This is a genomic window from Streptomyces sp. NPDC111520 (assembly GCF_055635295.1).
Genome location: NZ_JBVKBW010000003.1, coordinates 111244 through 337498 on the forward strand (window position 1 = coordinate 111244; position 226255 = coordinate 337498).

Sequence of the window (226255 nt, forward strand, 5' to 3'; positions counted from 1 at the left end):
ACCCAGTCGGCGGTCAGGGCCGCGCGCGCGCCGAACAGCCGTCCGCCGAGCAGCAGCGCCCCGGCCCCCACGGTGAGCAGGGCCATCGGCGGGGCGCCGAGGAACTGCGCCAGCGCCGGGTCCGCGGCGTGCGTCCGCAGCGCCCGCTGCCGCAGGTAGCCGGCGACGAGGACGACCAGGAGCAGCGCGGCCCCCGCCCAGACCACCGTGGCGGCGTCACGCAGCCACGGTGAGCTGCGCGGCAGCGTCACCGCGGCGTTGGCGACGATCCCGGTGCCCATGACGGCGGCGAACCAGCCCGGGCCCAGATGGGGGCGCCGCGTCCCGGTCCGCGCGCCCGGCCGGGCACGTGGGGTGGCGTGCCGGGGTCCCGGGTCCCTCGGGGGCAGCAGGAGGGTCCGGGTGTCGCTGGGCTCGGGTGTCACGGCGGGGAACGCTTCTTTCCTCGGATCGGGGATCGCCGGCGGCACTCGGCGGAACGGCACCCCGGCCCGGCGGCTCACGGGCCGCGGCCGAAGCCGTCGGCTCGTCGGCGGCCCTCCGACGTTACGGTGACACCCGGCTCCCGCCGCATCACAGCGTGTGCCACGACGCCCTCACTTCGGGACGTCGGCCTCTTGCGCCGTGCCGGTGCGTTGGGTACGGGTCGGGGGGCGCCCCGGTGGGAGGTCCTGATGTGACGCCTCCCGGGCACGTCGCGCTCTCCGTGCCGGCCCCGTACCGGCCTAGCGTCGAACACGCCACACGGTCAGCGGTGCGCTGCCTCCTCCGGCACGCGGAGGGGACGCTCCCCCGCCGGGAGCGAGGCGCCGGAAGACGAGGTCCTCGGGCCGTGCCGGCCCGGGGACCACGCCTGCCATCGCTGTCCCGAACGAGGAAAGAAGGCGATCCACCCAGTGGCGTCGACATCAAGCGCCGAAGAGCCCGCACTGCGCGGTCCGGAGTTCGGCCTCAACGAATGGCTCGTGGACGAGCAGTACGAGCGCTATCTCAACGACCCCGGATCGGTCGACGCGAGCTGGCGGGACTTCTTCGTCTCCCCCGGCTCCCCGGCCGCGACGGCGGACCGGCGGGACCGCACCGGCACCGCGGCCCCGGGCGACGGCGCACGGGAGGCGGCGGTCAAGGCCGTCCGCGTGGCCGCCCTCATCCACGCCCACCGGGTGCGCGGGCATTTGGTGGCCGACACCGACCCGCTCGCCGCCGGACCGGCGCCCTGGCACCCGGAACTGGACCTCGCGGCCTTCGGGCTGGGCGACGGGGACCTGGAGTCGGAGTTCGTCGTCGACGGCTTCGCCGGACGGGCCACGATGCGCCTGCGCGAGGTGCTGGACGTCCTGCGCACCGCCTACTGCGGGACGGTGGGCAGCGAGTACATGCACATCCAGGACTTCGGGGAACGCCGCTGGGTCCAGGAACGGATCGAGGCGCCCCCGCCGCGGCTGGACCGGGCGGGCCAGTTGCAGGTCCTCTACCGGCTGGGCGCGGCGGAGGCGTTCGAGACCTTCCTGCAGACCAAGTACGTCGGCCAGAAGCGGTACTCGCTCGAGGGCGGCGAGTCGGCGGTCGTGCTGCTCGACGCCCTGCTGCTGCGCTGCATCCGCGACGGGGTGGGGGAGGCGGTCATCGGGATGGCGCACCGGGGCCGGCTCAACGTGCTGGCCAACATCGTCGGCAAGTCGTACCGGGACGTCTTCCACGAGTTCGAAGACGCCGCGGACATCCTGTCCGCCCAGGGCTCCGGCGACGTGAAGTACCACCTCGGTGCGGAGGGGACCTACCGCGCCCTGGACGGCCGATCGATCCCCGTCTCCGTCGTGGCGAACCCCTCGCACCTGGAGATCGTCGGGCCGGTGGCCGAGGGCGTCGTGCGCGCCAAGCAGGACCTGGCCGGCGGCGACCGGGCGGACGGTGACGGGGAGCCGGGCGAAGGGGCCTTCCCCGTCCTGCCGGTCGTCGTCCACGGCGACGCCGCGTTCGCCGGCCAGGGGGTCGTCGCCGAGACGCTGAACATGTCGCAACTGCCGGGCTACCGCACCGGCGGCACGGTGCACGTCGTCATCAACAACCAGCTCGGCTTCACCACCGCGCCCGCCAGCGGCCGTTCCGGCACCTACGCCACCGCCGTGGCGCGGACGGTCGAGGCCCCGGTGTTCCACGTCAACGCGGACGACCCCGAGGCGGTCGTCCGGATCGCGCGCCTGGCCTTCGACTACCGCCAGGCGTTCCACAAGGACGTCGTGATCGACCTGATCTGCTACCGCCGCCACGGGCACAGCGAGGTCGACGACCCGTCCATCACCCAGCCGGCCATGTACGACCGCATCGACGCCCGGCCCTCCGTACGCAAGCTGTACGCGCAGTCGCTGGTGGAGCGCGGGGACGTCGACGAGTCGCAGGTGGCGGCGGCCCTGCGGGACTACCGGGAGCGGCTGGAGCGGGCGTTCGCCGAGACGCGGGCCCTGCCGGCGCCCGGCTCCGGTGCGGCCGCCGGGCCCAGGGGCGTCCCCGGGGAGGACGCCGAGGCTCCCGTGCCGACCGCGATCACCGAGGCGACCGCACGCAGCGTCATCGCGTCCCAGACGGCCCAGCCCCCGGAGTTCACGGTGCACCCGCGCGTGCTGCCGCAGCTCCGCAGGCGCACCACGATGCCGGACGCCGGCACGATCGACTGGGCCACGGCCGAGACGCTGGCGATCGGCTCCCTCCTGTCGGAGGGGGTGCCGGTGCGGCTGTCCGGACAGGACTCCCGGCGCGGCACGTTCGGCCAGCGGCACGCGGTGCTCACCGACCGGCGCACCGGAGCGGAGCACACCCCGCTGAACGCCCTCGGCCCGGGCGCCGCGCGGTTCTCCCCCTACGACTCGATGCTCTCCGAGATGGCCGCCCTGGCCTTCGAGTACGGCTACTCGATGGAGCGGCCCGACGCGCTGGTGCTGTGGGAGGCCCAGTTCGGCGACTTCGCCAACGGCGCGCAGAGCGTCGTCGACGAGTACGTCGCGTCCTCCGAACAGAAGTGGGGCGAGCGCTCCGGGGTCACGCTGCTGCTGCCGCACGGCCTGGAAGGGCAGGGGCCGGACCACTCCTCGGGCCGGATCGAACGGTTCCTCCAGCTGTGCGCGCAGGGCAACATGAGCGTCGCCGTCCCCACGCTGCCCGCCAACTACTTCCACCTGCTCAGGCGTCAGGCACTCGGCGAACGGCGGCGTCCGCTGGTCGTGTTCACCCCGAAGTCGATGCTGCGGCTGAAGGAGGCGACCTCCGCGCTGGCGGACTTCACCACGGGCTCCTTCCGTCCCGTCCTGCCGGACGCGGCGGCCGACGGTGCCGGGGTCCGGCGGGTGCTGCTGTGCTCGGGGAAGGTCTTCTACGACCTGGACGCCCACCGGCGGAACACCGGCGTGCGGGACACGGCGATCGTCCGCCTGGAGCGTCCCTATCCGTTCCCGGACGGGGAACTCGGCGCGGAACTCGCCCGGTTCCCCCGTGACGCCGAGGTGCGGTGGGTGCAGGAGGAGGCCGCGAACCAGGGTGCGTGGTCCTTCGTGAGGCCGCACCTCGAGCGGCTGGCCGGGCGCCCCGTGGGCTGCGTCAGCCGGCCGCCCGCCTCGGCTCCCGCGGTGGGCTCCGCGCGGCGGCACGCGGCCGAGCAGCGGGAACTCGTGGAGTCGGCGTTCCGCTGACCCCGCGACGGGGCCCGGCCGGCCGGGCTGTGTCGTCACGTGCCCTTCCCCGGCTTTCGGCCGGGGAAGGGCGCTGCCTATGCTGTCGCACCGGGGCGGAGCCGTAGCGCGGAGGTAGTCGCGTGCCGTCCCCAGAACCGTGAGGACGCCGGTTCGATTCCGGCCGGTTCCGCCCTCCCGTCCCCTCCGCTCCTGCGCTCTCCGCTCCGGGACCGGCCGCCGGGTGTTCACGGTCGGGGTCGCGGCCCTCACCGGCCAGGAGGTCGAGGCTGTGACGGTCGCCGCGGAGGCGCCGGTACGTCACGGCGCCGGGTGCGATCAGTCCGTCAGGGCGTCGCGCCCGGTCGCCGAACCGGCCCCAGGGACCCGCAGTTTCGCGGCCGCTCCGAACCAGCACGGCCGCGATCGCCGAAACGCCCGCCGCGCCCCCGGCGAACGCGCCGGCAGCGTACGCCCGGTGGCACGCGTCGAAGGCTCCGCGGTGGCCCCGGGCCACCAGCCGGAGGAGGCGTTCCTCCGCCGGCTCGTGCAGCGCGTCGGTGCGCGATCCCGGGCCGGCCGGACGCCCGGTGTGCCGTCCAGGTCCTGAGCCGGCCGTGGCCCCCGCACCACGTCCCTGCGCGGGGAGAAGGCACCCTGCACAGCAGATACGGTCGCCGTGCCGGCCCGAGGACGTACGAGCGCCACCGGGGCCGCGGCCGGGCCCGTCCGGCTCAGCGGCAGACGGCGGGCGGACCTTCGCCGACGGGCCAGGACACGCGAACGGTGCCGGCCCCTCCCCCGGGCCCGAACCAGACCTGCCGGCAGTTAATGTGACGTCTCGTCACCGCGGTCCGGATCCGGCCGCTTCCGCTGTACCCGGGCCGGTCGTCCGGAAGCCGGCCCGGAAGGCGGCCGGGGTCACGCCCAGGTGGCGGACGAAGGCCCGGCGGAGCGACTCGGGTGAGCCGAATCCGGTGCGCCGCGCCACGACGGCCATGGGGTCGTCCGCGGTCTCCAGCACCGCCTGGGCGGCCTCCAGCCGCACCTGCTCCACGTACCGGCCGGGACTCGTGCCCACCTCGTCGTAGAAGAGCCTGGTGATGTGACGGACGCTGACGCCCGCCCTGCGGGCCATCGCCGACAGCGAGTGGTTGTCGCCGGGGTTCTCCGCGACCGAGTCCAGGACCTCGCGCAGCATCTCCTGGCGCGGCTGCGGCAGCCGCGAGCGGGCGCTGAACTGGGACTGGCCGCCGGGCCGTTGCATGAAGACGACCATGTCCTTGGCGACCGCCCGGGCGACCTCCGCCCCGTAGTGCTCCTCGACGAGGGCCAGGGACAGGTCGATCCCGGCGGTGACGCCGGCGGAGGTCATCATCTTCCCGTCGCGCACGAAGATGGCGTCCGGGTCGACGCTCACGGCCGGGTAACGCAAGCCCAGTTCACGGGTCTGCCGCCAGTGGGTCGCCGCCCGCCGGCCGTCGAGGAGGCCGGCCGCGGCCAGCAGGAAGGCGCCCGTGCAGACCGACGCCGTGCAGTGCGCCCCGTCGCTCAGTCCGCGTACCACGTCCAGCAGCGCGTCGTCCTTGACCAGGGTCTCCCACTCCGGGCCGCCGGGGACCACCAGGACGTCGCTGGGGTCGCGTACGTCGTCGACGGACAAGTCGGCGCTCAGACGCGTCCCGGCGGCGGTGACCACGTCCGCTCCGTCCTCGGAGACGACCTGCACCCGGTACGGGCCGCCCCAGTCGTTCGCCGAGGCGAAGACCTCGATGGGGCCCGTCACATCGAGCAGGCGCACCCCGGGGAAGACGAACACCCTCACCGTGAGCGGACCCGCTCCGGAGCGCTTGTGCACCATGGGACACCTCCCGGTCATGCGCCGCGCGCACCTCACCCGCCGCGGCTCGTCGCCTGAGCGGGGGGAACCCGGGGCCGCCCCGGCGGCCCGGCCGTTCCCCGGTTTCCACCCCTCATCGTGCGCCCGCCGCCCTCGTCCCGGCCACGACCTGCTTGCTCCCTGCTGGGAGGCGGAACCTCCCAGTCCTCACTCCCGCACCGCGGGCCCGGGGTCGGTCGCGGCGGCCGTCGCCGAGCCGCGGGCGCCCAGCAGCGCGAGGCAGTCCGGCCACAACGGGCCGAGTCGCGCCGCGTCGCCGTACAAGGTGGCGAACAGGACCCGGCCCTCCACCTGAGCCAGTAGGGACCGGGCCGCCTCGCGCGGGTCCGCGACGCTGACCTCGCCCCGCACCCGCGCCTCGTCGACGACCGACTCGACCATGCCGACCTGGGCTTCGCAGATCTCCCGCAGGCGTTCGCGGACGGCCGCGGTCTGTCCGCCCGCCTCCGCCGCGAAGCCGGCGAACACGCGGACCGGGACCGCTCCGCAGTCCCGTCGCGCGTCGCGCCGCCGGGCTCCCGCCGCCTCGAACAGGGCCCGCAGGCGCGGCAACGGCTCGGCGCCGGGCCCGAGGAGACGGAGCCAGGTGCGCCGTTGCGCGTTCCAGTGCTCGTCCACGACGCTGAGCGCGAGCGCCTCCTTGGAGGCGAAGAAGTAGTGGAAGCTGCCCCTGGGCACTCCGGCCGCCCTGCAGACCTCCGCCAGGCCCAGCGCCGCATAGCCGCGCTGGTCGAACAACGCGTGGGCTGCGCGCAGAATCCGCTCCCCGGCACCACCGGCATGTTCCATGCCGTCGACCATACGACCGGTCGCCTACCTCTTCGGCGGTCACGTCCACATCCGAGGGCCCGATGTCCTGCGATGCCGCGACGGGCTTCGCCCGCACGCGCGTTGCCCATCACGGACGGGACGACGGAGACGAAGGGACGGACCGCACATGGACCCGGCAGGACCACGCACGACCCCGACGCAGGACACCGACGGCTTCCGGCCGGAACTGGTCGTCATCCCCTGCGGCTCCCGCAAGCTGGGCCACCGGGCCAGGGCGGCCGACCTGTACACCGGCAGCTACCACCGGGCGTGCCGGAGGGCCGCCGAGGCGCTGCGCCCCGACCGGCTCCTGATCCTCTCCGCGCGCTACGGCCTGCTCGACCTCGACGACGAGATCGACCCGTACGACACCCCGCACGGGCATGCCGACGCGGTGACCGCCGCGCTCCTGCGCACCCAGGCGGAGGGCCTCCGGATCGCCGACGCCGACCCGGTGCTCGCCCTCGGCGGTGCCCGTCACGTCGCCCTCGCGAAGGCCGTGTGGCCGCACGCCCAGACCCCGTTGGACGGGACGCGCGGCATGGGCGAGCAGTTCGCCCGGCTCGCGGCGATGGCCCGACTGGCGGGTACGCCGTCCCCCGCCACGGCGAAGGGACGCGACGCGCGACGGGCCGCGGCGCGGCGCCGCCTCACCCCCTGACCGGGTCGCCGCGGCCCGCACGAACGCGGGGTCGCGGGGCCCGTGCTCGCAGCCGGTCCTCTTCGTGCCGGTGCGGCATCGCCCGTTCGCCGGAGGGCAGTTCGACGCGGACCACGTAGGGCGCGGGCTCGGCGGGGTTCCCCACGACGACGGCGGGACGGGCCGCCGGCGGGAACGCCGGGAAGGTCCGCCCGGTGCCCTTGCTCTGCATCGGCGTGTTGCTGTAGCCGGGGTGCGCGAGGACGCTGGTGATGGGCACCGCCGACGACTGCTCGCGCCGGGCGAGCTCCGCCCCGAAGACGGCGTTGGCCAGCTTGGACGCCGAGTAGCCGGCGAGCGGCGTGTAGGTGCGGGACCACGCGACGTCGTCCAGGTCGAGTTCGGCCTTCTCGTGCAGGTACGAGGTCACCGTGACGACCCTCGGCGCGGCCGACCGGCGCAGCGCCGGTTCCAGCAGGGCCGTCAGCGCGAAGTGGCCCAGGTGGTTCGCGGCGAGGTGCCGCTCCGCGCCCTGCGGCGTCACGGAGTGCCCGACCATGGAGATGCCCGCGTTGTTGACGAGGACGTCGACGGACTCCTCCTCGCCGATCTCCTCCGCCGCCCGGCGGATCGAGTCCGGGTCCAGCAGGTCGAGCCGGCGCACCTCCACGTCGGCGCCGGGGTACGTTCCGCGCAGCGTGGACGCCACCGCCTCTCCCCGTGCCGCGTCACGGACGGCGAGCAGTACCCGGCCGCCGTGCGCGACGAGTTCGCGCGCCGTCACCAGACCGAGGCCGCTGGTGGCCCCCGTCACGACGAAGGTGCGGCCGTCCTGTGCGGCCATCCGGTCGGCGGTCCACCCGCGACCCTTTTTGCCCGTGTTCGTTGCTGGAACCGCCGACATCTCGGATACCGCCTTCTCGTTGACACGCCCCGCCGAAGGCCCGCAGCGGCGGGCCCGGGGCCGTGCACGAAGCTAGACCTTGCCATTAATGTGAAGGTCAAGCGGTGACGGCGGGACACGCCGTCCGCAGGGAGGCCGGAGAAGGAGAGCGCTGTGAAGATCGGGGAACTGGCCGCGAAGACGGGAGTCGCGACGCGGCTGCTCCGCTACTACGAAGAGGTCGGCATCCTGCACCCGTTCCGGAGCCCGAACGGGTACCGCAGTTACGGCGAACCCGCCGTCGACCGCGTGCTGCAGATCCGCGAACTGCTCGAAGCCGGTCTCACGACCGACATGATCCGCGAGGTCCTGCCCTGCCTCGAGGCCACGAAAGACGAATCGGACATCACGGAGTGCCCGGCGGCGGCGGACCTGGACGGGCTGCGCCGGCAGCTCAGCAGCATCGAACGGCGGATCGACGTGCTGCAGCGCAACCGCGACGCGATCAAGAGGTTCCTGCGGGCCTGGGACGTCGCCCGGCCCGCAGCGGACTGACCCGCGCCGACCGTTGCGTGCGGGCCCGTACGGCGAGCGGGCCGGCACGGGACATGCGGGCGCGCGGGGGGCCGGCGGACGACGGAGGGCCCGGGCCGGTCACGGCCGCCGAGGAGGCGCGTGGCCCCGGCGGGGCCGAGGGCGGTACGCGATCGGCGTACCGCCCTCCGCACGATTACGCGCGGCTGCCGTCGCCGGGTGCGACGACGGCGGCCACGTCCGTGCTGCGGCGGTCAGCCGCGGACGATGTTCTCCGCCTGGGGGCCCTTCTGCCCCTGCGTCACGTCGAAGGTGACGTGCTCACCCTCCACGAGCTCGCGGTAGCCGTTGCCGGAGATGTTGGAGTAGTGGGCGAACACATCAGGACCGCCCCCGTCCTGTGCGATGAAGCCGAAGCCCTTCTCCGAGTTGAACCACTTCACGACGCCAGATGCCACTGTGTTCGTTCCTCACATGCTGCTGATGCGCCGCACCCCGTGGTGCGCCGCCGGACCCCGTTGCTGGGCCCTGGCCTTACTTACCGGATGAGCCGCCCCTCGCGCCACCGATTACGCGCGTGTCCAGCATCTCTCCGGCACGACCTCCGCTGCCCGGGGCCCCGGTCGGGTGGCCGGAACGGCCTCGCGGGGCGCCGTTCGCGGCATTCGTCCGGACGTATCCGAAGGCTGCCGCCGACGTCGGCCCTGTTCGTGCCCGCGTGCGCGTCACGAGGTCCCGGCGGGGTCCGGCCGGCGGCCGGCCCTCGTCATCCGGACGTGTCTCCGAGGGCCGCGGCACGCAGGGCGGCGGCGAGACGGGCGACGGGTTCGGCCGGCGGCCGGGGAAGCCGGGCCAGGACGAGGCGCCGGTGCTCCTGCGGGCCGCCGCGCACGGGCAGGACGCGCACTCCGGGCGGCGCGGCCGGGGCCAGCGCGGACGGTACGGTCGTCAGCCCGCACCCGCCGGCCACGAGGTGGAGTTTCGCCAGCCAGTCACGGGCGGTGTGGACGATCTCGGGCCGTTCGTCCAGACCCGGCCACACGCCCAGGAGCCGGTCCGAGCCGGACGACGAACCGGCGATCCACTGCTGCCCCCGCAGGTCCTCGACGTCGACGAAATCGCCCCGGGCCAGGGGGTGTCCGGCCGGCACGGCGACGCAGAGGGCACGCTCCGAGAGTGTCCGGAGCACCAGTGGGGGCGACTCGTCGTCGGGTGCGCGGAAGGGCGGGGCCGAGGACATCAGGGCCAGGTCGATGCTGCCGGCCCGCAGGGCGCGCGCCAGCGCCGCCGTCCCGCCCTCGCGGCTGATGACGCGCACACCGGGCGCCTCGCGCCGCAGGGCGGCGAGGGCCTGCGGAACCACCGTCGTACCCGTGGTGGGCACCCAGCCCAGGCGCACGGTGCCGCCCTGCGGGGGAAGGCCTGAGAGGTCGCGCGCGGCCGCGTCGATCTCGTCGAGCACGATGGTCGCACGGCGCATGACGAGCCGCCCGGCATCGGTCAACCGCACGCCGTCGGGCCGTCGTTCCAGCAGTTCCGCGCCCGCGGTCCGTTCGATCGAGGCGATCTGCCGGGAGACCGCCGACTGCGTGTACCCCAGCGCGGCCGCCGCCGCGGTGAACGTCCCCTGCTCGGCCACCGCCCGGAAGACGCGCAGGGAGGTCAGCGACACATCGGTGAAGTCCATGATGTCCACGGATACCACGTGTGCGGGACGTGCCGGCCCGGGGCGGATCGCCGGGCCCGGAGCGTCGTCCGCAGGCGGTCGGTCATGCCGTCCCGGCGTACCGCTCCCCCGCGCCGGCTTCCTCGCCGACGGCGCGCACGGCGGCGGCGCGCACGGCGGCGGCGCGCACGGCGGCGAGCGGTGGGCCACATCACGGAGGGTGCGCGCCTCGCGGAGGCCGTCGCCGCGGACGGCGTCCGGAGTGGCGGGGTGGCGTCACCTGGCGCCGGCGGGCACCGTCACGCCTGGCCGGCAACCGGCCGGGCGCGACCCTTATCGTCGTCGGCGATCCGGTTCCCGTGGAAACCGAAGGCGCCACGCGACGGGGCGAGTGCGCCCTGCCACCGGCGCGGCGGTGCCGGATCCTCGCCGCTCATCGTGCCGCCGTCCCGTCCGTGCCGTCCCGCCCCGGGCCGGCGGGCCCGAGGGGTTGTTCGGACCAGACCGTCTTCCCGCCCTTCCCGTAGCGGGCGCCCCACCGCTCGGCGAGCTGGGCGATCATGAACAGGCCGCGGCCGCCCTCGTCGGTCGTCCGGGCGTGCCGCATGTGCGGGGAGGTGCTGCTGCCGTCGAAGACCTCGCAGATGAGCGTGCGGTCGCGGATGAGCCGGAGCGTGACGGGGTCCGCGCCGTAGCGGATGGCGTTGGTGACCAGCTCGCTGACGACCAGCTCGGTGGTGAAGCTGTGCTCCTCCAGCCCCCAGGCGGCCAGTTGCCGGACCGCCTCGGACCGGGCGGACGCGACGGCCGCGGGGTCGTGGGGGATGTCCCAGGACGCGACGCGCCCCTCCCCCAGGGCGCCCGTCCGCGCCAGGAGCAGCGCGACGTCGTCCGCGGGCGTGCCGTCGGCCAGGCCCGCGACGGCGGCCTCGCACAGTTCCTCCAGAGGGGTCCAGGGCGCCGCGAGGGCGTCGACCAGGTGCCGGAGCCCGCGGTCCGTGTCGAGCGAGCGGCTGTGGATCAGGCCGTCGGTGTAGAGCGCGAGGACGCTGCCCTCCGGCAGCGGGACGCAGAGGGCCTCGAAGGGCAGGCCACCGAGCCCGAGGGGCGGGCCGCTGGGAAGGTCGAGGAGCCGGGCGTCGCCGTCCGGGGTGACGAGCACGGGCGCCGGGTGCCCGGCGCGCGCGAGCGTGCAGTGCCGGGAGACCGGGTCGTAGACGGCGTAGAGGCAGCTCGCCCCCAGGACGCCGGACGGATCGGCGGCCCCCAGGGCGATCCGGCTGACGACGTCGTCCAGGTGGGCGAGCACCTCGTCGGGGGCGAGGTCGATGTCCGCGAGGGTCTGCACGGCGGCACGCAGGCGTCCCATGGTGGCGGCGGCGTGGATGCCGTGTCCGACGACGTCGCCGACGACGAGGGCGACCCGGGCCCCGGACAGCGGCAGGACGTCGAACCAGTCGCCGCCGACGCCGGCCTCCGTGTCGGCGGGCAGGTAGCCGTAGGCCGCCTCGACGGCGTTCTGCGCCGGCAGGTCCACCGGGAGCAGGCTGCACTGCAGGGTCAGTGCCGCGGCGTGCTCGTGGGTGTAGCGGCGGGCGTTGTCGATGCAGACCGCGGCGTGCGCGGTGAGTTCCTCGGCGATGTCCAGGTCCCCGGGCCGGAAGGGACCGGAGTCCCGGGAGCGTGCGAAGGTGGCCGCTCCCAGCGTGGTGCCGCGCGAGCGGATGGGCACGGTCATCCGGGAGTGGACGCCGAGGCGGCGCTCGTGGGCGCCGCGCACCGGGTCGTCGGCGTCGCGCCGGTGGCCGCCCGGGGCCACACGGGAGACGAGCGACGGAAGGCCGCTGGACATCGCACGCGCGGTGGGCGACCGCGGGAGGTACGGGCAGGGCCCGCCCCGCGGGACGGGCGGCGGGACGTCGCTGCGGGTGGAGCGGTAGCCGGCCGAGCGCAGGCTCGCCGTGGCGGCGGCGTCGGCCGGTCCCGGCGGCGGCTCCTCACCGCGGAGCACCGCGGCGAGGAGGTCGACGGTGACGTGGTCGGCGAGCCCGGGGACGGCGGCGTCCGCCAACTCCTGCGCGGCGGCGGCGACGTCGAGCGTGTTGCCCATGCGCTTGCGGGCCTCGTTCAGCAGCGTGAGCTTCTGCTGGGCGCGGTGGTGGTCGGTGGTGGACAGGACGATGTAGCAGACGCCGAGCGCCCGCCCGTCCTCGGCCTCCAGCCGGAAGCACGAGGTGGAGTACGCCACTTGGTCCGGGTCCGCCAGGACGCGTCCGAAGTGCTTGCGGCCCGAGGAGGCGATCCCGGTCTCCAGGACCCGGCAGATCTCGGCCTGGGTGCGCGCCAGGTCCAGTCCGGGCAGGACCTCGGCCGGGCGGCGGCCGAGGAACCGCTCCCGGGGAACGCCGCACATCTCCTGCATGGCGTCGTTCACCCAGGTGAAGCGGAGTTCGGTGTCGAGTACGGCCATGCCCACCGGCGCGGTGGAGGTGATCCCCTCCAGCAGGGAGCGACTGGCGCGGGCCCACCAGGTGCGGGCGGTGTCGGCCGCGAGGATCACGCGCACGGCCGGCCCGCCCGGGGCGGGGACGGGCAGGATCTCGACCTCCAGGTCGAGGCGGCGGCCGTCCCCGCGGCGTACGACCTGCCGGCCCTGCCATCCGCGCTCCGATCCGAGCCGGCCGGCGAGACCGGGGGCTCCGGCCTCGGGCGCTCCGGTTTCGACGGCTCCGGGTTCGACGGCTCCGGGTTCGACGGCTCCGCCCTCGGGGGCTCCCGTGTCCGAGGCCGGGAGGACGTCCGCCAGGGGTCTGCCCACCGCCTCGCGGGCCGGGCAGCCGAGGAGGGCCGCGGCCCCGTCGTCCCATCCGCGGACGACCGCGGCGTCGTCGACCACGATCACGGCCGTCGCCGGACCCAGGGGGGTACCTGCCGCCGTGGAGGGACCTCTCGTAAGAGCACCCATGCCGGCCATCCCTTGCAGCTGTGTCCCGGGCCGAACGCACCGCTCCCATCCGGATACGGGGCTCTTCCCACCCTAACCGGGGCAGGTCGCCCCGAGCGGCGCCCCCACCGGCCCCGTCGCCCGGCCACGGCCGCCGCCACCTGCGCGCTTGCTTGTCCTCGGGCGAGGACTTAGCTTTGTCCTCAGCTGAGGACATCCCGTCCCCGCTGCTCACAGCGGCAGAAAGGCCGGCTTCGCCATGCCCATCCCCGTTCGCCACCTCGGTCCCGACGAACTCGCCGTCGGCGCCGTGGGTTACGGCGCCATGAGCTACGCAAACCCCTACGGGCAGTCCGGCTACGACCCCGAGCGGTCCGCCCGGGAGATCGTCGACCGCGCGCTGGACGCCGGGGTCACCCTCTTCGACACCGCCGAGGGCTACGGCGACAGCGAGGAGATCCTCGGCCGCGCGACGGCCGGGCGCCGTGACCGGCTCGTGCTCGCCACCAAGTTCGGCATCGTCTCGGGTCCCTTCGGCGGGTCCGAGGCCCGGATGGACGGCAGCCGCGGCTACATCCGCAAGGCCGTCGAGCGCTCCCTGAAGCGACTGGGCACCGACCGCATCGACCTCTACTACCAGCACCGCGTCGACCCCCGGACACCGATCGAGGAGACGGTCGGTGCGATGGCCGAACTCGTCGCTGAGGGCAAGGTCCTCCACCTGGGCCTCTCCGAGGCCGCGCCGGACACCCTGCGCCGTGCCGCCGCCGTGCACCCGATCACGGCGCTGCAGACCGAATGGTCGCTGTGGGAGCGCGGGATCGAGCCCGAGATCCTTCCGGTGTGCCGGGAACTCGGCATCAGCGTCGTCCCGTACAGCCCGCTGGGACGCGGCGCGCTCACCGGCACGATCACCTCGCGCGAGGAGCTGCCGGAGCACGACCACCGCCGCGCCCTGCCCTGGTACTCGGAGGCGAACTTCGACCGCAACATGCGGACGGTGCGGGCCGTACGGGACATCGCCGAGCAGCACCAGGCGACCCCCGGGCAGGTGGCCCTCGCCTGGCTGCTGGCCAAGGCCCCGGACGTCACCCCCATCCCGGGCACCCGCCGGGCGGCCTTCCTGGCCGAGAACGCCGCGGCGGCCGAACTCGTCCTGACCCCTGAGCAGCTCGCCGCCCTCGACGCCCTCACCGTCACGGGCGACCGGGAGCAGGCCTCAGCGATGGCCGCGACCAACTGGTTCGACGGCGTCACGCCGCCCCTGCCGGCCTGACCGACCGGCCGTCGGCGCCCGGTGCGGCCCGCGTCCTCCCGAGGACGGCCCGGACTCCCGTGGCCGACCGGGATCCCGGGAACGGCCGGGCCGGTCATGAGGCGCACGCACAGGGGCGGTGCGCGTTCCTCATTGGACGCGTCAACCACGGGAATTTACCGTGGTCACGAGGGCCCCCGTCCGGGCCGGGGGCCCCTTGCCCCTGCGAAGGAGTACGTCCATGGCCGACACCGCCACCGCCGGGGACCCGCGTGCCGCGGACGAGGTGTTCGACCACGTGATCGTGGGCGGAGGCGCCGCCGGATGCGTGCTCGCGGCACGCCTCAGCGAGGAACCGCCGGTGCGCGTGCTGCTGCTGGAAGCCGGGCCGGCGGACACCGACCCGCGCATCGCGCCGCCGCACGGCCTGTTCCAGGGGCTGCTGCGCGGGGAACTCGACTGGAGCTACGACACCGTGCCGCAGCCCGGGCTCGGCGGCCGCGGTGTCCCCCTCTCGGCGGGACGCGTCCTGGGCGGCGGCGGTTCCATCAACTACCAGGCCTGGTACCGGGGTCACCGCTCGGACTACGACGGCTGGGCCGGGCAGGGGATGAAGGGCTGGAGCTACGAGGAGGTCCTGCCCGCCTTCCGCCGCAGCGAGGACCACGAACTGGGGGCTTCGCGCCTGCACGGCGTCGGGGGCCCGATCCCGGTCACCACGCCGAAGGACGTCAGCCCGCTGTCGCCGGCGTTCGTCGCCGCCGGCGTCGAGTACGGCCTGCCGCTCAACCGGGACTTCAACGGTGCCGAACTCGACGGCGTCGGGCCGCTGTACAGCAACGTCCGGGACGGCGAACGGTACAGCTCGGCGCGCGGCCATCTGCGTCCCGCCATGGGCCGCCCCAACCTGACCGTCCGCACGGGCGCGCTCGCGCACCGCGTGCTGCTCGACGGCACGCGCGCGACCGGCGTCGAGTACACCGACGCCGCGGGCACGCACCGTGCCCGCGGCCGCTCGGTGATCCTGTCGGCGGGGGCGGTGCGCTCCCCGCAGTTGCTGATGCTGTCGGGCATCGGCCCGGCCGCCCACCTGGCCGCGTGGGACATCCCCGTGGTGCAGGACCTGCCGGGGGTGGGAGCCGGCCTCCAGGACCATCCCTCGGCACTGGTCGGCTGGCCCGTGGTGCGCGGCTCCACGTGGCTCGACGCCCACAGCGAGGAGAACCGGGCCCTGTACGCCGCCCGTCGCCGGGGACCGCTGGCCTCCATCGGCCAGGCCGGCGCCTTCCTGCGCTGCGGCGGCGGCGCCGAGGCCCCGGACATCGAGCTCACCCCGATGCTGATCGACCTGCTCGGCAACAGCGCGCCCGGGTTCTCCTGCCTGGTCACGCTGCTGGCCCCGGAGAGCCGCGGCACGGTGCGGCTCGCCTCCACCGACCCGGCGGCGGCGCCGCTCATCGACCCGCGGTACTACGCCGCGGCCGCGGAGCGGGAACTGATCGTGGCCGGGCTGCGCAGCACCCTGGAGCTGTGCGACAGCCCGATCATGCGCGCCCTCATCGGCCCCGCCTCGTACCCCACCGCCAGGGACGACGCCTCCCTGCTGCGGTCCGCCCGTGAGTCCACGGTCTCCATCAACCACCCCGCGGGCACCTGCCGGGCGGGCGACGACGAGCAGTCGGTCGTCGACCCCGGGCTGCGGGTGCACGGCATCACGGGGCTGCGCGTCGTCGACGCCTCCGTGATGCCCGCCATCCCGCACGGCAACACGTACGCGCCGTCCGTGATGGTGGGGGAACATGCGGCCGAGCTCATCCGCCGAGCGGCCTGAACCCCGCACACCCGGACCGCTGAACCCCGCACACCCCGACCGCCGCGAGCGGCACCCCTGACGCCCTTTCACGAAGGAAGAGTCCACCCATGCCCGCCATCACCACCCCCTTCGGCTTCTCGAGCACGGCCGCGGACGTCGTACGGGGCGTCGACCTCACCGGCCGCCGCGCGCTCGTGACCGGTGCGTCGTCCGGCCTCGGCGCGGAAACGGCCCGGGCGCTGGCCTCGGCCGGTGCGGAGGTCGTCCTCGCGGTCCGCGACACGGCCGCGGGCGAGCACGTCGCCCGGCGCATCGCCGAGGGCACCGGGAACTGCGGCCTGAGCGTGACCCGCCTCGACCTCGCCGACCCGGCGTCCGTCGCCGCCCTCACCGCCGCGTGGCGTGGCCCGCTGGACATCCTGGTCAACAACGCGGGCGTCATGGCGAGCCCCGAGCGCCACACCGAGCACGGCTGGGAGTGGCAGTTCGCCACCAACCACCTGGGGCACTTCGCCCTGACGACCGGTCTGCACGAGGCACTCGCCGCCGCCGGGGACGCCCGGGTCGTGACGGTCAGCTCCAGCGGCCACCAGTTGTCCCCCGTCGTCTGGGACGACGTGCACTTCGCCTTCCGCCGCTACGACCCGTGGCTCGCGTACGGACAGTCCAAAACCGCCAACGTCCTGTTCGCGGTGGAGGCCACCCGCCGCTGGGGCGACGACGGCATCACCGCGAACGCCGTGATGCCCGGCGCCATCCGCACCAATCTGCAGCGGCACATCGCGGACGCCGGCAGCAGGGTTCCCGCCGAGCTCATGAAGACCGTCGAGCAGGGCGCCGCCACGTCGGTCCTCGTCGCGGTGTCGCCGTTGCTGAAGGGCGTCGGCGGCCGCTACTTCGCCGACTGCGGCGAGGCCGCGGTCCTCGACCGCCGGGGCGCCCCGCTGCAGGGCGTCGCCCGCTACGCCGTCGACCCCGACAACGCGCGGCGTCTGTGGACGCTCTCGGAGCGGGTGATCGCGAACGCCGGCCGTTGAGGCCCCGCCGCCGACGATGGGGCCCGCTGCGCACGGGTGTCCGGCTACCCCCGGTCCGCGGACGCCCCGGGTGCGACGGCGACGGCGTCGAGGGCCCGGTGGAGCAGCGGGATCAGCTCCTCGGCCTCCGGCTGGTTGAGCTGGGTGTTGCCCAGGACCAGGCGCGTGAGCAGGACGCCGGAGCAGATCGCGACCAGGAGCGCCGCGCGGCCCGCGGTCCGTTCGCCGGGCAGCGCGTCGGCGAGCAACTGCTGGTAGTTCCGCTCGATGCTGTCCCTCATGATCTCCACCGCCCGCGGGTTCGTCGCGGACCGCAGCGTCAGCAGCAGCCCTTCCAGGGCGGACTCGTCGGATTCGAGCAGGAGCGCGCGGGCCGCGTCCGCGTTCAGCTCGGGCGTCATCATCAGCGTCTTCTGGTAGGCCAGGGCGACGACTTCCGCGAACAGCTGCTCCTTGGAGCCGAAGTAGCGGCCGATCAGCCGGGGGTCCACACCCACGGCCCCGGCGATCTCCCGTACCCCCGCGCCGTCGTAGCCGTGCTCGACGAACAGCCGCCGGGCGGACTGGAGGATCGCCGCCTTCGTGGCGGCGGCGTCCCTGCGTCGCGTGGTGGCCGGCCGGGCGCCGTCGTCGTGCTGCATGCGCACCAGGATACGGAGTGCGAGGGTGGCCGCCGTGCCCGTGCGTCCACCCGTCGCGGGCGGGCGGCGGCGTCAGCGGCTCGGACGCGGCCGTGCGCTCACGGGCTCCCCTTCGCGCCGCTGTCACAAAACCGTGGGCCGTCCGGTCTCCCCGTATGCAGGTCGTCCCGGGGCCGGAAGTCCGTGCCGGTACCCGGGCGGCCCGCACCCCGGCAAGGGGGCCCTCGGCTTCGCGTCCCCGCGGGCACGGTGGCCCTCGTCACAGCCGCCGGACGCCCGCTCCACGGCGGTGGGGCGGGCGCTCGGTCCTGGTCCCCCCGTTCCGGTGACCGCAAATCGGTTTGCCGCCGGGCGTCCGGGCCGATAGGAAGCTCGCATGCTACGAGGCAGCAAGGTCGGGCTGAGGGCCCGGCACGAGGAAGACATCCCGATCCTGCGGACCGAGCTCTACGAGGACGTGGCGGGCGCCTCGCGGGCCGAGGGCGGGCCGTGGCGGCCGGTCACCCCCGGCTCCAAGGATCCACGGCTCGTGGTGGACGACGACGATCACCGGCGCGTCCCGTTCTCCGTGGTGGAACTGGAGGGCGGCACGCTGGTCGGCACCGCGGCGCTCTGGGGCATCGACACCCACAACCGGTCCGCGCACGTCGGGCTGGGGCTGCTGCCGTCCTCGCGCGGCAAGGGTTACGGCACCGACGTCGTCGCGGTGCTGTGCGACTACGGGTTCGTCGTGCGCGGCCTGCACCGGCTGCAGATCGAGACGCTGTCGGACAACCTCCCGATGCTGCGCTCCGCCGAGCGCAACGGCTTTGTGCGCGAGGGCACGCTGCGGTCCTCCGCCTGGGTGATGGGCGAGTTCCTGGACGAAGTGCTGCTGGGCCTCCTCGCCCGGGACTGGAAGCAGGGCTCAGGAGCCTAGGTTCCGCCGGGCCGTCGGGCGCGGGCGGCCGGGCCGTCGGGCGCGGGCGGCCGGGCGTCGGTCCGGACGCGGGCAGCGCCGACGCCGGCAGCACGAGCCCCGGGGCGAGTGGCACTTGCGGGCGGGCACGAGGATCCGCCGCGGGTGCCTCCCGGTGGCTCCCGGCCATCTGTGCGAAGAGCAGGTCGACCGCCGCCTCGCCCATCTCCCGGTACGGGACGCGGACGGCCGTGACGGGCGCCCCGGCCAGCGGCGCCAGTGCGGTGGCGTCGTAGCCGACGACCGGGACGTCCAGGGGGTCCGGGGCTCCGTGCCCGGCGGCGAGGGCCCGGGCGGCGCCGACCGGCAGGCCGCCGTTGGTGCACAGGAGACCGTCCGGGCGCTCCTGCGGGGGCTGTCGAGCGATGGCCTCGGCACAGACGATCCCCGCGGTCAGGGGCGCGCCGGCCGCGCGGATGACCTCCAGGGCGACGCCCGGTGCGGCACCCAGGGCGGCCATGGCACCGCGCAGTTGGCCCCCGGCACACCCCCGCGCCGCCGTCGGCTGACGCCCCGGCGGGCCGGCCCGTCCAAGGATCCGGCCCACCGCGGCGGTGCCGGGCCTCAGGCCGGACGGCCGGTGCCGGGGAGGATCGTGAAGACCCGGTCCAGGCCGACCTGGGTGAGCGTGCGCAGCAGCGCGGCCGGGACCGCCGTCAAGGCGACGTCGGCGCCCGCCGCGAGGGCGAGGTGACGCGCCGCCAGGAGCGCCGTGATCCCGGACGAGTCGCAGAAGTCCACCCCGGACAGCTCGAACGTCAGGCACTGGCCCGGTTCGAGGACGAGGCGTTCGGCCCGCAGGCGCAGTTCCGCCGCCCGGTCGTAGTCGAGTTCGCCGGACAGGTGCAGCACGGGGCCGGTCGACGTGTGCCGATGGGTGATGGTCAGTGGTGTCATCGTGGGGTGTTCGTTGCCAAAGGGGCGGACGGATGGGTCGCCGGGACTCCGAGGGCGAGCAGGGCGGTGTCGTCGTCGACTCCCTCGCCGAAACCGTCCAACAGCCCGGTCAGGGCGGTGACGATCCCGGCGGGCGCCGCAGGTGCGCGCCCGGCGGCGAAGGCGAGCAGGGCGTCGTCGCCGAACTCGCTGTCGCGGGTCGGGCCGGTGCGGGCCTCGGTGAGTCCGTCGGTGTAGAGGAGCAGGGTGTCGCCGGGGGTCAGGGTGGTGGAGGTGGTCGTGAAGGGCGTGGTGGGGAGGACGCCGACGAGCATGCCGCCGGGGGTCGGCAGGTACTCGGCGCGGCCGTCGGCCCGCAGTACGAGGGCCGGGGGGTGCCCGCCGGAGGCCAGCCGGACCTCGACGGCGCCGCCGCGGGCGCCGAGGTGGAGGATGCCGAAGATGCAGGTGCAGTAGCGGGGGTCGCCGCCGGCGGAGTACCGCTCGTGCAGGGCGGCGTTCAGCGTGTCCAGCGCGACGACGGGTTCGGGGTCGTGCTGGGCCGCGGCGCGCAGGGTGTAGCGGGTCAGTGAGGTGACCGCGGCCGCCTGCGGCCCCTTGCCCGAGACGTCCCCGAGGAAGAAGGCCCACCGGCTGCCGTCGACGGGGAACAGGTCGTAGAAGTCGCCGCCCAGCCGGTCGGGTCCGGCCGTGCGGTAGTGGGCGGCCGTCTCCATGCCGGGCACGGACGGCAGGGCGGTGGGGACGAGCGCCTGCTGTAGCGCCGCGAGGGCCTCGGTCAGCCGCTCCCGGTCGGCCTCGGCCTGCCGGCGTGCGCCGTCCGCCTCGGCGCGGGCCCGCTCGGCCTCCTGCCGCCTGCGCAGCAGTTCCTCCTCGTAGGCACGCCGGTCGGAGGCGTCGAAGACGGTGGTGCGGATCAGCAGCGCCTCGCCCTCGCTGCCGTACTTGACGACCGAGGAGACCAGGACCGGCAACCGGCCGCCGTCCCGGGTCGTCAGTTCCAGGGCGATCCCGCGCAACTCGCCCTGCATCCGCAGCAGGGGCGCGAAGTGCGTCTCGTGGTAGAGCCGCCCGCCCACGGACAGCAGGTCCGAGAAGCGCCTGCGTCCCACGACGTCCTCGCGGACCATGCCCAGCCACCCCAGCAGGGTGGAATTGATCCTGGCGATGGTGCCGTCCATCAGCGTGGACAGGTAGCCGCAGGGCGCCGACTCGTACAGCTCGTGGACGTCGTCCTCCAGAAGTGCGCTGAAGGCCGCGTCCGTACGCGCGCCCTGCCCGGCTCCCGGCGGGTCCGGCCGGCCGCCGCTGCGGCTCGTCACGGCCGGCCCTCCAGGAAGCCGAGGATCGCCTGCGCGGTGGCCTCCGGCGCGCTCAGCTGGGGGCAGTGGCCCGTGGCGTCCAGGGTGACCAGTTGGGAGGCCGGGATCGCTGCGTGCACGTAGGCCCCGACCTCACGAGGGGCGATGGCGTCCTGTTCGCACTCCAGCACCAGGGTCGGGACGGTCACGCTCCCCAGGTCGTCCCGGCTGTCCGACAGGAAGGTGGTGCGGGCGAAGGCACGGGCGATGTCGGGGTCGGTGGCGCAGAAGCTGTTGGTCAGCTCCTGGCCCAGCTCGGGCCGCTCCGGGTTGCCCATGATGACCGGCGCCATGGCGGACGACCAGCCGAGGTAGTTCGACTCCAGGGAGCCCAGCAGCTCGTCGATGTCCGCCGCGGTGAAGCCGCCCCGGTAGCCGTCGTCGTCGATGTAGCGGGGTGACGGCGCGACCATCACCAGTGCCCCCACCCGCTCCGGGGCGGCCTGCGCCGCCAGGACGCCGACCATGGCGCTGACCGAGTGCCCGACGAGGACCGCCCGTTCGAGGTCAAGCTCCCGGCAGACGTCGACGACGTCCTGGGCGTAGCCGTGGAGGGTGGAGTACCTCTCATGGTCCCAGGCCGACAGGTCCGAACCGCCGGAGCCCACGTAGTCGAAGAGCACCACCCGGTACCGCCCGGCCAGCGCGGGCACGATCAGACGCCACATGTTCTGGTCGCACCCGAACCCGTGGGCGAGCACCACCACCGGGCCGTCGGCCGGGCCGGTGACCGTCACGTTGTTCCTCCGACGGATGTCCATGCCCGTCATCCTTCCAGCCTGCGGGAGGCGGGGCTCCGGGACCCCTGGCCTGGCGGGGCGGCGCCGCTCGCCACCGCGTGGGGAGAGGATGACGGGACGCGGTCGCCGACCGCCGCCCCGGGCCTCGCCGGTCACCGTGGGAGCGCCGCAGGGAAGGCGCGCCGTGCCTCCGCCCGGTCGCCTTGCCCCGGACAGGCCGCCGAAACCTCGGGGGAGAGCCCCGCCGTACGCCGTGCGCGGCGCATCGCACGCGGCTCCGGACGGCGCAGGTCCCGGACGCCGCCGGGCGTCCGGGACCTGCCTGCCGGGAAGGGCGCCTACACCTCGCCGCGCCAGGAGCCGCTCTCCATGCCGCGCGTCTCGATGTACTCCTTGAACCTCTTGAGATCGCCCTTGGCCTGGCGCCTGACGACGCCGAGCTTGTCGGCCACCGTGTCGACCACGCCGTGCGGCTCGTGGTCGAGCTGCAGCATGACCTTGGTGTGCCGGTCGTCCAGGCGGTGGAAGGTGACCACCCCCGCCTGGTGGACGTCCCCGCCCACCGTGGTCCAGGCGACCCTCTCGTCGGGGATCTGCTCACTGATCTGGGCGTCGAACTCGCGCTTGACGCCGTCGACCTTGGCGACCCAGTGCGTCAGGGTCGGCGTACGCTGCTCGATCCGTTCCACCCCCTCCATGAACCGGGGGAACTCCTCGAACTGCGTCCACTGGTTGTACGCCGTCGTGACCGGCACCGCGACCTCGACCGACTCCTCAACCGTCGACATGTGCCCACCTTCCTGGTCGGCATCCGCTTCGGGATGCGGCGTCTGTTTCTCTCGTGGCCCGCGCCTGCCCGGGAGGACCGGGGGCAAACACCGCCCCGCGCTCCCCCGGCACACGGACCGGCCGGCCGCGCCGCTTCCCGCGCTGGCACCGGCCGCCCGCAGGTGGGACGGTGAGGAGGGAGCGGTACGCCGCGATCCCTGTCGGTCCTGCCGCGTTCTCGGCTCCCTGGTGGACCCGACGATCCTGGAGGTCGGGCGGATGGATCCCCGGCACGCACTGGCGTTGTTCGACTTGGACGGCACGCTCGTGCGCCGGCGTACGTCGTTCAGCGACGCGGTGACGGCGCTGTGCCTGGAGCACGGCTTCGGGGTCGAGATCAGGGCCTGGATGCTCAGCGAACTGGCCGACCGTGCCAATGCCGACGACTTCGTGCGGCTGTGCCATGAGTACGTGCCGGACGGCGGGGCGCAGTTGTGGCGGGAGTTCGTCGACCGCATGGCGGACGCCGTCACCTGCGACCCCTCGGTCCTCCAGGGGCTGGAGCAGCTGCGGGCGGACGACTGGCGCATCGGCATCGTCGCCAACGGGGCCTCCGACGTGCAGCGCGCCAAGATCGGCGCGACGGGACTCGCCGGGCTCGTCGACGGTGTGGCGGTCTCGGGCGACATCGACGTCCGCAAGCCCGACACGCGTCTGTTCGCGCTCGCGGCCGCGCGCTGCCGAACGCCGCTCTCGCCCGCGGCATGGATGACGGGCAACAGCCCCACCGCGGACGTCGGTGGTGGACACCGGGCGGGCATCCACACCATCTGGGTTCGAGGACATCGGTGGCCGGACGGGTTCCCCGCTCCTTTCCGCACCGTCGACGGTGTGACCGACGCGATCTCCTACCTGCTCCGCGACGGATGCCGCCACGGGGAAGCGGGCGGTTGGGAGCCGGGGAGCCGGTGACCCACACGCCCGGCGTGCGCGCACGCGTGTGGGGCAGCCCCCGAGCGGCTGCCCCACACGCCGGACCGTCCGGATGCGGCTGCTCAGTGCCGGCCGATGTCCTTGATCTTCTCCTTGGCCTGGCGGGCGTCGCCCTTGGCCTGCTGCATGCGGCCCTCGGCCGTCAGCCGCTCGTTGCCCACGGCCTCTCCGGCGGTCTCCTTGGCCTTGCCGACGGCCTGCTCGGTCTTCGCCTTGGCCTTCTCGTCCGCGGCCATGCTGCTCACCTTCCTGACATCGGGATCATGTGCTGTGACCTCGTCTGACCGCTGTGCCCGGTCGTAAACACGGTGGTCCGAGCCGCTCGCGAGGTGCTCCCGTGAAGATCGTGACGATGTGGAATGACCTGCTCCCGGGCGGGTAGGCGGGCCCTGCGCCGAGGGCGCGGGTGCACGTACGGACGAGGAGGGTTGCCGGGATGGGGATCGCAGTGGCCGGCGAGGACGTGACGGCGACGCGGGAGACGGGCTCCGCGCGGGTGCCGACCGGGGCGGCGGGCGACATGACGCCGCTCGAGATCCGCCACGTCTCCAAGGCGATGTTCGCCCGCCTGCACACGCTCGAGGAGGGCACGCCCGAGTACCAGTACGTACGCAACACCCTGATCGAGATGAACACCTCCCTGGTCCGTTTCGCGGCCCGCCGGTTCTCCCAGCGCGCGGACCAGATGGAGGACATCCTGCAGGTGGGGACGATCGGCCTGATCAAGGCCGTGGACCGGTTCGACCCCGATTTCGGCGTGGAGTTCGTGACCTTCGCCGTCCCCACGATCGTGGGCGAGATGAAGCGCTTCTTCCGCGACACGAGCTGGTCCGTCCGCGTGCCGCGGCGTCTGCAGGAGCTGCGGCTGGAGGTGGCCAAGGTCACCGACGCGCTGGAACTCGACCTCGGGCGGGCGCCGACCGTCGCCGAGCTCGCGGCCCGGATGGGGATCGGCGAGGAGGAGGTGCTGGAGGCGATGGTGGCCGCCAACGCCTACTCCGCCTCGTCCCTCGACGCGCCGGCGACGGAGGACGAGGACGGCGGGACCGCGTGGGCGGAGCGCCTGGGCTACGACGACGGCGCGTTCGGCAGGATCGAGGACATCGAGGCGGTCAAGCCCCTCATCCGGGAACTGACCGAGCGGGAGCGGCTCATCCTGTCCCTGCGGTTCGGGGACGAGCTGACCCAGGCGGAGATCGGCGCCCGGCTGGGGATATCCCAGATGCAGGTGTCCCGGCTCCTGTCGCGGATCCTCACCCGCCTGCGCAGCCAGGCGCTGGCAGCCCGGTAGTCCGTTCGCCCCGTCAGGTGCCGGGTCCCGGCCGGCCCCCGCGGCGGGGGCCGGCCGGGGCGCGTCAGTGGCGGACCGGGTCCAGCTGGAGGTAGTCGAGGTTCCAGTTCTGGTACGCGTCCTGCGGAAGGCCTACGCGGAGGGTGTGCCGGCCCGCGGCGAGGAACTGCCGCACGCCGCTGGTCTGGAGGACCTCCTTGTTGTGGCTCGTGGTGTTCCGCACCTCGACCCGCCCGCTCTCGGCGCCGCCGTCGAAGGAGACGGTGTACGTGCCGGCGGGCGTGTACGGCGAGGACACCCGCGCGGAGAGCGCGTAGGTACCGGAGCGCGGGACGTCCACGTCGTAGGTCAGCCACTCGCCGCCGCGCATCCAGCCGACGCGGACGTTGCCGTCGGCGTCGTCGATGTCGACGTCCTCACCGGGCCGCATCTTCAGTCCGCCCGTGTTGCCGGGGTCGTTGTCGTGGTAGCCCTTGTCCCGGCCGGGCAGGAAGTCTTCCGCCTGGACGCGCACGGCGCCGCGGGGCAGGGGGTCGCCCTCGCCGGTGCGCAGCCAGGACTCGAACTTCTCGACGTCGTCCGTCTGGAAGACCGTGGTGCGGTAGCTGCGCGCCAGGGCTTCCCAGCCGCGCAGCGGGTCGGTCAGCGACGCCTCGTCGGTCATGTGGTCGGCCAGGCCGTTCCACATGGTGTTGTTCCAGACGCGGCTGCGGGCGGCCAGGGCGTCGAGGAAGGGCCTGCGGGCGACGGCGTCCTGGACGCTGTCGTAGTTGACCTCGTAGGCCACCGGCTGGTCGTCGCCGAACTCGGCCACGGCCGAGAGGTTGGCGTCGGTGATCATGTGCATGTAGAGGGCGCCGTGGTGGGCCGAGCGGAAGGCCTCGACCTCCGGCACCGGCGCGTCGCTCTTGTAGACCCCGTTGCGCACCGTGCCCGTCCGGGTCAGGACGTCCCAGACCTGCTCCCGGTACGGCCAGCCCTTGTCCAGGTTGACCAGGCCCCGGTTCCTGGCGAGTTCCATCGCCTCTTCCAGCGTCGGCACCCGGGCGTCGGTGACCGCCGCCTGGCCGCCGCCGAGTCCGGCCTTCAGACGGAGCTGCTTGATCTGGGCGAGCGTCATGCCGGCGACCGGACCGGTGCCGTTGGTGGTGCGGTCCACGGTGGTGTCGTGCAGCAAGACGGGAACGCCGTCCTGCGTCAGCTGGATGTCGGTCTCGATGATCTCGGCGCCGTCGTCGAAGGCGGCCGTGAAGGCCGCCAGCGAGTTCTCGGGGGCGTCGCGCCACTGGCCCCGGTGCGCCACGGTGAGGATCTTCGCGTTCGAACCGTGGTCGAGCAGGTCCCGATGGGCGCGGGCGGCGGCCGTACCGCCCGATCTGCCCGGACCCCCGAAGATGTACGACGTGCCGCCCGCGCTCCGGTCCGAGGCGAGGGCGACACCGGACGACGGGCGGTCGCCGGAGAACCCGGCGAAGCCGGCGACCACGGCCAGTGCGGCGGCAACTCCCGCGGTCTTGTGGATGATTGATCTCCTCATGGCCCCGGACGGTAGGAAGGCGGCGGGAAGGAACGGAGTACGCCGCACGCCTCGCCGGCGTCCGGACCCCCAACAATCCAGGACCGCCGCCCGAAACCGCCACCCCATGGCACCCCCCTTCCGTCTCCGGGCACGGATCTTCCACCCGGCCCCGCGGGAGCCCGCCCACGGGGCCTGGTGACCCGGCTGCCCGGACAACGACCAGGCACTGATCGTCGCCTGGGCTCACCGGTCGTCATCACCCGTCACGTCGGCGAACGCCCGCAGGCGCAGCCGCGTCGCCACGTTGCCGGTGAACCGGGTGGCGGGTGACCGGGGCAGCCCGCTCAGACCGCCGAGAGGGCCTGTGTCGGGGGCAGGCGCGAGGCGCGCAGTGCCGGGTAGACGCCTGCGACGGCGCCCACGACGACCGCGCCGGCCAGTCCCGTTCCGAGTGCGAGCGGCGGCAGGACGGGCGGCCACGCCTGGGAGAGCGCGTAGCCGGCCGTGCCGGCCGCGCCCAGCACGGTGCCGCTCAGCCCGCCGAGGACGGAGAGCATGACGGATTCCGTCAGGAACTGCCCCCGGATCTGCCGACGGTTCGCGCCGAGGGCGCGGCGCAGGCCGATCTCGCGGCGTCGTTCCAGGACGGAGACGAACATGGTGTTGGCCACTCCGATGCCGCCGACCAGCAGGGCGACCCCGGCGAGGCCCAGGAACAGGGCGGAGAAGGTGTGCTCGGTGGCGCGCTTGGCGGCCAGGGCGTCGGAGGGGCGGCTGACCTGGACGAGTCCGGGCAGTTCGGGGTTGACGGTGGCGGCCAGCACGGCGCGTACGGCCTCGATCTGCGGCTCCCGTGCCTTCACGTAGACGACCGTGGGGTGGCCGTCGAAGGCGAGCCGGTCGCGTGCGGCGTCCCAGCCGACCAGCACGGAACTCTCCAGGTCGGGCGTGAGCGGCATCGGCCCGAGGACGCCGATCACGGTGAACCGGTGCGTGCCGATGGTCACCAGCGGCTCCCGGCCCGGGATGACGCGGTCGATGCCCAGGCGCTCCGCCGAGCGCCGGCCGAGGACGGCGGTCGGGAAGCGTTCGGTGGCGCGGTCGAGGAACCGGCCGGATCGTACCGTGCCGCCGACCGTGGCCAGCAGGTCGGTCCTGGCGGCGAGCACGCTGAGCCCGATCGAGTCGTTGGGGTCGGCCAGGTCGGAACGCCGCACGGTGGTGTGGGTGTTGGCCACCGCGGTGGCGCTGGTGACGGGGCCGATCCGGGCCGCCATAGCGTCGGCGGCCTCGGGGAGCAGCGCCTTGTCCCCGGCGTCGGGCTGCGGCTGGGCGCGCAGCATGTTGGTGCCGAGCGCGGAGAGTTCGTCCATCAGGGCCCGCTGGCTGGAGGCGGGGATGCCGGTGACGACGACCAGGGTGGCGATGCCGATCGCGATGCCCAGGGCGGACAGCGCGGCGCGGGTCCTGCGGGTGCGCAGGCCCAGCAGGCCCAGGCGCAGGACGTCGAGGGGGGACAGTCTGATCGGCCGGTTCATGCCGGGCTCCAGGCGTCCGCGGGGGCGGGGGCGGGGGTGCCGGGAACGGCGGTGTCCGAGGCGATCCGGCCGTCGCGCAGCCTGACGCGGCGCGGGAGCCGGTCGGCGATGTCCCGGTCGTGGGTGATGACCGCGATGGTGGTGCCTTCCTGGTTCAGTCCGGTGAGCAGGTCGAGTACGGCGCGGCCGTTGGCGCTGTCGAGGGCTCCGGTCGGTTCGTCGGCGAGGACGAGCGCGGGTTCGTTGACCAGCGCGCGGGCGATGGCGACCCGTTGCCGTTCGCCGCCGGACAGCTGCTGGGGCAGGTGGCGGGTGCGGTGGGCCAGGCCGACCCGGGCCAGCGCCTCTTCGGCGCGGGGGCGCCGCAGCCGTCGTGGCACGCCCGCGTAGAGCAGGCCGGTCGCGACGTTCTCCGTGGCGTCGAGGCCGTCGGTGAGGTGGAAGTGCTGGAAGACGAAGCCCAGCAGCCGGGCGCGCAGTGCGGACAGCCGCCGGTCGGACAGTCCGGCGGCGGCGTGGCCGGCGATCTCGACCGTTCCGCTGGTCGGCCGGTCGAGGGTGCCCATGATGTGCAGCAGCGTGGACTTCCCCGAGCCGGAGGGCCCCAGGATGGCCAGGAGTTCCCCCTGCCCGACGGTGAGCGAGACCCGGTCCAGGGCGGTGACGTCGCCCGCGTAGGTCTTGGTCACCTCGTGGACGACGAGGGCGGGTGCCGGGGGTGCCGTGCTCACGAGGCGGTCACCACCGTCATGCCCTCGCGGACCCCGGCGCCGCTCACTTCCACCAGGCCGTCGGCGAACATCCCCGTCTCCACGGGAACCAGCGAGGAGTCGGGGCGCTGCAGCGCGTAGCCGCCCTCGCTGAGCGCGAGGAGCGCGGTGACCGGGACGGCCAGGACGCCCTTGCGGTCGGTGGTGCGGAAGCGGACCTGGACGGAGGCGGAGTCCAGCGCCTTCACGTCGGCGCCGTGCCTCGGCGTGACGGTGACGTCGACCGTGGGGGCTCCTGTCTGCGCGGTCGGGTCGTCGGCGGAGCCGCCCTGGACGGCGTGCGACACGGCGGTGACCGTGCCGGGGATCTCCCGGCTGTCGGGCAGGGTGATCGTGACGCTCTGCCCGGTGCGGAGCGCACCGACCTCGGCGGCGTCCACACTGACCGCGACCGACTTCGCGGTGGTGGTGTACGTCAGCACCTCGCCGTCGACCGGGTCGCCCGGGACGGCGATGACGGTGTTGACCCGCACCGGCCCCGGCAGCACCAGCGCGCGGCCCGGCAGGAGGGTGCCGGTCGCCTCCTGGCCGGTGTCGCGCTGCCAGCGCTTCAGGGCGGCGCTCAGGGAGGGGGTGAACTCCGAGCCGGGGCTCGCGAAGCGCGAGGGCGCGCCGCCGCGGGTTCCGCCCGAGCCGCTGCCGCCGGTGTCGCCGACGTCGTAGCCGAGGGCCCGCAGGTTGTCCGCGAGCACCGTGACGTCGTTGCCGCGCAGGCCCGGCTTGTCCAGCGCACGGAAGAACGGGGTGTCGCCGAGGAAGACGACGACGGGCCGGTCGTCGACCCGGTACAGGGGCTTGCCGCGGACGGCCGTGGCGCCGGGCGACGGCAGTTCGGTGAGCACTCCGGTGCCGGTGCCCTTGAGCGTCCGCAGCGGGCCGTGGCCGAGGGTGCCGGGCAGGGTCCTGTCGCTGCCCAGGTCGGTCCTGGTGACCTTGACGGTGTCGAGCCGTACCGGGTGGTCCGGCGCCGTCCGCGGACTGCCCTGCCGGGCGCTCCAGGCGGCGGTGGCGCCGCCCGCGCCGCCCGCGGTGAGCAGGACGGCCAGGGCCACGGTGAGCCGGCGCCGGCGCCGCTTGGGGAGGCGGTGCTCAGCCGTGCTTGCCACCGAAGGCCTCCATCGTGCAGCTCTTGTCGACCTTGGTCTGCTCGTCCTCGCTCAGCGCCTGCTCGCTGCTCGCGTAGGTCCAGCCGGAGTTGTCGGACAGCGAGACGACCTTGAGCCCGTGGGAGTTCAGGCACTTGATGTAGGCGCGCCAGTCGTCGTCGAAGTGCGGGTTCCTGTCGCGGTCCAGCTCGGGCGGCTGGAGGGGCAGTTCGCCGGCGCACGTCTTCTCGGCGGCCTTGGCGGTGGGGCTGTTGTCGTTCTGGTCGATCGAGTAGGGGCCGCGGGACAGGAGCATCTTGTGCCCGTGATCCTTCAGGCAGGACGCGTAGGCGTTCCAGTAGCGGTCGCGCTCGGCGTCGGAGCTGTCCAGGCGGAGCTGCGGGCGGCCCTGCTCGCCGCCGGCGGGCGTCGCCGCCGTCGAGGACCGCGGCCCCGGCGCGGCGGGGCCGGTCGCCAGGGAGGCGACGTCGTGTTCCCCGGACCGGTCGCCGGACGCCGTTCCGGTGCCCTCGCCGGAGCCGCCGCAGGCGGTGAGCAGGGCGGCGCAGACGACGGCGGCTGCCGCGCCGGCCACGCGGTGCGGGAAGTGTGGGTGGGTCATGCCGACCGATCGTGGCCGGTGAATGTGGGGAACCTGTCAGGAAGCCATCGGCATCCCGTGGTCCCTCCCGGACGGGACCCCGACGCCGCAAATACGACACTTGCCGTACTTATACTCCCGGCCATGAGCGCACACATACTGGTCGCCGAGGACGACGAGAAGCAGGCGCAGCTGCTGCGCGTGTACCTCGAGCACGAAGGGCACGCCGTCACCGTCGTCCACGACGGCCGCGCCGCCCTGGAGGAGCTGCGCCGCGACCCGCCGCACCTGCTCGTGCTGGACGTGATGATGCCGAAGGTCGACGGGCTCGACGTCTGCCGCATCCTGCGCCGCGAGTCCGACCTGCCGGTGCTGATGCTGACCGCCCGCTGCACCGAGGACGACCTGCTGCTCGGCCTGGACCTGGGCGCCGACGACTACATGTCGAAGCCGTACAGCCCGCGCGAGCTGACCGCCCGGGTGCGCACCCTGCTGCGCCGCGCCCGGCCCTCCGGCCCGCCCGCCCCGGAACCCGACCCGACGCTGACCGTCGGCGGCCTGCGCATCGACCCCACCCGGCACGAGGTCACCTGCGACGGCAACGGCGTCGAGTGCACCCCCGGGGAGTTCCGGCTGCTGGAGACGCTGGCCGCCCAGCCGGGCCGGGTCTTCACCCGCGAGCAGATCCTCGGGCAGCTGCACGGCACGGGGCGCTACTTCACCGTCCGGACGGTGGACACCCACGTGATGAACCTGCGCCGGAAGATCGAACCCGATCCCGCCCGTCCGGTGCGGCTGCTCACCGTCTACGGGGTCGGCTACGTGCTGTCCGACGCCCCGTGAGCGGCCGCTTCCACAGCAGCCTGGTGGTGCGGCTGCTCGCGCTGTCGGTGCTGGTCTCCGTGTGCTCGATCGCGGCCACCGCCTGGCTCGCGGTCCGTACGACCACCCGGGCGATCCGGCAGGAGCAGGGCCAGGTCATCTCCGACGACGCCCGGATCTACGAGGCCCTCCTGGGCCGGGCCGCCGCGCACACCGACTGGCGGGGCGTGCAGCCGCTGGTGGACCGCCTCGCCCGCGAGACCGGGCACCGGGTCGTCCTCACCACCCAGGACCGCCGGCCGATCGCCGACTCCGCCGGCGCCGCGCACCGGACCCCGCTGCCGGACCGGGCGTCGGCGACCGTGGACCCGCTCGCCGTCGACACCGCCATCGCGGGGTCCGCGGGCGGCGACCGCATCGATTCCCGTGCCGTCGGTCCCTTCCGGCTGACGCAGGCGGAACGGACGCGGCTGACCGGCCTCGCACAGCGCCGCGTCGCCTGCCTGCGGGACCTGGGCCTGCCCGCGACCACCGTCACGGCGGCGAGCGGACGGCCCCGGGTGAGCACGCCGGGCTACAGCGGCGAGCGCTGCGCCGCCGACGTCCTGGACCGGCCCACCCGCACCGAGGCACGTGCGCTCGGCCGGCTCGACGGCCTGGTCGACGCCTGCCTGGGCCGCCGGGGCAGCGGCCCCGTGGAGCTCGCGCCCGACCTCACGTGGACGCCCACGCGAAGCCGCGGACCCGTGGACCAGGGGCTGGTCTCCTCGTGCCTGGACAGCGCCCGCCGGGAGCAGCTCGCCCCCTACGTCGCGCCGCCCGCGCTGCTCTTCATCGGCTCACCGCGGGACGCGGCCGCCGCGTCCCCGTTCGACCTGTCCGCGCCGAACCGCCTCCGCATGGCCGGGGTCGTCGCCGGCGTGCTCCTGCTCACCGTCGTCGTCACCGCCGGCCTGGGCCTGCAGTTGGTCAGACCGCTGCGCGCGCTCACCGCGGCCGCCCAGCGCGTGAAGGAGGGGGACGTCGCCGCGCGCGTGCAGGTGACCGGCAAGGACGAGATCGGCCGCCTCGCCGAGGTGTTCAACGACATGTCGCGGCAGCGGACCGAACTGGAGCGGCTGCGCACCGAGATGGTGGGCGACATCGCCCACGAACTCCGCACCCCGCTGAGCAACATCCGCGGCTGGCTGGAGGCCGCCGACGACGGGGTCGTCCCGGCCGACCGCGCCCTCGTCGGCTCGCTGCTCGAAGAGGCGCTCCTGCTGCAGCACATCGTCGACGACCTCCAGGACCTGGCCGCCGCCGACGCCGGCGCGCTGCGCCTGCACAAGGTGCCGTGCGACGTCGGTGAACTCCTCCAGCAGGTCGCCACCGCGCACCGCGGACGCGCCGACCACGCGGGCGTCCTCCTCTCCGTCGACGCAGGCGCGGCGGGTGCCGGCGGCACCGGCGGCACCGGCGGCATCGGCACCGTCGTCGCCGACCCCGTACGGCTTCGCCAGGCCGTCGCGAACCTCGTCTCCAACGCCCTCCGGCACACCCCGCCCGGCGGCACCGTCACGGTCACGGCGCGCCGGGAGGGCGGCACGGTCGCCGTCGCCGTCGCCGACACGGGCGGCGGCATCCGGCCCGAGGACCTGCCCCGGGTCTTCGACCGCTTCTGGCGCGCGGAGAAGTCCCGCAACCGGGGCACGGGCGGCAGCGGCCTCGGCCTCGCCATCGTCCGCAACCTCGCGCAGGCCCACGGCGGCTCGGTGACCGCCGAGAGCACCTACGGCGAGGGGTCGCTGTTCACCCTGCGGCTGCCGGGTGACGAGCGCGGAGCGGGTCGCACGCCCTGACCTGACGCTCCGCCGACGACCTGGGGCACGGACCGGGGGCACGTCCCTCCCCCGGTCCGCGGAGGCCCTACGGTGTGATGCGCAGGGCGTCCACCATCCCCACCGACGTGCTGCGGTTGACGATACGGATGGTGTGCGTTCCCCTGGTCAGGCCGCTGCGCTGCCAGACGGTCTGCTGCACCTGCCGCGCGCCGGAGACCCGCAGGTCCACCGTCGCCTGGAGCGCGCCGTCGAGGTAGACGTCGACCGGCCCCATGTCGCCGTTGCGCTCGGAGAGGTAGGCGACTCCGGTGCCGGTGAAGGTGTACTGGGCGACGGCGTTCACCGTGGTGCTGTGGTGGGTGTCGTCGTTGTAGTCGCCGTAGCCCCGCCCACTGGTGGGGTGCCAGTTGCTGTCGTAGGTCAACTGGGTGTTGTTGACCATGGGGTTGGGCGTCTGGGCCATGCCCAGGGTGGAGGTGGTGCCGCTCAGGGTCTTCTCCCCCTGGTTCGCGGTGCCGGTGAGCCGTACGGGCGTGTAGGAGGAGAGCGGCTTGGCGGTGCGCTCCACCACGTAGACCCTTCCGGCGGCCGTGGGCAGGTCGAACTCGGCCGCGGTCGTGGTGAGCACGGTCGTACCGCCGGTGACGTCGCGGACCCTCACCTGCTGCGTCCCCCACGGGTTCACGACCCGGGTCGTGTTGCCGTACAGGCTCTTGATGCCGACGTACTTCACCTCGCCCGCCTCGCGCTCCGAACTGACGGTGAAGCCGCCCTTGGCCAGCAGGGTGAAGCGTCCGGTGAACGAGGAGTCGCCCGGCACCGCCGGGAAGACCCGGATCTTGTCGTTGTAGGACTGGAGCAGCGACTCGTTGAGGGCCGCGAGGTGCACCCCGAGGTACTCGAAGACGCCGTTGGTGTTGTCGGTCATGCCGTTGGGATAGGTCTGGTACTTGCGGAGCATCGTCTTCATGCCCTGGTACGCCTGGTCGCCGAGGCCCAGCCGGGCCGCCTGGACGGCGTCGTTGGCCCAGACGTTGCCGTACGGGAAGGGCCGGGCGTTGAAGGTGTTCACGGCCTTCTGCTGGTCCGGGAAGCCGATGCCGGTGCGGTCGTAGGGCCAGATGATCTCGGCCGCCACGTTCTCCCCGTTGCGGGTCTGCGCGAGCGGCGGGGTGTGCGGCAGGTAGACGTCCGCGGTGGACGGGTAGGCGGTCAGGTTGTCCACGATCCGCTGCCACTGCGGCCGCAGGTCGGCGTCCAGGCCCAGGGACTGGGACGCGCGGATCGCGAGGGGGAACAGGGTGCGCACCGCCGCGAGGTCGGTGATCGCGTTCGGCACGTTCCAGTACGTCTCGTGCGCGTGCGAACTCGCGACGAAGTACTTACCGGAGGCGGAGTCGAAGGACAGCTTCGCGGCGTAGAACTTCACCACGTCCCGCATGAACGGGTAGGCGGTGTTGCGCAGGTAGGCGGAGTCGTTGGTGTACGCGTACTGGAGGTACATGTTGTACGCGGCCTCGGTGCCCGTCGACCAGATGTTGTTGGTGAAGTCGCTGTTGACGGTGCCGCGGGCGTTGCCGTCCCAGCCCATGGTCTCCGGCACCCACAGCCCGTCGACGTTGTAGCGGGTCCTGGTGTACGCCTTCAGCGCCGCCGCGTTGCCGCTGTAGAGGCGGTTGAAGCCGGCCATCAGGTCGACGTGGTTGGAGGCGAGGAAGGAGTTGTAGACGTCGCGCTGGTTCCAGAACCAGTACGCGTTGCTCCACTTGGTCTGGTCACCGGTGGCCCGGAAGACGCCGTTGATGAAGTGGAACGGATTGGTCCCGTACCCTCCGGCGGCGATCATGTAGGTGCTCAGGTAGTAGACGTTCTCCAGGTAGTCCGCGTCCCCGGACAGCCCCGAGTACTGCACGAACGACTTGCCCCAGAAGTCGTGCCACCAGGACGTGTAGTCGCCGAGCGTCGCGCTGTAGCCGCGGCTCTTGGCCGCCGCGAGCGCGCGCTTGGCCTCGGCCACCGAGTCGTGCGAGGGCGCGTTGAGCCGGGTGCTGGCGGTGAACCAGATGGTGTAGCTGCGGGACGGGGTGATCGACAGGCGGACGGTCCGGCCGTCGACGACCCGTGTGCTGTAGGCCGCCCCCTCCACCGTGGCCGCCAGGGTGTAGCCGAAGTTCTGCGGGTCGGACTGGCCGCGGCTGATGCCGGCTCCGGTGGAGTCGGCGTACGTCGAGACCGTCTTCCAGGTGTTGAGGTTGGGCACGTCACCGCTGTTGCCCAGCTGGGAGACGTCCCACAGGCCCAGGTCGAGGTTGACGGCGGAGACCCCGGAGCGCGAGTCCTCCACGTGCACGCCCATGACCTCGGAGTTCGGCACGCCCATCACGGTCACGGTTCGATTGGCGTCGTAGGAGGTGGTGAGGGTGCCGTCGTAGAGCGACAGGCGCTGCTTGTAGGTGCTGTAGCCGCTCTCGAGCGCCGGGGTCGTGGAAAGGTTGAGCAGTCCCGCGCCGAACGCCGTCTGCTGCGAGGTGTCCACGCCGGAGACCTGCATGGTCAGCCCGTTGTTCTGCCAGGCCATCGCGCCCGTACGGCCGTTGCCGACGGTCAGCCCGTGCAGGGGGTTGGTGGTGGGCCGGTTGTAGACGACGTCGTGCTTGGACATGTAGGCACCGCGGTCCACGTTCAGGGCGCCGTTGGCGGAGTCGAACGCGGCGTCCGTCGGTGCCGCCACGGCCGGGGCCGAGAGGCCGACGGCGGTCGCGGTCATGATGCAGACGGCTGCGAGCGCGGCTCGCACGAGTCTGCGCAGTCTCATCGAATGCCCTCCCTACGGGTCATGGGGGTGAGGACCGGTGCGGGACAGCGCACGGCTGGAGCGCGACCGGTCGAGGTGGAAACCCGATTGATCGGATGACTCGCCCGGAACGCTTCGTCAGCGCACTCCCTTCCCCGCACCGTGCGAGGGCACGCGGAAGCGGTGCGCAGATCAGGCGCCCAAAGCGCGCACGACAAACCGGGGTACGACGCACGGGGGTACGACGTGACGTCGGCATGGCCGCGTCAAAGGAAGTGAACATCGGATGTCTTGGCCGGTCAACACTCAGCGCAAAACGTCCGGCCGATGAGGTCGGTCGGACGCGTCACCGCCGGCGGTCCGCCGTCAGGCGATGACCGTTGATCGAAGTCGGCTGTACCGTGTGCCTCCGGATCGGGGGCCGTTCATGAGCGAGGGGGCTGTGATGCAGTGGGGTTCTCGTGCCGCTGCCGTAGCAGCGGATGAGGCTGCCGCCCGACGGGGCGCGGGGCGACAGGTGTATTCGGTACTGGTCGAGCTGGAGTCCGCTCGGGCCGGGACGACGAATGACCTCTCGGAGGTGATCGAGCAGGTGGAAGCGGTGGGCTGGAGGCTGGACCACGTGGCGCCGGCGCCGCAGGCCGCGCATCCCCGTCCGATGACGCTCCTGGTGTTCCGTGTGACCGCGCTGCCGCGCACGCCCGGGGCCCACAGTGGAGAACCCCTCCCGTGACGTTCCCGCCCGCCGAGACCTGACGGGCTCTCGCCGCTCCGGCCTTCGCGGCCCTGCCGTGGGGCGCGCCCGCGACACGGTGCTGTCCCGCCACGCGGCCGCTCACCGTGCGGGGCACCCGGATGCCTTCCCGGAGCGAGGGCCGGCTGGGAGAACGTTGTCTTCCGATGTTTCGGTGGCCGGCGGGAGTACAACGGTCCCGCGTCGCCGTCAGGGGGCCAGCTCGCCCGATCCGCGGGGGATCAGCCGCGTGGAGACGATGACCCTGCGGGTCGGCCGCGACCGGTTCGCACGGCGTGCCGTGAGGAGTTCGATGGCGGTGCGGCCGATCTCCTCGTCGCCCTGGGCGACGACCGTGACACCGGGGCGCAGCAGGTCGGCGAGGCCGAAGTCGTCGAAGCCGACCAGGGCGATGCCGCCGAAGTCGGCACCGAGCGCCCGGATGACCGCGACGGTGGTGCTGAAGTTCCCGGTGACCAGGGCCGTGGCCGGGTCCGGTCGGTCGCGCAGGGCGGCCAGCGCAGCGGCCACGCGGGCCGGTTCGACAGGGCCGGGGTGCACCATGCCGTCGAGCGGCCCGCCGATCCCGGTCAGCGCGTCCCGGAACGCGGTCGCGCGCTCGCGCCCGGTGTGGATGCGCTCGTCGTCGCCGATGTAGCCGATCCGGCGGTGGCCCTGGGCCGTGAGGTGCGCGAACGCCTGGCCTATGCCGCCCCGGTTGTCGGTCAGCACGGTGTCCACGTCCAGGCCGGCCGCCGGGCGGTCGAAGGCGACCACGGGCAGGCCCGAGTCGATCTCGGGCTGGAGGTAGTGGTGGTCCTGGGCGATCGGCTCGATGATGATGCCGTCCATGCGGCGGCGGCACATGGACGTCACCGCCTCGCGTTCGCGTTCCTCGTCGTCCTCGGTCGACATGGCCACCACGGTGAGGCCGGCGGCCCTGGCGGTCTCGTCGATCGCCCGCAGCACCGGATGCGCGTCGGCGATGTGACGGACCGCCGCGCCTATCGCCCCGCTGTGGCCGCTGCGCAACTGGCGAGCGCGCTCGTCGGGTTGGTAGCCGAGCCGGTCGACGGCCGCCCTGACGCGCCCGGCGAAGTCCTCGCCCACCGTGGTGTCGCCGTTGACCACACGCGACACCGTGCGCAGCGCCACGCCGGCCTCGCGGGCCACGTCCACCATCGTGGGACGGCGCGGCCGGTGCGGACCGCTCTTTCCGACGGCGTCGGTACCGGGCACGTGGCTTCCCCTCTCGCGGTTCTCCCGTTCCCCTGCGTCCGCAGTGTCCCCGGGAGTCTGCCGGTCCCCCCTGCCGGGACCTCGCGCGCCCCCGGGTGCGTTCCGGAACCGGCCCGTGGTCCTCGGAGGACTTGACTAGCTGTCAGGGGACCTTACTGTACTGGGCGAGACAACGTTATCCCACCGTCGGGATGCGGTCGTTCGCCGGGTGCCGCGGGGCGCCGCCCGGGCCGTACGCCCTGCCTCCCGGAGGACCGGACACCTGTCTCCCGGCGACTCCACACCCGGAAAGGGACCCGCCATGCCCAGAAGAACGGCCGTCGGCAGGCGCAGCACCGCTCTCCTCGCAGCCACCGCGCTCTCCCTGCTCGCCGCCTGCTCCTCCACCGCCTCCGGCGGGGCCGACGGGAGCGCCCTCACCTATCTGACGTTCAACACCCCCACCCTGACCCCGGTGTTCTGGGAGGACTCGATCGCCAGGGCGCGGACGGCGGCACCGGGGGTGACCATCAAGCAGGTCGTCGCGCCCAGCACCGACCGCGACTCGTACGCCAAGCAGCTGCGGGCCTCGGGCCAGTTCCCGGACCTGCTGCAGTCCATCACCCCCGCGCAGTACACCGAGGCCGGCCTGCTCACCCCGTACGAGCAGACCTGGATCGACCGCAACTTCCTCCTGCCGCAGGGCAACGCCATCAAGGGCAAGGTCTACATCCCGCCGACCAACTCGCAGATCATCCCGCTGGTCTTCTACAACAAGGAACTCTTCCGGAAGGCCGGGGTGACCCCGCCGGCCACCTGGAAGCAGTTCCTCGCGGTGTCGGAGAAGCTGAAGTCGTCCGGTGTCACCCCCATCGAACTGGGCGGCAACGACCCGTTCGCCGCGGGGATGCCGCTGACCGGCGCGCTCAGCGCCGACGTGCTGGGCCGGAACCCGCAGTGGATCCGGCAACGCCACGAGGGCACGGTGAAGTTCACCGACCCCGACGTGGTGGCCGCCGCGACCAAGATGCGCACGCTGGTCGAGAAGGGCTACTTCGAGAAGGGCGCGCTCAACGTCAGCTACGCCGACTCCATCAAGGACTTCAACGCGGGCAAGGCCGCCATGTACCCCATGGGCAGCTGGTACCTCGGCTCGATCCCGAAGGACCAGTGGGACACCATCGGCGTCTTCCCCTGGCCGACCGACGACGGGTCGACCGTCGTGCCCTTCGCGGTGGGCGGCTCTATGGCGATCAGCACCAAGGCGAAGGACCCGAAGGGCGCCATGGCCTTCGCCAAGGCGTGGTCGCTCGACCCGGGCAACCTCAAGGCCCTCATCGAGGGCGACGGCGCCTTCCCCATGCTCAAGGACAAGACCCTCGACGACTACGGCGTCGACGTCAGCCCCGCCTTCACCGACTCCTACGCCTTCGTGACCGAGGACAACGGCAAGGTCAGCGCCATCGCCTGGGCCACCAACGACGACGCGCTGCCGGGCTCGCTGAACAACGAGTTCTACGCCGCCGCCCAGGCCCTGTTCAACACCGACGACGTCAAGGGCGAGATGGCCAAGCTCGACCAGGCCTGGGACTCCGCGACGAAGTGACCTGACAGCCCATCAGCCACCCAGCCACACCTCAGGAAAGGAGAAGGCGGGTGAGACCGCTGTCGACGTGGTTCCGCGACGCCTCGCGGGACCTCGGGCTCCGTCTGATCGCCGCGTTCGGCCTGCTGCTCTACACGGTGTTCATCGTCCTCCCGGTCCTCATGAGCCTGCGCAGCAGCTTCACCGACGAGAACCCCCTGAGGTCCGGGAGCGAGTGGATCGGGTTCGAGAACTACTCGGAGATGCTGCACGACCCGCAGCTGCGCGCCAGCGTCCTGTTCACCCTGGCGCTGGCCGTCGGGGTGACGGCCGTGGCGAACGTCGCCGGGCTGCTGCTCGCCATGCTGCTCGACCGGACCCGGCTCACCTACCGGGTGCTGCGCACCGTCGCGTTCCTGCCGCAGGTGGTCTCCGGGGTGATCGTCGGCTTCGTCTGGAAGGCGATCTTCACCCAGGACGGCCTGCTCAACGACACGCTCATGAAACTCCACCTGCTGGACCAGCCGGTCGACTGGCTCGGCCGGCCGCACCTCGCCCAGCTGTCGGTGGGCGTCGTGGTCGCCTGGGTGCTCTCCGGCTTCACCACCGTCGTCCACCTCGCGGCCCTGCAGAACATCCCGCGCGAGCTGTACGACGCGGCGTCCATCGACGGTGCCGGCGCGTACCAGCGGTTCCGGATGATCACGCTGCGGATGGTGGCCCCCGCCACGACCATCGGCGTGACCATCTCGCTGATCACCGTGCTCAAGCTCTACGACATCATCCAGGTCCTCACCTCCGGTGGGCCCGCCAACGCCACCCAGTCCACCGCCCAGTACATCGTGAAGACGGCGTTCACCACCGACCGGTTCGGCTACGCCTCGGCCGTCGCCATGTTCCTGCTGGCGCTGTCCGCGGTCATCGCCCTGTCCGTCACGAGCCTCCTCCGCCGCAGGGAGATCGACCTGTGACCGTCCAGCACGCCCCCGCCCGCCCCGCCACCGGACGCCCGACGCGGCCGGCGACCACGCCCGGCCGGTCCGGGCGGTACCGCGCACCGCGTTCCCCGGTCCGGCTGACCGCCGCGGTCGTCGTGGTGCTGCTCTTCGTCAGCCCCCTCTACCTGACCGTCGTCAACGCGTTCAAGACCGAGGACGCCATCGTCGCCAACCCCGCGGCGCCCCCGGTCCCCCCGACGCTCGGCAACCTCACCACGGCGCTCGGCCGCCCCGACCAGCTCATCCAGCTCGGACTGCGCAACTCGCTGATCGTCGTGCTCTGCTCGGTCCTGCTGCTGATCCCGCTCGGCTCGGCGTTCAGCTTCTGGATCTCGCGCCGGCGCACCCGGCCGCGGGCGGCGATCCTGGCGGTCCTCGCGGCCGGGCTGATGATCCCGCCGCAGGTCGTGCTGCTGCCCACCATCCGGATCCTGACCTTCCTCGGCCTGGACCACTCGTATCCCGGGCTCGTCCTGTCCAACCTCGGCGGCGGATACTTCTCCTTCGCGGTGTTCGTCTACGTCGGCTTCCTGCGGGCGGTGCCCGCCGAGGTCGTGGAGGCCGCGCGGCTGGACGGCGCCGGAGGACTGCGGATCTGGTGGACGATCGTCATGCCGCTGGTGCGGCCGGCGACCGCCACCGTCGCCATCTTCCTGTCGCTGTGGATCTGGAACGACTTCCTCAACCCGCAGTTCATCCTCGGCCCGCTGCAGGGCCAGACCATCACCACCGGGCTCTACCTCGCCGTCGGGCAGTACCAGATGGACTACGGACAGCTGTTCGGCATCATGTTCCTCGCCGGGATCACCCGGTGGCCGGGTACCTGCTGATGCAGAAGCAGTTCGCGGCCGGGCTCACCGCGGGATCGGCCAAGTGAGCGCCACGCCGCGGACGTCCGCGTCCGCCCCGGCCACGGCGGGGCCGCCCCCGCTGGACGAACTCGCCGGCGACTGGATGCCCGCCGGCCGCCTCGCGCACCTGCCCAGCCTCCGCAACCAGTGGGGGCAGGGGCATGTGAACGCCGACCTGACGTCGCTGTCCTGGCTGGCCTTCCCGCCGTACAGCGGCGGCTACCACACGGGCGTGCTGCGGATCGACGGCCGGCCGCTCGCCGCCGACCGGCTGCGCTGGTCCCCCTGGGGCGTCGAACGCGCCGCCACCCGGGGCGCGTTGACGGTGCACACCGAGGTGCGGATGGGCTACGAGCGCAGCCGGCTGCTGTGGCGGATCACGCTCGCCAACACCTCGGACGAGCCCGTGCACGCCCGCGTCGAGCAGGAACTCCTCGCGATGTTCGCGCACCACGAGACGGACTGGGGCTGGCTGTACGGCACCCCGTGGAACCACGGCCACCACCACGACTTCCACGCCACGGAGCGCCTGCGGGCCGAGGTCCTGGCCGACCGGCCGCGGCAGGTGCAGACCCTGCCGCACGGCGAGCGCCGGCTGCGGCTCGGCTCGCCGCGCGTCCCCGGCATCCAGCGCGACGAGGACGCGGCAGCCATGCTCCTCGAGTCCGAGCTGCCCGACCACTCCGCCCCGGACGCGGGCCGCGTGCGCGAACCCGGCGCCCCGTGCCTGGTGGACCGGCTGGAGGTCCGGCGGCCGGACGGCACGGTCACCGCGGTCGGCGGGGAGGGAGCGGCCTGGACCGTACGCCCCGGAACCGACCTGCGCGCCGGTACCGCGGCCCTCGGCTCAGGGGACGTCCTGGCCCTGCGTCTGCGCGTCGACCGGGCCGCCGCCCACGGCGCCGTGATCACCCACGGCAACCACCCCGACTCCGCGACGATCGGACTCGACGACGGCCGCCTGTTCCTGCGCATCGGCGGCGAACGGGTCGTCACCGCCGCGCCGTTGGCCACCGGGCGGTGGCACCGGGTCGAGCTCCGGCTCGGCGACGACGGCGCCCGCCTGGACGTCGACGGCACGGAGCGCGCCCGTACCCGGCCCTGGTGGGAGGGCCGGCGGTGGACCGCCCGCGTGGAGGACGGCGCCCTGTGCGTGGCCGACTCACGCAGCCCGGCGCGGTCCGCGTACGCCTTCGCCGAGCCGCCCGACGCCCTGACCGCGAGCGACGCCCGCGGCCTGGCGCACTGGGACGTCCGGCTCGGGCCCGGCCGGTCCCGCGTGCTCGAGTTCGTCCTCGACATCGGTTCGTCACGGGACGGGACCCGAAGCGCCGCCCTCGCGGCGGCACACGGCTTCGGAGCCGGGTTCGCGGAGGTCGCCGAGCGGTGGCGGACGACCTGGGGGCACGCCTTCACCCCCGGCAACCCGGAGTTCTCCGGCCACCTGCCCACCCTGCACACCGACGACGCGGACCTCGCCCGCACCTACTACCTGGGTGCCCTCCTCGCGGTGTACATGCGCAACACCCGGGTGTCGCGCACCGGCCCGGTCTTCCTCACCGGGGGGCCGCGGCTGGGACCCACGACGACCTTCTTCTGGGACCAGTCCGAGTTCGCCCGCACCGCCGCGATGCTGGAGCCCCGCGGGCTGCGCGCCTGGCTGCTGGCCGCTCTCGCCCAGCCCTACGAGCACTGCCACTCCTTCGACACGCGCAACCTGCTCCCGGTGGGGAACCACTACGCCGCCAACGACCACGCCCTCTTCCGGACGGTGACGGCGTACGTCACCGTCACCGGGGACACCGGCCTCCTCGCGGAACGGGCCGGGGACCGCGGCGTGCTGGACCACCTGCGCGCGATGGCCTTCCGGCCGCGCGGGAGACGTGCCCGCTACGCGGGTGGCGTCCTCGCCGACCTGGGCTCCGACGCCTGGGAGTTGCTGGAGTGCGTGCCGAACTACCGGGACGCCGTCGTCTCCTTCAACGCCGGGTACGCCGGCATGCTGCGCTCCCTCGGCGCGCTGCTGCGATCGCTGGGCAGCGACGCGGAGGCGGCGGAGGCCGAGGCGGAGGGCGCGGAGCTGGCCCGCGCGGTGCTCGGCCGGTACGCGGGCGGCGGACGCTGGCGCATCAGCCACCCGCAGGGGACGGACGACGTCATCGGGCACTGCCTGGACTTCGTGCTGGTCGCCGCCGACATGACCGCGGACCTCACTCCGGCGCACCGCGAGGAGATGGTCGGCTTCGTCTCCCGGCGGCTGCTCGACGGTGACTGGATGCGCGCCCTGGACCCGGCCGATCCCGTCGCCCCGTTCTCCGACCGCCCCGACCACGGTGCGGCCGGTGCCTTCGCCGCCTGGCCGGGGGCGACCGCGTACGGCCTGTGCCGCCTGGGCCGCCCGGACCTCGCCGCCGGCGTCCTGCGCCGGGCGCACCGCGCGACGTCCGGGGCCCTGTGGGGGCAGGCCATGGAGGTGACCGCCGACGGCGGTTACCGGGTGGCGGAACGCGGTGTCTCCAACCGGGAGAGCGTGGCCGCGGTCGCGGTCACCGAGGCGGTGCTCGCGGGCCTGTTCGGCGTCGCCGCGGAGGTGCTGAGGCCGGGCGGCGGGCCCCTGGAGAACCCGTTCGGGCGGCTCACCGGGGTCCGCGCGGCCGGCTACGACCTGCCGGGGCCCGGCGCGTGATCGGGTGCGCGGCCGGTGCGGGGCGCGCCCACACCGGGCTCCGGAGCGGACGAACGGTGATCAGGAGGCGGCCCCGCCGTAGCCGGGTCGGTGGACTCCGGCGGGGCCGCGCGTGGGCCCGCCCGGCCGGCCCCGAGCCGTTGTGTGGCCGGGCGGGCGATCGGGGGATCGGACGGCCGCGGTCTCCGCTCCGCGCGGGAGGCGGAGGCTCCGGCCGCCGCCGGGGCAGTCGTCCGGGGCGGCGGACGCGGGTCTGCTCGTCCGTCCCGGGCCTCCTCGCCGACCGAGGCCCTGAGTGGGCGGGACCCCGGTCTTCAAGGGCGCCGACCGCCGGGGGCGCGCGGCTCCGCCCGGTCGCCTTACCTCAGACCCGCCGCCGAAACCCCGGAGGGCGATCCGGCGCCGCAGGGGACCGTGAGCGGGAGCACACGATCGCGCGCCGGCATGCGCATCGCCAGGTCGCAGAATTTCCTTCCCTCGGGGTTTCAGCGCCGGGCGGGAGGCAAGGCGCCCTTCCGGAGCCCGCCCGCCCTGACGCACCCCTGGGCGGCTCTCCGAGAGCCCGTGCTCTCGGCGATCGGCGCCCTTGCAGACCGGGGCCCCCAGGGGTCCCGGCCGGCGAGGAGGACATTGTGGATCTGAAGACCCGGATGCACCGACCCGGAGAGAAAGTCCCGGTCAGCGGCATCTACGAGTGCACCTGCGGCAAAAGCCACCGCTTCACCAGCACGGACGTGCGGGGACACACCTTCCCACCCGTACCGGCGGGCTGTCCCGGCGTCCACTGGCGTCTGCTGACCCCCGCCCACGCGGAACGCAGCCCCTGACGCGTCCCGGACGCCCGCCCGGTCACGTGCGATGACGGCACACGAGGCCGGACGGGCCACCACACGGCCCCACCGACGCTCCTTGCCCGAGCCCCGGTGGGGCCCCGCCCCGGGCGCCTACGGGGTGAGCGCGACGTAGACGGATCCCTCGGTCGCGGACCACGTGAAGCCCTGGTGCACCGTGCGGGCGCCGTCGGTCAGGAGGCGGGCGGCCATGGCGGTGACCGCCTCGTCCAGGTCCGGGGTCTCGTCCGGCGCCCGCTCCCGGGCGCGGTCGGCACACAGGTAGAGGGTCCGCAGAGCGGCCTCGACGTCGTGCACCTGCTGGCCCGCGTGGGCGACGGGCTTGATCTCCCAGCGCATCTGCATGGCATCGCCCCTCCGGAAGGAAGCGGACACAGCCACAGGATGCCGCTCACCGGACCGGTACGCATGCCGGGTGGCACGCCGAACGCCGTCGACCTGCTCCTGTCCTCGACCTTCATCAGGCGTCGTACTCCCGAACGGGACGCCGCCGATCTGCTCGAGGGCCAGGTCTTCGAGGTCGCCGCGCTCAGCAGGACCGTGGGTCGCGTCGTCATGCTGGACGTCGGCAAGGGCAGGCCGATGCAGCACCTCAAGATCCGGTCACTGTTCGTCGCCCAGGGACAGCCGATGGTGTGGCGTGAGCGCCGCACGCGCCAGGAGCCGGTGCTGGGCGGCCCGTTCGCGCTCAGGCGACTCGACAAGAAGGTCCCGCTGAACGGCAGGCTCGCCTTCCACGAGCTGACCACGGCTGACGGAAGCCACGAGGTGGCGCTTCCCAAGAAGGACGCCCCGCTGGTCTCCCTCGCGACGGGCCAGGACGCGCTGGAGGCACCCACCCCCGGATGACTCCCGCCGGAGGCCGGGACTCACACCCCGCGGGCGGCCCGGGAAAGCGACGCCTGACCTTCGGGGCGCCAGCGGTGGGTCGCCGGCGAAACCCGCTCTACCCTGGCCCCAGGGCGCAGTCGCGGGGTGGGGGCCGATGATGGGGCGTACGTACGGAAAAGTCGCGGGGGCGGCCTACGTGGCGCTGGTCACGGGTCTGGCCGTAGCGGGAGCCGTCGAGGAACGAGCCGTCTTCTACCTGTCCGCCGTCGCGTTGACCCTCCCCTCGGGCGCCGTCGCCCTTCCGGCGATGTACGCCGGGTATGCGGCGATCTCGGCGATCGGCTCGATCTGGGCGCCCGTCGCCCGGCCGGACGGAACGGAGGCCGGCTGGCTGGGCCTCGGCAGCGCGACACTGAACGTGACGCTGCTGGTCTGCGCCGCGCTCGCCAATGTCGTTCTGCTGGAACGGATCGCACGCCGACGGCGCGGCGCCACGGCGGAAGGCCCCTAGGCCGTGTCGTCAAATGCCCGCCTGCCCCACGGCGCCTGGCACGGCACCTCGCTGCGTTGTCGAATCGTCCGAGTAGCCCACTACAAGGACGACTCTCCGCCTTGCGATGCACCGCACCAGACACCGTGCGGCCCGCCCTCCGGGCGGCCGGCGTTCATTTGACGACACGCCCTAGCCCCGGCCCGCTGCGGGTCCGGGCCGGCCGCCCCCTCGGCGCCCTCCGCGGTCGCCCTCAACGGCCGCCCTGCACACCGCTGTCGATAGCCTGACCGGGTGACGACCGACCTGACCCTCCTGTCCCGCGTGGCCTACCGCGGACGGGAGATCACCGCGCCCCGGCTGCGCGGGCTGCTCGCGCTCCTCGCCGGCGAACTGCGCGCCGGTTGCAGCACCGCGCGCCTGGTGGACGGGCTGTGGCGGGACGAGCTGCCGGCCAACCCGGCGAACGCGCTGCGGATCCTGGTCTCCCGGGCCCGCTCGCAGCTCGGGCCCGACGTCGTCGTCAGCACCCCGACCGGCTACCGGCTGGCCCTGGACGAGGAGCAGGTCGACAGTTCGGCGGTGCTGCGCCGCGCCGAGGCGAGCGCCCGGCACTCCCGGGCCGGGGATCACGCGGCCGCCCTGGCCGGCGCGCAGGAGGGCCTCGCCTTCTGGGACACGGCCCCGGACGCCGACGCCGCGCCGGGCGACCCCGTGGCGGAACTGCGCGCCGAGCGGGCACCGTTGTACGCCGCCCTCGCACGCTCCCGTGCGCTCGCGCTCGCCCGGGTGGGACGACGGGCCGAGGCCCTGACGCCGCTGGCCGAGGTCTTCGCCGGGACGCCGCGCGACGAGGAGGTGCTGGCCGAACTGCTGCGCGCCGAGGCCGCGACGGCCGGTCCCTCGGCGGCCCTCGCCCGCTACGACGCGTACCGGCGTGAGCTCCGCGACGACCTCGGCACCGATCCGGGCACCGCGCTCAGGGCCGTGCACCGGGAACTGCTGCAGACCCAGGCCCCCGCGGTCCGGTACGGGGTGCCGCACGACCCGAACCCGCTGCTGGGACGGGACGAGGACCTGGCGGCGGTGGACGGGCTGCTGCACTCCTCGCGACTGGTCTCGATCGTCGGTCCGGGCGGGCTCGGCAAGACACGGCTCGCGCACGCCGTCAGCCGCCGGGCGGAACAGCGGGTGGTGCACTTCGTCTCGCTGGCCGGCGTCGGTGCGGACGAGGACGTGGCCGGAGAGGTGGCGTCCGCGCTCGGCGGCGGGGAGGCGCCCCGCGGTGGCGTCGCGGCGTACGGCGGCGGGGCGGACGTGGCCGCCGGAATCGTCGCATCCCTCGGCGCCGGCCCCGCGCTGCTGGTGCTGGACAACTGCGAGCAGGTCGTCCGGGGCGCCGCCGGCCTGGTGCGGGAACTCGTGGCGCTCTCCCGTGACCTGCGGGTGCTGGTCACCAGCAGGGCACCGCTGGGGCTGAGTTCGGAGGCGGTGTACCAGCTGCCGCAGCTGAGCCTGGCGACCTCGGTCGCGCTCTTCGAGCAGCGGGCCCGGGCCGCGCGCCATCACGTCGAGCTGCCGGCCGACGCGGTCGCCGAGCTGTGCCGGCACCTGGACGGGCTGCCGCTCGCGGTGGAGTTGGCGGCGGCGCGGGTGCGGGTGCTGTCCGTTCCCGAGATCGCCCGCCGTCTCGGCGACCGCTTCACGCTGCTGCGCGGCGGGAGCCGGGACGCCCCCGAGCGGCACCGGACGCTCCTCGCGGTCGTGGAGTGGAGCTGGAACCTGCTGGAGGACGACGCGCGGGCCGCGCTGCGTGCGCTGTCGGTCTTCCCCGGTGGCTTCTCCGGCGAGGCCGCCGAACAGCTGCTGGGCGACGGGGGCGACGCGCCGTACGTGCTGGAGCAGTTGGTGGACCAGTCGCTGCTGAAGGCCGCCGACACGGCGGCCGGGATCCGCTTCCACATGCTGGAGACGGTGCGGGAGTTCAGCGCCGCCCGGCGGGCGGCCGCCGGCGAGGAGGACGGTGTCACCGACCGGTTCCTGGGCTGGGCACGGCGGTTCGGACTCGCCAACCACGATGTGCTGTTCAGCGCCGAGCCGCTCCGGCACTGGGCCCGGCTGCGCGCGGAGCAGGACAACCTCGTCCTCGCCCTGCGGATCGCCCTGGCCCGCGCGGACCACGCCACCACCGCCGCGGCCGGTGCGGTGCTGGCCTGCGTGTGGCTGACCGACTCGGCGAGCTTCCACCGCGTGCTGACCCTGGCCGCCGACACCGCGGCGCCGCTGTCGCACTACCGCCCCGACGCCCCGCACACCGAGGTCACCCGCACCCTCAGCGCCGTCTGCACCGCGGGCCCGTTCATCGGGTTCGGGCCCGTCCGGCCGCGCCACCTCGTGACCCTGCGCCGGCTGCCGTCCGCGGAGCCCGACACGCTCCTGCGCGCGCTCGCCACGGTGCTGTGCGCCGTTCCGGACATGCGCCCGCCCGGCTACGAGGCACTGCGCAAGCTGTGCGGGAGCGACGCGCCGCTGCTGGCGGGCATCGCCGAGTGCGTGGCCAGCTACCTCTGGGAGTACGAGCACGAGCCGGAACGGGCGCTGTCCTCCGCCCGGCGGATGCTCGCCATGGTCGACGCCGTGCCCAACCCGTCGCTGCGGCTCCTCGGCCACTCCCGTTGCAGCGAGTTGTGCGCGGACGCCGGCCTCGGCGAGGAGGCGTACGGGCACCTGCTGGCGGCGCTCGACACCCTGACGCACCTGAGCGACCAGTCGCCCACGACGGGCCTGCGCCGGGGCCTCGTCCTGGCCTGCCTGCAGCGCGGTGAGCCGGACGAGGCCGAGGAATGGCTGCGGCGGGTGGAGCGGAGCGGGTCCGGGGAGCAGGCCGCCGCCCACACGCCCGACCTGGCGGCCTCGGCGGAGATCGCACTGGCCCGGGGACTGACCGAACTGGGCCTGGGCCGCTGGCGGATGGCCGTGGAGCAGCAGCGCGCGGGCGACCGGCCGCCCGACCCCACCATGGACGCGTGGGCGCGGGTGATCGAGGCCCACGCGGTGGCCGCGCACGCGTACGCCGGGCGGCTGGAGCCGGTCGCCGGCCTGGTGGCCGAACTGGACGGCCGGCTGCGCGCCGCGCTCGCCGACGACTCCGGCCCGGCCGGGGAGGTACGCCGGCACGGCACCGGCGTCCTCGCCCTGGGCCTCGCGCGGCTCGCGGCGGGCGACGCGTCGGCGGTGCGCCTGCTGGCGCTGGCGGGACGACTGCACGTGTCCCAGGTGTTCCAGCCCACGATGTCCCTCGACCGTGCCCGGCGGGCCGCCGAGGAAACGGACGGGGCGGCGTACGCCGACGCGGTGTCGGAGTACGCCGCCCTCGGGCGGGAGGGGCTGCGGGAGGCAGCCCGCGCGCTCATTTCGGGTCGCGGTTGAACTGCGCGGTCGACCAGAGGTAGCCGAGCACGGTCAGGCCGGCGCACCAGGCCACCGTGATCCACCCGTTGGCGCCGATCTCCGTGCCGAGCAGCAGGCCGCGCAGCGTCTCGATGGCCGGGGTGAACGGCTGGTACTCGGCGATCGGCTGGAACCAGCCCGGCATCGTGTCGGCCGGGATGAAGGCGCTCGAGATGAGCGGGAGCAGGATCAGCGGCTGGGCGCTGTTGGCGGCCGCCTCGGCGTTCGGACTGGCCATGCCGATGCCGACCGCGATCCAGGTGAACGCCAGGGAGAACATCACGAGCAGCCCGAACGCCGCCAGCCACTCCAGGGCCGTCGCGTCCGTGGACCGGAAGCCGATGGCGACGGCGACGGCCCCGACGAGGACGACGCTGGCCACGCACTGCAGGACGCTGCCGACGACGTGCCCGATGATCACGGAGCCGCGGTGGATCGCCATGGTGCGGAAGCGGGCGATGAGGCCCTCGCTCATGTCCATGGAGATGTACACGGCGGCCCCGATCACGGTGCTGCCGATGGTCATCATCAGGATGCCCGGGACGATGTAGGCGATGTACTCGGAGCGGTCGGCGCCACCGCCGCCGATGCCCGCGCTCATCACGTCACCGAAGATGTAGACGAACAGCAGCAACAGCATGATCGGCGCGAGCAGCAGGTTCAGGGTGGTGGACGGGTAGCGCCGCGCGTGCAGCAGATTGCGGCGCAGCATGGTGCCGGAGTCGCGGACCGCGAGGGACAGGGTGCTCATCGGACGTTCTCCTTGGGCTGGTCGGGGACGCTGACGGGGCTGGTGAGGGCGAAGAAGACGTCGTCGAGGTCGGGGGTGTGCACGGTCAGCTCGTCCGCCTCGATGCCGGCCGTGTCCAGCCAGTCGAGGATCGAGCGCAGCTCGCGCTGGCTGCCGCCGCTGGGGATCTGCAGGGTCAGCGCCTCGTCGTCCCGGGTGGCCCCGCGCAGTTCGTCGGCGGCGGAGCGGTAGGCGGCGGGGTCGGTGAAGCGGAGCCGTACGTGGCCGCCGGGGATGAGCCGCTTGAGTTCCTCCGCGGTGCCCTCGGCGGCGATGGTGCCGTTGTTCAGCACCGCGATGCGGTCGGCGAGTTCGTCGGCCTCCTCCAGGTACTGGGTGGTGAGGAAGACGGTGACGCCGTCGGAGACCAGCTCGCGGATGATCTGCCACATGGTGTGGCGGCTGCGCGGGTCCAGGCCCGTGGTGGGCTCGTCGAGGAAGATGATGCGGGGGCTGCCGACCAGCGTCATGGCGATGTCGAGGCGGCGCTTCATGCCGCCGGAGTAGGTCGACGCGGGCTTCTTGGCCGCCTCCGTGAGGTCGAACCGCTCCAGCAGTCCGGCGGTCACCTGCCTGCCCTCGCTCTTGGACAGGTGGTGCAGGTCGGCCATCAGCAGCATGTTCTCCTCGCCGGTGATCAGCCCGTCCACGGCGGAGAACTGCCCGGTGACGCCGATCGCGGCGCGCACCGCCTGCGGCTCGACGGCGAGGTCGTGGCCGCCGACGCGGATGTCCCCCGCGTCGGCGGTGACGAGCGTGGAGAGGATCTTGACGGCGGTGGTCTTGCCCGCGCCGTTGGGGCCCAGGAGGGCGAAGACCGTGCCCGTGGGCACGTGCAGGTCGATGCCCTGGAGGACCGGCTTGTCCCCGAAGGACTTCCGCAGCCCCGTGGCCGCGATGGCGGATGCGTGGGTCGTTGTCATGCCCTGGAGTCTGCGCGGGGCCGCGCTCAACGACCTTTCAGCGCGGTTTCACCAACCACCGTCCACCGCCCACCCGGTGAAACGTACTGGTCGGCGCGGCGCGTACGGCACGTCCGCCGCCCGCTCGCGCGCTCCGCGGCCGGTTGCGGCTCGATCCCCCGAAGCGGTCGCGGCACGCCGCCACGCCGCCGGCGGGTACCGCGTGAAAGGGTGGCCGCACGCGCAGGTTCCCCGAACCGCCGCGACGGGCCGCGGGTGATGACGACGGGTACGGCGGACGGATCCGGCATGGAGTTGCTGTGCACGAGTTCACCTTCCTTGCGGGTGCACAGATGTCACCGCGAGGTGAGGCCGTCTTCCTGCTGCTCTTCGGCTTGGGCGCGACGTTCACGGGTCTGCTCACCGTTGCGAACGCCGACGCCATGGCCGCCCACCACGACCGGACGCAGCAGGACTTCCACGACGCCTACAAACGGGGTGATCCTCCGGACGACCGCACCCGCGAGACCCGGCGCACCCTCGCGAGGACCCTCGGCTGGGTGTTCGCGATCGTCGGCCCCGCCCTGGCGATCTCCGGCGTCGTGATGCTCGTCCGCCTGTAGCCCGGCGGGCTCCTGCGACATCGCCGCCGTACGACACCGCGGGCAACGCTCGTTGCGACCGGGCACCGAAGGCACCGCGCGCCGGGCCGCAGTGTCGGCTTCGTCACGAGTGACGGGAGCGCGCCCGAACACCCCGATCTTTCCAAGAATTGGTCAAGACAGGGTCATGTCGTCCGGAATGGGAGTCCGTTGGGGTGACCGCCATCTGTCGTTCACGCCCGTCTCACCGCTCCGGTCGACCGTGCTTCCTAGCGTCCGTGAGTGCGCGCACCGCTGACCTGCCGCAGCCCGCTGTCAGGTTCGGAGCGCTGCAGTCCGGTCGGTGTGCGACTGCAACCGACGACGTGAAAGGCCCCCGGAATGCCGGAAGAACGCAAGCAAACCCGCATCTCTCGCCGCAACGCACTCGGCCTGTTCGGCGCGACCGTGTCCGGCGCCGCCGCCGGGCCGCTGGTCCTCGGCGCCGGAACCGCCGAGGCGGCCCCGGCGACGTCGGAGGTCACCGGTCTCACCACCGGCTCGCCCACCACCCCCGTCCAGGGCCTGCACCTGACCTTCGGCGCCGACCCGCGCAGCCAGATGGTCGTGTCGTGGATCACCGACGCGGCCGTCAAGAACCCGCGGGTCGTCTACGGCACGCTGAGCGGTGGCTTCGGCTCCACCGTGCACGCGAAGACGAAGACCTACGTGGACGGCACCTCCGGGCGGACCGTCTGGGCCCATCACGCGCTGCTCAGCAAGCTCAGGGCCGACACCGACTACCTGTACGCGGCCCAGCACGACGGTGCCACCCCCGACGCCGGCACCTTCCACACGGCCCCGTCGGGCAGGGCGCCGTTCACCTTCACCAGCTTCGGCGACCAGGGTGCGCCCAGCGTGACGTGGAAGACCGGTGCGAACCCGGCCGACGCCTCGGGCCGCGACTTCGAGCCCAACGCCACGCCCGCCGCCGCCGACATCGTCACCGGCATCGAGAAGGTCGGCCCGCTGTTCAACCTCCTCAACGGCGACCTCTGCTACGCCAACACCGGGCCGGACCGCGTCCGCGTCTGGAAGGACTTCCTCGCCAACAACAGCCGCTCGGCGCGGTTCCGTCCGTGGATGCCGGCCGCGGGCAACCACGAGATCGAGCTGGCCAACGGCAAGCTCGGGCTCGACGCGTACCAGACCTACTTCGAGCTGCCCTCGACCGAGACCCAGCCCGAGCTCGACAACCTCTGGTACTCCTTCACGGTCGGCGCGGTGAAGGTGATCGTCCTGCAGAACGACGACATCGCGCTGCAGGAGGGCGGCGACATCTACATCAAGGGCTACTCCGGCGGCCGGCAGCTCGCCTGGCTGGAGAAGGAGCTCAAGGCGGCACGGGGTTCGAAGGACATCGACTGGATCGTCGTCTGCATGCACCAGGTGATGATCAGCTCGGCGACCGGCGCGAACGGCGCCGATGTCGCGCTGCGCGCGGCGTACGGCCCGCTGTTCGACAAGTACGGCGTCGACCTGGTGGTCTGCGGCCACGAGCACGACTACGAGCGCTCGTTGGCGGTGCGCGGCGTCGTCCCCGGCAGCGTCACCCTCACGCCCAACCCGAGTCAGGCCGCGCTCGACGTGATCGAGAGCGAGCACGGCACGACGCACATGGTCCTCGGCGGCGGCGGTGTGTCCGGCATCACCAACAACACCTTCACCACCGACGACGCCGACGGCCACGGGCACCACTCGGCGTACGTCCAGATGGAGCACGTCGGCAAGTACAACTCCGTCAAGGAGAAGGAGACGGCGGTCTGGATCGGCGTCCGTGACGCCGAGCACCCGTACGGCTTCGCCGAGTTCTCCGTCGACCCGGGCCGTCACGCCGGTGACATGACCCGCATCCACGTCACCTACTACAACATCATCACGCCCACCGGTGAGCTGTCGGTGTTCGAGAAGTTCACGCTGCAGCGCCGCCGTAGTGACGGCGGCAACGGCCACGGCCACGACCACCGCTGACCCCCCGCGACCAGCGACAGTGGTCGGCGGCGCCTGGGGCCGGGACGTCGTCCCGGCCCCAGGCGCTGCCGGGGTTCACGCCGCCGCGTCGTACGCCGCACGCGCGCGGACACCGCGCGCCCGACGCGTCCGAGGGGCGCGCTCCGCGAACACCGACAGCCGCAGCACGAGATAGCGGCCGATCCCGACGAGCGCGGTGGCCGACAGGTACACCGACTGCTGCAGGACGACCCCGGCGCCGGGGCGGAGCACGGACAGCGCGCCGATCGCGGCCGAGGTGACCAGCCAGCCGGCGGCGACGGTGGCCGCGCCTTTCACGTGGCCGGCCAGACCGGGCCGTCCGCAGCCGAACGTGACGCGGGCGTGCAACTCCGTTGCGGCCACCGAGGAGGCGACGGTGGTCAGCACGTTCGCCGCCATCCACGGGATCCACTGCGCGAGCAGGACCAGGGCCGCCGAGGACACCAGGGTGACTCCGCCGCCCAGCCCCGCGAAGCGCACGAAGGCCGCCAGGTGAGGGCGCATCGTTCGCAGGCCGTTCATGGGGGTCCCCTCCCGGGTCACCGGCCCTCGCGGGGCCGTCGTCGTCATGCGCAGATCGTGACCGGGCCCGCGTTCATCGCCGTTTCAGCGGGTTTTCAGGAGTGCCGGCGAGGGTGAAACCCGGGGGCGGACGAAGCGCCGGACGGTCGTAAAGAACGCGTAAAGACTGCCGGGATCCGGCAATGACCGGCTGCCGCGGCCCGTGACAGCATCGCGGTGTCTTCGGAAGGCCGGATCGGCGAACGGGCAGGGGGCGGGGACGCGATGGAGTGGTTCCTCGGGCTCGGCATCGCCGGTCTGGTGGTGCTGGCGCTGGCCCTCGTCGTCGACGGTGTCCTGGACGGGCTCCTCGACGGGCTCGGGGGCCTGGACGGCCTGCTGTCCCTGCCGGTGGTCGCCGGGTTCGTGTCGATGCTCGGCTTCGCCGGCGCGATCGTCCTCGGCACGACGGATCTCGGGACGGCGTCCGCCGCCGCCGTGGGGGTCGCCGCCGGTGGTGTCGCGGGATGGCTGACGTGGCGGTTCGGCCGGTCGCTGATGCGCGGCGGGGATTCGGCGGCGCCGCGCGGCGACGACCTCGTCGGCGCTTCCGGCACGGTGGTCACCGCGATCCCCGCGGACGGCTACGGCGAGGTGCTCGCGTACCTGGCCGGTCAGCCCGTGAAACTCGCGGCCAGGAGTACCGTCCCGCTGCCGCGGGGCTCGAGGGTGTGGGTGGAGGCGGCGCTGTCGGCCACGTCGGTGGCCGTACGCCCCGTCGACCGCTGAACCCCCGCGCCTGAACGCCCCGGCGGCTCGCACCTCGCACCCCTCCCGTAGCCCGTACCGCGTGCGCCGCGGCCGGGCCCCCGGCACCGCGCGTACGGCGCCGCGGCTTCTTCCTCGTCAGTCCTGCTCCGACCAAGGGAATCCGGCATGAACCCTGTCCTCACCGCCGCGGTGGGCATCGTCGTCCTCGTCGTCCTGCTCGCCCTCGTCGTCGTCACCCGCTACAAGGTCGCCGGTCCCAGCGAGGCGTTCATCGTCACCGGGCGGCGTGGCAAGAAGTCCACCGACCCGGAGACCGGACGCGTCTTCACCGACAACAGCGGCCAGAAGGTCGTGGTCGGCGGGGGCGTGTTCGTCGTGCCCTTCGTCCAGCAGAAGTTCACCCTCGACCTGTCGAGCCGGCACATCCCCGTCGCCGTTCGGGGCGCGGTCACGCTGCGCGGGGTCAAGGCGCACCTCGAGGGCGTCGCGATCGTCAAGGTCGGGGGGACCGAGGACTCCATCCGCGCGGCCGCCCAGCGGTTCCTGATGCAGCAGGACGGCATCGTCGGCTTCACCCAGGAGGTCCTGTCGGGCGCGCTGCGCTCCATCGTCGGGCGGATGTCGGTGGAGGACGTCATCCGCGACCGTGCGGCGTTCGCCGGCCAGGTGGCCGAGGAGGCGGAGGCCAGCCTGTCCGGGCAGGGCCTGGTCCTGGACGCCTTCCAGATCCAGGACATCACCACCGAGGGCTCCTACCTGGAGGACCTCGGACGGCCCGAGGCCGCCCGGGCCCGGCAGGAGGCGGACATCGCCGAGGCCCTGGCACGGCAGGCGTCGGAGCAGGCCCGGCTCAAGGCCGAGGAGGAGATCGCCGTCGCCCAGCGGACGTTCGCGCTCAAGCAGGCCGAGATCAAGGCCGAGACGGACGAGGCCGCGGCCCGCGCGGCCGCCGCCGGTCCGCTCGCGGAGGCCGCCCGCAACCAGGAGGTCCTCACGGAGCAGGAGAAGGTCGCCGCCCGGCAGGCCGCGCTGACCGACCGCGAACTCGACACCATGGTCCGCAAGCCGGCCGACGCCGCGCGCTACCGGGCCGAGCAGGAGGCCGAGGCCCGCCGGATCGCGCTGGTCAAGGAGGCCGAGGCGGACGCCCAGCGCTCCCGGCTCACCGGTGAGGGCGAGAAGGCGCACCGGGCGGCGCTGGCCGAGGCCGTACGCGTCGAGGGCGAGGCGCAGGCCGCGGCCATCGCGGCGAAGGGGTCGGCCGAGGCCGAGGCCATGCAGAAGAAGGCGGACGCCTTCGCCCGGTACGGCGACGCCGCCGTGCTGCAGATGCTGGTCGAGGTGCTGCCGCAGGTCGTCGCGAAGGCCTCCGAGCCGCTCGCCGCCGTGGACAGGATGACCGTGATCTCGACGGACGGAGCGAGCCAACTGTCCCGCACGGTGGCGGACAACGTGGCGCAGGGCATGGAACTGCTCAGCTCCACCACGGGAGTCGACCTCGCCGACCTGCTCAAGGGCATCACCCGGCGCGGCGCCACGGCGCCGGCCCACGCCGACACGTCCAACGGGAGGGTCGAGATCGCCGACTGACACAGGGGCCGCCGGTGTCACACCAGGGGCCGGACCCGCCCAGGACGAGGCGACGAGCCGTGCGTGACGGGATGGAACGGAGGATCTGTTCGTGGAGGTGGTCCCGGTGCGGACGAGGGCGATCAGGCGGCCCGTGTACGTATGGCTGCCCGTGGCCGGCGGTGTGGGGACCTACGCCCTGGCCGCTCTGTTCATCGGTCCGCTGCACGAGGCCCCGGGAGGGGCGGTCCTGCTCGGGGGCGTGACCCTCTTCTTCTGGGCTCTCGGGTGGGACTCGGCGATCCGCAGCGGGCCGGACCGCTTGTCCGTCACGAACCTCTTGGTGACCTCGACCGTTGCCTGGACCGATGTGGGCGAGGTGGCGATTCACGACGGCCTGACCGTCGTCCTGCGCGACGGACGCACGATCGAGTCGATCGCCTTCGGCAGTTCGCTGCTGGGGGCGTTCACCGGGTACCCGACCCATCGGAAGGCGCTCCGGAAGCTCCAGCGGGCCCACGGTGCGGCACTACGGGCCCACAGAGCCACGGACCAGGGCCCGGGCAGGAGCAGGAGCAGGGGCCGAGGCCCGGCCGGCCCGGTCCGGCTGACGACGTCCTTCGAATGGAGACGGCTCCTCTACGCCCTCGTGGCCGTCTACGGCCCGCTCCTGCTCATCGGCCTCCTTGCGCGGTGAGGGCTCCGGCGTCGGCACGGCGGGCGCCCCGGGTCGACGGCGTACCCCACGGGCGTACCTGCCCCGTACCGGGAGCGGATCACGCCGCGGCCGGGCGACGCCGCGGGAACCGGGAGCCCACCATCGCGGCGAACACGACGGCCCAGAACGCCGCGGCGACCCAGATCTCCCAGCGGCCCGTGCTCGTCATCCACGAGGTGCCGGTCGCGCGTCCCAGCTCGTGCGTGGTGACGGCGTACATGCCGACCGGGAAGACGAGGTTCCACCAGCCGAGGTCGTAGCGCAGCGGAATGCGGCGCAGCGCGTGCCGCCATACGCCGAGGGCCAGCAGGAGCGGGACGAGCCAGCTGGAGAACGACCACAGGACGACGGACGTCCCGACGAGGACCTCCCTCGACACGATGGTGCTGCCCGGGGGGAGGGCGATCAGCCGCACCGCGACGAGCACGGCGATCGCCGCCGCCCCCATGAAGATCCAGACGGACGTCATGAGGCCTTCCGGCCGGACGGGCCGGGCCAGCAGTCTGGCCAGGACGATCGCGGAGGTCAGCAGGTACTGCATCAGGCCGACGGCCCAGCACACCACCGCCAGCACGGGCAGCACGTGTCCTGTGGTCACCCGGGCCAGCGAGGCCGCCGCGAGTGCCACCGACTCCGAGCCCACCGCCCACAGGAACCAGGTGCCGTTCACCTGGTCGAACGAGGGGCCCCGCTTCAGGGTGGTGATGAGCGCGAGCGGAATGCCGTAGCCCAGTACCACCCACCCCAGTGCCCCGAACGCCAGGAACGCCGCGGCGGCTGCCGTGTGGCCGTCCGGCGCGAGGCGTGATGCCAGCACGTTGGAGGAGATGGCGAGGGTGAGGAAGGCGAAGGCGCGCGGCCCGAGGAAGTCCGCGACGAACCCTTCACGCCTCCGCAGCAGCCGCAGGCCGTACGCGGGCACGAGTACCGCGAAACCGGCCAGGGCCACCCACAGCAGCGCTGCGGAGGCCGTGCGGGCGCCGCCTACGTACAGGGCCGTGGAGACGATGCCGGTGCCCATGACGAACGCGAGCGCACCGGGGTTGAGGTCCGCCACCGCGGCGGAGAGGGTTGCGCGGAGTCCGGGCGGCCGGGGATCGGGGCCGGACGTCCGCTCACCGGTTCCGCGGCGGATGATCTTCGACATGACACGCCCTCCGGCCGCTCTCGCGGTAGCAGCATTTTACTGATGTGGGCACTTCATCACCTTTCGGGCACGGAGGCGGGCCGGGAATCGCCGGGCGACGCCGAGGCGGCGGCCTGCGCCAGCACCTGGGTGACGGCGTCCGCGACGCCCCGCGCGGTCAGACCCGCCTCCGCGAGGATCTCGGCACGGCTGGCTTGCCGGGGGAACCCGTCGGCCACGCCCAGGACCCGCACCGGGGCGCGGATGCCGGCCTCCTGCAGGGCCTGGACCACCGCGGTGCCCACTCCCCCGGTCCGCAGGCCGTCCTCGACCGTGACGACCAGGTCGTGTCCCGCGGCGAGGGCGGGCAGTTCGCCGGGGAGCGGCTTCACCCACAGCGGGTCCACCACGGTGACCCGCACGCCGTGCCCTGCGCAGAGCGCCGCCGCCTCCAGGGCGACCGGCGCCGTCGTCCCGACGGCGATCAGCAGCACGCCGCCGGTGCCGGGCCCCGCCTCACGCAGGACGTCGACCGCACCCGCGCGAGCCGCCGCCGGGATCTCCGGGCCGACCGCGCCCCGCGGGTAGCGCAGGACCGTCGGCGCGTCCGCGATCGCCACGGCCTCCCGCAACCGCTCCCGCAGCGTGCGCGCGTCGCGGGGAGCGGCGATGCGCAGTCCGGGCACGGCCTGGAGCATCGCCAGGTCCCACAGCCCGTTGTGACTGGGCCCGTCGTCGCCGGTGACCCCGGACCGGTCGAGGACGAGGGTCGCGCCGAGACGGTGCAGCGCGAGGTCCATCAGCACCTGGTCGAGCGCGCGGTTGAGGAAGGTGCCGTACAGGGCGATCACCGGGTGCAGTCCCGCCATGGCCATCCCGGCGGCCGAGGCGACCGCGTGCTGCTCGGCGATCCCGACGTCGAAGAACCGGTCCGGGTGGCGTGCGGCGAAGTCGTTCAGGCCGACGGAACCGGGCATGGCCGCGGTGATCGCCACGACGTCCGGGTGCGTGCCGGCCAACTCCACCAGTTCCCGGCCGAACGCCGCCGACCAGGTCAGACCCGCGGGCCGCAGGGGGCGGCCCGTCCGCGGGTCGATGGTGCCGACGCCGTGCAGATGGTCCTCCTCGTCCTGTTCGGCGGGCGGGTATCCGAGCCCCTTGCGGGTCATGCAGTGGACGACGACGGGTGCGCCATGGGTCCTGGCCCGCTCCAGGGCTGCCTCCAGGGCCCCGATGTCGTGGCCGTCGACAGGCCCGATGTAGTGCAGTCCCAGCTCGCGGAAGAGCGAGTGCGGCGTGACGGCCGCATCGGCGGAGCCCTCCCCGAGGCTCGCCCTCAGCCCCTCCTTGAGGCCTTCCTTGGCCGCGTGCAGGGTGCGGTGCAGCGCCCGGCCGGGTGTCCCGGCACCGTCGAGGGCCTGTTTGCCCCAGCCGGCCAGCCGCTCGTAGCCGGCGTGGCCGCGCAGGGCGGCCAGGTGCCGCGCGAGTCCGCCCACGGTCGGCGCGTACGAACGGCCGTTGTCGTTGAGGACGATCACCACGGGCCGTTCGGGTGCCTCCGCGATGTTGTTCAGGGCCTCCCAGGCCAGGCCTCCGGTGAGGGCGCCGTCGCCGACGACGGCGACGATGTGCCGGTCCGCCTCCCCCGCGAGCCGTCGCGCCTTGGCCATGCCGTCGGCGTACGACAGGGCCGCCGAGGCGTGGGAGTGCTCGATGTGGTCGTGCGCGGACTCCTCCCGGCTGGGGTAGCCGGAGAGGCCGCCGCGCTGCCGCAGACCGGTGAACTCCCCGGCCCGCCCGGTCACGATCTTGTGGACGTACGCCTGGTGGCCCACGTCCCACAACAGCCGGTCCCGCGGGGAGTCGAAGACCCGGTGCAGCGCCAGGGTCAGTTCCACGACACCGAGGTTGGGCCCCAGATGACCGCCCGTGGCCGCGACGTGCCGGACCAGGAACTCGCGGATCTCCCCGGCGAGCCGGGCCAGCTCCGGATGGCTCAGACCCCTCAGGTCCGCGGGCTGCTTGATCCGTCCCAGCAGGCTCATGCCGCTGCTCCTCCTCGATGCCGCTGTGCCGTCGGCGGACGCGCAAGGGGCGTCCGGCGCGCGGTGCACGGGTCCGTCCGCGTCCGCGGACGCGTCGCCCGTGCGCGCGGACCGAACCCCGTGCCTGCGCGTCGCGTTGACGACCGTAGGTCCGGGAGGGGCCGGGGGCCGACGGCCCGCCGTGCCACGCCGGCCTCACATCAGGACCTCGGGCGGGGCGGCCGGCCGTCCGCGAAGCCCCGCCCCCGGATCAGGGCGCGGCGCCCGCGGGCGGCCGGGTGTCCCGATCCGAGGGGTTCCTGGCCGACGGCCCGCCATCGTCCCCGGCGGCGATTCCGCTGAAGTGGGTACGGCCGCGCGCCCGCGGCCGCCGGCCCCACCCAGGGAAGAGACATGACCGAGGACCGCGATCCGGAGGACGCCGCACGCCGGCCACCACCCGTCCTGTACAGCCTGGGACTCCTGCACGGCGAACTGCGTGCGCGGCACCGTCTGTCGCTCCACGACCACCTCGTGCTCGGCGCCCTCGCCGGAGCCGAGGACCGCACGCTGCCGGTGGTCCGGCTGGCGGCGTTCCTCGGAGAACCCGCACCCCGGATGGCCCTGGTCCTGAAGGGCCTGGAGGCGGCCGGGCTGATCGAACGCCATCGCCGTGACAGGGACCGCAGGAAGGTCGAGGTGACCCTCACCGAGGCGGGCTGCGCCCGGTTCGCCGACGCGGAGCGGACCGCACGGGAACGGCTGCTCAGGTACTTCGCCCCGTGACCGGTTCGGGCTCTGGCCGTGCGCACGAGGCCGGGGCCGAGGGGGTGCCCGCGCCCCTCAGCCCCTCAGCCCGTCGCCCTGTCAGCCCGTCGGCTCAACCGGCCGTCGCCTCGGCCGGGTCCGGCCAGCGGCTCGTGATGACCTTGCCGCGCGTGTAGAAGTGCACGGCTTCGCCGCCGTACATCCGGTGGTCGCCGAAGGCCGAGTCCTTCCAGCCGCCGAAGGAGTGGTGGCCCACCGGCACCGGCATCGGCACGTTCACGCCCACCATGCCGGTCTCGACCTCGAGTTGGAACCGGCGGGCCGCGCCGCCGTCACGGGTGAAGATCGAGCTCGCGTTGCCGAACGGGGAACCGTTGACGATGCGCACGGCCTCCTCATATGTCCCGGCGCGGACGACGCACAGGACGGGGCCGAAGACCTCGTTCCGGTAGACGTCGGAACCGGTGTCCACATGGTCGAGGAGCGAGATGCCCATCCAGTGCCCGTTCTCGAGGCCCTCGACGGTGAAGTCCCTGCCGTCGAGCACCACTTCGGCCCCCTGGGCGGCCGCGCCCGCGACGTAGCCGGCGACCTCGTCGCGGTGCGCCCTGGTGACGAGCGGGCCCATCTCGGACGCCGGGTCGTCACCCGGGCCGATCCTGACCCTCGCGGCCCGCTCGGCGATCCGGGGCACCAGCGCGTCGCCCGCCGAACCGACCGCGACCACCACGGAGACCGCCATGCAGCGCTGGCCCGCGGAGCCGTAGGCGGCGGTCACGGCGGCCTCGGCGGCGGCGTCGAGGTCGGCGTCGGGCAGGACCAGCATGTGGTTCTTCGCGCCGCCGAGGGCCTGCACACGCTTGCCGTTCGCGGCGGCCCTGCGGTACACGTGCCGGGCGACCGGCGTGGAGCCCACGAAGGAGACGGCCGCCACGGCGGGGTGGTCGAGCAGCGCGTTCACCGCGGTCTCGTCGCCGTGCACGATGTTGAGCACGCCGGCGGGCACCCCTGCCTCCGCCGCCAGTTCCGCGAGGAGCACGGAAGCGGAAGGGGCCTTGCTGCTGGGCTTGTGGACGAAGGTGTTGCCGCAGGCGATCGCCATGGGGAACATCCACATGCCGATCATCGCGGGGAAGTTGAACGGCGAGACACCGACGACCACACCGAGCGGCTGGCGGACCGACGCCACGTCGGTCATGCCCGACACCTCGGTGGACGTCTCGCCCTTGAGGGCCGTGCCGAGGCCGCAGGCCAGCTCGACGATCTCCAGGCCCCGGGCCACCTCGCCCAGCGCGTCCGCGTGGACCTTGCCCTGCTCGGCGGTGATCAGCGCGGCGATGTCGTCCCGGTGTGCGTCCAGCAGTTCGCGGTAGCGGAAGAGGATCGCCGTACGCTGCGCGAGCGAGGTCCTGCGCCAGCCGACGTAGGCCACCTTCGCCGCGGCGACCGCGGCGTCGACCTCGTCGGTTCCGGCCAGCGCGACCCGGGTGGTGACCTCTCCGGTCGCCGGGTCGGTCACGGCGCCCCAGCTGCCGGTGCCTCCCTCGGCGTCCCCGAAGGGCCTGCCTCCGATCCAGTGCGTGACGGTCTTCATGGGCGCTGCTCCTCCAGGGACGACGGCGGCGACTGCAGTCGGATGCTCCGCGGCCATGGGCCCCGTGCCCGGGACGGCGGGACTGCTGACATCGAAGTTACGTCTCCGCCCCACGCCTTCCGGCCCTCCGGGGCCTCGCGGCCCGAAGTGCCCGGCTCCTGTCCGGAACTGTTGTGGGGAGGATCACGCGGGCAGCGCCCGCAGCGCCCGCAGCGCCCTCGACGACCCCGTCGCCGACGCTGCGGTGATCCGGGAGCCGGCGGGGTCCACTCAGGACGCGGAACGTGCGCCACGCGTGCGGTGCCGCCTGACCGCCTGTCCGACTGGAAGCTGTCCCACCTTCCACCCGACACCTGGCCGCTGCCGTCGGTGGCCCACTACGACCAACTCCTGAAACGGCACGGTCGCCACTTGCGAATGGGTCAAGAAAGGTGGGCCGCTCTGCCTGATAGGCGGCTCCGGCACCGGCAAGTCCCACCTGCTGATGGCCCTGGGCACCGAGGCCGCGATGCACGGCTTCCGCGTCCGCTACGTACCGGCCACCAAGCTCGTCAAAGCCGCCGACGAGAAGCAGCTGTCCAAGACCACCGCCCGCTGCGGCCGCCTCGATCTTTGACGAACTCGGCTACATGGAGCTTGACGCAGGGGCGCTGAGCGCTGTTTCAGGTCCTGACCGAGCGCGAGGAGAAGGACAGTGTCGCCATCGCCTCCAACGAGTCGTTTTCCACAGCGCACTCTGATCAGGGCAGCGCGGGCTCCTCGTCAGTGGCCAGACGGGCGTGACGTTCGACGTCATAACGCATGCCGTCGTACTCCAGTTTCTGGCGCTCGATTCCCTCCGACGCAAAGCCCGCAGCCAGAGCCACCCGGCATGAAGCCGGGTTGTTGACCCGATGCCCCAGCTCCAACCGGAAAAGTCCTACATCGTCGAAGGCCCAGCGGGCCAGCGCCTGGCAAGCCCCCGATGCGACGCCCCGGCCTCGCGCGCTCCGCGTCGTCCAGTACGACACCCAGCCCGTCGCATGGCGCCGATTCACGGCGCTCACCGCAACGTTGCCCAGCACGGTGTCCTCGCCATCGACCACCGCGAACGCGAAGGCTGCACCGCCGGCCCACTGATCAGACTGAACCGCCACCCATCTTTCAGCAGCGTCCAGCGACTCGATCGGCTCGCTGACCTGCCGCCTCATCACGGGGTCCGCGAAGGCGGTCAACACCGACCGCACGTCGCCGGCTGCCCAGCGGCGCAACCACAACCTCGAATTCACTGCTAAACGATCACGCACCCCGGGAGTGTCTCGCAGTCGGAGGCCCACGGCCAGCACTGCTCACTGGCACCCCAACGGACGTTCCGGCTCCATCGCGGCCGATCGGGCGATCCCACGACACCCGGGTGACATCAAAAGTCACTGACATTGATCACGCCCCTGCCCGCCGCACAACGACTCCCGAAGTCACGCCGAAACGACTCCCTTTGAAACCGCCACAGCCAACGTCACATGTCCCGTCCCACAGGTTGCCCGGCGCGGCCTCGTGGGTCAGCCGTACTGCGGGCGTCTCGGCGTCGGCGCAGGGGTCACGGAGGTTGTGGGGGTGGGAGGTGGCGCGGTCATGGCCGCGACGCGGGAAACCACCACTCCCCCATCCCCACCTGACAGCATCAATCAGCAAGGTTGTCGCTCAGGTTGACGCTGAACTGCGCGCCCTGCCGTGTCGCGGGCCCCGCGGGCCCGGAGGCGGGGCAGCGGTCAGGCGGTGGGTTCTTCGGTGCGGTCGGTGTCCCAGCGGGTGTGGTAGCTGCCGGGGCGGTCGGTGCGGCGGTAGGTGTGGGCGCCGAAGTAGTCGCGTTGGGCCTGGATGAGGGAGGCGGGCAGGCGCGGAGTGCGCAGGGTGTCGTAGTGGGCGAGGGTGGCGGCGAAGGCGGGTGCGGGGACGCCGTCGCGGGTGGCGTGGGCGACGACGAGGCGCCAGGGCAATTGGGCGTCGCCGACTTCGCGGGCGAAGCCCGGGTCGGCGAGCAGACCGGGCAGGGTGGGGTCGGTGGTGTAGGCGTCGCGGACGCGGTCGAGGAAGTCGGCGCGGATGATGCACCCGGCGCGCCACACCGCGGCGACGACGGCGAGGTCGGTGGTCCAGCCGTAGGTGGTGGCGGCGGCTTGGATCTGGTGGAGGCCCTGGGCGTAGGAGATGACTTTGGAGGCGTACAGGGCCTGTTCGACCTGGTCGGTGAAGCGGGCGGCGTCGCGTGCGCCGAGGACGGTCGGGGTGGGGCCGGGCAGGGCGGCGCCGGTGGCGCGCAAAGCGCTGTGGCCGGACAGGGAGCGGGCGAAGACGGCTTCGGCGATGCCGGAGACCGGGATGCCGAGGTCGAGGGCGCTCTGCACGGTCCAACGCCCGGTGCCCTTCTGTTCGGCGGCGTCGGCGATGACGTCGACGAAGGGCCGGCCGGTATCGGCGTCGTGGTGGGCGAGGACCTCGGCGGTGACCTCGATGAGGTAGGAGTTCAGGCGGCCGGTGTTCCACCGGCGGAAGACCTCGGCGATCCGCGCCGGATCCCATCCGGTGGCGTGGCGCAGCAGGTGGTAGGCCTCGGCTATGAGCTGCATGTCGGCGTACTCGATGCCGTTGTGGACCATTTTGACGAAGTGGCCGGCGCCGTCGGGGCCGAGGTGGGCCACAGCCGGGGTGCCGTCGGGGGCGGTGGCGGCGATGTCGTTCAGGACGGGAGCCAGCAACTCGTACGCTGCCCGGGAGCCGCCGGGCATGATGCTGGGGCCGTTCAGTGCCCCTTCCTCACCGCCGGAGATGCCGGTGCCCAGGAAGTGGATGCCGCGTTCGCGCAGGGCAGCCTCGCGGCGGCGGGTGTCCGCGAAGTGGGCGTTGCCGCCGTCGACGATGACATCGCCGGGTTCGAGCAGCGGGGCGTACTCGGCGATCACCTCGTCGGTGGCCCGGCCGGCCTGCACCATGACGATCAGACGCCGGGGCCGCTGCAGCGCGGCGACCATCTCCCGCGCCGTTTCCGCCGCGATGAAGGTGCCCTCGTGGCCGAACTCGTCGACCAGCGCCATGGTGCGGGTGGGGCTGCGGTTGTGGACGGCCACCGCATAGCCGTGCCGGGCCAGGTTGCGAGCCAGATTGCGGCCCATGACCGCGAGGCCGGTGACGCCGACGTGCGCGCTGGAGTGCATGGTTCATCCTTCGGTTGTCATCGAGGTCGTGCTGGTTGAACCGGGGAGACAGAGAAAGGCGGTCCGGAGTACGGGCGGATCCTCGGCGTGGCTCTGGTGGCGGCCCGTCATGACTCGGGGCGTCATGACGGGAGGTGCACCCCGCAAACGCCGCTCGGGAGGGCCACCGCCGGCGCATGGAGCGCGCCGGCGGTGGCCACGCAACGTCGGTAACACCCACGAGCGCCGGGGTCGTCGGAGCATCGCCGGGTCACGAAGCCGGGCGTTCCTTGCGCCGCCCTCAGGCGGCCTGCCGCGGCGGGAGGAAGGCTCCGGCCGTCTCCGGGTCGGGCCACGGCGTCACGGTCTCGCCGGCGACGAGCCAGCCGTAGGCGCCGCCCCGCTTCAGGCGCAGCTCGTAGAGGAACGGTGCGGCGGTGTCGCTCATGCGGCGGTAGAGGAGCGCGGTGGCGTGCTCGCCCTGGTCCTCGGCATGCAGGATCTCGTACTCGGTGGACAGCGGCGCCTCGCCCGCCTTCCCCCGGGCGGCGAACTCGGCGAAGACCTCCTCGCGGGGAGCCGCCGCGATGGATCCCTCCGCGGTGGGGAAGAGGATCGCCATGTCGTCCGTGTAGAGCTTCTCCATGGCGTTCATGCGGTAGTTGCTGCCGTCGTGGACGACGCGTGAGATGAAGTCCCGCATTTCCGTGGTGATCGTGCTCATGGCCGTTCTCCTTGTGGTTCGTTCGAAGGTGCGCCGGCGGCCGCCGGCCCGGACCGGAATCGGCCGCCCGGAATGTTGTGTCGCATGTGGTGTGCGGGCGATCCGCTGCGTGTGACGGCGCGGGGAGGGCCGCTACGAGGGCCACCCGTCCTGCCGACGGCGCTGGGCCGTGTTGGGTAAGCCGAAAACGATTGTTCGACGTACGGCGAACAACGTAACACGGCCCATTTGTCGCGCACCTCCGCAGCAAACGTGACGACGCTCTCATCACCTGGAACACACGGTGTTACCAATAAGTGGGGCATCGGCCGTGACTCATGCCACCTTCGGGGAATCCACGCAGCGCGCGGGAGCGATGTACGGTCGCAAGCGAAGTTCGACGGCTTACGAACAAGCGGGTCGCCGTGGCCGCATTCCGGCGGCCCCCGGCCCGGAGCCGTTCCTCGAGAACAGACGGTCCCCGTGTGCGGGAATTCGCGGCCGCCCCAGGTGAAACCACGCCACCCAGCGGCCTTGGAGGCGCCGGGGACCGGACACCGCACGGTTCGCGTCTCCGGACCACGCGTCGCCGGACCACGCGTCACGGCACACCGGAATCCAACGATCGGAGTGAGCAACGCATGACGAGCCAGACGAACGACCTCAGCCGGCGGCGGCTGCTGTACGCCATGGGCGCACTGGGCGCGGGGACCGCTGCGGCGGCGCTGACGTCCGGGGTCGCCGAGGCGGCCGGGTCCGTCACGGGAACGGGCGCCCCTGCCGAGGGCCTCTCCACGCCCACGGCAGGTCACGGGGCGGTCGTGCCCATGAGACTGCACGTGCCCGAGCGCATGCTGCGCGACCTTCGGCGACGGCTCGAGACAACTCGGTGGCCGGCCCAGGAGCTCGTGGACGACTGGTCGCAGGGCGCCCCGATGTGGCGGGTCAAGCGACTCGTGGACCACTGGCAGCGGCACTACGACTGGCGCAGGGTGGAGGCGCTCCTCAACGGCTTCGGCCAGTACCGGACCGTGATCGACGGCGTCGGCATCCATCTGCTGCACGCGAGGTCGCCCCATCGCGACGCGATGCCCATCATGCTCACGCACGGGTGGCCCGGGTCGGTCCTGGAGTTCCGGAAGGTGATCCGGCGCCTGACGCACCCGACGGAGTTCGGCGGCTCCGCGCGCGATGCCTTCCACGTGGTCACCCCGTCCCTGCCGGGGTTCGGCTTCTCCGATCAGCCGGACGCACTCGGCTGGGGCCGCGTACGGACGGCGAAGGCCTGGGCCAAGATCATGCCCCGCCTCGGGTACGACCACTACCTCTCCCAGGGAGGGGACTGGGGTGCGGCGGTCAACGTGCAGCTGGGGGTGCTGCGCCCCAAGGGTCTCCTGGGGATCCACCTCAACTTCCCCCAGATCGTCCCTCCCGATCTCGACATGAACCACCTGACCCCCGAGGAGCGGGTGGCGATGGGCCAGCTGGACGCCCAGCAGAAGAGCGAGATCGGGTATCAGCTCGAGATGATGACCAGGCCCCAGACCGTGTCCTATGCGCTGGCCGATTCCCCCGTCGGCCAGGCCGCCTGGATCTACGAGAAATTCGGCGTCTGGACCGACAGCGACCGGAATCCGGAGTCGGTTCTGACGCTGGACGAGATGCTGGACGACATCACCCTGTACTGGCTGACGAATACGGCGGAGTCCGCCGCACGCTTCTACTGGGAGAACTCGGACATCACCATGAACGCCGTCAAGATCGACGTTCCCATGGGCGTCACACTGTTTCCCAAGGAGTTCTACACGCCGCCTCGTGCCTGGGCCGAGAAGGCGTTCTCCCATCTCGTCTACTGGAACAAGGCGAGCAGGGGCGGCCACTTCGCCGCCTTCGAACAGCCGAAGATCTTCGCGGAGGAAATCCGCAGGTTCGGCAGACTGTTCCGCTGACGGGCCGCGGTCCCCGGGGACGGCCCGGCGCGGACGACGGCGGTGGCCGGGTGCGCCCCCCGGCGCGACCTCACCCGCCGCGCCGCCCGCGATCCCCGTCCCTCACCCCGCCGCGCCGGTAGGTGTGCCATGTCTCACCACCCGGGTCACAGCGTCCACACATGTTATGTTCGTAGTTCGTCGAACATCGATCGATATGGAGAGCAACCATGACCAGCCCTTCGAACCAGCCCTTCTCCGGCCGCGTCGCGATCGTCACGGGAGCGGGGTCCGGCATCGGCCGCGCGACCGCGCTCGCCCTGGCGAAGGCCGGGGCGCACGTACTCGGCGTCGGCCGCCGGCAGGACGCCCTCGACGAGACGGCCCGGGCGCACCCGAACATCGAGGTCCTGTCCGTGAACCTGGTCGACGACGGCGCCCCCGCCCAGGTCGTCGGCACCGCCGTCGAGCGCTGGGGACGGCTCGACCTGCTGGTGAACAACGCCGGCGGCACGGCCGTCATGCCTCTGGCCGAGGCGGACAGGAAGGTGATCGCCGACCTCTTCGACCTCAACGTGGTGGTCCCGAGCATGCTCGCCCACGAGGCCCTGCCGCACCTGCGCACGTCCTCCGGCAGCATCGTCAACGTGTCCAGCACGTATGGACACCGTCCCATGGCCGGCGGGTCCCACTACTCGGCCACCAAGGCCGCGATCGAGCAGATGACCCGCAGCTGGGCCCTCGAGCTCGCCGCGGAAGGCATCCGCGTCAACGCCGTCGCCCCCGGCCCCACCAAGACCGACGTCATGCTCGCCGCCGGCCTCACCCCCGAGGCGGTCAACGACATGTACGCCTACGAGCGGGACCGCATCCCGACCCACCGCATCGCGGACGTCGCCGACATCGCCCACTGGATCCTGCGCATGGCCGAGCCCGCCGGGCGCCAGGCCACCGGCCAGGTGATCACCGTCGACGGCGGCCTCGAACTCATCTGAGGCCGGCACCGTCGCGGCTCGCCCCGTCGGCCCGGCCGCGGAGGAATCCCGGCCGCGGAGGAATCCCGGGCGGGGACGTCGAGAACCCGCGGCCGGCTCCGTCCCCGGGGCGAGGGCGGCCACAATGGGTCGCACCGGCACCGAGGAGCCCCACGATGGCCAAGTACCTCCTGCTCAAGCACTACCGCGGCGCACCGGCCGCGGTGAACGACGTGCCCATGGACCGGTGGACGCCCCAGGAGGTCTCCGATCACATCCAGTACATGCGGGACTTCGCCGCCCGCCTGGAGAAGACCGGCGAGTTCGTCGGCGAACGGGCCCTCGCCCCCGAGGGCGCCTGGGTCCGCTACGACGGCGAGGGCCGCCCGCCCGTCACCGACGGCCCCTTCGCCGAGACCAAGGACCTCGTCGCCGGCTGGATGATCATCGACGTCGACAGCTACGAGCGCGCCGTCGAACTCGCCGGGGAGCTCTCCGCCGCCCCCGGCGCCGGCGGCCGCCCCATCCACGAGTGGCTCGAGGTCCGCCCCTTCCTCACCACCCCGCCCACCGCCGCCGGATGAGCGCCCCCATCGACGAGGCCCGGCTCCGCGGCCTCACGCCCGGTGTCCTCGCCGTCCTCGTCCGCCGCGGTGCCGACTTCGCGGCGGCCGAGGACGCCGTGCAGGACGCCCTGGTCGAGGCGGTCCGGGTCTGGCCGCAGGACCCCCCGCGGGACCCGAAGGGCTGGCTGGTCACCGTGGCCTGGCGGCGGTTCCTGGACGCGACGCGCTCCGACACCGCACGGCGTCGGCGTGAGGACGTCCTCGACCGGGAACCGGCCGCCGGGCCCGCGCCCTCGGCGGACGACACGCTCCAGTTGTACTTCCTGTGCGCCCACCCGTCGCTGACGCCCTCGTCCGCGGTCGCGCTCACGCTGCGCGCCGTGGGTGGGCTGACGACCCGGCAGATCGCCCGGGCCTACCTGGTTCCCGAAGCGACCATGGCGCAGCGCATCAGCCGGGCCAAACGCACCGTCTCCGGCGTACGGTTCGACCAGCCGGGCGACGTGGCGACCGTGCTACGCGTCCTCTACCTGGTCTTCAACGAGGGCTACTCCGGCGACGTCGACCTCGCCGCCGAGGCCATCCGCCTCACCCGTCAACTCGCCGCCGCGATCGACCACCCCGAGGTGGCGGGGCTGCTCGCGCTCATGCTGCTGCACCACGCCCGGCGCGCCGCCCGGACGGCGGCCGACGGGAGCCTGGTGCCGCTCGCCGAACAGGACCGCCGCCGGTGGGACACGGCGGCGATCGCCGAGGGCGTCGAGATCCTGCAGGCCGCGCTCGCTCGCGACCGGCTGGGCGAGTTCCAGGCCCAGGCCGCCGTCGCGGCGCTGCACGCCGACGCGCCCACCGCCGAGGAGACCGACTGGGTGCAGATCGTCGAGTGGTACGACGAACTGGCGGGCCTGACCGACAGCCCGGTCGTCCGCCTCAACCGCGCGGTCGCCGTCGGCGAGGCCGACGGGCCGCGCGCGGGCCTGGCGGCGCTGGCGGCCCTGGACGACTCGCTGCCCCGGTACACCGCGGTGGCGGCGTACCTGCACGAGCGTGACGGGGACCTGACGACGGCGGCGCGGCTGTACGCCGAGGCGGCACGGAAGGCGCCCAACCTCGCCGAGCGCGACCACCTGACCCGCCAGGCCGCGCGGCTCAACTCCCTGCGCGGCCGTTGACGGGTGCGGCCGGCCGGTCACCGCAGGGAGCGCCGCCGCGCGCCGAGTCGGGCGCCGGAGGCAACCATCTCCCCCGTACGCGGGCGACTTGACGCCGGCGGCCGGGTGCGCGCCCGTACCGCGGCCGCCGTTGGCCCCTGCGCCCGCCGGCCGGGCCGCGGGCGCGTGGTCGGGATGAAAGTCGGCCGACATGGGCGCACTCTGGAGACAGGCCTCGTTTCGCAGGTGCAGAACGGCCCCGGGACGGGGATGTGGTCGCCGGCCGCTGCCGCGCAATCGGGTCTCGGCCGGGGCCGCCCACGGGAGCTCGCAGGCCCCGGCAGACCGAGGGCCGCTGTGCCGTCTCGTTCCGGTCGCCGTCGAAGGTCTCTCCAGTACCCAGGCGCCGGTCCGGCACCGGGTTCCGTGACAGGTACCGATCATGCACGGAAGGACACGCATCATGAGTCGCAGGACACTGATCGCGGCCGTGGCCGCTGCCGCCGCTCTGGCCGGAACGGCAGGCACGGCGACGAGCGCCGTCGCCGCCGCCGACCACCCGCAGAGCACGGTCTCCGTGGTCGCCGACGACGGAGACGACGGCGGGGATGACGGCGGAGACGACGGCGGGGACGACGGCGGTGGCGGCGGAGGCGGCTACTGAGCCGGCGATGGTGACGGTGACCCCCGCAGCCGACGGCTCGGGGGGCACCGCACACGCAACGGGTCCTCTCCCGGCCGGCGGACCCACCCGCTGACCTTCGAGGTCCCGTCGCCCACCGCGGGTCCCCACCGCCCCTCCACGGCGGCGGGGACCCGTTCGCACGGCACCCGCACCGTGGGGCGGGGCGGCCGGGGCGGAGTAGGGTCTGCGCCGTACCACCGCTCGGCGTCCTCCATGGACGTCGTCACCGCCACGGAGGGCGTACCCGAGGAGATGACGGATCCCGGCCCGCACGGCACCCGGGCGCTCCCCGGTACCCCCGGGTCCGCCGGTACGCCCTGGAGCGCGTACCGGGCCCTGACCCGTGCGTACCCGCGGGCCTGGAAGCTCGGCCTCAACCTGGCCTTCTGCCGCTGCTTCGCCGTGCCGTCCGTCGCGCGCGTGCTGATGTCCACCGGCCGGATCACCGGCGATCCACTGCTGCGCGCGAAGGCCACCGGGGCCGCGCTCTTCCAGGTGCTCGACGAGGGCCCCGACAGCCCGGCCTCGCTCCGTGTCCTGGAGCACCTGCGCCGCGTCCACGCGGGACTGCCCGTCGGCGACGACACCTTCGTCTACGTGCTCGGGCTGTTCTGCGTCCACCCCCTGCGGTTCATGGCCGCCCACGGGCCGCGCCGCCCCACGGCGGCCGAGGAGGAGTCCGCGCACGCCTTCTGCACGCTGCTCGGCCGGCGGATGGGCATCGGGCCCCTCCCCGCCACGTACGGCGAGTTCGCCGCCGCCCAAGACGCCTACGAGGAACGCCACTTCGGCCGGTCACCGGAGGGCCTGGCCCTGTGGGCGGCCTCCCGCCGGGTCTTCAGGGAACGGCTGCCGGGACCGTTCTCCGCGATCGGACCGCTGCTCGCCGAGGCGCTGATGGGCACGGCCGCCCCCGCCCTGGGCATCCCCGCCCGGCCCCGCACGAGTGCGGTGGCCGGGCGGCTGCTGCGGCGCTACCTGGACCGCTGACCATCGCCGGGCCCGCCGCGGCAGCGGCTGCCGCCGGTCAGGACAGGATCTCGACGTACCCGTCGGTCCCGTGCACACGGATCCGCTGCCCGTCGCGGATCAGCCGGGTGGCCCGTTCCACGCCCACGACGGCCGGCAGGCCGTACTCCCGGGCGATCACCGCGCCATGGGTCATCAGGCCGCCCACCTCCGTCACCAGGCCCGCGATGCCGACGAACAGCGGCGACCAACTCGGGTCCGTGAAGGTGGTGACCAGGATGTCGCCGGCTTCGAGATCGGCCTCCCCGATGTCGAGGACGACGCGGGCCCGCCCCTCGACCGTCCCGGCGGACACCGGCAGACCGGTCAGGGCGCCGGCCGGCACGTCGTCGCGCCGGTACGCCCCGGTGAGGGCCTCGCCGTCCGAGGTGAGCACCCGGGGCGGTGTGAGCGCGTGGTACGAGCGGAACTCCTCCTTGCGCTGCCGGACGAGCCCGCCGTCCACCTTCCGGGAGCGCACGACCTCGTGGAACTCCTGGAACGTGAGGTGGAAGACGTCCTCCGCGTCGGCCAGCACACCCTCCCGCACGAGGCGCCCGGCCTCACCCATCAGGGCCTGCTTGTAGACGAAGTAGCGGCTGACGATGCCGTACTTCGGGTACTCCCGGTACCCGATGAAGGTGCGGACCCGGTCGATCATCCACGCCGCCTCGTCGGCCTTCCGCTCCCCGTCCGGCAGGGCCCGCAGGCGCGACAGCACGTCCCGTTCCTTCTCCTCCGCCTTCCGCCGCCCCTCCTCGAAGCGCCGCCCGGCCGCGCCCGGCGCGAAGTTCCGGACGTTGTCGAGGATCGCGGGCACGAGCGCGGTGGGGCGTTCACGCCAGCGCGGCCGCGTGATGTCGATCTCGCCGACGCAGCGCATGCCGTACCGGTCGAGGTAGTCCTCGATGGCGTCGCGCGCCTCGGCCCCGCCGGGGAACGTGGGCAGTTCGTCGAGGAAACCCTCGTCCAGGGCGCCCTGGAGGAACGCCACCACCTCCGTGTGCGGGCGGATCACGTCGGCGACGTCGAGCAGCGCCAGGCCCATCTCCGACGTGATGTTGTCGGGGGCGGACAGCGTGAGCGTGTCGGCCGCGTTCTTCTCGCCCAGCCACTCACCCAGCGTGTCGTTGAGCCACCAGGTGGCCTCCATCCCCGCCATGATCGCCTGCATGCTCAGCGGGTCACCGAGGGCGCGCTTGTGCTCCTCGAAGGCCTCCAGCAGGAAGTCGAACAGCGCCGGCCCGGTCTTCGCCCGGATGTCGCGCTCCAGGGCGGCGACGGACGCCCGGCTGCGCTCGATCAGCCCCGTGACGACCGCCGGGTCGTTCGCGATCGGGTCGGGCCGGCCGCCGACGGGCGGCCCGCCGGGGGCCGGGGCCGGCTCGGGGTCCGGGAGCAGGGGGACGAAGTCGTCGCGGTCGAGGACGGTCTCCAACGCGTCCCTGACCAGCGGGTCGCCCTTCCCCATGACGTCCAGGAGGGCGGCGCGGCTCGCGGGGGAGGCCAGGCGCCGGGTGGCGTCGACGAACAGCCGCCCACCGGCCTCGTGCATCGGCGCCATGGCCGTCAGCTGCCACATGGAGTAGCCCAGCGGCTTCATGGGGTCGGTCATCATCTGCTGGTGGCCGACGGAGACGTAGACGTGGTTCTCCTGGTCGCCGCTCTCGGGGACGGGGAAGAGCGTCGTGATCGGCCGGCTCTGCACGATCGCGAAGCCGTCGTCGTCCAGGCACCATTCGATGTCCTGCGGGCGGCCGAAGTGCGCCTCGATCCGCCGCCCCAGCGCGACGAGACGAACGGCCTGCGCGTCCGTCAGCGCCGGCTGCTCCTGCCGCCGCGCGTCGACCTCCACTTCCCGCGTGCCGCCGGCCGGCAGGGCGTGCACCGCACGCTCCTTGGCGGCGATCGTCCTGGTGACGACCTCGCCGTCCCGCACCGTGAACACGTCGGGGTTCACCAGGCCGGAGACCAGGGCCTCGCCGAGGCCGAAGCCGGCGTCCACGGTGGCGACCCTCCGGTTGCCGGTGACCGGGTCGGCCGTGAACAGGATCCCGGACGCGTGCGGGAGGACCATGCGCTGAACGACGACGGCCATGTGGACCGTGCGGTCGTCGATGCCGTTGCGCCGGCGGTAGGTGACGGCCCGCTCGGTGAACAGCGAGGCCCAGCACCGGCTGATGTGCCGGAGGACCGCCGTCGGCCCCATGACGTTCAGGTACGTGTCCTGCTGGCCGGCGAACGAGGCGGTCGGCAGGTCCTCCGCCGTCGCGCTGGACCGGACGGCACAGGCAGCGCCCTCCCCCAGCTCCGCGAGCGCGCCGACGACCTGCGCCGCGACGTCTTCCGGGACGGCGACGCCCTCGACGGCCCGGCGGATCCGCGCGCTGAGGGTGGCGATCGCCTCCCGGTCGTCCGGGTCCACGCGCGCCAGTTGATCGAGTCGGTCGTCGATCGACGGCGCCTGCGCCATGATCCGGCGGAAGGCGTCCGTCGTCACGCAGAAGCCGCCCGGCACGCGGACGCCCTCGATCCGCGACAGCCCGCCCAGGTGCGCCCCCTTGCCGCCGACGAGCGCGGTCTGCGTCCGGTCGACGTCCCGGAGATCCAGCACGTACTGCTCAGTCATTCGCGATACCTCCGAGGCGGCCGCGCTCCGTCGCACCGCGGTGGGCGATCGAAGCACCGGCGCCTCCCACTCTGTCTGCCTCTTGCCGAGTCCGTCCCCGTCCCGGGTGGCCGTCCCTCTGACGGGTCGGGCGGCCCGGTCGGACGACGATTCTGCTTGGTGACCGGGGCCTTGCGGCAAGCCCCCCAGTGCGCTATAAGTTGAGAGTGGCAAGGAGAGGTCTCCTTGCCCTTTCTGTTTTCCGCCTCCGCTCGTCATGGGATTCACCGGCACGCGGGCGCCCACCGCGGGAGCACGGGCCGGGTGAACGGAACGCGCGAGCACCGGCGCACGGTGAACCGGCTGTGGCAGGAACATCGGCGTGCCCCCTTCCGCCAGGGGCTGCGAGGTGCCGAGCCGACGGGCGTCGACATGGTGCTGCTCGACGCGACCGTCGCAGGGTGCGCTTCCACCTGGCTGGGCAACGGCGGCGATCTCGACCGCGAGCGTTCGCGCATCCCGCGCGCGTGTCTCCGGGAGCTCGACCGAATCCTCCCCCTGATCACCGACAGCGGTGGACTCCGCTGCTGCCGGCGCCTCCGGCAAGTGGCCGCGCTTGTCCCCGTTCCGCTCTCCTGGGCGGAACGGGGGCGCGAGGTGTCCGGGGCCGCGGCGACCGCGTCAACCGACCGTTCCCGGCGCGGGATCCGCCGTCCGTGACCGGCCGGGTCCCGCCCTGACCTACTCTCTCGACGTGGGCCTCTTCCACGCCGAGAGCGGCCGGGCGAGCGCGGGAACCGCAGTCGGGTCGCCGCGTCACTGGACATCAGTGGCGGCCGGCTCTACCACGACGCGATCCGGGCCTCGGGCGCCGCCGCCCTCGACCTCTCTCTGCCCACCACCACGGACCCCGGCACCTACACCACCAACCGCCACCCTCACCCTCACCGCACTCAGCTGAACCACGAGGGTGACGCAACCCCCGCCGATGGGTTCGGCGGGGGCCGCGGGGCAACGCAACCAGTCGCACGCACCACCGAGCACCGCACCATGGAGACGCCGGTGTACAGAGAACGAGACTGGATCCTCGACCGGATCCGCAAGGACCGCCGACTCCGGCCGGACACCCCTCTGCAGCAGCTCGCGATGCGTCACCGGGTCTCCCTGGCGATCGTCGCGGAAGCGCTGTCGCTACCCTCCCCCGTACGCCGGCACCCCCCGCGGACCCTGCTGCTGGAACCCGTCAGGGACGCCATCGACCGCATGCTTCGGCAGGACCTCGACGCCCCGCCCAACGCCCGCCACACCATCAGCCGCATCATCGAACGCCTGCGCACGGAGGAGGACTTCACCGGCGCCTCGTACTCCACCTTCCGCGACCACGTGCGCGCCCGCCGGATCGCCCTGGCGGCGGAGTCCGGACCTCCCGAGGGGTGACGCGGTGCGGGCTCCGGCGCCGCCGTACGGTCAGCGCCACCGGGCGGGCCGGTGGACCGACCGCGGCGTGGCCGTCACTTGGTGGCGTAGACGGCCGTGTAACCGCCGATGAGGGGGCGGGCCTCCGTCGTGGCGAAGCCGGCCTCCCGCAGCCACCGGGTCGCGTCCGCGACCGTGTACTCGGAGCCGCCTTCGGTGTCGATGAGCATGTTCAACGAGACCAGCAGACCGTAGGTGTTGTGGCGGCGGTCGTCGTCGATCATGGCGTCGTACACGATCAGGGTGCCGCCCTCGGGCAGGGCGTCGTAGGCCTTGCGGAGCAGGAACCGGCGCTGTTCGAGGTTCCAGTCGTGGAGGATCTGGCCCATGACGTAGACGTCGGACGGCGGGAGGGGGTCGGAGAAGAAGTCGCCCCCGTGGAAGGAGAGCCGCCCGGAGAGGCCGTGCGCGGCGGTGGACTCCTCGAACACGGGCCGTACCGGGGGAAGTTCGAAGACGGTGCCGGTCATCGCCGGGTGGGCGCGGAGCACCGCGTCCGGCACGGCCCCCAGCGCGCCGCCGAGGTCGGTCACGTGCCGGCGGCCGGTCCAGTCGAAGTCGGCGGCCAGCGCCCCTGCGAGGGGGGTGCTGACACCGTTCATGCCGCCCAGGAAGTTGCGCCACGCCACGGGGTCCTGGCTCAGCGTGGCGAAGAAGGGGGCTCCGGAGTGCGTGACCTCGTTCTGCTGGACGCCGCTGCGCAGGGCCTCGGTGAGGTTGTCCCAGAAGCCGAAGAGGCGGGTGTTGGCCATCTCCAGGATCCCGCCGACGTAGGAGGGCTTGGCCCGGTCCAGGAACACCTCGGCGGCGGGGCTGTTGCGGTAGACGCCCGCGTCGTCGCGGTCCAGCAGGCCCAGCGACACCAGGGCGTCGAGGAAGTCCTCCGAGGACCTGGGGTGCAGGCCCACTTCGGCGGCGAGGGACGCACGGTCCCGGCCGCCCCGCGCCAGGACGGTGAAGACCTCCAGCTCCACCGCGCTCAGCAGGGTCTTCGACGCCATGAATCCGAGGCCCAGTTGGAGGAGGGGCTCCGGTGTGATCGGTTGGTCGGCGGTCATGCGTGTCTCCATTCGCTGGACAGGGGTCTCTCGGGTCGATCGGGTGTCCGCGGTCAGAGGGTCTTGATCTGGCCGCCGTCGATGAGCACCTCGGCGCCGGTGATGTTGGCCGCCACCGGGGAGGCCAGGAAGAGGGTGAGGCCGGCGACCTCCTCCGGCTCGGTGATGCGGCCCGAGGTGATGCCCATGCTCTGGGGCACCACGACGTCCAGCGCCTCCTGGGCCGTGGTGCCGGCGGCGGCCGCGGTGGCGTCCGCGAAGGCGCCCGGGGCCGTCCAGAACGGGGTGCGGACCGGGCCGGGAGAGATCGTGTTGACCCGCACGCCCTTCGGCCCGAACTCCTCGGACAGCGACTTGCCGAGGTTGTTCAGCGCGGCCTTGGCCGCCGAGTAGTCCACGACCATGGGGAAGGGCGTACGGGCGTTGACGGAGCCGATGTTGACGATCGCCGCGCCCTCGGCCCCGACCAGGTAAGGGAGTGCGGCGCGGCTGGCGCGGACGGCGCTGAAGAAGGTCAGGTCGAAGATCCGCTGCCAGTCGGCGTCGGCGACGTCGAGGAACCCGCTGCGGGGTTCGGCGGCGCCCACGTTGTTGACGAGGATGTCGATCCGGCCGTGGCGCTCCACGGCACGGCGGACCAGCGTGTCGGCCCCCTCGGGGGTCCCGAGGTCGACGGGCACGACGGTCACGTCGTAGGCGCCGGCCAGCGCGTCGAGTTCGGGCGTGGAGGTACGGCTGCCGGCGACGACGCGGACGCCTTCACGGGCCATCGCCTCGACGACCGCGAGGCCGATGCCCTTGCTCGCCCCGGTGACGACGGCGACCTTGTCCTTGAGGTGCAGTTCCATGACGTTCCTTACTGGATTGATTGATACAGAATTACGACGGACGGAGACCATGCACGCACGGTCCGTGCCGGAGTCCGCCTACGGCCGGTCCAGGGCGCGCATCGCCACGGCGAGGGCGTCCTCGACGAAGGACCGCCCGAGCCGGGCGCCGCCCACCACCCGCAGCCCCTGGACGAACGTGGCCAGGAAGCGGGCGAGCTCGACCGGGTCCTTGCCCGGCGACAACTCGCCCCGGGCCTTGGCCCGTTGCAGGGCCCGGGCGAGCGACGACTCGACCCGGCGCGCCGCCTCGGCGGCGCGCTCGAGGGAACCCCGCGAGGGGATCGCCTGATCGGCCTCGACCGCGACGGCGAGGACGTGCCGCACCGCGGGCCGGATCTCGGTCGCGCGGTCGAGGATCTCCACGAGGTCCTCCACCCGGAGGGCGGGGGACCGCCCGAGGGTGTGGCAGAACAGGTGCGCCGCCCGGCCGACCGCGCGGTCGGCGTCGAGTTCCCCGTTCTGTCCCATGTGGGAAGCGTAGCATGATTGTGGATCGTTCAATAAAGTAATCGCGCCGTTACCTTCGATCTCTCCTCTGACCTGCGGCGATCGCGATCCCCGCAGCTAGGGCCGGGAGGGGACCGTCCGCCGTAGGGTGAGGGGCGCCGATGGAGGCCACCAGCCGAGGGAGCCACGGATGACGCGATACCTGATCTCGTTCGATGACGGCGCGATGACCTTCCCCGAGGAGGACCTGCCCGATGTGGCCAAGGCCTCCCACGAGGTGGTGCGCGCGGCTCAGGACGCCGGCGTGTGGGTCTTCGGCGGCGGGCTGCAGAGCCAGCGGGCGAGCGTCGTGGCCACCGACGGGACCGTAACGGACGGCCCGTACCCGGAGACCAAGGCCGTCCTCGGCGGGTTCTCGGTCATCGACGTGCCCTCACGTGAGGACGCGCTGGAGTGGGCCGCCAGAATCGCCGCCGCGTGCCGCTGCGCGCAGGAGGTCCGGGAGATCTTGCCCGACGAGGCCGTCTGACCGAAGATCACCCGCCGCGGCGGGTGCCGGGTCCCGTCGGCAGGTCGACCGGGGTGCCCGGCGACGTCCGGCGGGTGCGAAGGCGACCGGGGTCAGAGGGAGGCCAGCCAGGCCGCGGTCTCCCCGGGGCGGCCGAAGCGGTGGGTGTCGAGCGGCGCGAAGCGGCGGTCGCCCGTGCGCCGTTCGATCTCTAGGCGACGGCCCGCGTGTTGCGACCAGGCCCACCAGGCCGGATGCTCCCGGCTGAGCCACCCCGTCCAGGACTCCCGGTTCCCGCCGAAGAGCGGCTCGCGCGTGACGGTCCGCCGCACGGACCGCCGCAGGACGCGGGGCATCACGACGCGCCGGGGGTAGTCCAGCCACACCACCGTGTCCGCCCTCCCCCACAGCAGGTCGCGGACCTCCGGATAGCCGAGGGAGTCGACGACCCAGCGCCGCCCGGCGGCGAGCCGCGCCACGTCCTCGGAGAACGCGGCGTTCACCGCCCAGCCGGGTCCGTCGAAGTACAGGGCGTCCATCTCGTGGTAGGGCAGGCCCAGGCGACCGCTCAACGCGCGTGCGAGCGTGGACTTGCCCGCGCCCGTGACACCCACCACCAAGATCCGCTCCACGGGGGTGCACCCTACCCGGGCCACGGCGGCGTGTGCCGCGCACCGCCGGAGGGGAACCGGGCACGTCACGGCACGGCGAAGCCCCACGCCACCCCTGACCGGCCGCCGAACGACACAGGTGCCCGTTTTGTCACAGAACGGACCCCGGCCCGGTCTACACGGTGAACGGGGCGGATCACGTCCCGGCCACTCCGCACCACCCACCCCCCAGGCGAAGGCGACAGTTCGATGACTACGAAGAGCAAGGGGACCAAGACGCTCGGTAAGCAGTCGAACAGGCTCGACATACCCGACACGGCGATCGCCGTGCTCGACGAGCGGGGAACCGTCGCCGGATGGACGCAGGCCGCGGAACGCCTGGTCGGCCACCCGGCCCGGGACGTGGTGGGCAGGTCGGCCGCTCTGGTGCTGCCGCTGTTCGAGGAGGGCCTGCCCACCTCGGCCTTCGTCCAGCACTGCCGGGCCCTCAACGGCTGGCCGGGCACCACGGCGGTCCGCCACCAGGACGGCCGGGTGATCGACGTGTGCCTGCGGATCACGATGCTCCGCGGCCTCGGCGGGGCGACGTGCTGGCTCCTCTCGTTGGCCGACACCGGCACGCTGTCCGGGGACACGATGAGCGGCGTGGTGCGCGGACCGCTGCTGTCCCGCGAGCCCATCGGCGTCACGGTGCGCGACCCGCAGCTGCGGTGCGTCCTCGTCAACGACGCGATGCAGGAGCACGACGGCATCCCCTGCGTGGAACGGCTCGGCCGCCGGCTCACCGAGGTGCTCCCCGGTCCCAAGGCCGAAGCCCTCGAGGCGATGAGCCGGCAGGTGCTGCGGAGCGGCACCACCAAGGTGCACGAGTACCGGACGTGGCTGCCGGTGAGCAAGGGCCTCGAGCATCCGTTCGCGGTGTCGTTCCAGTGCCTGCAGGGCGCGGACGGCGAGTCGCTCGGGGTGTGCGTCATCAGTGCCGACGTCGTCGAGAGCCGGCTGGCGCGCGAGCGCCTCGCCGTCGTCGGAGAGGCCGGCGCGCGTCTGGGCGCAAGCCTGGACGTGATGGAGACCAGCCAGGAACTGGCCGACCTCGCCGTGCCGTTGCTGGCCGACTTCGTCGCGGTCGACCTCGGCCGGCCCTCTCCCTCCGGCGACGGCTGGCCGGTCCACGTCGGTCCGGTCGGCGAGCGCGGCCTCGCTCTGCGCCGTGCCGGGGTGGCCTCGATCCACGAAGAGGCCCCGGAATCGCCGTGCTTGCGCGGCAATCCGGTCACCGTCCCGCCGGCCTCGCCCTTCTCCACCGTCCTGCGGACGGGCAGGTCGCATCTCGAACCGGTCCTGGACAGCGCGCCGGGGGTGTGGATCGACCAGGTGCCGACCCTCGGGGAGCGGATCCGGACGCACGGGGTGCACTCGCTGATGGTCGTCCCGATCCGCGCGCAGCGTGCCCTGCTGGGCGTGGTGCTCTTCGTGCGCACGGAGGACCCCACCCCCTTCCAGGAGGCCGACCTGCTGCTGGCCGAGGAACTCGTCGCGCGCGCCGCACGAGCGCTGGACAACGCCCGCCGGTTCACCCGCGAACAGACCGCGGCCCTCACCCTGCAGCGCAACCTGCTGCCGCGCCGGTTGAGGGGCGGCACCGCGGTCGAGGCCGCCTCGCGCTACCTGCCGGCCGACATGGACCACGGCGTCGGCGGCGACTGGTTCGACGTCATCCCGCTGTCCGGCGCCCGGGTCGCGCTCGTCGTCGGCGACGTCGTCGGCCACGGGCTGCACGCCGCGGCGACCATGGGCACGCTGCGCGCCGCCGTGCGCACCCTCGCCGACATGGAACTGCCGCCCGCCGAACTGCTGGCCCGCCTCGACGACACGCTGCAGCGGCTGGCCGAGGAGGACACCGACACCGTGATGGGAACGGCGGCGGTGATGGTGGCCACGTGCCTGTACGCCGTCTACGACCCGGCCACCCGCCTGTGCGCCATGGCCAGGGCCGGGCATCCACCGCCCGCGGTCATCGACCCCGAGGGCGGGGTGAGCTTCCCCGACCTCCCCACCGGGGCCCCGCTCGGCGTCGGCCTCGGCGACCCCTTCGAGGCCGTGGAGTTCGAGCTCCCCGAGGGCAGCCTCGTGGCGCTGTACACCGACGGCCTGGTCGAGTCCCGGGAGCACGACATCGAGGACGGGATGAGGTGCCTCGCTGCCGCGCTCGCCGACCCGGACCGCGCGCTGGAGGAACTCTGCGACCGCGCCACGGAACCCTTCATGGGCCAGGCCTCGTGCGACGACGTCACCCTGCTCCTGGTCAGGACCCGCTCGCTCGGCACCAGCCGGTCCGCCTCCTGGACACTGCCCGGCGACGAGGGCGCCTCGCGCCGCGCACGGCAGCTGGTGAGCCGTCAGCTGAGCGCATGGGGCCTGGAGGAACTCGCCGACGCCACGAAGCTGATCGTCAGCGAACTGGTGACCAACGCCGTCCGCCACGCGTCGGGACCGATCGGTCTGCGCCTGAAACGGCACCAGGTCCTCACCTGCGAGGTGTCCGACAGCGAGGTCTGCGCCCCGCGGATCCGCAGCGCGGCGACCACGGACGAGAACGGCCGCGGCCTGTTCCTGGTCACCCAGCTCTCGCGCCGCTGGGGCTCCCGCTCCGCGGCCGACGGCAAGATCGTCTGGGCCGAACAGGACCTGCCTCCCGCGCCCGGCCCCGGACAACGTGTTCCTGGTGAAGACCGGTGGCCATCCAACCGTGTGACATCTGTCCGTGGCTCTTGCCTGAAAAGTGTGTGAGCGGAAGGCGATCAGCCGGAGTTGCCCGCCCGTGAAGCTCCTCGGCGTTGCACGGCGACGGCGGCCTGTACGACGACGCCCGCATCGTTCGCCGCGACCCTGGGGTGGCCCCGGCCGGGGCCGCGCTCGGTTCAGACGACCGTGCCCGGCCCGGGCGCGCTCTTCGGGGGGCGCCCGAGCCGGGCGTGGCTCGCCGACGGCAGGTCAGGCCTTCTTCGTCTCCTGGAAGATGGCGTCGATCTGGTCGATCAGGTCGAGCAGCTTCTGGCCGGTCGCCGGGTCGGTCGAGGCCTTGGCGGCGCTGCCCGCCTTCAGCGCGTCGTTGAAGAGCTGGTGCAGCTGCGGGTACTTCTCGAAGTGCGGGGCCTTGAAGTAGTCGCTCCACAGCACCGACAGGTGGTGCTTGACGAGCTCCGCGCGCTGTTCCTTGATGACGATGGCGCGGGCCCGGAAGTGCGGGTCCTCGTTGGCCTGGTACTTCTCCTGGACCGCTTTGACGGACCGCGCCTCGATGCGGGCCTGGGCCGGGTCGTAGACACCGCAGGGCAGGTCGCAGTGAGCGCTGACCTTGACCTTGGGCGCGAACAGGCGAGCGAGCATGACTGTCCTTCCTCGTGATCGTCTCCCTGTGAGGGAGATCCTTCATTGAACTTTCAGGTACCTGGGAAGACAGAGCTCCGGCGGCATCTGTGACGCCCCCTCCGCGGGCCGCCCGCCCGTGGCCTGGTCGATCGGGTGCCCGTGCAGATTCCTCGACGGCGCCACGACCGCGATGCGCCCTCCACCGGCCGTGTACGGGCAACCGAGACCGGCCTCCTGGCCGGCTCAACTGACCAGAGTTGCCACGTAGTGAGCCAACTTGGCAGGGCTGACCACCCACATGATGCGTTCGATACCGCGCGCCGACACATCGGCCGTCACAAGAGCTACCGCGGCACCACGAGAGGTCACCAGGGCAGCAGGCCTTCCGTTGGCCTCGACCCAGCGGATGTCCCTGTCCGGCCAGAACCGCGGGGAGTACGCGACAAGGGTCTTCGAGACGTGCGGTCGCCCCACGATCGGGATCCTGGACGCCCCGCGTACCCCTGCACCGTCGGCGTAGCTGACCACGTCGGCGGCGAGTAGCTCCTCGAGCCCCGCCAGATCGCCGGTTTGTGCCGCCGCGACGAACGCCTTCAGCAGCCGCTGGTGAGCGGTGGGGCTGGCGGGCTCTCTGCGCTCCGCCGTCAGACGCTTCCGGGCGCGGCTCACCAGCTGGCGCGTATGGGCTTCGTTCGTCTCCAGGATTTCCGCGATCTTCCGGTACGGGTAGGCGAAGGCTTCCCTCAGCACGTAGGCGGCCCGTTCCACTGGGTTCAGCTTCTCCAGGAGGAAGAGAACCGCCATGTCGAGCACCTCTGCCCGTTCCGCCCCCAGTTGCGGATCCGCGCTGGTGTCGATCGGCTCCGGGAGCCAGGGGCCGATGTAGGTCTCGCGCCGCATCCGGGCCGACTTGGCATGGTTGATCGACAGGCGTGTGGTGATCGTAGTGAGAAATGCCGCCGGTTCGTGGACGTCGGCATGGTCGATGGCCTGCCATCGCAGCCATGCCTCCTGGACGATGTCCTCGGCTTCCGTTGCACTGCCGAGCACGCGGTAGGCGATGCCGAAGAGCCGGGGGCGCGCTGCCACGAAATCCCTCGTCGCCTGCTCGAGGGAGTCTGCTTTTTCGCGCGTGCGCATGAGTGGCCTCCAACTCGCGATCACCATGCTATTGGCGGGCACAGTGAGGCGCGCGCCGAGGCGAGTGGGGGTCTTCTCGCTCGCGAGTGATAGGCAACCCAGGTGGCGCGTGGTGCTCGTGCCGGTGGACCTTTCCGCGGCAACGAGACCGATGGTTGTCACTCACGGGAACGGCGACCACGCGCTGAGTCAGAACCCGTTCGCCGCGGACCGGCCGCCCGATGCCGAGCGTAGTGAAGCGATGACTCTCCGGGTTATTCGCAGAAGTCCGTCACGAAACGCGGTGCCGGTTTGACATTCAACCAAAAGGGTTGAAAACAGACCTTTCCCTCCTCGGCTCTGAAGGGTGACATCTCGATGATGACGGACGGCCTGCGAAACGTGACTCTCGGTAATGAATTCGATGGGCTCGGCGTATCCGACACCGCGCTCGCCCTGCTGGACGAGTCGGGCACGGTTGTCGGATGGACGCAGGCCGCCGAACGGCTGGTCGGGTACGGTCCCGGGGACATCGTGGGCCGTTCCGTCGCCCTGGTGGTGCCGTCCTTCGAGGCAGCAGCCGGCACCCGCGCGTTCATGGAGCGCCTCCTCGCGGAGAACGGCTGGCCGGGGGCGTCGGCAGTGCGCTGCCGCGACGGCAACCTGCTCGACGTCAGTCTGCGGATCACCGCGCTGGCCGGCCAGGACGGGACCACACGCTGGCTGGCCTCACTGACCGATGCGGGGGTGTTGTCCGGGGACGTGCTGAGCGGATTGGCGCGTGGTCTCCTCGCACGCGCGTCGATCGGCGTCGTCATTCGGGATCCCGACCTGCGTTGCGTGTTCACCAACGACGTGATGGAACAGCACGACGGCATCCCCGCCGACCGGCGCCTGGGTCGACGCCTCAAAGAATCAGCGCCCGGCGCTACGGCCGAAGCCATCGAGGCGTTGATGCAGCAGGTCCTCCAAGGCGGCGCCACCAAGGTGCACGAATACCGGGCGTGGCTGCCCACCGCCCCGGGCCGGGAGTGCCCGTTCGCCGGCGCCTACCACTGCCTCCAGGGCGTGGACGGCGAAACGGTGGGGGTGTGCGTGATCAGCGCGGATGTCACCGAGAGCCGACGGATACGCGAGGACATCGCCGCCATTTCCGAGGCCGGTGCACGATTGCACGAAAGCCTGGACGTGATGCAGACCAGCCAGAGCCTGGCCGACCTCGCGGTGCCACTGCTCGCCGACTACGTCGCTGTCGACCTGGATCAGTCCGTCCCGTTCGGTCAGGGGCCGGCAGCTCACCTCGGCGCGTCGGACCATGGCGTTCCCGTACTGCGTCGGGCCGGGCAGGCGTCGATTCACCTTGGGGTCCCGGAGTCCCCGTTGGCGCACGGCGAGCCGGTCCCCGTGTCGTCCGCGTCGCCGCTCGCGGTCGTTCTGCGTACCGGGGAGCCTCACCTGGAACAGCACCTCGACGGGCCCTGGGTCGACGGTCGCCCGGCACTGGCCCGGCGGTTCCGTGAGACGGGTATGCACTCGCTGATGATCGTGCCCGTCCGTGTGCGGGGCGCGCTGCTGGGCGTGGTGCTGTTCGTCCGTACCGACAATCCGGAACCGTTCCAGGAGACCGATCTGCTACTGGCTGAAGCGCTCGTCAACCGAGCGGCGCCGTCGCTGGACAACGCGCGTCAGTACGCACGTGAGCAGACCGCCGCCCTCACGTTGCAACGCCACCTGTTGCCGCGCCGGTTGACCGGCGGCACGGCAGTTGAGACGGCGTCGCGCTATCTGCCGGCGGACATGGACCACGGGGTCGGTGGTGACTGGTTCGACGTGATCCCGTTGTCGGGCGCGCGCGTGGCCCTGGTTGTAGGTGACGTGGTGGGGCACGGCCTGCACGCCGCCGCGACCATGGGCACACTCCGCACCGCGGTGCGCACGCTGGCCGACCTGGATCTGCCCCCCGACGAAGTGCTGGCCCACCTCGACAACACTGTCCAGCGCGTGGCCGAGGCGGACGGCGACGACATGGGATCGGTCCATGGGGCGGTGGGTGCCACCTGCCTGTACGCCGTCTACGATCCCGCCACCCGCCTGTGCACCATGGCCCGTGCCGGGCATCTGCCCCCCGTCGTCGTCGACCCGCAGGGCCACGTCACCTTCCCGGACCTTCCCCCTGGGGCCCCGCTGGGGGTCGGCCTGGGCGATCCCTTCGAAACCGTGGAACTGGAACTGCCTGAAGGAAGCCTGCTCGCCCTCTACACCGACGGCCTGATCGAGACCCGCGACGGCGACATCGAGGACGCCATGAACCGTCTCGGCACCCTCCTCGCGGAACCGGACCTCCCCCTGGAAGAACTGTGTACGCGCGCCACGGACACCGTCTCCGGACAGATCTCCTGCGACGACACCACGCTGCTCCTGGTCAGGACGCTGTCCCTGAGCGCGACGCAGGTCGCCGACTGGACACTGCCCAACGACCGGACCGCTGCCCGAAGCGCCCGCCACATGACAGCCCGCCAGCTGACCGCATGGGGCCTGGACAGCCTCGGTGATTCCACCAGGCTGATCGTCAGCGAACTGGTCACCAACGCCGTGCGCCACAGCACCGGTCCAGTCCGTGTGTGCCTGAAACGACACGGAGTCCTGACCTGCGAAGTGTCCGACAGCGACAGCTGCGCCCCACGTCCGCGCCGCGCCCGCTCCACGGACGAGAACGGCCGTGGCCTCCTCCTCATTGCACAGCTGTCGCGCCGGTGGGGATCTCGACTGCTACCGGAAGGCAAGGTCGTCTGGGTCGAACAGGAGATACCTGTATCTTCCGGTACTCGGTCGTCGCCGCGTACGCAGCAGCCCAGTGCCGCATAGAGGAGACCGCGATGACGGTGGGCGATGTGGTCCGAGAGGCCGTTCCCTGTCGCCGATCCGACGTCAAGGGACGCTGGCGCCGCGTTGTCCGACAGCGGCGCCGACGAGGCCGTCCGGCTGCCGCAGCGGCGGGGGTGTCGTCAGGTGTGCGGCATGACCGTGTACCGCGAGCGGGAGTCGAGGTAAGCGGCGATCTTCACGGGGTTGAACACCCACATGACGCGGCGGATCCCTTTGTCACAAGCCGCGATGGTCAGGAACGTCGAGGGGCAGCCGTCCCGGTGGAGAAGCACCGCGCCCCGTCCGTTGGCCTGGACGAATCGCACCTCCGCGTCGCGCCAGAATCGCGGGTACGCAATGGACAGGTTCGCCACCCGGGCCCGCCCGAGCACCGGCACGCGTGCAACACCGCGCATGCCGTTGCCGTCGGACAGGCTGATGGCATTCGGGGCCAGGAGCGCCGTCAGGGAGGCGATGTCACCCTTTCGCGCCGCCGCCACGAACGCGTCCAGCAGGCGCTGGTGTTCGGCCGCATCGACACTCCCACGCTGCTCGGTGGCGAGGCGCGCCCGGGCGCGGCTGACGATCTTGCGGACGTTGACGGCGGTCAGGTGGAGCATCTCGGCTATGTCGGCGTAGGGGTAGTCGAACGCCTCGCGCAGTACGTACGCAGCCCGCTCCGTGGGGGTGAGTTTCTCCAGGATGAGCAGGAGGGCGAAGTCCAGGGCCTCAGCTCGCTGGGCGCCCACCGCGGGGTCGCTGCCGGTGTCGATGGGTTCGGGCAGCCACGGGCCGATGTAGATCTCGCGCCGTACTCGGCTGGACTGGGCGACGTTGATCGCCAGCCGGGTAGCGGTGGTGGAGAGAAAGGCCGCCGGGTTGAGGACGACCGAGCGATCCGTCTTCTGCCAGCGCAGCCACACCTCCTGGACCACGTCCTCGGCTTCGGCCGCGTTACCCAGCAAGCGGTAGGCGATCCCGAAGAGGCGTGGCCGGAATTCCACGAAGACGGACACAGCTCCTTCCAGGGCACCGTCCGCAGGGGATGTCTCGGTTCGCATGGTCCTTCTGTCTCCGTTCCTACGGGCGCCGGTGCCGTCAGGTGGCGCGATGCGCTGGCCTTCCGGTTGGCATGCTGTGACGAGAGCCGGCGGGGACATGGCGCGACGTTGCAGGGCCTGCTCCGATCCCGCCTGCCCTACTGACCAGGGAAGTCACTGTTGCGTGACGGCTTTTGATCGCCCGTGTGCATGTGGCACCAGAGACATGTTGGATGCTGAGGCTTGGAGTTGGGGTGGCCCTTTGATGGCCTCGGTCCCAGCTCCGGTGCGCGGCATCGTTCACGGCGCCTTGGGATCCGTGGGCCTCTCCGCCGGAAGAGGAATATTCCGCTCCGAATTACAGACGTGCAGGCCGTTCCCGCACTTCTCCATCTGCTCGGGGCCCCGGCGTCGCCTCTCGCCATTCCGGGGACGAGCGCCGAGCGCGAAGAGGACACCATCACTCCCGTCAGCACGAGCAGTGGCTTGTGGAGCGCGAGTGCTCCGGGCCGTAGCCTCAAGGCCGGTTGCCGGCCGCTCGCGGGCGGACGAGGTGCCCTGCCTGCTGCCGCTGGGCCGTACCTCGCCTGCGCCCTACCGACAGGGGTGCGTCTCAACTGAGCGCGATACCGCCGTTGACTTTGATGCGTTCGCCGGTGATGAAGCCGGCGTCCGGTGACGCAAGGAAGGCCACTGCGGCGGCGACGTCTTCCGGGCGGCCCATGCGCCCCAATGGCACCTCGGCCGCGTAAACGGCCAGGGACTCGGGGTCCGCTCCGGCGTGCCGTTCGACCGGGATCCAGCCAGGGGCGACGGTGTTCACGGTGATCCCGAACGGGCCGAGTGCCTGAGCCCACGACTTGGTCAGGCTGTGCTGGGCGGCCTTGGCGGCCACGTAGGCCGACATCTCGGGCACCGCACGCTCCAGCACATCGGAGCCGATCTGAATGATCCGGCCACCACCGCGCTCGCGCATGCCTGGCAGCACCGCCTGCATCAGCAGCGTGGGGCTCTTGACGAAGAACACGAGTTGGTCGAGATGGTCTTGCCAGGTCAGTGCCGCTGGATCTATGTCCGGCTGCGGGCCGGTTGCATTGACGACGAGCGTGGCGACCGGGCCGAGGGAAGCCGTCACATCCGACACGAGGTTCCTGACGGCGGCCTCGGACGTCACGTCCGCGGCGAAGGCCTCCGCGGAGCCGCCCGCGGCACGTATGTGCGCCACCATCCGTTGAGCGGCTTCGGCCCCCGACCGGTACACGACGGCGACCCGGTGTCCTTCGGCCGCGAGGCGTTGCGCGATGACGCCCCCGAGGCCACGTGAGGCCCCCGTGACCAGCGCGGTACCGGTGTTGGCCACCCCTGCAGACATGAGTGCAGCCTACATGGAGGTGTGTATGCGAACGTCTCTCCTGGGCATGATGTGACGCGGCAGACAGGACACCGACAACAGTGTGACGGACGCGCCGCATCGTGAGGCGAGTCCGCCTCCCGGGACAGGGCCGCGCTGTGCCGAGGGGTACACTGGCCTGCAAGAACGCCTGCTCCAGCCCGCGCGAACACGACGTCCACCTTTGCGAATCAGACAGTGTGATACGTTCGTTCGCCACCGAGTTTCAGGGTCGGTCAGGCCCCAGGTCCTGCGGCAAGCGGGGCCGCACCGTTCAGGGCGCGTCCCCACCAGGTCTACGGCCGGCAGTGGTGATGCGCTATTGGAGGCAACTCATGCGTGCGGGTGATGACGCAGACTCCCTCGAGGAGGCCGTGAGCGAGTTCATAGCGGTTCGTCCCCGGCTCTTCGGCATCGCCTACCGCGTGCTCGGCAGCGCCACGGAAGCCGAGGACATCGTCCAGGACGTGTGGCTGAGGTGGCAGGCCGTCGACCGTGCCGAGGTCCTGGATGCGACAGCGTTCCTCGCCACGATCACCAGCCGTCTCGCGATCAACTGCGCCACGTCGGCCAGGATGCGGCGCGAGGCGTACGTCGGGCCCTGGCTTCCGGAGCCGGTCGACACCAGGGGCGATCCGCACTTGGGAGCGGAGCGGTCGGAGGCACTCGACCTGGCCGTTCTCTTCCTGCTGGAGAAGCTGAACCCCGTGGAGCGGGCTGCCTACGTGCTGAGGGAGGCTTTCGACTATCCGTACAAGCAGGTCGCAGACATCCTGCAGACGAGCGAAGCCAATACGCGCCAGCTGGTGAGTCGCGCCAGGAAGCGCCTGGTGGCCGAACGCAGGGAGCCGGTCAGTTCGGGCGCGCACCGGCGTCTGCTGGAGGCGTTCGTCACGGCCGCGCAAACCGGCGATCTGGCGGCCCTTGAGGAACTCCTTGCCGCGGACGTCGTGAGTTACGCCGACGGGGCTGGCACGCGCGGCGCATCGAGGATCCCGGTCGTCGGCCGCGCAGACGTCTCAAGGACCCTTGTCGCTTACTCCCCGCGCTTCTGGCCCGGGACGACCATCCGCTGGGTAGAGGCGAACGGCAAGCCGGCTGCTCTTGTCTCGCGCCGTGGTGAAGCGGTGGCGTTCATGACCGTCGATGCCTCAGAACGAGGCATCGAACGCATTATGTGGGTGGTGAGCCCCGCCAAACTGACCCCCTACGTCGCATCACTGGCCTCCCTGCGTGGATAGACCATTGCGCCGCCCGTCTGGGCGGACTGCGGTAGCGGCTGGTTGTTCCCGGACCTTGCGGCCCTCCGACTCGGTACACGCGCCGAGGTCCGCCTTCGCTCCCGGACGCGTGACCGTGGTCAGCGGCCGGGAGCGAAGGCGATGTGTGAACAGTCGCTGAACCCGGCCCATAACGATCGCCGGATGGGCGATATGGCAGGGCGGGATCACGCCGGTACACGCATGGTGGACGGTGCGCTCGGCGCGGGTTTTCGGATTCGTCACGGCCGTGCCATCGGACCGGCGAACAACCCGATGCACCAATCCGGCCGGCGGAATACGCTTCTAACGCTTGATGTCGAGACGAACCACAGCGCCGATCTCCACGAGTTGGTCAGGCAGCGCAAGGTCGGAGACGCCCATGACGGTGCTGGTGGGGCGATGGTCGCCGCAGTACTCGGCGTGCAGGCCGGCGGCCGTGTCGAAGTGCTCACGCAAGCCCTTGACGAGAACAGTGGTCTCGACGATCTGGTCACGGGACGCGTCGAATTGCTGCAGTACACGATCGAGGTTTTCCAGAGTGGTACGCATCTGGAGTGCGAAGTCACCGGCCCCAACGAAGCTTCCGGAGCTGTCGTGTGACAGCTGACCCGAGATGTAGAGCGTCTCGCCGGCCTGTACGGCCTGGCTGTATCCGTAAAGAGTCTCCCACGGCATGCCGAAGTTGAACTCCTTGAACGTAGCGGTCACGGTCACTCCTCTTGGTCGAATCATCCCCGCATGGGTCGGGGACAACAATGAGGACCAGGATCTACCTGCTCTTGTGACAGGCTCCCTGGCAGCGGACCCGGTCATAGCCCCGACAGAGTTTCCGGGCCGCGCCGGCTACGCCCTTCCCGCTGTGAAATGGGATTCGGCGCGCTCATGCACACAGGCGGAGCGACGGTCAGGTCTTACGGCACCGTCACGGCTCGCCGGACATGGTCAAGCAGGACACGGAGGTACCCCCGAGCTGCTGCCACAAGCCGGATCCGTGAGCCTGATCCGCTATTGGCGACCGCAGCCCAAACTGTGGATCATGCTCTGCTGTCACACATCGGCGAGCGTCCCTGTCCCACCATGTGCACGGGCTCGCAGCGCCTGCATGCCCGCCACGGGATGACGACGCGTGCTACAGCGGTCCGTGGACCCGGTCGTCTTGAGCGGTGAGTTGCAAGGAGCAAAAGAGTACGTCGACTTTCCGGCGTGGCACTGCGGACCTGGTCCTCAGCACCGCAGTTGAGTTCCCCCCTCCGCGACACATGATGTACTCGCTCGGTGCAGTCGGTGCCCTGAGCCTTCTCGCCGGCTGCGGCAGCAGCGGTACGACGGACGCCCCGCCACACGACAAGCCCACGCGGTCGGCCCCCTCGACGTCCACCGTCAGCTTGAGCGGCCCACCGTTCCTACCTTGGGCGGGAACCCCGGCGGCACCGTTGCACCGGGGCCTTCTGACAGCGCGCCGGTTCCAGGCGGCGCTTCGAGCAGGCGCTGTACCTCGTCTCACCTGCGAGGGACACGTCGGCGCGAACGACCCTGGTGCCGGGCAGAAGAACTACCCCCTCGTCGTGACCAACTTCCCGGGAAGCACCTGCACCGTCGTCGGCTACCCGGGCGCGAAGCGGCCCCGGGACCGGAGGCGTCCGCGGCCTGCCATGCGGGATCCGCCCCGGCGCGCCGTCCGGGCCGCGGCGACCACGCACCACCGCAGCGCACTCGCGGTGCGGGCGAGCACGCACACCAGGCGACCACACAACGGAAACCGGATGGCAAGAATCTTCACAACAGTGTCATGGGCCTCCCGTGAAGGAGGTACCGCCCTCCCGATTCCTTCCGTATTGACCCCCACAAACAGGCGCATAATCAACGGCTTTCCGGTCGGCGCCGAATGAACACACCGTTCATCTTCACGATTCGGACAGTGTGATACGTTCATTCGGCATCGATTCAGCGGCGATACGACCTGGATCATGACGGGGCCTCAGGACGGTGCGGGCCGTACGCCCGCCCGCCGGCGCTTCTCTGACTCCGTTTCGTACCGCCCATCAGCGTGGACAGGTGACGAGACCTCGTCACCCCGGAATCGGGAATCAATGACCGACAACTCAGTACCGCGCCGGAGGCATGCCTCCCGGCGCCGGCCCATCGCGCTCGGCGCGGCCGCCGTGGCGGTGGCGGGGGCCATAGCCGTTCCCGTCGTGGCACAGGCCTCGGAGGACACCCCTCGCGCGGACACCGCGCTCCAGCGGGAGTTCGCCGCCGCGGCGGCGGAGTACGAGGTGCCCGAGCAGGTGCTGCTCGCGGTGGCCTACCAGCAGTCCGCCTGGGACACCCACGAGGGCCTGCACAGCGCTTCGGGCGGCTTCGGGCCCATGCACCTGACCGACGTCACGCCCGACATGCTCGCCGGCGGCGCCGCGGGCATGGCCGGCCGGGCGGAGGTCGCGGAACTCGCTTCCGGCGAGGCCCGGCACACCCTGCAGGCGGCGGCGAAGCTCACGGGCCTGCCGGCCGACGAGCTGCGTGACGACCCGGCCGCGAACATCCGCGGTGGCGCGGCGCTGCTGGCCCGGTACCAGAAGGACCTCGACGCGGAGCCGTCCGCGGACCCGGACGACTGGTACGGCGCGGTCGCCCGCTACAGCCAGTCCACGGTGCGGCAGGGCGCGACCGCCTTCGCGGACCGCGTCTTCGCCACCATCAAGAAGGGCGTCGCCCGCACGACGACCGACGGTCAGCGCGTCAGCCTCGACGCCGACACCGCGGTCGTCCCCGCCACTTCGCAGGTCGACAAGCTGCGGCTTTCCGAGGCCGTGGCGGCGGAAACCGAGTGCCCGACGACGGTGAACTGCACCTTCGTGCCGGCCAGCCCGAAGAACGGCCAGGTCTCCGACCGGCCCGCGAACGGCGTCCGGATCGACCAGATCGTCATCCATGACACCGAGTCGTCGTACGACGCAGCCATCGCCACCTTCCAGAACCCGCTGAGCAGCGTCGCGGCGCACTACGTGATGCGGGCCTCGGACGGCGCGGTGACCCAGATGGTGCCCGCCAAGGACCTGGGCTTCCAGGCGGGCAACTACTCCACCAACCTCCATTCGATCGGCATCGAGCACGAGGGCTACGCCGCGCACGGGGCCCAGTGGTACACCGAAGCCCAGTACCAGGCGACCGCCGACCTGGTGAGGTACCTGGCAGAGCGGTACGACATCCCGCTGGACCGGCAGCACATCATCGGCCACGACAACGTTGTCGCCCCTGCTGACCGGTTCGTCAACGACCAACACTGGGACCCGGGCCCGTCCTGGGACTGGGAGCACTTCATGGAGCTGCTGGGCGCACCGGTCTCCGGTCGTCACGGCGTGAGCAAGGTGGGCTCCGCAGTCACCATCGCCCCGGGCTTCGCCCGCAACAAGCAGTCGATGGAGCTGTGCCCCGAGGACGACGGCAGCGGCGCCACGCAGGAGTGCAGCACCGTGCGCCAGGCGTCGAACTTCGTGTACGTGCGCACCGAGCCGCGTGCCGACGCCCCACTCTTCGGCGAGCAGTCGATCCACCCCGGCGCACCCGGGACCGACCGGATCAGCGACTGGGGCAGCACCGCCCAGGCCGGCCAGCAGTTCGTCGTCGCCGGCAAGAAGGGCGACTGGACCGCGATCTGGTTCAGCGGCAGCAAGGTGTGGTTCCACAACCCGCGCGGTGCCAACACGGTCCCCGCGCGCGACGTGACGATCGTCAGGCCCGCGACGGCTGACCCGGTGAAGGTCTACGGCACCAGCTACCCGGACGCCGCCGAGTACCCCGCCGGCCTCTCGCCCTCCACGCAGGCTCCGCTCAGCATGTACACCGTGCCGGCCGGCCAGGCCTACGTCTCCACGGCGGCGCCGGCCCTGACAGACGACTTCTTCCCCTCCAGCGGGAAGGTCGTCTTCGGCGCCAACAAGATGTACACGATCCAGTACGGTCACAAGACCGCCCTGATCTACGCGGCCGACGTGACCGCCAAGGGGCGTCCGTCCCACGGTTCCTGACTTGCCGCCGGGTCGGCGTCCCGGCACGCCCTCGGTGGCCCGGCACACGGTGGTGTGCCGGGCCACCGGTCGTGTGCGGGGAGCCGGCGGTCCGGCGGAGCGCACGGCAGCGTCAGCCCGGCGCCGTCCGTAGCCCCTCGCGGCCGCGCCACGAGAGGTTCGAGAAGTTCAGCGGCACGCCGCTCGGAACGCTTCGGTCCGTCCGCGACGGTGCGGCCACCGCGGACGGACCGGCGTGTGCGCCGGCGGCCGGACGGGGTGCGGCGGCTCAGGTGGTTCCCGCGTCGTAGGCCTGCTGGTGGCGGCGGATCTCCGTGTGCCGCTCGGCGGACCAGGACGCCAGCCCCAGCACGGTGGACAGCAGCGAGCCGCCGAGCGTGGTCAGCGAGTACTCGACGCGCGGCGGGACCTCGGGGTAGGCGGTGCGGTCGACCAGCCCGCTGCGCTGGAGCTGCTTGAGGGTGAGGGTGAGCATCCGCTGGGAGATGCCGGGGATGGCGTGCGCGAGGTCCGAGTAGCGCACGGGCCCGTCGGAGAGCGTGCCGATGATCAGCACGCTCCACTTGTCGCCGACCAGGTCGAGGATCTCGCGGATGAAGTCCGCGTCCTCGTCGCCCCAGTGCGCGCACGGTCCTGGCACGCGCCGCACACTCGCCCTCACGTCGGTGCGTCCCCTCCGCATGTCGCCGCCGCTGCCCACGTCCGCCGCCTCCCTCTCGTGACCCACGCACATCAATGTGCCTTTTGTATCGCTTCTCACACTAATGCAGAGTGTGGCTACGAACAGAAAGTGAGTTTCAGGAGGAGTCCACCATGCAGATCGACTTCTGGTCCGACATCGTCTGCCCCTACTGCGCGTTGACCGACAACCGGCTGCGGCTGGCGCTGGAGCGGTTCGGGCACGCCGACGAGGTGCGGATCGTCCACCGCTCGTTCCAGGTCCACCCCGACCTGCCCCGTGAGGGCATCACGCAGCGCCGGCTCCTGGAGAGGCACGGGATCACCGCGTCGAGGGGCGAGCAGATCTTCGCGCCGATCGAACGCGCCGCGCGGGCCGAGGGGCTGGAGCCCTTCCACGCGCTGGAGCGCACCCTGGGGCCGACCGGCCTCGTCCACGAACTGCTCGCCCTCGCCGACGACCTGGGGCGCGGCGGCGAGGTGTGGACGGCCGCGTTCCGTGCCCACTTCGGGCAGGGGCGCGAGCTGTGGACCAGGGAGCAGGTCCTCGACTTCGCGGTCGAGGCCGGCCTCGACCGCGAGGAGGCCGCCGGGGCGTTGCGCGAGGGGCGCTACCGCGCCCGGGTGGCCGCCGACCAGCGCGAGGCGGAGCGCCTGGGGGCGCGGGGAATCCCGTTCCTCGCCCTCGACGGCGCCTTCGCCGTCCACGGAGCCGTCGGCGTGGACGAGCTCCTGGCCGCGATCACCAGGGCCTGGGACGCGGCCCACCCGGAGCCGGAGCCGCTGCCGACGCTCGCCGGGGCGGCCGACGCCTGCGGGCCGGACGGCTGCGCGGTCCCCCGGCGTCCCGGGCCCTGAGCACGCCGCCCCGCCGGGGCCTGCCCGCCGCACCCCCTTCCCATACGCACACGCACACGCACACGCACGAAACGAAAGCGCCATCACCATGTCCTACCTGCTGCGCATCGACGCCTCCGCCTCCGGCGACGCGTCCGTCTCCCGTCAGGTCGCCGACTCCTTCACCGACGCATGGGCCGGAGACGTCGTCCGCCGCGACCTCGCACTCGACCCCGTCGCCCACCTGGACGCGGCCGGAATCCTGTCCCGTACGACCCCCGCCGACGAGCACACCCCCGAGCAGAGGGCCGCCGCCTTTCTCCAGGACGAACTGGTGGCGGAGTTCCTCGGCGCCGAGGCGTACCTCTTCGCCGTGCCGCTCTACAACTACGCGATGCCGTCCGTCTTCAAGGCGTGGCTGGACCACGTCATGATCGTCGGCAGGACGATCGGGCTGCCCGGGCCGGCGCCCAGCGCCGGGCGTCCGGCCGTCGTCGTCTCCGCCCGGGGCGGCGGCTACGGCCCCGGCGCGCCCCAGCACGGCAAGGACTTCCTGATGCCGGCGCTGGAGACCATCCTCGGCGATCCGCGGCTGATGGCACTCGACGTCCGTCCCATCACGCCCGAACTCACCTACGCGCCCACGGTGCCGTCGCTCGGCCACCTGCTCCCCCAGCACCTCGCCTCGCTGGAGGACGCGCACGCGCGGGCCCGCCGTCAGGCGCTGGAGCTCTCCGGGGCGGCCGGTCATCCGGCGACCACGGGCCCCGGGGCGCCCTGAACGTCCGGGGCCGCCTGGCCCGGCGCACCCGTCGGGAGGTCTCGCGGAGGTCGGCCACGAAGGCGTCCGGAATCCCGGGGTGGCCGAAGTGACCGTCCTCCGGGTGGGTGTTGACGTCGGCCACGTCGAACCGGCCGTAGGGCGGCCCGTGCACGAGAGCGGCGACGCGCTCCCGGCCCAGGGCGGGCCGCCCGCCCCGCCGGCGCCCGCTCGCGTCCGGTCTCAGAGGCCGGCGGTGGCGCCGTGTATCGCCGGCGTATCGAAAATCGCATACGCCGCGGCAACGGCGCTCCGGCTCCAATGGGGGCATGGACCACAACCCACCCCTGTCGGCACCGCTCCGCCGCGCGAGCGCGGCCGTGCTCCGCGGCCTGGCGCTCCTCGGCGTGGTGAGCGCCCTGTTCGCCCTGCGGCGGCCGCTCATGATGTCCGCTCCGAGGTGCATGGCCGGGCAGTGGCACGGCTGCCTGGACACCTTCAACGGTGTGGTGCTCATGACCCTGGTCACGCTGCCGCTCGCCGTCCTGGTGGCCTGGGCCCTCGCGCATCGCCGCCGTACCGCCGGCGTCACGTCGGCATGGCGGCTGTCGCTGGCCGAGGTGGGCATGGTGCACGGGACGGTGCCGTTCCTGTGGATGACCATGATGCCGGGCGCCGGGGTCGGTGTCGTCCCGCCGCGGGTGAGCCTGGTGCCGCTGCGGGACCTGGTCACGATGGGGCCGGGCGGGATCGTGGGCAACCTGCTGGTCTTCGCCTCCCTGGGGTTCTTCGCCCCGATGCGGTTCACGGCGCTGACGTCCGTGCCACGCGTCCTGGCGCTCGGGGCGGGCTGCTCGGTCCTGATCGAGACCGCGCAGTACGTCCTGCGGCTGGACCGGGTGTCCTCCGTGGACGACGTACTGGTCAACGCCGCGGGCGCCGCGCTCGCCGCGCTGGCGTCCCGCCACTGGTGGCGCACCGGAGCGGCGGCTCCGTCGGACCGGCCTCGCCCCGAACCGGCACCGGCGGTCTGAACCGCGTGCCCGGCGTGCCCCCGTCCTCGCAGGCGCGCGCGATGCGTCGTGTGAGGATCACGCCCACGCGAACGGTGAGGCGCGGGTGAAGGGCCGTGGGTCCGTTGTCGGTGGCCGGTGTTACGTTCTGTGACATGACGGATCACGCGCTGCGACTCCTGCGGCAGGACCGCCGGTCGGCGGAACTGGCCGCCTTCCCCTTCGGCTTCGACCTGGGCCGCGCCGCCCACGGCCATGTCGAGGAGGTCCGCCTCGCCTCGGGCGAGCCGCTGGAGACGCTCGCCGGGGACGACACCGGCGGTACGTACTTCGTGTGCGCGGACGGCTCGGTGCTCTACGCCGACTCGGAGGGCTCCGCGGGGATCATCGGCTCCGGTGTCGACGAGGCCCTGGAGATCCTGATCGGCCTGCCCGGCTGGCGCGGCTGCGCACGGCTGTCGCCGGACGACGGCGAGCAGGAGATCCTGGCGTACGTCGCGGAGACCGAGGACGAGATCCGTGAGTACTATGGGATCGACGAGGAGCGGGCCGAGCTCCGTGCCGCACTGGGCTTCCCCGAACGCTCCCCGGTCGAGCTGGTGGGCAGGCTGCGTGCCGCGCTGCTGCGCACCGAGCCGGACTTCGTACTGCTCAACGCGGACGAGGGGTGCGCGTACGACACGTTGGGCCCGGCCGGTCCCCCGCTGTGGGAGCCGGTGCTCGCTGCGGGCCGAGCCGATCTCGCCCGGTTGAGGGAGGGCGAGCCGACCGCATGGCGTGACGTCGCCGAGGACCCGGTGCGGCGCCGGATCACCCTGCGGGCGGCGCAGTTCGACCGCGCCGAGGGCGATCCCGAGCTGCTGCGCCATCTGCTGCGGCACGAGGCCCGGTCGTCGATGACGGACGAACTGCGGCTCGCGGCGGTGCTGGTGGGGCTGCACGGCGACACCGCGGATCTGCCGCTGCTGCTCGAGGTCCGGCAGACGGACTACGACACCGCGATGGGCCTGGGCGGCATGCCCGAACCGGGCGCCGGCGCGGACGAGTTGCGGCGGTGGGCGCGGGAGCTCGACGAGTCGATGTTCGGGACGGAGCCGTCCGACGAGCCGGTGTACACCTGGACCGACCTGGCCCGGGACCAGGGGATGACGAACCTCGCACGGGTGACGCTGATCCGCGAACTCGACACCATCCTCATGGACCAGAGCAGGCTCCGCCTCCCCGGGGCGCCCGACACCCTGACCACGGCTGAACTGAGCGCGATCGCCGGGGACTTCGAGGAACTCGGCGACCTTTCCCAGGCGCTGCGCGCCCGGAGCCTGCACGCCGCCCTCCAGGAGACGCCGTACGAGCGGGCCTCCTCCCGGCACAGCCTGGCCCGCCTGGAGCGGGAGGCAGGGCTGCTGTCGCGGGCGGCGCAGAGCCTGGCCGCCGTGCGGGACGCCCTGGCCACCCCGGGCGACGGCGCACTGCGCCACTGGAAGGAGGTCAATTTCGGCCGCTTCATCGCCGAGGAGCACTACCGCCTCGCCCTCGCCCTGGCCGACGCGGGTCGTCCCGAGGAGGCCCGTGCCCTCCTCACGGCCGCCGACGCGATACGCGGCGCGCTCACGGAGAAGGCAGCGAAAGGCGTCCGCGAACTGGCCGAGCGGACCGCTGCGCGAGTGCGCGAGCTCGGCTGAGGACGGCACGGCGGTCCGCCCGGTCCGCCCAATCCGCTCGGGCCGCTCGGGCCGCTCGGGCCGCTCGGGCCGCCATGACGCCGTGGAGTCGTGAAAGCGCGAGGTTAGGCTTCGGGGATGCGCGTACTGATCGTGGAGGACGAGCCGTACCTGGCGGAGGCCGTCCGTGACGGTCTGCGGCTGGAGGCGATCGCCGCCGACATCGCCGGCGACGGCGACTCCGCCCTGGAACTGCTCAGCGTCAACTCCTACGACCTCGCGGTCCTCGACCGGGACATCCCCGGCCCGTCCGGTGACGAGGTCGCCCGGCGCATCGTCGCCTCCGGCAGCGGCATCCCGATCCTCATGCTCACCGCCGCCGACCGGATCGACGACAAGGCCTCCGGGTTCGGGCTCGGCGCCGACGACTACCTCACCAAACCCTTCGAGCTGCGGGAGCTCGTCCTGCGGCTCCGGGCACTCGACCGCAGGCGCGCGTATGCCAGGCCCCCGGTCCGCGAGATCGCTGGCCTGCGGCTCGACCCCTTCCGCCGGGAGGTCTTCCGCGACGGGCGCCACGTGGCGCTCACCCGCAAGCAGTTCGCGGTGCTCGAAGTCCTCGTCGCCGCCGAAGGCGGGGTCATCAGCGCCGAGGAGCTGCTGGAACGCGCCTGGGACGAGAACACCAACCCCCTGACCAACGCCGTGCGCATCACGGTCTCCGCACTGCGCAAGCGGCTCGGCGAACCCTGGGTCATCGCCACGGTGCCCGGCGTCGGCTACCGGATCGACATCGGCGCGGATGCCGCGGGCCGCGGCAGTGCCCCTGCGTAGACGTCCGGCGCTCAGCGCAAGGGGCGCACGACGGCCGCGGTCGGTGCGGGCAACTCATCGGGGGATGCGGAAGATCAAGCACTGCTACGGTGGCCCCCATGGCATCGGTCAAGCAGTTCCAGGTCACCTTCGACTGCGCGGAACCCCAACGCGTCGCGCGTTTCTGGTGCGAGGTGCTGGGATACGTCGCACCGGAGCCGCCCGAGGGGTTCGCCACGTGGGACGACTTCAACGGCTCGCTGCCGGCTGAGGACCGGGACGCCTGGTTCTCGTGCGCCGACCCCACGGGAGTGGGACCGCGCATGTACTTCCAGCGCGTTCCCGAGGGCAAGGTCGTCAAGAACCGGATGCACCTGTGCGTGCGGGCCGCCACCGGGCTCGTCGGCGAGGAGCGGCTGGCCACGCTGGAGGCCGAGTGCGCACGGCTGCTCGCGCTCGGCGCGGTCCGCGTACGCCTGCTGGTCGCCGACGAGGAGAACGAGTCGTGCATCGTGATGCAGGACGTCGAAGGCAACGAGTTCTGTCTCGACTGAGCCCCTCCCGAACGCCCTCCCCCGCACGGCGGTCGCCGGACGGCCCCTAACATGGGCCCATGCCCCACACACCGTCACGGGTCGAACTGAGCCCGCTCACCCTTGCCGACCAGGACGAGTTCTGCTCGCTCGTGCGGGCCAGCGTCGAACTCCATTCACCCTGGATGCGGTTGCCCAGGACGGCGGAGGAGTTCCGGACCTGGATGGACCGCTTCAGCGACGGCACCAACCTGGGCTACCTGATCCGCGTCGTCGAGACCGGTGCGGCTGCCGGCACCGTGAACATCAACTCCGTCATCCGGGGCCGTTACCAGGGCGCGTCGCTGGGCTATGCGGCGTTCGCCCCGTCCGCGGGGCGGGGCTACATGACCGAAGGCATCGCCGTCACCCTTCGGCACGCCTTCGACGACCTGCGGCTCCACCGGCTGGAAGCGAGCATCCAGCCGGCCAACAAGGCGTCCCTGGCCCTGGTCCAGCGCCTGGGATTCCGCTACGAGGGCCTGTCGCCCGCCTACCTCTACATCGACGGGGCCTGGCGCGACCACGAACGCTGGTCCATCACCGCACCGTCGCCGTGGACCCCCGACCCGTCGCTCCCCGAGGTCTAGGTACGTCCTCCGCGATCATGTTCGGTAGCATCCGGCCCATGGCGATACGGGGGTGGCGGCTGGGCGTCACGGCTGCGGTGGCGGTGCTCGCGGCGATCTGTGCCTCCGCTCCGGATCCCCTGCATCTCGTCCGCGCGGCGTCGGACCTCGGTCCCCTGCCGGCCGACCGCTACGGCTTCACGACACGGGACTACGGGCGATCGCAGCGGGCGACGGCGTTGCTGGTCCGGCAGTGCATGGCGGACAAAGGTCACCCGGACTTCCCGCTCGACCCCCGCGACCCCCGGGACATCACGGGCGCCACCGCGGTCGGCACCATGATCAGTACCGACTACGGCGTCCTCGACCCGGACGCCGCACGCCGCTGGGGCTACGGCTGGGACCCCGCGAAGGACGCGGCCGCCCGGCCGAAGGGCCGCCGCATGACCATCGCGGAGTACACGGACCTGCCGGAGTGCAGGAACGAGGCGGAGCAACGAGTGGGGCGCGGCGTCGACTTCGGGGAGGACTGGCTCTACGCGGCCAAACGCGGTCTCGAGGTCGGCACGGCGGTCGAACGCGACCCGCGCGTCCGCGCCGCCTGGGACGCCTGGTCCCGCTGCGTGGCGGCACGAGGATTCACCCGCTACTCGGACCCCGTCGCGGCGTACACGGACGACGCCTGGCGTCGGAACGCCGACGGCAACACCCGCCACACGGAACGCGAGAGGGCCACGGCCGTCGCGGACGCCACCTGCAAGCGCCGCCTCCGCACGGCCGAGATCTGGCACGCCGTGCAGGCGCGGGAGCAGACCGCGGACATCGCACGGCACCGCGAACACTACGCCGCCGCCCAGCGGGCGATGCGCAGGTACCGGGCCAACGTCGACACGGTGCTGCGCGATCTCGGGTAGGGCGACCGGTGGACCCGCGCCCCGGCCGTCGGCCCGACCGACCGCCCGGCCATGACGGACCCGTGGTTCAGGAACGGTGCCGGACGAACCGAAGGTAGGCGAAGGACTCGCCTTCGCGGGGAGCGCGGGCCCAGGAACGGGTGGTGAAGGTCGGTAGCCGCCCCTGGGTCAGCGCGAAACGCGGGAGCGACAGGCCGAGTTCGGCGTGCAGGGCCTCCAACGCGCGCCGCTCGCGATCCCGTTCGGGCTCCTCCGGACGGAACAGCCGTGCGGGCTCCAATGCCTCGGGTATCCCGCCGGAACGCTCGATCTCCGTACCCCGCACGGTGAACGCGTAGAGCTCCTCCCCTCCCTCGGCCACCGACACGTGGAACGCCGCCGGGCGGCCGCCCGGGGACCAGCTGTCCGGTTCGCGCCACACGACCACCGCGCGCCCGGACGAGGACGCCGCTGCCGCAGGGGACACGAACCGCTCCCCGAGTCGCCCGTGGGAGTGACCGTCGAAGGCGAAGGCCCATCCCTCGGCGCTGCGGCCGGTGGCCACCACGATGCGGTCCTCCCAGGGCTCCACGCCTTCCCGGTCCTGGGGATTCGGCGTCCGCCAGGGCACCATGCGCAGGTGGACGGGCGCGCTCAGTCCGGCCCCCTCCTCGCCGATCAGGCCGGGAAGGTGGGCGGGGTCCACCCCTTCGGCCCAGACGCAGCGGTATCCGTCGAACGGCTGCCCGTGCAGCGCGGGTTCCATCAGCCAGGCGAGACCCGGCGGGTCGAGGTCGGGCACGGGCTCGGGCGCGGTTCCCGTCTCCCCGGCACGCGGCGTCGCGAGGATCTCCCGTCCGCGTTCCGGGGTGACCAGCGGCCCCAGGACCGGATCGGCGAGCAGGCCGATCGGGGCGATCAGCTCGGGTCCGGGCGCCTCCCACAGCGGGAGCGCGTCCCGCAGGATCCGCCACGCGGCGTCGGTCGCGCCCCAGCGGGCCGACTCCCGGGCCTCGGCGACGGCCCGGCCCCACGGGCCGGGGGGCGCGTAGCGGTGGGTACCGTCCCGCATCGCGTCCAGTACGGCCCTGGCGGCCTCCCGGCCGGCTCCGCCGGCGGTCATCGTCACGAGCCGGCGTTCGTCGTCGCCCGCCCGCCGTCCGCCGCGTGCCGGCTCCATGGCGTCCAGCGGCAGGACCTCGGACAGGTAGCGCGGATCGGGCAGCAGCTGGCCGTAGTGCCGGGACTCGCGCGGGGACAGCAGGTGGCGGATCTGCTGCAGCAGGACGGCGCTGCGCGGCCGGGCGAAGGACCGTGCCTCCTCGAGCAGGGGCACGGCCTCCTCGTATCGTCCGCGAAGGGCCAGCAGGCGCGCCTCCTCCACGTAGGCGTCTTGGGCGCGCGTGGTCGCGTTCACGAAGTCCGGCCTGTCGGACCGGCTCCCGTGGAAGCCGCGGTACCCGGCCTCCATGTAGGCCCGGAACGAGGGGTGGCGGACCGGGTATTCACCGCTCCATCCCTTGAACACCCAGAGCGCCCACTCACCGTCCTCGTCGAGGTCGCCGGGGTCCAGCAACGCGTGCGACATGTCGGACTCCGTCTCCAGCCGCAGCGCCCGGCGCCACATGCCGGCCCTCAGGACCTCCGCCTCGCTCGGGTCGTCGCCCAGTTCCTGCTCGTACAGCGGCGACATGTCCATCGGGTCACGGAACCAGTCGATCTCCGCGACACCGCCGAGCCGGTACACCCCCGCCGTCTCGTCCACGTGCCACCCGTCGCTGACGGCCAGGAACCCCCGGTACGAGGGCGGCAGCCGGCACCCCAGCCGCTCCTCGGCCGCGGCGATCACCGCCTCCCCCGCGCCGGGCCTGCCCGGGTCCGCGGCCTGCCCGCCGTCCTCGTCCCTGCCGGCGCGCGGAACCCACTCCTCGCGCCAACGCCCCAGGAACCCGTGCCAGTCGAACCCCTCGCCACCCATGACCGGATGGTCTCACCCGCCACCGACATCACGCCCCGACCACGAACGCCGTCCGCTCACGCAGGCGCACCGTCCCCGCCGGGCAGCGACCGGGCCACACCCTCGACGGAGGACCGGGACCTCGCGACCCAGGCCTCCACGTCGAGGGCCATCGAGGGGAAGCACCTCGTGATCCGGGCGGCCGAATCGACGAGTTCGTCCAGCGTCTCGACCAGAACGGTCTCGGTCAGACCCATGGCCACGGCCGCCCGGAAGGGGTCGTCCGACGCCAGCCACCGCCGGGCGACGTCGAAGATGCCCTTCCCCTCGTCCTCGACGATCCAGGAGAGGGACATCAGTTGTTCGGAGAGGTATCCGGGCGGGAGGCCGGGAGCCCTGTGGTCGACCAGGTAGGTCATCACCTGCTCGATGTCCATGTCACAGCCTCCTGCTGACGCGGGCCTCCGGGGGCCGACGGGTACGCCATCCTTCCACCCTCCGCCCGGTCCCGGTGCTCACCGCCCGGTTCGCTGCGGCTCGCCCTTGGTGTCGCCGGGGGCGGAACCGTCCTGCGCGGCGCCCGGTGGGACGACGTCCTGAGGAGGGGTGCCCCGGGCGGAGCGGGTGTCGTGCCAGGAGACGGCGAAGGTGACCGCGAGGACGGTGATGATGAAGCTGAGCGACGCCCAGACAGGGACCTTGTAGAAGTCGGTGAGCAGCAGCTTCACCCCGACGCCGGCGAGGATGACGCCCAGGCCGGTCTGCAGGTGGCGGAACCGGCGGGCGGCGCCGCTGATGAGGAAGTACGCCGCGCGCATCCCCAGCAGGGAGAAGGCGTTGGCGGCGAAGACGACGAAGGTGTTCTGGGTGACCGCGAAGATCGCCGGGATGCTGTCGACGGCGAAGACGACGTCGGTCGTCTCGATGACGACCAGTGCGGCGAGCAGCGGGGTGACCGCCCAGGCTCCGTTCACCCTGACCAGCAGCCGCTGGCCGTGCAGCCGCTCCGTCACGGGAGCCACGCGGCGCAACGCGCGCAGCACGAGGTTGCGGTCGGGGTGGACCTGGGCCGCGCCGTGCCGCAGCACCTTGACCGCGGTCAGCAGCAGGAGCGCGCCGAAGACGTAGATGGTGGCGTGGAAGGCGTCCAGCAGCGCCGCGCCGACCAGGATGAACACCGCGCGCATGGCGAGCGCGCCGATGATGCCCCACATCAGCACCCGGTGCTGGTAGCGGTCGGGGATGCCGAAGTATCCGAAGATCAGGGCGAAGACGAAGATGTTGTCGACGGACAGGCTCTTCTCGATGAGGTAGCCGGCCAGGTACTCCTCGGCCAGGACCGGGCCCTTCCAGAGCAGCAGCAATCCGCAGAAGCCGAGTCCCAGCAGCACCCAGACGACGCTCCACACGGCGGCTTCACGCAGGGAGATGACGCCGGCCCGGCGGTGGACGACGAACAGGTCCAGGACGAGCACCACCGCCAGGAAGGCGATGAGGACGATCCAGGCGGTGACCGGTATGTGCATACCGGCCGCCTTCCCGGCTTTGCCACCGCTTTAACCATTTATGGCCCATTGCGTACTATGGGAGTTCCCCGCACGAGGGGTGCCGCCGCGATGCGTCAAACCGGTGAGCAACTCCCCCGGCGCGGCCCGCCCATCGACGACCGCCGGCTCCCTCTTCGCCGGCTCACTGGCGTCACGCGTCAGCCGGCCGCGGGGCGCGGGGCGCGCAGATGGGCGCGCCGGGCCAGCTCTTCCTCCTCGACCAGGGTGAGCATCGGCTGCCCGGGCGCGCACAGCATGGTCACGACGAACTCGGTCCGCGCGTCCGTCAGGGCGTTGCCGTCCTGGTAGTGGATCACGTCGCCGCCCGGTTCCCAGAAGCTCTCCCCGGCCTTGATCACGCGTTCCGGCTCGCCCTCGAGCTCGAAGAGGACCGCGCCCTCGACGACGTAGCCGAAGGCCGGCCCCGAGTGCCGGTGCGGCGGCACACCGGGGTCACCGGGTTCCCGCCACACGACGATGGTCATCGCCGAGGCGCCTTCCGGGACGAACGGGGGCCTGACGTCCTGGAGCGTCTTCAACTGCGTCTTCCACACCTCCGAGCGCGGCTGCCCGCCCACCCGGCCTTCCGATTCCCTGTCCGACATCGCACCGCACCTCCGTAATGCCGCTGTTCACGCACGAGATGGGGCCGACTGGACGTCGGCCCCATCGGTTCCGCTACCTTCCGCCGCCACCGCCGTAACCGCCACCGCCGTAGCCACCGTCACCATGACCGCCGTGGCCGTAACCGCCGTGGCCGTGGCCGTAGCCCCAACTTCCGTCACCCCAGCCGCCGTGGCTCACGGCGGACACGGGCGCGCTGGTCGGTGCGGCGACTGCCGAAGAGGCCGCACCCCCCAGGGCGAGCCCGAGGCCGGCCATCGCGGCGAGGGACCACCTGGGAATACGCATGACACATCTCCCTTGCCAGGTCGGTTCCTGGGCCTGGAGGCGCGGGACCACTCGCGACTGTCCGCCCGAACGGCCCGGGCCTGGTTGCGGGGGATCGGAGCCCGCAGGTCAACTACTGATGCACAAATCGCCTCTTATCGCCACAATCTCACCAGAACCATGCTCTGTCCGTGATGGCGTGGAGTCAATACACCCACGCGCCACGGCCGGCACCGCGGAGCGGTCCCGCCACCCGTCATGCGCCGGCGTCGCCCGGTTGGGGCGGCGTCGTCTTGACCGGGAGGTCCAGACGGAGCCGGTAGCCACCGTCGGCGGTCGGGCCGCAGGTGAGCGTGCCGCCGAGCAGCGCCGCGCGCTGGCGCAGTCCCGTCAGGCCGTAACGGGCACTGGGCAGCGGGATGGTCGGCCGGTTCGGGGCGCCGTTGGTGACCGTGAGGTGCACGGTCTCACCGCTCCGCCAGAGGCGGATGGCCGTGGCGGCACCCGGGGCGTGCTTGCGCACGTTGGTCAGGCCCTCCTGGACGGTGCGGTAGAGGGCGCGCTGCACGGAGGGGGCGAGGTCGCCGGGAAGCTCGTCGGTCAGCCTGGCGTCGATGCCGCTGCCCGCGATGAGGCGCTCCAGGTCGGCCAGGGACGGCTGCGGGGTCAGGTCGGTGGGGCGGTCACCGGCGGCGCGCAGCACGCTGACCATGTACCGCAGCTCGTCCAGGGTCTGCACGCTGAGCCGGCGGATCGTGCCGGCGGCGTCCTTGGCCTGGGCGTCACGCGTACCGACCTGTAGGGCTCCGGCCCGCACGGCGATCAGACTGACCTGGTGGGAGACGACGTCGTGCATCTCCCGGGCGAGCTGCGACCGCTCGGCGGCCAGTGTGGTCTGGGCGATCAGCAGCCGTTCGTGCCGGCGGGCCTTGGAGATCTCCGCGATGCGCTGCGAGAGGTCCCTGCGGGCCTGCACGAGCTGCCCGAGGAAGACCGCCGCGGCCGCGGTCGCCGCGGTGTAGCTCAACGTGACCAGGTCGTCCCCCGAGACGTTGATGTCCGGCGCGAGGTCACAGAGCGTGAACGCCACCACGCCGACGGCCAGGACGACGCGCCGGCGCGACACCGAGGCGAGGGTGTACAGCGCCGCCAGCGAGGCGAAGATCGCGTCGGAGAAGAACACGGCCGGCAGGGTCACGAGGAACGTCACCAGCGGGAAGCCGTGCCGCAGCAGGAGCGCGAAGGCCCCGCCCAGCGCGCACGCCATCTGCAGGGGTTCGCCGACGTGGACATGGACCCACACGTCGAAGAGCGCCACGAGGACCAATGCGCCGTCGAGCACCGCGGACGGCGGACGCCGGAGATTCACCTGACCTCCTGGTCCCTTGACGGCCGCGCGCCGCCATTCACGACCATAACAGTCGACAACGGACGAAACCGCGCCATCGCTTGCCGGGGAGGGGCCGTTCAGGGACGGGGCGCGGCGTTCCAGCCGGCCAGGATCGGCAGGACGCGCGCGGTGGAGGAGTCGGGTTCCGCGGTGTAGACGACGAGGCGCTGGTCGGGCTCGTGGGGTGCGCAGACGATCTCGATGTCGAAGGTCAGCGGCCCCGCGCTGGGGTGCTGGACGCGCTTGGCCACCGACGTGTAGTCGCGGACGGCGTGGTCGTCCCACCAGCGGGCGACATCGGCGTCGGTGGCGCGCAACTCGTCGACGAGCGCCGTGAGGCGGGCGTCCTGCGGACGGCGGGCGGTCTCCCGGCGCATCGTGGCGACGGTGGCCGACGCGAAGTCCTGCCAGTTCACGATCCGCTCGCGGGCGACCGGGTCCTGGAACATGAAGCGGACGAACGACGTGCCCGGCTCCAGCGGACGCCCGAGGACCTCCATCAGCAGCCCGTTGCGGGCCAGCACCTCGCCGCGGTGGCCGAGCAGCAGCACCGGGACGTGGTCGAGCGTGCGCATCAACCGCAGCAGCCCGGGGTCGGGGCGCTGGGCCGCGGCGGCGTGCGCGGTGGCGGCGCGGCGCCGCGCGGTGGGTGCGGCCAGGTCCCGCAGGTGCGCGCGTTCGACCTCGTCCAGGCGCAGCGCCCGGGCCAGCGCGTCCAGGACCTCGTCGGAGATGTTGGCCTGGCGGCCCTGTTCGAGACGGCTGTAGTAGTCCGGGCTCAGGCCCGCGAGGACCGCCAGTTCCTCCCGCCGCAGGCCCGGTACGCGGCGGGCCCCGGGGAAGGCCTCGATACCCGCCTGGGCGGGGGTGAGGCGGTCCCGGCGGGAGCGGAGGAACGCCCCCAGCGCGGCGCGGTCACGTGGCATGGCTCCAGGGTAGGCGGGCCCACGCCGCCCCGGGTGGTCCTGGCATGCCCAGGTGCGTCCTGACCTGGCCCGATGCCGAGGGTCCGGCTTAGACAGGGAGCCATGAACACTTCCCTTCACACCATGGACGGCTCACCCTCCACCCCCGGCTCCCGGCTGGCCGGCCGTACCGCCGTGATCACCGGCTCGACCAGCGGCATCGGCGCGGCCACGGCCCGCACCCTGGCCGGCGAGGGCGCCCACGTCGTCGTCAGCGGCCGCCAGGGCCCCCGCGGGCCGCGACTCGTCGACGAGATCCGGCGGGCCGGCGGCCGGGCCGACTTCGTCGCGGCGGACCTGACCGGCGGCTACGAGGAACTGCGCGCCTTCGCCGCCCGGGCCACCGAGGCGCTCGGCGGACGCGTCGACATCCTCGTCAACAACGCGGGCATCTACCCCGCGACGCGGACCGAGGATCTGCCGGACGCGGATCTGGACGCGATGCTCGCGGTCAACGTCCGCGCACCCCACGTCCTGGTCGCCGCGATGGCGCCGGCCATGGCCGAGCGGGGCAGCGGTGCCGTCGTCACCATCGGCTCCTGGATGGCCCGGGTCGGCAGCCCCTACGCGGCGATGTACACCGCGACCAAGGCGGCGGACGAACAGCTGACCCGCAGCTGGGCCGCGGAGTACGGCCCGCGCGGCGTACGCGTGAACGCCGTCGCCCCCGGCGCGACGCTCACGCCGGGCAACGAGGCGGCCCGCGCGGAGCTCGACGCGCTGACCGCCACCACCCCGGCGGGCGTGGTCGTCCGGCCCGAGGACATCGCCAAGGGAGTCCTGTACGTCGTCAGCGACGACGCGGCCATGGTGCACGGCATCACGCTCTACGTGGACGGCGGGATCTCCGCCACCCGCCCGTCCTGACCGTCGCGCGCACGCGTCACCGGAGGCGCTCGGCCGGGGTGTCCCGCCGAGCGCCTCCCGCGTTCCCGGTCCGGTCGGCGGCCGCCGACCGGCCGCCGACGGCTCCCGTATGCGACTGTTCCGCCACGTATCTACGCTTTGGTTGTAAAGCGCGTCGAAGAGACCGGGAGGTGGGCCCGATGGCGAAGGTGCTCTTCATCGTCAGCGGTGCGACGTACTGGGTGCTCAAGGACGGCACCAGGTACGCGACGGGGTACTGGGCCGAGGAGTTCGCGGTGCCCTTCAAGAAGGTCACGGAAGCCGGCCACGAGGTGGTCGTGGCGACGCCGGGCGGCGTCGTCCCGAACGTCGACATGATGAGCCTGCGCCCCTCCATGGCGGGCGGCGAGGAGGGCGCCCTGGAACTCGAGGCGATCATCCGTTCCGCGGAGGCGATGCGGCGGCCGCTGGCGCTGGCGAACGTCCGTCTCGAGGACTACGACGCCGTCTACCTGCCCGGCGGCCACGGCCCGATGTCGGACCTCGCGTACGACGCCGACGTCGGCCGCCTGCTCACGGCACAACTCGCCTCGGGCAAGCCGCTCTTCATCGTGTGCCACGCCCCCGCCTCGCTGCTGGCCACCCGCATCCACGGCGAGTCGCCCTTCAAGGGCTACCGGTGCACCGGCTTCACGAACGAGGAGGAGGAAGCCGTCGGGCTGGCCCCCCGCGCGACGTGGCTGCTGGAGACGGCCCTCAAGGAGGAGGTCGGCGTCGACTACAGCCGGGGCCCGATCTGGGAGCCCTACATGGTGGAGGACCGCAACCTCGTGACCGGTCAGAACCCGCACTCCGCCGCGATCCTGGCGGACCGGCTCCTGGAGATCCTCAAGTGACGGCTCCCTGAGCGTCCTGGCGTCCCGGGCCGGTCCGCGGGCGGGACGGCGCTTCTTCGTCCGGTCACGACCCTGCCCGACTGCCCCGACACGGCGCATGATTGGCCCCCTGACACCAGACGTCGGCCAGGGGGACGCCATGCGCCGTACCATCGCCATCTGCGTGACCGCCGTCCTGTTCACGGGAGGCGCCGCCGGCTGCACCGACGAGCCGAAGGGTCCGGGCGCCGAGAAGAGGGAGAGGTTCCTCGACGCCGCGCATGCGGCGCACTTCGAGAGCTGGGCGGAGAAGGGGCCCCCTGACGACGAGCTGGCCCCCTTCCCGCGGAAGTGGTGCGACGCGCTGGCCGCGGGCCGCAGCGTCGCCGACATCCTCAACCCGAGGGTCCTGTACCCCTTCGGACCGCAGTGGGGCACGAAGGACGAGGACGCACGGGAGTTGCTGGTGCTGGGGGTGGACGTCTACTGCCCGGAGGCGAAGGCGCGGGTGGTCGAGGAGCTGCGGAGGGGCGGCGCGTCCTGACCTGACGGGGGGGCGGCGCGGTTGCCTCTCCCCCGCCCACGACCAGGGTGCCCGTCCGGGAACGCGCCCCCCGTCCTTCCGCGCGGAAGGACGGGGGGGCGCGTTCCCGGGCCCGCTCCGGGGCGTCTCATTCGCCGGCGGGGTCCTCGGTCTCCCAGCGCAGCAGGTCGCCGGGCTGGCACTCCAGGACCTCGCAGAGCGCGGCCAGCGTCGCGAAGCGCACCGCCTTGGCGCGGCCGTTCTTGAGCACCGCCAGGTTGGCGGGCGTGATCCCGACGCGGTCCGCGAGTTCGCCGACGGACATCTTCCGCCTGGCCAGCATCACGTCGATGTCGACGGAGATCGGCATCAGATCACCTCGTCCAGCTCGGCCTGCATCTGCTTCGCTTCGACGTCGCGCGCGACGGCCTGCGCGAGCAGCATCCGCAGGACGAGCACGAGCAGCGCGACCCCGAGGATGGCCACGCCGATCCCGCCCATGATGACGGTGACGCCCGGGTCCTCCCGCTGACCCGGCGCGTTGATGGCCGTGACGGTGAACCAGACGAGGGCCGCCGCCACGATCGAGCCGATCACGACGTCCACGTACCGGAAGGCGGCGTGGGAGAAGACGGTTCCGCGGCGCACCATCGTCACCAGCCGCCATACGCAGACCCCGGCGACCTGGACGGACACCATGCCCAGGATCGTGACCAGGCGCAGCGGGGTCAGCGGGAGCGACCCGTCCTCCGGGTCGTTGCCCGACACCAGGGCCCACACCATCCCCACCTGTATGAACACGGTGCCGGCGAGCACCACCACGAGCACGGCGCGCAGCGCCCCCACTGTCAGCTTTCCCACAACCCATCCTTCCATCGACTTCCGATGGAAATCTATCGAGTTTCGATAGATGAAGCAAGACGCGGGACGGCCGGGCGACGGCTTCGGCGCGGAAGCGCGGAGAGGTGGTCCGAGCGACGCGGACCGTGCCGGCAGCAAGCGGGTGCTCCACGGCACGACGGGCTCCCGGCCCACCGGCAGGCCCGCAGTTGGGGGGCTTCCGCCCCGCCTGCGCCGGCCTCACACTGTGGCGGTGAACTCGTACGAAGCCATCCCCACGGGGCACGGGCCTCTTCCGCGCAGGCCGGTCCTCCCCGACCTCGCCGCGGCGCGGGAGCGGGGTCCGGACGACCTGCTGGAGGCGAGGTGGCAGGGGCTGATCCTGAGCCGGCGGTGGATGCGCGAACGTCACGAGTCGCTCAGGCCGGGACGTCCCTACCCGGGCATCGTCCCCCTCCTGCACGCCGCGTACGCGGAACCGGGACTGCGGCGGCTCTTCCCCTTCACGAGCCACTTCGTCCTGTGCCTCAGCAGTTCCACCACGCACCCGTACGACGTGCGGGTGCCGTCCGTGGAACCGTTGCGCGACGGCCGGTTCCGCGTCCGTCAGCCCCGCGGTTCCACGGTGATCGGCCACACCGGCACCCCCGAGGAGGCCGTCGCCCTCGTCGCCGCCCACCTTCCGCCCGGGCCCGGCCCCCGGCCGTAGCCCGGGCAGGGGCTGACCCTTCCCGGACCCGGGCGCCCCGGGTGGCCGGCCCGGCCTCAGGGAACGAGCACGATCCGGCCCGGCAGGTTGCCCTCGGCCAGCCGTGCGTGGGCCTCCGCCACCGCGTGCAGGGGGTAGGTCCGCGCCACACGGGTCCGCAGCACCCCCTCGTCGGCGAGCCGGGACAGCTCGGCGAGCAGGGCACCGTCAGCCCGCACGCCCATGGCGTCGACGCGTATGCCGCGCTCGGGCCGGGGTTCCTGGCCGGGCCACAGACCGGCGTAGGCGCCTCCGTCGCGAACGGCGGCGAGCGCGTCCGGTCCCAGCCGGGCGGCGTCGAGCACGCCGTCGAAGCCGGCTGCCCGGGGGGCCTGTCCGCGGGCCAGGAAATGGTCGGCGCCGCGGGAGAGGAGGAACTCCTCGTGCACGGCGGAGTCGAGCCCGGTGACCTCCAGCCCACGCCGGTGGGCGAGTTCCACCGTGTGGACGCCGACGCCGCCTGCCGCACCGGTGACCAGCAGATTCCCGCCCGGCACCAGGGAGAGCAGGTCCAGCGCCTGGGCGGCGGTCGTCGCGTTCAGGGGAAGGGTCGCGGCGTGGACGTCGTCGAGGGTCGCGGGGGCCGGTGCGAGGGTGCCGGCGTCCAGGACGACGTAGTCGGCGTGGGTGCCGAGCGGCTTGTGATGCCCGGTGGCCAGGGCGATGACACGGTCGCCGGCCGACCAGGACGTTCCGGGCCCGACGGCGTCCACGGTTCCGGCGACGTCGAAGCCGAGGCCGATGCGCTCCCGGCCGCCGAAGACGCCGGACCGCATGGCCGCGTCCACGGGATTGAGCGCCGCCGCCCCCACCTTGATCCGGACCTGGCCCGGCCCCGGGACGGGCACCGGGTGTTCGGTGATCTCCACCGCGTCGGGGCCGCCGAAGCGGGTGACGGTCGCGGCACGCATGAGCATGGTGTTCTCCTGCCTGAGGGGGTGTGGTGACACGTCGAGCGCCGCCGGATGATGCACGGCGGGCGGGTCTCCGGGCGTGCGCACGCCTGTGACCCGGCTTCTTACGTTTGGTGCGCAACCTCATGATGAGTCAGCATGGACGGCGTCACAAAAGGCACAGGCGTGTGCGCAACCGGAAGGACATGGGCGTCATGGACGACGGCACGACGGACGAGCGGCATGCCGTACTGGCGGGTCCCTGCGCCCGCTGGCCCATGGAGAAGGGCGAGGGCATCCGGCACATCGTGGACCGGGCCGGCGACAAGTGGACCGTGCTGGTGATCGGCACACTGGAGCACGGGCCCATGCGCTACACCGACCTGCAGCGCTCCGTCCCGGGCATCTCCCAGCGCATGCTCACGCACACCCTGCGCCAGTTGCAGCGCGACGGCCTCGTCACCCGCACCGCCTACCCCGAGGTGCCGCCGCGGGTGGAGTACGCGCTGACCGACCTCGGCACCACCCTGCTCGACGCCGTGACCGTGCTGATCGACTGGGCCGGCACCCACCACGACGAGATCCGCGCCCATCGTTCCCGCTTCGACGAGGCGGCCGCGGCCACGCCCTGACTCCCCACGCACGACCGCGCGTTGCCGGACCCGACGTCGACGAACACCCGACGGCCGCGCGGGCGGCCACCGGGTCCGCGCTCGTCGCGAACCCGACACCGGGGACATGCACGCCGTGCCGGCCCTGCCCTAGGGTTGCGCGCGTGCCAAGGACCACCTCCCCCTCCCCCGCGACCGCGCCCTCGGACGCCCGGAGGACCAGGGCATGAGCCACGAAGTGCCGGCGGACCTGCTGGAGATCGCCGACGCGCTGCTGCCCGGCGCCCCGCTGGACCGGGCGCGGTTGGCCGCCGACGGCAACATCCATCACGTCGTGCTCCTCCCCGGGGTCGCGGCCGTGCGGATCGCCAGGCGTCCGTCGGCGGCGGAGGCCCTGCCACGCCGGACGGAACTGCTGCGCGCGGTCGCGGCGGCCGGCCTGCCGTTCGCCGTACCCGAACCGCTCACGCCGGTCACCGCCTTCGACGGCCGTACCGCCGTCGCCGTGTCCTGGCTCGACGGCACCGCACTGCCCGAAGGGGAAGGGGACCCGGAACAGATCGGCGAACTCCTGCGCGCCCTGCGGGAGACACCCCTCACTCCGGCGCTCCGCCGGGCCCTGGCCGGCTCCCCGGAACAGCCCCCCGCACGAGGCTGGGCCCGCGTCCTGGCCGAGGACGTCATCCCCCGGCTGCCGGCACGCTTGCGCGACGAGGGCCGGCGCCGCCTGGACGCCGCGCTCGCCCTGGGTCCCGTCCCGGACGCGCTCGTCCACGGCGACCTCGGCGGTTCCAACGTCCTCTGGGGACCGGACGGCAAGCTGACCGGCGTCCTGGACTGGGACCTCGCGCTGCCCTTCGACCCGGCCGTCGACGCCGCCTGCATGGCCTGGCACGGCTGGGACACCGTCCGCGAAGCCGTCGACCACGAGACCTACCGGCGCGCACGCGTCTGGGACCGGACCTTCGGCATCGGGCACCTCATCGCGGTCCTGCCCGGGAGAACCCTCTCGAACGTGGACGGTTACCTCGACCACATCGTGCCCTGGCTCGAACACGACGCCCGTGGGGACGGCAGCGGGGCGGCGGGCGCCGCCGGCCCCACGCGGCCGGGGCCGTGACGCCCGAAGGCCGCGTCCTCCACGGCGGTTGACCCGCCGGCGCCCACCGTGCCCGGTCCGGCGCCCACCGTGCCCGGTCCGGTGTCAGCCGGCCCTGTCCGGGCCGGAGCCGTACCGGCGTTCACGGACGGCCCCCACGACCCGGGCGACCCGGGCGTCGAAGGCGTCGAGTTCCTCCGCCTCCGCCACGTCGGGGACGAACACCCGACGGTCGCACGGGACGCCTGCCCGCCAGATCCGTTCGACGGCCCGGGTCCCGGTGACGTCGGTCAACGGGTCGCCGGACACGAGGAGGAGGTCCGCGCGCCGACCGGGCGCGACGAGCCCGCGGTCGGCGAGGGCGAACACCCGCGCCGGAGCGGCGGTCGCGGCGTCCAGCGCCTGGGCGGGCGTGAGGCCGCAGCGCGTGAGCAGTTCCAGCTCCCGGTGCAGGCTCGCCCCGAACACGGTTCCCGGGTTCGGGGCGTCGGTGCCGGCCAGGATCGTCACGCCCGCGTCGGCCAGCCGGCCGACGTTCTCCTCCGCCCGGCCGTAGGACGGCGACCGCCGTCCGCGCCGCCCCGATGGGCCGGAGGTCAGCCGCCGCAGCTGCGCGTCACCGAGTTTCGCGGCCAGTCGCGGGTCCGCGGCGACCGCGGCCCCGCCCGGTTCTCCGAGGACGTTCTCGAGGGTCGCCAGCGTCGGGCCGACCGCGATCCCGGCCTCGGCGATCCGCCCGGCCAGGGCAGCGTCCAGTTCCCCGTCCACGGGCACATGAGCGATGACGTCGACGCCCGCCGACACGACGTCCCGCACCCCGGCCACCGAATGGGCGTGCGCCACGACCACGAGTCCCCGGCGATGCGCCGCTGCGGTCAGCGCGGTGATCGTGTCCAGGCCCAAGGAAGGCGTCGCCCACGGGCCCGCCGCACCCGAGGGGGCGAAGACCTTCAGGTAGTCCGAGCCCTCTGCGACCCGGTCCGCGACGAACCGCTCGGCCTGCCCCGGGCCGGTCACGGTCGGGAACGGGTCGTACATCATCGAGGGATGGCCGCCCGGCGCGGTGGCACCGACGCCCGCGGAACGCACGTCGGCCACGTCCGGCCGGGCGGCGGCCCGCCGCTTGGCCGCCGCCATCACCTCGGCCTGGCTGAACATGTCCAGTGCGGTGGTCACACCGAAGGTGAGCCCCTGCGCCAGAGCGCCGGGCACCAGGTGGATGTGCGCGTCGATCAGCCCCGGCAGGAGGGTGCCGCCCTCGGCGTCGACCACCTCGTCGCCGTTCCGTGCGGTGGGAGCGGTGGCGCAGTCCGTGAGGACGCCGTCGGCGATCCGGACCGACGTCCAGTCCCGCAGCCGGGTGCCGTCGAAGACCCTCGCGTTGACGATCGCCGTTGCTCTGGGCACGGGGCCCCTCCCGGACGGATGTGCTCGATGCTGACCGGGCGGGACGGTAGAGGCTCACGCGACGCCAGGTCAACCGGCCGCGGCGGCCCGCGCGGGGCGATCGTGGGTTCGCCGCCGGCGGACGGAATCAAACACGGCCCCCGGACGCTGGGGAGTGGGTGAAGAAGATCGGATTCCTCTCCTTCGGCCACTGGTCGGACAGCGAGCATTCCCGGGCCAGGTCGGCCGCGGACGTCCTGCGGCAGTCGATCGACCTCGCGGTCGCCGCCGAGGAGATCGGCGTGGACGGTGCGTACTTCCGGGTGCACCACTTCGCCCGGCAGGCGGCCAGCCCGTTCCCGCTCCTCGCGGCGATAGGCGCGCGGACCTCGAAGATCGAGATCGGCACCGGCGTGATCGACATGCGCTACGAGAACCCGCTGTACATGGCCGAGGACGCGGGTGCCGCCGACCTCATATCGGGCGGACGGCTGCAACTGGGCGTCAGCCGCGGTTCACCGGAGCAAGTGATCGACGGCTGGCGCCTGTTCGGCTACGAACCGGCTCCCGGCGAGTCGGCCGCCGACATGGCCCGCCGCCACACCGAGGCGTTCCTCACGGTCCTCGGAGGCGAGGGATTCGCCGAGCCGAACCCGCGGCCCATGTTCCCCAACCCGCCGGGGCTGCTGCGGGTCGAACCGCACTCCGAGGGGCTGCGCGACCGGATCTGGTGGGGCTCCGCGTCGAACGCGACCGCCATCTGGGCCGCGGAGCTGGGGATGAACCTGCAGAGTTCGACGCTCAAGGACGACGAGACGGGCGAGCCGCTCCACGTCCAGCAGCGCAAGCAGATCGAGGCGTACCGCGAGGCCTACAGGAAGGCGGGCCACACCAGGGAACCCCGGGTGTCGGTCAGCCGCAGCATCTTCGCCCTGACCGACGACCTCGACCGGGCCTACTTCGGCCGCGACCGCAACTCCCGGGACCAGATCGGCATGATCGACGACACGACCCGGGCCGTCTTCGGGCGCTCCTACGCCGCGGAGCCGGAGGAACTGGTGAGGCTGCTGCGGGACGACGAGGCGATCCAGGCCGCGGACACCCTCCTGCTGACCATCCCGAACCAGCTCGGGGTGGACTACAACACGCATGTGCTGGAGAGCATCCTCACCCATGTGGCGCCGGAACTCGGCTGGCGCTGACCACCGGCCGACGAGCGGGGGGGCCGACGGGCCTCCCGCCCCGGCGGTGCCCCCGCCGGCGCCCGGTCCTCTACGGTCCTACCTTGGGCGCCGGTTGGACGGGCCGTCACTCACGCACGGCCGCCTCCCGGGGCGAGCCGTGCCTGACGGCGGGCGGTGCGTCCGGCCTGCGCGGGGCACGGATGACCAGGGCGGCGAGCAGCACGGCGACTGCGGTCACGGCGGCCGCCACGGTCATGGCCGCGTTGTAGCCGGCGGTCAGGGCCTGGGGCAGGGCCTCGTGGGTGAGCGAGGAGGTCACGGTCGCGGCGGCGCCGGAGATGACGGCCAGGCCGAGCGCGCCCCCCGCCTGCTGGGAGGTGGTGATCAGACCCGAGGTGACGCCCGCCCAGCGCGCCGGGACCCCGGCGGTGGCGGCGGCGTACATCGGGGCGAAGCTCATGCCGTAGCCGAGGGGCATGACCAGCAGCCCCGGCAGCACGTGCACGAGGTAACCGCCGTGCACGGGAAGGTGGCTGACCCAGAGCATCCCGGTGACGACCAGGGCCGGGCCGAGGATCAGGAACGGCCGGAAGCCGAAGCGGCGGACCAGGCCGGCCATCCTGGTGGAGGTCAGGCCCAGGACGACGGGGAAGGGCAGGAAGGCGAGCCCGGTGCGGACCGCGCTGTAGTGCTCGACGTCCTGGAGGTAGAGGGTGAGCAGGAAGAACATGCCGAGGTTACCGGCGAAGACCGCGGCCATCATGCCGTTCGCGCCCGAGACGTTGCGGATCTTGAATATCCCGAGGTCCACCAGCGGCTCCCCGGCGCGCATCTCGTTGACGGCGAAGGCGGCGAGCAGGATCGCGCAGGCGGCGAACCCGGTCAGGGTGCGCCCGTCGGTCCAGCCCCATGCGGGCGCCTGGCTGAAGGCGAGGACCCCCGCCATCAGGCCGGCGGTGGCCAGCACCGCGCCGGGCGCGTCCGGCAGGCCGCGCCGCCCGGCCCGTTCGGGCCGGTGGTCGGGGACGAGACGGGGCACGAGCGCGAGGACGGTCAGGCCGACGGGGACGTTGATGAAGAAGTTCCAGCGCCATCCCGCGTACTGGGTCAGCACGCCGCCCAGGAGCAGTCCGACCGCGGCCCCACCGGTGGCGACCATGGACCAGTAGCCCAGGGCGCGGGCGCGCCGGTGCCCGTCCGGGAAGAGCACCAGGACGGTGGACAGGGCCGCCGGGGACATGACGGCGGCGGCCAGGCCCTGCAGGCCGCGCAGCACGATGAGCAGCGGCACCGAGGAGTTCACCCCGATCAGGAACGACACCAGGGTGAAGGCCGCCATGCCGGCGATCAGGGTGCGACGGCGGCCGAGCAGGTCGGCGATCCGGCCGCCCAGCAGCAGGAAGCCGCCGAACGCGAGGACGTAGGCGGTGACCACCCACTGGATGGTGCTGTCTCCGAAGTCGAGTTCGCGTTTGATCACGGGCAGGGCGACGTTGATGATCGCGGTGTCGAGCACCACCATGAACTGCGCCGTCGCCACCAGGGCGAACACCGGCCAGGGACCGACAGCCCCGGGCATTCTTGCCGTGCGCATGACAGATTCCTCACGGTAGGGCTTCCGGCGGGGGCGCGCGGGAGCGAAGGGGAGGTGGGGAGAGCAAGTCGGGCGGTCCGCGTCTTCGCGCCGTCCGTCCGCCGGCGGTTCCGGGTGGCCGCGCCCGCGCGAGGGCGGCCCTGCCGTCAGCTCAAGCGGTGACCGAGGAGTTCGCCCTCGGACTCCAGGCGACCGGCCGCGGCGTCGTCGCCGGCCTGCACGGCGCGCCAATAGGCGACCCGGTTGTCGATGTAGCGCTTGCGGGCCGCGAGGCGCTGCATCTCCGCCTCCAGCGCCTCGCCGTGCGCGGCCAGCATCTCGATCTTCATGGCGACCGTCTCGGAGGAGTGTCCGCGCGCCGCCATCAGCGCGCGCATCTCCTCGATCCCCAGGCCCGCGGCCCGAAGGTGGGCCAACGACTCGATGCGGGTCAGGTCCCCGCGGGTGTAGGCGCGGTGGCCGCTGGAGGCGTCACGCGTGACGGGATCGATCAGCCCGATCTTCTCGTAGTACCGCAGCGTCCAGCCGCTCAGCCCGGTGATCCGGGAGACCTCCTGGACGCTCAGGACCGCCTCCGCCGCCTGCTCCGCGGTGCGCTCGCCCCGGACCGCCCGTGCTTCGTTCATGCATCGAGTATCGAGAACTTGGAGCGCTCCAAGTCAAGCGCCGGCTGCCGCCGGCCGCCGGAACGCCTGCGGGGCACCGGGGAGCGTACGGACCCACTGGCGGCACGGCGGCCACGCGCCCCTCCTCGGACGCGGGGCAGGCGCCTGCCCCGCCCGCGGGTTCGCCGGCGGGGCAGGTGGCGCCTGGGGCGGGCCCGGTGGGGTCACTCCGTGCGCAGGCCGTCCGGCCGCATCATCCGCCACAGCGGCGGCAGACTCGCCGCGGTCACCAGGAGCACGACGGTCGCACCGATGCCGGTCATCGCGCCCACCGCCGCCCAGTCGACGTGCGCCGGGTGGTTCACCATCCGCAGCAGGACCGCGCCCAGTACCAGGCCCGTGCCGCAGGCCAGGACGAGGCCCAGGACGACGGGGACCGCGGTCTGCCACAGGATCGACACGCTCAGGGTGCGGCGGCGGGCGCCGAAGGCGACCAGGGCCGCCAGGAGCTTCCTGCGTTCCCGCAGCTGTTCGAGCTGCGAGACGAAGAGGCTGGCGCCGATGAGCAGCAGGACCGCGCCGGAGCCGACCAGCAGCCCCTTCCGCACGGCGGCGAAACGGTCGTCCAGACGGACGGCGACCAGGGTCATCGGCACGAGCATCGCCTGCGCCTGGGCGGCGGCGTTGCGCACGTGCTCGACGGCGTCGGGATCGGCCGGGTCCACGGTGACGAAGGTCTGGTAGCGCAGGGCGCCCGCCGCCAGGTGCGGGAGCGCGGAGGGGGTGGCGAGGACGCCGCTCCTCGGGGAACCGCCGGGGTCCCGGCGGGGGTCCACGAGGGTCGCGTCCGCCGGCACCGTCCATCGGACCGGGTGGGTCGTGACGTCCCCGTCGTAGGTCGGTGCGACGAAGAACCGCTGTCCCGGCTTGCCCGGGGGCCCGCCGTATTCCAGCCCCTTCCCGGGCTTGATCAGGAACACGTCGCCTTCCTGGCAGGTGCTCAGCCGGGCGACCTCCCGCAGGGAAGCGCAATCGGCGACGGTGAGCGAGGTGGACGTGCGGGGTTGGCGGGCCCTGTCGCCGAGGTCCGTCGAGGCGAGGGTGGTGGCCCGCCGCACTCCACCCGCGGAGGCGATCCGTCCGGTGATCGCGGGAATGCGGGAGGCCGCGACCTGGGTGGGGACCAGTACGAGCAGTTGGGCGCGGTCGAGGTCGGCGCCGGTTGACCTGCTGTAGTCGCCCTGCACGCCGGTGAACAGCGACTGCAGGGCGATCGCGCCCGCCACCGCGACGGCGATGCCGTTGACGGGGCGGACGGCGATGCCGCTGGTCAGCTGCAGTCGTCGGACGGCGAGCTGCCAGGCGACGGAGCCGCCGCCGAGCCGGCTCACGGAGGACTCGACCAGCCAGGGCAGCAGAGCCGTGACGCCGATCAGGAGCAGCACGACGCCACCGATGACCTGCTGCTGGTCGAAGGGCTCGTCCTCGGAGTGGCCCATCAGGGGGGTGAGGAGGGCGAGACCGGCCAGTGAGGGCAGGACTCGCCACCACAGCCGACGCTGCGGTGGTCCGGCGGTGCGGACCACACCGAGCGGTTCGATGACCACGCCACGCATGGCGAAGAGGGTCACCGCGACCGAGGCGACCGGCACCGCCAGGATGACCAGCAGGCCGAGGAACGGGCTCAGGTGCACGTCGGACGCGAACAGCCCGGTGTCGAACACGCCGACGTCGTCGGCGAACCGGCGTCCGGCGAAGAAGAGGGCGAGCCCGACGGCGAGCCCGAGTACGGTGCCGCCCAGCGCCTCGCCCGCTGCGATCCTGCGGGTCGTCGCCGCGTCCGCGCCCACCAGGCGCAGCGCGGCCAGCCGCCGGTCGCGACGTTCACCGCCGAAACGGACCGCGGCGGCGATGAAGACGGCCACCGGCACCAGCAGCACGACGAGGATGATCATCGTCAGCAGCACGAGTACGGGGTCCCAGGGCTGTTCCTGCGGGGCGTTGCCGAAGCCCTTGATCTGCTGGACGAAGTCGTCGCCCGGCTTCATGGTGTCGTCACCCGCGTAGTAGACGAGGTCACGCGAGCCGAGCAGGCCCTCGTCCCCGACGGTGCCGACCCGTTCGTAGGGAAGCCGGGGTGCCAGAAGCCCGCCGTCGGCGGAGTCGAGCAACGCGGCCAGCGCAGGGGAGAGCACCATCTCGCCGGGACCGGGGAGGTGGCTCACTCCGGGCGGCAGCGGGGCGTGGTGGCCTTGGGGGCGCACCAGCCTGCCCCACACGCTCTTGTCCCGGAAGACGCTCTCGGCCTCCCCGATGAGCAGGGTGTCGTCGCCGGCCTTCTCGGCCGTGACGTAGGTGCTGCGCGCGTCCCCCCGGTGCTCGCGGGCGTCGAGGGCGTTCGGGACGGCGGTGGCGAACAGCAGCAGGGCGACGCCGAGACCGACGCCCACGGAGGTCAGCAGGGTGCGCATCCAGCCCTCCCGGCCGCCGGTGACGGAGAACCTCGCGCCCGTCAGGAGGTCCTGCGTCCAGGTGGTGCCACGGCTCATGCGGCACGCTCCGCGGTGCGGGACCGGCCGTCGCGTACGACGACCTCACGGTCGGCGTAGGCGGCGACGCGGGCCTCATGGGTGACCAGGACGACGGCGGCGCGTGCCGAACGAGCGGCGTCGGTGAGGAGCCGCATGACGCGTTCGCCGTTGACGGAGTCGAGGGCGCCGGTGGGCTCGTCGGCGAAGAGCACCTTCGGCCCGGTGACGAGCGACCGGGCGACGGCGACCCGTTGCCCCTGGCCTCCGGACACCTCCCCCGGCCGCTTGTGGCCGAGGTCGGCGACCTCGAGGCGTTCCATCCACGAGCGCGCGGTGTCCTCGGCGTCCTTGCGCCTGACCCCGTTGAGGCGCAAGGGCAGCGCGACGTTCTCGACGCAGGTCAGTTCGGGCACGAGCTGCCCGAACTGGAAGACGAAGCCGAAGTCGCCGCGGCGCAGGGCGCTTCGCGCGGCATCGCTCATCGCGGACAACTCGCGTCCGGCGTAGGTGATGGTTCCCGAGTCCGGGGTGACGATGCCGGCGAGGCAGTGGAGAAGGGTCGACTTGCCGGACCCGGAGGGGCCCATGAGCGCGACGATCTCGCCGGGACCTATGGCGAACCCCGCGCCGTCCAGGGCGGTTGTGGCGCCGTACGACTTGCGCAGGGCGACGGCGGCGAGCAGGGAATCCGCGGCGGTCATCCGCGTACCTCCTTGAGGAGGTTCCCGAGCGCGAGCCGGCACAGGCCGGCCGCGCACGGGAACAGGGCGTGTCCGCAGAGGATTCGGCCGGCGAGGACGCCGTACGGCATGCGGTGGGTCAGGGCCCGCATCAGGCTCGGGTGCCGGGCCGAGGGCAGGTCCCCAGGGGCCCGGGCGCTGCGTGGGGCGAGGGCATGCGAGCACTATACACATCACGTATACACGCGATGCATACGCCAGCGGAGGGCGGTCTGGACCCGGGTCCGGCTCCTGGAGCGCTGGGACGTCATGGGCCGGGGCGCGGCATCGGCGTTCCTCGGCGTGCGCGCGGGCCACCCCGGCTTCGCCATGATGGCGCTCGACAGCAGCGTGTTCGTCCGTGCCTCGACGGGCGAGACCGGCGTCGACGTGCTCGCGGTACGCCACCCGGACCGCTCCGCGAACGTCCGGCGGCACCTGGCGTCGATGGCTCGCAGTCCGTACGTCGACCGCGGGCTCAGGGAGCGGCTCGCGGCCTGGCTCGCGGGACGCTGAGGCCGGGGCCCCGGTCGCCCCGGCGACGCCCCGGCCCCGACCCGGCCCCGACCCGGCCGCTACTTGGCCATGCCCAGCGCCGTGTCCGTGGGCTTCGGGAGCAGGAACCCGTCGACGTAGAGGTCGACGTGCTCGTTGTAGAACGCGACCAGGCCCGCGATGCGGTTGGCGTGGATGGTCGGGAAGTCGTACCCCCAGGCGATGTCCTCGTGCGAGCCCGTGTCGCCGTCGAACGACCAGTAGCCGCTCGTCGTCCCCTTGTACGGGCAGCGCGTCACGGTGTCCGAGCGCCGCAGCCGCGCCCAGTCGACGTACATGCGCTCGATGTAGTAGCGGGTCGGGAGGCCGGTCTCGAAAAGCTTCACGCAGTTGGGCGCCTCCGCCAGCACGACCCCGTCCACCTCGACCCGGACGCCGCTCGACGAACGCAGCGCGTCCACCCGCGAGTAGGGGCTCCTGGGGTGCACGAAGACCGGCTCGTCCTCCTCGAACCAGAAGTCCACCGCGTCCCATTCGAAGCGCACGGTGCCGTGCAGGGCTTCCGGGGCGTCCTCCTCCCACACCCACGCCGCGCCCTCACGCGCCTCCGGGCCGATCCGCAGGGCGTGCCGCCGCGCGGAGCCCGCGCCGTGGTGCTCGCTGTGGTGCTCGTCGACGAGCACGCCGTCGACCAGGTCCTCGACCGGGATGCTGAACTGCGGGTAGGCCCGCCACTCCCAGACGTACAGGGCACGGCGGGTGTCGAAGACGACACGTCCCCCGACCAGCCCCCGGACCCTGCGCGGCACCGGCTCGACGTGCCCGACCGGGACGATCAGGCTCGGGTGCAGGACGCTCTCGTTCGCCATGGTGGTGACCTCGGTCCACTCGTTCCTCTTGCGGCGCCGCGCACGGCGTGTTCCGTACGGCGAACGGCCGCGGGCATCTCCCGAGGGGAGACCGACCGCAGGGCGGAACCGTGACATGCTCCGGCCTTGGGGGCTGACGGCGACGCGTGCCGGCCGGAGGCGGACGGCGGTGCCGGGTGGCCCCCGGTGTCCACAGCACCACCCCCGGCGAGGCGCGCAGGGGCATGCGTCCCCCCGCGTCGGCCGACCGCGTCAAACGCCCCAGGCCTCGGTGAACCTCAGGGGGTCGTGGAAGTACTCCCTGGACCACACGATCCTGCCGTCCTCGACGCGGAGCATCGCCATAAGGTCGAGCGCCTCCAGCACCTGGCCCTGCGCGTCGAGGATGTTGTCGGTCCTGTGCATCAGGACGACGTCCCCGTCGGCACGGACGCGGTGGACGTCGATGCCGAAGCCCTCGGCGCCGAGGACGTCCCGGGCGCGGCGCAGGTCGTCCAGCAGCGCGTCCAGGCTCTCCACCGGGTGGTCGTTGGAGGTGACCGACCGCCAGCTGACGTCGGGGTGGACGAACCGCTCACAGGCGGCGACGGCATCCTCGTAGGTGGGGCCGAAGGCGGCGCAGAAGTCACGCGCCACGTCCATCGGCGATGCGGTGCTCAATGCCTTACATCCTGTTCGTATCGGGCCGGGCGGCTGCCCAGGGCCCTTACTCCCATCCGGCGGAATCGGCTGCCCCCGGAACGGCGGTCGGCGCCCGCGGCACATCGCGCCGGGCAAGCGCGTACCGAAGGTGCTCCCAACTCGGCCTCACGGCCCGGAACCTGATGCTTCCCATGGCTCGGTAGGGCGGGCGCGCAGTTGACGCAAGGACCATACGCCATAATCGACCGGTCACCTATTCCGGTCGGCGCTCTGCTCGCATGATGAGACGCCACACCGCGCGCGGCGGACGACGGGTTCCGGCCGCACCCCTCCGCATCTGCTTGACGAATCAAGCACACCCCGGGCTCGATCGTACCGGGTCCGGGCACCAGGCCGTCCCGGTCGCCGGAATCGCGAAGGGGGCGCGCGCCGCCCCGTCGGTGTGACCGCCTGGCGATCGAACGTCTCCGCAGGAAACGGGACATGGCAGACGAATCAAGAGTCGCACAACGTCCGGTGGCCATCACGGGTGCCGGGACGGGCCTCGGCCGGCAGTTCCACGCCGACCCTTTGCGACATCACGGACGGGGCGGCGGTGGCGCGTTGGGCGAGCCGGGTCACCGCAGCCGTGGGCACCGCGGGGCTGGACGTGCTCGGGCCCGAAGAGCATGGAAGCCGGTGGGACGACCACCGAGCAGGCGGTGGCGGAGCTGACGGAGCTGATCGACACGACGCCGCTCCCGGCCCTGATCCCGGTGGGCGAGGAGGCCAGGGAGTCCTCCGCATGGTGCGGACTCCCCGCGGCGGAACTCGACGCCCTGCGCCGGGAGCCGGCCGGCCTGACCGAGGGCTGAACCGCGCCCCGCACCGGAGCGCGGCTCGCCCGAGTGCGGCTCGCCCGAGTGCGGGCGGCACCGGAACAGGCCCGGCGCGCCCCTGGGGGTGCGCCGGGCCTGCCGCGTGCCCGTTACGGGTGTTCATCGGCCTTCCCGCCGTCCTGCTCCTCCTACGCGCCTACCACCAGATGACGGCGTATCCGTCGCCGCCGTCGAGGGCCGGCTGCAGGGCGACCAGGGCACCGTTGCCACCCGTGCCCGCACCCGCCGGACTGGGTTCGACGATGCCGTTCACCGCGGGCCGGCCACCCTGGCCCACCACGCCGCTGCTCACGGGAGGCTGGCCCGCCGCGCCCGGACGGGTCGTGCCGCTCCCCGAACAGGTACCCGTTCCACCGGGACTGGGAGTGGCCGTGAGCGAGCCGGCGTGTCCGCCGGTGCCACCGGTGGCGGTCGCCAGGGGCCCGCCGGGGCCGGACAGGGTGGTGGTCGTACCGCCGACGCCGTCCGTGGCGATCGTCGAGGAACCGGCACCTCCTTGGCCGATCGTCACGGTGTAGGGCGTGCCGGGCGTCACCAGTACGGCGCACCAGGCGAAGCCGCCGGCACCCCCGCCTCCACCGAGGACGAGAGGGACGCCGATTCCACCGCCGCCGCCCCCGGCGCCCCACACCTGGACGAAGACCTTGGTGACGTCGGCGGGCGGGGTGAACGTCCCGTTGGCGGTGAAGTCCACCAGGTCGTGGGGTGCGGCGCCGGCCCCGGGCGGACCCTGCGGGCCAGGGGGACCCTGCGGACCCGTACCACCGGGGTCACCCTGCGGTCCCTGCGGGCCGGGGGGACCCTGCGGACCCGCACCACCCGGGTCACCCTGCGGGCCGGGGGGACCCTGCGGGCCCGTACCACCCGGGTCACCCTGCGGTCCCTGCGGACCGGGAGGACCCTGCGGACCCGTACCACCGGGGTCACCCTGCGGCCCCGGCGGACCCTGGGGGCCCGTGCCACCGGCAGGGCCCGCAGGACCGGCAGGACCGGCGGGACCGGCGGGACCCTGCGGCCCGGGGGGCCCGGGAGGACCGGGGTGGCCGGGATAGCCGGGGTAACCGGGCCAGCCGTGGTGACCGTTATGTCCGTAGCCGGGACGACTCGGGCAGTACCCGGGGAAGTAGGGGAAGAGGAAGCACGGGTCGGCGAGACCGCTCCGGGCGTCGGGCTTCACGGCGCCCGCCTGACCGGCGTCGGCACCTTCCGCATGGGCGGCACCTGTCACAGCACTGGACGCAAGGGCCACGCCGGCGGCCATCGTCCACATCCGCAGAAGACCTCGGCGTCGCCGTTCGGACGCCTCAGACACGGCTATTCGGGACAACACGTCACCTCCAGGAAGGGGCTCGCGGGCGCGCGGCCGAAGCCGCTACCGGGAGAGGGAACCGTCAGGGACAGCGGCGAGCCCACAGCAAGAATCGCCCTGGGTAATCAGGTGTGCACATTCAGTAGCCGAAGCGGGTGACGGGACGCCGCATTCCCCGCACGGAGCGCCCGCCGGGCAACCGGCGGCAACGGGCGGCCCCCGAGTCGCGCCAGGGGTCCTGACCCACAACGAGGCCCCGTGAGGCCGCCGTTGCCGCACCCCCTCCCCCGCACCACATATTCGTTCGCAGAACCTAGGAGCCCTAGGTTAGAGTGAAGCCTCCTAGGAAACAGGAGGGCGCATGGCACGAGCCGGACTGACGGCGGAACGGGTGACGGTCGCGGGCGCCGAACTGGCGGACGAGGTCGGCCTCGACCACGTGACCATGTCCCAGGTCGCCCGGCGGCTCGGTGTCAAGGACGCCAGCCTCTACACCCACGTCCGCAACCTCGAGGACCTGCGGGGCCGCATCGCGCTCCTGGCCGCCGACGAGAAGACCATCCTCATCGCCGAGGCCACCGCGGGCCGCGCCGGCAAGGAGGCGCTCGTCGCATACGCGAACGCCTGGCGCACGTACGCCCACCGGCACCCCGGCCGCTACACCGCGACGCAGACCCCCCTGCGGATCGACCCCGAACTGGCCGCCGCGGCCCCCGGACCACGACGCGCCGTCGAGCTGACCTACGGCATGCTCCACGCCTACAGACTCGCCGAACCCGACCTCACCGACGCCGTACGGCTCCTGCGCAGCACCTTCCACGGCTTCGTCGCCCTGGAAGCCGCGGGCGGCTTCGCCCACCGGCGCTCGCCGGAACACTCCTGGCTCCGCGCCCTCGACGCCCTGCACACCCTCCTGGAGCACTGGCCCCAGGACCAAGACGGAGAAGCAGCCCCATGACGACGACCGACCCGACCACCGGCACCCTGCGGGTGGACGGCGCCACCCTGCACTACGAGGTACGTGGCCGGGGCCCCCTCCTGCTCCTGGTCCCGGGAGGCACCGGCGGTGCCGCGACCTTCGAGGACGTCGCCGACGACCTGGCCGCCGAGCACACCGTCGCCACCTACGACCCCCGCGGCATGTCCCGCAGCACCCTCGATGACCCGGACGCCGAGCAGCACGTGGCCGAGCACGCCGACGACGCGCTCCGCCTCCTCGACCTGCTCTCGCCCCACGCGCCCGCCCACGTCTTCGGCGCCAGCTCCGGCGCGATCACCGCGCTCCACCTGCTCGCCGCCCACCCCGAACGCGTCGCAGGCCTCGTGGCGCACGAACCGCCGGTCGTGGAGCTCCTCCCCGACGCCGACGAACACCGGGCGCTCGTCGCCCGCGTCCGGGACACCTACCGCGACCAGGGCCTGATGCCGGCGATGGCGGCGTTCGCCGAGGGCATGAGGAAGGACGACGACGGCAGCGGCCCGGCACCCGCCATCGAGCTGCCCCCGCGAGCGGCGGCGCGGGTCCAGCGGACCGCGGTCAACCTCCCTCTCTTCGTCGGACGCGTCGTCCCGGCCTTCATGGCGTACGTCCCCGACACCGACCGCCTCAAGGCGCTGTCGGACCGGATCGTCCTGGCCGCGGGTGAGGACTCGCGCGGCGAACTCCCGCACCGCGCCGTCGCCTCCCTGGCCGAGCGCCTCGGCACCGGGCTGCGCCTCTTCCCGGGCGGTCACGTCGGCCTGACCACGCATCCCGCCGAGTTCGCCGCGCGCCTCCGGGACGTGCTCGGCGGCCGGTAGGCCCGGTCCGGACCCGATCGGGTGCGGTGGGGCTGCGGGGCGGCCGGGGCGGCTGTTCGATGGGCGGCAGCAGTCCCCGGCCCGCTCCGGCGCCCCGGCCCCGGCGCCCGGCGGGGCCGTTCGTACGGGCCGACGGCCGGGCAGGTGGTGCATCGTGGCACACAAGGACGCTCCCGCCGGCCTCGACACGGTCGCCGACGAGTTGTACCGGCTGCCGCCCACCCGTTTCACCGCCGCCCGCAACACCCACGCGCAGGCAGCCAGGAAGGCCGGCGACCGGCCCCTCGCCGACCGGATCGCCGCCCTGCGCAGACCCACCACCTCGGCCTGGGCCGCCAACCTTCTGGCCCGTGAACACCACGAGGAGACCGGCGCCCTCCTCGCGCTCGGCGAAGCCCTGCGCCTGGCCCACCGGAGTCTCGACGGGGAACGACTGCGCCTGCTCAACCGCCGGCAGAGGGAACTCGTACGCGCGCTGTCCCAGCAGGCCGGACGGCTCGCCGCAGATGCCGGGCACCCCCTCACCGCCCAGGCCGTGCAGGAGGTCGAGGAGACCCTGCACGCCGCGCTCGCCGACCCCGACGCCGGCGCGGCGTTCGCCGGAGGCCGCCTCACCAAGCCGTTGTCGGCGACCTTCGACATCGCGGGCAGCGCCGCGACCGCCCCCGTACGCGAGCCGGCCCGCCGCCCGCCGGACAAGGAGCCGGCGAAGAGGCAGGCGAAGAAGGCCGCGAAGGCCGTCGCCGACGAGGAGCGCGCCCGCCGCGCGGCGGAGCGCCGGCACCGGCGCGAAGAGGCCGCACAGGCCGGACGGCAGGCCCGCCAGGCCGAACGGGAGGCCCAGCACCGGGAGGCCGACGCCGCGGCCGCCCGAGCGGACCTCGACGCCGCCGAGCGCCGCCGCACCGAGGCGCAGCACCGCCTCGACGAACTGCTCGGGCAGGTCGAGGACGCGGAGCGGGCCCTCAGCGCGGCCCGCGACGACCAGGACCACGCACGTAACCGGCACCGCAACGCCGGCAAGGCCGCCCGTGACGCCCGTCGCCGGGCCGGCGAGGCCACCGCCCACGCCGAGCGGCTGGCCGGAGCGCTCGGGAACGGGTCCTGAGGGGAACGCGGGGACTCAGCCGGTGGGCCCGGGCCGGACCGGGCGACGCGCCCCGGTATCCCGGGCCCGGATCGCGAACGGCCTGATCGCGAACGGCCTGATCGCGAACGGCCTGATCGCGAACGCCCGGATCACGAGCGGCCGCCGAACTGCCAGGGGTGGACCTCGATTTCGGCGTACGCGCCGGCCGTCAGGACGGCACGCGCGGTATCCGGATCCGCCGCCCGGACGAGCGCGGCGGTGCCCAGCCATGTGCTGCCGTCGTCCGACAACAGGGGCCCGTACGCGATGAGTTCGTCCTGACCGTCCGGCACGACGAGGTCGGCGCCGCGCCCCTCACCGAGACCGAGCACCAGGTAGCGGCTGCCGCCGGTGCGGCCGCCGGGGAAGTCCCACATGGTGCGCCCCAGGAGGTTGCGCCACCGCCTCAGCAGCACGTCCCGGTAGACGCCGGCCTGGTGACCGGGCTCGTCGAAGGCGAACGCGCGGGCCGCCGTCGGGTCCGGCAGGTCGACGATGTGCACGCTGCCGGTGGGCTCCCCGTCCTCGGCGGTGAGGGTCGGGCCGCGGGCGATCATCTCGCGCTCGAAGCCGTCCATGTAGGACCAGTGCGCTTCGAGCAGTTCCTGACGCAACGTCAAAGAGTCGGCCCGGTCGCGGTGGTAGCAGAAGAACTCCATGCGCCCACCCTCCACCACGGCGCGGGGCTCCGGCGCGGCATTTACCTCCGCTACCTCCGCCCGCGGGGCGGACACCGGCTCATCCGCGGCCGGTGCCGCCGTGGCCGGGCGCCGGGGACAGCGCGGCGTCCAGGAGGATCTCGGCGGCCGCCCTCGCCGCGTCCGCCGCTTCGGGGTCGGCGTCCATGCGCGCCGAGACGGCGCATCCGTCGTAGAGGAGGTGCAGACGGCGTGCCAGGGTCTCCGGATCCGGGACGCCGGCCTGGCGGGCGAGGTCGGTGAACAGGGCGCGCACCCATGCCCGGTAGTCGCGGGAGGCCCGTTCCGTGCCGCTGCCGACCTCGGCCTCGGCGCTCGCCGCGATGAAGGCGCAGCCGCGGTGGCCCGGGCCCCTGAACGACTCCGACTGCGCGTCGAAGACGCCGAGGAGCCGGTCGCGCGGGGTCTGGCAGCGTTCGAGGAAGGCGAGGATGCGCGCGGTGGTGGCGGCGTGCCGCGACTGCAGGTAGGCGTGGACGAGTTCGTCCTTGCTGCCGAAGGTGTTGTAGAGGGAGGCCTTGGCCACTCCGGCCCGCTCGATGACGCGGTCGACGCCGACCGTCCGCACGCCCTCCGCGTAGAACAGTTCGTCGGCGGCGGTCAGCAGGCGTTCGCGCGCCGAGGGCCTGGCCCGGGTGTGCGCTCGCCGTCCGCTTGCGCTGTCGGCAGCCATCGCGACCTCCTCCTCACCGGTCACCGGTACTCGACCGTTCCCCGGGAGCACCTTAGGCAATGCCGGGTCGTGACCGGCTGCCGCGCCGTTCGGTGAGCAGTCCGGTCAGGGCCAGCAGGGCCAGGACGATGACGGCCGCGCCGTACTCCCGGGCGGTGGCCAGCAGGCCCCCGGCGTGGACGACGAGGTAGCCCGCGACCACCGCCGGCACGCCCATGCCCAGGTAGGACACGACGTACAGCAGCGACAGCACCCCGGAACGCTCGTGGGCGGCGGTCAGCGGCATGACCGTGCGGATGCCGCCCTGGAAGCCGCCGCCGAAGCCGATCCCCGCGAGGGCGGAGCCCGCGAAGAACAGGGCGGACGAGCCGTTCTGCACGGAGACCAGGGTCAGGGCGACACCGGCGACGAGGGCGCCGATGCCGGTGAACATGACGCCGCGCGCGGGTGCCGCACGCAGCACGAGGGTCGCGGCGGCGGCCACTCCGGCCAGGACGAACAGGGCCAGCCCGCCGTACACGGCCGACGTGGAGTGGGTGAGGGTCCGTACGAGCGACGGGCCCAGGGAGGCGTAGAAGCCCGTGAGGGCCCAGACCGCGAAGAGGACCGGGGCGGCGTTGAGGACCGCGCGCCGCACCGTCCTGGGGAGCCTGACGTCCGGGACCAGCGCGGCCAGGGCGCCCGGGCCGGGCGTGAGGGTCTCGCGCATCAGGACGACGCCGAGTGCCTGCACGGCCATCACGACGAGGAGCGCCAGGTACACCAGGTGCGTCGGCGCGGGCAGGTACTGGACGAGGAAGGCCGACACCAGCGAGCCGGTGGCGGTGCCGAGACCCGGGGCGAGGGAGTTGGCGACGGTCCCGCGGCGGCGGTCGATGTCCATCATCCCGGCACCGATCGCGCCCAGCGCGGCCCCTGTCGAGAGTCCCTGGACGACCCGGCCGACCATGAGTTCCGGCACGCCGTGGGCGGTGGCGAACACCACCATCGCCGCCGCCTGCGCGGTGAGGGCCGCCAGCAGGACGGGCCGGCGTCCGAGGTGGTCGGACAACCGGCCCAGGGTGAGCAGCGAGACCAGGACGGCGATCGCGTACACCCCGAACACCAGGGTCGTCGTCACGGGGCCGAACCCCCACTCCGCCTGGTACACGGCGTACAGCGGGGTGGGGGCGCTGGAGCCCGCCAGGAAGGACACCACGATCGAGGCGAGCAGGTAGAACGCCACCCGCGGCGGCAGCACCCCCTTGCGGGAGCTCCTCGACGCCGGTACGGCGGGGGCCGCCCGCGGGCCGCCGGGACGGCCCCCGGCCCGAAGGGCCCGGACGGTGCCGCCGTCCTGCGCGGTGCATTGCTCGGACATACCGCCGTCCCCTCGATCGAGTAGACAGGTCTGTTCAATTTCGCTGCACAGACCTGTCCAACGCCGTCGGGAGGCGTTTCCTTCCCCGGGTACGCCCAGTGACGGGCGGCGCCGCGGCGACCCTCCGCCGCGGCCGTGCCGCAGCCGTGCTCAGGAGCCGGCGGGTCCCTGACCGTTCACGGCGAGCGCCCGCTCCAGGAGAGCGGGGTCGCCCAGTGACATCGGGTGGGCCAGGCCGTAGAAGACGGCGCCGGTCGCCTCCGCGATGGTGGCGTCCGTCAGCGAGGCCTGCGCGAGCTGCATCATGCCCCAGCGCTGCTTCCGCACCTCCTCGGGCACCTCGGCCCCCTCGATCGCGTCGCGGAGCGCGGCGTCCGAGCCGGCCGACACGGCCCACACGGCGTCGACCGCCACGTCCTGCAGGGCGAAGAACCCGGTGGCGGGCGCGGCGAGGTCGACTGGCCCGTTGAGGTACTCGGACAGGCAGGAGGCGTGGAAGGCGGCGGACGTCATGCCCTGGGCGTAGGTGGCGTTCAGGGACGCCACCGAGTCGCCGACGCTCACCAGACGGGACGGGTAGCGCGACAGCCCCGTGAAGTCACGGCGCCGGCTGTCCGACTGGTGGAAGTTGAGGACGGCCCGGGTGACGGCACCGCCGGTCACCTCTCCGAACGGGTACGGCAGCTTCTGGCACAGCGCGCGGAACTCCTCGATCGTCCGTGGAGCGCGGCCGTCCGCGTTGGTCGTCAGCCCCACGAGCCACTGGCCGCCCTCGACGGGCTTGACCAGCGCGACGGCCAGGCCGTCGGGCCCGGGCGGCAGGGTGAAGCGCGCGCCCGTGAAGAAGGGCTCCTCCGCGTGCCGGCCGGTCCGCTCGAAGAGCGCGGTCGCGTAGTGGACGCCGGTCTGCATGCGCCGCAGCGGGGGCTTGTCGAAGCCCGCCCGCTCGACCCATTCCGGCGCCTTGCTGGACCGTCCCATCGCGTCCACCACGAGCTCGGCGGGCAGCGTGCCGGCGACGCCGTCGACGGTGTGGCGCACGCCGGTCACCCCGCCGTCGTCGTCGAACTCGAGGCCCGTCGCCTGCGCCGTCAGGGTCTCCACGTTGGGCAGGGCCAGGACCCGGCTGCGGATGCGCGACTCCAGGAACGGGCGGGTGCAGAAGAGGAACTCGGTGTCGCCGACGCGCAGTTGCTCCTGGCCGTCGACGTACATGGTCGTGCGGTCGGGCCGGAGGAGGACGCCGCCCAGTTCCCGCGCCTCCTGCGTGAAGCCCGGCAGCCAGCGCTCCACCTGCGCGAGCCCGCCGGGCTGCAGGCCGTGCACCTGGGCGTCGTGGGCGACGCCGGCGCGGGAGCGCCCGTCCACGTTCGTCGTGTCGCGCTCGACGATCACGACCTTCCGGGCGTGGTCCGCGAGGACGCGGGCGGCCAGCAGTCCGGCGACACTGCCTCCGAGCACGCACACCGTGTCGAACAGCACGGGGGGTCGTTCGGGCAGGTCCGTACGGACGATCGTGTCGAACACGGTGATGGGCGAGACAGCCACAAGTTCTCCTTGCCCCCCGATGGCGACGTGCGCCATCCCCGGGCTTCTCTCCGTGGCCGGCCACAGGCTCGGCCACTGCGGTGTGCAAGAGCATTGGTGCGGATCGGCTACCGCGCCCGGGCGGGGCCGGCGCCGCTCGGGGAGGATGCCGCCCCCGAGGCGTTCGCCGGTTTCCGCCGTCCCGGCCCGGTACGCCGGTAGGACTCCTCGCCGTACTCCTGGGTGTGCGCGGGCAGGACCGCAGCGGGGCCGGTCGGTAACGCCCGGGCGGCGTGGGGCGGGACGGCTTCGGTCGACATGGTTCGAGCTCTCCTTCCCACCCCGGCACGTACGGGGGTCGCCGCACCCGGCCGCGACCGACGCGCGACGGAGCACAGGAGGGATTTACTTGACACGGCAAGCATATACCCAACCCGCCTGCTCTCCCGCCGCGTTGAGGGGGTGTGACACACCCCCTCTCGACGCGGCGGCACACCGCCGGCGTCTGCTGCGCCGCACACCCGGCACCGCCACGGAGGAGGAGCCGGGTCGGCCATCGACACCCGGCCGGGCCGGCCCGCACCCGCCGACGACGTCGTGGGCATCGCGCCCCGACGCCACGGAGGCCGACGAAATCCGCCGCGCTCCGCCGGGAGCGCCCGCCGGGAACCACCTGGTCACGTGCCGGAGCTCACCACGAACGGCGCCGCCCCCACCGCGCCCGGGAGGGGACGGCCCGCGCCCGTCGCAGTGGCAGCGTCAGACGACCCATGTGGCCGCCCGGGAGCAGGGGCATTTGACGCATGCGGCCGCCGGGAAGCGACTGAGACAGTGGCCTGGGCCGCCGGAAGCCGCACTGATCTGCGCTTTCCTCCGTCCTGATCACCCTGCGCACTCCGTGTCACCCGGCGGCACCCCGCCCGTGCCACCGAAGGCGGTCCGCACACCGAGGGCCGCCGGCGGGTGCGCGGGGCCGTGCCCGATACGGGCCGCCTGGCATCGCGGGGGGATGCCAGGCGGCCATATAAGGAAGAGACAATGGCTCCACTCGTCGATGAACCCATGGCCGACACGCGTGACATGTACATGGCTCACACCGCGATGCGCCGGGAGTTCAGACTGCTTCCCGAGCTCATCCGGTCCGTCACGCCCGGCGACACCCGGCGCGCCGAGGTCGTCGGCGCGCACGCGGAGCTGGTGTGCCGGATCCTGCACACGCACCACGAGGGCGAGGACAAGCTGCTCTGGCCCAAGCTGGCCGAGCGGGCGGGCCTGGACGCGGAAGCCATCGTGCCGATGATGGAGCAGCAGCACCACGCCATCGAGGAACTGCACGCCGAGGTCACCGGACTGCTCAGGGGCTGGGTCCCGACCGCCCAGGGCGGCGAGCAGCTCGCCGAGGCGTTCGAGCGGCTGCTGACGGTGCTCATCCAGCACATGGCGCTGGAGGAGAAGGAGATCCTGCCGCTGGCCGCGAAGCACGTCACCGCGGCGGAGTGGCACCAGCTGGGCGAGCACGGCATGCAGAACACGCCGAAGAAGGACCTGCCCCTCGTTTTCGGGATGGCCATGTACGAGGGTGACCCCGAGGTCGTCAAGGCGGTCCTGGCGACGGCCCCGCTGCCGGTCCGGATCATCGTCCCCTTCCTGGGGCGCCGCCGGTACGCGTCCCACGCCCGGCAGGTCCACGGAACGGTCAGGCCGCCCCGCATCGGCTCCTGAGGCGTCCGGCCGGCACGCGGGCCCGGGCAAGGCCGTGTCCTCGCCGTAGGGAGCGGGAACCCGGGACCGGCACGCGGCCGCACCGCCCGGCGACCGGACCGCCTTCGCTGCCGGCCTCGGCCCGGGCGGCGGCCCCCCGGTTCGCCGGGCCTTCCGCCCACGGGGCACGCGGGCCTGCGGAGTTCCCGAAGAGACGTGCGGCCGGCTGCGGGCTTCCTGCACGTCCCGGGCAGCCGCGCGCGTTCGCCTTCTCCATCCGCCGGCCGGGCCCGGCGTCCGGAGCCCGCACGGGCGCGCCCCGGCAAGGGGACGTCGGCGCAACGGTTTTCGGGTGCGGGGTCCGACCCGGCCGAGGTGGCACGACCACCGGTCCGCGCACGGCGGCACGGCACGGCGCCCCCTTCGCCATGATGTGCATGTATTGACCAACAAATGTGAAGAATGTCGCAATCACGCCGTTTCGTGTTTGCGGGTGTCCCCCGCAATGTCTGCGGGTGCCCCGTATTCCCGGCCGTCAGGGCCGTCGACGGCCGCTGCCCGGCCTACGGTGGCCGCGATGGGGTTCCCCGTGCGGACCGCGCCTGATGCGGAAGCGCCGCCGGGCCCCGGGGAACCGGGCAACTCCGCACAGTTCGCGAGGACATCGTGATCGAAGCATTCTGCACAGACATCCAACCGCCCGCCGAGCGCGCCGAGTACTGGAGGGACGCCGTCCAGCGGGCGTTCACCCGGCTGGACATCCGCACCGCGGAGACGTCAGGGCTCCACGGGGCGATACGCCGGACCTGCCTCGCCGGCGTCCAGGCCGGCTTCCTCGAGGCGAGCCGCCAGCAGATGGCGCGCACCGCGCCGCTCATCGCCGCCGACGGCGACGGCTCGCTCATGGTGAGCCTGCAGCACAGCGGCGGCAGCGTCGCGGTCCAGGACGGCCGGGAGACGCTGCTGTCCGCCGGCGAACTCGTCATCCTCGACAGCCGGCGGCCCTACGTCCTGGACTTCACCGGCCCGGTCCGGCAGCACGTGGCCACGGTCCCGCGGCAGATGCTGGACCTCCCCGACTCCCTCCTGCGCCTGGCCACCGGCCGGGCCTATTCCCCCGGGCACGGGATCGGCGGGGTCCTCGCCTCATACGTCGACGGGCTGGTGACCACGACGGAACACTGCATCTGCGCGCAGGACGCGAGCCGCTTCCTGCGCCAGGGCATCGTCGACGTGCTGACCGCCCTGGTCGCGCTGGAGGGGACCACCGGGGAGCAGTCCGCCGCGGAGCGGGCCCTGCTCCAGCACGTCCGCGCGTACATCCGCGGCCACCTGGACGACCCCGCCCTCTCCCCGGCGTCGGTGGCGGCCGCGCACCACATCTCCGTCCGCTACCTGTACCAGCTCTTCCAGGACGAGCCACTGACCGTCGGCCGCTGGATCAGGCGCCTCAGGCTGGAGGCCTGCCGCAGGGACCTCGTCCGGCCGGAGTTCGCCGGGCGGACCGTGGCGGCGATCGCGCACCGCTGGGGCTTCGCCAGCCACGCCCACTTCAGCCGCACCTTCCGGGCGGTCTACGGCCTCTCCCCCGCGGAGTGGCGGCAGGCCGGTGGCCTGCAGGCCACGCCCCTGCAGGCCACCGCCCACGTCCCCCGGCCGACCTGACAGGTCATCAATCCTGCGTCAGCTGCCCCGTGTCCTCACGCCGGGCCTCACCGGCGGGCCGGGGCAGCGCGGCCGCGGCCGGCTCCTCCACGCGGGTCAGCGCGACCATCGCGAGATCGTCGGCCGGAAGCGCGCCGGCGTGCTCGACGAGGTCCCGGAGGATCTCCCCCAGCGCGTCCGGCAGGCGATCGTGGTGGGCCGGGCCCTGCCGCACCCACCGCCACGCCGTCGCGCGGTCCAGCAGCGGGTAGCAGTGCCCGGCGGCGTCGCGGGCCTCGACGAGCCCGTCGGTGTAGAGCAACAGGGTGTCTCCCGCGACCAGTTCGAAGCACTCCTCGACGGCGCCGCACTCCCGCAGGGCACGCAGTCCGAGCGGGGGCGAGGGACAGCCCGCCACCAGGGCGACGTTCCCCCCACGGGCCCGTACCGGCGGCGGATGCCCGTGGTTGACCAGGCGGGCGAGCCGCTCGCCGTCGCGGACCTCCAGCAGCAGCGCGGTCACGAAGCGTTCGTCGGTGTCGCGGGCGCCGTCCTCGCTCTCGGCGAGGTGGCGCAGGAAGCTCTCCTCCAGGCGCGCCGACAGCTCCGTCAGGTTCGCGGCGCGCGGCGCCCATTCGCGGAACGCCCCGAGCACGGCGGCGACGTCCTCGAAGGTGGGCAGCCCCTTGCCGCACACGTCGCCGATGATCAGACGCGTCGTCCGGCCGTTCCGTGAAACGGCGTAGAGGTCCCCGCCGACCTGTCCCCGGCCCCCGCAGGCCCGGTAGACGGAGGCGAGCCCCAGTGCGCCGATGCGCTCGGGGAGCGGCCGCAGCAGGGTGCGGCGCACGGTCTGCGCCACGGCACGCGCCCGCGCCGCCCCGTGGCGGTGGCGGTCCTTCACGCGGCCCATCACCATCGCCACCACCCCCGCGGTGACCAGGGAAGCGAGTCCGCAGGCGAGACTCGGATGCGAGTACAGCGGCAGCGTCACGCAGACCGCGCACAACGCGAGGATCCACACCACGCCCCCCGCGACGGCCAGGTGCCGCATCGGCCGCCCGTCGTCCGGCTCCTCCTCGAACTGTTCGATGTCCGGCATCGGCGTCACTTCCTCAAGGTCCGTGCGCGGGGCCGGGATCCGGCGGATCCACGAGGGTCCCGGACCCGCGCGGTGGCGTCCCGCTTGTGAGGGACACCTCCGACCGTAGGAGGACTCGCTCCGGGCACCTTGCCCCGTTGTGCACTGTCCCTTGCCCACCCGTGCAGTGGCCGCGCACCGCGCCTCGGGGGTGGTCCGCCGGCGGCGCCTAGCGCTTGGCCAGGCCCGTCAGGGCGTCGCGGAGCGCCGCGCGCGAGGTGATGCCGAGCTTGGGGAAGACCCGGCCCAGGTGGCCGCCCACGGTCCGGGGCGAGAGGTAGAGCCGCTCGGCGATCTGCTTGTTGGTCAGACCGGAGGCCGCGAGGTGGGCGATCTCGAGCTCCTGCGGGGTGAGGCCGACAGACTCGGGGCCGTCGGCGCGCTTGACCATCCAGCCGGTCGCCTGCAGGCTGCGCTTCGCCCGCTCCGCCCACGGGTGGGCGCCGAGTTGCTCGAAGGTCGCGAGCGCCGCGCCCAGCGACGCCCTGGCGTCGGTGGTCGAACGCGCCTTGCGCAGCCGCTCCCCGTAGGCGAGGGTCACGCGTGCCAGGTCGAAGGGCCACTGCTGCACGCCGGGGTGCGACAGGGCCCGTTCGAACAGCTCGATCGCCTCCTCGTCCGCCTCGGCGGCCATCGCGGCGGACGCGTCGACGTGCAGGGCCCTGCGCGGGGAGAGCGCGGCGATCCCCGCGTGCCGGGCGGCGGCCGCGTGGGCGGTGGCCTCCGCCGGGCGCTGGGTGCGTACCGCCGCCTCCACCACGTCCCCGACCACCAGCAGCGCCACGGGGGTGTACGGGGCCAGCTCCCCGGGCGGGCTGATGGCGACCGCGTGCCGGTAGGCACGCTCGAAGTCGCCCTCCGCCTGGGCGACGAGCACCCGGATGTGCTCGGCCAGGGTCACCACGTGGTGCGCGCCACGGGACGTCCCCCAGGCGGCCATCGAGTCGGCCGTCTCCTCGGCGGTGCCGGTTTCGCCGCGCGCCGCCGCGACGACGGCCTTGTAGTAGAGGAAGTACCAGGAGACGGCCTCGAAGGCGTGCTCCCTGCACAACCGCAGCCCCTCGTCAGCGAGTTCGGTCGTGTCGTCCCACCGGCCCGAGAGGAACGCGTCCGTGCACAGCAGCGGGAGGGTGGCGATCTGCCTGCGCCCCTGGGACGGTACGCGCGAGACGGCGTCGCGCACCGCGGAGAGCCGGTCGGCGGCGATGCTCGCGGTGCCGATCCGCGTGATCCGCGACGGGGCGGTCTCCTGCGGCAGGCCCGCGATGAGCTCCTCCAGGCCGGCCAGCGCGGGCAGCGCGGTGCGTGCCGGATCGCCCTGGGTGGCGACGTTCACCGCCAGCAGGCGGGGCGCGTCAGGCCCGAGCCGGTCCAGGATCTTGTGGAGGGGCGTCCACAACTCCTCCCGGCCGCCCAGGCAGCACAGCAGCAGCAACAGGTAGAGGGCCTCCTCCAGGGCCGGGTCGCAGGTCCCGTGCGGATGGTCGCCGTTTTCGATCGCGCCGAGGAGCATCTGGTGGGCGGTGTCGATGTCCCCCTCGCCGTCGAGCAGACGGTGGACGGCGACCGCCGCCGAGTACAGGGACGCGCGGTCGTCGGAACCGAAGCGACGGGCGTCCTCCAGGAGGCGGGAGGCCATGGTCAGTTCGCCGGAGGCGTCCGCGCGCAGGTAGGCGGCCGCGGCCAGGCGGCGGCCCCGGTCGGCGGCACCCGGGCTCAGGTGCGCGGCCTTGGTGAGCGCCCGTATCGCGGCGATGGCGTCGCCGCGCCGCAGGACGCGGTGGGCGGTGCCCTCCAGCAACGCGGCGACGTCCTCGTCCTGTTCGACGCTCGCCTCTCCCAGGTGCCACGCCCGCTGCTCGGGCCGGTCGTGCAGCACCTCGGCGAGTTCGCGGTGCACGCGGCGGCGCTCCGCGGAGGTCGACGCGTCCACGACCGCGGCGCGGAACAGCGGGTGCCGGAAGCTCAGGCGGTGGTGCAACTCCTCGATGAGGACGAGTCCGTCGCGCTCGGCCGCCTCGAGGTCGACCAGGTCGGCCCCGGCGCCGAGCCTTCGCGCGGCGCACTGCACGACGGCCAGGTCCCCCGTCCCCTCCAGCGCGGGCACCAGCAGCAGGCGCCGGGTCGCGGACGGCAGGTCCGCCACGCACGAACCGAAGACCTCGCGCAGACGGCGGGTGAGCGGCAGCGCGGCCGGCCGGCACTCCACCCCGGCGCGCTGCGGTCCGCTCAGGGCCGTCGGCAGTTCGACCAGGGCCAACGGATTGCCCTCGGCGGCGGTGACGACGCACTCCACGACGGGACCGGCGAGGTCCGGATGGCACGCGCCCGCCAGCAGCCGCGACGCGTCGTCGTCCAGCGGCAGGACCTCGTACTCGGTGCGCACTCCGGCCTCGGCGCACCCGCGGTGTCCCCGGCGGGCGGCGGCCAGGAACCTGACCCTGCTGCCCGCGAGCCGCCGGGCCACGAAGCCCAGCACGGCCGCACTGGCCCGGTCCACGACCTGCATGTCGTCCACGACCAGCAGGACCGGCGTCGTGGCGGCGGCGCGACGCAGTAGTACCAGGGCCGCGTTGGAGACGAGGTAGCGCTCGGGCGGCGGCCCGTCGCCGAAGCCGAGGGCCACCCGCAGGGCCTCGTGGTGCGCCCGGTCCAGGGCCTGCGGGTCCGCCTCCTCCCACAGCGGGAAGAGGAGCTGGTTGAGCGCCGCGTACGCCACGTCCCTCTCGGAACGCGTGCCCGCGGCACGCAGCACCCGGGCGCCGGCTGCCAGCGCCCGGGTGGCGAGGTGGCCGAGCAGCGCCGACTTGCCCACGCCGGGATCGCCGGACAGCAGCAGCGCACCGCCTGAATCGACCGAGCCGAGCAGCTCCTCGATGCGGTCCACGTCCGCCGCGCGGCCCACCAGCCCCTGGGGCGTGCCGTCGCCGACATCGGCCGTGTACACCGAGGATTGCATTCGAAGGTTTCTGGCTCTCTGGTTCGGCGGGGCGCGGACGCAAGCATTCTCACACGGCACGGATGGCGCACATGGGCCGGAAAGGGTGACTTCAGCCTCACGTCCACACCGGAATTCACTTTCCGTATTCCCGGTGTACGGACAGCCGATTTTCCTCATTCAAGACGCCGCGGTGCAGGTCAGCGTCGTGGAAGCCAGTGACTCAGGGCATTGATGAGCCGTTCCAGCGCGGGCACCTTGCTGGAGCGGTCCGTCACGACCGTGCGGCCGCCGAATTGCAGGGTGTACTGGAACATGTCCATTGCACCCATGTTCATCGTGAGGTCCGGGACGTCCTCCAGCGCCGGGTCGCCGAGCAGGAGCCGCAATTCCCTGAACCGGGCCGCGTCGGCCCGGCGCAGTACGGGTTCGCCCTTGTCCCTGGTGAACACGGCACCGTCGCCCCTGACCGTCACCTGCTGATGGACGCCCGCGAAGCCACCGCCGACGGTCATCACCACCAGTTTCTGTCCGGGTCCGTGAACGGGCACCGGTGTCGCGGTGCGGGTCGGCGAGGTCGGCGATGTCGGCCGGGACGGAGAGACGGAGGTGGAGGTGGAGGCCGACGCGGATGCCGGCACGGTCGGTGCGCCGGGCTCCGAGGACACGGAGGACACGGAGGAAGCGGTCGCGGTGACCGACGGACCGTCCGCGGGCGCCCCCGACGTCTCGCCGATGGTGAGGGTGCAGCCCGTGGAGCCCACCGCCCCGGCGACGAGGACCACGCCGGCCAGCAACGCCCTGCCCAGTGTCCGCACGGCTCTCTCCCCCGTCGGCCGACCGCCTCGACCCAGGCCTGGATACCACGGAATGACGTCCTCCGACCCCGGGCCGCCGCGGTCGCGTCCCCTCCGCCTGGGCCCGTCGGCCCGTCACCCGGTCGACCGCTGAGGGTGCGTCAGATGGCGCCCGGGGAGATTCTTGCGGCGGGAGCGGCGGCACGGGTCCGCCGCGGACGGACCGGAACGCCCCCGCCGGGCGAGGGCCTCAGACCCCGGCCAGTTCCGCGTTCGCGCGTTCCGTGACCAGGGTCAGCACGCGGCCGGTCACGGCGAGGTCCTCGGCCGGGATGCCGGCGTACAGCCGCGCGGAGATCGCCGCGGTCTCCGTGGTGGTGGTCCCGTACAGCCGCCGTCCGGCGTCCGTCAGCCGTATCCGGGACGCCTCCGCCGGATCCTCCTCCAGCAGCTTCGCGTCCGTCAGCTCCTCGATGACGCCGCGCACGACCGACTCGCCGGTCTTCAGCGAGCCGGTGACGTCGCGGACGAGCGCGTCCTGGCCGATGGCCCCGCCCGCGGCCACGACGGCCCGGAGCGCCACGTTCTGCTGGAACGTGACGCCGTGGCGGGTCAGCACCCCCTCCAGGAGGGCGCGCGCGGCGTAGTGCGCCAGGGCGATGACACGGCCGTCGGCCGTGGGTGCGGTGGTGGTCATGACTGCTCCTCGTCGTTCTCGGTGTACGGATCAAGAGGTGCGTCGATCAGGGTCGTCAGCTCGTGGATCAACTGCCGGGTGCGCGGGCCGTCCTGGCCCCCGAGCGGCTCCAGCAGCCGATCCAGCAGGCCCTGGACCACGTCGACGGCGCGTCGCGTGACGTCCCGCCCCTGCTCGGTGAGCGATAGCTGCATGGCGCGCGGGTCACGCGGGTCCCGGGTGCGGGTGACGAGCCCGGCCGTCTCCAGGGCCCGGGCGAGCTTGGAGACGTAGAGCGGTTCGAGTCCCGTGTGGTCGGCGAGCCGGCGCTGACTGGGACGCAGCCCGGAGCGCGACATGCCGTACAGCGAGGCCATCACCGCGTACTGGGCATGGGTCAGGCCCAGCGGCGCGACCGCCCGGTCGACGGCCACCCGCCACTTCATCGACAGGCGCCAGACCAGGAATCCCGGCGTGGCGCTCTCCGTTGCTGAACTCACGCCACATACGGTACATGGCTACTATGTACATGGCTACTATGTACATGGCCACTAAAATCTCGGGGGCTCCCGCCCGTTGAGGCACGCGGACGTCACACGCGGGCCCGCCGGGCCGAGTTCAGCCGCGCTGCGGGACGGTCCCCGGCTCCGGCGTCGTCGTCACCGGTCGCGTGCAGCCGACCTCCGGGACCTTGGCCATCCGCGTGCGGATGTGCAGCACGTCGCCGATGAACATGTCGTAGACCAGGACCCCGATGACACCGCCGATGAGGGGGCCCACGATGGGGACCCAGAAGTAGTCGCTGAAGGCACCGGGCTGCGAGCCCGGCAGGGCGAGTTCACCCCAGCCCATGGCCCAGGCGAACAGCCGCGGGCCGAAGTCGCGGGCGGGGTTGATGGCGTAGCCCGCGTTCGCGCCGTAGGACAGGCCGATCGCGGCGACGGCCAGGCCGATGACGACCGGGCCCAGGTAGACCCGCACGGCGGGGTTGCGCAGGTCGATGACGGCCATGATGAAGATGAGCATGAACGCCGCGCCGACGATCTGGTCCACGAGCGGGCCCCACAGGCTCCCTTGGAAGTACGGGGCCGGGACCGTGCCGAAGATCGAGAAGCTGGCGAGGGTGTGCCCGTCCGTCTTCGGTCCCTTCATCGCCCGGTCGAAGGCGTTGATCGCGTCGTGGTACACCACGTAGACCAGCACCGCCGCGGCGAAGGCGCCGACCAGTTGCGCGACCACGTACGGGACGACCTTGACCCACGGGAAACGGCGGCGCACCGCGAAGGCGAGCGTGACCGCGGGGTTGAGGTGGGCGCCGCTGACGCCGCCCGCGACGTACACGCCGAAGGTCACGGCCAGGCCCCAGCCGAGCACGGGCATCACCCAGTCCCCGGCGCCCACGAAGCTCGTGGTGGCTCCCGCGGTACGGCCGGAACCGGGCAGCGCCGCGACCGCCATGGCCGCCACGCCGCAGCCGAAGGAGACGAGGACGAACATCCCCAGGAACTCCGCGAGGCATTCGCCCAGCAGTCCCCCTCGGCGCCGGAGGCGCGAGGGGCTCACCAGGGGCGGGATCTCGACAGTCATGGGCCTCCCTAGGGACCGGGCGTCGGCGGACGTCTACGCGTCGGCGCCCGCGTGGTACTGGTACCGCGTGACCCAGTGCGGGAGGTCGCGCTCGAGGTCGCTGCGCTGCTGGAGTCCCGCCTCGAACAGGTGGCGTGCGACGTGCTGCTGCGCCGGACGGTTGGCCGCGGCCCAGAAGGCGTCCATCTGGTCCTTGAACTCCCCGTCGGGCCGCAGGGTGGCGACGTTGACGAAGTGCTTGATGTCCTTGATCGTCTGCAGGTCGAAGGAGGAGATCCGCGAGGCCAGTTCGTCGACGAAGCCGTCGAGCTCGGCGTCGGGGAAGGCACGGTTCAGGTAGCCGTACCTTTCGGCGAGGTCCCCGTCCATGTCGAGGCCGCCGAAGAGGATCTCGAAGGTCCGTCCGCGTCCGACCAGGGCGGGCAGACGGGTGGCGGGACCGCCCCCGGGGATGGCGCTCATGCCGATCTCGAACTGGCCGATGACGGCCTTCTCACGGCTGCCGAAGCGCATGTCCGTGGCGAGCAGGAACTCGCTGCCCGCGCCGCGCGCGATGCCCCTGACGGAGGCGATGGTCGCCATGGGGAGCTTGCTGAGCCGGGTGAGCAGCGCGGTGAAGGGGTGGACCTCCTCCGGGTGCGCCAGGACGTACTCCAGCTCCTCCTTGGCGGAGAGGTCGTAGTGCGCGATGAAGAACTCGGGGTCGGCGCTGTCGAAGACCATCACCGCGACACCCGACTGCTCCGCACGGGTGAAGACGGCGTCGAGCTCGCCCGTCATCGTCGAGTCGACGAGGTTGACGGGCGGGTTGTCGAAGGTCACGCGCCAGTAGGTGGGCGAGTGCTCGGCCAACGTGAACCGCGTCGGTGAGTCCATGGCTCCGACGCTAATCCCCGGCCGAAGAGCGGCAACCCGGCCGCGTCCGGCCGGGGTGCGCCGTGCCCCGCGGGCCCCGGCGGCGGCCGGGCCTCCGGGACCCGCGGGCGCCGGGTCACACTCTCGTGCGGACGAGGTCGATCAGCTTCGCCTCGGACTTCTTGTCGGCGTCCCGCTTGAGGGTGACGACCTGCAGGGTGCACTGCCGGCCGTCGACGGTGAACGCGGTCATCATCGACTCGGCGCCGTCGATGCCCGAACCCGCCGTGCCCGGGGAGCCGATGCTCAGTGTGACGGAGTGGTAGGTGTCGGGGTTCTCCCAGTTGCAGACGCTCTCGCCCACGCCGGAATCGGGATGACCGCCGTCGTTCTCCCCGATGACCGGCGTGACCTCCTCGGGCTTGAGCAGGGTGCAGGCGTCGATCTTCTTGCCGTCCGCCGACGAACCTCCGTCCGGGGCCGCTCCCTTCCCCTTCGCGGCGGAAGCGGTGGCCGCCGTGCCGGAGGCCGGCTTCGCGCCGGTGTCCGACGAGCCGCAGGCGGTCGCTGTGGCGGCGAGGAGCACCAGGCCGACGATTGCCAGAGGTGAACGCATCACTGTTGGGTCCTCCGATGGTGGTGCGAGGGGCGGAGCGGCACTCCGGCCTCGTGTCTCGGACCCAGAAGACGTCACCTCACGCCTGCCGAGTTGCGGCCCCCTGTCACAGGGGGGCAACCGAATGTCACCGCCCTGCGACAGGGCCGGGACTGTACCCCGGCCACCCCCTACGTGCCGGTTCCCGGGGCGGCCGTGTCCCCCGTGCCGGCGGCACGGGGGACACGGCCGCCCGATGGGGTGGTGCCGCGTCACACGGCCTCGGGCGCCTCCGCGGGGTGCGCCGGCGGGGCGATGAGGGAGGCCACGGGGTTCGTCACCGTCCGGCAGCGGGTCCACCGGGCGGCCTCGGCGTCACCCGGCGACGCGATCTCCGTCGGCTCCGTCGCCGGGGCCGCGGCGAGCAGCCCGCGGTCGCGGCAGAAGTCGTCGTCGTAGACCGTGGACAGGTAACGGTGCGGGCCGTCGGGGAAGACCGCCACGATGCGTGCCCCCGAGGAGTGGGTGCGCGCGGCCCAGCCGGCGACGAGGGCGACGGCACCGACGCTCCAGCCCCCCGACGCGTAGTGGGAGCGGGCCAGGGCGCGACAGGTGTGGACGGCTTCGGCCGGGGCGACCCAGTGCACCTCCGTGAACTGCTCGTACGCCACGTTGCGGGAGTGGATGCTGCTGCCGATGCCCCGGACGAGGCGGGGCCTGACGGGCTGGCCGAAGGTGATCGAGCCGACGGTGTCCACCCCGATGACGTGCAGGTCCGGGTTGACGGCGCGCAACGTGCGGCTGACACCCGCCGAGTGGCCGCCGGTGCCGACGCTGGTGACCAGGACGTCCACCCGGCCCAGTTGCTCGATCAGTTCCCCGGCCAGGGGCGCGTAGGCGTCCGCGTTGTCGGGGTTGTCGTACGGGTCCGCGCACCACGACCCCGGTTCGGCGGCGAGCAGTTCGGCCACGCGCCTGCGGCAGGCCTCCTGCCAGCCCCGATAGGGGTGGGCGTCGCGGACGATGTCGAGCCGGGCACCGCGCGAGCGCAGCAGGCGCTTCATGTCCGGCTCCAGGTCCGGGTCGGTCACCAGTGTGACGGGGTGGCCGAAGACCCGTCCGGCGAGCACCAGTCCGAGGCCGAAGGCGCCGCTGGTGGAGGCGACGACGGTCCCGCCGGGGAGGAGGTCGCCGCGCTCACGGGCACGGCCGACCATGTGGACGGCGGAGCGGTCCTCGATGCCGCCGGGGTTGGCGCCCTCGAGTTTCGCCCAGAAGCCGCGTCCGGGGGTGGTGAGGGGGTGGGAGATCCACAGCAGGGGCGTGTTGCCGACCGCGGAGGCGAGGTCGCGGCCGGTGGTGGTCTCGTTCATGGTGTCCGCCTTCTGGTGTCGTGGAGAGTGCCGTGCACGGCTCACCCGCCGCCCGTGTCCGCACGGGCGGGGTGAGGGACCGTCAGCCGGTCCGGGCGGGCGTCTCCTAGATGCGCCAGAGGCAGAGGACGGACGGTGCCGCCGTCGCTATGCGGGCGTCGGGGGCCGGGGCGCTGCCCGGCGTGTTGTGCGAGGCGGGCAGCCGTGCCGGCGCCCTTTCGGCGGCGCCGGTCTGCGCGGGGCCGGTGCCGTGCTCGCGCGGTCCGGTGCGCGACCCGGGCAGTTCGGAAGTGCCGGGTGAGCAGTCCTCGCCCGGGTGGTGCGGAGCGACGGGGTGGGGCCGCTCCTCGGCGTTCGCCGGATGGACGTGCGCGTGGGGTCCGTCGTGGACGTGCGCGGGCGAACCGGCCACGGTGAAGCAGAATGCGGCCAGCAGCGCGACGAGGAACGTCGGGCACGTTCCGCGGTGGCGGCCTCGCACAGGGCGCACATTACGCCATGAAGCGGCCCGGAACGGTCTCAGGCGTGCGGTGGTTCGCCCCTCAGATGGTGATCGGCGAGGTTGAGCACCTCGTCGACGAGCCTGCGCAGGTGGCCGTCGGCGAGTTCGTAGACGACCCGGCGACCCTCCTTGCGGGAGGAGACCAGGCCCGCGAGGCGGAGTTTGGCCAGGTGCTGGCTGACGGCGGGACGCGCGGCGCCGGCCCGCTCGGTCAGCGTGGAGACGTCCGCCTCTCCCTGGGTCAGCCTGTGCAGCACCGCGAGACGGGTGCGGTCGGCGAGCAGGCTCAGGATCTCGGCCCCGCGGGCGTAGTGCCCGGCGCCCGGCTCTCGCGGATGCGCACCATGCGCAGGTGACAGGTGCATGCGTGCGTTCATGTGCACATAATGACGGGAAGGCTCAGCCCGTGTCCACCGCGACTCCCCGGAAGGCGGTCCCATGAACGGCCGGCACACGCACAGCCCCGACCACGACCTCGGCGGCGGTCACGACCACGGTCACGGTCACGGGAACGCGCACGCGCACGCGCACGCGCACGGCAAGGGCCACGCCCACGTCGAGGGCCACAACCACGACCGCCCGGGCCTCCGGGGCACGGCCCGCCTGCGGCACCGGCTGGGACACCTGCTGCGCCCGCACTCCCACGAGTCCGCCGACAAGGTGGACCGGGCCCTGGAGTCCTCCGACGAGGGCATGCGGTGCCTGTGGGTCTCGCTCGCCGTCCTCGGCGTCACCGCGATCGTCCAGGCCGTGGTGGTCGTCCTGTCCGGCTCGGTCGCCCTCCTCGGCGACACCGTGCACAACGCCGCCGACGCCCTCACCGCGCTGCCGCTCGCCGTCGCCTTCGTCCTCGGGCGGCGGGCCGCGACGCGGCGCTTCACCTACGGCTACGGCCGCGCCGAGGACCTCGCCGGGATCGTCATCGTCCTCACCATCACCGCCTCGGCCGGTTTCGCCGCCTGGACCGCCGTGGACCGGCTGCTGCACCCGCGGGACGTCGCCTACCTGCCCGCCGTCGCCGTCGCGGCGGTGATCGGCTTCGTCGGCAACGAATGGGTGGCCCGCTACCGCATCCGCGTCGGGCGCGGGATCGGCTCGGCCGCGCTCGTCGCCGACGGCCTCCACGCCCGTACGGACGGCTTCACCTCGCTGGCCGTGCTGTTCGGCGCCGCGGGCTCGGCGCTGGGGTGGCGCCCGGCCGACCCGGTCGTCGGCCTCGCCATCACCGCGGCCATCCTGCTGGTGCTCCGGGACGCCGCGCGCGAGGTCTTCCGGCGCGTCATGGACGCCGTCGACCCGGCGCTGGTCGACGAGGCCGAGCGCGCCCTGCGCGCGGTGCCGGGCGTCCGGGAGGTGGCCGAGCTGCGCCTGCGCTGGATCGGGCACCGGCTGCGCGCCGAGGTGGCCGTGGTCGTCGACGGCGACCTCACCGTGCGCCGGGCCCACCAGGTCGCCGTCGCGGCCGAACACGCCCTGCTGCACGCGGTGCCCCGCCTGACCGCCGCCCTGGTGCACGCCGACCCCGCACCCGTCCCGGGCATGGCCGACCCGCACGCCGAACTGGCCCACCACGCCGCGTGAACCCCGGGGGGACACCCCGGCCCCGCGAGGGTCCGCGGCGCGGCGAGCCGCGCCGCCCGCCACGACCGGCACCGCCCCGCCACCGGACACCACGTCAGCCCCCTGACCGGGCACATCGGGGCGGTCCGGAACTGCCGCCAGTGCGCGCGCATCCGCCGGAACTTGACTGGGCATATCTTCCGATATGCACCGGATTCGACACCTTCGACTCGTTCCACCGCCCCGTGCGCCCGAGCACCCCGGCGGCTGTCACTGGGTGAGGTGGGCACGTGGGCACAGCGGGGATGACCCTGACCGTCCTGGTCCTCGTGCTCGCTGGAGCAGGGCGGCGGCTCCACCGCTACCCCGGCGGCTGGAGATTCGCGCTCTGCGGCCGTCATGACACCGAACGGAACACCCTGGACCGCGCCCGGCGGGCCGTCCGGACCCTGCGGCGCGGGGCCCGGCGCGAACTGGCCCGGGCACGGGCGCGGGTGGCCCGGGCCGACCGCGCCCACCGGCGTCGCGTCGACGACGCCGAGCGCCACCTCGCGCGGCTGCGCCGGCCGGGCAGGGGCACGTACCTCGCCACGCTCGGCAAAGTCCGCCTGCACGAGCACATGATGGTCGTTGCCGGACCGGAGACCAAGGTGCTGCCCCTGGACGGTCTCGACGTGCGGTTCGAGCACAGCTCAATCGGCAGCCACCTCTACCTCAGGCGGCCGGACGGGGTGCACCTGGAGTCGTACCCGCCCGGCGAGCAGGACGAGGACGGCGTGCGCCGCTTCAGCGTCCGCATAGAGAACGCGGTGGCCAAGGAGAAGGCGTTCCTCACGGCACTGGCCACGAAGGTCAGGAGGGCCGAGGACGACCTGAAGGCGGCGCGCGCGGACACGGGACCCGTCCGGGACGCCCGCAGGCACCTGGACCTGGTGGCCGACCGCCGGCGCCGCGACCCGGCACTCGCCGAGGCGCTCGCGGACCTCGAAGCCGCCCGGGACCGCTGGCAGGCCCTCACCGGCCGGCGCCCCCCGTGTTAGACGGCGCGGGTCGCCGCCCTCACCGGGGCGGGGGGTTCGGCCGGTCCGTCCGGGCGGACGACGTGAAGGCGTCCCAGTCGGCGCGCCCGCCGGCCCCCATGACGCCGGTGGCGGAGCCGAGTTCGGTGCCGGAACGCGCGTGCAGCTCGCGCCGGGCCATCCAGGAGACCACCGGGGGGAACAACGGTCGCAGGGGCTGGCACCAGCGCAGCCACGACGGGGCGTAGACGTGGTGGGCGCGGCGGGCGATGCCGGTGGCGAGCCGGTCGGCCACCTGGGCGGGCGCGTGGACACGGCGGGCGAACGACGGCTGGTTGCGCCGCAGGGCGTGCAGCACGGGGTGGTCGTCCAAGCCGGTGATCATGTCGGTGCCGGTCCAGTGGAGGTAGGCGATGCCGACGGTCACGCCGTCGGGCTCGACCTCGCCGCGCAGGGCCTGGGCGAAGGACTCGGCGCCGGCCTTGGAGGCGCAGTACGCGCTCATCAGCGGGGCGGAGGAGAAGGCGGCGGTCGACGCGATCTGCAGGAAGTAGCCGCGGGTCCGCGTCAGCTGCGGGAGGAAGGCCCTGGCCGTGTTCGCGGCCCCCACCAGGTTGACCTCGACGACCCGCTGCCAGAGGTCGGCGTCGGTCCGGGCGAAGGGCCCACCGGCGGCGATCCCCGCGTTGGCCACCACCACGCTGGCGGGCCCGAGTTCGGCGTCCACCCGGCGGGCGGCGGCGTCGAGCGCGGCGCGGTCGGTGACGTCCGCCTCGACGAAGATGTTCGGGTGGGTCAGCGAGGCCGCCGCCTGACGCAGGGTCGCCTCCTCGCGGCCCAGCAGCGCCACCCGCATACCGAGGTCCGACAGGTGCCGGGCGAGTGCCTCGCCCACTCCGCGGGCCGCGCCGGTGACGACGGCCACGCGCCCCTCCAGCGGGGCCGTGACCCCGCGGCCGCGTGCGCTGGTACCGGTCATCGTCACTGGCACACCGTTCGGTCGGGTACGGGAGCGTGGGCACCACCGAGTGAAGCCGAGATCCGGCCGCCGGGCCGCGTGCCGCGTCGGCGGCCGCCGGGCCGCCACTCGAACGGGGGCCCGGCACCGGGGGTCAGTCGCGCGCGGCCGGGGACCGGTCGCGGGTGGCGTCCGCGCCCCAGCTCGCCAGCAGGCGCAGCGCCTCCTCCGAGGCCGAACCCGGCTCGGCGTGGTAGGTCGACAGCGACTGCTCCGGGTCGCCGGGGAGCGCGAGGGTCTCGTAGCGCAGGGTGAGCGCGCCCACCAGTGGGTGCTGCAACCGCACGGTGCCGTGGGACTTCCGCTTGACGTCGTGGGCCGCCCACAGCGTCCGGAACTCCTCGCTCTTCAGGGAGAGCTCGCCGATCAGCGCCGCGAGCAGCGGGGCGTCGACGTGCCGGCCGGCGTCCATCCTCAACTGGCCGACCACGTCGGTGGCCTTGGACTCCCAGTCGGCGAAGAGCCGCCGTGCCGCGGGGTCGAGGAAGGTGATCCGGGCCCAGTTGCGTTCCTCCGGCGTGCGCTCGGCCCAGTCGCCGAACAGCGCGGACGCCGTGCGGTTCCAGGCCAGCACGTCGCTGCGGCGGCCCCACACGTACGCGGGCACGCCCTCCAGCGCCGACAGCAGTTCGCACACCGCGGGCCGCACCCGACGGCTCCGGTCGGCCGCGGGCCGGCGCTTGCGGGGCCTGGGCCCGGCCAGGTGCAGCAGGTGGGCGTGCTCCGCTTCCGAGAGCCGCAGCGCCCGGGATATCGCGTCCAGCACCTCCCCGGACACGTTGGGGCCGTTGCCCTGCTCCAGGCGCGTGTAGTACGCCACGGACACCCCGGCAAGCTGCGCAAGCTCCTCGCGCCTGAGACCCGGCACCCGGCGCCGGCCGTACTCGGGGAGCCCCACGTCCGCGGGCTTCAGCCGGGCCCTGCGGGTGCGCAGGAACTCGTTGAGCTCCGAGCGTGCGTCGAGGCCGTGCTCGGTGCCGGGGAGCCGACCGGGTCCCGCTCCGGGTCCAGGACCGGGATCCGGCACGGCGGCCGGGCCGGTGCGGCGGTCGGGGTGGCTGGCCATGCGCCCCAGTATCGCGCCGGATCCCTGGCGGAGCCTGTCCCTGCCGGTGGTAGGCACGGCGGACGTCGGCTCGGCGGGGGCCTGGGTAACGCCGTACGGCCGGAGCAGCCTGGACGAGCCCCCGGAGGACGACCGCCCGGGGCCACGCCGCCCGAGCCGCTCCGGGTCGCGTGCCGCCGACCCGTCCGCCCTTCGCCGCCGGGTCACCCACACCTCATGGACCAGGAAGAATGACGGAAACGACCACCACAGCTCCGTCCACCCCAGCACACGGGCGGAACCGCCTCCCCGGGAAGGCGCTCTTCGGCCTCTTCCTCAGCGGGTTCGTCGGCATCCTCACCGAGTGCCTGCCCGCCGGGCTGCTGCCGGAGATCAGCGCCACGCTCCACACGAGCGTGTCGCTCACCGGCCAGACCGTGACGATCTACGCCCTCGCCACCGCGATCGGCGCGATCCCGCTGACCAGGGCCACGGCCACGTGGCCCCGCAAGAACGTGCTGCAGCTGGCGCTCGGCACCGTCGCCGTCACCAACGCGCTCACCGCGCTGTCCGGCGACTACGCGCTGACCCTCGTGATCCGCTTCGTCGCCGGCCTGGGCACCGGGCTCATCTGGCCGATCCTCGGCGGCTACGCCGCCCGGCTCGCCCCCGAGGGACGCCAGGGCCGGGCCATCGCCATCGCCCTGGCCGGGACCCCGGTCTCCCTGGCCCTCGGCGTCCCGCTGGGCACCTGGCTGGGCGCGCTGGGCGGTTGGGAGCTCGCCTTCCACGCCTCCGCCGTACTGACCGCGCTGACCATGGCGTGGATCCTGGCGACGCTGCCGAACCTGCCCGGCCGGACGGAGGGCGAGCACTTCACCGTCCCCCGGGTCCTGCGCCTGCCGGGGCTGCGCACCATCCTCTTCGCGCTCGCCACGTACATGGTCGCCCACAACATCCTCTACACCTACGTCACCGACCTGCTCGGGTACCTGGGCATGGGCGGGCAGACGGGCTGGGTGCTGTTCGCCTTCGGCGCCACCTCCATCCTGAGCGTCCTCGTCGTCGGCACCCACATCGACCGCCACCTGCGGAAGCTCGTCGTGGGCAGCACCGCGCTGTTCGCGGTCAGCGTCCTCGTGCTCGCCGTCGCCTCGGGGGTGCCCGCGCTGGTCTACGTCGCGGTCGCGGCCTGGGGCTTCGCCTTCGGCAGCTCCCCCAGCCTGTTCATCGGCGCCGCGATCAACGCGACGGGGGCGGCCGCCGACGTCGCGCAGTCCGTCACCATCACCGTCTTCTCCTCGTCCATCGCCCTGGGCGGCCTGATCGGCGGCCTCCTGGTCGCGGACCTGGGGACGGCGTCGATCACCTGGGCGGCACTGGTCCTCCTGGTCGCCGCCGCGGCGGCCGTGACCGGCGGCAGGAAGCACGCGTTCCCCGCGGGCGCGTGACGGCGGCCGGGCCCGTCACCTGGTGACGGGCCCGGCGCCCCTCGCGCGACGCGCCGGCCGGACTCCGCGGCCGATGGCGTTCGTGCAGCTCAGAGGCGTGCTATTGGTGTTGACAACGGTCACCGGTACAGCCTTTGCAGATCCGCGCCCCGGTGTGTTTCCCTTCCGTTCCGGCACCCGGAAAAAGGGGGAGGACGTCTCTCATGAGCGCTCATGGCCACGATCACGGTCACCGGCACGGCACCGGCGGCCACGAGGGCCACTCGCACGGGGTGTCCGCCGACGCCGACCGCCGCTGGCTCGGCATCGCGCTCGGCCTCATCGCCGGGTTCATGACCGTCGAGGTCGTCATCGGCCTGATCGCCCGCTCCCTGGCGCTGCTCTCCGACGCCGCGCACATGCTCACCGACGCCGCGTCCATCGTCCTGGCCCTGATCGCCATGCGCCTGGCCGCCCGCCCGGCCCGGGGCGGCTTCACCTACGGCCTCAAGCGCGCCGAGATCCTCTCCGCCCAGGCCAACGGCATCACCCTCCTCCTGCTGGCCGCGTGGCTGGCCTACGAGGCGGTGCAGCGGCTCGTCTCGCCCCCGGACGTGGAGGGCGGCCTGGTCCTGGTCACCGCCCTGGCCGGCATCGCCGTCAACGTCGCCGCGGCCTGGTGCCTGTCCAGGGCCAACCGCACGTCCCTCAACGTCGAGGGGGCCTTCCAGCACGTCCTGAACGACCTGTACGCCTTCATCGGCACCGCCGTCGCCGGTCTCGTCGTCCTGCTCACCGGGTTCGCCCGGATCGACGCCATCGCGACGCTCGTCGTGGTCGGCCTCATGGTCAAGGCGGGGTACGGACTGGTCAGGGAGTCGGGCCGCATCTTCCTGGAGGCCGCGCCGCCCGGCCTCGACCCCGACGAGGTCGGCGACAAGCTGGCCGCGCACGACGCCGTCACCGAGGTCCACGACCTGCACATCTGGACGATCACCTCCGGACAGCCCGCGCTGTCCGCGCACGTCCTCGTCCGGCGGGGCGGGGACTGCCACGCCGTCCGGCACGACCTCGAGGGCCTGCTCGCGGCCGACTACGGCCTCACCCACACGACCCTGCAGCTGGACCACGCGGCCGCCGAGCTCCTCACCGTGGGCGAGGGCCGGGGCGGCGGCGCGAGGTCGCACTGCGACGACCCTCACGGCCCGGTCCACCACGAGGGCCCCCACGCGCACTGACGGGCAGTCCGGCGGGCGGTGACGCCCGCGTTCCGGGCATGCCCGGAACGCCGACCGGACGGTGACCACGGCATCGCGGTGAGCAGCGGACGGGGCAGCGGGACCGCACGGGCCGGGGGGCCTCCGCGCCTCGAATGGTGGGCCGACCCGTGCACGTGCCTGAGCTCGTTCGACGTGCACGTCGAGGCCGGGGTCACCGGTCCGGCCTGGACCCGCCACGCGACGTTCGCGGACCCGCACACCTGGGATCACCACGACGGGTTGGACTTCCTGATGGCACTCGCCCCTGCTTCTCGCTGCGCTTCGGGCGCCCGCGCCTCTGACGCACGACGCGAGCCCAGCCGGTCCGCGGAGTGATCCGCCGCCGCGGAAATCGCCCCGCCGGGAACACGGCCACTTCGGATGAAGTTGCACAAACCAATACGCAAGCCCGGCCACACCGAGGCGATGCTCATGGCAGCGGAACACCACCTCCTGACACCGGACGCGGACATCGCCTTCTGGGACGAGGGGGACGGCGAGGCCGTGCTCCTCGTCCACGCGTCCTTCGGCGCCGACTGGTTCGCACCGCTCGCCGGGCTGCTGCCCGGCTTCCGCGTCGTACGCACCCACCGCGCCGGGTACGGCAGGAGCCGGGACCTGAGCGGCCGGCTGAGCGTCGACGACCACGCCCGGCACCTCGCGGAGGTGCTCGGCGCGCGGGCGACCGGGCCGGTCCACGTGGTCGGCCACTCCACCGGGGGCACCCTCGCCCTGCAACTGGCCGCCGCATGCCCGGGCCTCGTCCGGTCGATGGTGCTGCTGGAACCGGCCCTCCCGTACGCCCCGGGCGAAGCGGAGAGCGAGGCCATGCGCCGGGCCGTCGCCGCCGCCGAGGACGGCGACCTGGCGCGCGCCTACGGCCACTTCCCGGGGAGCGTGTGCGCGCCGGGCTACCTGGACGTCATGACGCGCACGCTCGGCACGGACGGCTTCCGGAGGTCGGTCCTCAGCGGCAGGTACTACTTCGACCACGAGCGGGCGGCGTTCGCCGCGTGGGACGCCGACGCGGCGGGCCTCGGCTCACTGCGCCAGCCCGCGCTGCTGGTGGCGGGCGGCGAGGGGGAGCGCCTCGGCACCCCGTACCGGGCGCGCAACCGCGCACTGGCGGCGCGCCTGGCCCGCGCCGAGCAGGTGACGCTGCCGGGCGTCAGCCATGCGATGCCCCTGGAGGACCCCGCCCTCGTCGCCTGGACCGTGCTCGACTTCGTACGACGCCACCCCGTCGACGCCGTCTGACGCCCCGGGGCCGCGTCCGCCGTCAGGGTGACGCTCCGCCCGCGCGACGCGTCGCAGTGGCGGCACCGCGAGGGCGGGCGCTTGCATCAGCACATGGCGACCGTACCCATTCCCCTGCGCACCCGGTTCACCGACCTCGTCGGCTGCGACGTGCCGATCCAGCTGGCCGGGATGGGCTGGGTGAGCGGGCTCGACCTCGCCGACGCGGTGTCCGCCGCGGGGGCCCTCGGGATGGTCGGCTACCCGATGGCGCCGGCGTCGGTGCTCTCCGAACTGCTCGACGCGGTGCGGCGGCGCACCTCCCGCCCGGTGGGGGTCAACTTCATCCTTCCGCTGCTGGAGGACGAGGCGTGCGTCGACGTCGCCGCGGAGCGGATGCCGGTCGTCGAGTTCTTCTACGCGGATCCCGTCCCGCGCCTGGTCACCCGGGCCAAGCGCGGCGGGGCGCTGGCCGCGTGGCAGGTGGGGTCGGTCGAGGAGGCGCGGGCGGCGGCCGACGCGGGGTGCGACTTCGTCGTCGTCCAGGGCAGGGAGGCGGGCGGTCACGTGCGCGGCGTACGGCCGCTGCTGCCGCTCCTCGACGACGTGCTCGACAGCGTGGACGTCCCCGTCGTCGCCGCGGGCGGGATCGCCACCGCCCGGTCGCTCGCCGCGGTGCTGGCCGCCGGGGCGCACGCGGCCCGCGTCGGGACGCGGTTCGTGGCGACGCACGAGTCCGACGCGCACCCGGCGTACAAGGAGGCCCTGATCAGGGCCGGCGCCGGCGACACCGAGCTGACGACGCAGTTCTCGGCCGGATGGCCGGACGCACCGCACCGCGTCCTGACCGGCTGCGTCGAACGCGCCCGCGCACTGGACACCGACGTCGCCGGCGAGGCGGTACTGGGCGGCGTGCACGTGCCCGTCCCCGCGTCCAGCCCGGTCTGCCCGCTGCGGACGACGACCGGCCGGCTGGACGCGATGGCCCTCTACGCGGGAGAGGCGGTCGGCGCGGTGTCCCGGCTGGAGTCGGCCCTGGACGTCGTCCGCGAACTCGCCGACGGGGCCGCCCGGTTGCTGTGCAAGGCCTCCGGCGGGATCGGCAAGGAGCCCGCCTGAGACGTCCACGACGACGTGGGCGGACACGGGGGTTTTCCACAGGCCGGTTGCCGCTCACGGCCGCGCCGTGGTCCTCGGGGCCGGTTCGCTGTCAGACCCGTGCAGCAGGATGCAACGCATGACGACAGTGATCGCTGCCCCGCTGATGTCCCGTGAGGACTACCGCTCCGCCGTGGACACGGCCCTGCAGGCGTGCGCCGCCTACTACGGCGACGGGACGAGCCCGCTCGACGACGCCGCCTACGACCTGCTGGCCTCGCGCATCCGCGACTACGAGACCGAGCACCCCGGGGACGTCCGCGAGGACTCCCCCACGGGCAAGGTGGGCGGCGGGGCCGCCCCGACGGGCGACGTGGCGCACACCGTTCCCATGTTGTCCCTCGACAACGTCTTCAGCGCCGAGGAACTGGTCAAGTGGGACGCGTCGGTCGCCCGGCGGCTCGGGGCGCCCGTGCAGGGCGGCTACGTCACCGAACCCAAGCTGGACGGGGCCGCCATCGCCGCCCGGTACGTGGACGGGCGCCTGACGCGGCTCGTCACGCGGGGCGACGGCAGCTCCGGCGAGGACGTCTCCCACGCGATCGGGTCGATCGTGGGCCTGCCGTCGGTGCTGAACACCTCCGCCACCTTCGAGGTGCGCGGCGAAGTCCTGCTCACCCGGGAGCAGTTCGCGGCGGCCAACGCCGTACGGACCGCCCACGGGGCGAAGGTCTTCTCCAACCCGCGCAACGGCACGGCCGGCACGCTGCGCGCCAAGGACCGCCCCTACGTGATCGAGACGACCTTCTACGCCTACGGGGTGGTCGGCCTGCCCGGCGACACCCACACGCAGATGATGGACGCCGTCGCCGCCGCGGGGGTGCAGACCACGGCCGCCACACCGGTGGGACCGCGGGTCTGCGCCACCGTGGAGGACGTCCAGCGCCGCGTCGACGAGATCGCGGCACTGCGCGCGGAGCTGCCGTTCGGCATCGACGGCGTCGTCATCAAGGCGGACGCCGTCGCCGAGCAGGAGAAGGCCGGGTTCGCCACCCGGCACCCGCACTGGGCGACGGCGTACAAACTCGCCGCCGCCGAGCGGCAGTCGAAGCTGCTCGCGGTGGAGTGGAACGTCGGACGCACCGGCGTCATCGCACCCCGGGCCGTGCTGGAGCCGGTAGAGGTCGACGGCAGCATCGTGCGGTACGCGACGCTGCACAACCCGAAGTTCATCCGCGACAGCGGCCTGATGATCGGTGACACCGTCATGGTGTGGAAGGCCGGCGACATCATCCCCCGCATCGAGGCACCCGTGGTGGAGCTGCGCACGGGTGACGAGACGCCCGTGGTCTTCCCCGAGTCGTGCCCGACGTGCGGCGGCGAGATCGACACCTCGGGCGAACGCTGGGAGTGCGCGGGCGGCGCCGGCGGCGGATGCGGCCTGCTCGCCGCGCTGCGGTACGCCGTGGGCCGCGACCAACTCGACATCGACGGCCTCGGTGTCACCTACCTCGAGGCCCTGGTCGACAGCGGCGCCGTCGCCGACGTGGCCGACCTGTTCGGCCTCACGCGCGAGCGGCTGGTCGAGGCCACCCGCAGCGAGAAGCGCGCCGACACCGTGGTGGCGCAGATCGAGGCGGCCAAGGCCAAGCCCCTCAACCGGGTGTTCTGCGCGCTGGGCATCGTCCGCACCGGCCGTACGCTCTCCCGTGAGATCGCCCGTCACTTCGGCACGATGGACGCGATACGCGCGGCCGACGCCGACGCCCTGGCCGCGGTGCACAAGCTTCCGGCGGCGAACGCCCCCAAGATCGCGGCGCACATCGCGGCCATGGGTGCCGTCATCGACAAGCTCGTCGCCTCGGGCGTCACCATGACCGAGCCCGCGGCGGCCTCCATCGGCACGCCCGGCGAGGCGAGGCCGCTCGACGGTCAGGTCGTCGTCATCACCGGCGGCATGAACGGGCTCCTCGCCGGCCGGAACCGCAACGAGCTGAACGAGCTGGTCGGCAACGCCGGCGGCACCTCGTCCGGCAGCGTGTCGAAGAAGACCACCCTCCTCGTCGCGGGCGAGGGAGCGGGTTCCAAGCTCGCCAAGGCGCAGGAACTGGGCACGAAGGTGCTCACCGAGCAGGAGTTCGCGGACCTCGTCGCCGGCTACCTCGTCTGAGGGAAGCGGCGAGCGGCCCGCGATCCGCTTCAGCCGGATCAGCCGAGGCGGGTGAGCTTCGAGCCGAGCGACGGCGAGGACAGACGGCCGCCGAGGGCGACCGGCACCTTCACGGCGCTGTCGTCGTCGCCGACGGTGAGGGTGCCGATCGGGGCGCCGGCCGGTGCCGCGTGCGGGATGCCGTTCCTGGGGGCGTCCAGGGAGAGGCCCACCCTGAGGCCGCTCCAGCCGATCGCGCGGACGTCCTCCGTCGCCACGACCTCCGTCCGTCCGCCGAGACCGTCGTCGATGTAGCCGACGGCCTCGCCCTTCCCGACGACCACCCGCGAGTCGAGCGCCCGGAGCGCGGCCTGGAGCAGCGTGTCGCTGCGGCCCAGCACCGTGTCGAGGATGTCGGCCTTGTGCTGCCCGAGCACCGCGCCGACGACGAGCTGTTCGGTGCCGTCGAGGTCGCGGACCGCCGCGAACAGGAGGTTGCCGCCCGCCTTGGTGCTGCTGCCGGTCTTGATGCCGACGACGTCGCCGGAGCCGAGCAGTCGGTTGACGTTCCGCTGGACGTCTCCGTTGAGGTCCGTGTAGCGGGTCTTGGCGGCGAGTTCGGCGAAGACCGGGTCCTTCATCGCCGCGTGCCCCAGCCTGACCTGGTCGCTCGCGGTGCTGACGGTGCTCGCCTCCAGGCCGCTGGGGTCGGTGTACGTCGTGTCGTCCATGCCGAGTTCCCTGGCGGTGGCGTTCATCTTCCGCACGAACGCCGCCTCCGAACCCGCATCCCAACGGGCCAGCAGACGGGCGATGTTGTTGGCCGAGGGCAGCATCACGGCCTCCAGCGCCTCGTACTCGCTAAGCTTCTGGCCCGCCCTCACCTTGACGACGGACTCGCCCTCCGTCTGCCCGCTCCCGAACTGGTCCTCGGCCTTGCGGTCGACCGGGACGGTCTTGCCCGTCTCGCCCTGCTCGATCGGGTGGTCGCGCAGGATGACGTAGGCCGTCATCACCTTGGCGACGCTCGCGATCGGCACCGGCCGCTGTTCACCGAACGCGCCGATCCGGCCCAGGCCCTCGGCCTCCAGCACCGCCTGGCCCTCGGCGGGCCACGGCAGTGTCGGCCGGTCGCCGCCGAAGGTGTACGAGGGCGCCGTGGTCAGCCTCAGCGTGGGCGCCGGGAGCGGCCGCAGCGCCTGGACCACGCAGAAGATCAGCACCAGCAGCAGGACCACCGGGAGCCAGGTCCTCAGCGGGTTGACGGGGGTGCGCTCCGCCGGTTCCGGGGGCAGCGGCGGGGGTGGCGGAGGCGGGTTCGTCAGCTCGTCCAGCAGCGTCCGGCGCCCGCCCGTGGGCGCGGAGGGCTCCGTCGCACCGCTCGGTTCGTTCGCGCCGCTCGGTTCGGTCGTCTCCCCCGACGACTCCCGCTGATCCGCCCCGCCGGGGGTCTCGCCCGTCACGCCGGCCTCCTCGACGACCTTTCGTTGCCGAACACCAGTTTCCGGACCGTGGCGGCCGCGGCATCGTGAGCGCCGCCAAAGGAGTGCCTCCGCCACCCGCACGGCTCCTCGCCGGTCCTCCGGTGGTCCTCCGGTGGTGGCGGCACCAGGGGCGATATACGTTCGAGGAGGGAGGACGACCACGGGCCGCCGTGGCGCGCCGTGACCGCGCGCCGGAGCCCCGCCGCCGCACGCCGGGAGGGTGTCCCCATGAAGGTCCAAGGGTCCGTCGCCTTCGTCACCGGAGCCAACCGCGGGCTCGGTGAGCAGTTCGTGAAGGCACTCTTCGAGGCCGGGGCGGCCAAGGTCTACGCGGGAGCCCGCGACCCCGCGAAGGTCTCCGTCCCCGATGCCGTCCCCGTCGCGGTGGACATCACCGACCACGCGTCGGTGCGTGCCGCGGCCGAGCAGGCCGGGGACGTGACCTTCCTGGTCAACAACGCGGGATCCACGACCCGGGCGAACGTCCTCACCGCCGACCTGGATGCGTTCCGCTCGGAGTTCGAGACGCATGTCATCGGCACCCTCGCCATGAGCAGGGCCTTCGCCCCCGTGCTCGGCCGCAACGGGGGCGGCGCGATCGTCAACGTGCTATCGATCCTGTCCTGGGTGTCCGTCCCGCGCACCGCCGGGTACGCCGCCGCCAAGTCCGGCGAGTGGTCGATCACCAATGCCCTGCGGCTGGCGCTGGCCGAGCAGGGGACGCAGGTCACGGCGCTCCACGTCAGCTACCTGGCGACGGAGATGGCCGCGGCCGTGACCGGCCCGAAGGAGGATCCCGCGACCGTGGCGCGTGCCACCCTCGACGGCGTGGAGGCCGGGGCGGACGAGGTGGTCGCCGATGACATCACCCGGCGGGTCCTGGCGCAACTGTCCGGTGGCACGGTCGCGCTGTACCCGCAACTGCGCGGCGGCGAGCCGCTGTTCTGACGCCCCGGCCCCTGATCCCCCGGCCCCTGATCCCCCGGCCCCCTGACCCCTCAGCCCCCTCTCCCCCGGCCCCCCACGACGGGGCCGGCGATCGGAGGTACCCATGACGGGCGGCACCGCGCACCAGGAGCCCGCCGACCTCGGCGGCCAGACCGTCGTGGTGATCGGGGCCAGCTCGGGCATCGGCCTGGAGACCGCGCGCCGGGTACGGGACGGCGGCGGGGAGGTGGTCCTGACCGGGCGCAACCCCGACCGGCTGCGGAAGGCCGCGGACGAACTCCGGCCGCTGAGCACGGCGGCCTTCGACGCCACCGACACCGACCGCCTCGGGGAGTTCTTCCGGGGCCTGCCCGGCACCGTCGACCACGTGCTGCTCACGGCAGGCAGCCCGTTCTACATGCCGCTGGCGGAGATGGACCTCGCCACGGCCCGCCGTCACTTCGGCGACCGCCTCGCCATGACCCTGGGGGTGGCGCTCCACAGTGCCGGCAAGGTCCGCCCCGGCGGGACCCTGCTGTTCATCGGCGGCACGGGCGGCCGGCGCCCCGGCGTCGGCATGGCCGTGGCGTCCACCCTCACCGCGGCGCTGCCCGCCCTCACCGCGAACCTGGCGCTGGAACTGGCGCCGATCCGCGTCAACCTCATCGCCGCCGGCTTCGTCGACACCGCCCTGTCGGCGTCGCTGCTGGGCGACCGGCTCGAGGCCCGGCGCGAGGAACTGCGCGCCACGCTGCCCATCCGGCGGGTCGTCGGCCCGGCGGACGTCGCCGCGCTCGCCACCCACATCATGTGCAACGGCGCGCTCACCGGCGGGACGTACGACATCGACGGCGGCCAGAACCTCATCGCGCACTGACCCCCGGAGACCCGGAGTGTGGCTGTCATGATCACTTGGTTCATCACCGGCGCGGCCCGCGGATTCGGACTGGAGCTCGCCCGACAGGCACTGGAGCGCGGCGACCGCGTCGTGGCGACGGCCCGCGACCCCCGGGGCATGGAGAAGGCGCTCTCCGCGTACGGCGAGCGGGTGCTCGCGGTCGCCCTGGACGTCACCGACGAGGCGCAGGCCCGCGCGGCGGCCGACGCGGCCGTGTACGCCTTCGGCAGGATCGACGTCCTGGTCAACAACGCGGGCCGCGGGGTGCTGGGAGCGGTCGAGGAGGTCTCCGACGCGGCGTTCCGGGCGGTCTACGAGACGAACGTCTTCGGCCTCGCCAACGTCACCCGTGCCGTCCTGCCGGTCATGCGCCGGCAGCGGGCGGGCCGCATCCTCAACCTGAGCTCCATCGGGGGTTTCCGCGGCGCGCCCGGCTTCGGCGTCTACTGCTCCACCAAGTTCGCGGTCGAGGGGCTCTCCGAGGCCCTGCACGACGAGCTGTCCCCGCTGGGCATCCACGTCGTGATCGTCGAACCGGGCTACTTCCGCACCGACTTCCTCGACGCGTCCAGCCTGCACACCGAGGGCCGGGTGATCCCCGACTACGCCGCCACCGCGGGCGCGGTGCGCGATGCCGTCCCCGGCCTCAACCGCGTCCAGCCCGGTGACCCGGTCAAGGGCGCCCGGGCCATGATCGAGCTCGCCGACACCGGCCACCCGCCGATGCGCGCGCAGCTCGGCAGCGACTGCGCCGCCGCGATGGACGGCAAGATCGCCGAGCTCCGCAAGGAGACCGACGCCTGGCGGCCCCTCGCGCTCTCCACCGACCACGACGCCACCGGCTCCGCGGCCTGACGGACCGGCCGTCCGCCCGCGGTACGCGCCGCTGTACGCTGCGCCGATGGCGAGCGACGGACCGGGTGGGCAGGAGGGGACCGAGCGGACCGCCCAGGCGTTCGGCCCGCCGATCCGGCGCATCTTCCGGGACGTGATCGCGGACCGGGTGCCCGAACGGGACCGGCCGCCCCAGGCCCACATGCTGTTCACGCCCTCTGCGAGTCCGTACTGGGCGGACGACTCCGATTTCCTCGCCGACTTCTACAGCGAGATCCTCCACCAGGACACATGCCAGGCCTCCACAGCCGAAGGCCTCGTGCTGCTCGCGGTGCTGGCCGGCGACGACCGGGTGCCCGCGCGGGAGCGCTTCGGTGCGGTGGGCGTCCTCTTCAGCGCCGCCACGGTCGCGGAACGCCATCAGGCCTCCTGCTGGCCCGACACCCCGCCCCACGCGGACCCGGAGAGCGAAGCCCGGGCCCGCGCCGTGGTCGGGTCCCGCGCACCGGAGCTCCTGGGCCGGTGGCAGGCCGAGTGCCCGGCCGTGCGGCTCGCCCTCGCCGCTCTGGCCGTCGTCTTCCCCACCGCACGCACGCTGCCGGCCCTCACCGCCCGCCTGCGCCCCTTCCTGGCACGGCACCCGCCCGGCACCCACGTCGGGGACTACGTGCGGTTCGTGCTGGTGCTGGCCGCCCGGAACGCGGACGAGACCCTGGTCGCCGTCGAGGGATACACCGACATCTACTGGTCCGGCACGTTCCGCCAGGCACCCACGCGGGCACGAGCCCTCCACCTGCTCGGACAGATGCTGTCCCGGGTGGCCGTCGACCTGAGTTCCTTCCCGGGGCCGTAACGCGGACGGCCGGCTGGTCCTCCGGGCACGTGGGGCCCTACTTCTGCAGGAAGGACCGCAGCAAGGCCGTCTCCCCGGCACGCGCGAGTGCGGGCGAAGCCCCAAGGCACGTGCGGTACGGCGGATACCGGCTGATCGACCGCCCCTGAGCACACCGTTCCGATCGACATCAGCGCTCGTCGAAGCCATGCGCACATCGGGCACCCCGCAACCTCGCCCTCGGCCGGCCGCCGCTCGGCCCGCGCACGCGCACGCGACCGGCTCCGCCGAACGGGGGTCACACCCCGGGGTCGTCGGCGGCCGGTTGCCGTACCCCCGCCCGGACCGCCTCCAGTTGCGCGGCGAAGGCCAGGCCGAGGAAGAGCGCGACCGAGGTGAGGTAGGACCACAGCAGCAGTGCGACGAAGGCGCTGAGCGGCCCGTACATGCTGGTGAAGGATCCGTTGGCACCGACGTACAGGCTGAGCGCCCACGTCGACAGGCTCCACAGCACCAGGTACGTCGTCGCGCCGAAGGCGAGCCAGGTGTAGCCGGGTTGGTCCCGGCGGGGTGAGCGGCGGAAGATCGCGCTGGTGGCGAGGACCGCGAGGAGTATCCCGAGCGGCCAGCGCAGGACGTCCCAGGCGTGCGTGGTGGCGGTGTCGAGGTGGTAGACCTGCGCGAGGGCCCGGGTCAGGTGGGCGCCCAGGACGGTGAGGACGAAGCTGAGGCCGAGCGGCACGCCCGCCAGCAGGGCCATCACCAGGCCGCGGCTGTACTTCTGCAGGAAGGGGCGGTCCCGCTCCACGCCGTAGATGCGGTTGGCGCCGCGCTCGACCTGGCACAGCCCGGTGGTGACGTTGACGACGGAGAACAGCAGCCCCAGCCACAGGGCCGCCTGCCCGCCGCCGTCGCCCTGCCGGTGGCTCTGCCGCAGGGCGTCGTCGATCACCTGCTGGCTGGGTCCGCTCGCGATCCGGCGCACGGTCAGTTCGGCGACGCGGCCGATGTCCTCGGTGTGCAGGACGCTCGACAGGCCGATCACGGCGATGGCGAAGGGGACGATCGACAGGACCGTCTGCAGGGCCAGCGCGCGGGAGTGGCTGAAGCCGTCGGCGTAGCGGAAGCGCACGAAGGAGTCGCGCAGCAGGCTCCAGCCTCCGTGACGGCGCAGCGCGGCCCAGGCCTCGTCGCCGGACAGTTCGTCGCCCTGGACGTCGCGTCGCTGCGGGACGCGGGTGGCGGTGCCCATCGTTCTCCTGCCTGGTACGGCCGCGGGGGAGCGGCGGGAACTCAGCCGCCGGAAGCGACGGCGCGGTCGTCCTCGTGCCGGGCGGCACGGGCGGGCGCGGGGGTGGAGGTGGGCGCGGGGGCGGGCAGGCGGACGGCAAGGGCCGCCGGCTGGACCTCGACGGTGAGCCGGGTGCCGTCGGGGACGACGTCGCCGTCGAGTTCGCGGGCCTGGGGCGTGGCGAAGCCGAGGTCGATCCGCCGGGCCTGGAAGTACTCCAGGGCTCCCCTGGCCACCGGCGAGCCGGCCGGCGCGCCGGCGCCGCGCCGTCCCGCGCGGCGCGGCAGCATGCCCGCCACCAGGTGCCCGGCGGCGGCCGCCCATCCGGTCAGGCCGCGCGGATCGAGCAGCACGAGGTCCACGTGGCCGCTGTCGGGGCGCGCCGCGGGCAGCAGTGGCAGGCCGCCCTGGAGGACACCGACGTTGCCGATGAGGACCATCCGCGCCCGGCGCGTCAGCTCCGGGCCGCCGTCCAGGCGGATCGCGACGTGCATACGGGGTTCGCGGAGATGGCCGAACCCCGAGACCGCGTAAGCGCTCCAGCCCAGGCGCGCCTTGAGCCGGTCCGAGGCGTCGCGGACCATGGCGGCGTAGAGACCCGCTCCGGCCATGACGGTGAAGCAGGTCGCGGGCAGCCCGTCGCCGTGCACCCGCCCCACGTCGATGCGGCCGGTCCGCCCGGCGAGGGCCCGCTCCAGGGCCGCCGCCGGGTCCAGGGGCAGGTCGAGGTTGCGGGCCAGCAGGTTGCCGGTGCCGCACGGCACGATGGCCAGCGCGGTGTCCGTGCCCAGCAGGGGCTCGGCGCAGGCGCGGACGGTGCCGTCGCCGCCGCAGGCCACGACCAGCGCCGGACCGGATCGCGTGGTCAGCGCCCTCAGTTCGCCGCCCGGATGTTCGGCCGTGGTGAGGGTCCACCGCTGGTCGGTGTAGCCGTGCCGGTCCAGGGCCGCGCGGACCGCGTCGGCCAGTTCGTCGGGGCAGGCGTGCGGATGCCGGACGACGACGGCCCGGCGTCCGCCGGCGCCGCGACGGGAGCGGGGGCCGGGTGGGCGTCCGCGTCGCTGCCTGCCCGGCGGCAACAGGGCGCGGGCCGCCACGAACAGGGTGCAGGCACCGTTGAGGAGACCGCCGACGACGTCACTGGGGTGGTGCATCCCCGCGTACAGCCGTGCCGCCGCGACCGCCGCGGGGAGGCAGAGCAGCAGCGCGGTCAGCGGCAGCCGCCAAGGGTGGCGCGGTCCTCGGGCCACGATCACGGCCAGGGCCCCGTACAGGGCGAGCGCGGCGCCCACGTGCCCCGAGGGGAAGCTCGAGGTCTGCGGCGCCTGCTCCAGGTGCGGGACGTCCGGGCGGGGCCGTGCCACGCACAGGGTGACGAGGACGAAGACCGCCGACTGCGCCGCCACCGCACCGGCCAGGAAGCACGCCTCGGCCCGCCGTGGAGTGCGGGGCAGCACGAGCAGCGCCACCACGCACAGCAGCGTCACGGCGACCACCCCCTGCGTGCCCGCGACCAGGGACAGCCCGCGCGACACGGCGTCACCGGCGCCGCTGCGGTGCGCGGACAGGAACCGGACGGCTCCGTCCTCCGCCGACAACGGCCACCGGCCCGCCCACGGGCCGGTCACGAGCACCCCGAGCGCGACGAGCAACGCCCACTGCACGGGCAGCAGCAGGGGCGACAGCAGCAACCGCCGCTGCCGTACGGGGACCGCGGTCCCATCGATCCTCATGGCTGCCGTCTTACCCGTCAGGCGCGGGTGACGCGTGCCGCGCTGGAACGAACCGGCCCGCGCCCGTCACAAGTCGCCGTGCGCGAGCCGCTCCCCCATCAACGCCCGCAACAACTCCTGCCGCACCTCGTCACGGCCGTACCGCCGAAGCCCCCGCCTCCGCGTCATCGCCTCCAGGTCCAGCTGCAACGGAGACGGCGGCACGGTCAGCACCGGACACGACGCGTGAACGAGGCAGTGCCGGGCCACCCGCGACCGCGCCCAGCCGAACCGCCGCCTCCGTCCGGCGCCGACGACCAGCAGGTCGTCGTCGCGTCGGGCGATCTTGACGAGGGTCTCCCCCGGGTGCCGGCCCGAGATCGCCAGGCCGTCGATGTGCAGGTCGTCGGCGGTGGCGGCGAAGACGTCGTTCAGCATGGCGGTCAGGAGCCGCGCCGCCGCGCTCCGGGCCGCGCTTCCGGGCCCGCGCCCGAAGGCGTGCCCGAACGCGGGCCCGAACGCGTTCCCGGCCACGGGCACCTCCGGACCGGGGCCCCGGGACAGCAGGCCGGCCTCGGCCCGGGTCCACACCAGGACGGCCAGCAGCCTGCGCCCGCTCAGACGTGCCTCGGCGCCGGCGCGCTGCAACGCGACCAGGCTGTTCAGGGAACCGCTGACGCCGACCACGACCCGCTGTTGTGATGGCTCTTCCATCGGCACTCCCGTCCTCCCGGCCGGATCGGCCCCTACACGGACACGACGATGCGCCGCCGGCATGTGTGATGTAGCGCCGCTCACACGCACGTGCGCCCTGTGACGGCGATCACCTCACGCGCGGTCGGAGCGCCTCGTCATTCCGTTGAGGCGCCGCCTCCAGGGCGCGCCGTCGCATTTCGCCTCGACGGAAGGAAAGAGATGTCCGACCCTCTTGACGCGGGCCGCCGGTCCGCGGACGTCAGGATCGGCACGACCGCACGGCGGGGGGTCGGCCGATGACGACCCAGCTGGAACACGCCGCGCCCGTACCCGGTGCCGCCCGTCGAACCGGCCACCCGGGGATCGCGCTGTTCATCATCGCCGCGTGCCAGCTGATGATCGTGCTGGACAGCACCATCGTGAACGTCGCGCTGCCGAACATCCAGCGTTCGCTCGGCTTCTCCACGACCGACCTGTCCTGGGTCCTGAGCGCCTACACGCTGACCTTCGGCGGCATGCTGCTGCTGGGCGGCCGGGCGGGCGACATCCTCGGGCGCCGGCGCGTGTTCACCACCGGCATCGTCGTCTTCACCCTGGCGTCCCTGCTGGGCGGCCTCGCGCAGGAGCCCTGGCAGCTGCTGGCCGCGCGCGCCCTCCAGGGCGTCGGCGGCGCGATCGCCTCCCCCACGTCGCTCGCGCTCATCACCACCAACTTCGCCGAGGGCCCGGAACGCAACCGGGCGATGGGCGTGTTCGCGGGCGTCTCCGGGGCCGGCGCGGCCGTCGGGCTGCTGGCGGGCGGCATGCTCACGGAGTGGCTCGACTGGCGGTGGGTGCTGTTCGTCAACGTCCCGATCGGGCTCCTCGTCGCGGGGCTCGCCCCGGTCTACATCAACGAGTCCCGGCGCCACCCCGGCCACTTCGACGTCGCCGGCGCCGCGACCTCGACCCTCGGCATGGCCTCGCTCGTCTACGGGTTCATCCGGGCCTCCGGGGACGGCTGGAGCGACCCGCTGACCGTCACCGCCTTCGCGGCGTCGGCGGTGCTCCTCGCGGCGTTCGTGCTCGTCGAGTCCCGGGCCGCGCAACCCATCATCCCGCTGCGCATGTTCGGCGACCGCAACCGCGTCGGCTCGTACGTCATCATCCTCTGCCTGGCGGGCGCGATGTACGGGATGTTCTTCTTCATCGTGCAGTTCTTCCAGGTCGTGCCGGGCTACAGCCCGATCCGCTCGGGTCTGGCGTCGCTGACCTTCACCGCGGCGCTGGTCGTCGCGGTCGGGATCACGCAGCGGCTGCTGCCGGCGCTCGGCCCCAAGCCGTTCGTGGTCATCGGCTCGGCCCTGTCGATCGTCGGGCTGGGCTGGCTGACGGCGATCGATCCCGGCACCACGTACGTGGGCGGCGTGATGGCGCCGCTGTTCCTCTTCGGCGCGGGCATCGGCCTCAACTTCGTGACGCTCACGCTCACGAGTGTCTCGGGCGTCGCCCCGCACGAGGCCGGCGCCGCCTCCGGGGTGCTCAACGCCTCGCAGCAGGTCGGCGGCTCACTGGGGCTCTCCATCATGGTGACGGTCTTCGGAACGGCGACCCGCGACGAAGCTGGGCGGCAGATGCCGGCCTTCCTGGCGCGGGCCACCGACGCGGAGAAGGCCGAACTGGCACGGAGCGGGCAGTTGCCGGGCCACTGGGGACACCAGGTGCTGACCGAGGGCATCTCCTCGGCGTTCGTCACCTCGGCGGCCATGGCGGCCGTCGCACTGCTGGTCGCGCTGCTGCTGGTCCGGGTCCGCAGGAGCGACCTGGAGAACCTCAGCGGCAAGGCCGCGGCCGCCGGTACCGGCCTGTGACGGAGGATCGCCCGGGACCGGCCGCGCCGGCCCGGTTCCGGGCGATCCGCCACGTCACCTGCCCCAGTACTTGCCCAGCTGGCCTTCCATGAACGGATCCGGACTCACGCTCACATCCCCGGCGAAGGGGTGTTCGAGGACGAGGACGAGGGTGAGGCTCAGGCCCACCAGCAACGCGATCGACCCCACGAAGAGCAGCTGCACCTTGAGGTTCTCCACCCCGTACAGCAGGGTGACCAGCATCACGACCAGCGCTCCCCCGTAGGTGAGGACCTGCAGGAGGACGGGCAGGTGTTGCGTCGCGGCCAGGATGCGGGTCCTGCGCTGCGTGGTCACGTCGTTCAGCCGCTCCACCGACTCACTGTAGAAGGCCTGCTCGGAGGCGGTTTTCGGGTCGTAGCCCTGGAGGACCCCGTACAGCGCCTCGAGCTTGCCCGAGGTCGCGCTGAGGCTGTTCCTCCCCTCGCGCATCAGCGGCCACGCGTCCTCCACGACGGCGTGGACGTAGTCGCCGATCGCGCCGTCCAGCCTCACCCGCACGTCGTCCGGGAACGCATGCGCGTTGCGGGAGATCACGGCGAGGTCGCTGGCCTCCGACGTCACCACCACCTGAACCTGCTCGAGTTCGGTCCAGAGGGTCACGATGACGAAGGCGAGGACGATTCCGTAGATCGCCCCGAACAGTTCGAGTACCGTGCGGGAGACGTCATTGGTCACGCCACGGACCAGCTCGGGGAAAAGGCGGCGTGTCACCAGGCAGGCGGCGAGCGACAGGACGACGACGCCTCCGACGATGAGGATCGCGAGGCCGGCCGTGTTCAGGTTGTTGAGCAGCCAGAGTCCCACGCCGGCGACTCTACCCAGCTCACCGCCGCGTTCCGGGGCGGCACGACCGCCGCCCGACGCCCGCGGCGCCGGCGTCGGCGTGTCGGCGCGGGCATAGCCGGGCGGGCGGCCAGGCGGGCGGGCGGGCACCCGATCGTCAGGAATCAGTCGTCAGGAATGCGCCGCCGCCCGGTCGGATTCGCTGCGGAGGACGCAGAATTCGTTCCCCTCGGGGTCGGCGAGGACCGCCCAGCCGGTGCCGTCGGGATCGCGGTGGTCGGCGACCAGCGTCGCCCCGAGGCCCAGCAGCCGTTCCACCTCCTGCTCCCGCGAGGTCTCGGGGCGCAGGCACAGATGGAGCCGGTTCTTGATCGTCTTGGGTTCCGGCACCTGGTTGAAGTACAGCACCGGTCCCTCCGCGAGCATCACCTGGGTCTCCCGGTCGCCCGGCGCGTCCCCCGGATGCAGCGGACGGCCCGTCACCCTGCTCCAGAACAGGGCCAGCCCATAGGCATCCGCACAGTCGATCGCCACGTTCTGCACCACCGAGACCATGCCGCGAGCCTGCCCGACCTCCGCGCCGGACGCCAGTACGTCTCACGTACGGCGGCGGTCCCGGTACTCGCCCGGGACGTCGTCCCTGCCGCGCCACGCGCGCAGTTTGTCCGGGTGCATCACGAGCCACAGCCGGTCGATGCGGCCCTCCTCGCCGAGGCCGATCCCGATGACCGCCCCGGTCACGCCGTCCACGCGCCCGACGAGGCCCGGGCGGCCGCTGACGTCCTCAACTCGGAAGGAGACCCCGGATTCCTTCCGCAGGACGCCGAGGAAGAGGCGGGCGATCTTGTCGGCTCCGACGACGGGACGCAGGGCGGTCCTGACCAGTCCGCCGCCGTCCGCGGTCGCGGTCGCGTTCGCGTCGAGGAGGCCGACGAGCGAGTCCAGGTCACCGGTCTCGCAGGCGTGCTTGAACGCGGACACGACCTCCCGGTGCCGCGAGCCGAGGACCCCGGGGTGCTCGGCTGCCCTGATCCGGCGGCGGGCGGACGTGGCGAGCTGACGGCAGGCCTCGGGGGTGCGGCCCACCGTCTCCGCGATCTCCGCGAAGGGGACGCCGAAGATGTCGTGCAGGATGAACGCCACGCGCTCGGCCGGGGTGACCGAGTCCAGGACGACCAGCACCCCCATGGTCACGGATTCGTCCAGGCTGATCTGGTCCGCGGGGTCGACGCCGGCCGACACCGGGCCCACGCTGTCCCCGGCCGACCCGGGCAGCGGCTCGGGCAGCCACTCCCCCACGTACCGCTCCCTTCGTACGCGGGCCGAGGACAGGTGGTCCAGGCAGATCCTGCTCGCCACCCGCACCAACCACGCCATGGGCGACCTGATGTCGCGCTGGACGTCGTCGGAGAGGGCGTACCAGCGCATGTAGGTCTCCTGGACGACGTCCTCGGCGTCGTACGAGGAGCCGAGCATGCGGAACGCCAGGTTCAGCAGCACCCGGCGCTCGCCGAACACGGCGCTCAGCGAGTGGTCGGCGGCTCCGGGCAGGGGCGCGTCACGCACGCCGCCGCCCGTGGGTCCGCCGCCGGGTCCGGCCGGAGCCCGCATCCCCGCCGCCCTCCACCAGGCGCAGGCCGGGACCGCGGGTGCACGCGGGCGCCGGTGTGCCGCCGGCGTGCGCGACCGCGGCCGCGAGCCGTCGATGGAGGTGTTCGGGACGGGCGAGGCGGGCGAGCCGCGCGAGGCGGCCCGCGATCACCTCGTGGAGCGGGCCCTTCAGGTGTCCGATCTGCATGTCCCTATGACGAGGCGGCTCCTGCGAATGTGAGGCGCTCCGGCCACCGGACGCACACCCGCGGCACGCCCGTGCCGCACCCGCGCGCGGCGCTGTGTCCGGCGTCACCTCACATCCCCGGCGCCCGGGCCGTCGTGACGTACGACCCATCCGACGCGTGAAGCCGCGCGCACAGTCCCGAGGGAAGCCAAGGTGACGATCAGTAACACCAGAGACCGAGGACGGACGCCCCGGGGGGAGCGGCTGGCCGACTGGGCGGACGGCCGGCTCGGCGTCTACACCCTGGCCAGGGCCCACATGCGCAAGATCTTCCCCGACCACTGGTCGTTCATGCTGGGCGAGATCTGCCTGTACAGCTTCGTCGTGCTGGTCCTGACCGGCGTCTACTTGACGCTCTTCTTCCACCCCTCCATGAACGAGGTGGTCTACGACGGCAGTTACGCCCCGCTGGGCGGCGTCAGCATGTCGGAGGCCTACTCCTCCACCCTCGGCATCTCCTTCGACGTGCGCGGCGGTCTGCTGGTGCGCCAAATGCACCACTGGGCGGCCATCGTCTTCGTCGCGGCCATGTTCGTCCACATGATGCGGCACTTCTTCACGGGCTCCTACCGCAAGCCCCGGGAGGTCAACTGGGTCTTCGGCTGGCTCATGCTCGTCCTCGGCATGTTCGAGGGGTTCATCGGCTACTCGCTGCCGGACGACCTGCTGTCGGGCACCGGACTGCGCTTCCTGCAGGGCGCCGTGCTGTCGGTCCCGGTCGTGGGGACGTACCTCTCGATGTTCCTCTTCGGTGGCGAGTTCCCCGGCGGCGAGATCGTCCCGCGCTTCTACTCCGTGCACGTCCTGCTGCTGCCCGGGATCTTCGTCGCACTGATGGCGGCCCACCTGATCCTGCTCTTCCACCACAAGCACACCCAGTGGGCGGGCCCCGGACGAAGGAACGGCAACGCCGTGGGCATGCCGCTGCTGCCGGTGTACGTGGCGAAGGCGGGCGGCTTCTTCTTCCTCGTCGCGGGCGTGCTGGCCGCGCTGTCCGCCGTCGCGGCCGTCAACCCCGTCTGGAACTACGGGCCGTACCGGCCGGACCAGGTCTCGACCGGTGCCCAGCCGGACTGGTACATGGGGTTCGCCGAGGGCCTCATCCGCGTCATGCCGGGCTGGGAGGTCGACCTCGGCGGGCACACCCTGGTGCTCGGCGTGCTGATACCCCTGCTGCTCTTCCCCGCCGTCCTGGTGGCCATCGGCGTCTACCCGTTCGTCGAGTCCTGGGTCACCGGCGACCGGCGCGAGCACCACCTGCTGGACCGGCCCCGCAACCGCCCGGTGCGCACGGGGCTCGGCGTCGCCTGGCTCAGCCTGTACTTCTGCCTGCTGGCCGGCGGCGGCAACGACATCTTCGCGACGCGCTTCCACCTCTCCATCAACGCGGTCACGTGGACGATCCGCGTCGCCGTGTTCGTCGTCCCGGTGGCGGCCTTCACCGTCACCAAACGCATCTGCCTGGGCCTGCAGCGGCGTGACCGGGACACGCTGCTGCACGGCGCCGAGACCGGGGTGATCCGCCGGCTGCCGCACGGCGAGTACGTCGAGGTCCACCGCCCCCTCGACGCCGCGCGGCGTCACGTCCTGGGCTCCCACGAGCAGTACCGGCCGCCGGCCCCCGGCCCCGACGAGGACGAGAACGGCCTCCCACGCCGTCGGACCCGCCGCGAACGCCTGCGGGTGCGCCTGTCGCACGCCTTCTACGGCCCCTCGTCCCAGGTGGCCACGCCGACCGAGGAGGAGATGCGGCACGCGGTCGAGCGCTGAACGCGCCGCGGGAGGGCCGGTGGCGGCCAGGCCAGGTCCAGGGCGCCTACGCCCAGGAAGCCAGCTTCTCCGGGTTCAGGGTGAGCCACACGTCGGTGATCCGTGATCCCACGACGTTCAGGGTGACGACGGCCACCACCGCCCCGTCCGAGCGGCAGACCAGGGCCGGGCGGTGGGCGGCGTTCTCCAGGGTGATGCCGGTCATGGCGAGACCGCTCTCCCTGCGGGTCACACCGATGAGGTAGCGCGCCGTCCTGTCCGCTCCGCGGATGGGCCTGAGTGCGGCCCTGACGTGTCCGCCCCCGTCGGCCCTGGCGGTCACCTGCGGGTCCAGCAGCGTGATCAGACGGTCGAGTTCGCCCGTCTGGCAGGCCCTCTTGAACTCGCGGACCAGCCGCCGGTACTCCTTCTGGTCCGCCTCGTGCCTGCGGGCGGAGGCGATGCCGCGGCGGGCGGCCACGGCCAGCGCGCGGCAGCTCTCGGCGCTGCGGCCGACGATGGCGGCGATCTCGGCGAAGGGGACCTTGAAGACGTCGTGCAGGACGAAGCTCACGCGCTGCGCCGGGGTGAGTGCCTCGAGCAGGACCAGCATGCCCATCGTGACGGACTCGTCGAGGGCGGCCCGGTCGGCGGGGTCGTCCGGCTGCCCGGGCCTCCGCACGCTGCTCCACGCCGCACTGTCCGGCAGGGGCTCGGGCAGCCACTCGCCCGTGTACCTCTCCCTGCGCACCCGGGCGGAGCCGAGGTGGTCCAGGCAGATCCGGCCGGCCACGCGGACGAGCCAGGCCGTGGGGGACTCGATGCCGGCGCGTGCCGACGGGGACATCCCGTACCAGCGGGCGTAGGTCTCCTGGACGACGTCCTCGGCGTCGTGCGTCGAGCCGAGCATCCGGAAGGCCAGCGCCATCAGCATGGGCCGGTCCTCGAGCGTCGGGTTCGAGCGGGTGCTCAGTCGTCCCGCGTCCTTGCCCCGCATGAGCGTGAGTCCTAGGGCCGAGGAGACACCTGTGCGGCGGCGCAGGGCCTCCATGAGTGTCGTGGTTCCATCGTGCAGGCCGGGGCGGGAACCGGCGAGCCGTCCGCCGTGGGGCGGTCAGGCCGCGGTACCGCCCGTTCCTCTCAGCCGCTCGCGCTGGGTGCGTCGCTGCATCGCGCGCCGTTCGGCCTCGGTGGTGCCGCCCCAGACGCCCTCCATGGGACCGGCTCCCAGCGCCCACTCCAGGCAGCGCTCCCGTACGGGGCAACGGTGGCACACGGCCTTGGCCTCGCCGATCTGCACCATTCCCAGACCGCTGCCGCTGATGGGGAAGAAGAGTTCCGGATCTTCCTCACTGCAGGCGGCGGCTTCGCGCCAATTCATGGAAGTCTCCTCAGAGGTGGTCACGGCCGTTCCCCGGCGGCTGACCCGCGCCGGACGAATTCCTGCGAGTGCCATGCTGGGATGCTATGGACGAGTGCGCCGTGCCGTCCAAGACGCATATACGAAGGCGTCGATAGACACAGCCTATGGTCGCAATCCGGACATCCTGTGGCGGTCCTCGCACAGGAAGTGCCCGGTATTCCCGGAAGGGGCCGCTTCCCCTTTCACCGCAGGCACGGCGGGACGGCCCGCCGGGATGCCGGGGGTCGGCCCTCACGACCGCTCCCAGCCGCGCAGCTTGTCGGGGTTCAGGACGAGCCAGACGTTCACGACCCGGTCGCCCCGCACGTCGAGGCTGATCGCCGCGGCGGCCTCGCCGCCGTGTCCGACCACCAGCCCCGCCCGGCCGTTGAACGTGGCCTCGGCGATGACGACGCCGTCCCGCGGGGCCAGCAGCACGCCCAGGCAGCGGGTGACGTCGTCCGCTCCGCCGACCGGCCGTTCCGGGGTGCGGATCCTGCCGCCGCCGTCGAAGACGGCCGAGACGTCGGGGGCCAGGAGTCCGGCCAGGAGCCGCAGGTCGTGCGACTCGCACGCCTTCCGGAACGCGCGGACCACCTCCCCGTGCCGTCCGGTCCCGGCCCGTCCGGCCCGGCGGCCGCGCAGGGACTGCCGGGCCGGCTCCGCGGCGGCCCCGGCCCCGGCCCGGGGCCGGTGGTCACGCGCCCCCTCGCCGGGCGCCCGCGCCGGGCGGGACCGGCAGACGTCCTTGAGGGTCCCGGCCAGCCAAGCCCCCGGGTCCATGGCACCGCGGTCGCCCTCGGCGTACCAGCGCCGGTAGGTCTCCGTGAGCGCGTCCTCCGCTTCCGCCGCGGAGGACAGGAATCCGCGCGCGAGGCCGAGCAGCATTCTCCGCTCTTCCAGCAGATCGGATATGGGCGCGACTTCTTCCGCGTATTTCATCGGCTTACCCGGCCTTTCGGAGCTGCGTGCGTGAACGACCGGACGACGTAGGTCCGAACGTCGCCGGTTTCGCGCCGCGACGGCCTTTGTCCGGCGGTGCGGCGCTCGTACGAAAGACGAAGCAGCCGCTCCGGGTGTGAGGCTCCGATGCCCCGGCCACCGGGGAAGCCGGTCGCGGAAGGGAGTTGGCGCACCGTGCGGCGACCGGACCGGGCGCGGGTTGCCGGACCCCCCCGGAGAATTGTCCCGCGAATACTTCGTGGAATTGGACCACACTCCCGGCCGTGCGCATGCGTAGCCTTTCCGGCGTGGACGTGTCCGGAGCACTCGCGCATCCCGAACCTCTTACGGCTGCCTGACGTACCGGGTCGCGCGGCCGCACCACCGCGAGGGAGCGCACCGCGGGGGGACACAGGAGGAACGACCGATGAGCAGTACCAGTGGAACGGCGTCGTCCGAGGCGAACGGGGCCGCCGCCCCGGGCGGCGCGGCGACGGCACTCCTCGACTCGGAGGGCACCGTGGCCGGTTGGTCGCAGGCCGCCCAGCAGCTCGCCGGCTACGCCGCCGCGGACGTGGTCGGCCGGCCCGCCCGTGTACTGCTGGCCGACGGCGACGTGCACGCGGAGGCCGCCGCGGCGGGCCAACTCCACCGCCGGGGCCGCTGGTCGGGCCCCGCGCGGATCCGTCACCGCGACGGGCACGCGATCGGCGTGCGCCTGACGGCGCAGTCACTGGCCGGCCGCGACGGCCGCGCGCAGTGGCTCGTGTCGGCCTCCGAGACGTCCTCCCACGCCTCCTGGACGGCGAACGGCCCCGTGGCGGCGGAGCCGCAGCCGGCCGCGGTCGTGATGCCGCATCGGATGCCGATCGGCATCGCGATCCGCGACACCCAGGTCCGCTGCATCTGGGTGAACGACGTCCACGAACTCGGCAACGGCGCCGGCCCGCCCCCGCAGTTGCCGGGGAGCCCGCCCCACCCGGTCCCCGGCACCGAGGCGGAGTCGCTCGAGGCCGTCATGCACCGGATGCTCGAGAGCGGTGACCTTGTGATCAACGGGGACTACCAGGCCTCTCCGCCCGCCCGGGCGCGCCAGGAGCCGGCGGCGACCCCCTCCCTCTTCCGCCTCGACGACGCGCAGGGCCGCCCTCTGGGCGTGTGCACGGTGGACGCGGACGACGCCGGCGGCCGCCGCGCGCAGGAGCGCCTGCGCATCCTGGACGAGGCCGGCAGGCGCATCGGCACCACCCTGGACGTCATGCGGACCGGGCAGGAGCTGGCCGACCTCGCCGTGCCGGCCCTCGCGGACTACGCCACGGTCGACCTGGCCGAGTCCGTCCTGCTGGGCGGGGAGCGACCCGCCCGGTCCCGCCCCGAGGGCGCGGGACCGACCCCCGCCGTCCGCCGCGCCGGCCTGGCCTCGATCCGGCCCGGTGCGCCGGAATCGCTGTTCGCCCGGGGAGATCCGGTCTCCACCCCGCCGGCGTCGCCGTTCACCGGGGTCCTGCGCTCCGGCAGGGCCCGTCTGGAGCCGGTGCTGAACGGCTCCCCGGGCACGTGGCTGGACCACGACGACGCGGCACGCGCCGCCAAGGTCCGCCGGCACCGCATGCACTCGCTGATGCTCCTCCCGATCCGCGCGCGGGGGGCGGTCCTCGGCGTGGCGACGTTCATCCGGACCGTGGACCCCCGGCCGTTCGAGGCCGACGACCTGCTCCTCGCCGAGGAACTCGTCCGGCGGGCCGCCACCTGCCTGGACCAGGCCCGCCAGTACGCGCGCGAGCACTCCGCCGCCCTCGCCCTGCAGCGCCACCTGCTCCCGCGCCGCGCGACGGGCGGGGCCGCCGCCGACGTGGCCTGGCGCTACCTGCCCGCCGACAGCCACCACGGCGTCGGGGGCGACTGGTTCGACGTCATCCCGCTGTCCGGGGCCCGGGTCGCCCTGGTCGTCGGCGACGTCGTCGGACACGGCATCAACGCGGCGGCGACCATGGGCCAGCTCCGTACGGCGGTGCACACCCTCGCCGACCTGGACGTGCCCCCGGACGAGTTGCTGGCCGCCCTCGACAAGCAGGTCACCCACCTCGCCGAGGCCGACGCCGGCCCGGACGGCGCCCCGGGCGGCACGACCATGACGGCCACCTGCCTGTACGCGGTGTACGACCCCGTCACCCGCCTGTGCACCCTGGCCCGGGCCGGGCACCCCCCGCCCGCGGTCGTCGGCCCGTACGGCGGCGTCACCTTCCCCGACCTGCCCGTCGGGGCGCCGCTCGGCCTCGGCCTGGCCCCCTTCGAGGCCGTCACGCTGGAACTGCCCGAGGGCAGCGTGCTCGCCTTCTACACCGACGGCCTGATCGAGGACCGCGACCACGACATCGACGTCGGCATGGACCGCCTGGGCGCGGCCCTGGCACGGCCCGGCCTCCCGCTCGAGGAGCTGTGTTCGTCGGCGGTGGCCTCACTGCCCGAGGGGGCGCCGAACGACGACGTCACCCTGCTCCTGGCACGGACCTGCTCGCTCGGTCCGGGCAGTGTGGCGTCGTGGCGGTTCCCCGCCGACGCGGCTGTCGTCGGGCGCGCCCGGTCGCTCGTCACCCGGCAGTTGGCCCGGTGGGGGCTGGACGGTCTGGCCGAGTCCACGGCACTGATCGTCAGCGAACTGGTCACCAACGCCGTCGTCCACGGTGACGGGGGCTGCGACCGCGACCGTACGATCGGCCTGCGCCTGATCCGGCACGCCGTACTGACCTGCGAGGTCAGCGACACCGACCACAGCCGTCCGCTGCTGCGCCGGCCCACCGCGACCGACGAGCACGGCCGGGGACTCTTCCTCGTCTCCCAGCTGTCCCCCGCGTGGGGTGCCCGGCACCTTCCGGACGGCAAACTCCTCTGGGTCGACCAGGAGCTGACGCCGGGGGCGACCCCTCCATCGTGACACCTTATGACCCTTTTCCAGATAAATGTTAGCACTTGTTGCGTCTCGCGGCTTATCAGCGCTACGCTTCCTGAACATCCCCCACAACACCACCCGGGAACCTCCGGACGCCGCGAAGGACATCACCTTCGACCCCCGTACACCCCCAGGGGAAGCGTCCGCGGAGCCACCCGCACACCCGCCGGGGCCGGCGACGGCTTCGCGCCGACTCCCGCTCCCCGAGCAAGGGTTGGAGCCGGAGCCGGACGCGCTTCCGCGCCGCCCGATCGATCCAGGCGACACCGCCGACGTGCACGACGCCACCCCGTGCGTCCCCGGCCGGGCGCCGCACCCCCGCGGGCCCGCGCCTGATCGGCCCCACCCTTCGCTCTGGCACCAGCGGCCCCAGCGCCACCTCCAGGCACCGTGCTGCGCACGAAACACGGCGCCCCCGCACAGCAGGAGAACCACCGTGACTCTCACCGGCGAGAACACCGTCCAGCAACTGCTGATCGACGGCACCTGGCAACAAGCGGCCGACGCGCACACCTTCGAGGCACGCGATCCCTTCACCGGCGACATCGCCTCCCAGGCCGCGGCGGCCCTCTCCGTGGACGTCCTGCGGGCGGTCGACGCCGCCGAGCGGGTCTTCCCCGCCTGGGCGGCACTGCCGCCCAACGAGCGGCGCCGCCTGCTGTGGGCGGCCGCCGACACGCTCGAGGCACGGGCCCCGGAGATCGCCGAGGCGATCACCGTCGAGATGGGCGCCCCCGCCGCCTGGGGCCACTTCAACACCACCACCCTCGCGGAGAAGTTCCGCTACGCGGCAAGCGCGGTCCACGACGGACTCACCGGCGAGCTCATCCCCTCCGAGGTGCCGGGCCGCACCTCCATCGCGATCCGCAAGCCGGTCGGCGTGGTCGCCTGCGTCGTCCCGTGGAACGCCCCCGCACTGCTGGTCGGCAACTCCGTCCCGTTCGCGCTGGCCGTGGGCAACACGGTGGTGATGAAGGCGTCCGAGCAGACCCCGCGCACGCACGGCCTGGTCGCCGAATGCCTCACCGAGGCCGGGCTGCCCCACGGGGTGTACAACCTCGTCACCAACGCGCCCGAGGACGGCCCCGAGGTGGTGGAGGCGCTCATCGCGCATCCGGCCGTACGGCGGGTGCACTTCACCGGGTCGAGCCGGGTGGGACGCCTCATCGCGCAGCGGGCGGCCGCGCACATGAAGCAGGCGATCCTCGAACTCGGCGGCAAGGCACCGGTCCTGATCCTCGCCGACGCCGACCTCGACCGGGCGGTCAGCGCCACCGCCTTCGGGGCGTTCGCCAACTCCGGCCAGGCGTGCCTGTCCACCGAGCGCATCGTCGTCGACCGCGCCGTCGCCGAGGAGTTCACCCGGCGCCTGGCCGCCGTCGCCGCAGGCGTCACCTACGGTGACCCGCGTGACCCGCGCACCGCGCTCGGCCCGGTCGTCGGACCGGACAGCATCGCGCGGCTGTCCGACCTGGTCCTCGACGCCGTCGCGGGCGGCGCCCGGCTCCTGACCGGCGGCACGTCCGAGGGGCCGTGCTTCGCGCCGACCGTACTGGCCGACGTCACCCCGCACATGCGGGTCTACCGGGAGGAGTCCTTCGGCCCCCTGGTCAGCGTCATCACCGTCGACGGACCCGAGGAGGCCCTGCGCGTCGCCAACGACAACGACTACGGCCTCACCTCGGCCGTCTTCACCCGGGACATCGCCCTCGCGCTCGACCTCGCCAAGCGCATCAACGCCGGCATGTGCCACATCAACGGCACCACCCTCGACGACGAGCCCCAGATGCCCTTCGGCGGCGTCAAGAACAGCGGATACGGCAAGTCCGGCGGCCACGCGGGCCTGGAGGAGTTCACCGAACTTCAGTGGATCACCATCGAAGGCTCCCAGCCGCCGCGTTACCCCACCTTCGAATGACCGACACCTTCGGATGACCGACCGGGACGACCATGGAATCGACGACCGACAGCTACGACTACGTCGTGGTCGGCGGCGGGACGGCGGGCAGCGTGCTCGCCGCCCGGTTGTCCGAGCCCGGCGACGCCCGCGTCCTGCTCCTCGAAGCGGGCACGGCGCAGACCTCACCCGACATGAGCACACCGCCGGCCTGGCCGGCGCTGCTGCGGACGTCCGCGGACTGGGGCGACACCACCGTCCCGCAACGGGCCGGCGGCACCGGCGTGCTGCTGGGCCGCGGACGCACGCTCGGCGGCGGCTCCGCCATCAACGCCATGAACTTCGTCCGCGGCCACCGCTCCAGCTACGACGCGTGGGCCGGCACCGGCCTGGAGGAGTGGGGGTTCGACGGGCTGCTGCCCTACTTCAAGCGCAGCGAGAACACCTCGGGACGGGACCCGGCCCTGCGCGGGGTCGGCGGCCCCCTGACCGTCGGACCGCCCGACCCCCCGCACCCGGTCGTGGCGGCCATGCTCGAGGCCGCGGCCGAGACCGGTCACCCCCGGGCGACCGACATCAGCGGCGGCGCGGAGGAGGGCTTCGGCTGGTCCGACCTCAACATCGTCGGCGGCAGACGGCAGAGCGCCGCCGACGCCTACCTGGGCCCGGCCCTGCACCGCCCCAACCTGACGGTGGTGACCGGCACCCATGTGCGCCGGCTGCACATCAGCGGCGGGCGGTGCACCGCGGTGGAGTACGTCACCCGCCGCGGCAGGGCGGCGCTCGTCGGCTGCTCGGGCGAGGTCGTCGTCACGGCGGGCGCCATCGGATCGGCGCAACTGTTGATGCTCTCCGGCATCGGCCCCGCGGAGCACCTGCGCGGGACGGGCGTCGACGTCCTGGTGGACCTCCCGGGCGTCGGGTCGGACCTGCAGGACCATCCCATCGCCAACCTCGTCTACCGCTCGGCGCGTCCGGTCCCCGCGGGCGTCAACAACCACGGCGAGGCACTCGGCCTGGTGCGCAGCGCGGCCGCCCTCGACGGCCCGGACCTCCAGGTGCTCTTCGTCGACGCCCCGGGCCACGTCCCCTCCGCCGACGGCCCCGGCCCGGGCCAGGGGTACACCATCGCCGTCTCCGCGATCCTGCCCCACAGCCGCGGCAGCGTCCGCCTCGCGAGCGCGGACCCCGACGTCCTGCCGCTCGTCGACCCGGACTACTACGCCGACGACCGGGACCTGGCCGCCGTGGTCGAAGGGCTGCGCCTGGCGCGGGAGATCGGCCAGGCGGACGCGCTCGGCGACTGGCGCGGGCACGAGGTCCTGCCGGGCCCGCAGGTCGCGGACGACGCCGGCCTGCGGGAGTACGCGCTCAGCGCCCTCTGCTCGTACATGCACCCCGTGGGCACCTGCCGCATGGGCGGACGGGACGACGCGGGCTCCGTCGTCGACCGGGCGCTGCGTGTCCACGGCATCGACGGCCTGCGCGTCGCCGACGCCTCCGTCATCCCCTCGATCCCCTCCGCCAACACCAACGCCACGGTCTACGCGATCGCCGAACGGGCCGCCGAGCTGCTCCGCTCCTGATGGCGCGCCGTCCCCGACGGCCGTCAGGGCGCCCCGGACCCCACGGGGCCGAGCCCGGGCGGCAGATGGCGGACGGCGACCGCCACGGCCTCCCGCGCCGTGGCCGTCACGGCGAGCACGCCCCCGCCGACGAGGTCCGCGCTGACGGTGAACTCGTCGGTGTCGTGCGCCTTCAAGCGCGGCCCGGCCACGGTCAGGCCGGGGCGGGTGGTGGTCGAGAAGCACAGTGCCCAGCCCATCCTGAAGGGGTACAGGGCCCGCAGCGACGGCACGGCGTACGCCTCCTCAAGGAGCGGCCGGTACCCGGGCACGGCCACCGTCCTCGCCTCCTTGCGCAGGCCGCGCCACTCGGAATCGGCCAGCAGCGCGGGGTCCCCGTCGGGCACCTCGAACCGGCCGGTCAGGAGCACGAAGGGCGCGGCCCGGCGGATGTCGCTCAGCGACGCTCCCTCGTACCACGCCCGCGCGGCGCTCACGAGCTGCCCGAACTCCCCTGCGGCGCCCTCCACGAGCGGCATCCCCTGCGCCGCGTCCGCACCGCGGATCCACCACTCCCGCCCGAACGCGGACGCGTTGACGCGCAGCGGGCCCCGGTGCGGCACGCTGCTCCCGACGAGGACGCCGGTCAGCGGGTCGCCCGACGAGGCGGTCACGGGCAGGCGGAAGCCCCCCTGTTCGGCCCCGGCCCGGAGGGCGGCGGCGAGCCCGCCGCCCTCCGCGATGTCCGGATAGAGCTCTGCCATGTCACGTTGCGGGGCCACGACCCCAGATTCTGCCCCAACGGCCCGCGAGGCGTGGAGAAGTGATCACACGGAAGCCTCGGTCACACGCCCTGGGCGGGGACGGACTCACCCGTAAGTCGTTCTGCCTCCTGCCACAGACGGGCCGCGGCGGATCTGTCGCGGCCGGGGCGCGGGAGCGGGACGGTCTTGGCCGGGCCGATGAGTCCCCAGCGGGGACCGTAGTAGCCGCCGGGGGCGGCGCCGGGGTCGGATGCGGCGTACAGCAGGGGTTCGGCGCCCTGCTCGGGTCCCTGCGAGGGGACGATCCGGTAGGCCAGGGATTCGATGAGGCCCGGGCGGCCGCCGTTGAGGTTCGGGCCCGAGGTCGTCAGGTTGGTGCGCGTGTAGCCCGGGTGCGCGCCGGCCGAGAGCAAGGGCCAGCCGCGCTCTGCGGCGAGATCGGCCAGGTGCGCCATCATCAGCAGGTCGGCCAGCTTCGACTGGGCGTACGCCCGGGTCGGGCTGTAGCGGCGGGCGGACTGCAGGTCGTCGAAGTCGATGCGCGCCCGGTTCGCCGTGCCGCTGCTCATGGTGGCGACCCGTGGCGCGGGAGCGGCGAGCAGGAGCGGCAGCAGCCGGACGGTGAGCGCGAACGGGCCCAGGAAGTTGCTGGCCAGTTGCAGCTCGAAGCCGTCGACCGTGTCCGTGCGGGCGGGCACGTTCATCACTCCAGCGTTGTTCACCAGCACGTCCAGCGGTCGGCCCTCGGCGATCAGGGCGTCGGCGAACGCACGCACCGAGGACTGGTCCGCGAGGTCCAGGCGGCGGACCTCCGCCCGGGCGCCGGGGTGCGCGGCCGAGATCTCCGCCTTCGCCTGCTCTCCCTTGGCCTCGGTGCGCACCGCGAGGACGACGTCGGCTCCGGCTGCGGCGAGGCGCTTGGCCGTCTCCTTGCCCGTGCCGCTGTTCGCGCCGGTGACGACGGCGAGCCTGCCTCGCTGGTCAGGGACCTGGTACATGACGGACTCCAATAACGTACTGCCGGTATCTTGTGGTCACCAACATAACGAACCGCCGGTCCGTTAGTAAAGTAACGCCGGTCCGTAAGATGTGGACGTGACCTTCCAGCGAGCCCGAACCGATGAGCAGCGCAACCAGCGGCGGCGGCAGATCCTCGACGCGGCGGACGCGATGCTCACCGAGATGACGGTGGCCGAACTCACCCTCAGTGCCCTGAGCCGCCGGGTCTGCCTGGCCAAGGCCAACGTGCTGCGCTACTTCGAGTCGCGCGAGGCGGTCCTGCTGGAGTTGCTGGAGACCCAGGTGGCCGACTGGATCGCCGAACTGGAACGCGAAGCCGTTCCCACCGGTGGCTCCGTCGAGGAGCGCGGGGACCGGCTTGCCGAACTCCTGGCCGTCTCGATGGCACGCCGGCCCGTCCTGTGCGACCTGCTCAGCTCGCAGGCCTCGGTACTGGAGCACAACATCTCCGCCGAGGTCGCGATCAAGCACAAGCACACCGCTCGGGAGTCCCTCGGGAACCTGGTCGCTCTCGCCGCCCGGCACCTGCCGGAACTGGGCGACGACGGTGCCGCGGCCCTCGTGGAGACGACCCTGCTGATGGCCGTCGCAGCCTGGCCGTGCAGCCGCCCCCCGCAAGCCCTCCTCACCGCCTACGCCTCCGATCCCGCGCTGGCGGCCATGCGCATCGACTTCACCGACGCCGTGCGCCGGACAGCGGAAGTGACCGCCTCCGGCCTCCTGGCGCGCCGCAGAACTCCGGACGGGACCGTCGTCTGAACCCCGCGGCCGCCGGACCGCGACGCGTAGGCTCGCATCGTGAACGAGCAGGGAACGGCCTCCGTGTCGACGTCCTGGCAGCGCATCGACGCGTGGCTGGCCGCCCGCGCCCCGGCCGCACTCGCACGGCTCGGCCCTCCTGCCCCGCCTGACGGGATCCGGGAGGCCGAGCGCGTGCTGGGGACGGCACTCCCCGGCGAACTGGTCGAGTCGCTGTGCTGCCACGACGGGGCGACGGAGTGGTCGGGACTGCTGCCGGAGGGTCAGTCCCCGCTCGCCGTCGCGGCGATCATGGAGCACTGGCGCATGTGCATGCAGGTGGCCTCGGACGTCGACGGCCTGACCGCACGCCCCTGGGACGACGAGCCCTGGTGGCACCCCCTCCGGGTCCCCTGGGCCGTGGGTGCCGACGGCACCGCCCAGGTCCTCGATCTGCGTCCTGGCCCCGGTCACGGCCGCCTCGGCTGGGCGGGACACGACGGCTGCGGCGACTTCTCCGATGCGTCGCCAAGCCTGACGCGGTACCTGCACGACGTGGCGGAAGCCCTGCACCGGGGCGGCGACGTCGGCGGGATGCGCGCCGTACCGACGTCCGGCGGCGACCTGTGGTGGGAGGACGATGGGGCCGTCGGCGTCGGGGGGCCGCGCGGCGCCGGTCAAGTGGAGTAGAGGCTGCCGATGTTGTCGTGGAGCTGGGTGGCCAGTGGCGGTGCGGTGTAGGTGTCCGTCATGACCTCGATGTAGCAGCCGGTGCCGGACTCCGCCGCCGTGCGCATCGCCTGGTCGAGTTCGGCGAGGGTCGAGACGCGGGCGGTGAACCAGTCCTCGCAGCCCAGGGCCTCGGGGAGTGCGGAGTAGCGCCAGTTGGCGAGGTCGTTGTAGGCGATGTCGGGATGCTTGCAGAGCAGGCGCTCGATCAGGTAGCCGTGGTTGTTCAGGACGAACACCACCGGCCGCAGCCCGTACCGCCCGAACTGGCTGATCTCCTGCGCGGTGAGCTGGTGCGAGCCCTCGCCCGTGATGAGGACGACGCGCCGGCCGTCCCCGGCGGCGGCGACGGCCGCGCCGACCGCGGCGGGAGTGGCCCAGCCGATCGAGCCCCACAGGGTCTGGTTGTGGAAGGTCGCTCCGCTGGGCAGCTTGGCGAACGCCAGGCCCATGGAGGCGGTTCCGGTCTCGGCGACCAGGATGTCGTTCGGCTGGAGGAAGTCCTCCCAGCGGGGGTAGAGGTTCTCGGCGGTGATGGAGTCGCCGCCGCTGCCGCCCGCCGGGCGCATGCGGGTCACCTCGGCCTCGATGTGCGGCCACTGCCTGCGCGGCAGCTGTGCGGCCAGGGCGGGGAGGAGGTCCTTCATCTCCACGCTCTGGTAGGTCATGCCGTCGACGCTCACGTGGTGGTGGCGGATGTCGATCGTGCGACCGGGGTCGAGGTTGGCGGTGAACGCGCCGCTGTTGAAGTCGTGCATCAGCGCACCGACCAGGACGACGACGTCGCTGCCCTCGACGAAGCGGCGGACGCTCTCGTTCATGAGCTTGCCGTCGTACATGCCGGAGTAGGCGGGCTGTTCCTCGTTCAGGACGCCCTTGTCGGCCATCATCGTGGCGAAGGGCATCCCGGTGGCGTCCAGGAAGCGCTGAACCTCGTCCGCGAGACCCGAGCGGGCGGTCAGCACGCCGGGGAGGGCGCACGCGCTGTTCGCCCGGCCCAGCATGTCGGCGATCGCCTGCACGGCGGCGTCCAGCTGCGCGGGGTCGCTCGCGGGCGCGGGAATCGGCTGGGCCGACCCGACCATCGGCATCTCGGCGAGGTCGGCGGGGAAGGCCATGTAGACCGGGCGGCGGTGGTAGAAGGCCGCCGCGATGAGGCGCTCGGTCTCGGAGGCGACGTTCTGCGGCGTCATGACGGCGCTCGCGCACACCACGGGCTCGGACATCTTGAGGAAGAGGCCGAACTCCCCGGTGCCCAGGGTGTGGTGCACCATCGAGTGATGCGCCTGCACGGGCATCTTGGGCATGCCCACCAGGTGGAACACCGGCAGGTGGTCGGTGTACGCGCCGGCGACGGCGTTGATCGCGCTGAGTTCCCCGACCCCGTAGGTGGTGCACACCGCGCCCACACCGTGGACGCGGGCGTAACCGTCGGCGCTGTAGCCCGCGTTGAGCTCGTTGCAGCTGCCGATCCACTGCATGTCCGGATGCTGCGCGATGGCGTCGTTGACGGGGAAGGCGTAGTCGCCCGGGACACCGAAGACATGCCGCACACCGATGTCGCGCAGCCGGTCCAGGACGTGCTGGATGACGGTGGTGGACATGAGGAGGTTCCTTTCCTGGTCACGGCACCACCGCCCCGGCGGCGCGGAGCGGCGACGGGCGTCACGGGGAGCGGTCACCGTCGGCGCCGGAGGGCAACAGCCGGACATTTCACCCCCGGAACATGCTGTCCGCATCCCGCCATGGGTGCAACCGGAGCGATCACCCCCATGAGCTGCACGAACTGTCACGAGGGCCCGGCGGATCGGCCGATTCCCTCACCCCACGCCCGACGCGACTCCGCCCCGGCGCGGGCCCGCCGTCTCCGTGCTCGTCGCCCGGCCGGTGCTCTCACTCGCCGGATGGGGCGCGGCCCGCCTCCTCGGCGGCCCGGAGGACCTCGTCGACTCCGTCGTGAGGGTGGGCACGCTCATGGCGGCGGTCGCGGCAGTGGACAGCACGCGCCGCCGGCGGCAGCGCCGCCGCACCAGGTAGCGCCCGCGACCCTCGTTCCCGCAGCGGGTGTTCGGCCCGCCCGCCCTCGGCGTCGGTCCCCGTCCGCGCCGCCTACCGCGGGGTGTCGCGGTGGCGCAGTGGGGCCGGCAGGGCGTCGGGGGCCGCGTCGGTGTCGTGGCCGCCCGTGCCGGCGGCGCGCTGGGTGCCGATCATGTCGAGGAGGACCATGGCGTCGTGGTCCGGGGTCCCCTCCTCGGCGTAGTAGGCGACGAGCCGGTGCCCGGGGGTGCCGTCCAGTTGCATCGGCTGGTAGCCGAGGGTGAGGTCGCCGACCTCGGGGTGCCGGAAGTGCTTGGTGCCGGGGCGGTGCGGCCGGACGTCGTACCGCTCCCACAGACGGGCGAAGTCGTCGCTCTTCAGCAGCAGTTCGCCGACGAGCCGGGCCAGGTCCGGCGCGTCGGGGTCGATGCCGGCCAGCGCCCTGAGGCGGGCGACGCAGCCGCGGATGCGGGTCTCCCACTCGGGGAACAGATCGCGGGCGGCGGGGTGCAGGAAGTAGTAGCGGGCCAGGTTGCGCCGCGTGGCCGGCCAGTCCTCGATGCCCGCGTAGAGGTGCAGGCCCGCGGGGTTCGCGGCGAGCACGTCCAAGGTGCGGCTGAGGACGTACGCGGGTGCGGGCCGCAGGCTCTCCAGCATGAGCCGGACGCCGGGCCGCACCGCGCGGCTGGGCACGGCGGGCGGCTCGGCGGCGCTGCGCGTGGCCCGGGCGGCCAGCCGGCGCAGGTGCTCGTGCTCGTCGCCGTCCAGGAGCAGCGAACGGGCGAGGGAGTCGACGACGGCGGGGCTCGGACGGGTCTCCTTGCCGCGCTCCAGACGCGTGTAGTAGTCGATGCTGACCCCGGCGAGGGTCGCGAGCTCCTCGCGGCGCAGCCCCGGGGTGCGGCGGATTCCCAGGCCCTCCGGGAGGCCGACCTGCTCGGGGGTGACCTGGGTGCGGCGGGCGCGCAGGAACCCCGCCAGGTCGTTGCTGTGCTGGTCAGAGCTCATCCGCCCAGTGTGCCAGCCGGCCGGCGCGGACGAGGCCGACGTGGGGGGCCGTACCGCACCCCCGAACGCCGCTCCCCGTCGCGGCGCGCCCTGCCACGGCGTCCGCCGCGGCGGGAGGGTGGCGGAGCAGCACGGGGCAGCCGCCCCGGGCGGCGGACTGTGACCGAGCAGCCCGTCCCGTTCGACACAAAGGCAGGACACAGCATGCGCACCACCACCCTGGGCACCCACGGACCGGAGGTCGGCGTCATCGGCCTGGGCGCCATGGGAATGAGCTTCGCCTACGACATGGCCGTCCCTCGTGACGAGGCCACCTCCGTCTCCGTCGTCCACCAGGCCCTGGACCTGGGCGTGACCCTGATCGACACGGCCGACGTCTACGGCCCGTACACCAACGAGGAACTCCTCGGCCGGGCCCTGGCCGGGCACCGCGAGCGCGCGGTCCTCGCCACCAAGGCGGGCATGGAGTGCCTCGACCCCACCGGCGGCCCCGGCGGCTCCCCGCTGGTCAGGCCCAACGGCCGGCCCGAACACATCCGCGCCGCCATCGACGCCGGCCTGCGCCGCCTGGGCACCGACCACGTCGAGCTCTACCAGCTGCACCGCGTCGACCCCGACGTCCCGCTCGAGGAGACCTGGGGCGCCATGGCGGAGGCCGTCACCGCGGGCAAGGCCCTCCACCTGGGGCTCTCCGAGGTCGGCGTCGAGCAGATCGAGCGCGCCCGGGCCGTCCACCCGGTGACGACCGTGCAGTCCGAGTTCTCCCTGTGGACCCGCGACGTGCAGGCCGAGGTCCTGCCCTACTGCGAGCGGCACGGCATCGGCCTGCTGCCGTACTCGCCGCTGGGCCGCGGCTTCCTCGCCGGCCGGTTCGCCTCCTTCGACGAGCTCCCGCAGGACGACCAGCGCCGCCGGCTGCCGCGCTTCCAGGACGACAACCTGCGGGCCAACCTGGACATCGCCGCCAAGGTCCGCGAGGTCGCCGACCGGGTCGGCGCCACCACCGCGCAGGTGGCCCTCGCCTGGCTCGGCGTCCAGGGCCCGCACGTCGTCCCCATCCCCGGCACCAAGACCCCGAAGTACCTCGCCGACAACGCGGCCGCCGCGGACGTCCGGCTGTCCGCGGCCGACCTCGCCGACCTCGACGCCATCCAGCCTCCCGTGGGCGCCCGCTACTGAGCGGAGCAGGGCGCGTCAGTGGTGGTGGCCGCGCCGGCCGAGGGTCTCCACGGGGCCGGCGCCGGGGCGGGTCCACTGCGGTACGGGCCGGCTGGCCGGGCCCCACGTGGCGTTGCCGTCCGCGTCCGAGCGCCAGGACCAGCACGCGGCGCCGCCCTCGGGCCGCCCCTCGGGGTTGTCCTCCCACGCCTCGCGGCGGCCGTACGGCGTCATGTCGAGCAGGCCGAGGGAACCGTTGACCCGCTCGTTCCCCCGGCCCGTCGTGGAGTAGGTGAGGAACACGCGGTCGCCGTCGCGCAGGAAGGAGGTGATCTGCCCCATGCCGTCGCCGACCGGGCCCGGCACCTCGCGCACCGAGTACCAGGGCTCGGTGTAGCCCATGAACGCGACGTAGGAGGCCACCTCGTCCCAGCGGCCGGTGGTCAGGACGGCGAACGAGACGCCGCGGGCGTTGAGGTAGACGGCGTCCTTGAGGTGCCAGGCCGTGGTGGTGCAGCCCTCGCACTGCCCTTGGTGCGGCGCGCCGTCGTACCACATGTGCTTGTAGACCACGAGCTCGTCGCGGCCCTGGAACAGGTCGAGGAACGGTACCGGGCCGTCGGCCCCGACGACCTCGGCCGTCCCGTCGAACTCCACCATCGGCAGCCGGCGCCGGGCCGCGGCCAGGGCGTCGCCCTCCCGGGTGTGGGCCTTCTCGCGGACCAGCAGCTCGTCACGGGCGGCCTGCCAGGTGGGCAGGTCGACCACGGGCGGGCGGCCGGGCGCCGGGGTGGTCGGGTCGTCGGGCATGGTCGTCATGGGGGTCTCCGTGGTGTCTCGTGCCGGGCGGTGCCGTACGGCCTTCCGGGGCCGTCACCACTGTGGACCCGTGCCCGGTCCGGAACTCATCGCCCTCGGCGGTGACGGCCGTCGACTCCCCGGGCCCCTCGTGGCTGCCCGCAGGGCGGCGCGGGGCCTCCGGCACGGCGTGGTCAGCCGCGGAACAGCAGCACGATCGTGCCCAGCACCACGCCGAGGACGACGGCGGCGACGCCGTTGCCCACCCGGTGCGCCCGCACGCCGGGCACGTGACGGTCCAGCGCGAAGCGGCCGGGCCCGACGACCGCGAGGACGACGGCCACCGCGGCGATGAGGAGTTCGTACTCCACCCCGGCCGGGGCGAAGAACCCGCCGCTCCACTTCAGGGCGATGGCGTTGGCCATGACGCCGAGCACCGCCGCCGCGGCGAGCGGGGTCAGCAGCCCGACGGCCAGGCCCAGGCCTCCCAGCACCTCGCTGAGCCCGGCCATCACGGCCATCGCCTTGCCCGCCGGGTAGCCGGCCGAGGTGAAGACGCGTCCGGCGCCGTCGAGGCCCACCCCGGAGAACCAGCCGAACAACTTCTGCGCTCCGTGGCTCGCCATCGTCAGCCCGAGCACCAGCCGCAGGAGCAGCAGCCCGGCGTCGTGGACGTACGGCGGGACGCCGTGCTCGTCGAGCGCGTGGGAGCCGGAGCGGGACAGTGTGCCGAGGGGGGAAGCGGACATGTCTGGGGCCCTTCGTGGGGATGCCGTGCGCGGCCTGCGAGCCGGACGTCGCGACGGCGGCTCACCGCGCGGCCGGTCACGCCTCACGCCTCACGCCAGCAGCGTGGCCCGACGCGGCGCCGTCCGGCGCGCGGCACGCCGGACGTTAGGTCCATGGGGGTCGCCTGCCGTGCCACCGATGGCCCCCTCCGCGCCCCGGCAGGGTCCTCCGGTGGCGTCCGGGAGACGCCGCTGCCCACGAACGCCGGGCCACCCCCCGCCTCCGGGCGAGCTCTTTGACCCGGCAAGGATTCTGCACGTACACTCCACCCCTGACTTCAATAATTCTAGTCAGAGGCGGGGCAAGACACCCCGTGCACAGGAGGAGTTGGCGTTGGCTTTCCCGTTCGACCCGGAACTGGCCCTGAGGATGTCGCGATTCGCCTCGGCGGACGAACGCGCGGCGGTCGCGCGGATGCGGGCGGAGGCGGCGTCGATGGAGGCCGATCCCTACGCACCGCCGGTCCCGGTCGACGTCCGCGAGGCCATCGTGCCGGGCCCGCCGGGCGCTCCGGACGTCCGGGTGCACGTCCACCGGCCCGCGGGACACCGCGGGAGGCTGCCCGCCCTGCTGTACCTGCACGGCGGCGGCTTCGTCATCGGCCTCGTGGACTTCTTCCGCAACGAGACGACCCGCATCGCCGCCGAGGTCGGTGCGGTCGTGGTGTCGGTGGACTACCGGGTCGCACCCGAACACCCCTATCCGGCGGCCCTGGAGGACTGCCACGCCGCCCTGCGCTGGCTGGCGGGGCACGCGGACGCGTTGGGGGTCGACCCGGGCCGGATCGGCGTGGGCGGGGAGAGCGCCGGCGGCAACCTGGCGGCGGCGGTCGCCCTGTACGCACGCGACCACGGCGGTCCCGCCCTGCGCATGCAGTACCTGGGCGTCCCCATGCTGGACGACCGCCTGACCACCCCGTCCATGCAGACCTTCGTCGACACCCCCGGCCTCGACCGCCGCGGCGTCCAGCACAGTTGGGACCGCTACCTCGGCGGCAGGGGGCTGCGCGGCGGCAGCGACGTCAGCCCGTACGCCGCCCCGGCCAGGGCGCGGGAGCTGGCCGGGCTGCCGCCCGCGTACGTCGCGGCCGCCGAGTTCGACCCGCTGCGGGACGAGGCCCTGGCGTACGCCGGGCGCCTGATCACCGCGGGCGTGCCCACCGAGCTGCACCACTTCCCAGGGGCCTTCCACGGCGCGGCCCAGCTGGCCCCGCGGACCGAGGTGGGCCGGCGCATGATCGCCGGACAGCTCGACGCCCTCCGCCGCGGCCTGCGGGCCGGACCGGCGGGCGGCACGGCCTGAACGCCGCCCCACCCAGCGGCGGCCATCCGAACCCGACGGTTACCCGGCGAGTGCTCCGGCCGCCCGTACCGACCGTGCCGTCGGCCTGCTGCTGCTCGGGCTCCTCACCACAGGAGTACTGACCGCGTGACCGCCCGCCGGGCGCGGTACGACGGCGGTACGTTTCCCGGTGTGCCGTACGCAGTGCCGGTCGACGACGGGCGACGCCGGCGGCGCACCGCACCGCGCGGAGCGCCGGCGGTGCCGCGGTGACCGCGGCGGCCCCGGGCCGGGAGGCGGTGCCGCGCCGGCGGATGTGGCCGCTGTACGCCGCCGGGTTCACCACCGCCTTCGGCGCGCACGGCGTCGCCGCGGGCCTCGGCGGCCCTTCCGAGGACGCCGTCACCTCCCTGATCGTCCTCGGCGGGCTGCTGGCCGTGTACGACGGCGCCGAGGTGGTCCTCAAGCCGCTCTTCGGCACCCTCGCCGACCGCGTCGGGGCCCGGCCGGTGCTCCTGGGCGGGCTCGTCGCCTTCGCCGCCGCCTCCGCCCTCTACGCCGTCGCGGACAGCCCGGGCCTGCTGTGGGCGGCCCGGCTGGGCCAGGGCGCGGCCGCCTCCGCCTTCTCCCCCTCGGCCTCCGCGCTCGTCGCGCGCCTCAACCCGGCGGCGGGGCAGGGGCGGGCGTTCGGCTCGTACGGCTTCTGGAAGTCGATCGGCCACACCCTCGGACCGCTGCTCGGCGGCGTCCTGATGTGGGCGGGCGGCCTGCGCCTGCTCTTCGCCGTCCTGACGGCCCTGGGCGCCGCCGTCGCCGTCTGGGCGGCGCTCGCGGTGCCCGCCGTACCGCCGCTCCCCAGAGCCCGGCAGACGCTGCTGGACCTGGGTCGCCGCCTGGCGGAGCCCGCCTTCCTGGCCCCGACCGCCGCCCTGGCCGGGGCGACCGCCGCCCTCTCGGTGGGCGTGGGCTTCCTGCCGGTCTCCGGTCGCGCGGCCGGCCTGGGCACCGTCGCCACCGGCGCGGCCGTGTCCGTACTCGCCGGGTGCGCGGCGATCGTGCAGCCCCGCGCCGGGCGCGCGCTGGACGCCGGCCGCCTCACGGTACGGGGCGGCGTCACCGCCGGACTGCTGCTCGCCGCGGCCGGCCTGGGCTGCGCCGTACTCCCCGGGCTGACCGGGGTGTTGTGCGGCGCCGCCCTCATCGGCGCCGGCACCGGACTGATCACCCTGCTCGGCTTCGCCGCGCTCGCCACCGCCACACCCCGCGAACGCCTCGGCCAGACCATGGGCGCCGCCGAACTCGGCCGTGAACTGGGCGACGCGGGCGGCCCCCTGCTCGTGGGCGGGGTCGCCGCCGCCTCCGCCCTCCCGTACGGCTACGCGGCCCTTGCCGCCCTCCTCGTCGCGGGCGCCGCACTCGCGGCCGCACGGCGGACACCGGACCGGGGATGAAGGACGCCTGCGCCGTCCGGCCGACGGCGGCCCCGTGACGGGGTACGGCGTGGGCGAGTCGGGTGACGTGGAGAGCGGGGCGGAGCGGGGGCGGTTAGCCTGAGCCGGCCAGGAGCCCGGTCGGCGTCGGGAGCAGCGCGTGGCGAGGCTGGGAACGTGGAAGCGGCCGGGACGGCGGAGCCGCCTGATCCCGGCCACGCTGCTGTCCTTCGCCCTGCTGATCGACTTCGTCACCCCCCGCACCGTCAGCGCCGCCGCCCTCTACGCGGCCGCGATCCTGGCGGCCGCGCCCCTGCTGTCCCTGCGCGGCACGATCCTCACCGGGGTGAGCGCGCTCGTCCTCGACTGGGCCATGTTCCGGTACTTCGGCTACCGCGAGAGCGCGGTCGCGGTGAGCGAGCTGGTCATGGTCGCGACGGTGACCGTGGTCGCCGTCCTCCTCAACCGGCTCCTCCACCACCGCGAGCGGCAGCTGCGGTCCGCGCGCGACATCGCCGCCGCCGTCCAGCGCGCCGTCCTGCCCGCACCGCCGGAGCGGATCGGCCCGCTGCGCTTCGCCGCGCGGTACGAGGCGGCCCAGACGGACGCGCGGATCGGCGGGGACCTGTACGCCGTGGTCGACACCCCGTTCGGGGTGCGCTGCGTCATCGGCGACGTGCGCGGCAAGGGGATGGGGGCGGTCAGGGCGGTCTCCGTCGGCGTCGGCGCCTTCCGCGAGGCGGCCCTCCAGGAGCCCAGCCTGACCGGGCTCGTACGGCGACTGGAGCAGGCCGTCACCCTCGAGGCACGGCAGTCGGGCACCCTGACCGAGCTCGAGGGCTTCGTCACCGGGGTGCTGGCGGAGTTCCCCCGCGGTGGGGACGAGGTGCGGCTGATCAACCGCGGCCACCCGGCGCCGCTGCTCTTCCTGGGCGACACCGTGCGCTACGTCGAACCTGCCCGGCCGGGCCTGCCCCTGGGTCTCGCCGCCCTCGGCGAGGGCCCCGGCACCGTCGACACCCTGCCGTTCCCCGAAGGGGCCACCCTGCTGCTCTACACCGACGGACTCACCGAGGCCCGCGACGCGGCGGGTACCTTCTACGACCCCCTCGCCGGATGCACGGGCCGCCGGCACCCCGGCCCGGACGCCCTCCTGGACGCCCTGCTCGCCGACCGGCACCGGCACACGGGCGGCCGGCGGACCGACGACACGGCACTGCTGGCCGTCACGCACGCGTCCGCGGCCGAGCGGATCGCGAACGGCTGAGCCTTCGTCACCTTTGGCGCACACGTGGTCGAGCGGGCCACGGAGCACGTCGTCGGGCGGATCACCGGGCGCGGCACGCACGGCCAACTGCTCGCCCTCGACGGCAGGTACACGGACCTGGTGCGCCGTGACACCGAACTCGCCCCTACGGCATGATCGTTGCCCATGGGACCACTCGACGGTGCGCACCTGCCGGGCTACCGGCAGGTCGCCGAGCACGCCTGGGCCGATGACCACGGCGATGTGATCAGCCTGCACTTCTTCGACCTGCCTCCGGACATACCGGCGCCCCTGGAGGAGCCGGACCGACTGCGGCAGGCACTCGCCCGCTTCACGGCCGACGCGGGCGGCGGCCTCGTCGAGGCCGACGTCGTCCGGGTCGCCGGACTGCCGGCGCTGCGCCAGGTGCTCAAAGTGCCGCTGCCGGACCGGCCGAGAGGCCAGGCGTTCCTGGGCACGTACACCCTGCCGCGCGCGGCCTGCAGCGCGGTGGTCAAGGTGCAGGCCTTCGAGGACGGCGTCACCGGGATGCGCGAGGCCATGGTGCTCGCCGAACTCGGGCCCGAGCAGTACTTCCTGGAGCATCCCTACGCGCCCGGGCTGCGCGGCGGGCTCCCCTTCCACCGCGCCGACGCCGAGGAGTACGACGCGCGCTTCCCCGGCCACCCGCTCACCCGGGTACGGACGGCGCTCGCCCAACTCGCCGGGACCCTCGGCGCCGAACCCGGCTTCGCGGAGCTCCCGCCCTTCACCGGACCCGCCCGCCGCGGCCTCCTGGGACGGTTGACCAATCGCACGCGCCGGGACCGGTGATCCGCCGGGCGGGGGTTCAAGCCGCCGCCCGGGAAAGGTTCTCCGCATGGACGACGCCGAGCTCGCCTCACTCCTGGCGGGATGCTCCGATTGGCCCTACCCGGGCGAGTGGCAGGGTGCGCCCTTCTCCGAGCGCACGGTCGAGGACATCCGCTACGCCGTCGTGGCGCTCGACCCGGGCGTGAGCGCGATCGGCCTGCGACGCGCCGACGGCTCGCTGTGGCTGCTGCGGAACGACGGTACGGCGCGCCTGCTCAACTCGGGCCACGAGGAGTTCGTGGCGTTCTGCCGGGCCTACGAGCAGGCCGCCCATGAGGCGGAGCGGTACGAGGCGCCGGAGGACGACGACTCCGACGAGGCCCTGGAACGTGCGATGCGTGACGCCGACGCCCTGACCGACGCGCTGGTCGAGCGCTTCCGCGCGGTCGACGCCGCGGCGGTCGCCGACGAGAACGCCTACTGGCACATCGCGGCCGAGGAACTGGGCTACTCCATGGACGCCTGACCCCGGCACCGCAGGGCTCGACGGCTTGATAGGCAAGTCGTCACTTGCCTATCCTCGGACCATGGCAGAGGATGTCTTCAAGGCACTTGCCGACCCCACCCGCCGACGCATCCTGGACGAGCTGGTGGAACGGGACGGCCAGACCCTGTTCGAGATCTGTGGACGGCTTGCCCTGAAGCACGGCCTCGGGCTGTCCCGCCAGGCGGTCAGCCAGCACCTGGCCGTGCTCGAGACGGCGGGTCTGGTGCTCACGCGGCGCCAGGGCCGGTACAAGTACCACGACCTGAACACCGAACCCCTTGAGCGCATCGTGACGCGGTGGCTCAGGCCAGACGCACCGGAGAGCACCCCATGAGGATCCACCTGTCCAGCGTCTTCGTCGACGACCAGGAGAAGGCGCTGCGCTTCTACACCGACGTGCTGGGCTTCGTGAAGAAGCACGACGTCCCGCTCGGCACGGACCGGTGGCTGACGGTGGTCTCCCCGGAGGACCCGGACGGGACGGAGCTGCTGCTCGAACCCTCCGGCCATCCCGCGGTGAAGCCCTACAAGTCGGCGCTGGTCGAGGACGGCATCCCGGCCACCTCCTTCGCCGTGGACGACGTGCGGGCGGAGTTCGAGCGGCTGCGCGGGCTCGGGGTGTACTTCACCCAGGAGCCCGTCCGGATGGGCCCGGTCACGACCGCCGTCCTGGACGACACGTGCGGCAACCTGATCCAGATCGTGCACAGCGACGACGCCGCGGGCTGACCGGGAGGCCGGCCACGGTCCGCCGCGGGAACGGCCCGGCGGTCACGCCCCCACGTCCGCGGAGGAGTCCGACGTCGCGAGGCCCAGCGCCCCGCGTATCCCGACGACGGCGTCCTGTACGCCCTCGGCCGGAGCTGCCAGCATGATCCGGTCGATCGGGAACCGCACACGGGGGTTGATGTGTTCCATCGCGCACTGCGGCGCGCTCTGTTGGGCGGCGTCGCGTCCGTCCTCGTCCTGAGCGGCTGCTCGGCCGGCCCGGTGGCCGCACGGCAGCCGGAAGCGGCCACGGCCCGCGCCACGGCCCGTTCGGCGGCGCCCGCCCCGCCGGTCGCGTCCGCCGCGTCCTGGCAGGATCCGGCGGAGGGGCTGACGGATGCCAGGATCTGGGTGTCGACGGGACGGCGCAGCGGCGGCCTGGAGCAGGCGCTGCCCGCGAAGCCCCCGGGCGGGACGGTCTACGTGGCGACGCAGTGCCAGGGCACGGGGACGCTCACCGTCGACGCGGGCCGCTACGGCACGTTCACGGAACACTGCTCCGGCCGGCCGGACGGCAGCCTCAACGGCGCCGCCATGACCACCGCCAAAGCCGCGACCCGGCTCACGGTCACCGCGAGCCCGGGCGTCACCTGGGCGGTGGCGGTCGGCTGGGACCAACACGCCGAGGCGCCACCGGAGTAGCACCCTCGCGGCGGAAACGCTGCGCCGTTCCGGCCGGTTGGCCTCGCGGCCGGGTCGGCCGGCTACCCCACCGGCCCGAGGTGGCCCTCGAGCACGGTGACGGGGATCGGCGGGCGGTCCCAGAGGGCGAGGATCTCGTTGGCCAGGTCCACCACGGGGAGCGGGTGCCGGTCGCCGTGCACCTCGATGGCCGCGGCCAGCAGGCCGCGCGGGACGGCCCCCGCGTCCAGGAGGGCGCGCCAGTGCTCCGGGCCGAGTTCGAGGTACTCCAGTCCGGTCAGCCCGGCGATCTCCAGCGGATCGGCGAGCGTGCCCGGGTAGGCCGTGAGGGCCCGCAGGCGGGGCAGTCCGACGACCGGGGCGAGGCTCAGCGGCTCGCCCTCCCGGACGCCGATGTGCAGGACCTCGAGCCCGGGGTGTGCGGCGGCCGCGACGCTGCCCAGGCTCCCGGTGTTGACCCAGGCCACGGCCTCGGGCTCGCCCGTCCGCTGTTCACCGGCGTGGGTAGGACGCCGGTCCGCGACCATGTCGGTGAGGGAGTCGGCGACCAGCCCGGCGCCGACGTTCTCCTCGTGGCTGAGGATGACGACCTGGCCGATGTGCCCGCGCGGACCCGGTGTCAGGTCGACCGCGATCCGGTCGCCGCCGCCGTTGTCGCCGAAGGCGATCCAGCCGGGCGAGCCGACGACCCCCTGCACGGCGGCGTCGGGCGCTGTGACCACCGCCTCGATCGCGGCGAACTCCCAGGGACACGGGCGTGAGGCCGCGTCGGCGACGTAGAGGTCGTCGAGCGACAACAGCTCGCAGCCGACCGCCCCGAAGACCCGCTTCGCCGCTTCGTAGTCGTCGTGCCAGTCCTCCCACCGGGCCCGCGTCACGCGGTACAGCGCCTTGAGTTCGTCGGGCAGCACGACGCCCAGGCGCTGCTCCGCCTCGGCGATCTCCTCCTCGGTGGCACCGATGGCGTCGGGGATCCGCTCGCGGAGCGTACGCTCCAGCCACGCCGGATCGGCCGTCGGGGACGCAGCCGCCTCCGGGGCCGGTTCGGGAAGGCGGCGCCAGGGCTCCGGGACCGCGTCCTCGACCAGGACGAGCGCACCCGGGTGCGCACCGCCGATCCCGGTCTCCACGGCGGGACTTGGGCCGTGCAGGTACAGGACGGTCCTTCCGTCCGGCTCGATCTCGGCGGTGAACGGGACGTCCTCCACACCGGCGTCCGCCAGGGCGCCCCGCACCCGCTCCACCGCGTCGAACTCGTCCTGCACGTCCTCGATCTGGAGGGCCCGTCCCGGCGCCGGGAACCTGGGCGGCATCGGCACGCTCCACGATCCGAGGCCGATCCGGCCCGCCACGTGGCCGCCCGGGGCCGCGAGCCGTTCCGCGTTGCCGGCCCGCAGGACCCTCAGCAGGGGCTCCCAGGTCGTGAAGTCGTGGATCGAGGACAACTGCGGCCTCCGGTGGCGCTGGTGAACGTGACGGAACGTGCTGTCCCGGCCGATGCTAGGCGCCACCACCGACACCGACACCGACACCGGCCCGTCCCCGTCCCCGTCCCCGTCCCCGACGACGAGCGCCGCGTCGGCCCCCGGAAGCCGGATGCCCAGCCGTTGCCGTCGTGCCCGACGGGCGGCGAGAGCCGCCCCGGCCCCCGCGGGTCGTCGCGGGCGACCGTCAGGAACACGCCCCGGAGTACTTGTCCCGGCTGTCCTCCGCGGGCGCGGTGACGCGGACGCCGAGGAGGCGTCCGGCGGAGTTCACCCGCACCTCCAGCGACGTCACGGCCGCCATGCGGTCGTCGCGGTACGGGTACGTGACGGTCCACGTCTCGCCGGGGCCGTCGTCCGCACGGAGCACCGCGGGCCGCTCGGTGTCGGCGGTGGGATAGCGCGCGGCCACGTAGCGGCCGGCGGCCCGCTCCGCGGCGGCCGCGTCGTGCACGGGACCGGCGGCGCCCGGGATGGGCCTGCCCACGGCCGGGGCCTCGGTCCGCGGCCCCATCGACACGTCGACCCGGTACCCGTCCGGGTCGGGCCAGCGCATGAAGGCGACGCCGTTCGGCTCCAGTTCGGCCCAGACCTCCTCGTTCACGCCGTCCATACCGCACGGCGTGTTGTCCAAGACGCGGGCGATCCTGACGTCGTCGCCCAGCGCCTCGCGAACCGCCTCCCCGATCACGGCGCGCTGTTCCGCCGACGCCTGCCTGTTCGGCTCGGCGTGGTCCACCACGCGCACGTCGACGACGGTCGACAGCACGCAGGCCACGGCGACGAATCCCGACCCGGTCACGGCCAGGAAGCCGCGGTGACGCGTGGGCCAGGCCGGCAGCCCCCGTCCGACGAGGCGGAGGGACAGCAGCCCGGCCCCCACGCCCACGGCGGCGCCCACGACGTTGGTGACGAGGTCACTGGTGTCGCAGTAGCGGCCGATGACGGGAAGGCACGCCTGGACGGTCTCGATCCCGCAGGCCAGGAGGACGGACAGCAGCAGCGGCGGCACCGGCCGCCGGGCGGCGCGGACGCCGAGGAATCCGATCGGCACGAACAGGGCGACGTTCATCCAGCCCTGGGTCGTCCCGAACGACTCCCACACGTCCTTGCTCACCGTGCACCTCACCGCGCCAGTGCCGACGGGTCTCAGCCAGAGCGTCAGGAACAGGGCGGCCGTCGTCGTCGCCGCCCAGGCCCCGTAGGCCCAGGGCCGGTCGGAACGGCCCCGCAGGGCGGTCGCGACGACCCCCAGCACGGCGGCGGAGACGAGGGCGACGAGCAGGAGGTACAACATGTGCCCTCCGAAGACGAGAGCGAACAATGCCGTGCCTTTCGAGCGCGAGGGAACCGGTCGACGGCGCGCTTGCCGCGGCGCGTCGGCGATCACCCTCGCGCCCGCACGTCATGGGCCCTGGCTCAACGCATGACCAAGCTGTAACAGCCCCTCCCCGGCCGTCCCCTACGGCCGCGGCGCGGGCTCCGTCGCTTCTGGAAAGCCCAGCGCGTCCAGCAGCGCGTCGAAGAGGTCGTCCACGAAGGTCTCCTCCGAGCGCAGCAGCTCCTCGATCCGGGACCGCGTCCCTACCGCCGGGATGCCCGCCGCGGCGGCCCCTCGAGGTCCTCGGGCTCCTCGGTGAGCGACCCGCGGCGATGTGCGGGTTGAGCCATGCCTGCCAGCCCGATCCGGCGGACGCGGGGACGCCGATCCGGATGAGCAGCGGCCGCGGGGCACCGCCGTGCTCCAAGGTGCGAGATCGGAAGGCGGCCTTTCACTCCGCGTCGGCGTCCGTCCGGCCGGCAAGACGACGCAAGGCCGCGTCGGACGGCGAGCCGGGGTCGGCCGTACTCACGAACAGCCACTGGTCCGGGTCGCCGGGAAAGACAAGGGTCTCGTAGTTCAGGGTGATGTCACCGACCAGGGGGTGCCGGTAGCGTCTGGTGCCGTATGAGAATTCCTCCACATCGTGCGAGGTCCACCAGCGGTGAAAATCCGTGTCCGCGGCCGACATCTCTTCGATCAGTTCCGTCAGCCGTGGATCGTTCGGCTTTTTCCCCGCATACAAGTGCATCCCCGAGACGACCATGCGGGCGGCCCTGTCCCAATCGATGAAGAGTTCACGTGCGGCTGGGTCGAGAAATACAAAGCGCGCCATGTTGCGTTCGCGAACGGGCATGGCATCGAAATCCACAAAGAGCGCCCGCGCCAATCGGTTGAGGGCGAGGACGTCCATTCGGCCGTCCAGGATCACGGAAGGGGAGTACGGCAAGGCCTCCAGCAGCACGTGCACACCCGGACGCACCCTGCGGGGAACGGCGAGCCTGCTCGCTCTGGCCAGGGACTGCGGCCTGGCCAGGGCGAAGAGATACGCGCGCTCGGCCTCGTCCAGCCGCAGAGCCCTGGCCACGGCTTCCAGCACGGCTTCCGAGGCGTTGGACACCCGTCCCCGCTCGAGACGGATGTAGTAGTCCACGCTCAGTCCGGCCGAGAGGGCAACCTCCTCACGGCGAAGCCCGGGAACACGGCGACTGCCTCTTGGGGTGACTCCCGCCTGCTCGGGAGCAACCCGGGCACGTCGCGTGCGCAGAAAATCGCTCAGCTCCTTGTTGCCGTCGGAACGGGCTGAGGCCTTGGCCATGTGTCGAGGCTAACCCTCCGCGCACCGTCCGGCAAGGTTCAGAAAAACCTGCCCGGGCCACGAAAAGGGGCCATGTGCCACTGCCACTCGGAACGAATTGGAACGCATTGCGTTCTCCCGTCTTCTGCGCCGACGAATGCACATTCGTCGATGAGTTCTTTGCCGTCGCGGCCCGGTGTGGATGCATCGACGCGAGGGCGGAGGGCGGATCCGGTTGTCGGGCGAATCCCTCACGGCTCGGGGCCCGGCCTTGGTCGCACCGCCGACCTCCGTTTCTGCCGAAGCCCGCGTCAGTCGCAGGGACACGGACGGATGGGGGGTCTGGCAGTACCTGGACCAGCGGGACCTGACCGAGGGAGGCCTGCTTTGCCGTCCCCGCGTGCCCCTCCGGCTGGTTCTCTGGAACTCGCCCGCAGAAACACCTCCTCCCCGCACCGGACACACAGGATGGGAACCGCAATGGTGAGCACCGGACAGACTCCAGTGGTCGAGCCCCGATGCTCGCCGCGCTGGTCAGGACCGCGCTTGCGGCAACACCACAGCGGTGTCCGGCATGCGGCACGAGCAAGGCCTGATCGCCGGGCCAGGTCGGCGCCATGGCCGGCGCGAACACACTGTCGCCACTCGTGTCCGTTCGTGCCGACCCCGAGACACGGGCACGGGCACGGGCACCGGCCGGCAGCCTCGCACCGGTCGCACGCAATCTGACACACGAAGCGCCGAGCCCGGATCGGTGTCCTTGGCGGCGGCTGCCATCAGCACGATCGGGCACCGGTACTCGGGCGCGCACACGGCGTAATCGCGCGCCCGGGAGACGACAGCGCCCTCGGACGGGCCCGATGTCCCGGACCTTCCTTCGTTCCGAAAGCGACGAAGCAGCGTCGCGAGCCCGCGTGGGCGCTGCACACGATGTCGCGCAATGACACGTGGACGCCTCGCTCGCCGACGGCGGTAACCGCGATGACGAGCAGGCAGTAGTGGTTCTTCCTGCCGCCGGCGCACACCTGTCCCCCACACCATCGGATCAGCGGTCCGTCGCCGATCCGGACAAGCCTGCCCCCGCACGAACAGGAGAAGCGATGACGACACGCACGATGAGGGCGGTCCGCGTGCATGAGCACGGCGGCCCGGAAGTTCTGCGGTACGACGAAACCCCAGTTCCCGAGCCTGGGCCGGGCGAGGTGCTCGTTCGCGTGCACGCGGCCGGCGTCAACCCTCCCGACTGGTACCTGCGTGACGGGATGTCCAACCTGCCCGAGAAGGTGCGGCCGAAGCTCAGCCTGCCCGTCGTTCCGGGCACGGACCTGTCGGGTGTCGTCGAGGCCGTCGCCGCGGATGTGCACGGCCTCTCCGTCGGTGACGAGGTCTTCGGCCTCCTTCGTTTTCCCGGATTCGACGGCAGCACCTATGCCGAGTACGTGGCCGCACCCGCCTCGGACCTGGCGCTCAAGCCGGCCGGCATCGATCACGTGCATGCCGCCGGCGCACCCATGGCCGGGCTCACCGCCTGGCAGTTCCTGATCGAGCTCGGACACGATCAACCCTCTCCCTTCCAGGCGGCGCAGCATCGTCCGGTGCCACTCGACGCCGGCACGACGGTGCTCGTCAACGGCGCGGCGGGCGGCGTGGGGCACTTCGCGCTGCAGCTGGCGAAATGGAAGGGCGCACGGGTCATCGCGGTGGCGTCCGGCGCGCATGAATCGTTCCTGCGAGGGCTCGGTGCCGATGAGTTCATCGACTACACCAAGAGTCGTCCCGAGGAGCTCGTGCACGACGTCGACCTCGTTCTCGATGCCGTCGGGGGCCCCGACAGCAAGCGCTTCTTGCGCACGCTCAAGCGCGGTGGGTCCCAGTTCCCCGTGTTCTTCGGTGACTTCGACGACGAAGAGGCAGCGAAGCTGGGCGTCACCGTGACGGGCACACAGGTCCGATCCAGCGGCGCGCAGCTCGCGGAACTGGGACGGCTGCTCGACGCGGGCACGGTCCGCGTCGCGATCGACAGCACGTTCGCGCTCGCCGATGCGCGAGCCGCCCACGAACGCGCGGCCCGGGGGCACATCCGGGGCAAGATCGTGCTCACGGTCGCCTGACAGCGGGCCATTTCAACGCCCCGTCCGGCCCCAGCCCACGGGACACCGGCGACCACCGAAGCGCTGGGGCCTTCGGCCTGGGACGCGCGCCTGGCGACCAGGCGGCCCCGACGATCTCCGCAGTGAGCCCGGAGGAACCAGACGGCAGCCCGGCCCACCGCGATCAAGGCCGTCCGGCCGGACCGCGCCGGACGAGCCCCACCCCCACCTGCGGCGCACCGCCCCCGCCGACGCAGTCGGGGGCGGCAGACACCCCGCCGCGCCACCACCTGTCGGCCCGGTGACGCGCTGGACGTACTTCACCGACATCAAGAAACAAGGACACACCCATGAACATGAAGCTCGAAATGATCGTACTGCCCGTCTCCGACATCGATCGGGCCAAAGCCTTCTACGACAAGGCCGGCTTCCGCCTGGACGTCGACTACACGGCCGGCGAGGACTTCCGGATCGTGCACTTCACGCCGCCCGGCTCCGAGTGCTCGATCATCTTCGGCGAGGGGATGACGCCCATCGCACCCGGCTCGCTCCAGGGCCTGTACCTAGCGGTCTCCGACATCGAGGAGGCCCGCGCGGAGCTCGTCGGCCGCGGCATCGAGGTCGGCGAGATCTTCCACGACGCGGGCGGCCTCTTCCACGGCCACGAGGGCGGGGACGTCACCCATCACGCCCCGGGTCAGGAACGGCTGGCCGGCTTGCACCCCGAGCGCGTTTCCTACGGCTCCTTCCTCACCTTCGCCGACCCGGACGGCAACGGCTGGGTGCTCCAGGAGATCTCGAAGCGCCTCCCCGGCCGCTGACAACCCTTCAAGCCACCGCCCAGGAACGGCGACAAGCGGTGTCCGGCCCCCATGGCGACGGGAGACGGTTCTGCCGCCGGGCCGTCGCCGTGTCGGTCGGAGCCACGCAAGCAATGCGGAACAGGACAGTGAGGAACACAGCAGTGAGGAACACAGCAGTGAGGAACGCCGAAGTCATGAACGAGACAAACCGCACCTACGACGTGATCGTCATCGGCGCGGGGCCCGTGGGCGAGAACGTGGCCGAACGCGCTCGTGCCGCCGGGCTGAGCACGGTGATCGTGGAACGCGACCTGATCGGCGGAGAGTGCTCGTTCTGGGCCTGCGACCCCAGCAAGGCCCTCCTGCGGCCGGTGGTGGCACATGCCGACGCTCGCCGCGTACCCGGCCTCGGCCATGCGGTGGCCGGCCCGCTGGACGTCGAGGCGGTACTCGCGCACCGCGACAGGATGTCCTCGTACTGGAAGGACGAGGACCAGGCCGACTGGCTGAACTCGGTGTCCGTCGACCTCGTTCGCGGCCACGGCCGCCTCACCGGGCCCAAACGGGTGGCGGTACGGACCCCTCAGGGCGACACCGTCGCCCTGACCGCCCGGCACGCGGTGGCCGTCTCCACCGGAACCCGCGCCGCCCTGCCCCCCGTCCCCGGCCTCGACACCGTCCGTCCCTGGACCAGCCGCGAGGCAACCAGCGCCGACAAGGTGCCCGGCCGCCTCGCCGTCGTCGGCGGCGGTGTGGTCGCCGTCGAAATGGCCACCGCCTGGCAGGCCCTCGGTTCCCAGGTCACCATGCTCGTCCTCGAGGACGGGCTCCTGCAGCGGATGGAGCCGTTCGCAGGTGCACTGGTCACCGACGGACTGCGCGCAGCAGGCGTCGACATCCGTTTCGACACCACGGTCACTTCCCTGGCCCGCGAGGGCGGTGAAGGCGGCGAGGTACGGATCAACCTGTCCGACGGCGGGCAACTCGCCGCGGACGAGATCCTGCTGGCGACCGGCCGTGCCCCACAGACCCACGACGTCGGCCTGGAGACCGTCGGTCTCACGCCGGGCGACTGGCTGACCGTCGACGACACCTTCCGCGTCACCGGAGTCGACGGTGGCTGGCTCTACGCCGTCGGCGACGTCAATCGCCGCGCCCTGATGACACATCAGGGCAAGTACCAGGCCCGGATCGCCGGCACCGTCATCGGAGCCCGGGCAGGCGGCGAGCCGGTGGACGACACCGCATGGGGCGCGCATGCCGCCACCGCCGACCACGCGGCCGTCCCCCAGGTCGTCTTCACCACCCCCGAGATCGCCTCCGTCGGCATGACAAGCCGCGAGGCCGAGCACAGCGGGCGAAGCATCGATGTCGTCGACTACGACCTCGCGCGTGTCGCAGGCGCCCACCAGTACGGTCAGGACTATCGCGGCCAGGCCCGCATGCTCGTCGACACCGACCGCAACACCGTCGTCGGCGTCACCTTCGCCGGCCCCGGCGTCGGGGAACTGGTGCACTCGGCCACCATCGCGGTCGCCGGCGAGGTGCCCCTGGACCGGCTCTGGCACGCCGTCCCCGCCTTCCCCACCCTCGGCGAGGTCTGGCTCCGCCTGCTGGAGACCCACCGCGGCTGACCATGCTCGCCGGCGTGGGCCCGCGCCTCGTGGGGGTAGAGCCAGGAGGCGCGGGAGGGCGCGCTGGACCCGGCCCCCCTGGCTGCTGTCGAAGATCCTGCTGTCCGGCTACCACAGTCTCCCCGCCGCGCACCGCTTCCGAGCCGTCGGCATCACCGTCGCGATCGGTCTGCCGGCCTTCCTGCTCGGCAGGTTCAACCATCTCTTCCTGACCTGCGCGGACTTCAGCGAGAGCGGCAACAACGCACCCCACGGCTGTGCCCAGGGACCGCCCTACCGCCTGCGCTGAACCCAAACCCGAACCGGGGCCGGGGGCGGCGCTCGTCGTCACATGCCGGAAACGTACCCGGCGGTGGTACGCCAGTAGGGTCCCCGCATGCTGCTTTTCCATTTCACGCGGCCGGGGCTGTGGCCGCTGATCTTGGCAGACGCGGAGATCCGGGCGACCTGGCCGGAGGGACCGGACGCCGTACCGGAGCCGGCGCGGACCGTGCACCTGACCGCGGATCCGAGCCCGGGGTCGCTGCCCGGGCCGTTCCGCGACCGGACGGTGCGGATCACGGTGGAGGTCCCGGTGTCCGAGGCTCAGCGGTGGCATGCCTGGGCCGGTACGAAGCTGCCCGCCGGGTCCGCCGAGGCGCTCGCGGCGACCCTCTTCGACGGGCGTCCGGACGAGTGGTTCGTGGTGGAGCGGGCGATCCCGTCGGCGGAGTGGGTGTCGGTGGTCGACCTGGGCGTGATGGCGCCGCTCTGGCCGCGTTCGTAGCCGCGAGGGCGCCGCGCCGTCACACGGGCCCGTCACCACGTCGTGGGCCCGGCGCCGCGCCACTCGACGAGGTCGCTGTCGTACAGGTCCCCCAGGCGCATGCGGAGCCCGGCGCGGCGGACCAGCGCGAGGACGTCGCGGGGTCCGTGGGCGAGGCCGAGGATCCTGCCGTCGCACCGCACCCGGCGGCCGCCGCTGCCCGACGGCGGGTAGACGATCACTCGGCATGGCACCAGCCCAGCCTGGCCCCGCCCGCGCGGGGCCGCATCCCGGCGGAGTAGCCGGGCGCGCGCCGCCGCCCCGCAGGGCTTACCAATGGAGGGACGAGGCAGGACACCCGGGGGCCGGAGAAAGTGGCTGGGCATGCGCGTTGTCGTCGATCTCACCCGTTGCCAGGGCTATGCGCAGTGCGTGTTCCTCGCGCCCGACGTGTTCGAACTGCACGGCCCGGAGGCACTGCTGTACAACCCGGCGGTCCCCGAGGACCAGTACGCACGCGTGCGCCAGGCCGCCGCGGCGTGCCCGGTCCAGGCGATCCTGGTGGGCGAGGGGGTGAGCGCCGGTGCCCGGTGACCTCCGTGAGGGGCGGATCGTCGTCGTCGGCGCGTCCCTGGCCGGCCTGAGGGCCGCCGAGGCGCTGCGCGAGAAGGGCTTCACCGGTTCGCTGACCGTGGTCGGGGACGAGCCCCACCCGCCGTACGACCGGCCTCCGCTGTCCAAGCACGTGCTGCTCGGCAAGGGGCGGGCGGACGCCACCGGGCTGCCGATGCGCCGTGATCCGGAGGCGGAGTGGCGGCTGGGCGTGCCCGCCACCGGGCTGGACGCGGTGGGCAAGCGGGTCCTGCTGGGCGACGGCTCGTCGCTCCCGTTCGACCGGCTGCTGATCGCGACCGGTACGCGGGCGCGGCCCTGGCCGGTTCCCGAGGAGGCGGCCCTCGACGGGGTGTTCACGCTGCGCACCAGCGACGACGCCGCGGGGCTGGCCGAGCGGCTGGCGGCCGGGCCGCGCCGGGTGCTGGTGATCGGGGCGGGCTTCACCGGTTCGGAGATCGCGTCGGTGTGCCGGGAGCGGGGTCTGGAGGTCACGGTCACCGAGCGCGGGCCCGCCCCGCTGGTGGGCGCGCTCGGCGGGACGCTGTCGAAGCTCGCGGCCGCCATGCAGCGGGCGCACGGCGTGGACCTGCGCTGCGGCGTGACCGTCACCTCGTTGCGCGGCAACGGCAGGTTCACCGGCGCGGACCTGTCGGACGGCACCCGTGTCGACGCCGACGTGTGCGTCGTCGCCATGGGCGCGGTGCGCAACGTGGAGTGGCTCGCGGAGTCGGGCCTGGCCGCGGATCCGCGCGGGATCGCCTGCGACGCGGGCTGCCGGGCGTTCGACATGTACGGCATCGTCACGGACGACGTGTTCGTGGCCGGCGACGTCTCACGCTTCCCGCACCCGCTGTACGAGTACCAGTTGCTCTCCCTCGAGCACTGGCGCAACGCGGTGGACCAGGCCGAGGTTGCCGCGCACAACATGATCAGTCCCGGACCGCAGCGGCGTCCGCACCTCGCGGTCCCGACGTTCTGGTCGAGCCAGTTCGGCCACAACATCAAGTCGGTGGGGGTCCCGACCTTCTCCGACGAGGTGGTCGTCGCCCAGGGTTCGCTGGACGAGCGGCGTCTGGTCATGGTCTACGGCTACCGCGGCCGGGTGACCGCCGCGGTCACGGTCGACATGGCCAAGTCGCTGGAGTACTACGAGCGCCTCATCGAGGCGGCCGCCCCGTTCCCGCCCCCGCCGGGGGCCGCGGACCGGCGTGCGGCGGCCGAGGTCCCGCTCCCCTCCGACGTGCCGGACCCGAGCAGGCTCTCGCACGGTCCCACCGTCGCGCTCACCGGGTACCTGCCGGACCGGCGGCTGGTACTGGCGCGGCCCACCGGGTGACCCGCCCCCCGCCCATCCGGCAGGACCCCACGAGGACCGACGAGGAGCCACCCGCATGACCGCCGAGACCCTGCTGGAACGCATCACCGACTACGCCAGCCGCCCCGACCCGTACCCGCTGTACGCGGAACTCCGCGAGGCCGGGCCCGTGGTGCGGCAGGCGGACGGCAGCTACCTGGTCGGCACGTACCACGAGGTCGTGGGCCTGCTCCACGACCCGAGGCTCAGCGCGGACCCCCGCAACCGCACCACGCCGGCCGCGGAGGCGGTGGAGGAGACACGGCACCTGCCGTTCCTGCGGCTGGACGACCCCGAGCACCACCGGCTGCGCACCCTGGCCATGCGGCCGTTCGGCCCGCCCCGAAGCCCCGGCCGGGTCGACGCCATGCGCGGCGAGATCACCCGGGTCACCCGGGAACTTGTCGACGGGCTCCGGGGCCGCGAACACGTCGACATCGTCGACGACCTCGCCTATCCCCTGCCGGTCACGGTCATCTGCCGGCTGCTGGGTGTCCCGCGCGAGGACGAGCCCCGGTTCCGGGAGTGGACCGACGGGCTCGTCGCCTCCGCCGACATCAGTCCCGGCGAGGACAGCGCCGCGCGGGCCGAGGCGGGCCGCCAGGCCCGGATCGCGATGGGCGCCTATCTGCTCGGTCTCGCGGAGGAGCGCCGCGGCCGGCCCACCGGCGACCTGCTCTCGGACTTCGTCAACGAGCCCGATCCGCAGCTGCGGCTCACCGACGAGGAGCTGGCGGTGACCGCGATCCTGCTGCTCATCGCGGGGCACGAGACCACGGTCAACCTGATCACCAACGGTGTGCTCACGCTGCTGCGCCACCCGGACCAGCTGGAACGGCTCCGCCAGGAGCCCGAACTGATGCCGGAGACGGTGGAGGAGCTGCTGCGGTACGAGCCGCCGGTGCACCTGCGCGAGCGCGTCCCGCTGGCCGACGTGGAGATCGCGGGCACCGTCATCCCGAAGGGGACGTCGGTGATCCTCGCGCTCGCCTCGGGCAGCCGCGACCCGCTGCGCTTCAAGGACCCCGAGCGGTTCGACCTCGCCCGCAAGGACAACGAGCACATCGGCTTCGGCAGCGGCGTCCACTTCTGCTACGGCGCCCCGCTCGCCCGCATCGAGGCCCAGACGGCGCTCGGCGCGCTCCTGCCCGGCCTCGGCACGGCGACCCTTCTGCAGGACCCGCCGCCCTACCGCCGGAACGCCATGCTGCGCGGGCCCCGTCACCTCCTCGTCGGCTTCTGAGGCCGGCCGGGCGGCCCCCTCCCCCACGGCCGCACCGGACCCGGGCAGCAATTCCGCGGCGCGCCGGAATTCGCGCGGCATCGCGCCGTAGCGGCACATGGAATTTCCGTGCCACGACGCATTGTCGGTGGCACGCGTGCGTGGCGTCCGTGCCCCAACTGACCAGCAGGCGCAGCGACTCGGCGGAGAGCGAACCCGGCTCGGCGTGGAAGGTCACGAGGGTCACGTCGGGGTCGTCCGCGAGCCGGAACTGCTCGAAGTTCAACTGGAGCTCGCCGGCCAGCGGGTGGTGCAGGCGCTTGACGCCGTGGCTCTTCTCCTTGACGTTGTGCAGTGCCCACAGGCGACGGAACTCCTCGCTCTTGACGGAGAGTTCACCGACAAGGGCGGACAGCTGGGGGTCGTCGGGGTAGCAGCCGGCGTCCATGCGCAGCCCGCACACGACGTCGATCGCCTTCTGCTGCCAGTCGGCGAACAGATCGCATTACTCGGGACGGAGGAACACCAGCCGCGCCCAGTTGCGCTCGCTCGCGGGCAGCTCCGACCAGTCGCCGAAGAGGGCGGCCGCCGCCCGGTTCCAGGCGAGGATGTCGGAGCGCCGTCCGACGAGGTAGGCCGGGACGCCCTCCAGCGAGTCCAGGAGCTGCCACAGCGCCGACCGGGCCTGCGGCTGCCGCGCCGCGGGCTTCTTCTTGTGCGCCTTCGGCTTCGCCAGGTGCGCGAGCTGGGCCAGTTCCTCACGGCGCAGGCCGGGCACCCTGCGGTGCCGCCCGGCGTCTTCCAGAGCCCGGCGCGCGTCGCCGTCGGTGACGGCCAGAACGGACGGGAGCAGGCCCTCGTCGCCGCGCCTCCACGGTCACGTGCACCCGTACACCTCCGGCGGGCCCCGCCGACCGGATCACCCGGGGGCCGCCGCGCGGCGGCCCCGGCCCGTCTCAGGCCGTCGTCGTGGTGCGGTGGCGGGCGCGGAAGGCGGCGGCCTTGACGCGGTTGCCGCAGGTCCGCATCGCGCACCATTCGCGGCGCCGGCCACGGGAACGGTCCAGGTAGACCTGGGTGCACTCGGGGCGGGCGCACTCGCGCAGCAGGGCCGCCTCGTCGCCGATGATCCCGACCGCCTCGCGGGCGAGGGCGGCGAGGCCCTGCGCGGCGGACCCGGAACGGCTCGTGCCGTCGGCGGCGAGCTGCGTCACGACGGGAGTGCGGGCGGCGTGGCGGTTGACCGCGGCGACGGCGCCGGCGGGCAGCGCGGCGCCGTCGAGCCGGGCCTCGACCAGGGTGTAGATCGACTCCCGCAGTTCCACGGCGGCCGCGAGGTCCGCGGCGTCGGCGCCGGGCTCGTGGTCGAGCATCCCGGACTCGGTGAACCAGGCGTCGAGGAGTCCGGGCGTGGCGAGCATTTCCGTGGGCACCGCGTTGCGTCGCGCGCGCAGCGTGCCCAGGAAGTCGAGGGCGAGCGTCCCGCAGGGAAAGGCATGTTTCACATCACCATCCTAGCCGGTGACCCTCATTTCGTCACTTGCTTGACAGGTGACTTCTCCCCGTGGGACGGTCGTAACCGTTCGAAACGGTTACTTCTTGATGTGGGGGACGCCGCAATGGCTGTCGTTCGTTTTCACCTGACCTCCTCGCTCAGCCCGTCCGAGGCGCTGGCCGTGCTCACCGACTTCGGGCCCGCGCGGGCCCGGAACTGGCCCACCATCGACGCCGGGCACCTGACCGTCCACGCGATCGGCGACACCTGGGCCGAGGTGACCGAGGGCACCGCGTCCGCGTGGGAGCGGGCGCGCTACGACTGGGACGCCGAGCAGGGCCGGGTCACCATCGCCACGCACGACTCGAAGGTGTTCGGGCCCGGCGGCGGATGGGTCTTCCGGATGACCCCCGAGGGGGAGGGCAGCCGGGTCGACGTCGAACTCACCCGCACCCCCGGCACGCTCAAGGGCAAGGTGCTCGCGAGCCTGCTCCCCCTCGCGGCCGGGTCGCTCCGCAAGTCCTACCGGCAGCCCTTCAAGGCCGTCTGACCCACGGCCGCACGGCCGGTCGGCGAGCGGCCGCCGACCGGCCCCCGGGCCTCGGCCACCGGCCCCCGGGTCCGGCCCGGCCGCAGCGCGGCCCCGCGACCGATCCCGCCCCTCGAACTCACTGTCGGGAAGCGGATACCGTCCGTACACTGTCACGTTGCAGGCATGCGGGCAGTGTTGACCGGGGGGGAGCCGCCATGTCCGAGCAACCGCACGGCGCCACATACGGATACGGCTACGGTTACGGGCCGGGTTACGTCCCGCCCATGCCCTCCAGCCCGCCCCCCGCACCACCGGACGGACTGCGGGCGGCGGCGGTCGGTCTGCTCAACCTCAGCGGCCTCGGCCTCGGCTACGCCCTGACCCGGCGCTGGGTGCCCATGGTCGTGTGCTGGTTCGCGACCGGCCTCCTGCTGCTGGTGGCACTGCCCGCGGACCCGGACGGCGTGCCCGTCGGCCTGGTCGTCGGCTACCTGGTCCTCCTCCTGGCGGCGGCCGTCCACGGCGCCGTGGTCGGGCTGCGCACCCGTCTGGTGTGGCCCGCGGGCTCCCCCCTGGCGATCGCCCTCGGCCTGGTGCTGCTGGCCGTTCCGGCCGGCGGTGTCGTGCTGTACGACACGGCCCGCGACGAGGCCAAGGAGCAGGCGCTCCTCGGCCGCCTCGACCAGGCCGACCAGTTGGTGCGGGCCGCCGGGGCCAGATCCTTCGAGATGGCCGAGTCCGACTACCGCAAGGCCTTGCGCGAGTACCGGGACATCAGGTCCGGCCACCCGGACTCCCGGGCCGCCGCGCGGGTCCCCGACCGCCTGAAGACGTACTACACCACCGTCGGCGCCGCCTACGACCGGCAGGACTTCTGCGCGGCGATCCCCGCGCTGACGTACCTGCGAACGGTCCCCGGCACCATCGGCAAGCAGCCGCTCGGCACGCTCGCCACGTGGCCCGACGACCGCCTGGCCACCTCGCTCTACGAGTGCGGCGCGCAGCGGCTGGACAACCAGGACTCCGACTGGACGGGGAACCTCGGCGAACTCGTCCGCAGCTTCCCCGACTCGGAGCAGGCCGCGAAGGTCGCACCGGCCGTCGACTCGGCCGTGGACAAGGCCGCGAAGGACGTCGGCGGCTCCGACCCCTGCGCCGCCGTCGAGCGGCTCCGCGCCCTGGGCACCCAGGCCGGGGGCCTGAACACGGGCGGCGGGGACATCGGTGACGCGGTCGCCGCCTCCGCCGCCCGGGCCGGGAGGAGCGCCGACTCCGGCGTGTACTCCTGCGGCGTCGACCAGTACAAGGAGGGCGACTTCGACGAGGCGCGGGGGACGATGAACACGTTCGTCGCCAAGAACAAGAGCGCCGGGAACCGCGCGCTCGCCAAGAAGTTCGCCATTGCGGCGGAGGTCGCGGACGCGATCCCGGCGGCGGGCAAGCGGCTGCCCACGCTGGCCTCCGGCGGCAGCATCTCGGTCACGATCAAGAACGACAGCCCCAACCCGATCACGGTGCTCTACACCGGACCGGTGACCGGCAGCATCACCCTCAAGGCCTGCCGGGGCTGCACCTCGTACGACCTGCTCACTCCCTCGTTCGGGGGGTCCAGGCCCTGCCAGGACAGCAGCAGGAACTACCCCCAGCGCACCATCCGGCTGCCCGTGGGCACCACGTACTTCCTGCACAAGTCGACCTCGTCGGACGGATCGAGCCCCGCGTCCGACACGGCCAGGCTCAAGTCCGGCTACATCTACACCGAGTGCGCCTACACGACGAAGTCCGCCTTCGGCTTCTGATCCGGGACGGGACCCGGCGGGGGTCCCGGCGGGTCTCCCGGCAGGAGTAGCCTGCCGGGTCCCGCCCGCCGTCGGCGGCGTCAGTCCGAACCCCCGCCCCCACCGCCGCAGCCGAAGCCCCCGCCGGAGTGGCCGCCGGAGTGGCCGCTGTCACCGCTGTGAGCGCCGCCGTCGGTGCCGTCCCAGCCCGCGCCCCCGTCGTCGGCGCGCCAGCGCAGGAACTCGTGCCGGCCGAACGGGAACAGGCCCTCGTCCGCGACCGCTCCCCGGCCGATCAGCCCGGCCTCGGCGGTGAACGCCGGGACGAGCGCGGTCAGCGCCGGGTCACCGTGGAGCGCGACGGCGAGCAGGACGTCGGCCTCCGCGAGCCCCGCGCGGTCCTCGGGCACCGGCGTGTTCCGCCGCAGTTCGGCGACGTAACGGCGGGCGGCCCGGGTCGGGCTCGCGCGCACCAGCCGCAGCAGCCCCGCCCCGGCCAGCTCGGCCCGCATCCGCGACAGCGCCTTCCGCACGACCGCGCGGCCGAGCAGTTCCCTGATCCCCGCCGGCCGGTACAGCCCCACGCGTACCGCCTTCTCCAGCGGATGGCGGTGCGGCGGCGGGTCGGCCTGCTCCGGGGAGGGCTCCCGGCGCAGGGTGCCCGGCCGTCCGGACTCGACGGCGCCGCGCAGGTGCAGCGCCACCACGGCGACCGTCACGGCGGCTCTGGGGCCCCCGCGCAGCATCGCGATCTCGTGCGGTTCCAGCCGGACCGCCGTCGCCTCGTCCATGGCCTCTCCCCCCGTGCCTCTGCCGGGTACGTGCCCGCCGCCGGGGGTGGTCGAAGCCTCCGCGAGCCGGGTTCAGAGGGGGATTTGAGGGTGCCGTAGCGGGCGTACGGCCGCTGGTGTAGGCGCGACGGCCCCGCTCAGGGCCGACCGGGTCCGGACAGGCGGGCGCGGAGCGTGGCGGCGAAGTCCTCGGCGCGGGACAGCTGCACACGCAGTTCCTCGATCTTGCCCGCCGCCTCCCGCTCGTAGGCACGGACGCGGTCCAGCAGCGCCTCGCGCTCGGCACCACCGGGCGGGTCGGCTGCGTCGAGACGGTCGACGGCGTCGAGCAGGTCGCGCATCTGGTCCAGGGTGAAGCCGAGCGGCTTCATGCGGCGGATCACCATCAGCCGCGCGACGTCGGTCTCGGTGTAGAGCCGGAACCCGCCCTGGGAGCGGGCGGAGGGCGTGACCAGACCGGTCTCCTCGTAGTGCCGGATGGTGCGCAGGGACAGCCCGGTCCGAGCCGCGACCTCACCGATCTGCATGTGCCCGCCGTCCACGACCGTCGCCCCGCCCTTTCCGTGCCCGCCGATCCCTACCCTAACGTCAGGGTAGAGTTGCGTGGCGCGGACCCGGTGGGTCCGCGCACTGCCGAGCCGGGGCCGACGACGCCCCCGGCGGAGACCTCGAACCGTGCGGGAGACCCACGTGGCCGCGTCCATGGTCACGGGCGCCGCCGCCTGCCCGCCCTGACGGTCCGATGACGCGCGTCGGGCCGTGCCCCGCGTGCCGCTCGTCCGGCGACCCGGCCGCCCGGGAGTGCCGTCCCGTTGTCCGCGCCCTTCCCGCGCTCCCCCGCCGTCCACGGGGGCGTGCCCGAGCACGACAGGTACCCGTTCCCTTGTCCTCTCCCACCGCACTGCTGCGTCGCGCCCCGCGCCCCGACTGGCTCACCGATCCGAAGGTGTGGCGCACCGAGGTGCTGGCCGGTCTGGTGGTCGCCCTCGCGCTGATCCCCGAGGCCATCTCGTTCTCGGTCATCGCCGGGGTCGACCCCGCGATCGGCCTGTTCGCCTCCTTCACCATGGCGGTGACCATCTCCGTCGTCGGGGGACGCCGCGCCATGATCTCGGCCGCGACCGGGGCCGTGGCCCTGGTCATCGGTCCCCTCAACCGCGAGCACGGGCTCGGCTACCTCGTCGCCGCCGTCATCCTCGCCGGCGTCTTCCAGATCGTCCTGGGAGCGCTCGGGGTGGCCAAGCTCATGCGGTTCGTGCCGCGCTCGGTGATGGTCGGCTTCGTCAACGCCCTCGCCGTCCTGATCTTCCTGGCCCAGGTCCCGGAGATGCACGACGTGCACTGGGCGGTCTACCCGCTCATCGCGGCGGGCCTGGCGCTCATGGTGTTCTTCCCCAAGGTCACCAAGGTGGTCCCGGCCCCACTGGTGTCCATCGTGACCCTGACCGTCGTCACGGTCGCCGCCGGCATCGCGGTGCCGACCGTGGGCGACAAGGGCGCCCTGCCGTCCTCGCTGCCGGTGCCCGGTCTGCCCGACGTGCCGTTCACCGTGGACACCCTCACCACCATCGCCCCCTACGCGCTGGCGATGGCGCTGGTCGGACTGATGGAGTCGCTGATGACGGCCAAGCTCGTCGACGACATCACCGACACCCGCTCCTCCAAGACCCGCGAGTCCATCGGGCAGGGCATCGCCAACATCGTCACGGGCCTCTTCGGCGGCATGGGCGGCTGCGCCATGATCGGCCAGACGATGATCAACGTGAAGGTCTCCGGCGCCCGCACCCGGCTGTCCACCTTCCTCGCCGGCGCGTTCCTGATGGTGCTGTGCATCGTCTTCGGCCCGGTCGTCTCCGACATCCCCATGGCCGCCCTGGTCGCGGTGATGGTGATGGTCTCCTTCGCGACGTTCGACTGGCACTCCGTCGCGCCGAGGACGCTGCGCCGGATGCCGGCCGGGGAGATCGGCGTCATGGCCGTCACCGTCGTGGTGGTGGTCGCCACCTCCAACCTGGCCATCGGCGTGGTCGTCGGTTCCCTGACCGCCATGGTCGTCTTCGCCCGGCGGGTCGCCCACCTCGCGGACGTCACCGCCGTCGTCGACCCCGACGGCACGAGCGTCGTCTACTCCGTGACCGGTGAGCTCTTCTTCGCCTCCTCCAACGACCTGGTGGGCCGCTTCCACTACGCCACCGATCCGGACAGGGTCGTCGTCGACCTGTCCGCCGCGCACATCTGGGACGCGTCCTCCGTCGCCGCGCTCGACGCGGTCGAGACGAAGTACGCCCAGCGCGGCAAGAAGGTCGAGATCGTCGGCCTGGACCGGCCCAGCGCCGCGCTCCACGGCAGGCTCACCGGCGAACTCGCCGGCCACTGAACGCCACTGAAGGCCGCTGCGGGCGGCAGGTCGTGGCGGCCGGTACGGGGGAGGGCGCCGGTGCCGATGATGCGCGTGTAAGGAAATGTGCCAGGGGAATTGCCTTGGGGCGTCCCCCTACGGCAGGCTGTCGCTCCAGTCAGGCCCTGCCCTCGGCACACCGGTACGTACGCGCGAACACCGTTGCGCGGCAACGGAGTCGGCGGCGGGGGCACGATCGTGTCCGGGAGTCCACCGAACGGGCCACGCTGGAAGGAAACCGTGTGAGCCGGATCTCGGTCCGGGGGATCGCGGTGGCTTCGGCCACGGCGGTCACCTCCGTGGGCGCCGTCGTCGGTGTCGCGTCGAGCAGCCAGGCGAGCGTGCAGCCCGTCGCCGCCACCGACTCCACCGTCCTCGCGGACATACCCGCCGGCCAGCGGGTCCAGCAGGCGTCGCTGACGCAACAGGTGCAGGCGCAGTCCGACGCCGCGGACGTCGGCACCCGGCAGGCCGCGGAGCAGGCCGCCCGCAAACAGGCCGCCAAGGACGCCACCGCCCGCAAGGCCGCGGCGGCGAAGGCCGAGGCCGACCGCAAGGCCAAGGCGGCCGCCAAGGCCGCACTCGTGGTGAAGGCCTCGTACACGGTCGCCGAGGTCCAGGCGATGGCGCAGGCCATCATCGGCGACGCGTCGCAGTACCAGTGCTTCTCCAACATCGTCGGCCACGAGAGCGGCTGGGACTACACCGCGACGAACTCCTCCTCCGGCGCCTACGGCCTCGTCCAGGCCCTGCCCGGCTCGAAGATGGCCTCCGCGGGCGCCGACTGGCGCACCAACCCCGGAACGCAGGTCAAGTGGGGCCTGAAGTACATGAACAGCCGCTACGGCAGCCCCTGCGGCGCCTGGTCGTTCTGGCAGAACAACAGCTGGTACTGACCTACCGTCCGGTCGCTGTCGCCTTCGCCGCCGGCCTGCGCTCGCGCGAGGCCGGCGGGCGGGGCGGTCGTCGCCCGGTCTACGCGTCGTCGCGGCACAGGCAGAAGGGGTGGCCGGCCGGGTCGAGGAGCACCCTGACGTGCTCCTGCGGCTGGAACTCCGCGACGGTGGCGCCCAGGGCGACCGCCTCGGCGACCGCCGAGTCCAGGTCGCCGACCTGGAAGTCGAAGTGCATCATCGGCCGCTGCTCGCCGTCGGCCGGCGGCCACACCGGGGCCCGGTAGCCCTCCGCCTGCTGGAACACGAAGAACGGTCCCTGCGGCGAGGCGGCCACGATGGCCGTTCCCGGCTCTTCGTGCCCGATGTGCCAATCGAGGAGCTCCGCGTAGAACCGCGCCAGACCGCCGGGGTCCGGCGCTTCGACCGTCGTCCCCCACCACATGCCGCCCGTTCGAGATCGCATGCCTGAGCCTATCCGGGACCCCCGCACACGGGCACCCGCCCGGAGGCACCGGATCTGGTTCCTCCGGGCGGGCCCCGTACGGGAGTTCGGCCCGCCCGCGGCGGCGAGGCCGGAGGGGATCGGCGTCCACGTACCCGGTGCGACGCCACCGCACCGTACGGGGACGCTCCGGAGGCCCCCGGCACGAGCCGGGGGCGTCCCGGGGGTCAGCGCAGCGACTCGGGCAGGGTCTCGCGGTGGACGATGCCCAGGCGCTGGGTGGCGCGGGTCAGGGCCACGTACAGGTCGCTGGTCCCGAAGCGGGCCGGTTCCACGACGAGGACGTGGTCGAACTCGAGCCCCTTGGCCTCGCGGGGGCCGAGCAGCACCACGGGCCGCGTGAGATCGGGCTCGGCGCCGGGCGTGATGCCGTCGAGCGGGGCGGCGATCTCCTCGTGCAGCGCGCGCGGCGCGATCACCGCGAGGCGCCCCCGCGCCGGGGTCAGCTCCGCGACGGCCAGCGCCACCGCGCCGGCCAGGTCCGCGCCGGCGTGCCGCGTCCACGGCTTCTCACCGGTGGAGCGCACCGACCGGGGCGGCTCGAAGGCGGGGTCCTCGACGCGTACCACCTGCGCGGCCAGATCCATGATCTCCGCGGGCGTACGGTAGTTGACGCCCAGCCGCACGTGCTCGAAGCGGTCGCCGACGTACGGCTCGAGGATCTTCTCCCACGATCCGACGCCCGCCTCCTCGGAGGTCTGCGCCGGATCGCCGACCAGGGTCAGCGAACGGGTCGGGGAACGGCGCATCAGCAGGCGCCACGCCATCGGCGACAACTCCTGCGCCTCGTCGACGATGATGTGCCCGAACGCCCAGGTCCGGTCGGCGGCGGCCCGTTCGGCGGCGCTGCGGTGGTCGGCCTCCTCCTGCCGGTCCGCCATCCGTTCGGCGTCGATGATGTCGTGGGCGGCCAGGACCTCGGACTCCGCGTCCTCGAACTCGAAGGACTCCGAGCCCCTGGACACCTCCAGGACGCCCTGCGCGTAGGCGATCTGCTCCTGTCGCTCGGCCTCGGCGGCGGCCCGCGCTGCGCTGTCGTCGACGCCGAGCAGTTCGGCCGCCTCGTCCAGGAGCGGCACGTCGGCCGGGGTCCACTCGCCCTCGCCCGGGGCGCGGCGGATCGCCTCGGCGTCCGCGTCCGGCAGGTACACCGGCGCGGCCAGGTAGTCGGCGAGGAAGTCCTGCGGGGTGAGCATCGGCCACAGCTCCGCGACGGCCGCCCGTACCTCCGCGCTGGAGGCGACGCCCTTGCCGAGCTGCGCGATGTCGTCCGGGCCGAGGAAGTTGGGGCCGCCGTAGGGGTCCGCGCCGATGCGGTCGGCGAGTTGTGCGGTGAGGGCGTCGATGACGTGGAACGCGAAGTACGGCCGGGCCAGGTTGTGCGGCAGGCGCGTCTGGCGGGCGGCGTCCCGGGCCTGGTAGGCGATCTCCCAGTCCAGGACGAGTTCGCCGTCGTCGTGCGGGATGACCACCGGCGCGCCGGGCTCGGGCAGCGCCTGGCGGTCGCGGACTGCCAGCGCCAGCGCCTCGGCCATGTCCGCGGCGCCCTTGACGGCCGCCGCGCGCGGGCTGTCGGTGCCCCGGGCGTGGACGCCCGGGAACAGCTCGGCCTGCGTGGCGAGCATGACGCCGGTCTCACCGAGGGCGGGCAGCACCTCGCCGATGTAGCTCAGGAAGGCCGGGTTGGGGCCGACGATGAGGACCGCGCGCTTGGCCAGCAGCTCGCGCTGCTCGTACAGCAGGAAGGCCGCCCGGTGCAGGGCGACCGCGGTCTTGCCGGTGCCGGGACCGCCCTCGACGACGAGGACGCCGCGGTGCGGGGCGCGGATGATGCGGTCCTGGTCGGCCTGGATGGTCCGTACGATGTCGGCCATGCGGCCGGTCCGGGCCGAGTTGAGGGCGGCGAGCAGCACGGCGTCGCCCGTGCGGTCCTCGAAGCCGGTGCGGTCGCCGTCCTCGAGGTCGAGGACCTCGTCGTGCAGCTCGGTGACCCGGCGGCCCTCGGTGGTGATGTGCCGGCGCCGGCGCAGGCCCATGGGCGTGTGGCCGGTGGCGACGTAGAACGGCCGGGCGACCGGTGCGCGCCAGTCGATCAGGAGGGGGGTGTGGTCGGTGTCGTCCTCCCGGATCCCGATGCGGCCGATGTGGTGCGCGGCGCCGTCGGTGAGGTCGATCCGGCCGAAGCACAGCGAGCCGTCGACCGCGTTGAGGGCCGCCAGCAGCCCGGACCGCTCGGCGACGAGGACGTCGCGCTCGAGACGGGCCTGCATGCCGTTGCCCACCGGGGACAGTGCGTCGTCCACGCGCTGGGCGGCGACCCCGCGCAGCGTGTCGACCCGCTCGTAGAGCCGGTCGATGAATTCCTGCTCCTTCTGCAGTTCGACGCTTTCGCGAGTTGACACATTCGCTCCCTGTCGGTTATGCTGTACCTGTTGGCCCCCGTTGAGGAGCCTTTTCTGTGCGCGCACAGAAACACTCAATATACGTGAGGAAATCCCCGTACCGCAATTGCGGTACGGGGATTTCTGCGTCCCCGGGGCGGTGCGGAGCCTGCGGCGCCGCGGGGATCGCGTGGCTGCCCGGGTGCCGCGTCCGGGCAGCCACGGCGGGCCGGCGCGGGCAGACGCGGGCGGCGGAAAGGAAAGGCAACAGAAAGGGGGGCGTCCGGCCGTCCGGTCCTTTCCGCTCTTACCGCGCTTTCCGGTCCCGGCTTTCGGCGCACCCGATGGACGGCGGCACGGCCCGGCGGATATCGCGCCGTCACGCCCCTCGGCGGGACATCAGAGGGCAGGCGTTCGCGGGGCCCACCCGCCCGGAAGGCCGGGGCCGGGTGCCCCTATGATCGACGCCCGCTGAACGAACGATCGAGCGGGGGGACGGGAGATGACACACCGGCGCGCGGCGATACCGGTCTTGACCGGGGGTTTGCTGCTCACGGCGCTGTTGTGGTGGGCCGGGGCGAGCGCGCACGCGCTGAACCTGCAGGGCGCCGTCGACGTGCTCGGCGGCCGGGCCGCCGCGGAACTCCAGGTCTGGCTGACCCCCTGGGCGTACGACCCGCCGGGCCGGGACCTGACGGGCGTCACGGCGACCGGAGGCGCCGACTACCTCACGCTCTACCGGACCGGGCTGCAGATCCGGTTCGTCGCGGTCTTCGCGTTCTTCGTGCCCGGCGCACTGCTCCTGCTGCGCAGGCTGCCCCCGGTGCACGGTCGACGGACCGCTGCTCTGCTCGCGGTGTGGGCGTGGGGCATGGTGGCCGGAACACTGGCGGTGACCGTCTCGGCACCGTGGCTGATCGCGTCGTACGGGCACGGCAGTTACCGCGTCCTGCCCCAGTTGGCGTCGCTGATCACCACGGGGCGGGAGGCCACCGCGGTGGCCTCGCTGTTCGCGGCGGCGGTCACCGTGCTCGTGGCGCGCGTCACCGCCGAGGACGCGGGCCCCCTCCCCCAGGCGGTCGTCCCGGCGCGTACGGGCCGCCTGGCCGCGACCGTGGGGACGGCGGTGATCGCGGTGTCCCTGGTGGTGCTGTCGTACCAGTCGGTCGCCGCCGCCATCCAGACGTACTCCCCGGGCATCGGGCTGCTGTCCGAGCCGGGTGAGCTGCTGCGCCAGTGGCTGCTCCTCGGCGCGTGGACGGCCCCGGTGGGCGGCATGCCGGCCGACTGGCTCCTGGCGCGCGCCGCCGACGTGCTGCGGCTCGTCGTCGTGTGGTGGCTGCTGCGACGACTGCCCGTGCTGCTGACGCGGGCCACGTTCCCGGCGATGGCACTGGGCGCGGTCTGCGCGACCGTCCTCGGGCTGGTCGCCTCGCAGTTGCTGCGGCTGGCGTTGGACGGGTCCGGCCTGCAGTGGCCGCCGCTGTTCCTCTCCGGCGGCCTGGTCGTCGGGATACCGGCCGCGCTGACCTTCGGCCTGACGGCGGGAGTGGCGGCGGCCGCCGTCCTGCGGGTCGCCGAACGCCAGGCGACGAAGGGCGTCTGACGGCGTCTCCGGCCGGCGTGTGGCCTGTGTCGTGGACGTGCACCGGCTCCGCGGGCACCCATGTGCCCGCGGAGCCGCTCACGCCCTCGGCGACCGGGCGGTGGCCCGGTCGCCGAGGGGTCTTCACTGCGGTTGCCCGGAACCCGGGCTAGAACG

At 73.1% G+C, this 226255-nt stretch carries 203 protein-coding genes, 1 tRNA gene and 3 pseudogenes (2 of these 207 running past the window's edge); 101 read left to right on the top strand and 106 right to left on the bottom strand.

Going from position 1 to position 226255, the window contains the following annotated elements:
• Positions 1–425, bottom strand: partial view of a TDT family transporter gene (locus ACZ7MY_RS07915; protein ID WP_499600398.1) — the start only. Its footprint begins 751 nt before the window's first position; only the first 425 of its 1176 coding nucleotides appear in the window; the start codon lies at positions 423–425; its stop codon lies beyond the left edge, outside the window.
• Positions 426–896: 471 nt separating this feature from the next.
• Here ACZ7MY_RS07915 and ACZ7MY_RS07920 point away from each other — a divergent pair, with 471 nt between their 5' ends.
• Together ACZ7MY_RS07920 and ACZ7MY_RS07925 are read left to right on the top strand one after the other, a co-directional pair.
• The gene (locus tag ACZ7MY_RS07920) at positions 897–3683 is read left to right on the top strand and encodes a multifunctional oxoglutarate decarboxylase/oxoglutarate dehydrogenase thiamine pyrophosphate-binding subunit/dihydrolipoyllysine-residue succinyltransferase subunit (protein ID WP_499600399.1); all 2787 of its coding nucleotides are present in this window, start codon (positions 897–899) and stop codon (positions 3681–3683) included.
• A 97-nt stretch (positions 3684–3780) separates the two neighbouring features.
• Positions 3781–3855, top strand: a tRNA-Trp gene (locus ACZ7MY_RS07925).
• A 651-nt stretch (positions 3856–4506) separates the two neighbouring features.
• Here ACZ7MY_RS07925 and ACZ7MY_RS07930 read toward each other — a convergent pair.
• Entirely contained in the window at positions 4507–5523 is a 1017-nt protein-coding gene (locus ACZ7MY_RS07930; RefSeq protein ID WP_499600400.1) for a GlxA family transcriptional regulator, read from the bottom strand.
• Positions 5524–5709: 186 nt separating this feature from the next.
• Positions 5710–6351, bottom strand: coding sequence for a TetR/AcrR family transcriptional regulator (locus tag ACZ7MY_RS07935; RefSeq protein ID WP_499600401.1), 642 nt, complete (start codon positions 6349–6351; stop codon positions 5710–5712).
• Positions 6352–6499: 148 nt separating this feature from the next.
• Here ACZ7MY_RS07935 and ACZ7MY_RS07940 point away from each other — a divergent pair, with 148 nt between their 5' ends.
• On the top strand, positions 6500–7033 hold the full coding sequence (locus tag ACZ7MY_RS07940) for a DUF6884 domain-containing protein (protein ID WP_499600402.1): 534 nt from the start codon (positions 6500–6502) through the stop codon (positions 7031–7033).
• Here ACZ7MY_RS07940 and ACZ7MY_RS07945 read toward each other — a convergent pair.
• Positions 7023–7856, bottom strand: coding sequence for an SDR family NAD(P)-dependent oxidoreductase (locus ACZ7MY_RS07945; RefSeq protein WP_499600403.1), 834 nt, complete (start codon positions 7854–7856; stop codon positions 7023–7025). The genes ACZ7MY_RS07940 and ACZ7MY_RS07945 overlap by 11 nt on opposite strands.
• 213 nt (positions 7857–8069) lie before the next feature.
• On the opposite strand from ACZ7MY_RS07945, the gene ACZ7MY_RS07950 reads away from it, so the two are divergent.
• Complete coding sequence (locus tag ACZ7MY_RS07950) at positions 8070–8450, top strand: MerR family transcriptional regulator (RefSeq protein WP_499600404.1); 381 nt, start codon at positions 8070–8072, stop codon at positions 8448–8450.
• Positions 8451–8683: 233 nt separating this feature from the next.
• Here the strand turns inward: ACZ7MY_RS07950 and ACZ7MY_RS07955 are convergent, their stop codons facing one another.
• From ACZ7MY_RS07955 to ACZ7MY_RS07965, 3 genes are all read right to left on the bottom strand, one after another.
• Complete coding sequence (locus ACZ7MY_RS07955) at positions 8684–8887, bottom strand: cold-shock protein (RefSeq protein ID WP_319133361.1); 204 nt, start codon at positions 8885–8887, stop codon at positions 8684–8686.
• Positions 8888–9195: 308 nt separating this feature from the next.
• Entirely contained in the window at positions 9196–10116 is a 921-nt protein-coding gene (locus ACZ7MY_RS07960) for a LysR family transcriptional regulator (RefSeq protein WP_499600405.1), read from the bottom strand.
• A gap of 412 nt (positions 10117–10528) precedes the next feature.
• Complete coding sequence (locus ACZ7MY_RS07965) at positions 10529–12997, bottom strand: SpoIIE family protein phosphatase (RefSeq protein ID WP_499600406.1); 2469 nt, start codon at positions 12995–12997, stop codon at positions 10529–10531.
• A gap of 301 nt (positions 12998–13298) precedes the next feature.
• On the opposite strand from ACZ7MY_RS07965, the gene ACZ7MY_RS07970 reads away from it, so the two are divergent.
• The 3 genes from ACZ7MY_RS07970 (at position 13299) to ACZ7MY_RS07980 (ending at position 17144) form a co-directional block, all read left to right on the top strand.
• On the top strand, positions 13299–14315 hold the full coding sequence (locus tag ACZ7MY_RS07970; protein ID WP_499600407.1) for an aldo/keto reductase: 1017 nt from the start codon (positions 13299–13301) through the stop codon (positions 14313–14315).
• Between the two features lie 220 nt (positions 14316–14535).
• Positions 14536–16125 carry a GMC family oxidoreductase gene (locus ACZ7MY_RS07975; protein ID WP_499600408.1) on the top strand — a complete coding sequence of 530 codons (1590 nt, stop codon included), beginning with the start codon at positions 14536–14538 and terminating at the stop codon, positions 16123–16125.
• A gap of 89 nt (positions 16126–16214) precedes the next feature.
• Positions 16215–17144, top strand: a complete 930-nt coding sequence (locus ACZ7MY_RS07980) for an SDR family NAD(P)-dependent oxidoreductase (RefSeq protein WP_499600409.1) — start codon at positions 16215–16217, stop codon at positions 17142–17144.
• A gap of 44 nt (positions 17145–17188) precedes the next feature.
• Here ACZ7MY_RS07980 and ACZ7MY_RS07985 read toward each other — a convergent pair whose 3' ends face one another.
• Positions 17189–17785, bottom strand: coding sequence for a TetR/AcrR family transcriptional regulator (locus ACZ7MY_RS07985; RefSeq protein WP_499600410.1), 597 nt, complete (start codon positions 17783–17785; stop codon positions 17189–17191).
• Between the two features lie 376 nt (positions 17786–18161).
• Here ACZ7MY_RS07985 and ACZ7MY_RS07990 point away from each other — a divergent pair, with 376 nt between their 5' ends.
• The gene (locus ACZ7MY_RS07990) at positions 18162–18704 is read left to right on the top strand and encodes a GNAT family N-acetyltransferase (protein ID WP_499600411.1); all 543 of its coding nucleotides are present in this window, start codon (positions 18162–18164) and stop codon (positions 18702–18704) included.
• Between the two features lie 154 nt (positions 18705–18858).
• Here the strand turns inward: ACZ7MY_RS07990 and ACZ7MY_RS07995 are convergent.
• The 5 genes and pseudogenes from ACZ7MY_RS07995 to ACZ7MY_RS08015 all read right to left on the bottom strand — a co-directional run.
• Positions 18859–19203 (bottom strand): annotated as a pseudogene (locus tag ACZ7MY_RS07995) (substrate-binding domain-containing protein); the annotation flags it as partial.
• Positions 19204–19307: 104 nt separating this feature from the next.
• Positions 19308–19640, bottom strand: coding sequence for an STAS domain-containing protein (locus tag ACZ7MY_RS08000; protein WP_499600412.1), 333 nt, complete (start codon positions 19638–19640; stop codon positions 19308–19310).
• Entirely contained in the window at positions 19637–20962 is a 1326-nt protein-coding gene (locus ACZ7MY_RS08005; protein WP_499600413.1) for a PP2C family protein-serine/threonine phosphatase, read from the bottom strand. Before ACZ7MY_RS08005 ends, ACZ7MY_RS08000 begins: the two co-directional genes overlap by 4 nt.
• Positions 20959–21762 carry an alpha/beta fold hydrolase gene (locus tag ACZ7MY_RS08010; protein WP_499600414.1) on the bottom strand — a complete coding sequence of 268 codons (804 nt, stop codon included), beginning with the start codon at positions 21760–21762 and terminating at the stop codon, positions 20959–20961. Before ACZ7MY_RS08010 ends, ACZ7MY_RS08005 begins: the two co-directional genes overlap by 4 nt.
• A 317-nt stretch (positions 21763–22079) precedes the next feature.
• Positions 22080–22529, bottom strand: a complete 450-nt coding sequence (locus tag ACZ7MY_RS08015; RefSeq protein WP_499600415.1) for an SRPBCC family protein — start codon at positions 22527–22529, stop codon at positions 22080–22082.
• A gap of 259 nt (positions 22530–22788) precedes the next feature.
• On the opposite strand from ACZ7MY_RS08015, the gene ACZ7MY_RS08020 reads away from it, so the two are divergent.
• A complete protein-coding gene (locus ACZ7MY_RS08020; protein WP_499600416.1) occupies positions 22789–23481 on the top strand; it encodes an HAD family hydrolase in 693 nt (230 codons plus the stop codon).
• Positions 23482–23564: 83 nt separating this feature from the next.
• On the opposite strand, the gene ACZ7MY_RS08025 is transcribed toward ACZ7MY_RS08020, so the two are convergent.
• A complete protein-coding gene (locus ACZ7MY_RS08025) occupies positions 23565–23738 on the bottom strand; it encodes a CsbD family protein (RefSeq protein WP_499600417.1) in 174 nt (57 codons plus the stop codon).
• Positions 23739–23938: 200 nt separating this feature from the next.
• On the opposite strand from ACZ7MY_RS08025, the gene ACZ7MY_RS08030 reads away from it, so the two are divergent.
• The gene (locus tag ACZ7MY_RS08030; protein ID WP_499600418.1) at positions 23939–24793 is read left to right on the top strand and encodes an RNA polymerase sigma factor SigF; all 855 of its coding nucleotides are present in this window, start codon (positions 23939–23941) and stop codon (positions 24791–24793) included.
• Positions 24794–24857: 64 nt separating this feature from the next.
• Here the strand turns inward: ACZ7MY_RS08030 and ACZ7MY_RS08035 are convergent, their stop codons facing one another.
• The 5 genes from ACZ7MY_RS08035 to ACZ7MY_RS08055 form a co-directional block, all read right to left on the bottom strand.
• Positions 24858–26330: a glycerophosphodiester phosphodiesterase family protein gene (locus tag ACZ7MY_RS08035; protein ID WP_499600419.1), complete on the bottom strand. Its 1473-nt coding sequence runs from the start codon at positions 26328–26330 to the stop codon at positions 24858–24860.
• Between the two features lie 326 nt (positions 26331–26656).
• Entirely contained in the window at positions 26657–27850 is a 1194-nt protein-coding gene (locus ACZ7MY_RS08040) for an ABC transporter permease (RefSeq protein WP_499600420.1), read from the bottom strand.
• Positions 27847–28539: an ABC transporter ATP-binding protein gene (locus ACZ7MY_RS08045; RefSeq protein WP_499600926.1), complete on the bottom strand. Its 693-nt coding sequence runs from the start codon at positions 28537–28539 to the stop codon at positions 27847–27849. Before ACZ7MY_RS08045 ends, ACZ7MY_RS08040 begins: the two co-directional genes overlap by 4 nt.
• 38 nt (positions 28540–28577) lie before the next feature.
• Entirely contained in the window at positions 28578–29726 is a 1149-nt protein-coding gene (locus ACZ7MY_RS08050) for an efflux RND transporter periplasmic adaptor subunit (RefSeq protein ID WP_499600421.1), read from the bottom strand.
• Positions 29710–30327, bottom strand: coding sequence for a hypothetical protein (locus ACZ7MY_RS08055; RefSeq protein WP_499600422.1), 618 nt, complete (start codon positions 30325–30327; stop codon positions 29710–29712). The genes ACZ7MY_RS08050 and ACZ7MY_RS08055 overlap by 17 nt, the downstream gene beginning before the upstream one ends.
• Before the next feature lie 123 nt (positions 30328–30450).
• On the opposite strand from ACZ7MY_RS08055, the gene ACZ7MY_RS08060 reads away from it, so the two are divergent.
• Both ACZ7MY_RS08060 and ACZ7MY_RS08065 read left to right on the top strand, forming a co-directional pair.
• Positions 30451–31149, top strand: a complete 699-nt coding sequence (locus ACZ7MY_RS08060) for a response regulator transcription factor (RefSeq protein WP_499600423.1) — start codon at positions 30451–30453, stop codon at positions 31147–31149.
• The gene (locus tag ACZ7MY_RS08065) at positions 31146–32969 is read left to right on the top strand and encodes a sensor histidine kinase (RefSeq protein ID WP_499600424.1); all 1824 of its coding nucleotides are present in this window, start codon (positions 31146–31148) and stop codon (positions 32967–32969) included. Before ACZ7MY_RS08060 ends, ACZ7MY_RS08065 begins: the two co-directional genes overlap by 4 nt.
• A 67-nt stretch (positions 32970–33036) precedes the next feature.
• On the opposite strand, the gene ACZ7MY_RS08070 is transcribed toward ACZ7MY_RS08065, so the two are convergent.
• Complete coding sequence (locus tag ACZ7MY_RS08070) at positions 33037–35766, bottom strand: glycosyl hydrolase family 95 catalytic domain-containing protein (protein ID WP_499600425.1); 2730 nt, start codon at positions 35764–35766, stop codon at positions 33037–33039.
• A 922-nt stretch (positions 35767–36688) separates the two neighbouring features.
• Positions 36689–37717 (bottom strand): LacI family DNA-binding transcriptional regulator, encoded by a 1029-nt coding sequence (locus tag ACZ7MY_RS08075; protein WP_499600426.1) that lies wholly within the window; start codon positions 37715–37717, stop codon positions 36689–36691.
• Between the two features lie 301 nt (positions 37718–38018).
• Between ACZ7MY_RS08075 and ACZ7MY_RS08080 the strand changes: the two genes are divergently transcribed.
• The 4 genes from ACZ7MY_RS08080 to ACZ7MY_RS08095 are packed head-to-tail and all read left to right on the top strand — an operon-like array spanning position 38019 to position 43816.
• Entirely contained in the window at positions 38019–39302 is a 1284-nt protein-coding gene (locus ACZ7MY_RS08080; protein ID WP_499600427.1) for an ABC transporter substrate-binding protein, read from the top strand.
• A 50-nt stretch (positions 39303–39352) separates the two neighbouring features.
• On the top strand, positions 39353–40252 hold the full coding sequence (locus tag ACZ7MY_RS08085) for a carbohydrate ABC transporter permease (RefSeq protein ID WP_499600428.1): 900 nt from the start codon (positions 39353–39355) through the stop codon (positions 40250–40252).
• Complete coding sequence (locus ACZ7MY_RS08090; RefSeq protein ID WP_499600429.1) at positions 40249–41109, top strand: carbohydrate ABC transporter permease; 861 nt, start codon at positions 40249–40251, stop codon at positions 41107–41109. The genes ACZ7MY_RS08085 and ACZ7MY_RS08090 overlap by 4 nt, the downstream gene beginning before the upstream one ends.
• A 43-nt stretch (positions 41110–41152) precedes the next feature.
• Positions 41153–43816: a hypothetical protein gene (locus ACZ7MY_RS08095; RefSeq protein WP_499600431.1), complete on the top strand. Its 2664-nt coding sequence runs from the start codon at positions 41153–41155 to the stop codon at positions 43814–43816.
• Positions 43817–44760: 944 nt separating this feature from the next.
• Here ACZ7MY_RS08095 and ACZ7MY_RS08100 read toward each other — a convergent pair.
• Complete coding sequence (locus ACZ7MY_RS08100) at positions 44761–45042, bottom strand: hypothetical protein (protein WP_499600432.1); 282 nt, start codon at positions 45040–45042, stop codon at positions 44761–44763.
• Positions 45043–45051: 9 nt separating this feature from the next.
• Here ACZ7MY_RS08100 and ACZ7MY_RS08105 point away from each other — a divergent pair, with 9 nt between their 5' ends.
• The 3 genes from ACZ7MY_RS08105 to ACZ7MY_RS08115 all read left to right on the top strand — a co-directional run bounded on the left by ACZ7MY_RS08105 (position 45052) and on the right by ACZ7MY_RS08115 (position 49417).
• A complete protein-coding gene (locus tag ACZ7MY_RS08105; protein ID WP_499600433.1) occupies positions 45052–45516 on the top strand; it encodes a hypothetical protein in 465 nt (154 codons plus the stop codon).
• A gap of 136 nt (positions 45517–45652) precedes the next feature.
• Positions 45653–46009 (top strand): hypothetical protein, encoded by a 357-nt coding sequence (locus tag ACZ7MY_RS08110; RefSeq protein WP_499600434.1) that lies wholly within the window; start codon positions 45653–45655, stop codon positions 46007–46009.
• 273 nt (positions 46010–46282) lie between these two features.
• Positions 46283–49417, top strand: a complete 3135-nt coding sequence (locus tag ACZ7MY_RS08115; protein ID WP_499600435.1) for an ATP-binding protein — start codon at positions 46283–46285, stop codon at positions 49415–49417.
• Here the strand turns inward: ACZ7MY_RS08115 and ACZ7MY_RS08120 are convergent.
• Together ACZ7MY_RS08120 and ACZ7MY_RS08125 are read right to left on the bottom strand one after the other, a co-directional pair.
• A complete protein-coding gene (locus ACZ7MY_RS08120; protein ID WP_499600436.1) occupies positions 49398–50189 on the bottom strand; it encodes an ABC transporter permease in 792 nt (263 codons plus the stop codon). The two genes, ACZ7MY_RS08115 and ACZ7MY_RS08120, sit on opposite strands and share 20 nt — an antisense overlap.
• Positions 50186–51151 (bottom strand): ATP-binding cassette domain-containing protein, encoded by a 966-nt coding sequence (locus tag ACZ7MY_RS08125; protein WP_499600437.1) that lies wholly within the window; start codon positions 51149–51151, stop codon positions 50186–50188. Before ACZ7MY_RS08125 ends, ACZ7MY_RS08120 begins: the two co-directional genes overlap by 4 nt.
• A gap of 332 nt (positions 51152–51483) precedes the next feature.
• On the opposite strand from ACZ7MY_RS08125, the gene ACZ7MY_RS08130 reads away from it, so the two are divergent.
• Positions 51484–51753, top strand: a complete 270-nt coding sequence (locus ACZ7MY_RS08130) for a hypothetical protein (protein ID WP_499600438.1) — start codon at positions 51484–51486, stop codon at positions 51751–51753.
• Positions 51754–52113: 360 nt separating this feature from the next.
• A complete protein-coding gene (locus ACZ7MY_RS08135) occupies positions 52114–53742 on the top strand; it encodes a purple acid phosphatase family protein (RefSeq protein WP_499600439.1) in 1629 nt (542 codons plus the stop codon).
• Between the two features lie 75 nt (positions 53743–53817).
• On the opposite strand, the gene ACZ7MY_RS08140 is transcribed toward ACZ7MY_RS08135, so the two are convergent.
• On the bottom strand, positions 53818–54285 hold the full coding sequence (locus tag ACZ7MY_RS08140) for a GtrA domain-containing protein (protein ID WP_499600440.1): 468 nt from the start codon (positions 54283–54285) through the stop codon (positions 53818–53820).
• A 264-nt stretch (positions 54286–54549) separates the two neighbouring features.
• Here ACZ7MY_RS08140 and ACZ7MY_RS08145 point away from each other — a divergent pair, with 264 nt between their 5' ends.
• From ACZ7MY_RS08145 to ACZ7MY_RS08155, 3 genes are all read left to right on the top strand, one after another.
• Positions 54550–55053, top strand: a complete 504-nt coding sequence (locus ACZ7MY_RS08145) for an NfeD C-terminal domain-containing protein (RefSeq protein WP_499600927.1) — start codon at positions 54550–54552, stop codon at positions 55051–55053.
• A 147-nt stretch (positions 55054–55200) separates the two neighbouring features.
• Positions 55201–56625: a flotillin family protein gene (locus ACZ7MY_RS08150; protein ID WP_499600441.1), complete on the top strand. Its 1425-nt coding sequence runs from the start codon at positions 55201–55203 to the stop codon at positions 56623–56625.
• 91 nt (positions 56626–56716) lie between these two features.
• Positions 56717–57301 (top strand): hypothetical protein, encoded by a 585-nt coding sequence (locus tag ACZ7MY_RS08155; RefSeq protein ID WP_499600442.1) that lies wholly within the window; start codon positions 56717–56719, stop codon positions 57299–57301.
• A 79-nt stretch (positions 57302–57380) separates the two neighbouring features.
• Here the strand turns inward: ACZ7MY_RS08155 and ACZ7MY_RS08160 are convergent, their stop codons facing one another.
• The gene (locus tag ACZ7MY_RS08160; protein WP_499600443.1) at positions 57381–58469 is read right to left on the bottom strand and encodes a tellurite resistance/C4-dicarboxylate transporter family protein; all 1089 of its coding nucleotides are present in this window, start codon (positions 58467–58469) and stop codon (positions 57381–57383) included.
• Between the two features lie 56 nt (positions 58470–58525).
• A complete protein-coding gene (gene dxs / locus ACZ7MY_RS08165) occupies positions 58526–60493 on the bottom strand; it encodes a 1-deoxy-D-xylulose-5-phosphate synthase (RefSeq protein WP_499600444.1) in 1968 nt (655 codons plus the stop codon).
• Positions 60494–60886: 393 nt separating this feature from the next.
• On the opposite strand from dxs, the gene ACZ7MY_RS08170 reads away from it, so the two are divergent.
• Entirely contained in the window at positions 60887–61258 is a 372-nt protein-coding gene (locus ACZ7MY_RS08170; protein ID WP_499600445.1) for a MarR family transcriptional regulator, read from the top strand.
• 94 nt (positions 61259–61352) lie between these two features.
• Here the strand turns inward: ACZ7MY_RS08170 and ACZ7MY_RS08175 are convergent, their stop codons facing one another.
• Positions 61353–62834 carry a CoA-acylating methylmalonate-semialdehyde dehydrogenase gene (locus ACZ7MY_RS08175; RefSeq protein ID WP_499600446.1) on the bottom strand — a complete coding sequence of 494 codons (1482 nt, stop codon included), beginning with the start codon at positions 62832–62834 and terminating at the stop codon, positions 61353–61355.
• A gap of 400 nt (positions 62835–63234) precedes the next feature.
• Between ACZ7MY_RS08175 and ACZ7MY_RS08180 the strand changes: the two are divergent.
• Positions 63235–63557: pseudogene (locus tag ACZ7MY_RS08180) on the top strand (ATP-binding protein); the annotation flags it as partial.
• Positions 63558–63574: 17 nt separating this feature from the next.
• Here ACZ7MY_RS08180 and ACZ7MY_RS08185 read toward each other — a convergent pair.
• From ACZ7MY_RS08185 to ACZ7MY_RS08195, 3 genes are all read right to left on the bottom strand, one after another.
• Entirely contained in the window at positions 63575–64102 is a 528-nt protein-coding gene (locus ACZ7MY_RS08185; RefSeq protein ID WP_499600447.1) for a GNAT family N-acetyltransferase, read from the bottom strand.
• A 480-nt stretch (positions 64103–64582) separates the two neighbouring features.
• Positions 64583–66025, bottom strand: a complete 1443-nt coding sequence (gene gnd, locus ACZ7MY_RS08190) for an NADP-dependent phosphogluconate dehydrogenase (protein WP_499600448.1) — start codon at positions 66023–66025, stop codon at positions 64583–64585.
• Between the two features lie 280 nt (positions 66026–66305).
• Positions 66306–66728, bottom strand: coding sequence for a hypothetical protein (locus ACZ7MY_RS08195; protein ID WP_499600449.1), 423 nt, complete (start codon positions 66726–66728; stop codon positions 66306–66308).
• 620 nt (positions 66729–67348) lie between these two features.
• On the opposite strand from ACZ7MY_RS08195, the gene ACZ7MY_RS08200 reads away from it, so the two are divergent.
• The 6 genes from ACZ7MY_RS08200 to ACZ7MY_RS08225 all read left to right on the top strand — a co-directional run bounded on the left by ACZ7MY_RS08200 (position 67349) and on the right by ACZ7MY_RS08225 (position 73001).
• Positions 67349–68656 (top strand): epoxide hydrolase family protein, encoded by a 1308-nt coding sequence (locus tag ACZ7MY_RS08200; RefSeq protein WP_499600450.1) that lies wholly within the window; start codon positions 67349–67351, stop codon positions 68654–68656.
• A gap of 209 nt (positions 68657–68865) precedes the next feature.
• Complete coding sequence (locus ACZ7MY_RS08205) at positions 68866–69630, top strand: SDR family NAD(P)-dependent oxidoreductase (RefSeq protein ID WP_499600451.1); 765 nt, start codon at positions 68866–68868, stop codon at positions 69628–69630.
• Positions 69631–69785: 155 nt separating this feature from the next.
• Entirely contained in the window at positions 69786–70193 is a 408-nt protein-coding gene (locus tag ACZ7MY_RS08210) for a YciI family protein (protein WP_499600452.1), read from the top strand.
• Positions 70194–70201: 8 nt separating this feature from the next.
• Positions 70202–71347: an RNA polymerase sigma factor gene (locus tag ACZ7MY_RS08215; RefSeq protein ID WP_499600928.1), complete on the top strand. Its 1146-nt coding sequence runs from the start codon at positions 70202–70204 to the stop codon at positions 71345–71347.
• 442 nt (positions 71348–71789) lie between these two features.
• Positions 71790–71990, top strand: a complete 201-nt coding sequence (locus ACZ7MY_RS08220) for a hypothetical protein (RefSeq protein ID WP_499600453.1) — start codon at positions 71790–71792, stop codon at positions 71988–71990.
• A 234-nt stretch (positions 71991–72224) separates the two neighbouring features.
• A complete protein-coding gene (locus ACZ7MY_RS08225; RefSeq protein WP_499600454.1) occupies positions 72225–73001 on the top strand; it encodes an oxygenase MpaB family protein in 777 nt (258 codons plus the stop codon).
• 37 nt (positions 73002–73038) lie between these two features.
• On the opposite strand, the gene rph is transcribed toward ACZ7MY_RS08225, so the two are convergent.
• The gene (rph, locus tag ACZ7MY_RS08230; protein ID WP_499600455.1) at positions 73039–75648 is read right to left on the bottom strand and encodes a rifamycin-inactivating phosphotransferase; all 2610 of its coding nucleotides are present in this window, start codon (positions 75646–75648) and stop codon (positions 73039–73041) included.
• A 303-nt stretch (positions 75649–75951) separates the two neighbouring features.
• Between rph and ACZ7MY_RS08235 the strand changes: the two genes are divergently transcribed.
• Entirely contained in the window at positions 75952–76347 is a 396-nt protein-coding gene (locus ACZ7MY_RS08235) for a hypothetical protein (RefSeq protein WP_499600456.1), read from the top strand.
• 342 nt (positions 76348–76689) lie between these two features.
• Positions 76690–77064 carry a hypothetical protein gene (locus ACZ7MY_RS08240; protein ID WP_499600457.1) on the top strand — a complete coding sequence of 125 codons (375 nt, stop codon included), beginning with the start codon at positions 76690–76692 and terminating at the stop codon, positions 77062–77064.
• Between the two features lie 74 nt (positions 77065–77138).
• On the opposite strand, the gene ACZ7MY_RS08245 is transcribed toward ACZ7MY_RS08240, so the two are convergent.
• The 3 genes from ACZ7MY_RS08245 to ACZ7MY_RS08255 all read right to left on the bottom strand — a co-directional run bounded on the left by ACZ7MY_RS08245 (position 77139) and on the right by ACZ7MY_RS08255 (position 79519).
• Positions 77139–78161 carry a methyltransferase gene (locus tag ACZ7MY_RS08245; protein ID WP_499600458.1) on the bottom strand — a complete coding sequence of 341 codons (1023 nt, stop codon included), beginning with the start codon at positions 78159–78161 and terminating at the stop codon, positions 77139–77141.
• 53 nt (positions 78162–78214) lie between these two features.
• The gene (locus ACZ7MY_RS08250) at positions 78215–79009 is read right to left on the bottom strand and encodes an SDR family NAD(P)-dependent oxidoreductase (RefSeq protein ID WP_499600459.1); all 795 of its coding nucleotides are present in this window, start codon (positions 79007–79009) and stop codon (positions 78215–78217) included.
• A 78-nt stretch (positions 79010–79087) separates the two neighbouring features.
• Positions 79088–79519 carry a TetR family transcriptional regulator C-terminal domain-containing protein gene (locus ACZ7MY_RS08255; protein WP_499600460.1) on the bottom strand — a complete coding sequence of 144 codons (432 nt, stop codon included), beginning with the start codon at positions 79517–79519 and terminating at the stop codon, positions 79088–79090.
• A gap of 169 nt (positions 79520–79688) precedes the next feature.
• Here ACZ7MY_RS08255 and ACZ7MY_RS08260 point away from each other — a divergent pair, with 169 nt between their 5' ends.
• Entirely contained in the window at positions 79689–80027 is a 339-nt protein-coding gene (locus ACZ7MY_RS08260; RefSeq protein ID WP_499600461.1) for a YciI family protein, read from the top strand.
• 92 nt (positions 80028–80119) lie between these two features.
• On the opposite strand, the gene ACZ7MY_RS08265 is transcribed toward ACZ7MY_RS08260, so the two are convergent.
• Positions 80120–80638, bottom strand: coding sequence for a P-loop NTPase family protein (locus ACZ7MY_RS08265; RefSeq protein ID WP_499600462.1), 519 nt, complete (start codon positions 80636–80638; stop codon positions 80120–80122).
• 228 nt (positions 80639–80866) lie between these two features.
• Here ACZ7MY_RS08265 and ACZ7MY_RS08270 point away from each other — a divergent pair, with 228 nt between their 5' ends.
• Positions 80867–83407 carry a SpoIIE family protein phosphatase gene (locus ACZ7MY_RS08270; RefSeq protein ID WP_499600464.1) on the top strand — a complete coding sequence of 847 codons (2541 nt, stop codon included), beginning with the start codon at positions 80867–80869 and terminating at the stop codon, positions 83405–83407.
• A 204-nt stretch (positions 83408–83611) separates the two neighbouring features.
• On the opposite strand, the gene sodN is transcribed toward ACZ7MY_RS08270, so the two are convergent.
• Together sodN and ACZ7MY_RS08280 are read right to left on the bottom strand one after the other, a co-directional pair.
• Positions 83612–84007 (bottom strand): superoxide dismutase, Ni, encoded by a 396-nt coding sequence (gene sodN / locus ACZ7MY_RS08275; protein WP_499600465.1) that lies wholly within the window; start codon positions 84005–84007, stop codon positions 83612–83614.
• Positions 84008–84232: 225 nt separating this feature from the next.
• Positions 84233–85129, bottom strand: coding sequence for an RNA polymerase sigma-70 factor (locus ACZ7MY_RS08280; protein WP_499600466.1), 897 nt, complete (start codon positions 85127–85129; stop codon positions 84233–84235).
• Between the two features lie 357 nt (positions 85130–85486).
• Between ACZ7MY_RS08280 and ACZ7MY_RS08285 the strand changes: the two genes are divergently transcribed.
• A complete protein-coding gene (locus ACZ7MY_RS08285) occupies positions 85487–87973 on the top strand; it encodes a SpoIIE family protein phosphatase (protein ID WP_499600467.1) in 2487 nt (828 codons plus the stop codon).
• Positions 87974–88113: 140 nt separating this feature from the next.
• Here the strand turns inward: ACZ7MY_RS08285 and ACZ7MY_RS08290 are convergent, their stop codons facing one another.
• Together ACZ7MY_RS08290 and ACZ7MY_RS08295 are read right to left on the bottom strand one after the other, a co-directional pair.
• Positions 88114–89034 carry a sigma-70 family RNA polymerase sigma factor gene (locus tag ACZ7MY_RS08290; protein WP_499600468.1) on the bottom strand — a complete coding sequence of 307 codons (921 nt, stop codon included), beginning with the start codon at positions 89032–89034 and terminating at the stop codon, positions 88114–88116.
• A gap of 592 nt (positions 89035–89626) precedes the next feature.
• Positions 89627–90385 carry an SDR family NAD(P)-dependent oxidoreductase gene (locus ACZ7MY_RS08295; RefSeq protein WP_499600469.1) on the bottom strand — a complete coding sequence of 253 codons (759 nt, stop codon included), beginning with the start codon at positions 90383–90385 and terminating at the stop codon, positions 89627–89629.
• Between the two features lie 353 nt (positions 90386–90738).
• On the opposite strand from ACZ7MY_RS08295, the gene ACZ7MY_RS08300 reads away from it, so the two are divergent.
• On the top strand, positions 90739–91644 hold the full coding sequence (locus ACZ7MY_RS08300) for an RNA polymerase sigma-70 factor (RefSeq protein ID WP_499600470.1): 906 nt from the start codon (positions 90739–90741) through the stop codon (positions 91642–91644).
• Between the two features lie 324 nt (positions 91645–91968).
• On the opposite strand, the gene ACZ7MY_RS08305 is transcribed toward ACZ7MY_RS08300, so the two are convergent.
• Positions 91969–92373, bottom strand: a complete 405-nt coding sequence (locus tag ACZ7MY_RS08305) for a RidA family protein (RefSeq protein ID WP_499600471.1) — start codon at positions 92371–92373, stop codon at positions 91969–91971.
• Positions 92374–93755: 1382 nt separating this feature from the next.
• Between ACZ7MY_RS08305 and ACZ7MY_RS08310 the strand changes: the two genes are divergently transcribed.
• A complete protein-coding gene (locus ACZ7MY_RS08310; protein WP_499600472.1) occupies positions 93756–95693 on the top strand; it encodes an N-acetylmuramoyl-L-alanine amidase in 1938 nt (645 codons plus the stop codon).
• Between the two features lie 268 nt (positions 95694–95961).
• Here ACZ7MY_RS08310 and ACZ7MY_RS08315 read toward each other — a convergent pair whose 3' ends face one another.
• Positions 95962–96333, bottom strand: a complete 372-nt coding sequence (locus tag ACZ7MY_RS08315; protein ID WP_499600473.1) for a winged helix-turn-helix transcriptional regulator — start codon at positions 96331–96333, stop codon at positions 95962–95964.
• 173 nt (positions 96334–96506) lie between these two features.
• Here ACZ7MY_RS08315 and ACZ7MY_RS08320 point away from each other — a divergent pair, with 173 nt between their 5' ends.
• The 8 genes from ACZ7MY_RS08320 to ACZ7MY_RS08355 all read left to right on the top strand — a co-directional run bounded on the left by ACZ7MY_RS08320 (position 96507) and on the right by ACZ7MY_RS08355 (position 103510).
• Positions 96507–97229, top strand: a complete 723-nt coding sequence (locus tag ACZ7MY_RS08320; RefSeq protein WP_499600474.1) for a DsbA family oxidoreductase — start codon at positions 96507–96509, stop codon at positions 97227–97229.
• Between the two features lie 88 nt (positions 97230–97317).
• Positions 97318–97989 (top strand): FMN-dependent NADH-azoreductase, encoded by a 672-nt coding sequence (locus ACZ7MY_RS08325; protein ID WP_499600475.1) that lies wholly within the window; start codon positions 97318–97320, stop codon positions 97987–97989.
• A 308-nt stretch (positions 97990–98297) separates the two neighbouring features.
• Entirely contained in the window at positions 98298–99002 is a 705-nt protein-coding gene (locus ACZ7MY_RS08330) for a VanZ family protein (RefSeq protein WP_499600476.1), read from the top strand.
• A gap of 134 nt (positions 99003–99136) precedes the next feature.
• Entirely contained in the window at positions 99137–100663 is a 1527-nt protein-coding gene (locus ACZ7MY_RS08335) for a hypothetical protein (RefSeq protein ID WP_499600477.1), read from the top strand.
• 117 nt (positions 100664–100780) lie between these two features.
• On the top strand, positions 100781–101476 hold the full coding sequence (locus ACZ7MY_RS08340; protein WP_499600478.1) for a response regulator transcription factor: 696 nt from the start codon (positions 100781–100783) through the stop codon (positions 101474–101476).
• 98 nt (positions 101477–101574) lie between these two features.
• On the top strand, positions 101575–102009 hold the full coding sequence (locus ACZ7MY_RS08345; protein ID WP_499600479.1) for a VOC family protein: 435 nt from the start codon (positions 101575–101577) through the stop codon (positions 102007–102009).
• 59 nt (positions 102010–102068) lie between these two features.
• Positions 102069–102617 carry a GNAT family N-acetyltransferase gene (locus ACZ7MY_RS08350; RefSeq protein ID WP_499600480.1) on the top strand — a complete coding sequence of 183 codons (549 nt, stop codon included), beginning with the start codon at positions 102069–102071 and terminating at the stop codon, positions 102615–102617.
• A 38-nt stretch (positions 102618–102655) separates the two neighbouring features.
• On the top strand, positions 102656–103510 hold the full coding sequence (locus ACZ7MY_RS08355; RefSeq protein WP_499600482.1) for a hypothetical protein: 855 nt from the start codon (positions 102656–102658) through the stop codon (positions 103508–103510).
• 67 nt (positions 103511–103577) lie between these two features.
• Here the strand turns inward: ACZ7MY_RS08355 and ACZ7MY_RS08360 are convergent, their stop codons facing one another.
• The 7 genes from ACZ7MY_RS08360 to ACZ7MY_RS08390 all read right to left on the bottom strand — a co-directional run bounded on the left by ACZ7MY_RS08360 (position 103578) and on the right by ACZ7MY_RS08390 (position 110200).
• Positions 103578–105467 (bottom strand): SMI1/KNR4 family protein, encoded by a 1890-nt coding sequence (locus ACZ7MY_RS08360; protein WP_499600483.1) that lies wholly within the window; start codon positions 105465–105467, stop codon positions 103578–103580.
• Positions 105468–105523: 56 nt separating this feature from the next.
• On the bottom strand, positions 105524–105883 hold the full coding sequence (locus ACZ7MY_RS08365; RefSeq protein ID WP_499600484.1) for a hypothetical protein: 360 nt from the start codon (positions 105881–105883) through the stop codon (positions 105524–105526).
• A 78-nt stretch (positions 105884–105961) separates the two neighbouring features.
• Positions 105962–106972, bottom strand: a complete 1011-nt coding sequence (locus ACZ7MY_RS08370) for a TerC family protein (protein WP_499600485.1) — start codon at positions 106970–106972, stop codon at positions 105962–105964.
• Between the two features lie 179 nt (positions 106973–107151).
• On the bottom strand, positions 107152–107598 hold the full coding sequence (locus tag ACZ7MY_RS08375; RefSeq protein ID WP_499600486.1) for a cupin domain-containing protein: 447 nt from the start codon (positions 107596–107598) through the stop codon (positions 107152–107154).
• A 73-nt stretch (positions 107599–107671) separates the two neighbouring features.
• Positions 107672–107905: a hypothetical protein gene (locus ACZ7MY_RS08380; protein ID WP_499600487.1), complete on the bottom strand. Its 234-nt coding sequence runs from the start codon at positions 107903–107905 to the stop codon at positions 107672–107674.
• Positions 107906–108140: 235 nt separating this feature from the next.
• A complete protein-coding gene (locus ACZ7MY_RS08385) occupies positions 108141–109253 on the bottom strand; it encodes a sensor histidine kinase (protein WP_499600488.1) in 1113 nt (370 codons plus the stop codon).
• A 98-nt stretch (positions 109254–109351) separates the two neighbouring features.
• The gene (locus ACZ7MY_RS08390; protein WP_499600489.1) at positions 109352–110200 is read right to left on the bottom strand and encodes a helix-turn-helix transcriptional regulator; all 849 of its coding nucleotides are present in this window, start codon (positions 110198–110200) and stop codon (positions 109352–109354) included.
• 102 nt (positions 110201–110302) lie between these two features.
• On the opposite strand from ACZ7MY_RS08390, the gene ACZ7MY_RS08395 reads away from it, so the two are divergent.
• The 3 genes from ACZ7MY_RS08395 (at position 110303) to ACZ7MY_RS08405 (ending at position 112504) form a co-directional block, all read left to right on the top strand.
• Complete coding sequence (locus ACZ7MY_RS08395) at positions 110303–111106, top strand: SDR family NAD(P)-dependent oxidoreductase (protein WP_499600490.1); 804 nt, start codon at positions 110303–110305, stop codon at positions 111104–111106.
• A gap of 179 nt (positions 111107–111285) precedes the next feature.
• Positions 111286–111981 carry a type 1 glutamine amidotransferase domain-containing protein gene (locus tag ACZ7MY_RS08400; RefSeq protein WP_499600491.1) on the top strand — a complete coding sequence of 232 codons (696 nt, stop codon included), beginning with the start codon at positions 111286–111288 and terminating at the stop codon, positions 111979–111981.
• Between the two features lie 139 nt (positions 111982–112120).
• Positions 112121–112504, top strand: a complete 384-nt coding sequence (locus ACZ7MY_RS08405; RefSeq protein WP_499600492.1) for a DUF732 domain-containing protein — start codon at positions 112121–112123, stop codon at positions 112502–112504.
• A gap of 127 nt (positions 112505–112631) precedes the next feature.
• Here ACZ7MY_RS08405 and ACZ7MY_RS08410 read toward each other — a convergent pair whose 3' ends face one another.
• Both ACZ7MY_RS08410 and ACZ7MY_RS08415 read right to left on the bottom strand, forming a co-directional pair.
• Complete coding sequence (locus ACZ7MY_RS08410) at positions 112632–112853, bottom strand: helix-turn-helix domain-containing protein (protein ID WP_499600494.1); 222 nt, start codon at positions 112851–112853, stop codon at positions 112632–112634.
• Complete coding sequence (locus ACZ7MY_RS08415; protein ID WP_499600495.1) at positions 112853–113344, bottom strand: DUF2975 domain-containing protein; 492 nt, start codon at positions 113342–113344, stop codon at positions 112853–112855. The genes ACZ7MY_RS08410 and ACZ7MY_RS08415 overlap by 1 nt, the downstream gene beginning before the upstream one ends.
• A 232-nt stretch (positions 113345–113576) precedes the next feature.
• Here ACZ7MY_RS08415 and ACZ7MY_RS08420 point away from each other — a divergent pair, with 232 nt between their 5' ends.
• Positions 113577–114032 (top strand): DUF6193 family natural product biosynthesis protein, encoded by a 456-nt coding sequence (locus tag ACZ7MY_RS08420; protein WP_499600496.1) that lies wholly within the window; start codon positions 113577–113579, stop codon positions 114030–114032.
• 56 nt (positions 114033–114088) lie between these two features.
• On the opposite strand, the gene ACZ7MY_RS08425 is transcribed toward ACZ7MY_RS08420, so the two are convergent.
• Entirely contained in the window at positions 114089–114982 is an 894-nt protein-coding gene (locus ACZ7MY_RS08425; RefSeq protein ID WP_499600930.1) for an NADP-dependent oxidoreductase, read from the bottom strand.
• 197 nt (positions 114983–115179) lie between these two features.
• Here ACZ7MY_RS08425 and ACZ7MY_RS08430 point away from each other — a divergent pair, with 197 nt between their 5' ends.
• Both ACZ7MY_RS08430 and ACZ7MY_RS08435 read left to right on the top strand, forming a co-directional pair.
• Positions 115180–115596 carry a winged helix-turn-helix transcriptional regulator gene (locus tag ACZ7MY_RS08430; protein ID WP_499600497.1) on the top strand — a complete coding sequence of 139 codons (417 nt, stop codon included), beginning with the start codon at positions 115180–115182 and terminating at the stop codon, positions 115594–115596.
• A gap of 205 nt (positions 115597–115801) precedes the next feature.
• Positions 115802–116695, top strand: coding sequence for a phosphotransferase family protein (locus tag ACZ7MY_RS08435; RefSeq protein ID WP_499600498.1), 894 nt, complete (start codon positions 115802–115804; stop codon positions 116693–116695).
• A gap of 84 nt (positions 116696–116779) precedes the next feature.
• Here ACZ7MY_RS08435 and ACZ7MY_RS08440 read toward each other — a convergent pair whose 3' ends face one another.
• Positions 116780–118081 (bottom strand): amidohydrolase family protein, encoded by a 1302-nt coding sequence (locus tag ACZ7MY_RS08440; protein WP_499600499.1) that lies wholly within the window; start codon positions 118079–118081, stop codon positions 116780–116782.
• Between the two features lie 158 nt (positions 118082–118239).
• On the opposite strand from ACZ7MY_RS08440, the gene ACZ7MY_RS08445 reads away from it, so the two are divergent.
• Complete coding sequence (locus ACZ7MY_RS08445; RefSeq protein ID WP_499600500.1) at positions 118240–119262, top strand: LLM class flavin-dependent oxidoreductase; 1023 nt, start codon at positions 118240–118242, stop codon at positions 119260–119262.
• Positions 119263–119368: 106 nt separating this feature from the next.
• Here ACZ7MY_RS08445 and ACZ7MY_RS08450 read toward each other — a convergent pair whose 3' ends face one another.
• The 4 genes from ACZ7MY_RS08450 to ACZ7MY_RS08465 form a co-directional block, all read right to left on the bottom strand.
• Positions 119369–120838, bottom strand: coding sequence for an MFS transporter (locus ACZ7MY_RS08450; RefSeq protein WP_499600501.1), 1470 nt, complete (start codon positions 120836–120838; stop codon positions 119369–119371).
• A 146-nt stretch (positions 120839–120984) separates the two neighbouring features.
• Positions 120985–121464, bottom strand: a complete 480-nt coding sequence (locus ACZ7MY_RS08455; protein WP_499600502.1) for a MerR family transcriptional regulator — start codon at positions 121462–121464, stop codon at positions 120985–120987.
• Positions 121465–121667: 203 nt separating this feature from the next.
• Entirely contained in the window at positions 121668–123992 is a 2325-nt protein-coding gene (locus ACZ7MY_RS08460) for an ABC transporter permease (RefSeq protein ID WP_499600503.1), read from the bottom strand.
• Entirely contained in the window at positions 123989–124675 is a 687-nt protein-coding gene (locus ACZ7MY_RS08465) for an ABC transporter ATP-binding protein (protein ID WP_499600504.1), read from the bottom strand. The genes ACZ7MY_RS08460 and ACZ7MY_RS08465 overlap by 4 nt, the downstream gene beginning before the upstream one ends.
• Positions 124676–124963: 288 nt before the next feature.
• Here ACZ7MY_RS08465 and ACZ7MY_RS08470 point away from each other — a divergent pair, with 288 nt between their 5' ends.
• Positions 124964–125209 (top strand): hypothetical protein, encoded by a 246-nt coding sequence (locus ACZ7MY_RS08470; RefSeq protein ID WP_499600505.1) that lies wholly within the window; start codon positions 124964–124966, stop codon positions 125207–125209.
• A 59-nt stretch (positions 125210–125268) separates the two neighbouring features.
• Here ACZ7MY_RS08470 and ACZ7MY_RS08475 read toward each other — a convergent pair whose 3' ends face one another.
• Both ACZ7MY_RS08475 and ACZ7MY_RS08480 read right to left on the bottom strand, forming a co-directional pair.
• Positions 125269–126057, bottom strand: a complete 789-nt coding sequence (locus ACZ7MY_RS08475) for a DUF427 domain-containing protein (protein WP_499600506.1) — start codon at positions 126055–126057, stop codon at positions 125269–125271.
• A 252-nt stretch (positions 126058–126309) separates the two neighbouring features.
• Positions 126310–126717, bottom strand: coding sequence for a nuclear transport factor 2 family protein (locus tag ACZ7MY_RS08480; protein WP_499600507.1), 408 nt, complete (start codon positions 126715–126717; stop codon positions 126310–126312).
• Positions 126718–127367: 650 nt separating this feature from the next.
• On the opposite strand from ACZ7MY_RS08480, the gene ACZ7MY_RS08485 reads away from it, so the two are divergent.
• Positions 127368–127553, top strand: coding sequence for a hypothetical protein (locus tag ACZ7MY_RS08485; RefSeq protein WP_499600508.1), 186 nt, complete (start codon positions 127368–127370; stop codon positions 127551–127553).
• A gap of 160 nt (positions 127554–127713) precedes the next feature.
• On the opposite strand, the gene ACZ7MY_RS08490 is transcribed toward ACZ7MY_RS08485, so the two are convergent.
• A complete protein-coding gene (locus ACZ7MY_RS08490; RefSeq protein ID WP_499600509.1) occupies positions 127714–128271 on the bottom strand; it encodes a glycine-rich domain-containing protein in 558 nt (185 codons plus the stop codon).
• A 976-nt stretch (positions 128272–129247) separates the two neighbouring features.
• Between ACZ7MY_RS08490 and ACZ7MY_RS08495 the strand changes: the two genes are divergently transcribed.
• The 3 genes from ACZ7MY_RS08495 to ACZ7MY_RS08505 all read left to right on the top strand — a co-directional run bounded on the left by ACZ7MY_RS08495 (position 129248) and on the right by ACZ7MY_RS08505 (position 131794).
• The gene (locus ACZ7MY_RS08495) at positions 129248–129844 is read left to right on the top strand and encodes a TetR/AcrR family transcriptional regulator (protein ID WP_499600510.1); all 597 of its coding nucleotides are present in this window, start codon (positions 129248–129250) and stop codon (positions 129842–129844) included.
• Complete coding sequence (locus ACZ7MY_RS08500; RefSeq protein ID WP_499600511.1) at positions 129841–130686, top strand: alpha/beta fold hydrolase; 846 nt, start codon at positions 129841–129843, stop codon at positions 130684–130686. The genes ACZ7MY_RS08495 and ACZ7MY_RS08500 overlap by 4 nt, the downstream gene beginning before the upstream one ends.
• 154 nt (positions 130687–130840) lie before the next feature.
• Positions 130841–131794, top strand: coding sequence for a hypothetical protein (locus ACZ7MY_RS08505; protein ID WP_499600512.1), 954 nt, complete (start codon positions 130841–130843; stop codon positions 131792–131794).
• Positions 131795–131925: 131 nt separating this feature from the next.
• Here ACZ7MY_RS08505 and ACZ7MY_RS08510 read toward each other — a convergent pair whose 3' ends face one another.
• The 4 genes from ACZ7MY_RS08510 to ACZ7MY_RS08525 all read right to left on the bottom strand — a co-directional run bounded on the left by ACZ7MY_RS08510 (position 131926) and on the right by ACZ7MY_RS08525 (position 136094).
• Positions 131926–132474, bottom strand: a complete 549-nt coding sequence (locus ACZ7MY_RS08510) for a YciI family protein (protein WP_499600513.1) — start codon at positions 132472–132474, stop codon at positions 131926–131928.
• Between the two features lie 79 nt (positions 132475–132553).
• The gene (locus ACZ7MY_RS08515; RefSeq protein ID WP_499600514.1) at positions 132554–133186 is read right to left on the bottom strand and encodes a TetR/AcrR family transcriptional regulator; all 633 of its coding nucleotides are present in this window, start codon (positions 133184–133186) and stop codon (positions 132554–132556) included.
• A 52-nt stretch (positions 133187–133238) separates the two neighbouring features.
• Positions 133239–134546: an MFS transporter gene (locus ACZ7MY_RS08520; protein WP_499600515.1), complete on the bottom strand. Its 1308-nt coding sequence runs from the start codon at positions 134544–134546 to the stop codon at positions 133239–133241.
• Between the two features lie 150 nt (positions 134547–134696).
• The gene (locus tag ACZ7MY_RS08525; protein WP_499600516.1) at positions 134697–136094 is read right to left on the bottom strand and encodes an FAD-dependent oxidoreductase; all 1398 of its coding nucleotides are present in this window, start codon (positions 136092–136094) and stop codon (positions 134697–134699) included.
• Positions 136095–137135: 1041 nt separating this feature from the next.
• Here ACZ7MY_RS08525 and ACZ7MY_RS08530 point away from each other — a divergent pair.
• On the top strand, positions 137136–137795 hold the full coding sequence (locus tag ACZ7MY_RS08530; RefSeq protein WP_499600517.1) for a hemerythrin domain-containing protein: 660 nt from the start codon (positions 137136–137138) through the stop codon (positions 137793–137795).
• 645 nt (positions 137796–138440) lie between these two features.
• Positions 138441–139439, top strand: a complete 999-nt coding sequence (locus ACZ7MY_RS08535) for a helix-turn-helix domain-containing protein (protein ID WP_499600518.1) — start codon at positions 138441–138443, stop codon at positions 139437–139439.
• Between the two features lie 7 nt (positions 139440–139446).
• Here the strand turns inward: ACZ7MY_RS08535 and ACZ7MY_RS08540 are convergent, their stop codons facing one another.
• From ACZ7MY_RS08540 to ACZ7MY_RS08590, 11 genes are all read right to left on the bottom strand, one after another.
• Entirely contained in the window at positions 139447–140520 is a 1074-nt protein-coding gene (locus ACZ7MY_RS08540; protein WP_499600519.1) for a PP2C family protein-serine/threonine phosphatase, read from the bottom strand.
• A 208-nt stretch (positions 140521–140728) separates the two neighbouring features.
• Positions 140729–143518, bottom strand: coding sequence for an ATP-binding protein (locus tag ACZ7MY_RS08545; RefSeq protein WP_499600520.1), 2790 nt, complete (start codon positions 143516–143518; stop codon positions 140729–140731).
• A 179-nt stretch (positions 143519–143697) separates the two neighbouring features.
• Positions 143698–144315: a hypothetical protein gene (locus ACZ7MY_RS08550; RefSeq protein WP_499600521.1), complete on the bottom strand. Its 618-nt coding sequence runs from the start codon at positions 144313–144315 to the stop codon at positions 143698–143700.
• A 229-nt stretch (positions 144316–144544) separates the two neighbouring features.
• Positions 144545–144991: a winged helix DNA-binding protein gene (locus ACZ7MY_RS08555; protein WP_499600522.1), complete on the bottom strand. Its 447-nt coding sequence runs from the start codon at positions 144989–144991 to the stop codon at positions 144545–144547.
• Entirely contained in the window at positions 144988–145470 is a 483-nt protein-coding gene (locus tag ACZ7MY_RS08560; protein WP_499600523.1) for a MarR family winged helix-turn-helix transcriptional regulator, read from the bottom strand. Before ACZ7MY_RS08560 ends, ACZ7MY_RS08555 begins: the two co-directional genes overlap by 4 nt.
• A gap of 118 nt (positions 145471–145588) precedes the next feature.
• A complete protein-coding gene (locus ACZ7MY_RS08565; RefSeq protein WP_499600524.1) occupies positions 145589–146557 on the bottom strand; it encodes an MIP/aquaporin family protein in 969 nt (322 codons plus the stop codon).
• Positions 146558–146590: 33 nt separating this feature from the next.
• On the bottom strand, positions 146591–147433 hold the full coding sequence (locus ACZ7MY_RS08570; protein ID WP_499600525.1) for an enoyl-CoA hydratase/isomerase family protein: 843 nt from the start codon (positions 147431–147433) through the stop codon (positions 146591–146593).
• 115 nt (positions 147434–147548) lie between these two features.
• Positions 147549–148028, bottom strand: coding sequence for a DUF3558 family protein (locus tag ACZ7MY_RS08575; RefSeq protein ID WP_499600526.1), 480 nt, complete (start codon positions 148026–148028; stop codon positions 147549–147551).
• Positions 148029–148279: 251 nt separating this feature from the next.
• On the bottom strand, positions 148280–149380 hold the full coding sequence (locus tag ACZ7MY_RS08580; protein WP_499600527.1) for a PLP-dependent cysteine synthase family protein: 1101 nt from the start codon (positions 149378–149380) through the stop codon (positions 148280–148282).
• Between the two features lie 106 nt (positions 149381–149486).
• Positions 149487–149861 carry a hypothetical protein gene (locus tag ACZ7MY_RS08585; RefSeq protein ID WP_499600528.1) on the bottom strand — a complete coding sequence of 125 codons (375 nt, stop codon included), beginning with the start codon at positions 149859–149861 and terminating at the stop codon, positions 149487–149489.
• Positions 149862–149899: 38 nt separating this feature from the next.
• Positions 149900–150259: an ArsR/SmtB family transcription factor gene (locus ACZ7MY_RS08590; protein WP_499600529.1), complete on the bottom strand. Its 360-nt coding sequence runs from the start codon at positions 150257–150259 to the stop codon at positions 149900–149902.
• A gap of 61 nt (positions 150260–150320) precedes the next feature.
• Between ACZ7MY_RS08590 and ACZ7MY_RS08595 the strand changes: the two genes are divergently transcribed.
• Both ACZ7MY_RS08595 and ACZ7MY_RS08600 read left to right on the top strand, forming a co-directional pair.
• Positions 150321–151463, top strand: coding sequence for a cation diffusion facilitator family transporter (locus tag ACZ7MY_RS08595; RefSeq protein WP_499600530.1), 1143 nt, complete (start codon positions 150321–150323; stop codon positions 151461–151463).
• 269 nt (positions 151464–151732) lie between these two features.
• Positions 151733–152482 carry a hypothetical protein gene (locus ACZ7MY_RS08600; RefSeq protein WP_499600531.1) on the top strand — a complete coding sequence of 250 codons (750 nt, stop codon included), beginning with the start codon at positions 151733–151735 and terminating at the stop codon, positions 152480–152482.
• Positions 152483–152501: 19 nt separating this feature from the next.
• On the opposite strand, the gene ACZ7MY_RS08605 is transcribed toward ACZ7MY_RS08600, so the two are convergent.
• Together ACZ7MY_RS08605 and ACZ7MY_RS08610 are read right to left on the bottom strand one after the other, a co-directional pair.
• On the bottom strand, positions 152502–153440 hold the full coding sequence (locus ACZ7MY_RS08605) for an SDR family oxidoreductase (RefSeq protein ID WP_499600532.1): 939 nt from the start codon (positions 153438–153440) through the stop codon (positions 152502–152504).
• A 133-nt stretch (positions 153441–153573) separates the two neighbouring features.
• Positions 153574–154545, bottom strand: coding sequence for a helix-turn-helix domain-containing protein (locus tag ACZ7MY_RS08610; RefSeq protein ID WP_499600533.1), 972 nt, complete (start codon positions 154543–154545; stop codon positions 153574–153576).
• A 230-nt stretch (positions 154546–154775) separates the two neighbouring features.
• Here ACZ7MY_RS08610 and ACZ7MY_RS08615 point away from each other — a divergent pair, with 230 nt between their 5' ends.
• From ACZ7MY_RS08615 to ligA, 5 genes are all read left to right on the top strand, one after another.
• Positions 154776–155975: an MFS transporter gene (locus tag ACZ7MY_RS08615; RefSeq protein WP_499600534.1), complete on the top strand. Its 1200-nt coding sequence runs from the start codon at positions 154776–154778 to the stop codon at positions 155973–155975.
• Positions 155976–156178: 203 nt separating this feature from the next.
• Positions 156179–157192, top strand: coding sequence for a cation diffusion facilitator family transporter (locus ACZ7MY_RS08620; RefSeq protein ID WP_499600535.1), 1014 nt, complete (start codon positions 156179–156181; stop codon positions 157190–157192).
• A 453-nt stretch (positions 157193–157645) separates the two neighbouring features.
• Positions 157646–158470: an alpha/beta fold hydrolase gene (locus tag ACZ7MY_RS08625; protein WP_499600536.1), complete on the top strand. Its 825-nt coding sequence runs from the start codon at positions 157646–157648 to the stop codon at positions 158468–158470.
• A 93-nt stretch (positions 158471–158563) separates the two neighbouring features.
• Positions 158564–159568 (top strand): NAD(P)H-dependent flavin oxidoreductase, encoded by a 1005-nt coding sequence (locus ACZ7MY_RS08630; protein ID WP_499600537.1) that lies wholly within the window; start codon positions 158564–158566, stop codon positions 159566–159568.
• 118 nt (positions 159569–159686) lie between these two features.
• On the top strand, positions 159687–161717 hold the full coding sequence (gene ligA / locus ACZ7MY_RS08635) for an NAD-dependent DNA ligase LigA (RefSeq protein ID WP_499600538.1): 2031 nt from the start codon (positions 159687–159689) through the stop codon (positions 161715–161717).
• A 38-nt stretch (positions 161718–161755) separates the two neighbouring features.
• Here the strand turns inward: ligA and ACZ7MY_RS08640 are convergent, their stop codons facing one another.
• Entirely contained in the window at positions 161756–163159 is a 1404-nt protein-coding gene (locus ACZ7MY_RS08640; protein WP_499600539.1) for a D-alanyl-D-alanine carboxypeptidase family protein, read from the bottom strand.
• Between the two features lie 249 nt (positions 163160–163408).
• On the opposite strand from ACZ7MY_RS08640, the gene ACZ7MY_RS08645 reads away from it, so the two are divergent.
• From ACZ7MY_RS08645 to ACZ7MY_RS08660, 4 genes are all read left to right on the top strand, one after another.
• The gene (locus ACZ7MY_RS08645; RefSeq protein WP_499600540.1) at positions 163409–164128 is read left to right on the top strand and encodes an SDR family oxidoreductase; all 720 of its coding nucleotides are present in this window, start codon (positions 163409–163411) and stop codon (positions 164126–164128) included.
• Between the two features lie 103 nt (positions 164129–164231).
• A complete protein-coding gene (locus tag ACZ7MY_RS08650) occupies positions 164232–164984 on the top strand; it encodes an SDR family oxidoreductase (protein ID WP_499600541.1) in 753 nt (250 codons plus the stop codon).
• Positions 164985–165011: 27 nt separating this feature from the next.
• Positions 165012–165860, top strand: a complete 849-nt coding sequence (locus tag ACZ7MY_RS08655; protein WP_499600542.1) for an oxidoreductase — start codon at positions 165012–165014, stop codon at positions 165858–165860.
• A gap of 46 nt (positions 165861–165906) precedes the next feature.
• Positions 165907–166692, top strand: a complete 786-nt coding sequence (locus ACZ7MY_RS08660; protein ID WP_499600543.1) for a hypothetical protein — start codon at positions 165907–165909, stop codon at positions 166690–166692.
• Between the two features lie 277 nt (positions 166693–166969).
• On the opposite strand, the gene ACZ7MY_RS08665 is transcribed toward ACZ7MY_RS08660, so the two are convergent.
• The 3 genes from ACZ7MY_RS08665 to ACZ7MY_RS08675 form a co-directional block, all read right to left on the bottom strand.
• Positions 166970–167923, bottom strand: a complete 954-nt coding sequence (locus tag ACZ7MY_RS08665) for a YihY/virulence factor BrkB family protein (protein ID WP_499600544.1) — start codon at positions 167921–167923, stop codon at positions 166970–166972.
• 41 nt (positions 167924–167964) lie between these two features.
• Positions 167965–169695, bottom strand: a complete 1731-nt coding sequence (locus tag ACZ7MY_RS08670) for a bifunctional phosphatase PAP2/diacylglycerol kinase family protein (protein ID WP_499600545.1) — start codon at positions 169693–169695, stop codon at positions 167965–167967.
• 66 nt (positions 169696–169761) lie between these two features.
• Positions 169762–170388 (bottom strand): universal stress protein, encoded by a 627-nt coding sequence (locus ACZ7MY_RS08675; RefSeq protein WP_499600546.1) that lies wholly within the window; start codon positions 170386–170388, stop codon positions 169762–169764.
• Positions 170389–170666: 278 nt separating this feature from the next.
• On the opposite strand from ACZ7MY_RS08675, the gene ACZ7MY_RS08680 reads away from it, so the two are divergent.
• Positions 170667–172220 (top strand): MFS transporter, encoded by a 1554-nt coding sequence (locus ACZ7MY_RS08680; RefSeq protein WP_499600547.1) that lies wholly within the window; start codon positions 170667–170669, stop codon positions 172218–172220.
• A 54-nt stretch (positions 172221–172274) separates the two neighbouring features.
• Here the strand turns inward: ACZ7MY_RS08680 and ACZ7MY_RS08685 are convergent, their stop codons facing one another.
• From ACZ7MY_RS08685 to ACZ7MY_RS08700, 4 genes are all read right to left on the bottom strand, one after another.
• Positions 172275–173066: a bestrophin-like domain gene (locus ACZ7MY_RS08685; protein WP_499600548.1), complete on the bottom strand. Its 792-nt coding sequence runs from the start codon at positions 173064–173066 to the stop codon at positions 172275–172277.
• A gap of 150 nt (positions 173067–173216) precedes the next feature.
• Positions 173217–173600: a VOC family protein gene (locus ACZ7MY_RS08690; RefSeq protein ID WP_499600549.1), complete on the bottom strand. Its 384-nt coding sequence runs from the start codon at positions 173598–173600 to the stop codon at positions 173217–173219.
• Between the two features lie 42 nt (positions 173601–173642).
• Positions 173643–174611 (bottom strand): RNA polymerase sigma factor SigJ, encoded by a 969-nt coding sequence (sigJ, locus tag ACZ7MY_RS08695; RefSeq protein WP_499600550.1) that lies wholly within the window; start codon positions 174609–174611, stop codon positions 173643–173645.
• Positions 174604–174843 carry a hypothetical protein gene (locus ACZ7MY_RS08700; protein ID WP_499600551.1) on the bottom strand — a complete coding sequence of 80 codons (240 nt, stop codon included), beginning with the start codon at positions 174841–174843 and terminating at the stop codon, positions 174604–174606. Before ACZ7MY_RS08700 ends, sigJ (ACZ7MY_RS08695) begins: the two co-directional genes overlap by 8 nt.
• 192 nt (positions 174844–175035) lie before the next feature.
• Here ACZ7MY_RS08700 and qcrB point away from each other — a divergent pair, with 192 nt between their 5' ends.
• The gene (gene qcrB, locus ACZ7MY_RS08705; protein ID WP_499600552.1) at positions 175036–176652 is read left to right on the top strand and encodes a cytochrome bc1 complex cytochrome b subunit; all 1617 of its coding nucleotides are present in this window, start codon (positions 175036–175038) and stop codon (positions 176650–176652) included.
• Between the two features lie 46 nt (positions 176653–176698).
• Here qcrB and sigJ (ACZ7MY_RS08710) read toward each other — a convergent pair whose 3' ends face one another.
• From sigJ (ACZ7MY_RS08710) to ACZ7MY_RS08720, 3 genes are all read right to left on the bottom strand, one after another.
• Positions 176699–177682: an RNA polymerase sigma factor SigJ gene (gene sigJ, locus ACZ7MY_RS08710; protein WP_499600553.1), complete on the bottom strand. Its 984-nt coding sequence runs from the start codon at positions 177680–177682 to the stop codon at positions 176699–176701.
• 63 nt (positions 177683–177745) lie between these two features.
• Positions 177746–178012, bottom strand: a complete 267-nt coding sequence (locus ACZ7MY_RS08715) for a WhiB family transcriptional regulator (RefSeq protein WP_499600554.1) — start codon at positions 178010–178012, stop codon at positions 177746–177748.
• 273 nt (positions 178013–178285) lie between these two features.
• Positions 178286–178921, bottom strand: a complete 636-nt coding sequence (locus ACZ7MY_RS08720; protein ID WP_499600555.1) for a sigma-70 family RNA polymerase sigma factor family protein — start codon at positions 178919–178921, stop codon at positions 178286–178288.
• A gap of 481 nt (positions 178922–179402) precedes the next feature.
• Here ACZ7MY_RS08720 and ACZ7MY_RS08725 point away from each other — a divergent pair, with 481 nt between their 5' ends.
• The 3 genes from ACZ7MY_RS08725 (at position 179403) to ACZ7MY_RS08735 (ending at position 185408) form a co-directional block, all read left to right on the top strand.
• Positions 179403–181910, top strand: coding sequence for an ATP-binding SpoIIE family protein phosphatase (locus tag ACZ7MY_RS08725; protein ID WP_499600556.1), 2508 nt, complete (start codon positions 179403–179405; stop codon positions 181908–181910).
• 451 nt (positions 181911–182361) lie between these two features.
• Positions 182362–183843, top strand: coding sequence for an aldehyde dehydrogenase (locus tag ACZ7MY_RS08730; RefSeq protein ID WP_499600557.1), 1482 nt, complete (start codon positions 182362–182364; stop codon positions 183841–183843).
• 32 nt (positions 183844–183875) lie between these two features.
• Positions 183876–185408, top strand: a complete 1533-nt coding sequence (locus tag ACZ7MY_RS08735; protein WP_499600558.1) for a GMC family oxidoreductase — start codon at positions 183876–183878, stop codon at positions 185406–185408.
• A gap of 23 nt (positions 185409–185431) precedes the next feature.
• On the opposite strand, the gene ACZ7MY_RS08740 is transcribed toward ACZ7MY_RS08735, so the two are convergent.
• Positions 185432–186151 carry a DUF6193 family natural product biosynthesis protein gene (locus tag ACZ7MY_RS08740; RefSeq protein ID WP_499600559.1) on the bottom strand — a complete coding sequence of 240 codons (720 nt, stop codon included), beginning with the start codon at positions 186149–186151 and terminating at the stop codon, positions 185432–185434.
• 80 nt (positions 186152–186231) lie between these two features.
• Positions 186232–187149, bottom strand: coding sequence for an SDR family oxidoreductase (locus ACZ7MY_RS08745; protein WP_499600560.1), 918 nt, complete (start codon positions 187147–187149; stop codon positions 186232–186234).
• A 97-nt stretch (positions 187150–187246) separates the two neighbouring features.
• Here ACZ7MY_RS08745 and ACZ7MY_RS08750 point away from each other — a divergent pair, with 97 nt between their 5' ends.
• Both ACZ7MY_RS08750 and ACZ7MY_RS08755 read left to right on the top strand, forming a co-directional pair.
• A complete protein-coding gene (locus ACZ7MY_RS08750; protein WP_499600561.1) occupies positions 187247–187930 on the top strand; it encodes a TetR/AcrR family transcriptional regulator in 684 nt (227 codons plus the stop codon).
• Positions 187931–187969: 39 nt separating this feature from the next.
• Positions 187970–188599 carry an SMI1/KNR4 family protein gene (locus tag ACZ7MY_RS08755; protein ID WP_499600562.1) on the top strand — a complete coding sequence of 210 codons (630 nt, stop codon included), beginning with the start codon at positions 187970–187972 and terminating at the stop codon, positions 188597–188599.
• Here ACZ7MY_RS08755 and ACZ7MY_RS08760 read toward each other — a convergent pair.
• A complete protein-coding gene (locus ACZ7MY_RS08760; protein ID WP_499600563.1) occupies positions 188587–190242 on the bottom strand; it encodes an alpha-keto acid decarboxylase family protein in 1656 nt (551 codons plus the stop codon). The genes ACZ7MY_RS08755 and ACZ7MY_RS08760 overlap by 13 nt on opposite strands.
• A 505-nt stretch (positions 190243–190747) precedes the next feature.
• A complete protein-coding gene (locus ACZ7MY_RS08765) occupies positions 190748–191683 on the bottom strand; it encodes a helix-turn-helix transcriptional regulator (protein WP_499600564.1) in 936 nt (311 codons plus the stop codon).
• A 204-nt stretch (positions 191684–191887) separates the two neighbouring features.
• Between ACZ7MY_RS08765 and ACZ7MY_RS08770 the strand changes: the two genes are divergently transcribed.
• Complete coding sequence (locus ACZ7MY_RS08770; RefSeq protein ID WP_499600565.1) at positions 191888–192862, top strand: aldo/keto reductase; 975 nt, start codon at positions 191888–191890, stop codon at positions 192860–192862.
• A gap of 15 nt (positions 192863–192877) precedes the next feature.
• Here ACZ7MY_RS08770 and ACZ7MY_RS08775 read toward each other — a convergent pair whose 3' ends face one another.
• On the bottom strand, positions 192878–193660 hold the full coding sequence (locus ACZ7MY_RS08775; protein ID WP_499600566.1) for a DUF899 family protein: 783 nt from the start codon (positions 193658–193660) through the stop codon (positions 192878–192880).
• A gap of 173 nt (positions 193661–193833) precedes the next feature.
• Positions 193834–194388: a DoxX family protein gene (locus tag ACZ7MY_RS08780; RefSeq protein WP_499600567.1), complete on the bottom strand. Its 555-nt coding sequence runs from the start codon at positions 194386–194388 to the stop codon at positions 193834–193836.
• 373 nt (positions 194389–194761) lie between these two features.
• Between ACZ7MY_RS08780 and ACZ7MY_RS08785 the strand changes: the two genes are divergently transcribed.
• From ACZ7MY_RS08785 to ACZ7MY_RS08820, 8 genes are all read left to right on the top strand, one after another.
• The gene (locus ACZ7MY_RS08785) at positions 194762–195730 is read left to right on the top strand and encodes an alpha/beta hydrolase (protein WP_499600568.1); all 969 of its coding nucleotides are present in this window, start codon (positions 194762–194764) and stop codon (positions 195728–195730) included.
• Positions 195731–196023: 293 nt separating this feature from the next.
• Positions 196024–197160, top strand: a complete 1137-nt coding sequence (locus ACZ7MY_RS08790; RefSeq protein WP_499600931.1) for an MFS transporter — start codon at positions 196024–196026, stop codon at positions 197158–197160.
• Between the two features lie 139 nt (positions 197161–197299).
• On the top strand, positions 197300–198406 hold the full coding sequence (locus ACZ7MY_RS08795) for a PP2C family protein-serine/threonine phosphatase (RefSeq protein WP_499600569.1): 1107 nt from the start codon (positions 197300–197302) through the stop codon (positions 198404–198406).
• Between the two features lie 24 nt (positions 198407–198430).
• Positions 198431–198562 carry a hypothetical protein gene (locus tag ACZ7MY_RS08800; RefSeq protein WP_499600570.1) on the top strand — a complete coding sequence of 44 codons (132 nt, stop codon included), beginning with the start codon at positions 198431–198433 and terminating at the stop codon, positions 198560–198562.
• Between the two features lie 9 nt (positions 198563–198571).
• Complete coding sequence (locus tag ACZ7MY_RS08805; RefSeq protein WP_499600571.1) at positions 198572–199219, top strand: hypothetical protein; 648 nt, start codon at positions 198572–198574, stop codon at positions 199217–199219.
• 46 nt (positions 199220–199265) lie between these two features.
• Positions 199266–199724 carry an SUKH-4 family immunity protein gene (locus ACZ7MY_RS08810; RefSeq protein ID WP_499600572.1) on the top strand — a complete coding sequence of 153 codons (459 nt, stop codon included), beginning with the start codon at positions 199266–199268 and terminating at the stop codon, positions 199722–199724.
• Positions 199725–199785: 61 nt separating this feature from the next.
• Positions 199786–200079: an ArsR/SmtB family transcription factor gene (locus ACZ7MY_RS08815; RefSeq protein WP_499600573.1), complete on the top strand. Its 294-nt coding sequence runs from the start codon at positions 199786–199788 to the stop codon at positions 200077–200079.
• The gene (locus ACZ7MY_RS08820; protein WP_499600574.1) at positions 200076–200474 is read left to right on the top strand and encodes a VOC family protein; all 399 of its coding nucleotides are present in this window, start codon (positions 200076–200078) and stop codon (positions 200472–200474) included. Before ACZ7MY_RS08815 ends, ACZ7MY_RS08820 begins: the two co-directional genes overlap by 4 nt.
• Before the next feature lie 42 nt (positions 200475–200516).
• On the opposite strand, the gene ACZ7MY_RS08825 is transcribed toward ACZ7MY_RS08820, so the two are convergent.
• On the bottom strand, positions 200517–200642 hold the full coding sequence (locus tag ACZ7MY_RS08825) for a hypothetical protein (RefSeq protein WP_499600575.1): 126 nt from the start codon (positions 200640–200642) through the stop codon (positions 200517–200519).
• Positions 200643–200654: 12 nt separating this feature from the next.
• Here ACZ7MY_RS08825 and ACZ7MY_RS08830 point away from each other — a divergent pair, with 12 nt between their 5' ends.
• The gene (locus ACZ7MY_RS08830; protein WP_499600577.1) at positions 200655–201155 is read left to right on the top strand and encodes a hypothetical protein; all 501 of its coding nucleotides are present in this window, start codon (positions 200655–200657) and stop codon (positions 201153–201155) included.
• Positions 201156–201217: 62 nt separating this feature from the next.
• Here ACZ7MY_RS08830 and ACZ7MY_RS08835 read toward each other — a convergent pair whose 3' ends face one another.
• From ACZ7MY_RS08835 to ACZ7MY_RS08845, 3 genes are all read right to left on the bottom strand, one after another.
• On the bottom strand, positions 201218–202600 hold the full coding sequence (locus ACZ7MY_RS08835) for an SMI1/KNR4 family protein (protein WP_499600578.1): 1383 nt from the start codon (positions 202598–202600) through the stop codon (positions 201218–201220).
• 226 nt (positions 202601–202826) lie between these two features.
• Positions 202827–203936 (bottom strand): VanZ family protein, encoded by a 1110-nt coding sequence (locus tag ACZ7MY_RS08840; RefSeq protein WP_499600579.1) that lies wholly within the window; start codon positions 203934–203936, stop codon positions 202827–202829.
• A 475-nt stretch (positions 203937–204411) separates the two neighbouring features.
• A complete protein-coding gene (locus ACZ7MY_RS08845) occupies positions 204412–205278 on the bottom strand; it encodes a helix-turn-helix transcriptional regulator (protein WP_499600580.1) in 867 nt (288 codons plus the stop codon).
• Positions 205279–206357: 1079 nt separating this feature from the next.
• Between ACZ7MY_RS08845 and ACZ7MY_RS08850 the strand changes: the two genes are divergently transcribed.
• From ACZ7MY_RS08850 to ACZ7MY_RS08865, 4 genes are all read left to right on the top strand, one after another.
• Positions 206358–207368 carry an NADP-dependent oxidoreductase gene (locus ACZ7MY_RS08850; protein WP_499600932.1) on the top strand — a complete coding sequence of 337 codons (1011 nt, stop codon included), beginning with the start codon at positions 206358–206360 and terminating at the stop codon, positions 207366–207368.
• Positions 207369–207697: 329 nt separating this feature from the next.
• A complete protein-coding gene (locus ACZ7MY_RS08855) occupies positions 207698–208168 on the top strand; it encodes a VOC family protein (RefSeq protein WP_499600581.1) in 471 nt (156 codons plus the stop codon).
• A 176-nt stretch (positions 208169–208344) separates the two neighbouring features.
• Positions 208345–209784, top strand: coding sequence for a dihydrolipoyl dehydrogenase family protein (locus ACZ7MY_RS08860; RefSeq protein ID WP_499600582.1), 1440 nt, complete (start codon positions 208345–208347; stop codon positions 209782–209784).
• Positions 209785–210160: 376 nt separating this feature from the next.
• Positions 210161–210550: a hypothetical protein gene (locus ACZ7MY_RS08865; protein ID WP_499600584.1), complete on the top strand. Its 390-nt coding sequence runs from the start codon at positions 210161–210163 to the stop codon at positions 210548–210550.
• Positions 210551–210582: 32 nt separating this feature from the next.
• Here ACZ7MY_RS08865 and ACZ7MY_RS08870 read toward each other — a convergent pair whose 3' ends face one another.
• A complete protein-coding gene (locus tag ACZ7MY_RS08870) occupies positions 210583–210783 on the bottom strand; it encodes a hypothetical protein (protein ID WP_319135553.1) in 201 nt (66 codons plus the stop codon).
• Between the two features lie 130 nt (positions 210784–210913).
• Between ACZ7MY_RS08870 and ACZ7MY_RS08875 the strand changes: the two genes are divergently transcribed.
• From ACZ7MY_RS08875 to ACZ7MY_RS08885, 3 genes are read left to right on the top strand one after another with little or no spacing between them, the layout of a single operon-like run.
• Complete coding sequence (locus ACZ7MY_RS08875) at positions 210914–211123, top strand: ferredoxin (RefSeq protein ID WP_499600585.1); 210 nt, start codon at positions 210914–210916, stop codon at positions 211121–211123.
• Complete coding sequence (locus tag ACZ7MY_RS08880) at positions 211113–212480, top strand: NAD(P)/FAD-dependent oxidoreductase (protein ID WP_499600586.1); 1368 nt, start codon at positions 211113–211115, stop codon at positions 212478–212480. Before ACZ7MY_RS08875 ends, ACZ7MY_RS08880 begins: the two co-directional genes overlap by 11 nt.
• A gap of 55 nt (positions 212481–212535) precedes the next feature.
• Entirely contained in the window at positions 212536–213741 is a 1206-nt protein-coding gene (locus ACZ7MY_RS08885; protein WP_499600587.1) for a cytochrome P450, read from the top strand.
• A 133-nt stretch (positions 213742–213874) separates the two neighbouring features.
• Here ACZ7MY_RS08885 and ACZ7MY_RS08890 read toward each other — a convergent pair.
• Positions 213875–214525, bottom strand: a pseudogene (locus ACZ7MY_RS08890) (MmyB family transcriptional regulator); the annotation flags it as partial.
• A 151-nt stretch (positions 214526–214676) separates the two neighbouring features.
• Positions 214677–215225 carry a CGNR zinc finger domain-containing protein gene (locus ACZ7MY_RS08895; RefSeq protein WP_499600588.1) on the bottom strand — a complete coding sequence of 183 codons (549 nt, stop codon included), beginning with the start codon at positions 215223–215225 and terminating at the stop codon, positions 214677–214679.
• 114 nt (positions 215226–215339) lie between these two features.
• Between ACZ7MY_RS08895 and ACZ7MY_RS08900 the strand changes: the two genes are divergently transcribed.
• Together ACZ7MY_RS08900 and ACZ7MY_RS08905 are read left to right on the top strand one after the other, a co-directional pair.
• Positions 215340–215765, top strand: a complete 426-nt coding sequence (locus tag ACZ7MY_RS08900; protein ID WP_499600589.1) for a hypothetical protein — start codon at positions 215340–215342, stop codon at positions 215763–215765.
• Positions 215766–215962: 197 nt separating this feature from the next.
• On the top strand, positions 215963–217546 hold the full coding sequence (locus ACZ7MY_RS08905; RefSeq protein WP_499600590.1) for a hypothetical protein: 1584 nt from the start codon (positions 215963–215965) through the stop codon (positions 217544–217546).
• 80 nt (positions 217547–217626) lie between these two features.
• Here ACZ7MY_RS08905 and ACZ7MY_RS08910 read toward each other — a convergent pair whose 3' ends face one another.
• Entirely contained in the window at positions 217627–218316 is a 690-nt protein-coding gene (locus tag ACZ7MY_RS08910) for a TIGR04222 domain-containing membrane protein (RefSeq protein WP_499600591.1), read from the bottom strand.
• Positions 218317–218453: 137 nt separating this feature from the next.
• On the bottom strand, positions 218454–218858 hold the full coding sequence (locus ACZ7MY_RS08915; protein WP_499600592.1) for a MerR family transcriptional regulator: 405 nt from the start codon (positions 218856–218858) through the stop codon (positions 218454–218456).
• Between the two features lie 341 nt (positions 218859–219199).
• Here ACZ7MY_RS08915 and ACZ7MY_RS08920 point away from each other — a divergent pair, with 341 nt between their 5' ends.
• The gene (locus ACZ7MY_RS08920; protein ID WP_499600593.1) at positions 219200–220693 is read left to right on the top strand and encodes a SulP family inorganic anion transporter; all 1494 of its coding nucleotides are present in this window, start codon (positions 219200–219202) and stop codon (positions 220691–220693) included.
• 263 nt (positions 220694–220956) lie between these two features.
• Positions 220957–221610, top strand: coding sequence for an aggregation-promoting factor C-terminal-like domain-containing protein (locus ACZ7MY_RS08925; protein ID WP_499600594.1), 654 nt, complete (start codon positions 220957–220959; stop codon positions 221608–221610).
• A gap of 79 nt (positions 221611–221689) precedes the next feature.
• Here the strand turns inward: ACZ7MY_RS08925 and ACZ7MY_RS08930 are convergent, their stop codons facing one another.
• Together ACZ7MY_RS08930 and ACZ7MY_RS08935 are read right to left on the bottom strand one after the other, a co-directional pair.
• A complete protein-coding gene (locus ACZ7MY_RS08930) occupies positions 221690–222073 on the bottom strand; it encodes a VOC family protein (protein ID WP_499600595.1) in 384 nt (127 codons plus the stop codon).
• A 206-nt stretch (positions 222074–222279) separates the two neighbouring features.
• The gene (locus ACZ7MY_RS08935) at positions 222280–224490 is read right to left on the bottom strand and encodes a HelD family protein (RefSeq protein WP_499600934.1); all 2211 of its coding nucleotides are present in this window, start codon (positions 224488–224490) and stop codon (positions 222280–222282) included.
• 505 nt (positions 224491–224995) lie between these two features.
• Here ACZ7MY_RS08935 and ACZ7MY_RS08940 point away from each other — a divergent pair.
• The gene (locus ACZ7MY_RS08940; RefSeq protein WP_499600596.1) at positions 224996–226099 is read left to right on the top strand and encodes a hypothetical protein; all 1104 of its coding nucleotides are present in this window, start codon (positions 224996–224998) and stop codon (positions 226097–226099) included.
• A 148-nt stretch (positions 226100–226247) separates the two neighbouring features.
• Here ACZ7MY_RS08940 and ACZ7MY_RS08945 read toward each other — a convergent pair whose 3' ends face one another.
• A protein-coding gene (locus ACZ7MY_RS08945) for a DUF1996 domain-containing protein (RefSeq protein ID WP_499600597.1) crosses the window boundary here: on the bottom strand, positions 226248–226255 show its end. 2107 nt of this gene lie beyond the right edge of the window; only the last 8 of its 2115 coding nucleotides appear in the window; its start codon lies beyond the right edge, outside the window; it ends in the stop codon at positions 226248–226250.

Bases quoted from the DNA above. Each gene is read 5' to 3' on its own strand.
- ACZ7MY_RS07930 (WP_499600400.1), bottom strand. From the start codon at position 5,523: ATGGTGCACAAGCGCTCCGGAGCGGGTCCGCTCACGGTGAGGGTGTTC.
- ACZ7MY_RS07935 (WP_499600401.1), bottom strand. From the start codon at position 6,351: ATGGAACATGCCGGTGGTGCCGGGGAGCGGATTCTGCGCGCAGCCCAC.
- ACZ7MY_RS07940 (WP_499600402.1), top strand. From the start codon at position 6,500: ATGGACCCGGCAGGACCACGCACGACCCCGACGCAGGACACCGACGGC.
- ACZ7MY_RS07945 (WP_499600403.1), bottom strand. From the start codon at position 7,856: ATGGCCGCACAGGACGGCCGCACCTTCGTCGTGACGGGGGCCACCAGC.
- ACZ7MY_RS07960 (WP_499600405.1), bottom strand. From the start codon at position 10,116: ATGGACTTCACCGATGTGTCGCTGACCTCCCTGCGCGTCTTCCGGGCG.
- ACZ7MY_RS07970 (WP_499600407.1), top strand. From the start codon at position 13,299: ATGCCCATCCCCGTTCGCCACCTCGGTCCCGACGAACTCGCCGTCGGC.
- ACZ7MY_RS07975 (WP_499600408.1), top strand. From the start codon at position 14,536: ATGGCCGACACCGCCACCGCCGGGGACCCGCGTGCCGCGGACGAGGTG.
- ACZ7MY_RS07980 (WP_499600409.1), top strand. From the start codon at position 16,215: ATGCCCGCCATCACCACCCCCTTCGGCTTCTCGAGCACGGCCGCGGAC.
- ACZ7MY_RS07985 (WP_499600410.1), bottom strand. From the start codon at position 17,785: ATGCAGCACGACGACGGCGCCCGGCCGGCCACCACGCGACGCAGGGAC.
- ACZ7MY_RS07990 (WP_499600411.1), top strand. From the start codon at position 18,162: ATGCTACGAGGCAGCAAGGTCGGGCTGAGGGCCCGGCACGAGGAAGAC.
- ACZ7MY_RS08000 (WP_499600412.1), bottom strand. From the start codon at position 19,640: ATGACACCACTGACCATCACCCATCGGCACACGTCGACCGGCCCCGTG.
- ACZ7MY_RS08010 (WP_499600414.1), bottom strand. From the start codon at position 21,762: ATGGACATCCGTCGGAGGAACAACGTGACGGTCACCGGCCCGGCCGAC.
- ACZ7MY_RS08015 (WP_499600415.1), bottom strand. From the start codon at position 22,529: ATGTCGACGGTTGAGGAGTCGGTCGAGGTCGCGGTGCCGGTCACGACG.
- ACZ7MY_RS08020 (WP_499600416.1), top strand. From the start codon at position 22,789: ATGGATCCCCGGCACGCACTGGCGTTGTTCGACTTGGACGGCACGCTC.
- ACZ7MY_RS08025 (WP_499600417.1), bottom strand. From the start codon at position 23,738: ATGGCCGCGGACGAGAAGGCCAAGGCGAAGACCGAGCAGGCCGTCGGC.
- ACZ7MY_RS08030 (WP_499600418.1), top strand. From the start codon at position 23,939: ATGGGGATCGCAGTGGCCGGCGAGGACGTGACGGCGACGCGGGAGACG.
- ACZ7MY_RS08035 (WP_499600419.1), bottom strand. From the start codon at position 26,330: ATGAGGAGATCAATCATCCACAAGACCGCGGGAGTTGCCGCCGCACTG.
- ACZ7MY_RS08040 (WP_499600420.1), bottom strand. From the start codon at position 27,850: ATGAACCGGCCGATCAGACTGTCCCCCCTCGACGTCCTGCGCCTGGGC.
- ACZ7MY_RS08055 (WP_499600422.1), bottom strand. From the start codon at position 30,327: ATGACCCACCCACACTTCCCGCACCGCGTGGCCGGCGCGGCAGCCGCC.
- ACZ7MY_RS08060 (WP_499600423.1), top strand. From the start codon at position 30,451: ATGAGCGCACACATACTGGTCGCCGAGGACGACGAGAAGCAGGCGCAG.
- ACZ7MY_RS08070 (WP_499600425.1), bottom strand. From the start codon at position 35,766: ATGAGACTGCGCAGACTCGTGCGAGCCGCGCTCGCAGCCGTCTGCATC.
- ACZ7MY_RS08080 (WP_499600427.1), top strand. From the start codon at position 38,019: ATGCCCAGAAGAACGGCCGTCGGCAGGCGCAGCACCGCTCTCCTCGCA.
- ACZ7MY_RS08105 (WP_499600433.1), top strand. From the start codon at position 45,052: ATGCCGCTCACCGGACCGGTACGCATGCCGGGTGGCACGCCGAACGCC.
- ACZ7MY_RS08110 (WP_499600434.1), top strand. From the start codon at position 45,653: ATGATGGGGCGTACGTACGGAAAAGTCGCGGGGGCGGCCTACGTGGCG.
- ACZ7MY_RS08120 (WP_499600436.1), bottom strand. From the start codon at position 50,189: ATGAGCACCCTGTCCCTCGCGGTCCGCGACTCCGGCACCATGCTGCGC.
- ACZ7MY_RS08125 (WP_499600437.1), bottom strand. From the start codon at position 51,151: ATGACAACGACCCACGCATCCGCCATCGCGGCCACGGGGCTGCGGAAG.
- ACZ7MY_RS08130 (WP_499600438.1), top strand. From the start codon at position 51,484: ATGTCACCGCGAGGTGAGGCCGTCTTCCTGCTGCTCTTCGGCTTGGGC.
- ACZ7MY_RS08135 (WP_499600439.1), top strand. From the start codon at position 52,114: ATGCCGGAAGAACGCAAGCAAACCCGCATCTCTCGCCGCAACGCACTC.
- ACZ7MY_RS08140 (WP_499600440.1), bottom strand. From the start codon at position 54,285: ATGAACGGCCTGCGAACGATGCGCCCTCACCTGGCGGCCTTCGTGCGC.
- ACZ7MY_RS08145 (WP_499600927.1), top strand. From the start codon at position 54,550: ATGGAGTGGTTCCTCGGGCTCGGCATCGCCGGTCTGGTGGTGCTGGCG.
- ACZ7MY_RS08150 (WP_499600441.1), top strand. From the start codon at position 55,201: ATGAACCCTGTCCTCACCGCCGCGGTGGGCATCGTCGTCCTCGTCGTC.
- ACZ7MY_RS08160 (WP_499600443.1), bottom strand. From the start codon at position 58,469: ATGTCGAAGATCATCCGCCGCGGAACCGGTGAGCGGACGTCCGGCCCC.
- dxs (WP_499600444.1), bottom strand. From the start codon at position 60,493: ATGAGCCTGCTGGGACGGATCAAGCAGCCCGCGGACCTGAGGGGTCTG.
- ACZ7MY_RS08170 (WP_499600445.1), top strand. From the start codon at position 60,887: ATGACCGAGGACCGCGATCCGGAGGACGCCGCACGCCGGCCACCACCC.
- ACZ7MY_RS08175 (WP_499600446.1), bottom strand. From the start codon at position 62,834: ATGAAGACCGTCACGCACTGGATCGGAGGCAGGCCCTTCGGGGACGCC.
- gnd (WP_499600448.1), bottom strand. From the start codon at position 66,025: ATGCACTCCAGCGCGCACGTCGGCGTCACCGGCCTCGCGGTCATGGGC.
- ACZ7MY_RS08195 (WP_499600449.1), bottom strand. From the start codon at position 66,728: ATGAGCACGATCACCACGGAAATGCGGGACTTCATCTCACGCGTCGTC.
- ACZ7MY_RS08200 (WP_499600450.1), top strand. From the start codon at position 67,349: ATGACGAGCCAGACGAACGACCTCAGCCGGCGGCGGCTGCTGTACGCC.
- ACZ7MY_RS08205 (WP_499600451.1), top strand. From the start codon at position 68,866: ATGACCAGCCCTTCGAACCAGCCCTTCTCCGGCCGCGTCGCGATCGTC.
- ACZ7MY_RS08210 (WP_499600452.1), top strand. From the start codon at position 69,786: ATGGCCAAGTACCTCCTGCTCAAGCACTACCGCGGCGCACCGGCCGCG.
- ACZ7MY_RS08220 (WP_499600453.1), top strand. From the start codon at position 71,790: ATGAGTCGCAGGACACTGATCGCGGCCGTGGCCGCTGCCGCCGCTCTG.
- ACZ7MY_RS08225 (WP_499600454.1), top strand. From the start codon at position 72,225: ATGGACGTCGTCACCGCCACGGAGGGCGTACCCGAGGAGATGACGGAT.
- rph (WP_499600455.1), bottom strand. From the start codon at position 75,648: ATGACTGAGCAGTACGTGCTGGATCTCCGGGACGTCGACCGGACGCAG.
- ACZ7MY_RS08245 (WP_499600458.1), bottom strand. From the start codon at position 78,161: ATGACCGCCGACCAACCGATCACACCGGAGCCCCTCCTCCAACTGGGC.
- ACZ7MY_RS08250 (WP_499600459.1), bottom strand. From the start codon at position 79,009: ATGGAACTGCACCTCAAGGACAAGGTCGCCGTCGTCACCGGGGCGAGC.
- ACZ7MY_RS08255 (WP_499600460.1), bottom strand. From the start codon at position 79,519: ATGGGACAGAACGGGGAACTCGACGCCGACCGCGCGGTCGGCCGGGCG.
- ACZ7MY_RS08260 (WP_499600461.1), top strand. From the start codon at position 79,689: ATGACGCGATACCTGATCTCGTTCGATGACGGCGCGATGACCTTCCCC.
- ACZ7MY_RS08270 (WP_499600464.1), top strand. From the start codon at position 80,867: ATGACTACGAAGAGCAAGGGGACCAAGACGCTCGGTAAGCAGTCGAAC.
- sodN (WP_499600465.1), bottom strand. From the start codon at position 84,007: ATGCTCGCTCGCCTGTTCGCGCCCAAGGTCAAGGTCAGCGCTCACTGC.
- ACZ7MY_RS08280 (WP_499600466.1), bottom strand. From the start codon at position 85,129: ATGCGCACGCGCGAAAAAGCAGACTCCCTCGAGCAGGCGACGAGGGAT.
- ACZ7MY_RS08285 (WP_499600467.1), top strand. From the start codon at position 85,487: ATGATGACGGACGGCCTGCGAAACGTGACTCTCGGTAATGAATTCGAT.
- ACZ7MY_RS08290 (WP_499600468.1), bottom strand. From the start codon at position 89,034: ATGCGAACCGAGACATCCCCTGCGGACGGTGCCCTGGAAGGAGCTGTG.
- ACZ7MY_RS08295 (WP_499600469.1), bottom strand. From the start codon at position 90,385: ATGTCTGCAGGGGTGGCCAACACCGGTACCGCGCTGGTCACGGGGGCC.
- ACZ7MY_RS08300 (WP_499600470.1), top strand. From the start codon at position 90,739: ATGCGTGCGGGTGATGACGCAGACTCCCTCGAGGAGGCCGTGAGCGAG.
- ACZ7MY_RS08310 (WP_499600472.1), top strand. From the start codon at position 93,756: ATGACCGACAACTCAGTACCGCGCCGGAGGCATGCCTCCCGGCGCCGG.
- ACZ7MY_RS08320 (WP_499600474.1), top strand. From the start codon at position 96,507: ATGCAGATCGACTTCTGGTCCGACATCGTCTGCCCCTACTGCGCGTTG.
- ACZ7MY_RS08325 (WP_499600475.1), top strand. From the start codon at position 97,318: ATGTCCTACCTGCTGCGCATCGACGCCTCCGCCTCCGGCGACGCGTCC.
- ACZ7MY_RS08330 (WP_499600476.1), top strand. From the start codon at position 98,298: ATGGACCACAACCCACCCCTGTCGGCACCGCTCCGCCGCGCGAGCGCG.
- ACZ7MY_RS08335 (WP_499600477.1), top strand. From the start codon at position 99,137: ATGACGGATCACGCGCTGCGACTCCTGCGGCAGGACCGCCGGTCGGCG.
- ACZ7MY_RS08340 (WP_499600478.1), top strand. From the start codon at position 100,781: ATGCGCGTACTGATCGTGGAGGACGAGCCGTACCTGGCGGAGGCCGTC.
- ACZ7MY_RS08345 (WP_499600479.1), top strand. From the start codon at position 101,575: ATGGCATCGGTCAAGCAGTTCCAGGTCACCTTCGACTGCGCGGAACCC.
- ACZ7MY_RS08350 (WP_499600480.1), top strand. From the start codon at position 102,069: ATGCCCCACACACCGTCACGGGTCGAACTGAGCCCGCTCACCCTTGCC.
- ACZ7MY_RS08355 (WP_499600482.1), top strand. From the start codon at position 102,656: ATGGCGATACGGGGGTGGCGGCTGGGCGTCACGGCTGCGGTGGCGGTG.
- ACZ7MY_RS08360 (WP_499600483.1), bottom strand. From the start codon at position 105,467: ATGGGTGGCGAGGGGTTCGACTGGCACGGGTTCCTGGGGCGTTGGCGC.
- ACZ7MY_RS08365 (WP_499600484.1), bottom strand. From the start codon at position 105,883: ATGGACATCGAGCAGGTGATGACCTACCTGGTCGACCACAGGGCTCCC.
- ACZ7MY_RS08370 (WP_499600485.1), bottom strand. From the start codon at position 106,972: ATGCACATACCGGTCACCGCCTGGATCGTCCTCATCGCCTTCCTGGCG.
- ACZ7MY_RS08375 (WP_499600486.1), bottom strand. From the start codon at position 107,598: ATGTCGGACAGGGAATCGGAAGGCCGGGTGGGCGGGCAGCCGCGCTCG.
- ACZ7MY_RS08380 (WP_499600487.1), bottom strand. From the start codon at position 107,905: ATGCGTATTCCCAGGTGGTCCCTCGCCGCGATGGCCGGCCTCGGGCTC.
- ACZ7MY_RS08390 (WP_499600489.1), bottom strand. From the start codon at position 110,200: ATGCCACGTGACCGCGCCGCGCTGGGGGCGTTCCTCCGCTCCCGCCGG.
- ACZ7MY_RS08395 (WP_499600490.1), top strand. From the start codon at position 110,303: ATGAACACTTCCCTTCACACCATGGACGGCTCACCCTCCACCCCCGGC.
- ACZ7MY_RS08400 (WP_499600491.1), top strand. From the start codon at position 111,286: ATGGCGAAGGTGCTCTTCATCGTCAGCGGTGCGACGTACTGGGTGCTC.
- ACZ7MY_RS08405 (WP_499600492.1), top strand. From the start codon at position 112,121: ATGCGCCGTACCATCGCCATCTGCGTGACCGCCGTCCTGTTCACGGGA.
- ACZ7MY_RS08410 (WP_499600494.1), bottom strand. From the start codon at position 112,853: ATGCCGATCTCCGTCGACATCGACGTGATGCTGGCCAGGCGGAAGATG.
- ACZ7MY_RS08425 (WP_499600930.1), bottom strand. From the start codon at position 114,982: ATGCGTGCCGCGACCGTCACCCGCTTCGGCGGCCCCGACGCGGTGGAG.
- ACZ7MY_RS08430 (WP_499600497.1), top strand. From the start codon at position 115,180: ATGGACGACGGCACGACGGACGAGCGGCATGCCGTACTGGCGGGTCCC.
- ACZ7MY_RS08435 (WP_499600498.1), top strand. From the start codon at position 115,802: ATGAGCCACGAAGTGCCGGCGGACCTGCTGGAGATCGCCGACGCGCTG.
- ACZ7MY_RS08450 (WP_499600501.1), bottom strand. From the start codon at position 120,838: ATGCGCACGGCAAGAATGCCCGGGGCTGTCGGTCCCTGGCCGGTGTTC.
- ACZ7MY_RS08455 (WP_499600502.1), bottom strand. From the start codon at position 121,464: ATGAACGAAGCACGGGCGGTCCGGGGCGAGCGCACCGCGGAGCAGGCG.
- ACZ7MY_RS08460 (WP_499600503.1), bottom strand. From the start codon at position 123,992: ATGAGCCGTGGCACCACCTGGACGCAGGACCTCCTGACGGGCGCGAGG.
- ACZ7MY_RS08465 (WP_499600504.1), bottom strand. From the start codon at position 124,675: ATGACCGCCGCGGATTCCCTGCTCGCCGCCGTCGCCCTGCGCAAGTCG.
- ACZ7MY_RS08470 (WP_499600505.1), top strand. From the start codon at position 124,964: ATGGGCCGGGGCGCGGCATCGGCGTTCCTCGGCGTGCGCGCGGGCCAC.
- ACZ7MY_RS08475 (WP_499600506.1), bottom strand. From the start codon at position 126,057: ATGGCGAACGAGAGCGTCCTGCACCCGAGCCTGATCGTCCCGGTCGGG.
- ACZ7MY_RS08485 (WP_499600508.1), top strand. From the start codon at position 127,368: ATGGAAGCCGGTGGGACGACCACCGAGCAGGCGGTGGCGGAGCTGACG.
- ACZ7MY_RS08495 (WP_499600510.1), top strand. From the start codon at position 129,248: ATGGCACGAGCCGGACTGACGGCGGAACGGGTGACGGTCGCGGGCGCC.
- ACZ7MY_RS08500 (WP_499600511.1), top strand. From the start codon at position 129,841: ATGACGACGACCGACCCGACCACCGGCACCCTGCGGGTGGACGGCGCC.
- ACZ7MY_RS08510 (WP_499600513.1), bottom strand. From the start codon at position 132,474: ATGGAGTTCTTCTGCTACCACCGCGACCGGGCCGACTCTTTGACGTTG.
- ACZ7MY_RS08515 (WP_499600514.1), bottom strand. From the start codon at position 133,186: ATGGCTGCCGACAGCGCAAGCGGACGGCGAGCGCACACCCGGGCCAGG.
- ACZ7MY_RS08520 (WP_499600515.1), bottom strand. From the start codon at position 134,546: ATGTCCGAGCAATGCACCGCGCAGGACGGCGGCACCGTCCGGGCCCTT.
- ACZ7MY_RS08530 (WP_499600517.1), top strand. From the start codon at position 137,136: ATGGCCGACACGCGTGACATGTACATGGCTCACACCGCGATGCGCCGG.
- ACZ7MY_RS08540 (WP_499600519.1), bottom strand. From the start codon at position 140,520: ATGCCGGACATCGAACAGTTCGAGGAGGAGCCGGACGACGGGCGGCCG.
- ACZ7MY_RS08545 (WP_499600520.1), bottom strand. From the start codon at position 143,518: ATGCAATCCTCGGTGTACACGGCCGATGTCGGCGACGGCACGCCCCAG.
- ACZ7MY_RS08555 (WP_499600522.1), bottom strand. From the start codon at position 144,991: ATGACCACCACCGCACCCACGGCCGACGGCCGTGTCATCGCCCTGGCG.
- ACZ7MY_RS08565 (WP_499600524.1), bottom strand. From the start codon at position 146,557: ATGACTGTCGAGATCCCGCCCCTGGTGAGCCCCTCGCGCCTCCGGCGC.
- ACZ7MY_RS08570 (WP_499600525.1), bottom strand. From the start codon at position 147,433: ATGGACTCACCGACGCGGTTCACGTTGGCCGAGCACTCGCCCACCTAC.
- ACZ7MY_RS08575 (WP_499600526.1), bottom strand. From the start codon at position 148,028: ATGCGTTCACCTCTGGCAATCGTCGGCCTGGTGCTCCTCGCCGCCACA.
- ACZ7MY_RS08580 (WP_499600527.1), bottom strand. From the start codon at position 149,380: ATGAACGAGACCACCACCGGCCGCGACCTCGCCTCCGCGGTCGGCAAC.
- ACZ7MY_RS08590 (WP_499600529.1), bottom strand. From the start codon at position 150,259: ATGAACGCACGCATGCACCTGTCACCTGCGCATGGTGCGCATCCGCGA.
- ACZ7MY_RS08595 (WP_499600530.1), top strand. From the start codon at position 150,321: ATGAACGGCCGGCACACGCACAGCCCCGACCACGACCTCGGCGGCGGT.
- ACZ7MY_RS08605 (WP_499600532.1), bottom strand. From the start codon at position 153,440: ATGACCGGTACCAGCGCACGCGGCCGCGGGGTCACGGCCCCGCTGGAG.
- ACZ7MY_RS08610 (WP_499600533.1), bottom strand. From the start codon at position 154,545: ATGGCCAGCCACCCCGACCGCCGCACCGGCCCGGCCGCCGTGCCGGAT.
- ACZ7MY_RS08615 (WP_499600534.1), top strand. From the start codon at position 154,776: ATGACGGAAACGACCACCACAGCTCCGTCCACCCCAGCACACGGGCGG.
- ACZ7MY_RS08620 (WP_499600535.1), top strand. From the start codon at position 156,179: ATGAGCGCTCATGGCCACGATCACGGTCACCGGCACGGCACCGGCGGC.
- ACZ7MY_RS08625 (WP_499600536.1), top strand. From the start codon at position 157,646: ATGGCAGCGGAACACCACCTCCTGACACCGGACGCGGACATCGCCTTC.
- ACZ7MY_RS08630 (WP_499600537.1), top strand. From the start codon at position 158,564: ATGGCGACCGTACCCATTCCCCTGCGCACCCGGTTCACCGACCTCGTC.
- ligA (WP_499600538.1), top strand. From the start codon at position 159,687: ATGACGACAGTGATCGCTGCCCCGCTGATGTCCCGTGAGGACTACCGC.
- ACZ7MY_RS08645 (WP_499600540.1), top strand. From the start codon at position 163,409: ATGAAGGTCCAAGGGTCCGTCGCCTTCGTCACCGGAGCCAACCGCGGG.
- ACZ7MY_RS08650 (WP_499600541.1), top strand. From the start codon at position 164,232: ATGACGGGCGGCACCGCGCACCAGGAGCCCGCCGACCTCGGCGGCCAG.
- ACZ7MY_RS08655 (WP_499600542.1), top strand. From the start codon at position 165,012: ATGATCACTTGGTTCATCACCGGCGCGGCCCGCGGATTCGGACTGGAG.
- ACZ7MY_RS08660 (WP_499600543.1), top strand. From the start codon at position 165,907: ATGGCGAGCGACGGACCGGGTGGGCAGGAGGGGACCGAGCGGACCGCC.
- ACZ7MY_RS08665 (WP_499600544.1), bottom strand. From the start codon at position 167,923: ATGGGCACCGCCACCCGCGTCCCGCAGCGACGCGACGTCCAGGGCGAC.
- ACZ7MY_RS08670 (WP_499600545.1), bottom strand. From the start codon at position 169,695: ATGAGGATCGATGGGACCGCGGTCCCCGTACGGCAGCGGCGGTTGCTG.
- ACZ7MY_RS08675 (WP_499600546.1), bottom strand. From the start codon at position 170,388: ATGGAAGAGCCATCACAACAGCGGGTCGTGGTCGGCGTCAGCGGTTCC.
- ACZ7MY_RS08680 (WP_499600547.1), top strand. From the start codon at position 170,667: ATGACGACCCAGCTGGAACACGCCGCGCCCGTACCCGGTGCCGCCCGT.
- ACZ7MY_RS08690 (WP_499600549.1), bottom strand. From the start codon at position 173,600: ATGGTCTCGGTGGTGCAGAACGTGGCGATCGACTGTGCGGATGCCTAT.
- ACZ7MY_RS08700 (WP_499600551.1), bottom strand. From the start codon at position 174,843: ATGCAGATCGGACACCTGAAGGGCCCGCTCCACGAGGTGATCGCGGGC.
- sigJ (WP_499600553.1), bottom strand. From the start codon at position 177,682: ATGGAGGCCCTGCGCCGCCGCACAGGTGTCTCCTCGGCCCTAGGACTC.
- ACZ7MY_RS08715 (WP_499600554.1), bottom strand. From the start codon at position 178,012: ATGAATTGGCGCGAAGCCGCCGCCTGCAGTGAGGAAGATCCGGAACTC.
- ACZ7MY_RS08720 (WP_499600555.1), bottom strand. From the start codon at position 178,921: ATGCTGCTCGGCCTCGCGCGCGGATTCCTGTCCTCCGCGGCGGAAGCG.
- ACZ7MY_RS08725 (WP_499600556.1), top strand. From the start codon at position 179,403: ATGAGCAGTACCAGTGGAACGGCGTCGTCCGAGGCGAACGGGGCCGCC.
- ACZ7MY_RS08735 (WP_499600558.1), top strand. From the start codon at position 183,876: ATGGAATCGACGACCGACAGCTACGACTACGTCGTGGTCGGCGGCGGG.
- ACZ7MY_RS08740 (WP_499600559.1), bottom strand. From the start codon at position 186,151: ATGGCAGAGCTCTATCCGGACATCGCGGAGGGCGGCGGGCTCGCCGCC.
- ACZ7MY_RS08745 (WP_499600560.1), bottom strand. From the start codon at position 187,149: ATGTACCAGGTCCCTGACCAGCGAGGCAGGCTCGCCGTCGTCACCGGC.
- ACZ7MY_RS08760 (WP_499600563.1), bottom strand. From the start codon at position 190,242: ATGTCCACCACCGTCATCCAGCACGTCCTGGACCGGCTGCGCGACATC.
- ACZ7MY_RS08765 (WP_499600564.1), bottom strand. From the start codon at position 191,683: ATGAGCTCTGACCAGCACAGCAACGACCTGGCGGGGTTCCTGCGCGCC.
- ACZ7MY_RS08770 (WP_499600565.1), top strand. From the start codon at position 191,888: ATGCGCACCACCACCCTGGGCACCCACGGACCGGAGGTCGGCGTCATC.
- ACZ7MY_RS08775 (WP_499600566.1), bottom strand. From the start codon at position 193,660: ATGACGACCATGCCCGACGACCCGACCACCCCGGCGCCCGGCCGCCCG.
- ACZ7MY_RS08780 (WP_499600567.1), bottom strand. From the start codon at position 194,388: ATGTCCGCTTCCCCCCTCGGCACACTGTCCCGCTCCGGCTCCCACGCG.
- ACZ7MY_RS08790 (WP_499600931.1), top strand. From the start codon at position 196,024: ATGTGGCCGCTGTACGCCGCCGGGTTCACCACCGCCTTCGGCGCGCAC.
- ACZ7MY_RS08805 (WP_499600571.1), top strand. From the start codon at position 198,572: ATGGGACCACTCGACGGTGCGCACCTGCCGGGCTACCGGCAGGTCGCC.
- ACZ7MY_RS08810 (WP_499600572.1), top strand. From the start codon at position 199,266: ATGGACGACGCCGAGCTCGCCTCACTCCTGGCGGGATGCTCCGATTGG.
- ACZ7MY_RS08815 (WP_499600573.1), top strand. From the start codon at position 199,786: ATGGCAGAGGATGTCTTCAAGGCACTTGCCGACCCCACCCGCCGACGC.
- ACZ7MY_RS08820 (WP_499600574.1), top strand. From the start codon at position 200,076: ATGAGGATCCACCTGTCCAGCGTCTTCGTCGACGACCAGGAGAAGGCG.
- ACZ7MY_RS08840 (WP_499600579.1), bottom strand. From the start codon at position 203,936: ATGTTGTACCTCCTGCTCGTCGCCCTCGTCTCCGCCGCCGTGCTGGGG.
- ACZ7MY_RS08845 (WP_499600580.1), bottom strand. From the start codon at position 205,278: ATGGCCAAGGCCTCAGCCCGTTCCGACGGCAACAAGGAGCTGAGCGAT.
- ACZ7MY_RS08850 (WP_499600932.1), top strand. From the start codon at position 206,358: ATGACGACACGCACGATGAGGGCGGTCCGCGTGCATGAGCACGGCGGC.
- ACZ7MY_RS08855 (WP_499600581.1), top strand. From the start codon at position 207,698: ATGAACATGAAGCTCGAAATGATCGTACTGCCCGTCTCCGACATCGAT.
- ACZ7MY_RS08860 (WP_499600582.1), top strand. From the start codon at position 208,345: ATGAACGAGACAAACCGCACCTACGACGTGATCGTCATCGGCGCGGGG.
- ACZ7MY_RS08865 (WP_499600584.1), top strand. From the start codon at position 210,161: ATGCTGCTTTTCCATTTCACGCGGCCGGGGCTGTGGCCGCTGATCTTG.
- ACZ7MY_RS08875 (WP_499600585.1), top strand. From the start codon at position 210,914: ATGCGCGTTGTCGTCGATCTCACCCGTTGCCAGGGCTATGCGCAGTGC.
- ACZ7MY_RS08885 (WP_499600587.1), top strand. From the start codon at position 212,536: ATGACCGCCGAGACCCTGCTGGAACGCATCACCGACTACGCCAGCCGC.
- ACZ7MY_RS08900 (WP_499600589.1), top strand. From the start codon at position 215,340: ATGGCTGTCGTTCGTTTTCACCTGACCTCCTCGCTCAGCCCGTCCGAG.
- ACZ7MY_RS08905 (WP_499600590.1), top strand. From the start codon at position 215,963: ATGTCCGAGCAACCGCACGGCGCCACATACGGATACGGCTACGGTTAC.
- ACZ7MY_RS08910 (WP_499600591.1), bottom strand. From the start codon at position 218,316: ATGGACGAGGCGACGGCGGTCCGGCTGGAACCGCACGAGATCGCGATG.
- ACZ7MY_RS08930 (WP_499600595.1), bottom strand. From the start codon at position 222,073: ATGCGATCTCGAACGGGCGGCATGTGGTGGGGGACGACGGTCGAAGCG.
- ACZ7MY_RS08940 (WP_499600596.1), top strand. From the start codon at position 224,996: ATGACACACCGGCGCGCGGCGATACCGGTCTTGACCGGGGGTTTGCTG.